We start from the raw sequence: 170,495 nt of genomic DNA on the forward strand, positions 1-170,495 counted from the left end.
CTACTCGGTCGTACGCATCATGTAACCACCCCACCCCCGCCACGATTCCGCCCCCACGATGCCCCCGACCACACCCCCAAACCGAACACCCCGCCCACCCCCGGACCCGCCCAGCACAGCCAGCCGCACTCCCCGCACGCCACCACCGAAACCGGACACGCGACGCAGATGGGCGTGATCGTGACCGGTGGAGATCTTGGTAGTTTCGCGCCCCTGGAGGGGCACTTTCCTACCAAGATCTCACGGGACCCAGACACGGTCCGGCACGCGCCTGAGGCTCAGCGGGACAGGTCGCGGTCCGGGGCCTGCGCGTCGGAGTAGACGCTGCGGTAGATCGTGCCCCGCCCCGTCGGGTCCGGCGCGTACGGCAGCGGAGCGGGCTCGACGGGCGGGGCAAGGCCGACGGGCGGGGCGGAGTCGACGGGCGCGGCGGGGTCGACGGGCGCCGTGCCGCGCCGGGCCCGGATGATCCGGGAGACCACGAACCAGCCGGCGGCCGCCACGCAGGCCACGATGACCACCTTCTGCAGCACGCCGGCGTAGCCCTCGACCAGGTGCCAGTTGTCGCCGAGCAGATAGCCGGCCATCACGAAGGTCGTGTTCCAGATCAGGCTGCCGAGCGTCGTGTAGACCGCGAACGTCCACACCGGCATCCGCTCCACGCCGGCCGGGATGGAGATCAGGCTACGGAAGATCGGAATCATCCGGCCGAAGAAGACGGCCTTCACCCCGTGCCGCAGGAACCACTCCTCGGTGCGGTCCACGTCGCTGAGCTTGACCAGCGGCAGCCGCTGCGCGATCGCCCGGACCCGTTCCCGGCCGAGCACGGCGCCGATCCAGTAGAGGGCCAGTGCCCCGAGCAGCGAGCCGAGGGTGGTCCAGAAGATCGCGCTGACCACGCTCATCCGGCCCTGACCCGCGACGAATCCGGCCAGCGGGAGGATCACCTCGCTGGGGATCGGCGGGAAGAGGTTCTCCAGGGCCACGGCCAGACCCGCGCCGGGACCGCCGAGCCGCTCGACCAGACCGATGACGAAGCCGATCAGTCCGTCCTCGGGTGGCGCGGCCTCCGCGGTGTCGGTGCCGGAGGCGAGCAGGGCGTGCGCGGTACGAATCATGGCCCCCACGCTACGAACCGTTCCTGAGAGTCCGCCACGGGGCCGGCCCTCCCGGGCGGCGGGCGGCCCGTGGCGGCGGGCGCGGAAGGCCGGGAGGCGCCTAGCGGGCGGCCCGGGCGGCGACCGCACGGGCTGTCCGGCGGTGCGCGGCGGCCTCGTCGGCGCGCCCCATCGCGGCGGCGAGGTCCGCGAGGTGCCGGGCCACCGGGCCGAGGGTCAGCACGCCGCTGCCGGCGCCGGCCAGCTCGTCGGCGGCCGGGACGAGCGCGGCGTACGCCTGCCGCATCGTGTCGTGGTCGTCGAGGGCGAGGGCGGCGCGGGCAGCGAGGCAGAGCCGGGCCTCGCGCAGCAGGTCGTGCGGCGAGTCCGGAACGGCGCGCAGCGCGGCGGCGGCCTCGCCGCGCCGACCGGCGGCGAGCAGGACCAGGGGGCGCGCCCAGGGTTCGTACGGCCCGAAGTCAGCCGCGCCCCCGGCGGTCCCCTCCGGCTGCGGCGCGGTCGGCCGCAGGCACAGCAGCGCCAACGCGAGCAGCCCCTGCTCCATGCCGGGCATCCCGCCGCCGGTGAGCCGGGCCTGCGCCGCCCGGTAGGCGGCCTCCGCCTCGTCCGGCTGCCCGGCGATCGCCAGTCGCAGGGCGGCGTACCAGCTGGTGAAGACGCCGACCAGCGGCAGGTCGTAGCGCTGCGCGAGGCGTTCGGCGGCGCGGGCGTGCGCGTCCGCGGCCCCGAGGTCGGCCAGCGCGCAGCGTGCCTGGAGAAGGACGAGGTGGCCGAGTACCTCGAAGCTCACCAGCCCGTGCCGACCGGCCAGCTCGACCAGTTCGGCGCCGATGCGGGCGCGCTCGCCGGCGAGGCCGGCCCGGCCGAACGTGTGCAGGAGGCGGGCGTTGAGCGCGTGGGCGAGCAGCGCCGGATGCGACAGCCGTCGGGCGATCGCCTCCGCCTCGCACGCGGCCCGGTGACCGTGGTCGGTGGTGGTGCCGCGCAGTTCGAGGGCGAGGGTGCTCAGCAGCCGGCTGCGGCGTTGCGGATCGCCGTCGCCGAGCGCGGCCAGCGCCCGCTCGGCGGCCCGGGCGACCTGGCGGGAGAGGCGTTCGTCGTCGTTGCGGGTCCAGACGGCCGGGACGTCGAAGGCGGCGAGGACATCGCCGGTCAGGGTGGCGTCGTCGAGTTCGACGGCGGTGGCGAGGGCCGTGGAGCGCAGTCGCCGCGCCTCGTCGAGGTGGCCGGTGACGGCGAGCGCGCGGCCCAGCCCCATGACGGCGTCCAGCCGCCCCCGTACGTCGCCGTCGCCGGCCCGGTCGTGGGCGGACAGCGCCTGACGCCACAGCCGGGCCGCCTCGTGCGGCTGGAAGCGGCGTTCGGCGCGCCCGGCGGCCGCCCGGGCGTAGCGTGCGGCGCGGGGTGCGGTGGCGCGGGTCGCCGCGAGGGCGAAGTGGTGGGCGAGGGCGGTGACGTCGTGCGGGTCCAGCCGCTCGACCGCCTCGCCGGCCGCGGCGTGCCAGCGGGCCCGGCGCGGCGCGGACAGGTCGCCGTAGAGGGTGTCGCGCACCAGGATGTGGGTGAACCGCAGCCGCCCGTCGGCGCCGTACTCGGTGAGGAATCCCGCGGCCAGGGCGAGATCGAGACCGTCGAGGACAGACGGGGTGTCGCCGGCGAGGGCGGCCAGCAGGTCCGGGTCGACGTCCCGGCCGAGCACGGCGGCCTGCCGCAGCAGCGTACGGACCTCGTCCGGCAGCCGGGTCAGCCGGTGGCGGATGACGTCGCGTACGCCCGTCGGCACCTCGTGCAGGGCCGCGCCGCCCCCGGTGGCGAGCAGCCGCGCCAACTCCCGTACGAAGAACGGGTTCCCGCCGCTGCGGCGGTGGATCAGGCGCACCGCGGACGGCTCCAGCTCCTGCCGGGCGACCGCCCGGGCCAGGTCCCCGGTCGCGGGCTCGGCCAGGCCGCCCAGGTGCACCCGGACCGGTTCGACGCGGGCGAAGCGGGCCAGCGCGGCGGTCAACTCGGGGGTGATCTCGGCGGTGCGGTACGTGCCGACGATCAGCACCGGACCGGTCACCGGCTCCGGCTCGCCGACCAGGGCGGTCAGCAGGTCCAGGGTGTCGGCGTCGGCGCGGTGCAGGTCGTCGACGACGAGCAGCACCGGTCCCCGCCCGGCGGCCGCCGAGACCAGCGAGGCGGCGGCGCGACGGAGCCGGAACCGGGCCACCGCCGGGTCCACCGCGTCCACCCCAGAGCCCGCCGCGTCCACCTCCGGGTCCGCCTCGTCCGCCGCTCGGCCCGCCGCGTCCACCCCCGGGCCCGCCGCGGCGGGCCCCGGCTGTGCGGCACCGGGGGCGGACGCGGTGAGCGCGGCGGTGATCCGGGCCCAGGGCCAGGCGACCGGGGCGCCGTCGTACTCCGGGCTGCGGCCCCACGCGGTCGTCCAGCCGGCGGCGGCCAGGTCCCGGGCGAGGGCGTCGGCGAGCGCGGTCTTGCCCGCGCCCGGCTCGCCCGAGACGAGGGCGAGCGCGAGGCTGCCGTGCCCGGCGACGTGGGCGGCGGCCTGCCGCAGGGCAATCAGCTCCCCGTCCCGCCCGACGAACGGGCGCTCGTCAGGCGGGACCGCCGCGCCGGCCGGCATGGGCGCGGCCGCTCCGGCACCCACCACGGGCGCGGCCGCCCCGGCGCCCACCACGGGCGTCGCCGCCCCGGCGCTCACCACGGGCGCGGGCACCACAGGCGGGATCAGTTCCGGCGCCTGGGCGAGGATGTCCGCCTCCAGCCGGCGCAGCCGCGGGCCCGGGTCGACGCCGAGTTCCGTGAGCAGGGTGTCGCGCGCCTGCCGCAGCGCGGCAAGCGCCTCGCCCTGGCGGCCCGACCGGTACAGGGCGGTGGCCAGCAGCCGCCAGGCGTCCTCCCGCAGCGGGTGGCCGGCCGTGTGGGCCCGTAGTCCGGCGGCGGCCTCGGCGGCCCGGTCGAGCGCCAGCAGCGCCTCCGCCCGCCGCTCGAGGACCAGCATCCGCAACTCGTCGAGCCGGTCGATCTCCGCGCGGGCCCAGGGCTGGTCCGCGAACTCCGCGTACGCCGGACCGCGCCACAGGCCCAGTGCCTCGTCGAGGCGACGCAGCGCGGGTACGGCGTCGCCGGCCGTCAGCAGTTCGCCGGCCTCGCCGGCCGCTGCCTCGAACCGCCAGGCGTCCACGGCGTCCGGGGCCGCGCGCAGCGCGTAGCCGGGCGGGGCGGTCACCAGCAGGCGGGCGGGTTGCCGGGCCGCCCGGTCCGGTTCCAGGGCGCGGCGCAGGTCGGCGACGAACGTGCGGATCGCCCCCACCGCGCCGTCCGAGGGCCTCTCCCACAGGTCCCCGACGAGCCGCTCGACCGGTACGACCCGGCCCCGGGCGACGAGCAGGCGGGCCAGCACGGCGCGGTGGCGGGGGCCCTTCAGCGCGACAGGTCCGGCGTCGCGCACCGCGCGCACCGGTCCCAGCACGCCGAAGGCCACCGCGTCCGCCGCCGGGTGCCTGGTCATGGCACCAATCTAGGCAGGCCCCGCCGGCCGGGTGCCCGGGGCCGGCACCGCGCGGCACTCATCCGTCGCTGACCGGTCGCTGATCGCCCCCGGGCACGCTCGGTGCCGGACGACGTGGTCCCCGGACCACCGCACCCGCCGCGAGGGCGGCACCACAGGAAGGCCCACCATGCACCCGACGATCAGCGGATTCGAGCACCGACGCGTCACCGTCGCCGACGGCGTGACGCTCAGCGCGGCCGTCGCCGGTTCCGGCAGCGCGGTCGTGCTGCTGCACGGCTTCCCGCAGACCCACCTCATGTGGCGGCACGTCGCCGCCGATCTCGCCGCCGACCACACCGTGATCTGCCCCGACCTGCGCGGCTACGGCGACAGCGACAAGCCGGCCGACACGGACGGGACCGCGTACTCGAAGCGGACCATGGCCGCGGACGTGGTCGCGCTCGCCCGGGCGCTGGGCCACGAGCGGTTCGCCCTCGCCGGGCACGACCGCGGCGCCCTGGTCGCCGTCCGCGCCGGCCTGGACCACCCCGGGACGGTCACCCACCTGGCCGCGCTGGACGTGCTGCCCACCCTCGACATGTGGGACGTCATGCGCGGCGTCTCCGCCGCCGTCGGCTTCCACCTCTACCTGATGGCCCAGCCCCCGGGTCTGCCCGAGCGGCTGATCGGGGCGAGCGCGGACGCCTTCTTCGGCCACTTCCTCGACGCCTGGACCCGCGACCCGGACGCCATCCCCGCCCAGGTGCGGGCGGCGTACCTGCGGGCGTCCCGGGAGGCGGTGCCTTCCATCGTCGCCGACTACCGGGCCTCCGCCGGGATCGACGTCGCGCACGACCGCGCCGACCGGGCCGCCGGCGCGACGCTGCGGATGCCGGTGAGCGTGCTGCAACAGGACTGGGGTGCCGCCCTCGGCTACGACGCGGCCGCGCTGTGGCGGGCCTGGGCACCCGACCTGGAACACCGGACGGTCACCTGCGGGCACTTCATGGCCGAGGAGGCGCCCACCGAGGTCGTCGCCGCCCTGCGCGCCCTGCTGGCCCGGTAGCGCCGGGCGACGCCCCCGGCCGCGGTGCCCGCCCGCCCCGGACCGGTCCCAGGGGTCGGATCCGGTCCGGGGACCGTCACGCCGCGCCGGGGCGATCCGGTGGCGGCAACCGCACTAGGGTGACCCCGTGACGACGCGCACCACGATCGCCGACGCGGCCCCGGTCGGCGCGGTGACCGGCCGGCTGGCGCAGCTGTGGCGCTATCCGGTGAAGTCGATGCTGGGCGAGCGGCTGCCCGCCGCCGACGTCGGCCCGGCGGGCGTGGCGGGCGACCGGCGGCTGGCCCTGCGACACCGGGGCACCGGGCGGGTGGCCAGCGCGAAACACCCCCGGCTCTGGCGTGGCCTGCTCGCGCTCCACGCGACCGGCGCCGCACCCGGGCCCGTACGCATCACGCTGCCCGACGGGCGGGCCGTGTCCAGCGTCGACCCCGACGTCGACGACGTGCTGTCGCGGGTGCTCGACGCCCCGGTCACGCTGATCGACCGGCCCCCCGCCGGGGCGGTGCTGGACCGGGCCGACCCGGACGCGGTGCTGGCCGCCGGCCTCACCGCCGAGGTCCCGGTCGACGCCAGTCCGCTCGGGGCGGCGGCGCCGGGCACCTTCTTCGACTTCGCCCCGGTGCACCTGGTCACCACGGCCACGCTGGCCCGGGTGGCCGCCGAGCTTCCGGCCGGCACCGTCGAGGCGGTCCGCTACCGGCCCAACCTCGTGCTCGACGTCGACGTGGACGGCTTCGCCGAGAACGACTGGGTCGGCCGCGAGCTGCGGATCGGCCCGGAGCTGGTGCTGCGGGTGCTCGCCCCGACCCCACGGTGCGCGGTGCCGACCCTGGCGCACGGGCCGCTCCCCCGGCAGGGCGAGGCGCTGCGCGTACCGGCCCGGCTCAACCGGGTGGCGCCGCTGCCGCAGCTGGGCCCACAGCCGTGCGTGGGGGCGTACGCGCAGGTGGTCCGAAGCGGTCGGGTGGTGCAGGGCTCGACGGTCGAGGTCGCCTGAGCAGGCTCAGTCGTCGTCCTCGTCGTCGTTCCGCGGCCCCGTGTCGACCCGGTCGAGCAGGGCGTCGAGTCGCGCCGCCGTGTCCGGCGGGATCTGCCCCTCCTCGGCGGCCTCGGCGAGGCGCTCCCGCAGCTGTTCGACCCGCTTGGCCCGGTCCTTCTGCTTGCCCCGGCTCAGGTCGGCGAGCTTGTCCCGCAGCCCCTCGACCGTCTTGCGGTCGATCTCGCCGCGTGCCTGCGCCCAGGCGAGCACCGCGGCGAACTCCGCGATGAACTGCGGCAGGCCGACCGGGTCGGGTCGCGCGGTCGCCGGCGGCGGGGCGGCGGTCGTGGCCGGCGGTCGCGTCGGTCTGGCCGACGTCGGCTCGCCGCCCGGCGTGCCGGTGGTGGGGGCCGCCGCCGGTGGTGGGCTCGCGCCGTCGGGGAGCACGATCGCCCCGACGAGCCCGACGAGCAGCGCCACGCCGACGGCGACCAGCGCGGTGACGGGCCTGTTCCGTGTCGCCCGCGCGTCGGTGGCCGGGACACCCCGGCCGGTACGGGCGGCCACGGCTTGGTGCCCGCCGGCCGGGGCGGGGTACGGCACCCCCGCGCGCCCGGACGCCGGCCCCGGCAGCGCGCGGTCGGGCCCCGGCAGCGCGCGGTCGACCAGGGTCGGCGGGTGCGCGGGGCTCCCGGGCAGGGGCGGCAGGACAGCCGTCGGCGGGTTGGCCGACGTCGACGCGCCCAGACGGGCGGAAAGCTCAGCGGCGCTCGGCCGGCGCGTCGGGTCGGTGGCGAGGCAGGCCAGGGTCAGCTCGGCGACGTCGGCCGGCAGCCCCGGCGCCCGCGGGGGCGGCACCGGCCGGTGCCCGGCGTGCACCTCCAGCGCGTCCTCCCAGGTCTGCACGGGCAGCGGGGCCCGGCCGGTGAGGGTGCGGTAGAGCAGCGCCCCCAGGGCGTAGACGTCGCTGGCCGGGTTCGGCGGCCCGGGCCGCATCCGCTCCGGGGCGAAGTAGGCGGGGGTGCCCATCAGCAGCTCGCCGGTCTGACCGGCGCGCGGATGGTGCGGACCGGCGAGCGCGGCGATGCCGAAGTCGAGCACCTTGGCGCCGGTCTCGGTGAGCATGACGTTGCCGGGCTTGACGTCGCGGTGCACAACGCCGATGCGGTGGGCGGCGGCGAGCGCGCCGGCGACCTGGGCGGCCATCCGTACCGCCTCCGACCAGGGCAGCGGGCCGGAGGCGAGCCGGTCGGCGAGGTTGTGCCCCTGCACCAGCTCCATCACCAGGTACGGCACGACCATGCCGCCGTCGAGGGTCGCCTCGCCGTAGTCGTACACCTGGGTGACGTGCGGGTGGGTGAGCCGCGCGGCGGCGCGGGCCTCGCGCTGGATGGTGGCCCGCAGCTGCGGGTCGGTGGCGAACTGACGGGTGAGGGCCTTGACCGCGACGGGGCGGTGCAGCACCTCGTCGTCGGCGCGCCACACCTCGGACATTCCGCCGAGACCGATGCGCTCGCGCAGGACGTAGCGGTCGTGCAACCGCAGGGCGGGCGAGAACGGCGACATAGCCCTTCAGTCTGCCCTGCCGGCGGGGGCGACCACCAGCGCGGTGCCCGTCCGCCGGCCGAGCTGAACGACGAGGTGCAGCGCACGCACGACGCCACCAGCGCCGGTCGTCCCCGACGCGGGCGCGGGTCAGGGCTTGCGGGCCACCCCTGCGTACATGCTGACCTCGGCCGCCGTCGGCCGCGGCTGCGGGGCGTCCTCGGCACGCCACTCGGCGACGGAGGTGATGCCGGGCTCCACCAGCTCCAGCCCTGCGAAGAAGCGGGTGAACTCGGCCCGGGTGCGCAGGTTGATCAGGCCGTGCGGCCCGTCGCCCCGGGCCGCCTCCTTCGCCTCCTGCGCCACCTGCGGCGGCAGGTAGTCGTGGGTGGCGTGCGAGGCCGCCAGGAAGCTGCCCGGCGGCAGCGCGTCGAGCAGCCGCGTGACCACGGCGTACGGGTCGTCGTCGTCGCCCACGAAGTGCAGGATCGCGACCAGCATCAGGGCCACCGGCCGGGACGGGTCGATGGTGCGCAGCAGGTCCGGGTGGCGCAGGATGCGCTCCGGGTCGCGCAGGTCGGCGTCGATGTAGGCGGTGGCGCCCTCGGGCGAGCTGGTCAGCAGCGCCCGGGCGTGCGCGAGCACGATCGGGTCGTTGTCGACGTAGACCACCCGCGACTCGGGGGCGACGGCCTGGGCGACCTCGTGGGTGTTGTCGGCGGTCGGGATGCCGGTGCCGATGTCGAGGAACTGGCGGATGCCCGCCTCCCGGGCGAGGTGCCGCACCGCCCGCTGGAGGAAACGCCGGTTCTCCAGGGCGGCGGTGCGGATCGTCGGGAAGGACGCCGCCACCATGTCGCCGGAGTCCCGGTCGGCCTGGAAGTTGTCCTTGCCGCCGAGCCAGTAGTTGTACCGGCGCGCGGGGTGGGCCACCGAGGTGTCGATGCGGTCGCTGGGGCTGGCGGGGCCGGACGTCGTGCCCGGGGCATCGGTGGTCAAGGCAGCCTCCACGACTCTGCGCCCCGCGAGCGGGGGCGTCCGTCCACTGTCGCCGGTCGGCGACCATGGTAGCCGCAGCCCCGACCGGACGACGCCCGGCCGTGCTCACCCCGGATAGAGGTCGTCCAGGATCCCGCCGAGGATCTCGGGCGTACGCTCCGGCGGCTCCGCCTCCACGCAGAGTCGCTCCATCGCCACCGCGTAGTAGTCGAGGTCGTCGCGCTTGTCGAGGTAGAGCGCGCTGGTGAGCTGTTCGATGTAGACGACGTCGGGCAGTTCCTGGTCGCCGAAGCGCAGGATGGTGAAGGCCCCACCGGCGGCGGCGTGCCCCCCGGCGGCGAACGGGATGACCTGGAGCCGGATGTTCGGCGACTTGGTCGCCTCGATCAACGCCGCCACCTGGTCACGCATCACCCGGGGGCCGCCGATCGGCCGGCGCAGGGCGGCCTCGTCCACCACCGCCCACAGCTGCGGCGGGCGCTCGCGGTGCAGCAACCGCTGGCGCTGCATGCGCAGGGCGACCCGGCGCTCGATCTCCGCCGGCGCGGCCCGCCCGTGCCCGAGCAGCACCACCGCGCGGGCGTACTCTCGGGTCTGGAGCAGGCCCGGGACGAACTGGACCTCGTAGCTGCGGATGAGCACCGCGGCCGCCTCCAGCCCCAGGTACGACTGGAACCAGCTCGGCAGCACGTCGCCGTAGCGGTGCCACCAGCCCGGGCTGTTGGCGTCGCGGGCGAGCTTGAGCAGCGCCTCCCGTTCCTCGGACGCGGTGACGCCGTAGAGGGTGAGCAGGTCCGCGACGTCGCGCTCCTTGAAGCCGACCCGGCCCAGCTCCATCCGGCTGATCTTCGACTCGGACGCGCGGATCTCCCAGCCGGCGCCCTCCCGGGTCACCCCGCTGGACTCGCGCAGCCGGCGCAACTGGGCACCGAGCAACATGCGCAGCACGGTCGGGCCGGTCCCCGGACCGCCCTCGGCGGGACCCATCGCCACAGCCGACCTCCACACGCCGGTTCAGGTCGGCCAGGTGCCCTCGCGCGGCCGACGTGTAAGCATGCCATGAACCGTGAGTGAGGTGAACTTCCTCGGTGCGGACAATCCGCCCCGCCGACGGGACGCGGTCAGGCGATCAGATCGTCGAAGTCGCCGTCGCGGGCGCCGAGCACGAAGGCGGCGATCTCGTCGACCGTGTAGATCAGCGCCGGCCCCTCGGGGTGCCGGGAGTTGCGCATGGCGATGCCGGCGCCGCCCGGCAGTTCGGCCAGCTCGACGCAGTTGCCGCTGGGGTTGCTCCGGCGACTCTTCTGCCAGCGCAGCGGGGGCAGCTGGGTGGTGGGAACGCCGTTCGGAGGCTGTTGCATGGGCGTCTTTCTCTCGCGAGCCCCGCGACGCCGGCCGCAGCGGCTCGGTGAGGGGCGCACGGCATCGACGATGGGCTTCCTGCACGTGCATCTGCTATTGCATCTGCATCGGACAGCGAGCATGATAACGCACGTGAACGGTACCCATCCGTTCACTGAGAGTTACCGAACCTGGGCCGCCACCAGGGCGGAGAGGACCTGGCGCGGGCGTGGACCGCCGCGTGCCGGGGCCGGGAGTCATCGTGGTGATGGGAGGTCTCGTGCCGGATCCGTTGACCATCGCGTCCGGCATCTGTGCCGCCGGGGCACTCGTCACCTCCTGGCAGCTGCGGCGCCGCGCGATCGAGGCCGAGGCCGAGATCAGGCACCTCCAGGCCGAGCTTGCCGCCGAGCGGCACGCCGCCAGCCACGACCCGCTGACCGGCCTGCCCAACCGCCGCGCCTTCTACCGCCTGGCCGCCACCCTGCTCACCGACGCGGCCGGCCAGCCGCTGATCGCCGTCGTGCTCGACCTCGACGACTTCAAGCAGATCAACGACCGCTACGGGCACGCCGCCGGCGACCAGGTGCTGGTCAGCGTCGCCCAGCGGCTCGCCGCCTTCGCCGGGGACAACCTGGTCGCCCGGCTCGGCGGCGACGAGTTCGCCGGGCTGCTCACCAGCCCCACGATCGACCGGCGGTGGATCGAGCACGCCACCCGGCGGCTCTGCGACAGCCTCGCCGCCCCGATCCCGCTGGGCGGGCTCAGCGTCCGGGTGACCGCCTCCGTCGGGCTCGCCCCCGTCACCGGGCCGGCGCAGCTCACCGAGGCGCTCGACCGGGCCGACGCCGCGATGTACCGGGCCAAGAGCCTCGGGGTGGCCCGCCCGCCCCGCCAACTCGTCGACACCGCCCACCTCGCGGAGTGCTGAGCGGGCCGGCCCGCCCCGACGGACCGCCGACCGGGCGCGAGGCGTTTCCACGTGTCCCGCGACGGCCGGCGGGTATGCCGGCGGGGTCAGCGCCGCACCGGCCGGAAGGGGAACCACCGTGGCGAGCATCCGGGCCCTGGTCCTGAACTGCACCCTCAAGCGGTCCCCCGCCCCGTCGAGCGCCGAGGTGCTCGGGCGCGAGGTGCTCGACGCCCTCGCCGAGCAGGGGGTGGCGGGCGACCTGGTCCGGGTCGTCGACCACGACGTGCGGTTCGGGGTCTCCACCGACGAGGGCGACGGCGACGGCTGGCCGGCCATCCGGTCCAAGCTGATGGCCGCGCGGATCCTCGTCATCGCCACGCCGATCTGGCTCGGCCAGCCGTCCGCGGTGTGCAAGATGGTCCTCGAGCGGCTCGACGCCGAGCTGTCCGAGACCGACGCCGAGGGCCGGCTGCTCACCTACGGCAAGGTCGCCGGGGTCGCGGTCGTCGGCAACGAGGACGGCGCGCACCACACCATCGGCGAGGTGCAGCAGGCCCTCAACGAGGTCGGCTTCACCTGCCCCGCGGCGGGCGCCACCTACTGGGTCGGCGAGGCGCTGCACAAGGTGGACTACATCGACGCCCGCCCCAAGCCCGACACCACGGGACGCACCACGAAGGCGCTGGCGCTCAACAGCGCGCACCTGGCCCGACTCCTGGCCGCGCAGCCGTACCCGCCGCCGGACGCCCACGACGCCGCGGTCGGCCCGAGCCGCGAGCCGGCCTGACGTTCAGCGCCAGCCGTAGCCGGCCCGCAGGGCCTGCCCCACCCGGTCGAACCGGGCCCGGTCCAGCACCGCGCCCTCGCGGCGGATGCCGTCCTCCCGCATGGTCAGTACGCGGTCCAGCCGCACCCAGCTCGGCCGGTTGTCCCGGTCCCACTCGCCCGGACCGAGCGCGAGCCAGTGCCGCTGCCCGTCACGCTCGCTCTGGCTGGACAGCATCAGCCCGAACAGCGTCCGGCTGTGCCGGCCCACCACCAGCACCGGGCGGTCCTTGCCCTGCCGCGGGTCGTCCTCGTACGGCACCCAGGTCCAGACGATCTCCCCCGGATCGGCGTGCCCGTCGCGCTCCGGGGCGTACGCCAGTTGCCGGCGCTGCAACGCGGCGACCTGGCGGGGACGGGCGACCTGCGCCGGGCCCGGCCGGGGCCGACGCGGCGACGGGATGACCCCGCCGATGCGGGCCGCCACACTCCTGAGAAGTCCTGCCACGACCGGCAGCCTATCCCCCACCGGGACCGGCGGCCCGGTGGGGACAATCCGGTGGACCGGGCCCGGGGCGAGCCGTCAGGATCGGCGCCATGCCGGTTCCCCCGCACCAGGTCCGTGCCCGTCACACCGCCGACACCGTCACCGTGTACCAGGCGTACCCGCCGGAGATCGCGGGTCCGGCGCTGGCCGCCGGCCGCTTCGTGCCGCCGTTCAAGCGGGAACGGATGACGTGGATCAAGCCGTCGTTCCGCTGGATGATGTACCGCTGCGGATGGGGCGCGAAGCCCGGGCAGGAGCGGGTGCTGGCCGTCGAGATCACCCGCGCCGGCTTCGAGTGGGCGCTGGCCAACTCGTGCCCGAGCAGCTTCGACCGCGACCTGTACCCCGACCGGGAGACCTGGTCGGGGCGGTTGCGGGCCTGCCCCGTGCGGGTGCAGTGGGACCCGGAACGGTCGCTGCGCCTGGCCCCGCTGCCGCACCGGTCCCTCCAGGTCGGGCTCGGCGGCGAGGCGGTGCGGCGCTACGTCGACGAGTGGCTCGTCGGTCTCACCGACGTGACCCCGACCGCCCACGCGGTGCGTGCGGCGCTCGACGCGGGCGACGACACCGCCGCCGAGGCGCTGCTGCCGCCGGAGCGCCCGTACCCGCTGCCGCCCGAGGTGGCCGCCGTGATCGGCGCGTCCGCACCGTGACCGGACCCCGTACCCCCGGCGGGCGCGCCGTCGGGTCCCGGTCCGCCTCCACCCGCCACGCGCCACGGCTCCAGCCGGTGCTCGAGGTGGGTCGCCTCGACGACTTCCCGCTCTGGCCGGTGGCCGACGTCGGGCCGTGGCTGGCGCTCTCCGAGGCCCTGACCGCCGCCGAGGTGGGCGCCGCCGTGGCCCGGATCGCGGCGTACAACCACCTCGACGACCGCACGGTGTGGCCCGGGGACGACGACCCGCTGACCGCCGTGCTGCCGGTGGTGGCGGCCGACCCGGAGCCCGGCTCCCTGGTGGTGCCCGGCGGTCTGCGCCTCACCGACCCAACGACGGGGGCGCGGATCGACCCGGGCTGCTGCAGTGGCCTGGAGGACTGGCGCGAGTGGTACGAGATCCCGGCCGGCCGCTCACCGAACCTGGGCCACGACCCCGACCCCTGGGTGGAGCAGCGCCCCGACGGCACGGTCCGGGTGTGGGCGGACGAGGAGGGCGGTTCCTGGGTGGACGCTGACCTCGATGAGCTGACGGGGCTCGTCGACGGCGTCCGGGCGGACCTGGCCGGGTTCCTGCGGGCGCTGCGGAGCTGGGCCGACGACGTCGTTCCCGCCGGCGCGGACGAGCTGGTCGCGAACCTGGACCGGCACCTGCGGGTGTCGGAACCGGACGCCCCGGCGAGGCCGTGAGCCGACCGGCGGCGCGGGGCGGTCGGGCGGCGCCGTAGCGCCCTGGCACGTGCTTCACTGGGGTGTCGGTGCCGGCACGGACGGAGGCGGTGGCGGGTGGTCTTCGAGACACGGGCGGGGAGCCTGGCCGCGCCGCCGACGGCGGGCGGCCCGGGCGCCCGGCCCCGGCGACGGGTCGCGGGTGCCGCGGCCGTCGCCCTGCTCCTGCTGGCCGGCGTGACCGGCTGCACCGGCAGCGGGCGTTCGCAGCCGCCGCCGGCCGACGCCGCGTCCGCCACCGCCGCCACGGGTCCGTCCCCCACGCCGACCGCGCCGGCGGTCGAGGTCCGCGACGACCTGGCGGGCCTGTTCCGGCAGGCCGGCCTCCGGGGCACCTTCGTGATGTACGACGTGACGGCCGGACGCGTGGTCATGGTCGACCGGGAGCGGGCCGAGCGGCGCTTCGTCCCCGCCTCGACGTTCAAGATCGCGCACAGCCTGATCGCGCTGGAGACCGGCGTGGTGCGCGACGATCGGGAGAAGGTCCCGTACGGCGGCGGGCCGCAGCGCGTCGCCGCCTGGGAGCGGGACATGGGGCTGCGCGACGCGGTCCGGGTCTCCAACGTGCCGGTGTTCCAGGAGCTGGCCCGCCGCATCGGCCCGGACCGGGAACGGGAGTGGCTGCACCGGCTCGGCTACGGCAACGGCGAGGTCGGGCCGGCCGTGGACCGGTTCTGGTTGAGCGGGCCGCTGGAGATCTCGGCCGACGAGCAGGCACGGTGGCTGGCCCGGCTGGCCCGGGGCGAGCTGCCGGCCGACCGGGGGCACCAGGCCACCGTCCGGGACATCCTGCGCCTGGAGCGCACCGGCGGGTACGCCCTGTACGGCAAGACCGGCTGGACGGACGCCACCGACCCGGGCACGGGATGGTGGGTCGGCTGGGTCGAGCGCGGCGACCGGCTGTACTGCTTCGCGCTGAACGTGGACGTCCGCGCGGACGGCGACGCCGACAAGCGCCTGCCGCTGGGCCGGCAGCTGCTGCACCGCCTCGGCGCCCTGCCCGCCCCCTGACCGCCGCACGCCGTCGCGACGACCAGGGGCTGCTGGCAGGGCGTCGCACAGGTCGCCGGTGCGGCGGAAAGTCGGTTGCCGCGGACGGTCGGCTCCGGAATCGTGTCGGTCATGACGTTCTGACGGGCAGCATCCCCATCGCCGAGGCGCGCGGCACCGACCGGTGTCGTGGTGCCGTCCGTCCATTCCCGTTTCCGCGAGAAGCGAGCGTCCTTGTCTCAGCACCAGTTCCTGCCGCAGTCCACCCCGGCCACCGTCGCCGTGTTCGCCTCCCCCACGAGCTGGATCGAGTCCGACGCCCTGGCGCAGTGCCAGCAGGTGGCCGCCCTCGACGGCATGGTCCACGTCGCCGCCATGCCGGACCTGCACCCGGGCAAGGGCGCCCCCATCGGCGCCGCCATGGCCTCGACCGTGCTGTACCCGTTCCTGGTGGGCTCCGACATCGGCTGCGGCATCGCCGTGTTCCCGGTCAGGCTCAAGCGTGCCGTGCCGGAGCGGCTCGCCGCCCGCTTCCCCGACCTCGACCGCCCGCTCGACCCCGAGCGGGACGCCGACGACCCCGCCTGGGCCGTCCTGCACGGCGATATCCCCGCCGGGCACACCGAAGGACTCGCCACGGTCGGCCGGGGCAACCACTTCGTCGAGCTGGCGCGCGTCGGGACGGTCTTCGAGCCGGGCCACGCGGGCCGCCTCGGGCTCGACGCCGGCGACCTCGTGCTCGTCGTGCACTCCGGTTCCCGGGGGCTGGGCGAGCGCATCCTGCGGGCGCACACCGAGACCCACGGCGCGGGCCCCGCCCCTGACCCGGCGGCCTACCTGGCGGCGCACGACGACGCCGTACGGTGGGGCTCGCTCAACCGGCGGCTGCTGGCCGCCCGGGTCGCCCACGCCCTGGGGGCCGAGCCCACCGCGCCCGTCGTCGACCAGTGCCACAACCTGGTGGAGGTCCGCGACGGGCTCTACCTGCACCGCAAGGGTGCCGCCCCGGGCGACGGCCGCGACGTGCTCGTCGCCGGCACCCGGGGCACCCCCTCCTACCTGGTGGCCGCCCATGCCGGCCCGGAGGCCAACCACTCGGTGGCGCACGGCGCGGGTCGCAAGATGTCCCGCGCGGACGCCCTGCGGCGCAGCCGGGCCAAGCACACCGTCGAGGAACTGCGCCGCACCCCCGTGGGTTCGCTGGTGGTGTGTGGCGACCGCCAGTTGCTCTTCGAGGAGGCGCCCACGGCCTACAAGCGCATCGAACGCGTGGTCGACGACCTCGTCGAGCACGGCCTGGCCACCCCGGTGGCCACCACCGTCCCCCTGGTCACCTACAAGACGCCGGACGTCGGCTCCGCCGCCCGGCCGGACCGTCGGGACGGCCGCCGCAGGCGGGGCCGGCCGTGAGCACGCACCTGCTGATGTCCGCCGGGCGCGGCCCGCAGGAGTGTGCCTGGGCGCTGGCCCGGCTGCTGCGCCGCCTGGAGGCCGACGCCGCCCGGCGGGGCCTGACGACCCACCGGGTCGAGACGGTGCCCGGCGACCGGCCCGGCACCTTCCGGTCGGCCCTGATCCGGATCGACGGGGGCGACGTCCAGGCGTTCACCGCCTCGTGGACCGGCACCCTGTGCTGGCAGGCCCCCAGCCCCTACCGGGCGGGCACCGGCCGGAAGAACTGGTACGTCGTCGCCCGACCGTGCCGGCTCGACAGCCCGGTCACGACGTTCGCGGAGGCGGACGTCGACATCGTGGCCTGCCGCACCGGCGGGCCGGGCGGCCAGCACCGGAACAAGGCCAGCACGGCGGTGCGCGCGACCCACCGGCCCTCGGGCCTCGTGGTCGTGGTCGACACGGAACGGCAGTTCAGCCTGAACCGCCGCCTCGCCCTCCAGCTGCTGCGGCAGCGCATCGCGCGCGGCGACGAGGCCGCGGGGCGCGCCGTCGTCGCCGCGCGCTGGCGCATCCACGACGAACTCGTCCGTGGCGACCCCACCCGCGTGGAGCGCCCGGAGCCGTCGGAGCGGGAGGCGGCCCCGACACGTCCACCGCCGACCCGACGAGGCCCCGCGTCCTAGGCGAGGCAGGCGAGGAGGTCCCGGTAGGCCTCGTCCTCCCTGCCGTGCTCGCTGCGCACCACCCGCGTGCCGGGCCGGGCGGCCACGACCGTGAGCAGCCGGTCGTACATGCCCGCCAGCTCCGTGGCCCCGCCGTGGCGGTCGAGCAGGCGCTGGGCGTCGAGATGCGCCGGGTCGCTGGAGGTACGGCTGCGCTCGGCGAAGCGCCGCAGCGCGTTCTGCTTGTCGTCGAGCAGCACGATCTCGTGGAAGTCCGCGCCGGTGTCGTGCGCGACGCGCTCGGCCTGCTCGATGAACTCGATGCGGCCGAGGAACTGCGGGACGATCACGTCGTGGCGGCCGGCCAGGTGCGCCCGGGCCGCCGCCAGGGCGACGCTACGGGCGAGCAGCCCGGCGGGACCGGCATGGTCACGCCACCGGCCGACGAGGTCACGGATCCGGTCGATGTCGAGGTCGAGCGCGAGCGGGTGATCCTCGACGTAGCGGCGGGCCAACGTCGACTTGCCGCAGCCGGGCGGGCCGTTGAGCACGATCAGGCGCGGCGCCGACGCGGCGGCCGGCGGAGCCTGCGTCACGGCGTGCCTCCTCGCTCGGCCCGGCGGAGCCCGCGTGGCACCGCCCGTACGGACGCCCACGATCGTACGTCCACCCGCCGGGGGTCGGGCCCGGCGCGGCGCGGGCCGGCCCGGTTCGGGACGGCCCGCGCCCGCTGGCGGTCAGGAAGCGTCGGGGTCCGTGGGCGCCGGTCGTGCGGTGGCCGAGACGAGGGCGCGCAGTTGCGGGGCCATCGTGGCGCTGTCCGGTTCGCGCCGCAGCTCGCGGAGCAGCCCGACCACCATCCCGACCATCACGAACAGGAACGGCAGGGCGGCCAGGATCGTCAGCGACTGGAGGGCGGACAGCCCACCGGCGAGCAGCAGCACCGCGGCCACCAGGCCGGTCAGGACACCCCACATCGAGACCAGCCAGGCCTTCGGCTCCAGGTTGCCGCGCGAGGAGAGGGTGCCCATCACCACCGAGGCGGCGTCGGCGCCGCTGACGAAGAAGAGCGCCACCAGCACCATGACCAGGATCGCGGTCACGGTGAAGAACGGGAACTCCCGCAGCACCGCGAAGAGCGCCGCCTCCGGGCTCTCCTTCACCGCGGCCGACAGGTCGGTGCCGCCGAGTTGCAGGTCGACGGCGGTGCCGCCGAACACCGAGAACCAGACGATGCTGACGAGGCTCGGGACGGCCACCACGCCGAGGATGAACTGACGGATGGTGCGGCCCTTGGAGATGCGGGCGACGAAGGCCCCGACGAACGGGGTCCAGGAGATCCACCAGGCCCAGTAGAAGATGGTCCAGCCGGCCATCCACTGCTCGCCACCGAAGGCGCCGGTGCGGAAGCTCATCGGAACGAGGTTGGCCAGGTAGCCGCCCGTCGACGCGGTGAGCGTGTTGAGGACGAAGACCGTCGGGCCCACCACGAGCAGGAAGAACATCAACGCCACCGCGAGCACCATGTTGGTGTTCGACAGGAACTGGATGCCCCGCTTGACGCCCGTGACGGCGGAGACCACGAACGCCACGGTGAGCGCCGCGATGATGCCGATCGCCAGCGGGGTGGACTTCGGCACGTCCCAGAGGTTGGTCAGACCGCTGTTGATCTGGAGGGCGCCGAGGCCGAGGGAGACGGCCGACCCGAACAGCGTCGCGAGGATCGCGAAGACGTCGATGGCCCGGCCGGGCCCACGGCCGGCGCGCTCCCCGATGAGGGGGAAGAAGGCGCTGCTGATCAGACCGCGCCGGCCCTTGCGGAAGGTGAAGTACGCCAGCGACAGGCCCACGACGGCGTAGATCGCCCACGGGTGCAGTGCCCAGTGGAACAGGGAGTACTCCATGGCCACCCGGGCGGCCTGCGGGGTGTTCGGTTCGTTGAGGCCGCGCGGCGGTGTCGCCAGGTGCGACAGCGGCTCGGCGGCGCCCCAGAACATCAGGCCGATGCCCATGCCGGCGCTGAACATCATCGCGACCCACGAGACGGTGGAGAACTCCGGCTTGTCGTCGTCGCGGCCGAGCTTGATCCGGCCGTACCGGCTGCACGCCAGCCAGATCGAGAGCACCACGAAGCCGGTGCTGGCCAGTACGAAGACCCAGCCGAACGAGCGGACCACCCAGTCGAGCGCGGTGCCGCTGACCGAGGCCAGGCTGTCGGTGGCGACGATGCCCCATGCGACGAAGAGGACGGACACCACGGCGGCGACGCCCAGCACCGTCCGGTCGATGCCCTGCCGGGGGTGGCCCGGTTCGGGGGGTGCGCCGTCCGGCGGGGTGTCGTCGGTTGCCGGGCCTGTGGCGGACACGGTCATGGTCTGTGGACCTCCGTGGGCGTCCGGGCGCGCAGGGCGCGTTGCCGGCGCCGCGCGCCGGTCGGCCCGCATCTCGGGTTGTCCCGCGCCCCGTCTGGGCGCCCGGGAACTCGGACAGGTGTCGCTGGGCGCGCCGACGTCCACGGGCGGCTCGGGGAGCCGGCCGGAGTCCGACTGCCAGGGACGCCGGCGACGACCGGCGATTACTCTCGGCGTCGATGGTGGAGGAAACCCTGCGGTCTCATGACAGTGCTGTGACAAAACCCGGGGCGGCTCGCGACGGTGGTGGTGACGGCGGCCGGTCGAGCGGGCACAGTGGGGCGGTGACGACCGACATCCGTACGCCCCTGGCCCGTTACGCCGACCGCCTGCACGCCGTGACCGGCGACGGGCACCACGTCGCCTCCCCGCTCGGCGCGTGGCTGCTGCTGGCGCTCGCCGCGCCGGCCGCCACCGGTGCGACCCGCGCGGCGCTGGAGGAGGCGCTCGGCACCGACGCCAGGACCGCCGCCACGGCCGCCCACGCCCTGCTGGCGGCGCCGCATCCGCTGGTGCCCTCGGCGACCGCGTTCTGGCACCGGTCGGGACGCGCGAGCGCCGGGCTCGACGGGTGGCGGGGGACCCTGCCCGCGTCGACCGCGACCGGGGCGCTGCCGGAGCAGGCCGGGCTCGACGCGTGGGCCCGCGAGCACACGCTCGGGCTCGTCGAGGCGTTCCCGCTGACGGTCACGCCGCAGGTGCTGCTGGTGCTGGCCAGCGCGCTGGCCACCCGGGTCTCGTGGGCGACCCCGTTCGAGGTGGCACCGGCCGACGCGCTCGGGTCCGGTAGCGCCTGGGCCGGCGCGCTGCGCCGGGCGCTGCGCAGCCCGCGGTACGGCCACCGCTGCTGGATCGCCGACACCACAAGGGCCGGCACCGTCGCCGTGCACGCCGCCCCCGCCCGGCCGGCGCGGACCGCCGACGGCGCGGCCGGGCTGCTGGTGGTCTCCGTCGTCGCGGCGCCCGACGTGCCGGCCGGCGACGTCCTCGCGGCGGCCCACGAGCTTGCGGCGGTCGCCGCCGACACGCCGGAGGGGCACCTGCCGGCACGACGTTCCCTGTTCGACGTGCCGCTGGGCGAGGGCCCGCTGTGGACGCTGCGCGAGGAGCCGACCCGCACCAACGCGCCGGACGGCCGGGAGGAGCGGACGACGGCGGTGCTGCCCTGCTGGTCGGCCCGCAGCCGGCACGGGCTGAGCGCGCCCGGCCTGGGTTACCCGGCCGTCGCGCGGGTGTTCGGGGAGCTGCTGGACGAGCCGGGTCTGGAGTTCGAGGCGGCCCAGGCGGCGATGGCCCGCTACGGCCGGTACGGCTTCGAGGCGGCGGCCGTCACCGGGTTCGCCGCGACGCTCAGCCTGCCGCCGGAGGGGGTGGCCCGGGTCGCGGAGCTGCGCTTCGGCCACCCGTACGCCGTGGTGGCGGTCGCCACCGACGACCGGGCCGGCGGTGGGGCGCCCGGCCCGTGGCACGGGGTGCCGGTCTTCTCCGCCTGGGTCGCCGATCCGGAGGAGCTGCCGGAGGCCGACGTCGCCGACCGCTACGAGGACGCCTGAGGCGGGCGCCGGGCGGCCGTCAGGGGGTGTGCGGCTCGGCCATCGCGACGGCGATCCTGCGGGGGCCGGTGAACGGCTCCCGCCCGTGCGCGGCGGTCATGTTGTCCACGACGAGCACGTCGTCGCGCTGGTAGTCGAAGCGGACGCTCGCCGCCCGGTACGCGGACCGCAGGTGCTCCATGACGTCGGCGGGGATCTCGCCGCCGTCGCCGTAGTAGGTGTTGGCCGGCAGTCCCTCGGTGCCGAACATGGCCAGCAGCCCCTCCTGGAGGTCCCTGGACAGGGTGCTCACGTGGAAGAACGTGGCGTGGTTGAACCAGCGCGGGGTGTCCGAGCCGGGCCGGTGGTGCACCACGTCGCGCACCGCCCGGGTACGCAGCCCGTCGGCGCCCTGCCACTGCACCTCGATGCGGTTCGCCGCCGCGTACGCCTCGACCTCGGCGCGGTCCCCGGTGCCGAAGACGTGCTGCCACGGGGTGCCGAAGTCGCCGTGGAAGTTGCGTACCAGCATCCAGCGGCGGCGGACGAACTCCTCGCGTACGGTCGGGTCGATCTCGTCGTGGACCCGGCGGACGTCGGCCAGCGGGGTGGCGCCCCGCGTGTGCGGCGGGGTGAGGCAGTGGAAGAACAACGTCAGCGGCCAGCGGGCCTGGTACGAGTTCTCGTTGTGCAGGAAGATCTCCTCGTCCGGCGGGTAGTCGGTCGAGGTGTAGACCCGCCCGGCGATGGCGTGCCGGGGCGACGAACGCTCGGTGTAGGGCAGCGGCTCACCCGACAGCGCCCGTACCGCCCGGTCGAAGCCCTCGACGCCGCCCACGTCGAACCCGCGGAACAACAGGGCGCCGTGCGCCACGAGGCTCGCGCGCAGCTCCGCGCGGCGGGCGGCGATCAGCTCGGTCAGCTCGCGCCCGTCGTCCTCGACGACCACCGGCAGCGTGGCGCTCGGGTCACTCATGCTCTCGCTCCTGTCGTCGCCCGCCGACGTCGCCGACGTCGGCGGGACGGTGGTCCTGACGGCTCGTCGCCCGTCGGCGGGATCGTGGTCCTGACGGCGACGGCCGTGGCGGGGGGCTCACCCGAGGCGGCGGGTGGGCATGTCGGCGTGGGCGGCGGCGAGGTCCGCCCGGATCGCGGCGAGCAGCTCGGGCAGCCGCTCGTTGAGGAAGAAGTGCCCGCCGTCGATCTCGCGCAGGGTGAAGCCGGCGGCGCTGTGCTCCCGCCATCCGTCGCTGTGCTCCCGGCTGACGGTGTCGTCGTCGCGGCCGGCGAACGCCACGATCGGCATCGGCAGCGGCTCCTCGGGGGTGTAGCGGTAGTCGTCGACCTGCGCGAAGTCGGCGCGTAGCAGGGGCAGCAGCAGCTCGACCAGCTCGGGGTACTCCAGCAGCCCGGCCGGCAGTCCGCCGCCGGCCTCCAGGCGGCGCAGCAGCTCGTCGTCGGCCACCCGGGACAGCCCGTCGAAGTGGCTGGGGGCGCTGACGTGCGGGGCGCGGGCGCCGCCGACGTAGAGCCGCAGCGGCAGCGGACGTCCGGCGCGGCGCAGTTCGCGGACCACCTCGAAGCCGACCCGGCCCCCCATCGAGTGGCCGTAGATGGCGTACGGGCCGCGGATGCGCTCGGCGATGGCGTACGCGACGTCGGCGGCCCGGAACACGGGGTTCTCGCTGATCCGGTTCTCGCGGCCGGGCAGTTGCACCGGCAGCACCTCGACGTCGGGGGCGAGCCCGTCCTGCCAGCGCCGGAAGACGCTGGCGCCCCCGCCCGCGTAGGGCAGGCAGAAGAGTTGGACCGGCGCCGAGCGCCAGTCGCCGGCGGAGAGGAACCAGGTCACCGCGCGCCTTTCGTCGAAGGGGCCGTTCCGGTGGCGCTGTCGCCGGAACGGTGACGTCCGGTGCGGTGCGCCGGACCGACCCGGGGCGCGGCGCCCCGCGGGGGCACGGGCGGACTGCGATCGGGCCGCTCGCCATGCTCCCCGGGGGCCTCATGATCTGCCTATACCGTCACGTCGGAAGCAGCATAAGGCGCGCTGCCCGACCGCGATGATCCGCGTGCCGGGCGGGTGTCGGGGTGGCTGGTCAGGCGTCCGGTCGGGGGATCGGTTGGGTCATGCCGTCGAAGTCCCGGGGCAGCCGGGCCACCATGTCGCGGAACTCGTCGACGGTGACCGCCTCCCGCAGGGTGGCGAAGACGGCGCCGGTGCCGGCCCGGGCGGTGGCCTCGTCCACCCCGGCCCGCTCCCCCACCCGGCGTACGAAGTCCGCCGGCCCGGCCGCGCCCGCCGGGGCCGCGCCGGGACCGGGCTCGCCGAGATAGCCGTCCAGGTCGTCGGGGAGGCGGCCGGCGGCAGCGCCGCTCATCCGTTCCACCATCGTCTGCAACACGGCGCGGGCGATCGTGGCGGACTGCGCGGTGGGCAGCCCCGCGCGGCGGGACACCGCGTCGACGAATAGGGGAAACCGCACGGCAGCCTCCTGTCGTCACCGGCCCGGCGGTTACCCGCCCCCGGTGCCGGCAAACGGCCCCGCCGTGGGCGGGGCGTCCGGGTGCAGCACGCCACCCTCGCTTGACACCGGCGCGATAACTCAGCAAGTATTGAGTCAATGGACGCTGATGCTTCCCTCACCGCCCGCGCCCGGATCCACGCCGCCCTCGGCGACCCGGCGCGCCTGGCGATCGTGGACGCGCTGCTGCTGGGTGACTCCTCCCCCGGCGAGATCGCCCACGCCCTCGACCTGCCCACCAACCTGGTGGCCCACCACGTCAAGGTGCTCACCGACGCCGGCCTGGTCACCCGCACGCGCTCCGAGGGTGACCGGCGCCGCGCCTACCTGCGGCTGCGACCCACAGTGCTGTCGACGCTGACCCCGCCGCCGCTGGCCGACGTGGGCCGGGTGGTCTTCGTCTGCACCCACAACTCGGCCCGCTCCCAGCTCGCCGCCGCCCTCTGGACGCGGCGCACGCACGCCCCGGCCGCGTCGGCGGGCACCCGCCCGGCCCACCGGGTGCACCCCCGTGCCGTGGCGGTGGCCCGCCGCCACGGGCTGCGTCTCGACCCGGTCGGCACCGCCCACGTCGACGACGTCGTACGCGCCGAGGATCTGGTCGTCGCCGTCTGCGACAACGCGCACGAGGGCTTCACCGGTGCGGCCCGCCCCCGCCTGCACTGGTCGGTGCCCGACCCCGTCCGCGTCGACACAGACGAGGCGTTCGAGGCGGCATTCGCCGAGATCGAGGCCCGGGTCGAGCGACTCGCCCCCGCCGTCACCCCAGGAGCATCGCGATGACCGACACCCGTTCCCACCCGAATCTCGCCGTCGACCAGCAGGTCGCCCTGCGCACCGCGGCGACCCGGCTGGCCGCCGAGTTCGACGGCAGCTATGGCGCCGAGACCGTGGAGCGGTTCCTGCACGCCAGCTACGAACAGTTCGCCACTCTCGGCAGCGTCCCCCACTTCCTGCCCCTCCTGGCCGAGCGCTTCGCCCGACAGCGCCTGCGTGCGCTCGCCCGGGTCGAGGGGCACCACCGCGACGGCCGCCCGGTGGTCCTCTTCCTCTGCACGCACAACGCCGGTCGCTCGCAGATGGCGCTGGGCTTCTTCGCCCGCCTCGCTGGCGACGCCGCCGTGGCCTGGTCGGGCGGCAGCGAGCCCAGCACCGAGGTCAACCCCGCCGCCGTGGCGGCGATGGCCGAACGCGGCATCGACATCGCCGACGAATTCCCCAAACCCTGGACCGACGAGGTCGTCCGCGCCGCCGACGTGGTGGTCACCATGGGCTGCGGCGACGCGTGCCCCGTCTTCCCCGGCACCCGCTACGAGAACTGGGAGCTCGACGACCCCGCCGGCCTCGACCTGGCCGGCGTACGGCCTGTCCGCGACGAGATCGAGCGGCGGGTCCGCCGGCTGCTCGACCAGCTCGGCGTGCCGGCCACCCGCCTGTGACCTGCCCGCACGGACCATCGCCGCGTCCCACCGGGGGCGACGCGGCGGGTCCGACCGCTGACACGCCCCCACCGACGACCCGAACGGGAGCCCCGTGAGCACCACCACGCACGACGATCCGGCCGAGACGGCCGTGGTCGGACGCCTGTCCCGCCTCGACCGGTTCCTGCCGGTCTGGATCGGCCTCGCCATGGCGGCCGGCCTCCTGCTCGGCCGACTGGTGCCCGGCCTGGACAGCGCGCTCGACGCGGTGCAGATCGGCGGCGTCTCGCTGCCCATCGCCCTCGGCCTGCTGATCATGATGTACCCGGTGCTGGCCAAGGTCCGCTACGACCGGCTCGACTCCGTCACCGGCGACCGGCGGCTGCTGGTCTCCTCGCTGGTGCTGAACTGGGTCGTCGGGCCGGCGCTGATGTTCGCCCTGGCCTGGATCTTCCTGGCCGACCAGCCGGAGTACCGCACCGGCCTGATCATCGTCGGCCTGGCCCGGTGTATCGCCATGGTGATCATCTGGAACGACCTGGCCTGCGGCGACCGGGAGGCCGCCGCGGTGCTGGTCGCGCTCAACTCGGTGTTCCAGGTGCTCGCGTTCGGCGTGCTCGGCTGGTTCTACCTCGCGGTCCTGCCGGGCTGGCTGGGCCTGGAGGGCGCCGAACTGGCCGTGTCGGGCTGGGACATCGCCGGCAACGTGCTGATCTTCCTGGGCATCCCGCTGGCGGCCGGCTACCTCACCCGCCGCCTCGGCGAGCGGACCCGGGGCCGCGACTGGTACGAGCGCCGGTTCCTGCCGAAGATCGGCCCCGCGGCGCTGTACGGGCTGCTCTTCACCATCGTCGTCCTGTTCGCCCTCCAGGGCGAGGCGATCGCCGACCGACCGCTGGACGTCGCCCGTATCGCCCTGCCGCTGCTGGTCTACTTCGCGGTGATGTGGGCTGGCTCGTACGCCCTCGGCCGGGCGGTCGGCCTCGGCTACGCGCGCACCACGACGCTGGCCTTCACCGCCGCCGGCAACAACTTCGAGCTCGCCATCGCCGTCGCGATCGGCACCTTCGGCGTCACGTCCGGGCAGGCCCTGGCGGGCGTGGTCGGGCCGCTGATCGAGGTGCCGGTCCTGGTCGCCCTCGTCTACGTCTCGCTGTGGGCACGCCGCCGGTTCTTCCCGTCACCGGCCCCGGGCCGGCCGACCGTCTCCGCTTCGCGCTGAAAGGAAACACCGCCGTGAGCGACAAGCCCAGTGTCCTGTTCGTCTGCGTGCACAACGCCGGCCGCTCGCAGATGGCCGCCGGCTGGCTGCGGCACCTCGCGGGCGACGCCGTCGAGGTGCGCTCCGCCGGCTCGGCGCCGGCCGGGACCGTCAACCCGGCCGCCGTCGAGGCGATGCGGGAGGTCGGCATCGACATCAGCACGCAGACGCCGACCCTGCTGGAGTACGCCACCGCCGAGTCCTCCGACGTCATCGTCACCATGGGCTGCGGCGACGCCTGCCCGGTCTTCCCCGGCAAGCGCTACGAGGACTGGCGGCTCGAAGACCCCGCCGGCAAGGGCGTCGAGGCGGTCCGGCCGATCCGCGACGAGATCCGGGCGCGGGTGCAGCGGCTGCTGCGGGAGCTGGTGCCCGCGGGCTGACCGGCGGGACGAATGGGCTCAGCCGACCGGAACGGGTCGGGCTGAGCTGACGGGGACGGGTCGGCTCAGCCGGCCGGGTCGTCGGCGAGGACGTCGAGCAGCAGCGCGGCCGTCCAGCCGAAGGCCGGCGAGCCGAGCCCGGCCCCGGTGTCCGGGTGGAAGTACTCGTGGCAGCCGGCGCCGGCCACCAGTTCGATCATCGAGTCGCGCAGGCCCGCGGCCAGGTCCGGGCGGCCGTGGCGCAGCAGTCCCCGGCGTACCAGCCAGTTGATGTTCATCCAGCTCGGCCCGCGCCAGTAGCGCAGCGGCTCGAAGTCTCCGGCGGTGCGGTCGTGGCTGGGCAGCGGGCGGTCCATCCGGGCGGCCAGCCCGAAGCGCGGCGAGCACGCCTCGGCGAGCAGCGCCGACACCTGCCGCGCGGGCAGGTCGGGCAGGACGAGCGGGGTCAGGCCGAGCACCGTACGGGCCGGCACGAGCCGGTCGGCGCGCAGGTCCCGGGGCTGGAAGGTGCCGGTCGTCGGGTCGTACAGCCGGCGCACCAGCGCCTCGGTGATCCGCGCCGCGCGTTCCCGGTGCGGGCCGGGGTCGGCGCCGGCCAACGGCGCGATCCGGGCGAGGGCGTGCTCCGCGGCGCCCATCGCGGCGTTGACCAGGGGGCACTCCACCAGGAACGGGTGCCGGGCGGCGAGGTCGTCGTCGCGGTAGCGGCGCTCGCGGTAGGACGCCACGAGCGCGACGTAGCGCGCGTAGTCGAGGTCGGTGGGGCGGTGCGCGGCGTCGGCGTGCGCGGTGTCGTGCCGGCGGTACACGCGCATGATGGCCGCGTCGGCGGGCACCGCCGCCAGCGGGGCGTCCCAGGCGGGGCTGTTGTCCAGCCCGGACTCCCACGGGTGCACGACGCAGGCCAGCCCGCCCCCGCCGACGTCCCGGCGGGTGGCGAGGTAGCGCTGCTGGGCCACCAGCCGGGGGTAGAGCCGGCGCAGCGCCGACCGCCCGGCCCCGCCGGGGGACCGCCGGTACGCCAGCCAGGCGGCGGACGCGTGCACGGGCGGCTGGATCAGCCCGGAGGTGGCGGCGGCCGGGGCGCCCTCGGCGTGCCCCGACGCCCAGAACTCCGGGCCCGGAAAGTACGAGCCGACGGGCAGCGCCGGGTTGAACACGATGTGCGGCACCCGCCCGTCGCGCCACTGGGCCCGGAACAGGCTGGTCAGCTCCCGCCAGGCGCGCTCGGGGCGCACGTGGGACCAGCCGATCGCGATGAACGCCGAGTCCCAGCTCCACTGGTGCGGGTAGAGGGTGCGCGAGGGCACCGTGTGGTCGTGCTCCCAGTTGGCCTCGAGGGTGGCGACGGCGAGACGGCGCAGTGCCCCGACGTCGCGGGCCCCGGCGTCGGCGGTGTACGCGCCGCCGGCTGTCCCGGTGCTCACGCCGCCGCCTGCCGGGGCTGGGCGTGGCGCAGCACGGCGGCGGCCTGGTGCAGGGCGCGTACGGGGTCGCCGCGCAGCCGGCACTCCAGCGCGAGCCAGCCCCGGTAGTCGATCTCCAGCAGGGTGCGCACCAGCGCCGGCCAGTCGAGGTGCCCGGTGCCGGGCTGGAACCGGTTGGAGTCGCTGACCTGCACGTGCCCGAGGTACGGCGCGGCGGCGCGCAGCGCCCGGTGCACGTCGTCCTCCTCGATGTTCATGTGGAAGGTGTCCGCCACCACCCGCACCGAGGGCAGCCCGACGGTCGCGCAGAGGGCGACGGCGTCGTCGAGCCGGTTGACCATGTGGTCCTCGTACCGGTTCAGCGGTTCCAGGAAGAGGGTGACCCCCTCGGCGCGGGCGTGCTCGCCCAGCTCGCCCAGGGCGTCGACGAGCACCTGCCGGTCGTCGGCGGGCGAGCGGGGCGGCTCGAACGGCGGCAGTCGCCGGGAGAACATCCCCCACGCGGCCGGGGTCAGCGCGCCGACGCCGCCCAGCTCGGCGATCACCGAGAGCTGGGAGCGCAGGTTGCGTACGGCGTCGCGGGAGCGCTCGGGGTCGAAGTCGCCGATGAAGTGGTCCATCTCCACGCAGACGGTGGGCATGACCACCCCGGCGGCGCGGGCCCGGCGCAGCTCGGGCAGCCGGCGGGCGAGGCCGAGGTCGCCGGCGCCGCGCAGCTCGATGGCGTCGTAGCCGAGCGCGGTGGCGAGCGCGTACTTCTGGATCAGGTCGGTGCCCGGCAGGAGCTGCTCCTGACAGGCCAGGGGAATCGTCATCAGAACCTCAGCACCACTTGGAGGACGTCTGCGTCACCGCGGTCGAGCAGCGCCAGCGCGTCGGCCACCGCGCTCGCGTCGACGACGTGGCTCACCAGCGGCAGCGGGTCGACGCTGCCCTCGGCCACCAGGTCCATGAAGGTGTGTGCGACGCGGGCCCCGGTCCACCGGCCGGCCATGCCGGGCGCCGGGGTCGGCCCGGAGACCTGGGCCGCCACCAGCTGGATCCGGTTGTGGTGGAACTCCTCACCCAGGCCGAGCCCGTCGGCCTGTCCCTGGTAGAAGCCGGCGGCCACGACGCGGCCGGCGTGGGCGGTGGAACGGATCGCCTCGTGCAGCGCCGGGTACGCCCCGGACAGTTCCAGGCAGACGTCGGCGCCCCGGCCGCCGGTGGCCCGGCGCAGCACGGCCGCGGCCGACTCGGCGCCCGCGTCGACGGCGAGCCGGGCGCCGAGCCGACCGGCGTGCGCCAGGCGGGCGGGCACCCGGTCGACGGCGACCACCCGCGCGCCGGAGAGGACGGCGAGCCGGGTGGCGAGCAGCCCGATGACGCCCTGCCCGAAGACCGCCACCCAGTCGCCCAGGTGCAGGTCGCCGGCGAGCACGGCGGTGAGTGCGATCGCCCCGGGGCGGGCGAAGACCGCCGCGAGGGGATCCAGGTGCGGGGGCAGCGGGTGCACGGTGCCGGCGGGCACGACCGCCTCGGCGCGGTGCCCCCAGATGCCCCAGACGACCTGCCCGGTCCGCCGGTCGGGCACGTCGGGCGCGACCTCGACGACCTCGCCGACCTCCTCGTAGCCGAAGCCCACCAGCGGGTACGGCACGGTGCTCTGCCGGGGCACGAACATCCGGCTGACGTCGTCCCAGTCCTTGCTCAGCCGGGGGTTGCTGCCCCGGTAGAGCGTGAGTTCCGTGCCGGCCGAGATGCCGGAGTAGCGGGTGCGGATCCGGACCTGGCCGGGGCCGAGCGGATCCGGGGGGCAGGGCTCGAGGCTGATCCGTCGGGGCCCGGCGAGTGAGACAACCCAGTTGACCATGAGTCACATCCCGGTAGCACTGGGCTCCATCGTAGGCAATAAATCGGCATATGTCTTGTAATTGATCAATCGAAGGGGTTGAATCCGTTCCATACCCTTCGAGAGGAGTGCCACCGATGTCAGCACCTCCGATGCGGATACTCGCCGCCACCCTGATCATGGCAGTCACCGGGGCCGGCCTGCTGGCCTGCGGCGAGGAAGAATCCGACAGCAACAGCAGGAAGATCACCGTGTGGAGCCTGGAGGACGTGGCCGACCGGGTCACCGCCACCAAGGCGATCATCGCGGACTTCACCGCCAGCACCGGCATCGCCGTCGACCTGGTCACCGTCAACGAGGACCAGTTCCCGTCCCTGATCGCCTCCAGCGCCGCCGCCGGCGAACTGCCCGACGTCGTCGGCTCGGTGTCGCTCGCCGGCGTCCGCACCCTCGCCGGCAACGAGCTGCTGCACTCCTCGGCGAACGCGGAGGTCGTCGAGAAGCTCGGCCGGCCGACCTTCTCGCCGCGGGCCCTGGAGCTCACCTCGGACGACGGCAGGCAGCTCGCCGTGCCCAGCGACGGCTGGGGCCAGCTGCTCGTCTACCGCAAGGACCTCTTCGCGGCCGCCGGGCTGCCCGCCCCCGACACGTACGACAGGATCGCCGCCGCCGCGACGAGACTCAACACCGGCGGCGTCGCGGGCATCACGGCCGCCACCGCCCCCGGCGACGTGTTCACCCAGCAGACCTTCGAGCACCTCGCGCTGGCCAACAACTGCCAGCTCACCGACGACTCCGGGGCCGTGAAGCTGGACTCCCCCGAGTGCGTCGAGGCGTTCCGGTTCTACGGCGAGCTGATGCGCACCAGCTCGGTCAAGGGCGCGCAGGACGTCGACACCACCCGGGCCACCTACTTCGCCGGCAAGGCGGCCATGCTGGTCTGGTCGCCGTTCATCCTCGACGAGCTGGCCGGCCTGCGAAACGACGCCAAGCCGACCTGCCCGCAGTGCCAGTCCGACCCGACGTTCCTCGCGAAGAACAGCGGCTTCGTCACCGCGATCAAGGGCCCGAACGGCACCGAACCCGCCCAGTACGGCGAGATCAGCTCATGGGCCGTGCTCGACGGCGCCGCCGCCGACCCGGCGATGTCCTTCGTGGAGCACATGCTCGGCGACGGCTACCCGCGCTGGTTCGGCATGTCCCCCGAGGGACGCTTCCCCGTCCGCAAGGGCACCCCGCAGGAGCCGGAGAAGTTCCTCACCGCCTGGAACTTTAGCCAGGCCGGGGTCGACACCAGGAAGCCGCTCGCCGAGGTCTACGGCGACGAGGTCCTCGCGGGTCTGCGCGGCAGCCCCGACACCTTCCAACGCTGGGGCCTCACCCAGGGCCAGGGCAAGCTCGTCGGCGCGATCCTCGGCGAGCTGCCGGTGCCCAAGGCCCTGAACGACGTGGTCGCCGGCAAGACCGACGCCGCCGCAGCCGCCGGACGGGCGAAGAAGGACGTGGAGGCGATCAAGGCGGGCGTCAATTGACCACCGCCCCACCGGGCACCGGCCGCTCCCCCGCCCGGGAGCGGCCGGCCCCGGCCCGCCGCCGCAGGCCACTGACCCTGCGCCGCCGCGAGTCCCGCGCCGGGCTCGCGCTGGTGGCCCCGACGCTGCTCGTCGTGGTCGCCGTGATCGGCATACCCATCGTCTGGACCGTCGTGCTGGCCTTCCAGCGGGTACGCCTGGCCACCCTGCGGCGCACCGGGCTGTTCGGCGAGTTCACGATGGACAACGTCGAGCGGGTGCTGAACACCCCGGGATTCGCCGACACGCTGTGGACCACGCTGGTCTACGCCGTGGCCAGCACCGCCGGCTCCATCGTGCTCGGCCTGGTGGCGGCGCTGGTCGTGCGCCGGCCGTTCCGGGGCCGCACCCTGGTGCGCGCGTCGATGCTGCTGCCGTACGTGGCGCCGGTGGTCGCGGTCACCTTCGTCTGGCAGGTGATGCTCGACCCGCAGCTCGGCATCGTCAACGACTGGGGCCGGCGGTTCCTCGGCTGGGACACCCCGGTGCCGTTCCTGTCCCAGGAGTCGACCGCACTGGCCACGGTCGTCGCCTTCGAGGCGTGGCGCTACTTCCCCTTCGCCTTCCTGTTCCTGCTCGCCCGGCTCCAAGCGGTCCCCGGCGAGCTGGAGGAGGCGGCCCGGGTCGACGGGGCCACGCCCAGCCAGCGGTTCCGGCACATCCTGCTGCCGCAGCTGCTGCCGGTGATCGGCCTGCTGGGCGTGCTGCGGTTCATCATGACGTTCAACAAGTTCGACGACATCTACCTGCTCACCGGCGGGGCCGCCGGCACCGAGGTGGTCAGCATCCGGGTCTACGAGTTCCTGACCGCGCGTACGGACATCGGCGCGGCGGCGGCGCAGGCGGTCGTGCTCGCCGTGGTGCTCATCGTGTTCGTGGTGGTGTACCTGCGCTTCTTCGGCGGACGGAGGGACGGCTGATGGACCGGGACCGGATCGAGACGGTGGGCCTGCGCTGGCTGCGCCGGCTGGTGATCGCCGCGTTCCTGCTGGTCACCGTCTTCCCCTTCTACTACATGCTGGTGCTTTCGGTGCGCCCCATCGAGCGGCTGCTGCTCGACCCCGGCTCGTTGGTGGTGGGCCTCGGCGAGCTGACGTTCGACACGTACGCCGAGGTGGTGAAGGCCGTCGACGACGGCGGCCAGGGTTTCCTCACCTTCATGCGCAACAGCGGTCTGGTCGCCGTCGCGGCGACGCTGCTGACGCTGGCCGTGGCGATCCCTGGCGCGTACGCGGTCGCCCGGCTGCGGTTCTTCGGCCGGCGGCAGGTCGACTTCCTGTTCCTGGCGGTCTACCTCTTCCCGTCGATCGTCATCGCCATCCCGCTCTTCGTGGTCTTCACCCGGGCCGGGCTGCGCGGCTCCCTGTTCGGTCTGGTGCTCGTCTACATCTCGCAGACGCTGCCGGTGTCGGTCTACATGCTGCGCAACTACTTCGAGACCATCCCGGTCAGCCTGGAGGAGTCGGCGGCCATCGACGGCGCCGGACGGCTCGGCATCATCCGCCGGATCAGCCTCCCCCTGGCGGCGCCGTCCATCATGGCCGTCGCCCTGTACGACTTCATGATCGCCTGGAACGAGTTCCTCTTCGCCCTGCTCTTCCTGGTCGACAAGCCGAACCGGTGGACGGTGTCGCTGGGGCTGGCGCAGCTCTCCGACGGCGTCGAGGTGCCCAAGACGGTGCTGATGGCCGGCTCGGTGATCCTCACCCTGCCCATCGTGATCCTCTTCTTCGCCAGCGAACGCCTGCTCACCGAGGGGCTCACCAGCGGCGCGGAGAAGGGCTGAGCCGGCGGGCGGGGTTGCCGCGCGGAGGGCGCCGACGGAGGATGTGCCGGGTGGATGCCTCCCCCGACGCTGTCCCGGGCACCCCGCCCGCGGCTGCCCCGCCCGCTGCCGGGCTGCGGCTGCGCGACGTGCAGCCGGGCGACCTCGACGCCTACGTACGCCTGCGCTGCGATCCCGTCGTGATGGCGGAACTCGGCGGCCCGCAGCCGCGCGAGCGGGTGTCCGCCCAGCTCCGGCGCGACCTCGAGACCGTGCGGGACGGCAGCGCCTGGATCAAGATGATCGTCCCGGCCGGCGGCACCGAGGTGGCGGGGACGGTGACGGTGTACGCCCACGGCGGCATCTCCGAGATCGGCTGGATGGTCGTGCCGGAGTTCCAGGGCAGGGGCCTGGCCGGCAGGGCCGTCCGCGCCGTGCTCGACCTGGCCCGGGCGGACGGCCGCTGGGGCCTCATCCACGCCTTCCCCGCCACGACGAACGCCGCGTCGAACGCGATCTGCCGCTCGGGCGGCTTCGCCCTCGTGGGCGAGGAGCAGACGGAGTTCGCCGGCCGCCTCTTCCGCACCAACCACTGGGTGCTCGATCCGTCGGCCCGCGTCGACGGCTAGGGCGTCGCTGTCCTGGCGGCGTTCTGGCAGGCGGACACCGTGTCGCCGGCGGAGGTCCCCGTCCGCCCCGCCGCCACGGGAGCACCGGGGGCCCGGCTACGGTGGCGGCATGGGAAACCCGACCCGTTGGGAGACCGAGACCGGTCCGGAGCACTCGCAGTGGTACATCGACCGGTTCCGCCGGCTGGCCGCCGACGGGGCCGACCTGGCCGGCGAGGCCCGGCTGCTGGACGCGATGGTCGCGCCCGGATCCCGGATCCTCGACGCCGGCTGCGGCACCGGCCGGGTGGGCGCGGCGCTGGCCGCCCGGGGCCACGCCGTGGTCGGGGTGGACGCCGACCCGGCCCTGGTCGAGGCCGCCCGCGCCGACCACCCCGGCCCGCGCTGGCTGGTCGCCGACCTGGCCGAGCTCGACCTGACGGCGGCCGGCGAGCCGGAGCCGTTCGACGCGGCGGTGCTGGCCGGCAACGTGCTGGCCTTCGTCGCCCCCGGCACCGAGCGGGAGGTGCTGCGCCGCGTCGCCGCCCACCTGCGCCCCGACGGCGTGCTGGCGGTCGGCTTCGGCACCGACCGGGGCTACCCGCTGACCGGCTTCGACGCCGACGCGGTCGCCGCCGGCCTGCGGCTGGAGCACCGCTTCGCCACGTGGGACCTGCGCCCGTGGCGCGACGACGCCGACTTCGCCGTCACCGTGCTGCGCCGCCCCGCCGACTGACCCCGGGCGGGGGGGCACGCTCAGGCCGGTGGCGCGCTCAGGCGGGGGCGGCGACGACCCGCGCGGCGGCTGGATCGAGCGTGGCGCCGGCGGGCACCATAGCCACCAGGCCGGCCGGCAGCCGCACCGGCCGCACGTCGCGGTAGCCGAGCGCGCCGAGCACGTCGCCGCCCGCGAGGACGTAGCGCCGGCCCAGGTCGGTGACCACGGAGATCGCGCCGCCGGTCGCGCCGGGCGCCGCGACCGCCTCGACCACCGCGCCCCGACCGGGCTCCACCACGACGTGGTCGGCGCGCACCCCGCCACCCGCCGCCGGGGCGGTGCGCGGCGCGGCGGCGAGGTCCGGCAGTCGTACGCCGAGCCGGACCTCGGTGACGCCGCCGTCGTCGCCCACCCGGGCGCAGAGCGCCACCCCGTCGGCGGCGGCGAGCCGGGGCGGTGCGGTCGGCGGGGCGGTCGGTCCCGTCGGGGCGAGGTCGGGCAGCTTGGGCAGCGCCGCGAACCGCCCGAGCGTGATCGGCTCCGGCTCGCCCTGGCCCGTGCGGGCGAGCAGCAGGCCGGCCTGCAACTCGGTGATGCCGGCGAGGCCGTCGCGCAGCGCGACGGCGTACTGCCGGCCGCCGCCGGAGTTGCGCACCAGGTAGACGTCGCCGATCCGCGCCCCGGACACCCGCGCGGAGCGCTCCCCCTCGTCGGGCAGGGTCAGCGGGGCGAGGTCGGCGCCAGCGGGCAGGCTGTTGAGCAGGGCCGGGGCCACCGGGACCGCTCGGGCCCGGGTCGCGGCCAGGGCGGCCAGCACCCGGTTGGGGTCACGCACCAGGTAGCGGCGCTGGTGCCAGACGAGGTGCAGCCCCCCGTCGGGATCGCGCAGCAGCAGTGCGTCCTCGCCCAGCTCCCGGCCCTCGCCGACCGGCACGCCGATCAGCAGCGCCGAGCGGGGCGCCGTCCGGTCGGCCTCGGCGGCGACGGAGCAGACCGTCCACGGCGCGGTGGACAGCCGGCTCCTGGCGGGCAGCGAGTCCGGGGCGTCGGCGATGCCCAGCGGCAGGCCGCGCGGCACCCCGTCGATGGCGCGACGGGAGACGAGCACCGTCTTCGGCCGCTCGGCACCGATGATCAGCAGGGCCGAGGCGTAGTTGAGCACCGGGTGCAGCTTCTCCTCCCGGTAGACGAACCGGGCGCCGGACTCCTTCTCCACGATCACCGCGCCCGGGTCGCGCCAGCTGCTGCCGCCCCCGGTGAAGAGGCCGTAGAGGGCGAACCCGCCCAGGCCGATGGCCGCGACCAGCACGCTGGCCAGGCCGGCGCCGGCGAGCCGCCGGAACGGTGACTGCGCCGGGTCGGTCTCCCGCATCACCAGCGCGGCGACGGCCCGCTGGACGGTGAACTGGTACGAGTGCAGCTGGTCCTGCCGCGACGGCATCGCATCCCTTCCGGTGGGGCGGTCGGGGCACAGGATAAGCGTTGCGTCGATGCCCCGAGGACCCTGCGTGGCGACGGCGCCCAGATTCCCGGTGTCGGGCCCCGGCGGTGCGACCAGGATCACCGCGCGGACGCGGACGCCTCTCGCGTGAGGGGTTAGCATGGGCACGTACGGGTACCCCCCGGGGTATGCTCGGAGAGAGCGAGGAGGCGCGCGGTGAAGCTGCGACCCGAGATGACGAGCGAGGCCCTGACCCGCCTGAAGCGGGCCCGGGGCCAGCTCAACGCGGTCATCGAGATGATGGAGACCGGCCAGGACTGCCGCGAGGCGCTGACCCAGCTCGCCGCGGTGTCGAAGGCGATCGACCGGGCCGGCTTCAAGATCATCGCCTCCGGCATGCGGCACTGCACCGCCGCCCGCGAGCGGGGCGACTCCCCGGAGATGACGGAGGAGGAGCTGGAGAAGCTCTTCCTCGCCCTCGCCTGACCACCACCGAAGGAAACGCACCGCACACGTTGCGTGACAGCGACGTGTGCGGGTAGACAGAGTGCACGCGTCAGCACACCCGACGTGTGTCCGCCGCATACCCCCCGGGGTATTTGATCCCACAAGGAGTACGGCAATGGCAGTTGAGGTGTCCGTCATCGCGACGTCCTCGCTCGGCGACCGCAGCTACCTGGCCTCCGACGGCACGGTGGCGATCGTGGTCGACCCCCAGCGCGACATCGACCGGATCCTGTACCTGGCCGGCGAGAAGGGCGTACGCGTCACCCACGTGGTGGAGACCCACATCCACAACGACTACGTCTCCGGCGGTCTGGAGCTGGCCCGGCTGACCGGTGCCCGCTACCTCGTCGCCGCGGACGACGAGGTCGACTTCGACCGGACGCCGGTCGCCGACGGCGACACCGTGCCCGTCTCCGGCGCGCTGCGGCTGCGGGTGCTCGCCACCCCGGGGCACACGTTCCACCACCTGTCGTACGTGCTCGACGAGGCCGACGACTCCGGCTGGCGCCCGGTCGGCGTCTTCACCGGCGGCTCACTGCTCTTCGGCACCACCGGGCGCACCGACCTGCTCGGCGGGCAGCACGCCCACGAACTCGCCCACCACCAGCACGCCTCGGCCCGGCGCCTGGCCGACCTGCTGCCCGACGGCGCCGAGGTGTGGCCCACCCACGGCTTCGGCAGCTTCTGCTCCGCCAGCCAGTCCGACGCGCCCGAGTCGACCATCGGCCGGGAGAAGCGGGCGAACCCCGTGCTGCGGCTCGCCGCCGACGAGTTCGTCACCGAGACCCTCGCCGGGCTCGACGCCTACCCGGCGTACTACGCCCACATGGGCGTGGCGAACCTCGCCGGCCCGGCGCCGGTGGACCTCACCCCGGTCGCCCGGGCCGACGCCGCCGAGCTGCGGGAGCGGATCGCCGCCGGCCAGTGGGTCGTCGACCTGCGCCACCGCAAGGCGTACGCCACGTCGCACCTGGCGGGCACCGTCGCCCTCGGACTCGACGGCCCGATGTCGACCTGGCTCGGCTGGCTCATCGACTGGGGCGCGCCGCTCACCCTGCTGGCGGAGACCGAGGAGCAGGTCGCCGACGCCCAGCGCGAACTGGTCCGCATCGGCATCGACCGGCCGGCCGCCCGGGCCACCGGCGACCCCGACCGCTGGTCCACCGAGCCGGGACAGCTCCGCGAGCTGCGCATGGCCGACTTTCCCGCGCTGGCCGCCGCCCGGGCCGGCGACACCCCGGCGGGGCTGCCCGCCCCGGACGTGGTGCTCGACGTCCGGATGACCAACGAGTGGACCGCCGGTCACGTCGAGGGCGCCGTGCACATCCCCCTGCCCGACCTGCCCGGACGCCTCGCCGAGGTGCCCGCCGGCACCGTCTGGGTGCACTGCGGCTCCGGGTACCGGGCCACGGCCGCCGCCTCGCTGCTGGCCAACGCGGGTCGCGAGGTCGTCGTGATCGACGACAAGTTCGGCCGGGCCGAGGCCGCCGGGGTCGCCATGAGCCCCGGCGACGCCTGACCGACCCGCACCGCCGCCCCCTTCCCTACGCGCCGGGCCGCCACCGGTCGTCCGCACGGTGTCGCGCGCTCGCCGCCGCCGAACGACGCCGATCGACGGCGGTCCGGCTCACCCTGCCCGCCCACGGGCGAGCCATCCCTGGACGAGGAGAAATGACCACTTCACCGAACGCCCTGCCCGCCACCCTCGACGCCGCCACGCTGCGCGAGCTGGTCGACTCCGGCCGCGCTCCCCGCATGCTGGACGTGCGCACCCCCGCGGAGTTCGAGACGGCCCACGTCCCCGGCGCCTACAACGTCCCGCTCGACGTGCTCAGGGAGCACCGCGAGGAGCTGCGGCGGCACCTCGACGAGACCGTGGTGCTGATCTGCCGTTCCGGTGCCCGCGCCGCCCGGGCCGGGCAGGCCCTCGCCGGCGTCGGGCTGCCCAACCTCAGGATCCTCGACGGCGGGATGACCGCGTGGCAGGCCGCCCAGGGACCGGTCCGACGGGGCACCCCCCGCTGGGAGCTGGAGCGGCAGGTCCGCCTCGTCGCCGGCTCGATCGTCCTGCTCAGCGTCCTCGGTTCGGTCTTCGTACCCGGCCTGAAGTGGGTCGCCGGCCTCATCGGCGCCGGCCTCACCTTCGCCGCCGTCACCGACACCTGCGCGCTGGGCATGCTGCTCGGCAGGCTCCCCTACAACCGGGGCGCGAGCTGCGACGTGGACACCCTCGTCGGTCGGCTCGGAGACCACCCGACGCCCCGGCCCCTGCCGTGACCGGCAGCCTCGCGCTGACCGTCGCGCTGGCCGTCCTCATCGGGGTGAGCCTCGGCCTGCTCGGCGGCGGCGGGTCCATCCTCGCCGTGCCGCTGCTGGTCTACGTGGCCGACCTGCCGGCCCGGGAGGCGATCGCCACCTCGCTGCTCGTCGTCGGGGTGACCAGCGCCGTCGGCGCGCTGCCGCACGCCCGGGCCGGCCGGGTCCGGTGGCGCACCGGCCTGCTCTTCGGGGCCGCGGGCATGGCCGGCGCGTACGGCGGCGGGCGCCTCGCCGCGTTCGTCCCGCCCGCCGTCCTGCTCGCCGGCTTCGCCGTCATGATGCTCGCCACCGCGACGGCCATGCTGCGGGGCCGGCGCGACGGCCCGGGGCGGCAGCGGCGTGAGCTGCCCGTGGCGCGGGTGCTCCTCGACGGCGTCGTGGTCGGACTGGTCACCGGGCTGGTCGGCGCGGGCGGCGGGTTCCTGGTGGTGCCGGCCCTCGCGCTGCTGGGCGGCCTGCCGATGCCGGTCGCGGTCGGCACCTCGCTCGTGGTCATCGCCATGAAGTCGTTCGCCGGGCTGGCCGGCTACCTGTCCACCGTCGACATCGACCCGGGCCTGGCCACCGCCGTCACCGCCGCGGCCGTGCTCGGCAGCCTCGCCGGCGGCCGGCTGGCCGGACGCGTCCGCGAGGACGTGCTGCGCCGGGCGTTCGGCTGGTTCGTGGCGGCGATGGGCGTGTTCGTCCTGGCCGGGCAACTGCCCGCACACCTGCGGACGGATCCCCTGCTGTGGACGCTCGGCGCGGCGGTCGCGGCGACGGCGGTCGCGATCGTCGGGGTACGCCGCCGGCGTCGACGTACCGGCCGGCCCGACCCGACGGCGGTCCGGCCGTGAGCGCCCCCGCCCGCCCCGCGCGAGGAGCAGCGGTACGCCGACGGACCGGGCCGCTCAGGGGCGCAGGATCAGCCGGATCGGGTTGCCCTGCTTGGTCTGCACCCGACGCACCGCCTCCTGGGCGTCGGCCAGCGGCAGCACGTCGCTGATCGACGCCGCCAGGTCGAGCCGCCCCTGCCGGGCCAGGGACACCAACTGCTCGACGTGCTCGCCCTCCGAGCCGTAGTGACCGAGCACCGCCTGCTGGAAGTAGTTGAACGGGCTGTCCGACGCGATCGTCACCGGCTTGTTGGCGATGCCCGCGAGCACCAGCCGGCCCCGGCGGCCCAACACGGTCAGCGCCTGCTCGCGCACGGCGGTGACGCCGGCGAAGTCGAACGCCACGTCCAGCCCCCGCCCGCCCGTCAGCTCCAGCACGGCGTCGCGGAAGGCGGCGTCGGCCGGGTCGAGCACCGCGTCGGCCCCCAGGGCCACCGCCCGCTCCCGCGCCGCCGCCAGCGGCTCCACCGCGATCACCGGGGCCGCGCCGACCAGGCGGAGCAACTGCACGGCGTGCGCGCCCAGCCCACCCACGCCCCACACCCCGACCGCCTCGCCGGGGCGGGTGCGCGCGGTGTCCGTCACCGCCGCCCAGGGGGTGGAGACCGCGTCGGGAATGACGCAGGCCTGCTCGAAGGGGAGGTCGTCCGGGATCGGCACCACCGTGCTCTCGCTGGCCACGGCGTACTCGGCCCAGCCGCCGTCGTAGTCCACGCCCCGGGTCAGCACGGTGCCGCGCCGGTCCCGCTCCCCCGCCTGGAGCAGCACCCGCTGACCGGGCTGCCAGCCCTCGACGTCGTCGCCGAACGCGTCGACGACCCCGGCCACCTCGTGCCCGAGCGTCACCACGTCGCCGGGCAGGTACAGCGGCGTGAGGGTGCCGTCGATCAGGTGCACGTCCGAGAGGCAGACCCCAGCCGCCTCGACCCTGATCCGCACCTGCCCGTCCCGCGGTTCGGGCACCGGCACCGGCTCCATCCGCAACGCCCGCTCCGCCAGGTGCAGCCGTCCGGCCAGCATGTCCGCCACCGCGCCCTCCCTGTCCGGCCCCCGTCGGCGGCCCTCGACGGGCACGCATACCCGCCCGCGCGGCAGGAATGCGCGTGCCGACCGCCGGGACCCGAGGTGCCGGCGGGTAGCATCCGGGCCCGTGGGCGTGCGATTCGAGGAACTGGCCTGGCGGGAGACCCCGATCGGCCTCATCAGCCTGCGTCGGCGCCGCGACCCGCAGCTCGACGTCGAGGTGTACGAGGTCAAGCTCGACGACGAGTTCCTGATGTCGAGCCTCTTCCCCGTGGCGGAGATCGAACTGGCCCGGCTGGGCCTGGCCCCCCTGTCCGGGCAGGGCCTCGACGTGGTCGTCGGCGGCCTCGGCCTCGGCTACACCGCCCGCACCGCGCTCTCCGACGAGCGGGTCGGCTCGCTGCTGGTGGTGGAGGCGATCGAGGACGTCATCGACTGGCACCGGCGCGAACTGCTCCCCTTCGCCGCCGGGCTGGCCGCCGATCCCCGTACCCGGTTCGTGCGGGCCGACTTCTTCGCCGCGGTCGCCGACGGCAGCGGGTTCGACCCGCGGGAGCCGGGGCGGCGGTTCCACGCCGTGCTGCTCGACGTGGACCACTCGCCGCGCAACGTGCTGCACCCGAGCCACGCCAGCTTCTACACGCCCGACGGCCTGCGCCGGCTCGCCGCCCACCTGCACCCGGACGGGGTGTTCGCCCTCTGGTCGGACGACCCGCCGGATCCCGACTTCGAGGCGACGCTGAGCGAGGTGTTCCGCACCGCGCGGGCGCACGTCGTCCCGTTCGCCAACCCGCTGACCGGCGGGCGCTCGGCCAACACCGTCTACGTCGCCCAGCGCTGACGGGGCCGCCCGTCGACGACAGCCGCGTCGCCGACGGCGGCATGGTGCGGGACGGACCGGGAAGGAGTTCCCGTGGGCCGCACGACGCGGTCGGAGCCACGGGAGGTGGACATGCGGACGTTGCTCTGGGTCGTCGGCGTCGTCGCGGGCGCGCTCGTCCTGCTCGGGCTGCTGTTGGAGGCGGTCCGCTGGCTCGTGATCATCGGTGCGGTCGCGCTGGCCGTGGTGATCGTGCTGGCGGTGGTCAAGGGCCGGCAGGCCATCCGCCATTCCGCCGGGCACCGCTGACGTCGAGCGCGGCGGCCCCGCCGTAGGTGGCGAGCGGTCGCCCGCAGGACCGGCCCGGCCACCCGCCGGGCGGCGCCGTCGGCGCCGATCAGCAGCATCGCCGCCAGCACCGGCCGGATCTCGTGGTGCGTCCAGGACGTCGGGACCTACGCGACCGTAGGTTACCGTGTGGTAGGACGATGGACGTACGGCGGAGGAGAGAGATGGACCTGAGCGCGGAGCGACCCTGGCTGCGCAGCTACGCCCCGGGCGTGCCAGCCACCGTCACGCCGTCCGACGAGTCGCTGGTCGACCTGCTGCGCGACGCCGCCCGCCGGTTCGGCCCCCGGGTCGCGCTGGACTTCTTCGGCGCCACCACCACGTACGCCGACCTGGACGACCAGGTGGGCCGGGCGGCCGAGGCGCTGCGCCGCCTCGGCGTCGGCCGGGGCGACCGGGTGGCGCTGGTGCTGCCCAACTGCCCGCAGCACGTGGTCGCGTTCTACGCCGTGCTGCGGATCGGCGCGGTGGTGGTGGAGCACAACCCGCTCTACACCCCGCAGGAGCTCACCCACCAGCTCGCCGACCACGGCGCCCGGGTCGCGGTGGTCTGGGACAAGGTCGCTCCCCTGGTGCAGGGGGCCGTCGGCGCGACGGCCGTCGAGACGGTGCTCGCGGTGGACCTGACCCGGGCGCTGCCCCGGCGCAAGCGCTGGGCGCTGCGGCTACCGCTGGCTCGCGCGCGGGCCACCCGCGCGGCGATGACCGGGCCCGCGCCCGGAGCGCTGTCCTGGGAGCGGCTGGTGGCCGAGGCCGGCCCGCTGGCCGCCGCGCACCCCGCCCCCGGCCCGGACGACACGGCGCTGTTGCAGTACACGGGCGGCACCACCGGCACCCCGAAGGGCGCGATCCTGACCCACCGGAACCTGCGGACCAACGCGGCGCAGGGCCGCGCCTGGGTGCCCGGCCTGCGCGACGGCGAGGAGACGGTGTACGCGGTCCTGCCGCTGTTCCACGCGTACGGGCTGACGCTCTGCCTCACCTTCTCGGTGGGCATCGGCGCCACGCTGGTGCTCTTCCCCCGCTTCGACCTCGACCAGACGCTGGACACGGTGCGTCGCCGTCCGCCGACCTTCCTGCCCGCCGTCCCGCCGATCTACGAGAAGCTGGCCACGGCCGCCCGGGAGCGCGGGGTCGACCTCTCCTCGGCCCGGTACGCCATCTCCGGCGCCATGGCGCTGCCCCCGGCGACGGTCGAGCTGTGGGAGTCGGTCACCGGCGGGCTGCTCGTCGAGGGCTACGGCATGACCGAGACCTCGCCGGTCGCGCTCGGCAACCCGGTCTCCCCCGCCCGGCGGCCGGGCACGGTCGGCGTGCCGTTCCCGTCCACCGACATCCGCATCGTCGACCCGGAGGACCCGTCGCGCGAGCGCGCTCCGGGCGAGGCGGGCGAGCTGCTGATCCGGGGGCCGCAGGTGTTCGCCGGCTACTGGAACCGCCCGGCGGAGACGGCGGCGGCGCTGCTGCCCGACGGCTGGCTGCGCACCGGAGACGTCGTGGTGGCCGACGCCGACGGCTTCGTCAGCGTGGTCGACCGGATCAAGGAGCTGATCATCACCGGCGGGTTCAACGTCTACCCGTCGGAGGTGGAGGACGCGCTGCGACGCGTACCCGGCATCCGCGACGCCGCGGTGGTCGGCCTGCCGGGCGCGCACGGCGAGGAGGTGGTGGCGGCGGTCGTCGCCGACGAGGGCACCCAGCCCGACGAGGCGGACGTCCGGGCGGCGTGCCGGCAGCACCTGGCCGGGTACAAGGTCCCCCGCCGCGTGGTCGTCGTCGAGGACCTGCCCCGTTCCCAGATCGGCAAGATCCTGCGCCGCGAGGTCCGCGACCGGCTGCTCGCCGACGGCTGAGACCGTCCCGCTCGCGCGGCGGGGCGAACGAACCGGCCGGCGGGACCCCAGCCTGGACCGGCGCCGGCCGGCGGGACCCCAGCTCGACCGGCACGGGTCACCGACCCTCGCTCGGGCGCGGCCGGACCTCCGCCTCCCTCAGCCGACGGGTGGGCCGGCCCGCAGGATGCGCCGGGCCCGGCGGCGGTCGAGCCAGCGCGGCTCGGGCGGGTCCGTCGGATCGCCGCCGAGACCGAGCTCCAGCAGGATCTGCACCCAGAAGCCGGCCGCGCTGAGCAGGTTGCGGGCGCGGCCCGGCTCCGGTGCCCCCGGCGGCAGCACGACCTGCGCCCAGCGCCAGGCCACCCAGGCCACCTCCCGATCCGCGTGGTGTCGTCCGGAGCGACTGAGCAGCCGGACCTCGCGCCGGGCGGGCGCCGGCAGCCGCCACCAGCGGCGCAGGATCTCCAGTCGCTCCTCGGCGCCGGCGGCGGACGGTGGGACGGACACGTCACCGGGGTTCATGACTGGCAAGGATAGGCAGGTGGCGCACGCCGTCAGAACCAGTCGTCGCGCATCTCCAGCGTGGTCCGGTCGAGGCTGTCCAGCAGGTCGAACTGGGCCGCCGTGCGGGGCAGCTCGTGCCGGAAGAAGAACCGGGCCGCCTGCCGCTTGCCGGCGTGCAGGTCGGCGTCCGGGCCGTCGCCGGGGCCGCCGGCCGCCTCGACCACGAGGAGCTGCTCCAACCACATCCAGGCGATCACCACGTGGCCCACCGCCTCCAGGTAGACGCTCGCGTTGGCCAGCGCCACCTCCGGTTCGCCGGTGCCCCACAGCCGCCGGGTGACCAGGGAGACCCGGTCGAGGGCGGCGCCGAGCGCGGCGGCCAGCTCGGCGGCCTCGCCGCCGACCTTCCACGCGCGGGTGGTCGTGCCCCGGACCGTCTCCACGAGCAGCGCCAGCCCGGCCCCGCCGCGCATGGTGACCTTGCGGCCGAGCAGGTCCAGCGCCTGGATGCCGTGGGTGCCCTCGTGGATCGGGTTGAGCCGGTTGTCGCGCCAGTGCTGCTCGACGTCGTAGTCCCGCGTGTAGCCGGCGCCGCCGTGCACCTGGATGGCCAGGTCGTTGGCGGCCAGGCACCACTGCGAGGGCCAGCTCTTCGCGATCGGGGTGAGCACGTCCAGCAGCAGGCGGGCCCGCTCCCGGTCGGCCGCCTCCGGCGCGGTCTTCTCCTCGTCGAGCAGCCGGCCGCAGTAGAGGACCAGCGCCAGGGCGCCCTCCACATAGCTCTTCTGCGCCAGCAGCATCCGGCGTACGTCCGGGTGGGCGACGATGGGCACCTGCGGCGTCGCCGGGTCCTTGTCGGCCAGCGGGCGGCCCTGCGGCCGCTGGCGGGCGTACGCGAGGGACTTCAGGTAGCCGGTGTAGCCCAGGGCGGTGGCGCCGGCGCCCACCCCGACGCGCGCCTCGTTCATCATGTGGAACATCTGCGCCAGGCCCTGGTGCGGCTCGCCGACCAGGTAGCCGACCGCGCCGGGGCGCCCGCCGGGCCGGTGCACGCCCTCGCCGAAGTTGAGCAGGGTGTTGGTGGTGCCGCGGTAGCCCATCTTGTGGTTGAGGCCGACCAGCACGACGTCGTTGCGGGCGCCGGGCGCGCCGTCGTGGGCCAGCAGCACCTTCGGGACGATGAACAGCGAGATGCCCTTCACCCCGGGCGGACCACCGGGGATCCGGGCGAGGACGAGATGGACGATGTTCTCCGACAGCTCGTGGTCGCCGCCCGAGATCCACATCTTGGTGCCGTGCAGCCGGTACGTCCCGTCGTCCTGTGGCTCGGCGCGCGTGGTGATGTCGGCCAGCGAGCTGCCGGCGTGCGGCTCGGAGAGGCACATGGTGCCGAAGAAGCGCCCCTGCACCATCGGCCGAACCCAGGTGTCGATCTGCTCGGGGCTGCCGTGCGCCAGCAGCAGGTTGGCGTTGCCGAGGGTCAGCAGCGGGTACGCCGAGGTGCCGACGTTGGCGGCCTGGAGCCAGGCGAAGCAGGCGGCCTGCACGACGTGCGGCAGTTGCATGCCGCCGACCGACGCGTCCATGCCGGCACCCAGCAGCCCCGTCTCGGCGAAGACGTCGAGGGCCTGCTTGACCTGCGGGATGGTGTGCACCCGACGGCCGTCGAAGGTGGGCTCGGCGAGATCGGCGGCCCGGTTGTGCGGGGCGAACCGCTCGGTGGCCACCCGCTCGGCGAGCTCCAGCACGGCGTCGAAGGTCTCCCGGGAGTGTTCGGCGTAGCGGTGCCGCTCGGTCAGCCGGGTCACCTCCAGCCAGTCGTGCAGCAGGAAGCGCAGGTCGCGACGGGAGAGCAGGGTGGACGACACGGGTCTCCTTCCGTCGTCGGGCGGGCCGTCGGCCGCGGCGCGGCCGGGCGACGCCCTCGCGCAGGTCATCCTGACTGATCCGGCCCGCCGGCGCACCACCCCGCCGCGCCCACCGGACGCGCCGCGCCGCCGGACGCATCAGCCCATCACCCCGCAATCCGGGCACGCCCTTGCCATGGGCATAGACATCTCCCTATCCTCGCTGGAAAGCGCTTTCCGGGCAGCGGCGACGACGGGCGGCACCACGGGCGGAGCGGGCGGGAGCGCGCGCACGGTGTCCCGCGCCGGCACCGACGACCTCGGCGGTCGGGGCCGGCGGCGCGACCGCCGAGCGATCGACAGCGGGGCGAGTTCCACGCGGACGTCCACCGACGACCGGCCGGCGACGGACGGCCCCCGGCGGACCGCCGACACGACAGACACGCAGCAACACCCGTATCCGAACTGAGAGACGAGGCGAAGATGAGACGACCAGTCGCACTGCGACTCCAGGTGGCACTGGCCACGACGGCCGTCGGGGCCGCGATCGGCGTCGCGGTCCTGCCGATGCACGAGGCGTCGGCGGCCGCGGGCGCCGCCACCGGCTACGCGACCCAGAACGGCGGGACCACCGGCGGGGCGGGCGGGCAGACGGTGCGGGTCAGCACGGGGACCGGCATCCACACGGCCCTGTGCACCCGGCCCAGCAGCAGCACCCCGATCATCATCGAGGTCCAGGGGACGATCAACCACGGCAACACCGCCAAGGTGTCCGGCAACAGTTGCAGCACCGCCGCCGGCGTGATCGAGCTCAAGCAGATCAGCAACGTCACGATCATCGGGGTCGGCACCGGAGCCGTCTTCGACCAGTTGGGCATCCACATCCGCGAGTCCCGCAACATCATCATCCGGAACGTGACCGTCCGTAACGTCAAGAAGTCCGGCTCACCCACGTCCAACGGCGGCGACGCCATCGGCATGGAGAGCGGCGTCCGCAACGTCTGGGTCGACCACGCCACGCTGGAGGCCTCCGGCGGCGAGTCGGAGGGCTACGACGGCCTGTTCGACATGAAGGACGACACCCAGTACGTGACCCTGTCCTACAGCATCCTGCGCAACTCCGGCCGGGGCGGCCTCATCGGCTCCAGCGAGAGCGACCGCTCGAACGGCTTCGTCACGTTCCACCACAACCTGTACGAGAACATCGACTCCCGTACGCCCCTGCTGCGCGGCGGCATCGCGCACATCTACAACAACCACTACGTGAGCCTGCACGAGTCCGGCATCAACTCCCGCGCCGGCGCCAGGGCCAAGGTGGAGAACAACTACTTCCGCAACTCCAAGGACGTGCTGGGCACCTTCTACACCAGCGAGGCCGGCTACTGGCAGGTCGCCGGCAACATCTTCGACAACGTGACCTGGTCCAGCCCCGGCAGCGACAACAACCCGGCCGGCCCCAACCCGCAGTCCAACACCACCGTCAGCATCCCGTACGCCTACAGCCTCGACGCGGCCAGCTGCGTGCCGGACGTCGTCCGCCAGACGGCGGGCGCCAACACGGGCCTGCGGGAGTCGAACGGCAGCTGCTCGCCGCAGACGCCGGCGCCGACCAGCCCCGCGCCGGGGCCGACCAGCCCGACCCCGGCGCCGACCAGCCCCGCGCCGACGCCGACCCAGCCCGCCGGGCCGAACCTCAGCATCGGGGCCGGCTCCGACGGTTCCAGCAAGGCCAGCGGCACGAGCTACGGCAACGTGCGCGACGGCAGCCTGAGCACGTACTGGTCGCCGGCCGGCGCGACCGGGGACATCTCCATCAAGTGGGGTTCCGCCACCACGGTGTCCAGGGTGGTCATCCGTGAGCCCTCGGGCACCCAGGGCAGCATCGGGTCCTGGCAGCTCGTCAACCACGGCAGCGGCGCCGTCCTGGCCTCCGGCAGCGGGGCGGGCGCGATCACCTTCCCCGCCACGTCACTGGCCAAGATCACCTTCAGGATCACCAGTTCGGGCGGCAGCCCCAAGGTCGCCGAGTTCGAGACCTACGCCCGGTAGCGGCGCGGCCCGCCGTCCGGCCGGGCACCGGGGTGTCCCGGTACCGGCCGGACGGCGGACGACCCTCGCATCGACGCCCTGCCGTCGCGGATCGCCCTTCATCGGCAGGAAGGTCGTCGAGGAGGCGGCCGGAAGCGTCGGCCACGACGACGGGCGGCGCGCGGGCGGCGGGGTCAGCCCGCCTCGGCGAGCAGGCCGTCGACGAGGTCGCGGGGCAGCCCGTGGGTGTCGTGCAGGTCCCGGTAGTCCGCGTCCGTCAGCGGGCCCCGGGACCGGCGCCGCAGGACCACCGGCCGGCCGCGACGCAGCAGTTCCCGGAACCGCCGTTCCTCGCCGGTGAACACCTCGCGCACCTCGTCGACGGTCACGGGCTGGCGGAAGCTGTCGAGGGTGTGTCGCACCGGCGCGGTCGGCAGGTCGGACAGGGTCCTGGACGCCTCGTCGCGCCACAGCGTGGTGAGGGTCCGGCGCAACAGCCGGCGCAGCACGTAGCCGCGGCCGGTGTTCGAGGGGCGTACGCCGTCGCCGACCACCACCACGCCCGTGCGTAGGTGGTCGCCGACCACGCGCAGCGACGCGTCCCGCAGGCCCCACACGTCGCAGACGCCCCGCACCCACGGCACGAGGCCCTCGCCCTCGTGGACCGAGCGGTGCCCGCGCAGCACCATCTCCAGCCGTTCGAGGCCCATCCCGGTGTCCACGTTGGGCTGCCGCAGCGGCGTCAGTCGGCCGTCGCCGTGCCGGTGGTAGCGCATCCCCACGTGGTTCCAGACCTCCATCCACCGCTCGTCGGTGCCCGGAGTGCCGTGGGGCGGGCCGTCGCCGGTCCAGACGAAGATCTCGGTGTCGGGTCCGCAGGGCCCGGTCGGGCCGTTGGACCACCAGTTCTCCTCCCCGGTCAACTCCACGGGCACACCCAGCTCACCCCACGTACGCAGCGAGGGTTCGTCCGGGCCCACCCGGTCGTCGCCGCCGAAGACGGTCACGTGCATCCGGTCGTGCGGCACGCCGAAACCGTCACGCAGCAGTTCGTAGCCCCACCGCAGGCTGCGGGGCAGGTCGTAGTCGCCGAGCGACCAGGAGCCGAGCATCCGGAACAGGGTCAGGTGGGTGCGGTCGCCCACCTCGTCCAGGTCGGTGGTGCGCAGGCAGCGCTGCACGTTGACCAGCCGCCGGCCCAGCGGGTGGGGTCGACCCTCCAGGTAGGGGGTCAGCGGGTGCATGCCGGAGGTGGTGAAGAGCACCGGGTCACCCGGCGGCGGGATCAGGGAGCCGTCGGGCACGAGTTCGTGGCCGCGCTCGCGGAAGAAGTCGAGGAAGGTGCGGCTGATCGGGTCGTACGTCATGGCGGTGGCCTTTCCGGGTTCGGACGACCGGAAAGGGTCCGACCACCGGGAGACCGGCGGGCCGACGGAGACGAGAAGCCGGCGGACCGTTTCCGGTCGCCGGCGGGAGATGGTGAGGTCAGGCGGCGGCGACCGACGAGCGCGAAGCTCGCGCGGCCGCGGCGGCGAAGAAGCGCCTGATCTCCATGCCCCGACTGTACGCGGACCCGGCGCCGCCGCCCAGCGCGTTTCGCGGCGGGCGGCGGTGCCGGAGGAGGATCAGACCCCGGAGGTGGCGAGGGCCGGGGCGGGGCGCTCGTCGGCGCGGCGGGGCGTCTGGCGGTTGGGCAGCGAGAGCCGGACGACCTTCCGCCACGCCGAGAAGACCTGTCGGGGCAGCGAGCCGGTGGTGTACTTCAGCCCGTACCGGTCGAACAGGGCCCGCACCTCGGGGGCGATCTCCTGGTAGCGGTTGCTGGGCAGGTCCGGGAAGAGGTGGTGCTCGATCTGGAACGACAGGTTGCCGGTCATGATGTGCATCAGCCGGCTGCCGCTGATGTTGGCCGAGCCGAGCATCTGCCGCAGGTACCACTCGCCGCGGGTCTCGCCCTCGATCGAGCGCCGGGAGAAGGTCTCCACGCCCTCCGGGAAGTGCCCGCACATGATCACCGAGTGGCTCCACAGGTTGCGCAGGAGGTTGGCGGTGAAGGTGGCGGCCAGCGTGTGCAGGAACGAGGGCCCGGACAGCAGCGGGTGCACGACGTAGTCCTTGAGCACCTGCCGGCGGATCTTGCGGCCCACGGCGCGCGCCCGGGCCCGGAACTCCGGCCTCTTGTGCCGGCCCTTGCGCAGGTTGCGCCCCAGCTCCAGGTCGTACGCGGCGATGCCGTACTCGAAGAAGCAGGCGTTGATGAAGTTCCACAGCGGCTGCCCCAGGTGGAACGGGTGCCACCGCTGGTCCTCGTCGACGCGCATGATTCCGTAGCCGAGGTCGTTGTCCTTGCCGAGGACGTTCGTGTACGTGTGGTGCAGCTCGTTGTGCGAGTGCTTCCACTGCTCGGCGGGCGAGACGTGGTCCCACTCCCAGGTGGTGGAGTGGATCTTCGGGTCGCGCATCCAGTCCCACTGGCCGTGCAGGACGTTGTGGCCGACCTCCATGTTCTCCAGGATCTTGGCCACGGTCAGGCCTGCGGTGCCCACGATCCAGGCGGGCGGGAAGAGGGAGAACAGCAGCACGACCCGGCTGCCGATCTCCAGCTTGCGCTGCGTGGAGATGACCCGGCGGATGTAGGCGGCGTCGCGCTCGCCCCGGTCGGCGACCACCCGCTCGCGGATCGCGTCGAGTTCCTTGCCGATGGTCTCGATGTCCTCGGCGGTGAGGTGGGCGATCGGGTTGACGGGCTTGTTCTGGATCACGGTCACGTCAGGTACTCCGGTCAGTGGTCGATGTCGCAGGGGCCGGCCGCCGCCGACACGCAGGTCTGGATGCGGACGCCGTCGCCGGGCACCGCCGTGGTCAGTTCCCCGTTACGCAGGTCCCGAACCGCGCCCTGACGCAGCGGCAGGACGCAGCCGAAGCAGATGCCCATCCGGCAGCCCGAGGGCATCAGCACCCCGGCGTTCTCGCCGGCGTCGAGCAGCGGGGTCGCGCCGTCGGCGGCGACGGTCACGCCCGAGCGGACGAAGGTGACGGCGCCGCCCTCGCCGGCCGAGATGACGGTGGGGCGGAACCGCTCCGTGTGCAGCCGGTCGCCGTGCCCCGCGGCCGTCCAGTGCTCCTCGAGGGCGTCGAGCAGGCCGACCGGGCCGCAGGCCCAGGTCTCCCGGTCGAGGTGGTCGGGCACGAGGCGCTCGAGGTCGGCCACGGTGAGCAGCCCGTCGCTGTCGGTGTGCCGCTCCACCAGCCGGATCGCGCCCCGCGTCGCGAGGTCCCGCAGCTCGGCGCCGAAGATCACGTCGTCCGGGGTGGGCGCCGAGTGCACCACGACGACGTCGGCGCCACCCAGCACGTCGGCGCGCAGCATCCCCATGACGGGGGTGACGCCGCTGCCCGCCGTCACGAAGAGCACCCGGGCCGGCGGCCGGCCCGGCAGCACGAAGTCGCCCTGGGCCTGGTCGAGCTGCACCAGCGTCCCGGGCCGGGTCCGGCGGACGAGGTGGTTGCTGACGACCCCGTCGGGGATGGCCTTGACGGTCACCGAGATCGGTCCGCCCCGGCGCTGCGGCGCGGAGGTCACCGAGTAGGCCCGCCACTGGCGTACGCCGTCGACGTCGACGCCGAGGCGGACGTACTGCCCGGGGGTGTGCCCGCGCCAGTCGCGGCCGGGCCGGATCACCAGCGTCGCCGCGTCGGCGGTCTCGGGGCGTACGGCGAGGATCCGCCCGCGCAGGTCGGCGCCGGAGCGCAGCGGGGCGACCATGTCGAGGTAGTCGTCGGGCAGCAGCGGGGTGGTGACCGACGCGGCCAGCCGGAGGATCCGGCCCCGCAGGGCCGCCTTCCCGGAGGGGTTCGGGACGGTGGTGGTCATGATTCGATGGTCGCCCGCCGAATGGCATAAAATCTTGACCTGCGAAGGTGAACCGGACGAGGCTTTTTGTGCGGAGGGAACAACGTGTCCGAACGCTCGGAGGCCACGCGGCGCGCGGCCCGGCTCGAGTTGGACGCCCGGGTGGCCGGCGAGCTGCACGAGCGGCTCCCCCTGCTCGCCGAGCGCACCATCACCGCCATCACCGCCGAGGTACCGAGCTACTCCGGCACCCTCACCGGCCAGATGCGCGAGAAGATCGAGACGGCGGTGCAGCTCGCCCTCGGCACGTTCCTCCAGCTCATCGGGCGTTCCCACGGCGGCGACCCGAGCATCCCGCTCGGCGGCGCGTTGGAGGCCGCGTACGCCCTCGGCAGTGGCGAGGCGCGTTCCGGCCGGAGCATGGACGCCCTGCTCGCCGCGTACCGCGTCGGCGCCCGGGTCTCCTGGCGGGAGATGTCCACCACCACCGTGCAGGGCGGGTCGTCGGCCGCGACCGTCGCCGAGTTCGCCGAACTGATGTTCGCGTACATCGACGAACTCTCCGCCGCGAGCGTGGCCGGGCACGCCGACGAGCTGGCCAGCGCCGGACGGGCCCGGCGGCGCAACCTGGAACGGCTCACCCAGCGGCTGCTTGCCGGGGAGCCCGAGGAGGCCCTGCTGCGCAGCGCCGAGCGGGCCGACTGGCCGCCGCCGCAGAGCCTCACCGTCGTCCTGCTGCCCCGGGCCAACCTCCGCGCGGCGCTCGCGCTGCTGCACCCGCGCACCCTGGAGAGCGGCGACGACCTTGCGGCAGGCGGGGCGGGCGAGGACCTGGCGGTGCTGCTGGTGCCCGACACACACGGCGACCGGCGGCGGCAGCTCGCCCGGGTGCTGCACGGCCGCCGCGCCGTGCTCGGCCCCGCCCGGCCCTGGACCGTGGTCGCCTCGTCCTACCAGCGGGCGGTCCGGGCCCTGTCGCTCGGCCTGCGCCCGGCCGACGACGGGCCGGCGCTGGACACCGAGGAGCACCTCGCGGAGCTGGTGCTCAGCACCGACCCGGAAGGGCTCGCCGACCTGCGCGCCCGGGTCCTCGCGCCGCTCGCGTCGCTGCCGCCCGGCACCGCCGACCGGCTCGCCGAGACCCTGCGCTCCTGGCTGCTGCACCAGGGCCGGCGCGACGACGTGGCCGCCGACCTGTTCGTGCACGCGCAGACCGTGCGCTACCGGATGGGCAAGCTGCGCGAGCTGTACGGCGATCGCCTGACCGACCCGGCGACGGTCCTCGACCTCACGCTGGCCCTGGCCTTCCCGGCCCGCGGCGAGGCCGACGACCCGGCGCCCTGACCCTCTCCGCGCGTGTTCGCACGGTCACGCTCAGGTCAGATACCGGACACACGTGTGCCGCCCGGGCAGCGGAAATGCCACCCTGGTCCTCCCCCGTCCGTGATCACCCGACCGACTGCCGGCCCTCGCGCCGACGGCCGCCGTCGGGGTGGACGGGGCCGCCACCGGTGCCGCGACGCCTTCCGCCAGGAGGGCGCCGGACGGGGCCCTCGCGAGCGGGAGGACGGGAATGGCGTCGCACACGGGGGACCAGACCGGGGCCGACCGGTCCGCCGGGCCGGCGCGCCCGGCCGGGACGGGCCGGCTCCGCGACGTCCTCCGGACGACCCCGGCGCTGATCGTGCTCAGCGGCGCCGTGCTGCTCGCCGCGCTGGCCGCCACCGCCGTCGTCGCCGTGCAGTCCCGCCCGTCGGCAACCACGCTGGGCGAACGCTCCGCCGCGACCGCCGTGGGCACCAGCACGACCGCCCGGGAGATCTACCAGGGCCTCGCCGACGCGGACGTCGCCGCCAGCGCCGTCTTCCTGCTCCCACCGACCGAGGACCGACGGGCCTCGTTGGTGGCCGCCTACGACGCGTCCGTGCACGAGGTCGAGCGCACGCTGACCGACTCGATGGGCAACGCCGTGGGCGACCCGGCCCGCCTGACCCGACTGGCGACGATCGCCGCCCGGCTGAAGGTCTACCGCGACGTGGTGTGCGCCGCCCTGCGGGTGGCCGGTCCGCTGTCCGCGACGGCCACGGGAAACCGGCGCCCCTGCCCGCCGGCGACGACGCAACAGGCCGGGACGGGCAGCCCGGCGGCCCGCGCGGTGCTCGCCTCCGCGTACGCGCGCCAGGCGTCGCACTACATGTCCACCGAGCTGCTCACCGCCGCCCAGGGCCTGTGGAACTACGACACCAGGCTGCTGCTCGACGCCCGCGCCGACGCCCGCCCGTGGCTGGCCGCGTCGATCCTGGTCCCGCTGACCGCGCTCGCCGCGCTGGTGGTGGTCCAGGTATGGCTGCGCCGGCGAACCCGGCGCCGGCTGAACCCGGGCCTGCTGCTGGCCTCGGTGGGCACCACGGCGGTCCTGGCCATGCTGGTCTCCTCGTGGTGGCACTGGCCTGACGCCGACCGGGGGTTCCCGGAGCTGGAACGGGCGATCGACGCGCAGAGCGCCACCCAGCAGCGGCTCGGCGCCCTGCTCGCCGGCCGGGCCGACGTCTACCTGGGGCTCGGCGCGAGCGTCGACCCGGCCGGGCACAAGGCGGACTTCGACAGCCGGGACCTCTGCCTCGCCCCCGCCGCCGGGCGGGAGACACCGGACCGGATCGACTGCACCGACCTGGAGGAGGACGTCTGGCCGGCCCGGCAGATCAAGACCCCCAACGCGTTCCGCGCGGCGGTCGACACCGTGCTCTCCGAGGGACCGGCGGGCCGGGCGTTCGTCGCCGCCGAGGGGCACCTGCTGACCGAACTGACCACCCGCAACGAGGAGGTCTCCCGCATGGTCGCCGACCTGCCCGAGGCGCGCCGCCACCTGGGCGCCGCAGCCGCCTGGGTGACCCTGCTCGCCGCCGCCGGTGTGGTCGCCGGACTGCGCCAGCGCCACCGGGAGTACCAGTGACCACGCCCCGGCCGACCTCCACGCGGACCCGACGCCGGGCCGCGTTCCTCGCGCTCCTGGCGACGCTGGCCGGGTGCGCCGCCCCCGCGACGCCGGCTCCCGCGCCCCCCGCGCGGCCACCGGGGGTGGCGACCGCGCCGACCACCGACGCGACCGGCGGAATCTGCCCCGTACGCCGCAGCTTCCCGCCCGACCCGACGCCCCCGCGCCGGATCCTCGACCGGGGCGAACTGGTCGCGGGCGTGGACCCGTCCGACGCCACCATGAGCCACTGGGACGCCAGCAGCCAGCGGTTCGAGGGCTTCAACATCGAGCTGATGCTGGCGGTGGCCCGCGCCCTCTGGCCGGCCGACGACCCGCGCAGCCGGCTCACCTTCAAGGCGGTGCCGCCCGGCCAGGGTGCCTTCACCATGCTGGACAAAGGTGAGATCGACGTCGTCGCCACGTCGCTCACGGCCTCCTGCGAGCGGGCCCGGCTGGTGCTGTTCTCCAACGACTACCTCGACTCCGGGCAGACGGTGCTGGTCCGCAAGCGCCCCGACGGCACACCCGAGTTCGCGGGCATGGAACAGCTCGGCGGCCGGCGGGTCTGCGCCGCCGCGAACACCACCTCGCTGGCGATGATCGCCGGCTACCGCACCACGGGAGGCCTGCGGCCGGTCCCGGTGCACGCTCCGCACCCGGTCGACTGCCTGGTCATGCTGCGTCAGGGCCAGGTCGACGGCGTCAGCACCGACGACAACATCCTGCTGGGCTTCGCCCGGATGGCCCCGGACACGACCCTGGTGACCGAGGCGCCCCGGGAGGAGCGGCGCTCCTGCGAGCACCACCGGGACGAGGACTGCACCTGGTTCACCGACGAGCCGCACGCCTTCGCGTTCCGCCTGACCGACGGCCGGGACCTGGTCGCGTTCGTCAACCACGTGCTGGCGCAGCCGCGTACGGCGACGGTGTGGCAGCAGGCCCACGACCGGTGGCTCGCCGGCCACCGGGACCGGGGCATGCCCTCGCCCGGGCCGGCCACCACGGCCTGGCCGCCGCCCGACCCCGCGCCGGCCACCCCCGCGCCGGCCGACTGATGGGCGGTGGGGGAATGGCCGTGCGCGAACGCCTCGACGCCGCCCTGGCCGCGCACGCCTGGGTCTGCGAGCACCTGCTCGACGTGCAGCAGCTGGTCACGGACGCCTTCCGGCAGCCCGACGGCCCGGCCGCCGCGCCCGCCCAGGAGGCCCGGGGCCTGCTGCACCGGCTCGGCTGCCTGTCGCTGGCCCTCGACCGGCTCGTGGACGACCTCGACGGCGTCGAGGAGCCGACGGGCGCGGGCGCTCAGGTGCTGGCCCGGCTGCTGGCCGACCCGTGCCAGGTCCGGTTCACCGCGGCCACCGGCGAGCCGGTGACCGTGGAGGCGATGAGCGTCCAGGAGATCCTGGTCGCGGCCCGCGAGCACGTGGCCCGGATCCGCCGGATCGTCGACGCGCACGGCCGGGACCGGCTGACGGTCCGGGCGCAGCGGCTGCGCTCCTCGGTCGAGCGGCTGCGGCGGCTCGCGGCGGAGGCCGCCGCCGAGGGGCTGGGCGACGGGACGGACCCGGTGGCGGCGCTCGCGGTCGACGCGCTGCTCGACCGGCTCGGCGCCGCCGAGGCGGCGGGCCGGGGCCAGTGGTGGCGCGGCGACGTCCAGCCGGAACGCGACGACGGGTCGCTGGGGGCCGCCGTCGACCGGGCGGTGGAGCGGACCGACACCGCGCGGCGCCGACTGCGCCGCGGCTGCCACGCGGAGCTGACCGGGCGGCTGGAGGCGTACCGGCAGAAGGCCGCCGACGAGGGCCGGGCCGAGCACCCGCAGGTCGAGCGTGCCTACCGGGAGGCGCTGGCCGCGCTGCGACCCGACGCCTTCGCGCTGACCGACGCGAGCCGGGCGGTGCGGGCCTACCAGCGGGCCGTGAACGGGGGTACGCGATGACGGTGAACCGCGACTGCGCGCAACGCAACTGCCCCGGCGCCGTCGACGAGGACGGGTTCTGCCGGCTGTGGGGCCACGAGTGCCTCGGCGCGGGCGGGGCCGACGTGGGTGGCGCGGCGGTCCGGCCGCCCGTGGCCGATCCGCGACCGCCCCGGACGACGTCGCGGCCGTGGGAGCGACCGGCCGTGCTGCCGACCGCGCGGCCCCACGACCCCCTGACGGCGGTGGTGTCGCAGGCGGTGGTGCCCGAGCACTCCCGCTACTGCGGCAACACGAGATGCCACCGGCACCGCGGTCCCCGGCTGCCCCGGGTCGCCGGGTTCTGCCCCGACTGCGGCACCCGCTACTCCTTCACCCCGCCGCTGGCCGACGGTGACCTGCGCGCCGAGCGCTACCGGATCGAGGGCTGCCTGGGCAACGGCGGCGTCGGGTGGGTGTTCCTCGCCCGCGACGAGGACATGGACGGCGCCTGGCGGGTGCTGAAGGGACAGCGCAACCCGGAGGACCGGGAGGCCGTCGCGGCGTTCGTCGCCGAGCGGCAGGCGCTGATCGCGCTGAACCACCCGAGGATCGTCACCATCACCCACGCGCTGCGGCCCGAGTCCGACCGCGACGGCGGCTACCTGGTGATGGAGTACGTCAACGGTGGCACCCTGGAGGAGGCGCGCAGCACGGCCGGACCGGGCGGCGGGTCCTGCGCCGTGGACGTGGCGCAGGCGCTGGGGTACGCCGTGCAGATCCTCGACGCCTTCGAGTACCTGCACGACCAGGGCTGGCTGTACTGCGACCTGAAGCCCGAGAACGTGATGCGCGTCGGCGGCCAGGGCACCAACGACCCGATCAAGCTGGTCGACTTCGGCGCGGCCCGCCGCATCGACAACACGGTCAGCCCGGCGTGGGGCACGGTGGGCTACACGGCGCCGGAGGTGGAGCGGCTCGGGCCGGCCGGTCCCAGCGTGCGGTCGGACCTCTACACCGTGGGGCGTACCCTCGCCGCGCTGACCCTGGTGCCCCGCTCCACCGAGGTGACCCGGATCCCGCCGGGTGCGGACCTGCTGCGGCTGCCCGTTCCCGCGCGGCTCGACCCGTTCCTGCGGCTGCTCGCCCGCGCCACCGCCGCCGAGCCGGAGGACAGGTTCGCCTCGGCGGCCGAGATGCGCGAGCAGGTCCGGGGCGTACGCCGGCAGGTCGGCTCCGCCACCGACGGCGTGCCCCGGCCGACCCGCTCCACCCTGTTCAGCCCGTCCACGTGCGCGTTCGCGCTGCACACCGACCGCGCCGCCCTCGACGTCGTGGAGATCATGCTCGGCCTGCCCGTACCCCTGGTCGACGGCACCGACCCGGCCGCCGGGTTCCTCGCCTCGCTCGGCGCCGCCGACCCGGCCGAACTCATCGAGCTGCTGAAGACCGCGCCGCAGCGGACCGCACAGGTCACCTACCGCGCCGTACGGGCGCACCTCGCCGCCGGACGGGTGGCCGAGGCGGGCCCGCTGCTCGCCGACTTCCCCGAGGACCTGCGGGACTGGGCGCTGTGGTGGCACCGCGGCCTGGTGGCCCTGGTGGGGCGGGACACCGCCACCGCCCGACGCCGCTTCGAGCAGGTCTACGGCTGGCTGCCCGGCGAGGTGTCCACCCGGCTCGCGTACGCGGTGGCCTGCGAACTCGACGGCGACCCGCGGACGGCCGCCGACCACTACCGGGGGGTGTGGGACGCCGACCCGGGCGTGGTGGGTGCGGCGTTCGGGCTGGCCCGCTGCCTGCTGGCGACGGCCGACGCGCGCAGCGCGGCCGACGCCCTGCTGCGGGTGCCGGAGTCCTCCCGTGCCTCGACGGTGGCGGTTACCTGCGCGGTGCGGATCCTGCTCGACGCGCCGGACGACGGGCGCCGGCTCGACGCCGCGCTCGACGCCGCCGCGATCGTCGACAAGCTGCCCCCGTTCGGCGAACGCGAGGAGGTGGAGGCGCACATCCTGCGGATCGCGCTGGACTGCGACCTGACTGAGGGACGCCACGACGACCGGCGGCTGTTCGGTCACCGGCTCGACGAGGGCGCCCTGCGCCGCGCGTTCGAGCGCCGGTGCCGCTCCCGCGCCCGACGCACCGCCGACCGGCGGGAGCGGATCGCGCTCGTCGAGCTGGCCAACGCGTACCGGCCGGTGACGTGGTGGTGACCCCGGCCGCCGGCCCCGACGGAAAGAGGTCCCCCGTGAACGACCTGCCGCTGCGGCTGCGCGTGCACCACACCGAGTGCGTCCCCGCCGACGGGGCGGTGCTCGACGTCGTCGCCACCGTCCGGGGCGAGGAACCGGCCCACCCGGACGTCCGGCACGGCGACCTGGCCGAGGTGATCCTGCTCGACTCGTCGGGCTCGATGGGGGCGCCGCAGGCCAAGATGCGCGCCGCCCGGCAGGCCACCCTGGCGGCCGTCGACGCCCTGCCGGACGGGGTGGCGTTCGCGGTGGTGTCCGGCACCGGGCACGCCACCATGGTCTACCCGGGCGACCGGCGGCTGGCGGTAGCCGACGAGAGCACCCGCGCCGCCGCCCGCAGGGCGCTGCGGCACGTCACCCCGCACGGCGGCACGGCCATCGGCACGTGGCTGCTGCTGGCCCGCCAGCTGCTGGCGACGCGACCGGACGCGATCGGGCACGTCATCCTGCTCACGGACGGGCGCAACGAATCCCAGCGCCCCGCCGACCTGCGGGCTGCGGTGGACGACTGCGTGGGCCGGTTCACCGTCGACTGCCGCGCCATCGGCTCCGCCGACGGCGTACACGACTGGGACGCGGCGGAGCTGCTGGGCATCGCGGAGGCGCTCGGCGCCAACCCCGTCGTGCCGGTGGAGGACCTCACCGGGCTCGCCGACGACTTCCGGGCGGTGCTGGGCCGGGCGATGTCCCGGCGGGTCCCCGACGTGCGGCTGCGCGTACGCACCACCGGGCTGGCCCGGGTCCGCTTCGTCAAGCAGGTGCACCCGGCGCTCGCCGACCTGAGCGGGCGCGGCGAGCCGGCCGGCGAGCTGTCCACCGACTACCCCGTCGGCGCGTGGAGCCCGCACGACCAGCGCGACTACCACGTCGCCCTGGAGGTCGACGCGATGGCGCCCGGGGCGCGGCGGCGCGTCGGCTGGTTGAGCGTGCACGCCGGTGCCGACGCCGCGCCCGTCGAGGCGCCGCTCACCGTGGAGTGGACCGAGGACGCCCTGCGGTACTCGGAGATCAACGAGAGCGTGGCGTACTACACCCGCCAGCAGGACTACGCGGCGGCGGTCCAGCGGGGGCTGTCGGCCGCCCGGGCGGGGCGGGTGCCGGAGGCCGAGGAGCACCTCGGGCGCGCGGTGGCGCTCGCCCACGCCACGGGCCGCGACGACGACGTCGCCCTGCTCGCCCGCGTCGTGGACGTCCTGGACGCCGCCGGGGGCCGGGTCCGGCTCAAGCCCGACGTCGACGTTCGCCTCACCCAGTCCTCCCTGGTGGTGGCCCACCAGACGTCGCGGTGGGGGCCGCAGGAGCCGCCGGCGCAGCGGGCCGCGCCGACCGGCCCGCCCGCCCCGTGGCGGCACTGCGACGAGGAGCAGACCGGCGCGTACTGCGAGGGGTGCGGCGCGCACCACCTGTCGGCCGACCGGCCCGGCGCCGGCCGGTCCTGAGCGCCGATGGACCTGGACGTCTCCGACAAGGTCGCCAGCGTCGTCAGCGGCACGGTGGCGCTCGCCACCGCGCTCGCCACCGCGGGCGTCGCCCTGCACCGCCACGCCCGGGGCCGGCGCGGCTGGTGGGCCTCGCTGCGCCCGGTCTGGCGCGGCGAGGCGGACGCCGGCATCGTCCATCCGCACCGCTTCGGGGGCTACGTCAAGCCGTTGTCCGAGGTGTACGTGCCGCGCCGGGCGGTGCCGCGGCTCACGCCGTCCGGCGACGGCGTGGACGTCGCGGACCTGCTCACCGGCGGCGGCAACGTGCTGCTGATCGGGGAGCCGGGCAGTGGCAAGACGGCGCTCGTACGCTACGAGAGCGCCCGGTCGGCGCGGCGGTGGCTGGCCGGGCGCGGCCGGCGGCGGCGCTGTCCGCCCGGGCCGGTGCTGGTGAGCCTGCCGGCGTCCGCCCTGGTGCACCAGCCGCTGCCCGCCGCGCTCGCCGAGGCGTACCCCGGGGAGGGCGCGCCGATCGACGTCGAGCGACCACCCGTCCCCGGCCGGCGGTGGCTGGTCTGCGTCGACGCGCTGGACGCCGTCGCCGACCCGGACGAGCGGGCCGTCGTCCTCAACCGCCTCGCGGAGCTGGCCCGCTCCCCCGGCCCGGCCGGTGCGCCGCGGCCCTGGCGGCTCCTGGTGACCACCCGGCACCTGGCCGAGGACGAGCTGGCCGTGCTGGGCGACGGCTACCCGGCGTACCACCTCGCGCACTTCACCGACGCCGACGTGGCGTTGCTGGCGGCCCGCTGGTTCCCCGACGGCGACGCCGCCCGCAGGTTCCTGGACTGGACGCACGCGCAGCGCATCACCGACCCGGTGCACAATCCGCTCACCGCCACCATCGCGGTGCTGGTCTGGGAGGGTGGGCAGGCGGGGGCGGCCACGCAGCCCGGCCCGGCCGCCCTGCTCGACGAGTTCGTCCGCGCCCTGCTGCGCGGCGGCCGGGACAGCCTCGACGCCGCCTGCGAGGCGCTGCGCCGCCACCCGGCCGGGGGCGAGGCGGTCGCCGCCTGGTTGGACACCCGGCACACGGATCTGGTCGAGGTGGCGGCCACCGCCGCCGTCGCCGGGGGCGATCCGGTGGCGGCGGTCGTCGACTGGTCGGCGGCGCACGCCCCGGCTCCCCCCGCGACGGTGCTGCCCGACTGGCCCGCGCGCGTACGCCAGATCCTGCTCGCCACCGATCTCTTCCGTGCCGACCGGCACGCCCTGACCTCGGTCTGGCCCAGCCTGGTGGAGTACCTGGCGGCCGGGCCGCTCGCCCGCGACTGGCGGCCGGACGAGTGGGTGACGCTGATGAACACGGGCTCGGCGCGGTTCGTGGCGTTGCAGGCGATCAGCCGGGCGGCCGTCGCGCCGGCCTTCCTGCGCGCCCGGCTGACGCGACCCGACGGGGCGATCGCCGCGGGGCACCTGCTCGCCGGCCGGGGCACCGCCGGGGCCGGCACGCCGTCGTTCCGGGCGGACGTGCTGGCGGCGCTGCTCGCCCACTGGTCCGCCGGCCCGGACGGTCCTGCCGGCCGCGACGGCGCGCGGGAGTGCTTCTCGTTGTTGACGACGCTGGCGGCGGAGCGGGCCGACCGGGACCTGCTGCACGGGATCGCCACGGACCCGCGCCGCCCGGGGGACGTCCGCCGGGCCGCGGCGCTCTTCTTCGCCGTACGCACCCGCAACGCCCACCGGGCGCGGGTGCGGGGGTGAGGTCGGCGCGGGGGACGGTGCCAGCGAGCAGGGCCCGCGCTAGGTGCGCGGGCCCTGTCACGGTCTCGGCCCACCGCGGCGGCGGGCGTGGAAGCTCGCCTACGCCGCCCGCTGCGGACCCACGACGGCCCAGCACAGGCCGGCGGGATCGCGGAGCGTCACCTGGCGCGACGGGTCCGCCGGCGTCTCGACGCGGGCACCGGCGGCCACCGCCCGCCGCAGCACCGACTCGGGGTCCGTCCGCTCGATGGTCAGCACGTCGTCACGGCTCTCCACCGCCGACGCCGTGCCCGCCTCGTACCACTCGCTGACGGTCAGACGGTGGCCGCCGACGGCCAGCTCCGCGTGCAGGACGCGCCCGTCGAGCAGACACTCCCGTTGGATCGCGACGGCGTCGAAGACGTCCGTGTAGAAGGCGATGGCTTCGTTCGTGTCGCTGACCGTCAGGTGCGGCCCCGGCCGGTGGTCCTGTGCCCTCATGAGACTGCTGCGCCCTTCCCTACTCGGCGATCCGGGTCCGGCCGGTCCAGCGGAAGACCACCGGAAGGTCGAGCGCCCCCGGGGCGGCGCCCCGTTCGAAGTGCTCGTACCCGCCGTAGTGCAGGACCTTGATCTTCTCCTCCGCCCTGGCCACCCGGCGGCTGCGCAGATCCGCCGGCAGGTCGACGGGGCCGCCCTCCAGGACGACGTCGATGACGCCGGCGGCGTCCCGGGTGACCGGATCAGCTTGCGAAACGTCCTTCATGGCACGACCTCCGTCGCATTCCGCACACCTTGGACGGGCCGCCGCGTGGTGCGGCGGCGTCCACACAGGTCTGACGACACCCGTTGCCGGGTGAACGGACGCTTCGCGGTCGAACGTCCTTGTCCGGTCACCGGCCGCCCGTTCTGCTCCGAACGTAATCCAGATCACATTCGCCCGACACCCTTAGGTCACCCCTAGGAACGGCCCTGGGCAGCGACGATGTCCCCCGTACCGACCACGACGGTGCGGGGGATCACTCCCAGCGGAAGAACCGGGTGGCCGCTACGGAACCGACCACGGCCGTCACCGCCAGGGCGATCAGCTGCGGCAGCTCCGGGTTCGCGCCCGCCCACGCCGCGCCGAGGGTGTCCACCGTGGCGCCCAGCGGCGAGTAGTCGGCGATGGCGGCCAGGGCGGCCGGCATCCGGTCGCGCGGCAGCCAGGCGCCGGCCAGGAAGAGCAGCGGGAAGAACAGCGCCGGGCCGATGGACTGCGCCGCCCTGGCCGACGGCGCGAGCGCCGCGATCAGCAGGCCGACGGCGAAGAGGCACGCCACCCCGAGCAGGAAGGCCAGCACGAACCCGGGCAGGTTGGCCGGTGCCGGCTGGTCCAGCAGGAACCGTACGGCGATCGCGGTGACCACCGCGCCGAGGACGCCCATCACCAGGTTGACCACCACCTGGGCCACCAGCAGGAGGCTGGGCTGCACCGGGGTGGTCGCCAGGCGGCGCAGCACTCGGCGCTCCCGGTAGATGCCGAGCGCCATCGGCAGGGTGAAGAGCGCGAGCATGCCGATGGTGAGGGCCAGAGCGAGCGACGGCAGGAAGGTCTGCTCGGCGTGCTGCCCGGTGTCGGCGGCCGTACCGGCGCGCTGCGGCAGCCCGAAGACGAGCATCAGGCCGATCGGCAGGGCGAAGACGAAGAACAACGACACCGGTTCCCGCAGGAACAGCTTCGTCTCGACGGCGATCAGCTTGGCCAGGGCGCTCACGACGACCTCCCGTCGGTCGGGGACTGCGCGGCGGTCCGGCCCGAGCGGCCGGTGAGGGAGACGAACGCGTCGTCGAGGGTGGGTTGCTCGACCCGCAGCGCGTCGTAGCCGATCCCGCGCCCGTTGAGCACGGACATGACCGCCTGGAGCACGTCCTTCGTGCCGGTCACCGTCACCTCGTCGCGGTAGCGCGACACCCCCGTCACGTCGGGCGACGCGAGCAGCAGGGCGTCCTCGACGGGCTCGGCGGGACGGAAGTGCACCCGGTGCTCGGAGCCGACCCGGGTGAGCAGGCCGGCGGGGCTGTCGATGGCCACCACCCGCCCCTTGTCGATGATCGCGAGCCGGTCGCAGAGGCGTTGCGCCTCCTCCATGAAGTGGGTGACCAGCACGACGGTGACGCCCCGGTCGCGGATCCGTTCGACCAGGTCCCAGGTGTCCCGGCGGCCCTGCGGGTCCAGGCCGGTGGTCAGCTCGTCGAGGATGGCGACCTCCGGCCTGCCGACCAGCGCCAGGGCCACCGACAGGCGCTGCTTCTGCCCGCCCGAGAGCTTCTGGAAGTACGTGTTGCGCTGCTCGGCCAGGCCGAGGTCCGTCAGCAGCTCGTCGATGTCGGCCCGGTTGCGGTAGAAGGACCGGTACAGGTCCAGCGCCTCCCACACCCGCACCTTGTCGGGCAGCTGGCTCTCCTGGAGCTGGGCGCCGACGCGCTGCCGCACCTCGGTGCGGTCGCGGATCGGGTCGAGCCCGAGCACCCGGATGGTGCCGCCGTCGGCGCGGCGCAGGCCCTGCACGCACTCGACCGTGGTCGTCTTGCCGGCCCCGTTCGGGCCGAGCACGCCGAAGATCTCGCCCTGTTCCACCGTGAAGGAGACGTCGTCGACCGCGATCTTCTCGCCGTACCGTTTCTGCAGATGATCGACTTCGATGACCGGCATGGGGGGTGGTCCTCCTTCACGTGCGGGTTGCCGTCGAGAAGGGCGGGACCCCTCGGCTGATCGCGGCGTCGGCTTGCGGGAACGGGCCGGTGCCGGCCGGCACCAGGCCGACCGACGCCCGACATCATCCGGCCAACCGATGCGCCAATCAACTGATCAGTTGACAAATCGGGGGTGTCCGACCGGGAACCGGCGCGGGACAGGGGTACCGGCCGCGCACGCGCCCCGGAGGCAGGGGTGCCGACCGGTTACCGCAGGTGTCCGGTCGGCGCGGGCCCGTCACCGCCGGCCGGACGCGGGAATCGGGACACGCGGCGTCCAGACCCGGTCCGTGCGGGGCCGGTCACCGCCGGGCCGGGCAGATCGGCAGCAGCTCGTCGAGCCGGGTCAGGACGACGTCCGGGCCGGCGGCGCGCAGGGTCTCCTCGTCGGACTCGCCCCACAACGCGGCGACCGCCATCACGCCGGCCGCCCGCGCGCTGGCCAGGTCGCTGGGCGCGTCGCCGACCATCAGCGCCTCGCCCGGGCGGGCCCCGAGCAGGCGCAGCGCCCGCCGCACGATGTCGGGCGCGGGCTTCGGCCGGGGCACCTCGTCCGAGCCCACCACGTGGTCGACGAGCGGCAGCAGGTCGAGCCGGCCGAGCAGGTCCCGGGCGCGGACTCCGCTGCGGCCGGTGGCCACGGCCAGCCCGATCCCCCGCCGACGCAGCGTGCCGAGCAGCTCCGGCACCCCCTCGACCGGGGTGACGCGGTGCGCGAGGCGGTTGCTCTCCCGCACGAACGGCCCGGCCAGCGCCGCCGGCAGGCCCATCAGCTCCAGCACCTCCGGCAGGTACCGGCCGGGGTGGCGGCAGTACTCCTCGACCGGGGCCACGCCGTCGCCGACCACCTCGGCGTACGCGAGGGCGAACGCCTCCCGGGCCACGGCGAGGCTGTCGACCAGCACCCCGTCGAGGTCGAGCACGACGGCCCGCACGCCGTCGGGTGCCGCCGCCCACGGTGTCGCGTCCACGGCCACCGGTGCCACCTCCCGTCCGACGCCGCCCGCGCCCGTAGGGGTGGCAGGCCCCGGGGAGCCCCGACTACGGTCAGGACGTCGTCCCGGGCCCGCCGGCGCGGCGTACGCGCCCGGATCCGCCGGCGTCGCACCGACCCTACCGGCGTCCGGGGCGCCCGTCGTCCGGTGCCGGCGCGGCAGGCCGCGCCGGCCCGGGTCCGAGCCGCTGGAGAGGGATCGCACCATGCCGCTGCTGAGCTGGCTGACGAAGGGCACCGACGAACGCCCGGGCGCCGTCCGGGTCGACGACCGCGCGGTGTCCTGGGTGGAGCTGCGCCGCCTGGCCGCCGCGGTGGCCGACGAGCTGCACGGCGTCGACCGGGTCGCCATCGAGGCCACCGCGACCCTGGAGACAGTGGTCGGAGTGGTCGGCGCGCTCACCGCCGGAGCGGCGGTCGTACCGGTCCCGCCGGACGCCGGTCCGATGGAGCGCGACCACATCCTGCGCGACTCGGGGTCGACGGCGCTGCTGGTCCCGGCCGGCGCGGCGCGCGGCGCCGAGGGCGCTGGCCGGACGGTCGTGTCCGTCGACCTGACCCGCCGGTCGGACACCGTCCACCCGGAACCGGACCCGGCCCGCACCGCGGTGATCCTCTACACCAGCGGCACCACCGGCGCCCCGAAGGGCGCCGTGATCTCCCGCCGCGCGGTCGCCGCCTGCCTGGACGGGCTGGCCGACGCCTGGGCGTGGACGCCGGACGACCTGCTGGTGCACGGCCTGCCGCTGTTCCACGTGCACGGGCTGGTGCTCGGCGTGCTCGGGCCGCTGCGGCTGGGCAGCGGGCTGCACCACGTGGGCCGCCCGCGTCCCGACCGGTACGCCGCCGCCACCGGCTCGATGTACTTCGGCGTGCCGACCGTCTGGTCCCGCATCGCCGCCGACCCGGACGCGGCACGGGCGCTGCGCCCGGCGCGGCTGCTCGTCTCGGGCAGCGCGGCGCTGCCGGCCGCCGTCTTCGCGGACCTCGCCGCCCTCACCGGCCACCGGGTCGTCGAGCGGTACGGGATGACCGAGACCCTGATCACGGTGAGCGCCCGGGCGGACGGCCCGCGTCGGCCGGGCACCGTCGGGCTGCCGCTGCCGGGGGTGCGTACGCGGCTCGTCGACGACGACGGCGCCGTCCTGCCCGCCGACGGGGCGGCCATGGGCGAGCTCCAGGTCGCCGGCCCCACCCTGTTCGACGGCTACCTCAACCGCCCGGACGCCGACGCGGCCAGCCGCACCCCGGACGGCTGGTTCCGCACCGGGGACGTCGCCACCGTCGACCCGGACGGCTGGCACCGGATCGTCGGCCGGGCGTCCACCGACCTGATCAAGAGCGGCGGCTACCGGATCGGCGCCGGCGAGGTGGAGGACGCCCTCCTGGCGCACCCCGGTGTCCGCGAGGCCGCCGTGGTGGGCGTCCCGCACCCCGACCTCGGCCAGCAGGTCACCGCGTACGTGGTGGGCGACGGGGTGGACGGCGCCGAGCTGATCGACTTCGTGGCCCGGCACCTGTCGGCGCACAAGCGGCCACGCGAGGTACGCCTGGTCGACGCGCTGCCCCGCAACGCCCTCGGCAAGGTGCAGAAGAGCAGGCTGACGGCGGGCTAGGGGCGCGCGGCCGGGATGCTGATCGCGGTGGCGAGCAGTCCCCGCTCGACGAGGAACCTGCCGGCGAAGGCCGTCACCGGGGTCCCGCCGAGCACGGGGCCGGGCACCAGCAGCCGGGCCTCGAACGTGCCGGCCGGATCGATCACGATGTCCGCCTCGGAGAAGTCCAGCCACCGGCCGGTGAGCGGGAACCACGCCTTGTACACCGACTCCTTCGCGCTGAACAGCAGGCGGTCCCAGCAGACGGTGGGGCGGGCCGCCGACAGCGCGACGGTGCGCGTCCGCTCCGCCGGCAGGGCGATCGCGTCGAGCACCCCCTCGGGCAGCGGCGCGTGCGGCTCGGCGTCCACGCCGAGGGTGGCGAACGCCGACGTACGGCCGAGGACCGCCGCCCGGTAGCCGTCGCAGTGCGTCATGCTGCCGACCACCCCGCCCGGCCAGACCGGGGCGCCCCGGGCGCCGGAGATGATCGGCGCCGGGTCGAACCCCAGCTCACCGAGGGCCAGCCGGGCGCAGTGCCGCACGGTCGTGAACTCCCGGCGGCGCTTCTCCACCGACCGGGCCACCAGCGCCTCCTCCTCGGGGAACAGGGTCAGGCCGGTGGGGTCAGTGAAGGCTTCGGCCACCGCCACGGCGGGAGGCAGGATCTGCTCGATCACGTCCGCCGATGCTAGGCGGTGCGGCGACCCTCGCCGCCCCGGCGTCGGCGGTACGGTGCACCATAGGGGTCGGGTACGGGTGCCGGGCCGCGCAGGTGGCTGCCAGTCTGGGGCGGCCCCGGTCCCACGGGCGGGGCACGCGGATTTTGGGTCGGACGGATGCGGGAAAGCGATGCTCACTGGCAAGGTGGTGCGGTTCGACGAGGTGCGGGGCTACGGGTTCATCGCCCCGGACGACGGCAGCGACGACGTGTTCGTGCACGCGAACATGCTGGACGGCGACAAGTGGGCGTTGACGCCCGGCGTCCCGGTGGAGTATGAGGCGGTGGGGACCGACCGCGGCCCCAAGGCCGTGCTGGTGCGGGTGGTCGGCGCGGTCGCGGAGCGCAACGGGACGGCCGGCGCGGTGGCGCCCTCCCGGGCCGGCGTGGCGGTCACCGGCGCGCGCGGCAGGGACAGCGGACACGCCGCCGGCGGGGCCGAGGACGACGAGGGCCTCTGCGACGTGCTCTCCGAGCGGGCCTTCTACGCCGAGACCACCGAGGCGCTGGTGACGTCCGTGTCGGATCTGACCGGGGCGCAGATCGTGGCCGTACGCGCCCGCATGCTGGACCTCGCCCGGCGGCACGGCTGGGTGGAGGGCTGACCGCGGCGGCCGACGGGGTGGACGCCCGCCCGACGCGGTCGGCTCAGCCGGCGGCGATCAGCAGGGACTTCCTGATCCGGCCGTGCGCGCTGCGCGGCAGCTCGTCGACGAAGTGCACCCGCCGGGGTCGTTGACAGGCCGAGAGGTACCGGCCGACGTGGTCGATGAGCATCTGCGCGGTCAGCCCCTCCGCGACGACGTACGCGGTGACCTGCTCGCCGAGCGCGTGGTGCGGCGTGCCGACGACGGCCGCCTCCCGGACCCCGGGATGGCTCAGCAGCGCCTCCTCGATCTGCCCGGCGTGCATCCGCCGGCCCCGGCTGTGCACCACGTCGAGCCCGCACCGCCCGATGATCCGGTACGAGCCGTCGGCGGCCACGCTGGCCAGGTCGCCGGTGGCGTGCCAGCGCCCGGCCGGAAAGCCCTGGCCGGCCCCGACGTAGCCGCTGAACAGCGTCGGGCCGCAGACGCTCAGCTCGCCGACCGACTCACCGTCGGCCGGCACCGGCCGGGCCTCGCGGTCCAGCACCCGGGTCTGCACGCCGGGCAGGGGGGTGCCGACGCCACCGGCGGCGGTGCGGTCGTCGGCCCGCCCGGTCAGGGCGATGAGCGTCTCCGTGGTGCCGTACGCCTGCACCGGTGAGTGCGAGGTCAGCAGCCGGAGGCGCTCGGCCACGGCGGAGGGCAGGGGGGCGTCGGCGGAGATCAGGACGCGCGCCGCGGCCAGCGACCGGGCCCACCGGCTGTTCAGTGCGATCCTCGCCCACTGTTCGGGCATCGCCAGGTACATGGTGCCGACCGGTCCCGCGGCGGCGTGGCGGTCGAGGTGGACGAAGCGGCTGCCGACCCGCAGCGCGCCGAGCAGGCCGACGACCAGGCCGTACGCCCGGAAGAGCGGCGCGCCCTGGACCACCACGTCGTCCTCGCACCACCGCCACGCCTGGGTCAGCAGGTCGAGGTCGGCGGCGATGGCGCGACGCGAGATGCGTACGCCGCGCGGCGGCCCGCCGGCGCCGCCGGTGTAGAGGATGACCGCGTCGGTGCCGGGCGACGGCTCGGGGTGCCGCGTCGACGAGCGCTGGCGCAGGTCGACCGGGACCGTGGGCAGCCGGTGGGTGTCGGGCAGGTCCCGGCCGAGGAACAGTGTCGCCCCGGACTGCCGAAGGATGCGGCGCCGCTCGCGCTCGTCGGCATCGGGCGGCAGCGGCACGAGCGGGACGCCCGCGTGGAGGGCGCCGAGCATGCCGACCACCGTCTCCAGGGTCGGCGTGCCGTCGACCGCGACGGCATCCGCGCCCCGGATCCGGTCGGCGACGGCGGTGACGCAGCCGAGCAGGGCCTCGCTGGAGAGCGTACGGTCGGCCACCCGCACCGCGTCGGCCCGATCCGCGCCGAATCCCCGCAGCGCCGGCAGCAGTGTCATCTCCGCTATCCCCTGCGGAGGGCGTCAACGAGTCGCGGCAGCGGCTGGGACATCACGACGGCCACAGAGCCCTTCAGGTCATGGGACCGGCACGGCCCCATATCCGGCTATCCCGATGTTGGAAACGGGTGCCCCGAAATTAGGCCGGGCAATCGTCCGGCACAACCCCTAGCCACCGCGCCCCGGTCCCCTGCCGGGGCCGACGGCCCAGGTAGGACAGGATTTCGCTCCGGCTCCGGGGACGGCCGGAGCGGCCACCCTTTCCGGCCTCCGCCACTATGGACGGACTACGGTGCCGCAGCATCTGCGGACATTGAATAACAGAATCGGCCGCGACCTCTCCGGGCAACACCCCGAACATGGCATGACATTGACGTCTATCATTCATACTCAAACACTTTCCGGTAGCGGCCCCGCACCGGCGCCCCCCATCGGGGACCCTGGGCCGCATAATTCTTTTTTAACAACATAATCGTTGAATTTCCCAAACGTCCGAATCGGCGGCCGCCCGCGCGACTCGCGGCACACCCGATCCACCACCCCACCCCCCGGCAGTCCGCGGTCGCACTTCGGGGCACCCGATGCTTCACTCCGCAACAATTTCGGGAATCCTCGCCAATTTCGGCCGCCAGACCCGGGCGGAACGTCCCGGCGGCGGGCCGGCCCGGCGGAGCCGACACGCCGGCGGCAGCCGCCCGGACGTGCGACGCACCCGCCCCGGGCCGGGCGCGCACCCCGGGCGCCGGCCGCACCAACCCTGAGTTGAGCAGCACCTACGCGCTGGCCTCGGCAGTTGCGTCCCAGTGACCGGGACCGGGATCGCCGACCTCATCGACACTGCACGATTCCCCATGTCGACGGGCGGACAGCTCGCGGCCGCGCCGGGGCGGCGGGCGACGCCGCAAACCGGACACACCTAGCACGCGAAACCGCGCCGGCCAATCGCCGAGCGGGCCAGAAAGGCGCAACCAATGGGTCACGAGAGCGCTCTGTCACGTTGCGACGCCACCCGGCGACTTTCCGTTGTCGACCGACGCCGAAGGCGCGCTCGGGCCGGCGCTGGCCCGCAACCGATGTTTGCCCATCCTTTACAAACCTTGGCTTGCCGCCCAATTGCCGAACTGCCATACTCCCACCATCACGGTGGTCGATAGGGGGAGGCCGACCCGAGAGGCTGGGGAATTATCGCCGAGGTCGACAAGGGCGCGACTCGAAGTCGCCGGCCGGTCAAGTCGATCGATGTTTGCCAGCCATGTTCGATGGTCGTCTATATTTGCTAATAATGGATTGGGTCAAGAATTGCCGGTCTCCGATTTCGTCGAGCTCCCGGGCCGCGCAGGTCGGGCGGCCCGTTCGGTGACCGCGGACCGCGCGCTCCCTCGGAGGCCACGGCGATGGAGCTGACCGAGCGGTCGTGCCAGCTGAGCCTGCTGGAAGGCCGGCTCGCGGACCTGTTCCGGGGTGGGAACGCGTCGACGAACCGGACGGTGACCGTGCTGACCGGTCCGGTCGGCGTCGGTAAGACCACGCTGTTGCAGACCTTCGCCCGGCGGGCCTGTGACTCCGGAGCACGCGTCCTCGGCGCGAGTGCGTCCCGCGCCGAACGCACCGTGCCGCTGGAAGTCGTCCGACAACTCGTCCGGGCGGCGCCGTTGAGCGGGGCCGGCACCCCGGACACCCTGGCCCGGCTGGAGCGGCTGCTGGACGAGGGCGCCCTCGCCTGGGCGGACGCCGACGACACCGACGACGAGGGCACGGCTCTGACCACCGCCGCCATCGGTGGCGCCCTGCTCGAGATGACCACGCGGGAACCGCTGGTCATCGCCGTCGACGACGTCCACCACGCCGACGTGCCGTCGCTGCGCTGCCTCGACTACGTGGCCCGGAGGATCTCCGGCCTGCCCGTGCTGATCGTCCTGACCGAGGCGCCGCGTACCAGGCCGTGGCGGCCGGACGTGCACGCCGAACTGCTGCAACCCGCGAGGCTGCACCGCATCCGGCTGCCGCTGCTCAGCCCCGACGGCACGTTCCATCTGCTCGCCCAGCGGCTCGGCGTCCCGGTCGCCCGGACCATCGCCGCGGAGAGCCACCGGATCAGCGGGGGCAATCCCCTGCTGCTCCAGGCGCTCGCCGAGGACCAGGCCGTGGCACCCCGCCCCGCCGACCACCCCGCCGTCGGCGAGTCGTTCCGGGAGGCGGTGCTGAGCTGCCTGTACCGCTGCGACCATCTGGTGCTCAACGCCGCCCGGGTGCTCGCCGTGACCGGCGAACCGCTGCACGGCAACCTGCTGCCGCAACTCGTCGACGCCCGGTCGCGGGCCGCGCTGGGCGCGATCGACGACTCGACCAGTGCCGGGCTGATCACCGAGCAGGGGTTGCGCCACCCGGCGGTCAGCCAGGCGGTGATCGACGGGACGACCGCCGAGGAACGCGCACGGCTGCACCTGGAGGCGGCCTGCCTGCTGCACGACGACGGCGCGGCGCCGGCCCGGGTCGCGCCGCACCTGGTCGGGATCGACGAGCTGGCCGAGCCCTGGATGGCGCAGACCCTGCTGGACGCCGGCGAGCAGGCGCTGCTCGACGGCGAGGTGGAGACCGCCCTGCGGTACCTGCGCCGTGCGCACCGGGGCTGCGCCGGCGAATGCCTGCGGGCCCGGATCCGTTCCGCGCTGGCCCGTGCCGAGTGGCGGCTCGACCCGCAGGCCGCGCTCCCCCACCTCATCGGCGTCGTCAGCGCCATCCGTGCCGGGCACCTCGGCAGCCAGCAGGCCGCCGGCCCCATCCAGTACCTCCTCTGGCACGGTGAGATCGAGGAGGCCGCCGCGCTGGTCAACCACCTCAGCGAACGGGCGGACAGCGCCGACCCGCGGTCCGCCGCCGAACTGCTCATCATCACGGGCTGGATGTCGACCCTCTACCCCGGCGTGATGGTCGACCGTCCCGCCCCCACCACGGCCGCACGGGACCCCCTGACGCTGGCCAAGGTCAAGCGCGGGGTCGAGGGGGCCACCCTGTTGTCGGCCGTCCTCGACCGTGGTGACGTCGGCGCGGTCGAGCAGGCCGAGCGGACGCTGTCGACCACCGGGCTCGACGACGAACGCAACATGTGGACCGCCGTCTGCGCCCTCATCGCCATCATCTACGCGGATCGCCTGGACCTCGCCGACGACTGGTGCGACCGGCTGGGCCGCGATCCCGCCGCCCCGCGCTACCCCACCCCGTCGGCCATGCTCACGGCCCTGCGGGCGACCGTCGCCGGACGCCTCGGCGACCTCTCCCGAGCCGACAAGCTGGCCGACGAGGCGCTGGGGCAGCTCTCGCCCAAGGGCTGGGGCGTGGTGATCGGGATACCGCTGGCGGTGCGGATCCGGGCCCTCACCTTCATGGACCAGCTCGACGCGGCGGCGGCCTGCCTCCAGACGCCGGTCCCGCCGGCGATGTTCGAGACGCCGATCGGGCTGCACTATCTGCAGGCCCGCGGAATGCACGCCCTCGCCGCGGGCAGCCCGGAGGCCGCACTGGCCGACTTCCAGCTCTGCGGGCAGCTCATGAACCGCTGGCGGCTCGACTTCTCCGGCCTCATCCCCTGGCGCACCGAGTCCGCCCGGGCGTTGCTGCGGATGGGCCGCCGTCAACAGGCCAGCCGGCTGGTCCGCGACGAGTTGGCCCGGCTGCGGCCCGTCCACGTCCGGTACCGGGCCGCCGCCCTGCGGGTCCTGGCCGCCACCGAGGACGGGCCGGACCGGATCCCGCACCTGCGCAGCGCCGTGCGGCTGTTGCGGCAGTGCGGCGACCGGATGGAGCTGGCGCACAACCTGGCCGACCTCGGCCACGCCTACCAGCAGGCCGGCGACCGGCGGCAGGCCCGCGTGGCGTCGCGCTCGGCCCGGGAACTCGCCGAGGAGTGCGGCATCCCGATGCTGCGGTTCGGCATCTCCGCCAGGAGCGGCGCGGCCGAGGGCCGCCGCGACACGACGGTCGTGGTGCACGGGCTGACCGACGCGGAGTCCAAGGTGGCGGCCCTGGTCGCCCAGGGCCACACCAACCGCGAGATCGCCGAGAAGCTCTTCCTGACGGTCAGCGCGATCGAGCAGCGGCTGACCCGCATCTACCGGAAGCTGGACGTCAACTCACGCAGCGAGCTGGCCAGCCGGCTGCGGATGAGCCGGCCCGGCGCGACGCTGCTGGATCCGCCGCCGCGCGGCTCGCTCGACCCGGAGCGCCGGCCTCCCGGCCCTCGGCTGCGCTGAGGCACCCCGGCGTTCGACCCCGGCCGTCGGCCTGACACCGCGGCGGCCACCGTCGCCGGCTGCCCAAAGCTGCGACCCAGACCGTCGGCTCGACGCCGCGGCCCTCACCGTCGGTCCGGCGCCGCGGCACTCACCGTCGGCCGCCGCTGACCCTCCACACCGGACTGTCGGTCGTCGCCGATCGTTCACCGTGGATCGGGTCGGCGTTCACCTGCCGTTCATCCCTGGCGCCGTCGGCGCGTACGCCCTTCTGCCGGCGCCTGACGCCCGGCCGGGCGACGCCCGACAGCCTTCGCCGCGACCGTCGCCGCGCGTCCACCTCCCACCACTGTCCGTGCCGACGGGGGTGCGTGGGGAAGCCCGGTGTGACACCATCAGGCTGCACACCCGACACCAGCCCCTCACGGAGTGTCCACCTCCCCCGTCGGGCCGGCGCCGACACCCCTCAGTGCGATTCGCGCAACCCCTATATGCGTTCGAGAGCCGCAGGTTTGTGCGCGAAACGGTGGGGTCCCGCGCCCGTTGTCGCACACCCGCGCCGGTGCCAGACTCGCCTGAACACGCGGACCGTACGGCGAAAACCCCGGTCCGGCGAAAGATTTCCAGGTCCACCCGGCACGGCGGCCCGGTGCGCTCCACCCCTACCCGGCACACGCGGGTGCAGGGGCGGCTGTCCGGCAAGGGGGAGGCGGCGTCGACAGCACCGGGGTTCCCGGTCCGTCGCCGCGTACGAGAAGGGCTGACACGCTGGTGTTGGTGCAGCAAGAGGAACAGACGACCCGTCTCCGGCGCGCGTTCCGGGCCTGTGAGGACCAGCAGCGCGGCCACGTCGCGCTGGTCACCGGCGCCGTGGGAAGCGGCAAGACGAGCCTGCTGGAGTCGTTCAGCGAGTGGGCGGCGGGCGCCGGCGGACAGGTGATGAGCGCCGCGGGCTCCCGGGCGGAGCGCGGGCTGCACCTGGGGGTCGTCGGCCAACTGTTCCACAGTGCACGGCTCGCGCCGCAGGAGGCGGCCCGGATCGAGAAGCTGATGCGGGACGCCACCTTCGCCGTACCGCTGCCCGAGCCCGGCGGCGAGGCGGCCGACGGCGACCGGGCCTGGGCGCCGCTGCTGCACGGGCTCTTCGCCGCCCTGCTCGACCTGACCAACGCCGGTCCCCTGGTCCTCGCCGTCGACGACGTGCACCACGCGGACCCGGCCTCGCTGCACTGCCTCCTCTACGTGGCCCGCCGGCTGCGCCACGCCCGCATCATGCTCGTGCTCGCCGAGGCGTCGACGCTGCGTCCGCCGCACCCGCTGTTCCGGGCCGAACTGCTCAGCCAGCCGCACTTCTCCCGGATCGGCCTGCCGCCGCTGACCGTGGAGGCGGTCGCCCGGCTCGCCGGCGGCGACGCCGACGACGCCGACGCCCGCAGGACGGCGGAGCGGTGCGTACGGATGACCGGCGGCAACCCGCTGCTCACCCGGGCGCTGCTCGAGGAGCGGGCCGGCGGCGGGCTGAGCGACGACTACGGCCAGGCCGTCGGTGACGCGTTCGACCAGGCCGTGCTCGGTTGTCTCTACCGGCACGAGCCGGGCGTACGCCGAGTGGCCCAGGCACTGGCGGTGCTCAACCGGCCGGCGCCGGTCGACCTGCTCGGTCACCTCCTCGACGTGGTGCCCGAGTCCACGGTCCCGGCGGTGCGGGTGTTGCGTACCTCGGGGTTGATGGAGTCCGACGAGCTGCGCCACCCGCGCATCCTGCGCTCGATCCTGGGCGACATGTCGGCCGACGAACGGCGCAGCCTGCACCAGCGGGCCGCCGAGGTGCTGCACGAGCACGGCGCGGAGCCGAGCGTGGTGGCCGAGCACCTGGTGGCCGCCGGCACGGCGGGTGCCCCCTGGATGGTGCCCGTGCTCCAGGACGCCGCCGGGCACGCGTTGGCGTCGGGCCGGCCCGACGTGGCCGCCGCCTGCCTGCGGCTGGTCTCCCGGGCGTCGGTGGACGAGCAGCAGCGGACCGCCACCACCGAGATGCTGGTCAGCGCGCGTTGGCAGATCAACCCGTTGACGGTGAACGGGCAGCTGACCGAGCTCGTGGAGACGGCACGGGCCGCCGGCTGGTCCACCGACGCGGGCCTGTCCGCCGTGCCCTACCTGCTCTGGCAGGGCCGGGTGGACGAGGCCACCGAGGCGGTCACGGCCTTCCCGTCCGACGAGGAGAACGGCTCCCTGCCCGGTCGCCTGCGGATGATGCAGCTGCTGGTCTCGCTCTCCCACCCGGACCACCTGGCCAGCGTGCGGGAGACCCCGAGCACCTGGAGCCGGGCGGCGAGCGCGCCGACCGCGATCAGCCCGCTGCTCCAGGCGGTGACGGTGCTCGGCACCGCGCTGACGCCGGCCGCGGACAACGACACCGTGGCGACCGCCGAGCAGCTCCTCCAGCGCCACCACACGGACGACGGGGCGCTGGGCCTGCTGACCGCTCCCCTGCTCGCGCTGCTCTGGACGGGTCGCTCCGACCGGGCCGCGGTCTGGGGGGACGTGCTGCTCGGCCGGCCGGCGGCCCAGCACGCGCCGGGGTGGCGGGCCGTCATCCGGGCGATCCGGGCGGAGGCGGCGCTGCGGATCGGCGACCTGCCCGGCGCCGAACACCACGCCCGCGCGGCCCTGGAGGACATGCCCGCCCCCGCCTGGGGGGTGGCGGTCGCCGGCCCGCTGGCCACGCTGGTCGCCTGCGCGACCGAGTCGGGCCGGTTCTCCGAGGCCGACCGGTGGCTCGCCCACCCGGTCCCGCCCGGCATGTTCCGCACCCCGCTGGGCCTGCACTACCTGGCCGCCCGCGCCCGGCACCACCTCGCCGTACGGCGGCCGCACGCCGCCACCACCGACCTGCGGCGCTGCGGCGAACTCATGCGCGCCTGGGGCATCGACGCGGCCGGGCTGGTGCCGTGGCGGCTGGAGCTGGCCCGGGTGCAGCTCAGCGTCGGCAACAAGACGCAGGCCACGCAGCTTCTCCAGGAGCAGCTGCGGGTGCCGCACGGGGTCGACGACCGGACCCGGGGCCGCACGCTGCGCCTGCTCGCCACCACCGCCGCCCAGGACCACCGGCGCAAGCTGCTCTCCGAGGCGGTCAACCTGCTCCAGTCCAGCGGCGACCGGCTGGAACTCGTCCGGGCCCTCGGCGACACCGGCCAGACGTTGCAACGCGCCGGGGACTCGGCCCGCGCCCGCCTGCTCGTGCGGCGGGCCTACCAGCTCGCCCAGGACTGCGGGGCGTCGGTGCTGGCCCAGCGGCTGATCCGCCGGGAGCCGGGCAGCGGGCTGCCGGCGTACCCGGCCGCCGCCGAGTTGCAGGAGCCGGACGACGGTCTGAGCGACGCCGAACGCCGGGTCGCCGCGCTGGCCGCGCAGGGGCACACCAACCGGCAGATCTCCAGCAAGCTCTTCATCACGGTGAGCACGGTCGAGCAGCACCTGACCCGGGTCTACCGCAAGCTGGACGTCAAGCGCCGTACTGACCTGCCGTCCCGGCTCGTCGCGTACGCGGAGGCGTTGGCCGACGAGACCCAGGGCGCCGCGTCCTGACGGGCGTTGAAGGGGGCGCGGTGGCAGCAGACCACCGCGCCCCTTCGGCGTACGGCAGCCAGAAGCTCAGCCGACGGCCAGGCCGGCGGGCGGGCGGGCGGCCGCGGCGTCGCGGTGCCGCAGCACGAGGTCGGCGGCGGCGGTGACCCCGCCGGCCTGGCGCATCCGCCGGCTCCACAGCCGCGCCCGCGCCCGGAACGTCTCCTCGCCCAGCAGTCGTCCGAGCTTGGCCAGGACGTCCTCGACGTTCAGCGAATCGGCGCGCTCGACGGCGAGCGCCACCCCGCTGTCGACCGCCCGCACCGCGCCGTCGGGGCAGTCCAGCCAGAACGGCATCACCAGCTGCGGTACGGCGAAGTGGGCGGCCTCGTGGATGGCGTTGGCGGCGCCGTGGTTGAAGAAGACCCGCACCTGCGGGTGGGCCAGCACCCGCAGCTGCGACGGCAGCCACGCCTCCACCCGCAGGTTGGCCGGCAGCCGTCGCGCCGACGGGAGGAGGTGCCGTTGGCGTGCGGGCACCTTCCACAGCACGGCGTGTTCGGGCCCGAGCCGCTCGGCGACCTCGACGATCGCGTCCACCTGCCCCTGCGACAGTCGCATGATGGTGCCGAACCCGACGTAGACCACCGAGGGGTGCTCGTCGAGCCACCCCATCAGCTCGTCGTCGTCGGCCGGCGACAGCTCGCGGGGCACCACGGGGCCGAGCATCCGCAGCTTCTCCGGGGCGGTGGCGAACGGGTACTCGAAGCCGAACACCGTGTACGCCATGAGGGCCTCGGCGGCCTCGACGTAGCCCGCCGGGCGCATCTCCGGGTTGGGGATGCCGGCCGCCTTCCGGCTGGCCACGGCGGCGAGGCTGCGGCGGAGCCGCTGCGGCTCCATCAGCGCCCGCACCAGCCGGTTACGGAAGCCGGTGTTGGCCGCCTGCTGCCGGGGCGTCATCTGCTGCGGCAGTCCCGAGAACGGAGCGGGGTAGCGCGGCGGCAGCTGCTCCTGGAGGAAGTTGGACGGCGGCAGCGAGATGCTGACCACGTAGGGCAGCCGCCGCGTCTGTGCGGCGTCCATCGCCCAGCTGGCGAGGCTGTCGACCACGGCCACCGCCGGGCCGACCTCGTCGATGATGTCCAGGCAGCGGCGGTAGAGCTGCTGCACGTGGTCGTAGTCGGTGCTGACGTCGAGGTAGCGGGCGAAGCTGGTCGCACGGTCGCCGGTGGTCAGCGCCCGGTAGGTGGCGTCGTCCCAGGTGTCCGGTGACGACTGTGGCCGGGCCGGGCCGAGCGAGACGAAGGTGACCTCACCCGGCCCACGCAGCCCCTCGACGTCTGCCCGGCGATCCTCGGTCGACGCGAACCAGACGTTCCCGACTCCCCGGGCCTTCAACTCGCCCACGATGGTGAGCAACGGGTTGAACATCCCCGCGCTGTTGTAGGCGACGACCAGCACCGCTCGGTCGCGGTCGTTTCCGGTCATGTGCACCGTCCGCCACTCCTTCCCGCCTGTGCGGCGACCTGCGCCGTCCGACCCTGGAGTACGCCGCACCGGCGGGCTGTTCGTGGAGCCGGCCAGTCAGCGGCAGGGCCAGTCATCGATCTTTATCGATTCGGCGACGTTCGGCGGTCCCCTGACACAGGGCCGGTCACTCCGGGACAGTCGGGCCCAGGAACTACCGCCGTCTATGCAGCCTGCCACGGTTGGCGCGACGACGCTCGCGGAGAATGGGGTTTTCTGCCGATTGACGTGACGCCCGAAACCACGACGCCGATGGCCCGGGCCGCGTGAGCGGCCCGGGCCATCGGCGTTCGGGTGGTACGACGGACGGGAAGGTCTGGCGTCGGTCCTGGTCGGTCAGTCCATGGCGCGGCGCATGAAGCCACGCATGCCGATCGCCGAGAACACCACGAAGACCCCGGTGAGGACGCACATGCACAGCCAGAGCGGCAGCGACTCGACCCCGGGCGGGCCGACGAGCGACCGGGTCGCCTCGCTGATGTAGGTGAGCGGGTTGAGCGAGCAGATCACCTGGTACCAGCGCAGCGAGTCCAGGCCGAGCAGCGGGAACTGGGTCGCGCCGGTGAACATGATCGGGGTCATCACCACGGTGAACATGATCTGGATGTGCTGCGTCGGCACCAGCGTGCCGAAGGCGAGGCCGACCGCCGCACCGACCAGCGCGCCGATCGCCAACACCCCGACCACCTTGAGCACGACCGCCCAGGGCCAGGTGACACCGAGCATGAGCATGCCGACCGGGATCAGCACCACACCGGCGATCAGGCCGCGGATGCCACCGAAGACGATCTTCTCCAGGGCCACCAGCGGAATCGCCATGGGCGACAGGAGGCGGTCCTCGATCTCCCGGGTGAAGGAGAAGTCCATCATCATCGGCAGCGCGGTGTTCTCCAGCCCGATCAGGAAGGCGTTCAGCGCGATGACGCCGGGCAGCAGCACGTTGGAGAAGTCGTCGCTGGCATAGCCCAGATCGCTGAGCACCTTGCCGAAGATCAGCAGCATGAACAGCGGCTGGATGAAGACCTGGAGCAGGAAGCCGACCAGCTCACGGCCGGTGACGAACAGGTCCCGCGAGAGCACCGCGCGGAACGTGGCGAACTGGTCCAGCGCGCTCACCGGCGGCGGCGCCGCGGCCGACGAGGGCGCGGACGGGGGGGCGGGGGCGGCGACGCTCACCGAAGTTCCCTTCCGGTCAGGTGGATGAAGACATCTTCCAGGCTGGGCTGGCCGATGTTGAGGTCACGAACCTCGCAGCCCAGGTCGGCGAGGATCTTCATCGCCATCGGGATGGCGTTGGCCGGCTGACCGCTGGTGTAGACCCGGAAGGAGAGCGGGGCGTCCGGATCAACGGGCGCGTCGGGGGCCGGCGCGGGCATCGGCATCGCCGGCATGCCGGGGAACGCCGGCGCGGCGACGGGCGCCGGGGCGGTCATCTTGAAGTGCTCCACCTGCTCCACGTCCGGGATCGCGTCGAGCGCGGCCCGCACCTCCTCGGCGGGGGCGCCGGGGGTCACCACGAGGGTCAGGGTGCTGCTGCCCGGCAGCGTGCGGGTCAGCGCGGACGGGGTGTCCAGGGTGAGCAGCTTGCCGTGGTCGACGATGCCGACGCGGTCGCAGAGCTTCTCCGCCTCGTCCATGTCGTGCGTGGTGACCACCACGGTCACCCCGGCCCGCTTCAGCTCGGCGATCCGGTCGTGCACGAAGAGCCGGGACTGCGGGTCCAGGCCCGCGGACGGCTCGTCGAGGAAGAGCACCCGGGGCGAGTGCATCAGCGCGCGGGCGATCATCGTGCGCTGGGCGAGGCCGCCGGACAGGAAGTCGGTACGGTGGTTCGCGAAGTCCTTGAGCCCCATCTGATCCAGCAGCTCGTCCGCCCGCCGGATGCGCTCCGCCCGGGGCACGCGGTGGTACGCCGCGTGGAACAGCAGGTTCTGCCGGACGGTCAGCGCCCGGTCCAGGTTCACCCGCTGCGGTACGACCGCCAGCAACTGCCGCGCGACCGCGGGCGCGCCGATCACGTCGGCGCCGCACACCCGGGCCCGGCCCGAGGTGGCCCGCACCCGTGTGGTCAGCACCCCGATCGTCGTCGTCTTGCCGGCGCCGTTCGGCCCTAGCAGGCCGAAGACCTCACCGGCGCCGACGGAGAAACTCAGTCCGTCCACCGCCGGTGGCATGTTGGGCTGGTACCGCTTGACCAGCTCCGTGACCACCACTGCCTCGTCCACGTCGTCATGCTCCGTCCTGAAACATCGGTCCGATAGATGTGGGTGCGCCGATAGGGGGCGCTAGGGGCACGCCAGGGGCGGTACCGGTCACAGGCCCTGCGCGGTCAGCCACCGCTGCACCGTGCCGGCGAGTTCCGGCCCCCGGTCGGCGACCATGCTGAAGTGGTCACCGGCCGCGTCCGCCACCTCGTGCGGGTAGGGCCAGCGGGACCGCCAGCCGTCCTCCTCGCCGGCCCACTCCCCCAGCGGCTCGCTGGCCCGGACCAGCAGGGTCGGCGCCGCCATCTCGACCGGCTGCCAGTCCAGGAACAGGGGCAGGTAGCCGGCCCACGCGGTCGTCCGCCAGTCGTCCATCGGCGTGTACGCGCTCTCCCGGTCGATCATTCCGTCGAGCAGCTGCGGCACCCATCCGCCGAGCACCTCGCTGTTCGCCGGGTAGGTGTCCATCAGCACCACCGCGTCCGGCGTCCGGCCCTGGCGTTCCAGCTCGCCGGCGAGCAGGTTGGCCACCATCGCCCCGCCCGAGTGGCCGGCCAGCACGAACGGGCCGGCGCCCACGGCGCGCAGCACCGTGTCGGCGTGCACCCGCAGCAGGGCGTCGAGGTCGGCGGGAAGCTCCTCGCCCACGCCGAACCCCGGGTTGGGCAGGGCCCACACGTCGCGCACCCCCCGGAAGCCGGCGGCGAGTCGGGCGTACTCGTGGGCCCCGGAGAGCAGCGACATGGTGCAGCAGCACACCAGCTGCGCCCGGGCGTCCCCCTGGGCCAGCCGGAGGATGCCGGCCGGTCGGGTGAGCTGCGCCGGTTCACTGAAGCTGGGCCGGAACTGGGCGAGCTTGACCAGGAGTTCGGCGTACCCGGCCGGGTCCTCGCGCGCCTTCGGCTGGTTGAACAGCCCGCCGAGCAGGCCGCCGCCGGCGCTCTCCGGTGCGCCGCCCCCGGTGGCGTCCGCCGCGTCCTCGGCGGCGTCCGCGCCGACGAGCTGACCGAGCAGGTGGCGGGCGAGCGCCGTAGGGGTGGGGTGGTCGAAGAGCAGGGTCGCCGACAGCTCCGCCCCGGTCTCCTGGCACAGTGCGTCGCGCAGTTCCAGCGCGGTCAGCGAGTCGAAGCCGAGTTCCAGGAAGTCGCGGTCGGCCTCGACCGCCCCGGGCGAGGCGTGCCCGAGCACCGTGGCCACGCGTGCCCGCACGAGGTCCAGCAGGATCCGGTGCCGGTCGCCGGCCGGGACGCCGGCCAGCCGGTCGCGCAGCGCCCGGGCCGGGTCGGTGGCCTCGCCGCCGGGCCCGGCGTCCCGGTCTGCGACGACCGCCGCCTCGGGCACGCCGCGCAGCAGCGGGCTGGGCCGGACGGCGGTGAAGGCCGGCACGAAGGCGGCCCAGTCGAGGTCGGCGACCGCGAGCTGCTCGTCGCCGCGGCCCACGGCCTGCTCCAACGCGGACAGGGCCAGCGCGGTGGGCAGCGGACGGACCCCCCGGCGACGCAGCGGTACCGGATCGGTCACCTCGTCCGCCCAGGGCACCCACGCGACGACGGTGGCCGGCCGGCCGGCGGCGCGCCGGCCGGCGGCCAGGGCCTCCAGCCCGGCACCGGCGGCGGCGGAGACGGCCGCTCCCCCGCTGCCCCAGACGGCGGCGGTGGAGGTGAAGACCACGAACTCGTCGACCGGCCGACCGGCGCAGGCCTGGTCGAGCAGGTGCACGGCGGCGGTGCGGACGGCCACGGCGTCGGCCAGGTCGCGCGGCTCCAGCGCCACGACCGGGTCGCCGGCCCCGTCGGAGTCGGCGACGTGCAGGACGGTGCGGACCTCGGTGCCGGCGGCGGCCAGCCGGTCCAGCGCCTCGGGCAGCCCGTCGAGGTCGTCGACGCCGGTGACGGCGACGTCCCGGCCCAGGTCGGCGGGCGGCACGGAACCGACGACGACGAGGTGGGCCGCGCCCCGGTCGGCGAGCCACCGCAACAGGTGCGGGGTGCGCACCGCCGCCGCCCCGTGCACCAGGACCGCGCCCCGGGGCCGCCAGTCCGCGTCGGCGGCGCCGGCCGGGGCGCGCGACAGCCGCCGCGCGTACACCCCGCCGGAGCGCACCGCGAGCTGGTCCTCGTCGCCGCCGGCCGCGACGAGCCGGGCGAGCACGGCGAGCGCGGCGTCGTCCGGCTCCGCCGGCAGGTCCACCAGCCCGCCCCACAGGCGCGGCTGTTCCAACGCCAGCACCCGACCCAGACCCCATAGGTACGCGCCGGCCACGGCGGGCGCGGGATCGTCCGCGTCGACGGCCACCGCGCCCCGGGTCACCGTCCACACCGGCGCACTGCTCCCGGCGCCGCCGAGGGCCCGCACGAGCGCGGCGGTCGCGGCCAGCGCGGCGGTCCCGGCCGGCTCCCCCGCCGCCAGCAGCGAGAGCACGACCGACGGGGTGCCGCCGGCGGGCAGGGCCCGGGCGATGTCGTCCGGGTCGTCGGCCACGGTCACGAGCACCGGGGTCAGGCCCTCGGCGCGCAGGGCGGCCAGCACGGCGTCGGCGTCGGTGCCCGCCCCGGCCACCACCAGGCACTCGCCGGCCGGCGCGGTGCCGGCGGCGGGCGGGGCGACGCGGGCCCAGTCGGCGCGGTACCGCAGGCCGTCGAGCTCGGATCCGCGACGCCGCCGGTCCCGGTAGGACGCGAGGGCGGGCAGCAGCTCGGCGAGCGCCTCCTGCCGGCCGCCGTCGAGGCCGAGCGTGGCGGCCAGCGCGTCCGGCCGGCCCGCCGCCACCGCGGCCCAGAACTCCTCGTCGTCGCCGGCGGCGGCGGGTTGGATGAGGTCGACGGTGGGCGGGTCCGGCCAGTACCGCTCGTGGTGGAAGGCGTAGGTGGGCAGCTCGACGCGGGCGGCGTCGCTGCCGGCGAAGAGCGCCGGCCAGTGCACCCCGGCGCCGCGCAGGTCGACGGCGGCGAGCGCGGCGAGCAGGGTGGCCGCTTCCGGCTGGTCCCGGCGGCCGAGCGGCACGAAGGCCGTGGGCTCGACGTCAGGCAGGCACTCGCGGGCCAGCGCGGTCAGGGCGCCGTCGGGGCCAAGTTCCAGGAAGGTCGCGACACCGGCGGCGGCCAGGGTGGCGACGCCGTCGTGGAAGCGGACGGTGTCCCGCACGTGGTCGACCCAGTAGCCCGGGTCGGTGGCCTGGGCGGCGGTCAGCGGCTCGCCGGTGCGGTCGGAGACGACCGGCAGGGTCGGCGGCTGCCAGGTGACCTTCTCCGCGACCACCCGGAAGTCGGCCAGCATGGCGTCCATGCGCGCGGAGTGGAACGCGTGGCTGACCCGCAGCCGGCGCGACCGCCGGCCCTCGGCGGCCAGCCGCCGACCCGCCGCGAGCACGGCCTCCTCGTCGCCGGAGAGCACCACCGAGCGGGGACCGTTCACGGCGGCCAGCGACACCCGCTCGTCGAGCAGCGGGAGCACCTCGGCCTCGGACGCCCGTACCGCCAGCATCGCCCCGCCGACCGGCAGCTGCTGCATCAGCCGACCCCGGGCGGCCACCAGGGCCGCCGCGTCGGCCAGCGACAGCACGCCGGCGACGTGCGCCGCGGCCAGCTCGCCGACCGAGTGCCCGAGCAGGAACTGCGGGCGCAGCCCCCACGCGGTGACCAGCCGGTAGGCGGCGACCTCGTAGGCGAACAGCGCCGGCTGGGTGAACTCGGTGCGGTCCAGCAGCGCCGCCTCCGGCGAGTCGGCCTCGGCGAAGACCACCTCCCGCAGCGGCCGGCTCAGGTGCCGGTCCAGCTCCCCGGCCACCTCGTCGAACGCGGCGGCGAACACCGGGAACCGGCGGCACAGCTCGGCGCCCATGCCGGGGCGCTGGGCGCCCTGGCCGGTGAAGAGGAACGCGACCTTGCCGGCCGGGCGGGCCACCCCGCGTACCACGCCGGGGGCGGTGCGCTCCTCGGCGACCGCGCGCAGGCCGGACAGCAGCGCGTCGCGGTCGTCGCCGATCACGGCGGCCCGGTGCGGCAGCGCCGCCCGGGTGGTGACCAGCGAGTACGCCACGTCGGCCGGGGCCAGGTCGGGCTGGTCGGCGAGATGGTCGAGCAGCCGCCGGGCCTGTCCGGCCAGGGCCGGCGCGGACCGGGCGGAGACGATCCAGGGGGCCGGCGGGGCGGGCGTGCCGGCCGGCCGGGCGTCGTCGGTGTCCGCCCCGGCGGCCTGCTCGATGATGACGTGCGCGTTGGTGCCGCTGATCCCGAACGCGGAGACCCCGGCCCGGCGCGGCTGCCCGGTCTCCGGCCAGGGCTGCGCCCCGGTCAGCAGGGACACCGCCCCGCTGTTCCAGTCGACGTGCGGGGTGGGCTCGTCCACGTGCAGGGTGGGCGGCAGCACCCCGTGCCGCATGGCGAGGACCATCTTCATCACCCCGGCCACACCCGCCGCCGCCTGGGTGTGCCCGATGTTCGACTTCACCGACCCCAGCCACAACGGCCGGTCGGCGGGGCGCTCCTTGCCGTACGTGGCCAGCAGCGCCTGCGCCTCGATCGGGTCGCCGAGCGTGGTGCCGGTGCCGTGCGCCTCGACGACGTCCACCTGCTCGGCGCTGAGCCCCGCGTTGGTGAGGGCCTGCCGGATCACCCGCCGCTGGGACGGGCCGTTCGGGGCGGTCAGCCCGCTGCTCGCGCCGTCCTGGTTGACCGCGCTGCCGCGTACCACCGCGAGGACCGGGTGGCCGTTGCGGCGGGCGTCGGAGAGCCGCTCGACCAGCAGCATGCCGGCCCCCTCGGACCAGCCGGTGCCGTCGGCGGCGGCGGCGAACGACTTGCACCGGCCGTCGGTGGACAGGCCGCGCTGGCGGGAGAACTCCACGAAGACGGTCGGGGTGGCCATCACCGACACGCCGCCGACCAGCGCCATCGTGCACTCGCCCAGCCGCAGCGCCTGGCAGGCCAGGTGCAGCGCGACCAGGGACGAGCTGCACGCCGTGTCCACGGTGACCGCCGGCCCCTCCAGGCCCAGCGCGTACGAGATCCGGCCGCTGGCCACCGCGGCGGCGCTGCCGGTGCCGAGGTAGCCCTCGACGCCGCCGCTGACCCCGGTCAGCAGCGCCGCGTAGTCGCCCTGGCTGCTGGTCGCCGCGTACACGCCGGTGGGCGCGCCGCGCAGCGTGGTGGGGTCGATGCCGGCCCGCTCGAACGCCTCCCACGCGGTCTCCAGCAGCAGCCGCTGCTGCGGGTCCATGGCGAGGGCCTCGCGGGGGCTGATGCCGAAGAAGGCGGGGTCGAAGTCCCCGGCGGAGTAGAGGAACCCGCCCTCGCGCACGTACGACGTGCCCCGGCTGTCGGGGTCGGGGTCCGGGTCGTAGAGCGCGCCCAGGTTCCAGCCCCGGTCGTCGGGGAACGGCGACATCGCGTCGGTGCCCGCCGCCACCAGGTCCCACAGCTGCTCCGGCGACCCGACGCCGCCGGGGAACCGGCAGCTCATGCCGATGATCGCCACCGGCTCGCTGAGCGCGGCGGTCAGCTGCTGGTTCTGCTGCTTGAGCTTCTGGTTGTCGAGCAGGGACGCGCGCAGCGCGCCGACGACCTCGTCCAGGGAAACACTCATCGGGGGCTCCTCAGGGCCGGCCGGGTCACGAGTCGGAGCCTTCCAGGGCCATCCGGACCAGGCCGGCGACGTCGAGTTCGCGGATCTGGGCCTCGGGCGCGGGCGACGCGGCCGGGGCGGCGGGCGCCACGGCCGACGGGCCGGCGCTCGTGCGGGCCAGCTGGAGCAGCTGGTCGAGCAGGCCCGCCTGACGCAGTTCGTCCAGTGGGATCGCGGCGAGGGCCCGGCGGACCGACTCCTCGTCGCCGCCGTCGCCGACGTCCGCGTCGCCGTCGGCGAAGAGCTCCTCGTACAGGTGGTCGGCCAGGCCGGCCGGGGTCGGGTAGTCGAAGACGACCGTGGTGGGCAGGTCGTGCCCCGTCGCCGCGGTGAGCAGGTTACGCAGCTCCACGGCGGTGAGCGAGTCGAAGCCGAGGTCCAGGAAGCCCCGGTCGGTCTCGATCGCGTCGCCGGAGGGGTGGCCGAGCACCTTCGCCGCGTCGACCCGCACCATCTCCAGCAGCGCGGCCCGTCGTTCGTCGCTGGGCAGCGCCCGCAACCCGGCGAGCAGGTCCCGGGCGACCGGCGCGGACGCGTCCGGCGTCTGGGCGGGGGCGGCGTCCAGCTCGCGTACGGCCGGCAGCTCCGCCAGCAGCGGGCTGGGCCGCAGCGAGGTGAACAGCGGCTGGAAGGTGGCCCAGTCGACGTCGGCGACGGTGACGCAGGTGTCGTCGGCGGCCAGGGCGTGGCGCAGTCCGGCCATCGCCACGCCCGGCGGCATCACCCGCAGGCCGCGGCGGCGCAGTTGCTCCGCGGCGCCCTCGGTGTACATGCCCGACTCGGTCCACGGGCCCCACGCGACGGACGTGGCCGGCAGGCCCCGGCCGCGCCGCCGCTCGGCGAGCGCGTCCAGGTAGGCGTTGCCGGCCGCGTACGCGCCCTGCCCGCCGCTGCCCCACACCGCCGAGATGGACGAGAAGAGCACGAACGCGTCCAGCTCGGTGTCGTCGAGCAGCTCGTCGAGGTGCTCGGCGCCGGAGAGCTTCGGGGCGATGACGTACGCCAGGTCCTCCAGGGTGGTGTCGGACAGCGGCACCACCTCGCTGACCCCCGCGGCGTGCACCACCGCGCGCAGCGGCGGCCCCTCCCGCCGCAGGTCGGTCAGGAGTTCGGCCACGGCGGCGCGGTCGGCGGCGTCGCAGCGGGCGACCCGGCAGTCCACGCCGAGGCCGGTCAGCTCGGCGAGCAGCTCGGCGGCGCCCGGGGTGTCGGTGCCCCGCCGGCTGGTCAGCACCACGCGTTGCGCGCCGGCGGCGGCCACCCAGCGGGCCACGTGCCCGCCGAGCGCGCCGGTGCCGCCGGTGATCAGCACCGTGCCACGGGGCTGCCACGGCGCGGGCTCTGATTCGGTGACCGCCGGGACGAGCCGCCGCACCAGCACCCCGGAGTCGCGGACGGCGAGCTGGTCCTCGACGCCGCCGCCGGTGAGGAGGCCGCCGAGTCGCATCGCCGTCCACGGTTCGAGGTCGGTGGGCAGGTCGACCAGCCCGGCCCAGCGGGTGGGCTGCTCCAGCGCGGCCACCCGGCCCAGGCCCCACAGCATCGCCTGCCGGGGGTTGGCGGGGACGTCGCCGTCGCCGGTTCCGACGGCACCCTGGGTGGCGCACCACAGCCGGGCCGGGGCGTCGAGGTCGACGAGCTGCTGGAGCAGGTGCACGGTCGCGGCGAGGCCGCGGGGCAGCGCCGGATGCTCGGCGTGCGGTGTGTCGTCCAGGCCGAGGAAGGACAGGATCGACAGCGGCCCCTCGCCCGCGCCGAGCGCCTCGGTGAGCACGTCGGCGAATCCGCCGCACAGCTCGTCGGGGTCGGCGGCGGTGTCCACGGGCACGATGCTGACCTCGGCGCCCAGCGCCCAGGTGCAGGAGTTCAGGTCGGGGTCGTCCGCCCGGTCGGCGGGCAGCAGCACCAGCCAGCGGCCGGGGTCCTGCTCCTGCGGGGTCTCCGCGACGGGCTCCCAGACGACCCGGTACCGGCTGCCGTCCACGAGGGCCCGCTCCCGGCCGCGCCGCCGCCACGCGGACAGGGCGGGCAGCACGGTGCCGAACGGCTGGTCGCGGTGCACGTCCAGGTCACGGGCCAGCGACTCGAGGTCCTCGGCCTCGACGGCCGCCCAGAAGCGGCGCTCGACCTCGGTGTGCTCGTTTTCGGCGGCCAGGTTGGCCCACGGCGGCGGCTCCGGCCAGTAGCGCTGCCGGTCGAAGGTGTAGGTGGGCAGGTCGACCCGCTGCGCGCCGGTGCCCGCGTAGAGGGCGGACCAGTCCGGGGAGACGCCGTGGGTGTGCAGCGCGGCGACCGCCCGCAGCAGGGTGGTCGGCTCGGCACGGTCCCGGCGCAGGGCCGGCACGACCAGCGGGGGCCGCCCGCCGGCCGGGGCGTCCTCGGCGAGGACGGCCTGGGCGAGGGCGGTGAGCACCCCGTCCGGACCGATCTCGACGTAGCCGGTGACGTTGCGCTCCCGCAACGCCGTGACGGCGTCGGCGAAGCGTACGGCGTCGCGGGCGTGGCGCACCCAGTAGTCGGGCGTGCCGATCTCCGCCACGTCGACCGGCGCGCCGGTGACGGTGGAGATCATCGGGATGGTCGGGGGCGCGTAGCGCAGCCGTCCGGCGACGGCGGCGAGGTCGTCGAGCACCGGATCCATCAGCGGGCTGTGGAACGCGTGGCTGACCGTGAGCCGCCGGATCCGTACGCCCCGGGCGGTCCACTCGGCGGCCAGTTCCTCGACGGCGTCGCCGGCCCCGGACACCACGACGGCGGCGGGACCGTTGACGGCGGCGACGGAGACCCGCTCGGCGCGGTCGGCGAGCGTGGCGGTCACCTCGGCCTCGGTGGCGGCGATGGCGAGCATCGCCCCGCCGGCCGGCAGCGCCTGCATCAGCCGGCCCCGGGCGGCGACCAGTTCGGCGGCGTCGGCCAGGGAGAGCACCCCGGCGGCGTGCGCCGCGGCGAACTCGCCGATGGAGTGCCCGGCGACGGCGTCGGGGCGCACGCCCCACGCCTCCAGCAGCCGGAACAGCGCCACCTCCACGGCGAAGAGCGCCGGCTGGGTGAACTCGGTGCGGTCCAGCGCCTCGGCCTCGGGGGTGTCGGGCTCGGCGAAGAGCAGCGGCTTCAGCGGGCGGGGCAGGTGCGCGTCGAGGGCGGCACAGGCCTCGTCCAGGGCGGCGGCGAAGACCGGGAACGCCTCCGCCAGCTCGCGACCCATCCCGGCCCGCTGGGCGCCCTGCCCCGAGAAGAGGTACGCCACCTTCGGCCGGGACGCGGCCACGCCGGTGACCACCAGCGGCGAGTCCTCGCCGGCGCCGAGGGCGCGCAGCCCGGCGCCCAGCGCGATCCGGTCGGTGGCCAGCACGACGGCGCGGTGTTCCAGGGTGGCCCGGGAGACCGCCGACGACCAGCCGACGTCGACCGTACGCGGCGCCTCCAGCCCGGTGAGCTGCTCGGCCCAGCGCTGCGCCTGGGCGGCCAGCGCGGCACCGGTGCGGCCCGACAGCAGCACCGGCACCACCGGCAGCAGGGCCGGGTCGCCCGTGGGCTGCTCGACGACGGACGGCTCCGGGGCCTGCTCCAGGATGGTGTGCGCGTTGGTGCCGCTGATGCCGAACGAGGAGACGGCCGCGCGGCGCGGGTGGTCGGTGACGGGCCACGGGCGGCCCTCGTCGAGCAGCTCGACCGCGCCGACGGACCAGTCCACCTGGTCGGTCGGCTCGTCGACGTGCAGGGTCTGCGGCAGGTAGCCGTGCCGCAGCGCCAGCACCATCTTGATGATCCCGGCGACCCCGGCGGCGGCCTGCGTGTGCCCGATGTTGGACTTGATCGAACCGAGCCAGAGCGGCTGGTCGGCGGGCCGCTGGCCGTACGTGGCGAGCAGGGCCTGCGCCTCGATCGGGTCGCCGAGCTTCGTGCCGGTGCCGTGCGCCTCGACGGCGTCCACGTCGGCCGGGGTGAGCCCGGCGTTGGCGAGCGCCTGCCGGATCACCCGCTGCTGCGACGGCCCGTTCGGCGCGGTGAGCCCGTTGGACGCGCCGTCCTGGTTGACGGCGCTGCCCCGGATCACGGCGAGCACGGGGTGGCCGTTGCGGCGGGCGTCGGAGAGCCGCTCGACGAGCAGCAGGCCGAGGCCCTCGCCCCAGCTGGTGCCGTCGGCGGCGGAGGCGAACGCCTTGACCCGGCTGTCCGGGGCGAGCCCCCGCTGCCGGCTGAAGCCGACGAACACCCCGGGGGTGGACATGACGGTGACGCCGCCGACGAGGGCGAGGGAGCACTCCGAGCGGCGCAGCGCCTGGCAGGCCCAGTGCAGCGCGACCAGCGACGACGAGCAGGCGGTGTCCACCGAGACGGCGGGCCCCTCCAGCCCGAGGGTGTACGACACCCGGCCGGAGAGCACGCTGCCGGCGTTGCCGGTCATCAGGTGCCCCTCGGCGCCCTCGGCGCTGAACATCAGGTTGCGGTAGTCCTGGTAGTTGGTGCCGACGAAGACGCCGGTGGGGCTGCCGCGCAGCGCGTGCGGGTCGATCCCGGCCCGCTCGATGGCCTCCCAGGACGCCTCCAGCAGCAGCCGCTGCTGCGGGTCCATGGCCAGGGCCTCGCGGGGGCTGATGCCGAAGAAGGTGGCGTCGAAGTCGGCGGCCCCGGTGACGAAGCCGCCCTCGCGGGCGTAGCTGGTGCCCTCCTTCTCCGGGTCGGAGTCGAAGAGCCGGTCGAGGTCCCAGCCCCGGTCGGTGGGGAACTCGCCGATCGCGTCGCCGCCGCCGGCGAGGAGCTGCCACAGCTGCTCCGGGGTGTCCGCCCCGCCGGGCAGGCGGCAGCTCATCGCCACGATGGCGATCGGCTCGTCGTCGTCGGCCGGGGCGGCCGGGGCGGGGGTGGCCACGTCCGGGGCGGCGCCGGTGAGCAGTTCGTCGAGGTGCGCGGCGAGCACCGTCGGGTTCGGGTAGTCGAAGGCGAGCGTCGCGGGCAGCCGCAGGTCGGTGGCGGCGGCCAGGAAGTTGCGCATGTCCACGGCGGTCAGCGAGTCCAGGCCGAGGTCGCGGAAGGGCAGGGTGGCCGGGATGTCGTCGGCGGCGCCGTAGCCGAGCGCGGTGGCCGCGCACTGGCGGACCAGCTCCAGCAGCGTCGCGGCGCGCTCCGCCGGGGCGAGCCCGGCGAGCCGCCGCGCCAGGGCCGACGGTACGTCCGGCTCCTCCTCGGCGGCCTCCAGCGGGGCGGGGCGCGTCGCCTCGCGTACCTCGGCGAGGTCGCCGAGCAGCGGGCTGGGCCGGACCAGGGTGAACGCGGGGGCGAACCGGGCCCAGTCGATGTCGGCGATGACGGTGGTGGTCTCGTCGCGCCGCAGCGCCCGGGCGAGGGCCTCGACGGCCAGGTCCGGGTCCATGCCGACCATGCCGCCCCGGCGCAGCCGCTGCTGGGCGCGCTCGTTGTCGGCGGGCAGGCCGGCACCGCGCCAGGCGCCCCAGGCCACGGAGAGGGCGGGTCGGCCCTCAGCCCGGCGCCGTTCGGCGAGGGCGTCGAGGAACGCGTTCGCCGCCCCGTACGCGCCCTGCCCGGCGTTGCCGGTGGTGCCGGCGACCGAGGAGAAGAGCACGAAGGCGTCCAGGTCGAGGTCCCGGGTCAGCTCGTCGAGGTGCAGCGCGGCGGCGCACTTCGGCGCGGCGACGGTGTGCAGGCGCTGCGCGGTGGCGGTGTCGACGATCCCGTCGTCGAGGACGGCGGCGGTGTGCAGCACGGCGGTCACCGGGGCGTCGGCGGGGGCGGCGGCGAGCAGGTCGGCCACCTGCGCCCGGTCGGCGACGTCGCAGCGGGCCACGGTGACCCGTACGCCGAGGTCGGTCAGCTCCGCCTCCAGCTCGGCGGCGCCGGGGGCGTCCGGGCCCCGGCGGCTGGCCAGCAGGACGTGCGCGGCGCCTGAGCGGGCCGCCCACCGGGCCAGGTGCCCGCCCAGCCCGCCGGTGCCGCCGGTGATCAGCACGGTGCCGCGCATCCGCCAGGCGTCCCCGGAGGCTGCCGGCTCGGGTTCGGTGATCCGGGCGAGTCGGCGCACGTACACCCCGGAGTCGCGGACGGCGAGCTGGTCCTCGCCGCCGGACTGGTCCGCGTCGTCGCCGTCGCCGAACGGGTCCTCGCCGCCGCTGGCGCCGAGCGCCGCGCAGAGCAGCGCGCCGGCCTGCGCGTCGAGGACGTCCGGCAGGTCGAGCAGACCGCCCCAGCGGCCGGGGTGCTCCAGGGCGACGGCCCGGCCGAGCCCCCAGACGGAGGCGGCGACGGGGCGCGGCGCCGGGTCGTCGGGGCCGACCGCGACGGCCCCGCGGGTCGCGCACCACAGCGGCGCCTCGACGCCGAGCGCGCCGAGCGCCTGCACCAGCAGGGCGGTGCCCGAGACGGCCAGCGAGGTCGCCGGATGCTCCGGGTGCGCGCGTTCGTCCAGGCCCAGCAGCGAGAGCACGGCGACGGGGGCGTCCGGGCCGGCGAGCGCGGCGCCCAGCGCGTCGGCCAGCGCCGCCGGGTCGTCGGTGGCGTCCAGCCGCACGGGTACGACGTCCGCGCCGAAGTTGCCGAGTGCCGACAGCACGTCGGTGACCAGGGGGTCGTCGCCCAGCGCCGCGGGCACCGGGACGAGCCAGGTGCCGCCGAGCCAGGTCAGCGGCAGGTCGGGCACGGCCTGCCAGGTGACCCGGTAGCGCCACCGGTCGATGTCGGGCTCGCCGTCGGGCGCGGCGAGGAAGACCGGCGGCGCGGGCCAGTACCGGTGGTGGTCGAAGGCGTACGTGGGCAGGTCGACGGCGGGCGCGGCGGGAAGCACCTTCGTCAGGTCGACGGGCAGGCCGATGGCGTGCGCGGTGGCGAGGTTGGTCAGCAGCCGCGTCGGGTCGTCGTCGTCGCGACGCAGGCTGCCCAGGGTGTGGCCGGTGACGCCGGTGTCGTCGAGGATCGCCGTGACCGGCATCGTCAGCACCGGATGCGGGCTGATCTCGATGAACGTGGTGTGCCCGGCGGCGACGGCCACCCGCACGGCGGCGTCGAACTGCACGGTCTGCCGCAGGTTGTCGTACCAGTAGTCCGCGCCCATGGCGGTGGGGTCGACCCAGTCCCCGGTCAGGGTGGAGACGAGCCGGGTGTGGCCGGCCTGCGGGGTGACGTCGGCCAGGTCCGCGCGGAGCTGCTCGGCGACCTCCTGCACGGCGGGCGAGTGCGACGCGTAGTCGACGGGGATCAGCCGGGCGCGGATCCCCTCGGCCTGGCACGCCTGCACCAGGTCGGCGACGTGCTGCGGCGGGCCGGAGACCACGACGGTGGACGGGCCGTTGACGGCCGCCACCCCGACGCCCGGGAAGGCCGGCAGCCGCTCGGCGACCGCCTCGGCGGAGAGGTCCACCGACGCCATGGTGCCGGTGCCCCGCAGCACCGTCAGGGCACGCGAGCGCAGGGCCACGGCCTTCGCCGCGTCCTCCAGGGACAGGATCCCGGCCACACACGCCGCGCCGATCTCGCCCTGCGAGTGACCGACCACCGCAGCCGGAGTCACACCCGCGTGCTGCCACACGGCGGCGAGGGCCATGCCCACGGCCCACAGCACCGGCTGCACGACCTCGACCCGCTCCAGCCATGACTCGTCGTCGCCGGTGAGCACCGACACCAGGTCGACGTCCAGGTACGGGGCCAGGGCCCGCTGGCACTCGGCCAGCTTCGCGTCGAACACCGGCGTACGACCGACGAGGCCGGCCGCCATCCGCGCCGACTGGGCGCCCTGGCCCGGGAAGACGAACACGGGGCCCGCGCCGGGGCTCGACGCCACGGCGGTGACCACGTTCCCGGCCGGCAGCCCGGCCGCGACCGCGTCCAGCCCGGACAGCAGCTCCTCGGCGGTCGAGGCGACCACGGCGGCGCGGTGGTCGAACGTGGAGCGGGTGGCCGCCAGGGACCAGCCCACCGCCGCCGGGTCCGTGCCCGCGCGCTCACGCAGGTACGACGCGAGCCGGGCGGCCTGCCCGGCCAGGGCGGCCTTCGACCGGGCCGACACCGGCCACAGGAGCGCGTCGGCGGCGACGAGACCGGGGGCGGTGTCGGACGGGCGTTCCTCGGCCGGCTCGGCCGGCTGCTCGATGATCACGTGGGCGTTGGTACCGGAGATGCCGAACGAGGAGACGGCGCCGCGCCGTACCCGGCCGGTCTCGGGCCACGGCCGTGCCTCGGTGACCAGTTCCACCGCGCCGGCCGTCCAGTCGATGTGCGGGGACGGCGCGTCGACGTGCAGCGTCGCCGGCACGAGGCCGTGCCGGATGGCGAGCACCAGCTTGATCACGCCGGCCACGCCCGCGGCGGCCTGGGCGTGGCCGATGTTCGACTTCACCGAGCCGAGCAGCAGCGGCGGCGCCTCCCCCCGGTCCTGCCCGTACGTGGCGATGAGCGCCTGCGCCTCGATCGGGTCGCCCAGCTTGGTGCCGGTGCCGTGCGCCTCCACGACGTCCACGTCGGCGGTGGCGAGCCGGGCGGAGGCCAGGGCCTGGCTGATCACCCGCTGCTGCGCCGGCCCGTTCGGGGCGGTCAACCCGTTCGACGCGCCGTCCTGGTTGACGGCGGTGCCGCGGACCACCGCGAGGACGCGGTGGCCGTTGCGGCGGGCGTCCGACAGCCGCTCGACCAGCAGCCAGCCGACGCCCTCGGAGAACCCGGCGCCGTCGGCGGCGGCGGCGAACGACCGGCACCGCCCGTCCGGGGAGAGGGCGCGCTGCCGGCTGGATCCGATGTAGAGGCCCGGGGTGGCCATCACGGTCACCCCGCCGGCCAGCGCCAGGTCGCACTCCCCCGCCCGCAGCGCCTGCACCGCGAGGTGCAGCGCCACCAGCGACGACGAGCAGGCCGTGTCGATGGAGACGGCTGGCCCCTCCAGCCCGAGGGCGTACGACACCCGGCCCGACGCGACGGCCGCCGCGCCCCCGGTCATCGAGTGCCCCTCGTCGCCGTCCGGCGACATCATCAGCAGGGTGCCGTAGTCCTGCCCGTTGGTGCCGACGAACACCCCGGTCCGGCTGCCGCGCAGCGAGGCGGGGTCGATGCCGGCGGCCTCGACCGCCTCCCAGGACGTCTCCAGCAGCAGTCGCTGCTGCGGGTCCATCGTCAACGCCTCACGGGGCGAGATGCCGAAGAAGGCGGAGTCGAAGTCCCCGGCCCCGTCGATGAACCCGCCCTCCCGGGCGTACGAGGTGCCCGGGTTGTCGGGGTCGGGGTGGTAGAGGCGCTCCAGGTCCCAGCCCCGGTCGTCGGGGAAGGGGGTGACGGCGTCCCGGCCGTCGCGCAGCAGCTCCCACAGGTCGTCGGGGTTGCGCACCCCGCCCGGCAACCGGCAGCTCATCGCCACGATCGCCACCGGCTCCAGTTCCTGGGACTGTGCCTCACTGAGCCGGCGGCGGGTGTCGTGGAGATCAGCCATGACCCGCTTGAGGTAGTCGCGGAGCTTGTCTTCATTGGCCATCGGAGTGCCGCTTCCTCGAAAGGGACGGGAGAGAGCTGGAGCTGGAGGTCAGGAGATGCCGAGGTCCTTGTCCACCATCGCGAACAGTTCGTCGTCGGTGGCGTCGTCGAGGTGCCGGCCGATGTCGGCGCCACCGCTGTCCTGGGCGAGCCGGGAGAGCATCGCCTGGAGGCGTACGGTGGCCCGCACCCGGGCGGCCTCGTCGCGCGCCACCACGTCGAGGCTGTCGGCGATCCGGTCCAGATCGTCGAGGAGGGCGGTCGGGGTGACCACGTCGTCGTGGGCGACCTCGGCGAACAGGTACTCCGCCAGGGTCGTCGGGGTCGGGTAGTCGAAGACCAGGGTGACCGGGAGGGCCACGCCGGTGGCCGAGCCGAGCCGGTTGCGCAGCTCGACGGCGGTGACGGAGTCGAAGCCCAGCTCCCGGAACGCCCGGTGCTCGTCCACCGACTCGGCGGACGGGTAGTTGAGCACGGCGGCGACCTGGCTGCGGACCAGGCCGAGCAGCACGGCGAGCCGCTCGGCGGCGGGCAGCCCGGCGAGCCGCTCCTGCAACGACTCCGGGCCGTCGCCGGCCTCCACGCTGGCGACCTTCTCGGCCGTGGCGAGCCGCCGCACGTCCGGCAGGTCACTGATCAGCGGGCCGGGCCGGGTGGCGGTGAAGGCGACGGAGAACCGCTCCCAGGCGATGTCGGCGATGGTGAGGAACGCCTCGCCGTGGTCGACGGCCTGGTGCAGCGCGGCGATGGCCGCGTCGGGGGTCATCTCGGGTACGCCGTGGCGGTGCAGCAGCTCGCCGAGCGGCCCGTCGGCCATGCCGCCGCCGGCCCACGCCCCCCAGGCGACGCTGGTGGCGGTCAGGCCGAGGCCGCGCCGGTGCTGGGCCAGCGCGTCGAGGAACGCGTTGCTCGGGGCGTAGTTGCCGACGCCGGAGCTGGCCACGCTGCCGGCGAAGGACGAGAACATGATGAACGCCGACAGCTCGTGGTCGAGGGTCAGCTCGTGCAGGTTGTACGCGACGTCGACCTTGGCCTGGAGCACGCGCTCGATCTGCTCCGGCCGGATGTCGTTGATCATGGCGTCGTCGAGCACGGCGGAGGCGTGCACGACGGCGGTGAGCGGGTACTCGGCGGGGATCGCGTCGATCAGGTCGGCCAGCGCGTCGCGGTCGGAGGCGTCGCACTCGACGACGGTGGCCTGGGCGCCCAGCTCGGTGAGGTCGTCGACGAGCTGCTGCGCGCCCGGCGCGGCCATGCCCCGCCGGCTGACGACGACGATGTTCTCCACGCCGCTGCGGGCCAGCCAGCGGGCGGCGTGCCCACCGAGCGCGCCGGTGCCGCCGGTGACCAGCGCCGTGCCGTACGGTTGCCACGGGTTGGCGGGCTGGCTGTCGCCGAGCGGGACCCGGGTGAGCCGGCGGGCGAGCAGACCGCTGGGGCGTACCGCGATCTGGTCCTCCTCCCCGGCGGTGGTGAGGGCCGTGACCAGCAGGTCGGCGCAGCGGTCCTCGACGGCCTCGGGCAGGTCCACGAGACCGCCCCAGCGCTGCGGGTGCTCCAGCGCGGCGACCCGGCCGAAGCCCCAGACCAGCGACTGCACCGGGGAGCGCAGCAGGTCGGCCATGCCGACGGAGGCCGCGCCGGAGGTGACGCTCCACATGGGGGCGCGCAGGCCGATGTCGCCGAGGGCCTGGAAGAGCGCGACGGTGGCGGCGAATCCGCCGGGCACGGACGGGTGCAGCGGGTGGGCCAGCTCGTCGAAGGCGAGCAGCGAGACCACGCCGGTCACCTCGGGGGCGGCGGCGTCGCCGCCCGGTGCGGCGGCGAGCGCCTCCTGAAGCAGCTTGCCGAACTGGTCGCGGTCGACGTCGGGGGTGGAGACGGCGACCGGGACCAGCGTCGCGCCGGCGGCCGTGAACGCCTCGACGCAGGCATCCTGCCAGGGCTCGATGATGTCGCCGGTCGGCATGACCACGACCCAGGTGCCGCTCATGCCCCGGTTGGCGACGCCGGTCAGGGGCTTCCAGGTGTCCTGGTAGCGCCAGCTGTCGATGTCGGACTGCCGGCGCCGCTGCCGCCGCCAGGAGGTGAGCAGCGGCAGGGCCGGCAGCAGCGCGTCGAGGACCTCGTGCGCCGGGGTCTCGTCGGTGGCGATGGTCTCGGCGAGGGCGGTGACGTCGCCGCGTTCCACGGCCGCCCAGAAGCTCGCGTCGCTGGGGTCGCCGGCGCCGGAGAGCAGGCTCTCCAGGTCGGGGCCGCCACTGCCGTCGAGCCAGAACCGCTGGTGGTCGAAGGCGTACGTGGGCAGCGGCGCGACGTCGGTCTCGGCGAGGACGTCCGCCAGGTCGACGGGCAGGCCGATGGCGTGCGCGGTGGCGAGGTTGGTCAGCAGGCGCGTCGGGTCGTCGTCGCCGCGGCGCAGGCTGCCCAGGGTGTGGCCGGTGACGCCGCTGTCGTCGAGGATCGCCGTGACCGGCATCGTCAGCACCGGGTGGGGGCTGATCTCCACGAAGGTGGTGTGCCCGGCGGCGATCGCCGTGCGCACGGCCGCGTCGAACCGCACGGTCCGGCGCAGGTTGTCGTACCAGTAGTCGGCGGTCATCGCGGCGGGGTCGACCCAGTCCCCGGTCAGGGTGGAGACGAGCCGGGTGTGGCCGGCCCGGGGGGTGACGTCGGCCAGGTCCGCGCGGAGCTGCTCGGCGACCTGCTGCACGGCCTCGGAGTGGGAGGCGTAGTCGACGGGGATGAGCCGGGCGCGCAGGCCCTCGGCCTGGCACGCCGCGACGAGGTCGGCCACGGGCTGCGGCGGGCCGGAGACCACGACGGTGGACGGGCCGTTGACGGCCGCCACCCCGACGCCCGGGAAGGCCGGCAGCCGCTCGGCGACCGCGTCGGCCGGCAGGTCCACCGACGCCATCGTGCCGGTGCCGCGCAGCACGGCGAGCGCACGGGAGCGCAGCGCCACCGTCCGGGCGGCGTCCTCCAGGGTGAGGATGCCGGCCACGCAGGCGGCGCCGATCTCGCCCTGCGAGTGGCCGACGACCGCGTCCGGGACGACGCCCGCCGCGCGCCACACGGCCGCGAGGGCGATGCCGACGGCCCACAGGACCGGCTGCACGACCTCGACCCGATCGAGCCACGACTCGTCGTCGCCGGTGAGCACCGACACCAGGTCGACGTCGAGGTACGGGGCCAGGGCCCGCTGGCACTCGGCCAGCTTCGCGTCGAACACCGGCGTACGACCGACGAGGCCGGCCGCCATCCGCGCCGACTGGGCGCCCTGGCCGGGGAACACGAAGACGGGGCCGGTGCCGGCGCTGGTGACCGTACCGGTGACGAGGTTGCCGGCCGGCTGGCCGGCGGCGAGGGCGTCCAGCCCGGCGAGCAGCTCGTCGGCGGTCGAGGCGACGACGGTGGCGCGGTGGTCGAACGTCGAGCGGGTGGTGGCCAGCGACCAGCCGACCGCCGTCGGGGCGAGGTCGCCGTGCTCGCGCACGTGCCGCGCGAGCCGGGCGGCCTGCCCGGCGAGGGCGGTCTTCGACCGGGCCGACACCGGCCAGAGGGTGACGTCGGAGGCGACCAGGCCGGGACGTCGCGCGGGCTCGACGGCGGTGGCCTCGACGGCCTCCTCGCCGTCGACGGCGACAGGGTCGGCGACGCGCGGCCGGTACTCCTCCAGGATCACGTGCGCGTTGGTGCCGCTGACACCGAAGGAGGAGACACCGCCGCGGCGGGGGCGGTCCAGTTCCGGCCACGGCTTGGACTCGGTGAGCAGGGACACGGCCCCGGCGGTCCAGTCCACATGCGGGGAGGGCTCGTCGACGTGCAGGGTCTCCGGCATGACGCCGTTGCGCAGCGCCATCACCATCTTGACCAGCCCGGCGACGCCGGCGGCGCTCTGGGTGTGGCCGATGTTCGACTTCACCGAGCCCAGCCACAGCGGCCGGTCGGCCGGCCGGTCCTGCCCGTACGTGGCGATGAGCGCCTGCGCCTCGATGGGGTCGCCGAGGGTGGTGCCGGTGCCGTGCGCCTCGACCATGTCGACGTCGGCGGTGCCGAGCCGGGCGTTGGCGAGGGCCTGCCGGATGACCCGCTGCTGGGAGGGGCCGTTCGGGGCGGTGAGCCCGTTGGACGCGCCGTCCTGGTTGAGGGCGCTGCCCCGGATCACGGCGAGGATCGGGTGGCCGTTGCGCTCGGCGTCGGCCAGCCGCTCCACGACGAGCACGCCGCCGCCCTCGCCCCAGCCGGTGCCGTCCGCGCCGGCGGCGAAGGCCCTGCACCGGCCGTCGACGGACATGCCGCGCTGCCGGGAGAAGACGACGAACACGCCCGGGGTGACCATGACGGTGACGCCGCCGGCGATGGCCAGGTCGCACTCGCCGCGACGCAGCGCGTTCACGGCGAGGTGCAGGGCCACCAGCGAGGAGGAGCAGGCGGTGTCCACGGTGACGGCCGGGCCGTTGAGGCCGAGGGTGAACGAGATCCGGCCGGACGCGACGCTTGTGGTGTTGCCGGTGCCGATGTACATGTCGACGCCCTCGGGCACGTTCGGCAGACCCATGCCGTAGTTGGACGTGCTCAGCCCGACGAAGACACCGGTGGAGCTGCCGCGCAGCGACAGCGGGTCGATGCCGGCCCGCTCGACGGCCTCCCAGGACGTCTCCAGCAGCAGCCGCTGCTGCGGGTCCATGGCGAGGGCCTCACGCGGGGAGATGCCGAAGAGGGACGGGTCGAAGTCACCGGCGCCGTCGAGGAACCCGCCGATGCGGGTGTAGCTCTTGCCCGGCTTGTTGGGGTCCGGGTCGTAGAGCGCCTCCAGGTCCCACCCCCGGTCGTCGGGGAACTCGGTGAGCGCGTCCCGGCCGTCGGCGACGAGCTCCCACAGGTCCTCCGGCGACCGGACCCCACCGGGGAAGCGGCAGCTCATGGAGACGATGGCCAGCGGCTCCTGATCCCGGGCCTCGACGGTCTGCAGCTTGCGCTTGGTGTCGTGCAGGTCGGCGGTCACCCGCTTGAGGAAGTACCGCAGCTTGTCGTCGCTCATCGGGTGGCCCCTGCCTCGATTCGAAGGTTGGTCATCTCAGGAGATTCCAAACTCTTTGCTGATGAAGTCGAAGATCTCGTCGTCGCTGGCCGAGTCGAGGTCGGGCCGGTCCGGCTCGGCGGCGGGCCCGGCCGCCAGGTCGGACGCCTTGGCGAGCAGGTCCTGCATGCGGGCGGTGAACCGGGCCCGGGCCGCCGGGTCGAGCGGGATGCTGTTGAGCAGGCTCTCCACCGTGTCGATGCCCTGGAAGAGCGGTTGCGTGGAGGGCGCCGCGTCGGCGGCGATCTCGCTGGTCAGCTTCTCGGCGAGCGCCGTCGGCGTCGGGTAGTCGAAGACCAGCGTCGCCGGCAGCCGCAGCCCGGACAGGCCGTTGAGCCGGTTGCGCAGGTCGACGGCGGTGAGCGAGTCGAAGCCCAGGTCGGTGAAGAGCCGGTTCGGGTCGACGGCGTCGGCGCCGGCGTGGCCGAGGACGGCGGCGATGTTCGCCCGTACCACGTCGAGCACCACCTTGAGCCGCTCCGGGCCGGCCAGGCCGGCGAGTCGCTGGCTGAGCTGCACCCCGCCGGAGCGGGCGCCGGTGGCGTCGACGGAGCGCCGCAGCGGCACCCGGACCAGGGCCCGGAGCATGGGCGCGAGGGTGCCGGCCTCCGCCTGCCCGCGCAGCGTCCCGACGTCCAGGCGCATCGGTACGACGGCCGCCGCGTCGAGCCGCCACGCGGCGTCGAAGAGGTTCAGCGCCTGCTCGGTGGCGAGACCGGCGGCGCCCTGCTCGGCCATCCGCCGCACGTCGTCGTCGCCGAGGTGGCCGGTCATGCCGCTGGCCTGCTCCCACAGTCCCCACGCGAGCGAGATGCCGGCGAGCCCACGGGCCCGGCGGTGCGCCGCGAGGGCGTCGAGGAAGGCGTTCGACGCCGCGTAGTTGGACTGGCCCGCGCTGCCCAGGGTGGCCGCCGCCGAGGAGAACAGGACGAAGGCCGCGAGGTCCGCGTCGGCCGTGAGGCGGTGCAGGTGCCACGCCGCGTCGATCTTGGGTACGGCGACCGCGTCCACCCGCTCGGGGGTCATCGACTCCAGCACGCCGTCGTCGAGGACGCCAGCGGCGTGCACCACGGCGGTGAGCGGGTGCGCGGCGGGCACCCCGGCCAGCAGCGCCGACAGGGCGTCGGGGTCGGCGGCGTCGCAGGCCGCGACGGTCACCTCCGTACCGGCGCCGGCGAGTTCGGTGACCAGGTCGTCGATCCCCTCGGCCGCCGCGCCGCGCCGCCCGGCCAGCAGCAGGTGCCGTACGCCGTGGGTGGTGGCGAGGTGGCGGGCCAGGATGCGGCCCAGCACGCCCGTCCCGCCGGTGATCAGCACGGTGCCGTCCGGGTCGATGCCGCCCGGCAGCGGCTCCACCCCGGCCGGGACCCGCCCGAGCCGTGGCGTGCGGACCTGCCCGGCCCGTACGGCGAGCTGCGGCTCGCCGGAGGCGACGGCGGCGGCCAGCGCGGCGGCGCTGTCCGGGGTGTCGTCGAGGTCGACGAGCTGGCACCGGCCCGGGTGTTCGAGCTGCGCGGTGCGCAGCAGACCCCAGACCGGGGCCTGGCGAAGGTTGACCGTCTGCTGCCCGCCCGCCGCGACCGCGTCGCGGGTGACCAGCACCAGCCGCGAGTCGGCGAACCGGTCGTCGGCGAGCCAGGTCCGCAACGCGGCGAGGGTACGGTGCGTGGTGGCCCGCGCCTGCCCGGCCAACGCCGGGTCCGTCGGGTCCCCGACGTCGCCGACGGGGACGATCACCGCCTCGGGCGCCGGCTCACCCCCGGCGAGCAGGTCGCCCAGCGAGTCGAGGCCGACGTCGGTACGCACCCGGGCGCCGGCCGCCTCGCAGGCGGCGCTGAGGGCCAGGTCGTCGCCGAGCGCCACCCAGCGGGTGGCCGCCGGTACGGGGCCGGTGGGCACCGGCAGCACCGGCCAGTCCACCTGGAACAGCGACTCGTGCCGGCCGGAGCGGGCCGCGCCGAGCGAGTCGCCGGAGACCCGGCGCATGATCAGCGAGTCGACGTGCAGCACCGGGGCGCCGGTGGCGTCGGCCACCTGGAAGGAGACGCCGACCTCGCCGGCCGCCGCGACGCGGACGCGCAGGGCGGTGGCCCCGGCGGCGAGCAGCGAGACCCCGGTCCAGGCGAACGGCAGGCGGGGCACGCTGGCGTCGGCGCCGTCGCCCATCCGGCCGAGGAAGCCGCCGATCGACATGGCCTGCAACGCGCCGTCCAGCAGCGCCGGGTGCACGCCGAAGCGGCCGGCCTCGGCGTGGTGGTCGGCGGGCAGCTCGACCTCGGCGAAGACCTCGTCGTCGCGGGTCCACGCGGCGCGCAGGCCGCGGAAGGCCGGGCCGTACCCGAAGACGGTGGCCTCGATGCCGGAGTAGAAGTCGTCGGCCTCGACGCGCGTCGCGCCGGGCGGCGGCCACACCCCCAGGTCGAAGGCGGGTGCGGCGTCGGCCGGCTGCGGGCCGAGCAGACCGGTGGCGTGGCAGGTCCAGGCGACGTCGGCCAGGATCTCGTCGGAGCCGTCCCGGTAGGGCCGGGAGTAGAGCTGGACGCTGCGCCGCCCATCGTCGTCCCGGTCGCCGACCATCAGCTGCACCTGGAGCGCGCCGAGTTCGGGCAGGACGAGCGGGGCGAGCAGGGTCAGCTCCTCCACCGTCGGGCAGCCGGCCTGCTCGCCGGCGTACGTGGCCAGCTCGACGAAGGCGGTGCCGGGCAGCAGGATGTTGTCCATCACCCGGTGCTCGCCGAGCCACGGGTGGGTACGCACCGACAGCCGCCCGGTGAAGACCATCCGCTCGCTGTCGGGGAAGGTCAGCGTGGCGCTGAGCAGCGGGTGTCCGGCGTCCTGGAGGCCGGCGGAGCTGACGTCCTGCGCCCGGTGGACCGGCGGCTCGACCCAGTACCGCTGGTGGTCGAAGGCGTACGTGGGCAGCGCCACGGCGTCGGTCCGGGTCAGCACGGCCGTCAGGTCGACGGGCAGGCCGATCGCGTGGGCGGTGGCCAGGTTGGTCAGCAGCCGCGTCGCGTCGTCGTCGCCCCTGCGCAGGCTACCCAGCGTGTGCCCGGTGGCGCCCGTGTCGTCGAGGATCGCCGTCACCGGCATCGTCAACACCGGATGCGGGGAGATCTCGATGAACGTGGTGTGCCCGGCGGCGACAGCGACGCGCACGGCCGCGTCGAACTGCACCGTCTGCCGCAGGTTCTCGTACCAGTAGTCCGCCGTCATCGAGGCGGGATCGACCCAGTCCCCGGTCAGCGTGGAGACGAGCCGGGTGTGACCGGCCTGGGGGGTGACGTCGGCCAGGTCGGCGCGCAACTGCTCCGCGACGTCCTGCACGGCCGCCGAGTGCGACGCGTAGTCCACCGGGATCAACCGCGCCCGCACCCCGTCGGCCTGACACGCCTCCACCAGATCCGCGACCGGCTGCGGCGGACCCGACACCACCACCGTCGACGGGCCGTTCACCGCCGCCACCCCGACACCCGGGAACGCCGACAGCCGCTCGCCGACCGCCTCGGCCGACAGGTCCACCGACGCCATCGTCCCCGTGCCCCGCAGCACGGTCAGCGCCCGCGAGCGCAGGGCCACGGCCTTCGCCGCGTCCTCGATGCTCAGGATCCCGGCCACACACGCCGCGCCGATCTCGCCCTGCGAGTGACCAACCACCGCAGCCGGGGCAACCCCGGCGTGCTGCCACACCGCCGCCAGGGCCATACCCACGGCCCACAGCACCGGCTGCACGACCTCCACCCGCGCCAGCCACGACTCGTCGTCCCCGGTCAACACCGACACCAGGTCGACATCGAGGTACGGGGCCAGGGCCCGCTGGCACTCCGCCAGACGCGCGTCGAACACCGGCGTACGACCGACCAGGCCGGCCGCCATCCGCGCCGACTGCGCGCCCTGACCCGGGAACACGAACACCGCACCCGCGCCATGCGACGAAGCCGCCGCCGCGACGACGTTGCCGGCCGGCGACCCGGACGCCAGCGCGTCCAGCCCCGCCAGCAACTCCTCCGCGCTCGACCCGATCACGGCTGCCCGATGGTCGAACGTCGACCGGGTGGCCGCGAGGGACCAGCCCACCGCCGCCGCGTCCACCTCGCCGTGCTCGCGCACGTACTCCGCCAGGCGGGCCGCCTGGCCGGTCAGGGCGCCCTTCGACCGTCCCGACAGCGGCCACACCACGACGTCGGAGGCCACGAGCCCGGGGCCCTGCTCGGCGGGGGCCACGGCCTGCGGCTCGTCGGCCTGCTCGATGATGACGTGGGCGTTGGTGCCGGAGATGCCGAACGACGACACCGCCGCCCGACGCGGCCGGTCCACGGCCGGCCAGGGCCGCGACTCCGTGGCGAGTTCGACCGCGCCGGAGGTCCAGTCGATGTGCGGGGACGGCTCGTCCACGTGCAGCGTCGCCGGGACGAGGCCGTGCCGGATGGCCTGCACCATCTTGATCACGCCGGCCACACCGGCGGCGGCCTGGGCGTGGCCGATGTTCGACTTGATCGAGCCGAGCAGCAGGGGCCGGTCGGCGGGCCGCTCCCGCCCGTACGTGGCGAGCAGGGCCTGCGCCTCGATCGGGTCACCGAGGGTGGTGCCGGTGCCGTGCGCCTCGACCACGTCCACGTCGGCGGCGGTCAGGCCCGCCGCCGCGAGGGCCTGGCGGATCACCCGCTGCTGCGAGGGGCCGTTCGGGGCGGTCAGCCCGTTGGAGGCGCCGTCCTGGTTGATCGCCGAGCCGCGCACCACCGCGTACACGGTGCGCCCCTGCCGGCGGGCGTCGGAGAGCCGCTGCACGAGCAGCATGCCGACGCCCTCGGACCAGCCGGTGCCGTCGGCGGACGCGGCGAAGGACTTGCACCGGCCGTCGGCGGCCAGGCCGCGCTGCCGAGAGAACTCGACGAACGCGGTCGGGGTGGCCATCACCATGACGCCGCCGGCGAGGGCCATGTCGCACTCGCCGCGCCGCAGCGCCTGGCCGGCCCAGTGCAGGGCGACCAGCGAGGACGAGCAGGCCGTGTCCAGCGACACCGCCGGCCCCTCCAGCCCGAACGTGTACGCCACGCGGCCGGAGATGACGCTGCTGGTCATCCCGGTCAGCATGTAGCCCTCGGCGGCCTCCGGCGAGTACGCGAGCAAGGAGCCGTAGTCCTGGCCGCTGGTGCCGACGAAGACGCCGGTGCTGCTGCCCCGTACGTCGGTGGGGTCGATGCCGGCGGACTCGAAGGACTCCCAGGTGGTCTCCAGCAGCAGCCGCTGCTGCGGGTCCATGGCCAGGGCCTCGCGGGGCGAGATGCCGAAGAAGCCGGGGTCGAACTTGTCCACGCCGCTGAGGAAGCCGCCGCCGCGGGCGTAGAAGGTGCCGGGGGCGTCCGGGTCGGGGCTGTAGAGGCTGTCGAGGTCCCAGCCGCGGTCGGTCGGCAGGTCGCTGATCGCGTCGACGCCGTCGACCACCAGCCGCCACAGGTCGTCGGGCGACCACACGCCGCCGGGCAGCCGGCAGGCCATGCCGATGATCGCGAGGGGCTCGTCGTCGCCGACCGACACGGTGGGGGTCGCGGGCCGCACGGGAACCGGGGTGCCGGCGATCTCCGTACCCAGGTGGGCCGCCAGGTCGTGCGGGGTCGGGTAGTCGAAGACGAGGGTGGCCGGCAGCCGCATCCCGAACGCGTTGTTGAGCCGGTTGCGCATCTCGACGGCGGTGAGCGAGTCGAAGCCGAACTCGCTGAACGCCCGGCGCGGCTCGATGGCCGCCGGGTCGGGGTAGCCGAGCACGGCGGCGGCCTGCCCCCGGACGATCTCGACGAGCGCGGCGGCCCGCTCGGACTCGCCGAGCCCGGCGAGCTGCTGCACCAGCGAGGCGCCGGTGGTGGCCGCGGCGGCGCGGGCGGGCGTGCGGATCAGCGCCCGGTACAGCGGCGGGATGGTCCCGCCGGCGAACTGCACCTTCATCGCGGCCAGGTCCAGCCGGGCCGGGACGAGCGCGGCGTCGGTGGTGCGGCAGGCCGCGTCGAAGAGGGCGAGCCCCTCCTCGGCCTCCATCGCGGCGACGCCGGAGCGAGAGATCCGGTTGAGGTGGACGTCGTCCAGCTCGGTGGTCATGCCGCTGCGGTCGGCCCAGAGGCCCCAGGCGAGGGTGAGGGCGGCGAGGCCGCGCGCCTTGCGGTGCTGGGCCAGCCCGTCGAGGAACGCGTTCGCGGCGGCGTAGTTGCCCTGGCCCGGGCCACCGGCCGTGGCGGCGAGCGAGGAGTACGAGACGAACGCCTTCAGGTCGAGGTCGGCGGTCAGCTCGTGCAGGTGCCAGGCGGCGTCGACCTTGGGCCGCAGCACGCCGTCCATCCGCTCGGGGGTGAGCGAGGAGATGACGCCGTCGTCGCGGACGCCGGCGGCGTGGATGACGGCGGTGAGCGGGTGCTCCGCCGGGATGCCGGCCAGCAGCTCGGCCACGGCGTCGCGGTCGGCGACGTCGCAGGCGGCGACGGTGACGCTCACGCCGAGCGCCTCCAGTTCGGCGCAGAGCTCCGCGACGCCCCCGGCGGCGCGGCCGCGCCGGCTGGTGAGGATCAGGTGCCGGACGCCGTACGTGTCCACGAGGTGCCGGCTCATGAGCTGGCCGAGGGTGCCGGTGGCGCCGGTGATCAGGACGGTGCCGTCGGAGTCGAACGGGGCGGCCGGCGGCTCGCTCGGGGCGGGTACCCGGGTGAGCCGGGCGCCGGCGGCGACGCCCGCCCGGATGACGACCTGCGGCTCGTCGGTCGCGACGGCCGGGACGAGCGCGGCGGCGCAGCCGGCGATGTCGTCGACGTCGACCAGCACGAACCGGTCGGGGTTCTCCGACTGGGCGGAGCGGAGCAGGCCGATCACGGCGGCGCCGGCCAGGTCGGTCAGGTCGGTGTCCCATTCGGTGGCGACCGCGCCTGAGGTCAGCACCACCAGCCGGGAGGCCGTGTAGCGGTCGTCGGCGAGGAACTGCTGGAGCACGGCGAGCGCGCGGTGGGTCACCTCGGCGACGGCCCGGGGCACGTCCGCCGACGTGGGCGGGTCGAGGAACGGCACGACGAGCACGCCGGGTGCGTCCGTCCCGTCGTCCATGGCCGTGGCCAGGGCGGTCAGGTCGGCGTACGCCGTCACGGCCGTGCCGGTGGCGACGACCGCGTCGGTGAGCGCCGCCGCGTCGCCGATGACCGCCCAGTCGACGGTGGCCGGGCCGGCGGGCAGCGCGAGCGGCGCCCACTCGACCCGGAACAGCGACTCGGTGCCGCCGCCGGAGGCGGTGCGGAGCTGGTCGGCGGAGACCGGCCGCAGGACGAGGGAGCCGACGGAGATGACGGGCGCGCCGGTGACGTCGGTGAGCAGCAGCGAGATGCTGTCGGGGCCGGTGTGCGACACCCGGACGCGGGCCGCCGCGGCGCCGGCGCCGTGCAGGGCGACGTCGTTCCAGGAGAACGGCAGCCGGCCGTACCCCGGGGGCATGTCGGCCCCGGAGGGCTCACCGGCCGGCGTGGTCAGGCCGAGGGTGTGCAGCGCGGCGTCGAGCAGGGCCGGGTGCAGGCCGTACCCGCCGGCTTCGGCGGCGGGGGCCTCGGGCAGCGCCAGCTCGGCGAAGAGGTCGTCGCCGCGCCGCCACGCGGAGCGCAGGGCGATGAACGACGGGCCGTAGTCGTAGCCCTGGGCGGCGAGGTTGAGGTACAGGTCGTCGGTGCCGACCTCGGTCGCGCCGGGCGGCGGCCAGGTGGTCAGGTCGGACCAGCCGACCGGGCCGCTCGGGGCGGCGGGGCCGCTGGCCAGCACGCCGCTGGCGTTGCGGGTCCAGGCCCGCTCGCCCTCGGTCGGCTCGCCGTCCTGGGCGGAGTGCAGCGACACGGACCGGCAGCCGGTCTCGTCCGCCGGGCCGATCCAGAGCTGGATGTCGACGCCCCCGGTCTCCGGCAGGATCAGCGGCGACTCCAGGGTGAGTTCGCGGACGTGGTCCGCGCCGACGTGCGCGCCGGCCTGGAGGGCGAGTTCCACGAAGCCCGTGCCGGGCAGCAGCACGGTGTCGAAGACGACGTGGTCGGAGATCCACGGGTGGGTACGCCGGGCCAGCCGTCCGGTGAACAGGAAGCCCTCGGCGTGCGCGACGCCGACGGCGGCCCCGAGCAGGGGGTGTTGCGCGGGCCGCAGGCCGAACGCGGTGACGTCGCCGGTCCACCCGGCGCCCGCCTCGGGCCAGTAGCGCTGGTGCTGGAAGGCGTACGTGGGCAGGTCCACCCGCCGGGCGCCGGTGTCGGCGAACCACGGCTGCCAGTCGACGGCCACCCCGTGCGCGTGCAGCTCGGCCAGCCCGGCCAGCAGCCCGTGCACGGCGGGCCGGTCCTTGCGCTGCACGGCGACGGCCAGCACGCCGTCGTCACCGGGCAGGATGTCCGCCGCCATCGCGGTCAGTACGCTGCGCGGCCCGATCTCCAGGAACGTGTCCGCCCCGGCGGCGCGCAGCGCGGCGACCCCGTCGGCGAAGCGGACGGCCTGCCGGACGTGGCGCACCCAGTAGTCGGCGGTGCGGATCTCGTCGGCGTCGGCGAGCGCGCCGGTCACGTTCGACACGATCGGCAGCGTCGGCGCGGCGAACGTCAGCCCGTCGAGGACGGCCCGGAAGTCGGCGAGCATCGGCTCCATCAGCGGGCTGTGGAACGCGTGACTCACCGTCAACCGACGCGTGCGTACGCCCCGGTCCTTCCAGAGCCGCTCCACTTCGTCCAGCACGTCCACGGCACCCGAGACGACCACCGAGGTCGGCCCGTTCACCGCCGCGATCCCCACGTCGACCAGCCCGTCGAGCGTGGCGAGGACGTCGGCCTCGGCCGCCGCGACGGCCAGCATCCCACCGCCGGTGGGCAGCGCCTGCATCAGCCGGCCCCGCGCCGCGACCAGCGCCGCCGCGTCCGCCAGGGACAGCACCCCCGCCACGTGCGCGGCGGTGACCTCGCCGATGGAGTGGCCGCCCACGAAGTCCGGTGTGATCCCGAAGGACTCCACGAGGCGGAACAGCGCCACCTCGACGGCGAACAGCCCGGCCTGGGTGAACGCGGTCTGGTCCAGCAGCTCCGCCTCGGCGGAACCCTCGGGAGCGAACAGCACCTCCTTCAGCGGGCGCGGCAGCAGCGCGTCCAGGTACACGCACACCTCGTCGAGCGCGGCGGCGAAGACCGGGAACTCGGCGTACAGCTCCCGGCCCATGCCGGCGCGCTGCGCGCCCTGGCCGGAGAAGAGCACCGCCAGCGATCCCCGGCCGCCGGCCTGGCCCGTGACGACCGCGCCGGACGGCTCCCCGGCGGCGAGGGCGCGCAGCCCGGCCAGCAGGTCGTCGCGGCCGGTCACGGAGACCACGGCCCGGTGGTCCAGGGTGGAGCGGGAGGTGACCGACGAGAACGCCACGTCCAGGGGGCGCAGGGTGTCGTCGGCGGCGATCCAGGCGGCCCAGCGGCCCGCCTGCGCGGCGAGGCCGGCGGCGTCCCGGGCCGACACCGGCACCGGCACGACCGGCCGCTCGACCACCGGCGCGGCGGCCGACGGGGGCTGCTGCGGTGCCGGGGCCTGCTCCAGGATGGTGTGCGCGTTGGTGCCGGACACGCCGAACGAGGAGACCGCCGAACGGCGCGGCCGGTCCACCGCCGGCCACGGCGTCGCCTCGGTCACCAGCGAGACCTCGCCGGCCGACCAGTCGACCTCGGGGGTCGGCTCGTCGACGTGCAGGGTGGGCGGTACGAGCCCGTGCCGCATCGCCATGACCATCTTGATGACGCCGGCGACCCCGGCGGCGGCCTGCGCGTGGCCGATGTTCGACTTGACCGACCCGAGCAGCAGCGGCGCCGAGTTGCCCCGGTCCTGCCCGTACGTGGCCAGCAGCGCCTGCGCCTCGATCGGGTCGCCGAGCCGGGTGCCGGTGCCGTGCGCCTCCACGACGTCCACGCCACCGGCGGCGAGGCCGGCGTTGGCCAGCGCCTGCTGGATCACCCGCTGCTGCGACGGCCCGTTCGGGGCGCTCAGGCCGTTGGAGGCACCGTCCTGGTTCACCGCGCTGCCCCGCACCACGGCGAGGATGGGGTGGCCGTTGCGCTGCGCGTCCGACAGCCGTTCCAGCACCAGGACGCCGACGCCCTCGGACCAGCCGGTCCCGTCGGCGGCGGCGGCGAACGCCTTGCACCGGCCGTCGGCGGCCAGGCCGCGCTGCCGGGAGAACTCGACGAAGGCGGCCGGGGTGCACATGGCGGTGACCCCGGCGACGATGGCCAGGGTGCACTCCCGCTGCCGCAGCGCCTGGCCCGCGAGGTGCAGGGCGACCAGGGAGGACGAGCAGGCGGTGTCGATGGTGACGGCCGGCCCCTCCAGCCCGAAGGTGTAGGCGATGCGGCCGGAGACCACGCTGCCGGCGTTGCCGGTCATCAGGTGCCCCTCGAGGCCCTGCGCGGCGCCCATCAGCACGGTGCCGTAGTCCTGGCCGGTGCTGCCGGCGAAGACGCCGGTGCGGCTGCCGCGCAGCGAGTGCGGGTCGATGCCGGCCCGCTCCAGGGCCTCCCACGAGGTCTCCAGCAGCCAGCGCTGCTGCGGGTCCATCGCCAGCGCCTCCCGGGGGGAGATCGCGAAGAAGCCCGGGTCGAAGTCGGCCAGGTCGTGGACGAAGCCGCCCTGCCGCGTGTACGACGTACCGCTCTGCTCGGGGTCGCTGTCGTAGAGCGACCCGAGGTCCCAGCCGCGGTCCTCCGGGAAGTCGGAGACCACGTCCCGACCGGACGCGACCACCTCCCACAGGTCCTCGGGCGACCGCACGCCGCCGGGGAAGCGGCAGCTCATGGAGACGATGGCGACCGGTTCCTGTTCACCGGCCTCCACCTCGCGCAGGCGCTGGCGCACCTGGTGCAGGTCAGCGGTGACCCGCTTGAGGTAGTCGAGAAGCTTCGCCTCGTCAGCCATGGACCGCGCACTCCTTGTGTTGACCCGTCGTCGCAGCAGCGATCACGTCAGGACATCCCCAGCTCGCGGTCGATGAAGTCGAAGACCTCGTCCGGCGTCGCGTCCTGGAGCTTCTCGGCGACGGTGTCGCCGTCCGCCGGCGCGTCGGCCTCGTTGAGGGAGGCCAGCAGCGCCCGCAGCCGCTCGGTGATCCGAATTCGGGCGCTGCGGTCCGGCGCCGAGCCGGAGAGCGCCGCTTCCAACCTGTCCAGCTCACCGAAGACCGGTGCGACCCCGACCACCCCGCCGTCGACGATCGCGGCCCGCACGTACTCGGCCAGCCCGGCGGCGGTCGGGTAGTCGAACACCACCGTGGCGGGCAGCCGGACGCCGGTCGCCGCGGTGAGCCGGTTGCGCAGCTCCACGGCGGTCAGTGAGTCGAACCCGAGTTCGCGGAACGCCCGGTCCGGCTCGACGGCGTCCATCGAGGCGTGTCCGAGCACCGCGGCGGCCTGCCCGCGTACCAGTTCCAGCAGGGTCTTGCGCCGTTCGGCGTCGGTCTGCCCGGCGAGCAGGGCGGCCAGGGACTCCGCGGAGACGCCGGTGTCCTCGGCCCGCTCGGCGACGGCCCGGCGCGCCTCGGCGACGCCCGCGATGAGCGGGCTGGGCCGCACGGCGACGAACCCGGGCACGTAGCGGGCCCAGTCGATGCCGGCCACCATCGTCGCCGGCTCGCCCCGCGCGACGCACTGCGCGAGCGCCGTGAGCGCGGGCGCGGTGTCGAGGCGGGCCACGCCGGTGCGCCGGCGGCGCTCCTCGACGGCCTGGTCGGTGGCGGCCATCCCGCCGGCCGACCAGGGACCCCAGGCGACCGAGGTCGCCGGCAGGCCCTGGCGGTGCCGCTGCTCGGCGAGGGCGTCGAGGTAGGCGTTGGCGGCGGCGTAGCTGCCCTGGCCGGCGGCGCCGAGCTGGCCGGCCATCGCGGAGAACAGCACGAACGCGCGCAGTTCCCGCCCGACGGTCAGCTCGTGCAGGTGCAGGGCGCCCAGCACCTTGGGGCGCAGGACGGTGGCGAGGCGGTCGGCGGTGAGCCCGTCGAGCACCCCGTCCTCGAGGACGCCGGCCGCGTGCACGACGCTGGTCAGCGGCGCGTCGGCGGGTACCTCGTCGAGCAGCTTGGCCAGCGCCGCCCGGTCGGCGACGTCGCAGGCCGCGACGGTCACCCGGGTGCCCGCCCCGGTCAGCTCGCGGACGAGTTCGGCGGCGCCGGGGGCGTCCGCGCCGCGGCGGCTGACGAGCATCAGGTGCTCGGCGCCCCGGGCGGCCAGCCAGCGGGCCACCTCCGCGCCGAGCGCGCCGGTGCCGCCGGTGACCAGGGTCGTGCCCGGGTAGCCGGCCTCGTCGGTGGGCGCCTCGCCGCCGGGTGCCCGCACCAGCCGACGTACCAGGATGGTGGCGCCGTCGATCGCGAGCTGGTCCTCGCCGTCGAGGCCGGCGAGGGCGGCGCAGAGCAGGTCCCAGCCGTGGTCGTCCAGGGTGGCCGGTACGTCGACCAGACCGCCCCACCGCTCGGGGTGTTCGAGGGCCACGACCCGGCCGAGGCCCCAGAGCAGCGACTGCTCCGGTCGGCCGGGCGCCGCGCCCCGGGTGGTGCCGGCGGCGCCGCGGGTGACGCACCACAGCGGTGCGGCGACGTCGAGGTCGCCGAGCGCCTGGATCAGCGCGAGCGACCGGGCGAGGAACGGCGGCACCGGCTGGGTGTCGTCGACCGCGCCGTCGGCGAGGGCGAGCAGCGACAGCACCCCGTCCACCGGGGCCGGCCCGCCGTCGGCGGTGCGGGTGGCGCCGGTCAGGTGCGCGACGAGGGCGGCGCGGTCGGTCAGGTTCTCCGGCAGGGACACCAGCCGGACGTCGGCGCCCCGGCGGGTCAGCTCGGCGACGGCGGCCTCGCCCTCCTCCGGGTGCCGCTCGTCGGCGATCACCCACCAGGCGCCGGGGAGGAAGCTGACGGGCGTCCCGGTGTACGGCTGCCAGACGCTGCGGTACCGCAGGTCGTCGAGGCTGGACCGGTTGCGCTGCTGCCGTCGCCAGGAGGCGAGCACGGGCAGGGCCGCGCCCAGCCGTTCCAGGGACTCCGTGGCGTCCTGCTCGGTGAGTTCCGCGAGCGCGGCCAGGTCCTCGCGTTCCACGGCCGCCCAGAACGCCGAGTCGACGCCGCTCGGGGTCTCCTCGGTGTCGCCCTGCCCGGTCGCCGCGGTCGGCCAGAAGCGACTGCGGTCGAAGGCGTACGTGGGCAGCGCCACGATGTCGGTCTCGGCGAGGACCGTCGTCAGGTCGACGGGCAGGCCGATCGCATGCGCGGTGGCGAGGTTGGTCAGCAGCCGCGTCGCGTCGTCGTCACCACGCCGCAGGCTGCCGAGGGTGTGCCCGGTGGCGCCCGTGTCGTCGAGGATCGCCGTGACCGGCATGGTCAGCACCGGGTGGGGGCTGATCTCCACGAACGTCGTGTGACCCGCCTCGACGGCCACCCGCACGGCCGCGTCGAACTGCACGGTCTGCCGCAGGTTGTCGTACCAGTACCCGGCGGTCATCGAGGACGGGTCCACCCAGTCCCCGGTCAGCGTCGAGACGAGCCGGGTGTGCCCCTGCCGAGGGCTCACGTCCGCCAGATCGGCGCGCAACTGCTCGGCGACGTCCTGCACGGCCGCCGAGTGCGACGCGTAGTCCACCGGGATCAACCGCGCCCGCACTCCCTCGGCCTGGCACGCCTCCACCAGGTCGGCGACCGGCTGCGGTGGGCCGGAGACCACGACCGTGGACGGGCCGTTGACCGCCGCGACACCCACGCCGGGGAACTCCCCGAGCCGCTCATTGACCGCCTCGGCGGAGAGGTCGACCGACGCCATGGTGCCGGTGCCCCGCAGCACCGTCAGCGCCCGCGACCGCAACGCCACCGCCTTCGCCGCGTCCTCCAGGCTCAGGATCCCGGCCACGCAGGCCGCGCCGATCTCACCCTGCGAGTGACCGACCACCGCAGCCGGGGTGACCCCGGCGTGCTGCCACACCGCGGCGAGAGCCATGCCGACGGCCCACAGCACCGGCTGCACGACCTCGACCCGCGCCAACCACGACTCGTCGTCCCCGGTCAACACCGACACCAGGTCCACGTCCAGATACGGGGCCAGGGCCCGCTGGCACTCCGCCAGACGCGCGTCGAACACCGGCGTACGACCCACCAGGCCGGCCGCCATCCGCGCCGACTGCGCACCCTGACCCGGGAACACGAACACCGCACCGGTCCCGGCGGCCGTACCCGTGACGAGGTTTCCCGCCGGCGCGCCGGCGGACAGGGCGTCGAGCCCCGCCAGCAGCTCGGCCACCCCGGCGCCGACGACGGCGGCCCGGTGGTCGAACGTCGACCGGGTGGCGGCGAGGGACCAGCCCACCGCCGCCGTATCGATGTCGGCGTGCGCGCGGACGTGGTGGGCCAGGCGGGCGGCCTGACCGGCCAGGGCGCCCTTCGACCGCCCGGACACCGTCCAGACGACGACGTCGGAGGCCACGAGTCCCGGGCTGCGGCTCTCGGCGGCCTCGGGTTCCGCGCTCTCGGCGGGCCGGTCCTCGGGCAGTTCGATGATGACGTGGGCGTTGGTGCCGGAGATGCCGAACGACGACACCGCCGCCCGGCGCGCCCGGTCCACGGCCGGCCAGGGCCGCGACTCCGTGGCCAGTTCCACCGCGCCGGAGGTCCAGTCGATGTGCGGGGACGGCTCGTCCACGTGCAGCGTCGCCGGGACCACGCCCTCGCGCATCGCCAGCACCATCTTGATCACGCCGGCGACGCCGGCGGCGGCCTGGGTGTGGCCGATGTTCGACTTCACCGAGCCGAGCAGCAGCGGCTCGTCGCGCTCCTGCCCGTACGTCGCCAGCAGGGCCTGGGCCTCGATCGGGTCACCCAGCGTCGTGCCGGTGCCGTGCGCCTCGACCACGTCCACGTCGGCCGTGGAGAGCCGCGCCGACGCGAGGGCCTGCCGGATCACCCGCTGCTGCGACGGGCCGTTCGGCGCCGTCAGCCCGTTGGAGGCGCCGTCCTGGTTGACGGCGCTGCCCCGCACGATCGCCAGCACCTCGTGGCCGTTGCGCCGCGCGTCCGAGAGCCGCTCGACGAGCAGCATGCCGACGCCCTCGCCCCAGCCGGTGCCGTCGGCTCCCGCGGCGAACGCCTTGCACCGGCCGTCGGCCGCCAGGCCCCGCTGCCGGGAGAACTCCACGAACAGCCCGGGGGTCGCCATCACGGTCACGCCGCCGGCGAGGGCGAGGTCGCACTCGCCGCGCCGCAGCGACTGCACCGCCAGGTGCAACGCCACCAACGACGACGAACACGCCGTGTCCACCGACACCGCCGGCCCCTCCAACCCCAACGCGTACGCCACCCGACCCGACACCACACTCGCGGCGTTGCCCGTCCCCGCGAAGCCCTCCACCTCGTCCCCCGCCACCATCAGCAGGGCCCCATAGTCCTGACCATTCGTGCCCACGAACACCCCTGTTCGCGAACCCCGAAGGACCCCAGGCTCAACCCCTGCCCGCTCGACCGCCTCCCACGAAACCTCGAGCAGCAACCGCTGCTGCGGATCCATGGCCAACGCCTCGCGGGGGGAAATCCCGAAGAAACCGGCATCAAACTCCGCCGCCTCGTAGAGGAAGGCGCCACTGCGGACGTAGGAGGTGCCGGTGGAATAGGGGTCGGGGTCGTAGAGGCGCTCGACGTCCCAACCCCGATCGCCCGGGAGGTCGGACACGGCGTCGCGGCCGGCGTGCAGCATCTGCCAGAACCGCTCGGGGTCGTTGGCCCCGCCGGGGAAGCGGCAGGACATGGCGACGATGGCCACCGGCTCGTCGTCGCCGAGCGCCACCGGGGCGGTCTCGACGGCCACGGCGGCCTCACCGCCCAGTTCCTCGTGCAGGTGCCGGGCGAGCGCGGTCGGCGACGGGTAGTCGAAGACCAGGGTCACGGGCAGCCGCAGCGAGGTGGCGGTGGCGAGCCGGTTGCGCAGCTCCACCGCGGTCACCGAGTCGAAGCCGAGGTCGCGGAACGCGTGGTGCGGGTCGACGGCCTGGCCGTCGGCGTACTTCAGGACGGTGGCCGCCTGGTCGCGGACCAGGTCGAGCAGCGCCTGCTGACGCTCGGCGGCGCTCATCCGGGTGAACGCGCCGGCCGGGCCGGCCTCGTCGGTCTCCTTCGTCTCGGCGAGGCCCTTGGTGGCCTGCAACCGCTGCGCCTCGGGGATCTCCGAGATCAGCGGCCCGGGCCGGGTGGCGGTGAACGCGACGAAGAACCGGTCCCAGGCGATGTTGGAGATGGTCAGGAACGTCTCGTCGTGCTCGACGGCCTGGTGCAGGGCCGCGACGGCGAGCCGCGGGGGCATCTCGGGCGCGCCGTGGCGGTGCAGCATCCGGCCGAACTCGCCGTCGGCCATGCCGCCGCCGCCCCACGCGCCCCAGCCGATGGAGGTGGCGGGCAGGCCGAGGGCACGGCGGTGCTCGGCGAGGGCGTTGAGGAACGCGTTGCCGGGGGCGTAGTTGCCCACGCCGGAGCTGCCGACGGTGCCGGCCATCGAGGAGAACAGGATGAACGCGTCGAGATCCAGCTCGCGGGTCAGCTCGTGCAGGTTCAGCGCGGCGGTGACCTTCGCGCTGAGCGCGTAGTCGACCTGCTCCAGGGTCAGCGAGTTGATCACCGAGTCGTCGAGGACGGCGGCGGTGTGCACGACGGTGGTCAGCGGGTGCTCGGGCGGCAGGTCGGCCAGGACGGCGGCGAGCGCCGACCGGTCGGCGGCGTCGCAGGCCGCGACGGTCACCCGGGCGCCCAGTGCGACCAGCTCGGCCTCGAGGTCGGCGATGCCGTCGGCCTGCCGGCCGCGCCGGCTGACCAGCACCAGGTGGGCGGCGCCGTTGGCGGCGAGCCAGCGGGCCATGTGTCCGCCGAGCGCGCCGGTGCCGCCGGTGACCAGGGCGGTGCCGGAGGGCCGCCAGGTGCGCGGGGCGGGGGTGGCGCCGAGCGGGGCGTGCAGCAGTCGCCGGCCGAAGGCGCCGGCCCACCGCAACGCGACCTGGTCCTCCCCGTCGGCACCGGCGAGGACGCGGGCCAGCCGGCGGCCGGCGGCGTCGTCGAGCTCGTCGGGGAGGTCCACGAGGCCGCCCCACCGGTCGGGGTGCTCGAGGGCGGCGACCCGGCCGAAGCCCCAGGTGAGCTGCTGGAGCGGGTGCGGCAGCGGGTCGGCCGGGCCGGTGGCGACGGCGCCCCGGGTGAGGCACCACAGCGGCGCGCGGACGCCGGCGTCGCCGAGCGCCTGCACGAGGGTGACCGTGCCGGCGAAGCCGACCGGCACCGACGGGTGCGCCGGGGCGGGCGTCTCGTCGAGCGGCAGCAGCGACACGATCCCGGCGGGGCGGGAGCCACCGTCGGCGAGGTCGCGCAGCCGGGCGGCGAGCGCCGCGCGGTCCGTGCGGTCGGCGTCCAGCGCCAGCGGTACGACGGTGCCGCCGTGCCGCCGCACGGCCTCGGCGCAGAAGGCGGCCTCGGCCGCGCCGGTGTCGTCGGGGCCGGTGAGCAGCCACCAGGTGCCGGTGACGGCGGGCTCGCCGGCGGCGTCGGGGACGACGGGCGTCCAGCTGTCCCGGTACCGCCACGAGTCCACGGTGGCCTGGTCGCGGTGCCGGCGGCGCCAGGCGGCGAGGACGGGCAGCACGTCGGCGAACGCGGCGTCCGGCACGGGCTCCGCATCGGTCGTGGCGGCGAGTTCGGCGGTGAGCGCGGCCAGGTCCTCCGCCTCCACGGCCGCCCAGAACCGGGCGTCGACCTCGTCGTCGGCCACGGGCGCGGTGCCGCTGCCGGCGGCCGGGGCGGGCGCGGCGGACGGCTGCGGCCAGTACAGCTGCCGCTGGAACGGGTACGTGGGCAGGTCGAGGCGACGTCCGGCGAGGCCGGTGAAGGCGGGCCGCCAGTCCACCGGCGTACCTCCGGTCCAGACCTCGGCCAGGGCGCGCAGGAAGCGGCCGAGGCCGCCCTCGCCCCGGCGGAGGCTGCCGGTGACGGTGACCGCGTCCGGTTCGGCGGCGGCCAGCTCGACGCTCTCCTGCACGGCCATGGTCAGCACCGGGTGCGCGCTGACCTCGACGAAGGTCTGGTAGCCGGCCGCGACGAGGCTGCGCACCGCCTCGTCGAAGCGGACGGTCTGCCGCAGGTTGCGGTACCAGTAGTCGGCGTCGAGGGCGGCGGTGTCGAGCCAGTCGCACTCCACGGTGGAGCGGAACCGGACCTCGCCGGTGCGGGGCCGCAGCCCGGCGAGCAGTTCCAGGAGCTGCTCGCGCAGCTGCTCGACGTGGGCGGAGTGGGAGGCGTAGTCCACGGGGACGCGGCGCACCCGCACCTCGCGGGACTCGTAGTGGGCGACCAGCTCGTCGAGGGCGGCGCTGTCGCCGGAGACCACGACGGAGGTGGGTCCGTTGACGGCGGCCAGGGCGACCCGGCCGGCCCAGCGGGTGATCGTGCCGGTGGCCTCGTCGGCGGTGGTGGCGACCGAGACCATGCCGCCGTCCCCGGCGATACCGGCGATGATCCGGCTGCGCAGCGCGACCACGGCCGCCGCGTCGTCCAGGGTGAGGCCGCCGGCGACGTACGCGGCGGCGATCTCGCCCTGGGAGTGGCCGACGACGGCGGAGGGGCGCACCCCGTACGACTCCCAGAGCGCGGCGAGCGAGACGCTGACCGCGAACAGGGTGGGCTGCACGACGTCGACCCGCTCCAACGACGGGGCGTCCGGCGCGCCGCGCACCACGTCGGTCGGCGACCAGTCGACGTACGGGCGCAGCGCCTCGGCGCAGGCGGCGAACTTCTCGGCGAAGACCGGGGCGGTGTCGAGCAGTTCGGCCGCCATCCCGACCCACTGGGAGCCCTGGCCCGGGAAGACGAAGGCGACCTCGCCCGGGGTGCCGGGGACGCGGGTGACGGTCTGCGGGCTGGGCCGGCCGGCGGCGAGCGCGTCGAGGGACGCGGTCAGTTCGTCGCGGTCGGCGGCGAAGACGACGGCCCGGTGGTCGTGGGCGGCGCGGGTGGCGGCCAGCGACCAGCCGACGGCGGTGAGGTTGTCGTCGTCGACGGTGTCGAGGTGGTCGAGCAGGTCCCGGGTGCGGGCGGTGAGGGCGTCGACGGTGCGCCCGGAGAGCACCCAGGGCAGCTCCCCGGTCGGCCCGCCGACCACCGGCTCGGACTCCGGCTCGTCGGCGGGGGCCTGTTCGAGGATGGTGTGCACGTTGGTGCCGCTGATGCCGAACGAGGAGACGGCGGCGCGGCGTACGCCGTCGGTCGGCTCCCACGGGCGGGCGGAGGTGAGCAGTTCGACGCTGCCGGCGCTCCAGTCGACGTGTGGGGTGGGCTCGTCCACGTGCAGGGTGGGCGGCAGCACCCCGTGCCGCATGGCCAGGACCATCTTCATCACCCCGGCGACGCCGGCGGCGGCCTGGGTGTGCCCGATGTTCGACTTGATCGAGCCGAGCCAGAGCGGCCGGTCGGCGGGACGGTCCTGCCCGTACGTGGCGATGAGCGCCTGCGCCTCGATGGGGTCGCCGAGGGTGGTGCCGGTGCCGTGTGCCTCGACGGCGTCCACCTGGTCGGCGGTGAGTCCGGCGTTGGCGAGGGCCTGGCGGATCACCCGCTGCTGGGCGGGGCCGTTGGGGGCGGTGAGGCCGTTGGAGGCGCCGTCCTGGTTGACGGCGCTGCCGCGCAGCACGGCGAGGACCGGGTTGCCGTCGCGGCGGGCGTCGGAGAGGCGCTGGAGCACCAGCAGGCCGACGCCCTCGCCCCAGCCGGTGCCGTCGGCCGCCCCGGCGAACGGCTTGCACCGGCCGTCGGCGGCGAGGCCGCGCTGGCGGGAGAAGCCGACGAAGATGCCGGGGGTGGCCATCACGGTGGCGCCGCCGGCCAGGGCGAGGTCGCACTCGCCCGTCTGGAGGGCCTGCGCGGCCAGGTGCATCGCGACCAGCGACGACGAGCAGGCGGTGTCGACGGTGACCGCCGGGCCGTGCAGCCCGAAGGTGTACGCCAGCCGGCCGGAGATGACGCTGGCGGAGGTGCCGGTGGCGAGGTAGTTCTCGTCGACGTCCCCGGCGGCCATCAGCAGCGAGCCGTAGTCCTGGCCGTTGGTGCCGACGTACACGCCGGTGCGGCTGCCGCGCAGCGCGGTCGGGTCGATCCGGGCCCGCTCGAACGCCTCCCAGGTGGCCTCCAGCAGCAGCCGCTGCTGCGGGTCCATGGCGAGGGCCTCGCGGGGGCTGATGCCGAAGAAGGCCGGGTCGAACTCGCCGGCCCCGGCGACGAAGCCGCCCTCCCGGACGTAGCTGGTGCCGAGGTGCTCGGGGTCGGGGTGGTACAGCTCGGCGAGATTCCAGCCGCGCTCGCCGGGCATCAGGCTCATCGCGTCGGTGCCGGTGGCGACGAGGTCCCAGAGCTGCTCGGGCGAGGTGACGCCGCCGGGGAAGCGGCAGCTCATCGCGACGATGGCGATCGGCTCGCGGTCGCGGCCGGTGCCGTCGGCGACCACCTCGCCGGTGGTGTGCCCGGCGGTGAGGCCGTGCAGGTGGGCGGCGAGTTCGGCGACCGTGGGGTGGTCGAAGACCAGCGTGGCGGGCAGGGTCATGCCGGTCTCGGCGGTGAGCCGGTTGCGCAGCTCGACGGCGGTGAGCGAGTCGAAGCCGAGGTCGCGGAAGGTGCGCTCGGGCAGCGGCTGCCCGGCCGGGTAGCCGAGCACGACGGCGGCCTGGGTGCGCACGAGGTCGGCGAGCTGCGGCAGGGACCGGCCGACCACCACGGCGCGGGCGGGGCCGGTGGGCACGGCGGGCACCCCGGGCAGGGCGGCGATCAGTGGCGTCGGGCGGCCCCAGGAGGCGGCGAGGCGTCCCCAGTCGACGTCGGCGACGGTGACCGCCGGCTCGGTGGTGTTGACCAGCCGGCCGAGGGCGGTGACGGCCTCGGCGACGGGGAGCGCGTCGACGCCGCCCCGGGCGAGCCGGGCGGTCAGCGCGGCGGCCATGCCGTCCTCGGCCCAGGCGCCCCAGGCGATGGCGGTGCCGGGCAGGCCCTGGTCGCGTCGCCAGGCCGCGAACGCGTCGAGGTACGCGTTGGCCGCCGCGTAGTTGCCCTGTCCGGCGCTGCCGATGACCCCGGCGAGGGAGGAGAAGAGCACGAACGCGTCGAGGTCGCGGTGGGCGGTGGCCTCGTGCAGCACCTGGGCGGCGCGGACCTTGCCGTCGAGGACGGTCTGCATCCGGCCCAGGTCGAGCCCGTCGAGGACGCCGTCGTCGACCACGCCGGCGGTGTGCACGACGGCGGTCAGCTCCGGCAGAGCGGCGACCAACGCGTCGACGGCCGCCCGGTCGGTGACGTCGCACGCCACCACCCGTACCGCGCCGAGCTCGTCGACCAGCTCGGCCGCGCCCGGCGCCGCCGGGCCCCGCCGCGAGGCCAGCACCACCTCGGCCGCCCCGTTGGCCAGCAGCCAACGGGCCACGTGCCGGCCCAGGGCACCCGTACCACCGGTCACCAGCACCGTCCCGGCGGGCCGCCAACCCGCGCCGGCCGGCGGCGCGGCCGGCACCAGCCGCCGGCCGAAGACGCCCTGCGGGCGGATCGCCACCTGGTCGTGGCCGGCGTCGGCGAGGACGGCGAGCAGCGCGTCGGCGGCGGTGCGGTCGGCGCGGGCGGGCAGGTCGATCAGGCCGCCCCAGCGGTCGGGCTGTTCGAGGGCGACGACCCGGCCCAGGCCCCAGGCCAGGGCGGACCAGGGGTCGGCGAGGGTCTCGCCGGCCCCGACGCGGACGGCGCCCCGGGTGAGGCACCAGAGCCGGCCGGGCAGGCCGGCGTCGGCGAGCGCCTGGGTGAGGGTGAGCAGCAGCGCGGCGCCGCCGGAGACGGCCGGGGCGTCCGGCAGCGCCCGGTCGGTCGCGGGGAGCACGCAGAGCACCCCCGTCCAGCCCTGGTCGCCGTGGCCGCGCAGCAGCCCGGTCAGCTCGGCGCGGGCGACGCCGGGGGCGACGGTGAGGGTGTCGACGTGGGCGCCGGCGCCGGTCAGCGTGCCGGCCACCCCGGCGTCGTCGGTGTCGGCGGTGACGACCAGCCAGCGGCCGGTCAGCGCCGGCACGGCGGCGGGGCGTACCGGCTCCCAGTCGACCCGGTACGTCCAGCCGTCCACCACGGCGTCGCGGTGCCGCGCCCGCCGCCACGACGACAGCACGGGTACGGCGGGCGCGAGGGCCTCGACCGCCGCGGGGTCGTCCTGCACGGCCAGGTGGGCGGCGACCCCGGGCAGGTCCCCGCGCTCCACGGCAGCCCAGAAGTCCCCCTCGGCACTGTCGCCCGGCGCGGCGGTCGCGGCGGTGCCGCCGACCTCCGGCCAGTAGCGCTGGTGCTGGAAGGCGTACGTGGGCAGGTCCACCCGCCGGGCGCCGGTGTCGGCGAACCACGGCTGCCAGTCGACGGCCACCCCGTGCACGTGCAGCTCGCCCAGCCCGGCCAGCAGCCCCTGCGCCTCGGGCCGGTCCCCGCGCTGCGCCGGCACGGCGAGCACGCCGTCCCCGCCCGGCAGGACGTCGCCAACCATGGCGGTCAGTACGCTGCGCGGCCCGATCTCCAGGAACGTGTCCACCCCGGCGGCCCGCAGCGCGGCGACCCCGTCGGCGAAGCGGACGGCCTCGCGGACGTGACGCACCCAGTAGTCGGCCGTACGGATCTCGTCGGCGTCGGCCAGCGCACCGGTCACGTTCGACACCACCGGCAGCGACGGCGCGGAGAACTCCAGCCGGTCGAGCACCGCGCGGAACCGGGCGAGCATCGGCTCCATCAGCGGGCTGTGGAACGCGTGGCTGACCGCCAGGCGGCGCGTGCGTACGCCCCGCTCCCGCCAGACCCGCTCCACCTCGTCGAGCGCGTCGACGGCACCGGAGACCACCACCGCCGTCGGCCCGTTGACCGCCGCGATCCCCACGTCGGCCAGCCCGTCCAGCGTGGCCAGCACGTCCGCCTCGGCAGCCGCGACGGCCAGCATCCCGCCGCCCGAGGGCAGCGCCTGCATCAGCCGGCCCCGCGCCGCCACCAGCGCACAGGCGTGCTCCAGCGACAGCACCCCGGCCACGTACGCGGCCGTGACCTCGCCGATCGAGTGGCCGGCGACCAGGTCGGGGGCGATGCCGAAGGACTCGACGAGGCGGAACAGCGCCACCTCGACGGCGAACAGGCCGGCCTGCGTGAACACCGTCCGGTCAAGCAGCTCGGCGTCGGCCGAGCCCTCGGCGGCGAAGAGCACCTCGCGCAGGGGGCGCGGCAGGGCCCGGTCCAGGTAACCGCACACCTCGTCGAGGGCGGCGGCGAAGACGGGGAACTCGGCGTACAGCTCGCGGCCCATGCCGGCGCGCTGCGCGCCCTGGCCGGAGAAGAGCACCGCGAGCTGGCCGCGCGGCGCCCCGGCGCCGATGACGACGGTGCCGGCCGGTTCCCCGGCGGCGAGGGCGCGCAGCGCCGCGAGCAGGTCGTCGCGGCCGGTCGCCGACACCACGGCGCGGCGGTCCAGGATGGAGCGCGAGGCGACCGACGAGAAGGCCACGTCGAGCGGGCGGAGGGTCTCGTCGGCGGCGAACCGGGCGGCCCAGCGGCCGGCCTGCGCGGCGAGCGCGGCGTCGGAGCGGGCGGAGAGCAGCACGGGGGCCACCGTGCGGGCCACCGGCGCGGTCGGCTCCGCCTCGGCCTCGACCTCGGCCGGTGCCTGCTCGATGATGGTGTGCGCGTTGGTGCCGGAGACGCCGAACGACGACACCGCGGCCCGGCGCGGCCGGTCCACGGCGGGCCAGGGCGTCGCGGCGGTGGCGAGGGTGACCGCCCCGGCGGTCCAGTCGATGTGCGGGGACGGCTCGTCGACGTGCAGGGTGGGCGGCACGACGCCGTGCCGCATCGCCATCACCATCTTGATCACGCCGGCCACGCCGGCGGCGGCCTGGGTGTGCCCGATGTTCGACTTGACCGACCCGAGCAGCAGCGGCGCGGCATCGTCGCGGTCCTGCCCGTACGTGGCCAGCAGCGCCTGCGCCTCGATCGGGTCGCCGAGCCGGGTGCCCGTGCCGTGCGCCTCCACCACGTCGACCTGCTCGGGCGTGAGCCGGGCGTTGCCCAGGGCCTGACGGATGACGCGCACCTGGGAGGGGCCGTGCGGGGCGCTGAGCCCGTTGGACGCGCCGTCCTGGTTCACCGCGCTGCCCCGCACCACCGCGAGCACCGGGTACCCGTGCCGCTGCGCGTCGGAGAGCCGGGTGAGCAGCAGCATGCCGATGCCCTCGGACCACGAGGTGCCGTCCGCGCCGGCGGCGAACGCCTTGCACCGGCCGTCGGCGGCAAGGCCGCGTTGCCGGCTGAAGCCGACGAAGACCGCCGGGGTCGGCATCACCGTCACGCCGCCGGCCAGCGCCAGCTCGCAGTCGCCGTTGCGCAGGGCCTGCGCGGCCAGGTGGATGGCGACCAGCGAGGACGAGCAGGCGGTGTCGACGGTGACCGCCGGCCCCTCCAGCCCGAGGGTGTACGCGACGCGGCCGGAGATGACGCTGGTGGCGTTGCCGGTGAGCAGGTGCCCCTCGCCGTTCTCGGCCTGCGCCATCATGCCGTCGTAGCCGTGCGACGACGCCCCGACGAAGACGCCGGTGCGGCTGCCCCGTACCGCCGGCAGCGGCAGGCCGGCCCGCTCGAACGCCTCCCAGGAGGTCTCCAGCAGCAGCCGCTGCTGCGGGTCCATGGCGACGGCCTCGCGGGGCGAGATACCGAACAGGTCGGCGTCGAAGTCGGCGGCGGCGTAGACGAAGCCGCCCTCGCGCACGTAGCTGGTGCCCGGGTGGTCGGGGTCGGGGTGGAAGAGGTTCTCCAGGTCCCAGCCCCGGTCGGCGGGGAACGGCCCGATCCCGTCGCCGCCGTCGTGCACGAGCTGCCACAGCGCCTCGGGACTGTCGACCCCGCCCGGGTAGCGGCAGCTCATCGCGACGATGGCGATGGGCTCGGAGTCCCGGGCCTCCAGCTCGCGCAGCCGCCGCCGGGTACGCCGCAGCTCCGAGGTCGTACGCTTCAGGTACTCGACGTACTTCTCGTCCTCGTTGCTCACCGTGGACCTACCTCACTCGGCATGCCGATGTCGTTGCGGCTGGTCGTCACGACGTCTCCAGCTCGCGGTCGATCAGGTCGAAGATGTTCTCGGCGGTGGCCGACTCCAGGTCGTCGTCGTCGTCGCCGTCCGCGTCCGCCTGCCGCTCGGTCAGCCGGTCCAGCAGGCCGTGCAGCCGGTCGGTGATCCGGCGGAACTCGTCGTCGGTCGGGTCGAGCCCGACGAGCGCCGCCTCCAGCCGGTCGAGTTCCCGGCCGGCCGTCGACGTCTCCCCCGCCGGGGTCACCGGGGCGAACTGCCCGGCCAGGTGGGTGGCGAGCGCCTCGGGCGTCGGGTTGTCGAAGACCAGCGTCGCCGGCAGCCGCAGCCCGGTGGCCGCGCCGAGCCGGTTGCGCAGCTCGACCGCGGTGAGCGAGTCGAAGCCGAGTTCCCGGAACGCGCGGGTCGGCTCGATGCCGGCCGGGTCGCCGTGGCCGAGGACGACCGCCACGTGCGACAGCACCAGGTCACGCAGGGCGCGTACCCGCTTGTCGTCGGGCAGGGCGCGCAGCGTCTCGGCGTACGCCTGCCCGTCGGCGGCCTCGCCGGCTGCGGCCCGGCGGCCGGCGGCGCGGACCAGGTTGGTCAGCAGCGGGTGCACGGGCGATCCGGGCGCCGCCACCCCGGTGACGATCTTGGCGGGCATCAGCGTCGCCCGCTCCGAGCGCCAGACCGCGTCGAACAGGGCGAGTCCCTCGTCGTCGGAGAGGGCGGCCATGCCGCCCCGGTCGAGGCGGCGGATGTCGGCCGAGTCGAGGTGGCCGGTCATGCCGCTGGCCTGGGCCCAGCGGCCCCACGCCAGCGCGACCGCCGGCAGGCCGAGGGCCCGGCGGTGCTCGGCGAGGGCGTCGAGGAACGCGTTGCCGGCGGCGTAGTTGCCCTGGCCGGGGCCGCCGAACACGCCTGCGGCGGCCGAGAAGAGCACGAACGCGCTCAGGTCGTGGCCGAGGGTGGCCCGGTGCAGGTTCCAGGCCACGTCGACCTTGGGCCGCAGCACCGCGGCGAGGCGGTCGGGGGTGAGCGACTCCACGGTGGCGTCGTCGAGGACGCCGGCGGCGTGCACGACGGCGCGCAGCGGGTGCCGCCGGTCCACCATGGAGAGCACGTCCGCCACGGCGTCCGGGTCGGCCAGGTCGGCGGCGACGATCGACACGTCCGCGCCCAGGGCCTTGAGGTCGGCGAGCAGGTCGTCGGCGCCCTCGGCGTCCGGGCCGCGCCGGCTGACCAGGAGCAGCTGCCGGGCGCCGTGCGCGGTGACCAGGTGTCGGCAGAGCAGCGCGCCGAGGGTGCCGGTCGCCCCCGAGACCAGGACCGTGCCGTCGAGGCGGGGCGCCTGCGGGACGCTCAGGGCGAGCTTGCCCACGTGCCGGGCCTGGCTGAGGAAGCGGAACGCCTCGGGGGCGCGCCGGACGTCCCACGTGCGCCGGGGCAGGGGCCGCAGCGCCCCGCCGGCGAAGAGGGCCATCAGCTCGGCCAGCATCGCGCCGATCTTCTCCGGGCCGGCCTCGATGAGGTCGAAGACCTGGTAGCTGACGCCCGGGTGGTCGGCGGCGACGCGCTGCGGGTCCCGCTTGTCGGTCTTGCCCATCTCGACGAACCGGCCGCCGTCGGCGAGCAGCCGCAGCGACGCGTCGACGTACTCGCCGCTGAGCGCGTTGAGCACCACGTCGACGCCCCGCCCGCCGGTGCGGTGGGCGAACTCGTCGGCGAAGTCGAGGGTGCGGGAGGAGGCGAGGTGCGCGTCGTCGAAGCCGGTGGCGCGCAGCGCCGGCCACTTGCCGGGGCTGGCCGTGCCGTAGACCTCCGCGCCGAGGTGGCGGGCGATCTGCACGGCCGCCATGCCGACACCGCCGGCCGCCGCGTGGACGAGCACGGACTCCCCGGCGCGCAGCCGGGCCAGCTCCACCAGGCCGTACCAGGCGGTCAGGAAGACCACGGGCACGGCGGCGGCGTCGGTGTACGACCAGCCGTCGGGGATGCGGGTGACCAGCCTGCGGTCGGTGACCGCCGCCGAGGAGAACGAGCCGGAGAAGATGCCCATCACCCGGTCGCCGGGGGCGAGGTCGGTGACCCCCGGTCCGACGCCGAGCACCACGCCGGCGCCCTCGTTGCCCAGCACCTCCTGGTCGGGGACCATGCCGAGGGCCAGCACCACGTCGCGGAAGTTCAGCCCGGAGGCGCGCATCCCGACCAGGACGTGGCCCGCCGGCAGCTCCCCGGTCGTCCGGGGGGCGGGCAGCAGGGCGAGGTTCTCCAGCGTGCCCTTCTCGGTGACGTCGAGGCGCCAGGGCACCTCGTCGGCGGGCAGCGGCAGCACCCCGGCGTCGCGTGCCCGGGCCAGCCGGGGCACCAGCGGCACGCCGTCGCGCAGCGCGAGCTGCGGCTCGCCGGAGGCGACGGCCGCCGGGACGGCCGCCAGGGAGGCGGCGTCGTCGTCGGTGTCGAGCAGCGTGAACCGGCCGGGGTGTTCGGACTGCGCGGAGCGGACCAGCCCCCACAGGCTCGCCCGGGCCAGGTCGCGGGGGGCCTCGCCCGGGGCCGCGCCGACCGCGCCCCGGGTGTGCAGGACCAGCCGGGACCGCTCCAGCCGGGGCTCGCCCAACCACTGCTGCACCAGCGCGAGGGCGACGCGGGCCGCGTCGTGCGCGGCCGCGCCGGCCCGCTGCGGGTCCGACTCCGCGCCGGCGCGCAGGTCCAGCACCACATCGGGTACGTCCCCGGACTCCCCGACCTCGGCGACCAGCGCCGCCAGGTCGGCGTGGGTCCGCACCGGGTGCCCGACGGCGGTGAGCGCCCCGGCGAGGCCGAGGGTGTCGTCGCCGAGCAGCGCCCAGCGGACCGACTCCCCCGCCGCCGCGTCGGTGCTCGGCAGCGGCGTCCAGTCCAGGTGGAACACCGAGGTGCGGCGCAGGGCGGCGGCCTCGTCGGCCCGGCCCGCGGCGACCGGACGGAACGTCAGCGACTCCACGGTCGCGACGGCCTGGCCCGCGGTGTCGGCGAGGGTGACCGCGACGGTGTCCGGGCCGAGCGGGCGCAGCCGCGCCCGCAGCCGGGTGGCGCCGTGGGCGTGCAGGGCGACCGAGCGGAAGGCGAACGGCATCCAGCCCGCGCCGGAGGTGTCCGCCGGGTCGCCGAGCAGGGCGGTGACCCCGCTGGCCTGGAGGGCCGCGTCGAACAGGGCCGGGTGCAGCCCGAAGCGGGACGCGTCGGCGGTCGCCTCCTCGGGGAGGGCCACCTCGGCGTAGACCTCGCCGTCGCCGCGCCACACCCGGCGCAGGCCCCGGAAGGCGGGGCCGTAGCCGAGGCCGCCCTCGGCCATCTGCGCGTACCAGGCGTCCAGGTCGGCGTCGACCTCGACGGCGTCGGCCGGCGGCCACTGACCCGGTACGGCGGCCGGGGCGGGCAGGTGCGCCAGCAGCAGGCCCTCGGCGTGCCGGGTCCACTCCGCGTCGGCGTTCTCCTCGGGGCGGGAGTGCACGGTGACGCTCCGCTCGCCGGTGTCGCCGGGCGGGCCCACGCGTACCTGCACCTGCACCGCGCCGGCCGGCGGGAGCACCAGCGGGTTGATCAGCGTCAGGTCGCCGACCTGGCCGGCGTCGACCTCGTCGCCGGCCCGGACCACCATGTCGACCACGCCGGTGCCCGGGACGATCACCGCCCCGCCGACGGCGTGGTCGGCCAGCCACGGGTGGGTACGCACGGACAGCCGCCCGGTCAGCACCACCGTCTGGTCGTCGGCGACGGGTACGGCCGCGCTGAGCAGCGGGTGGTCGGTGTCCTGGAGGCCGGCGGAGCCGACGTCGCGTACGCGGTGCGCGGGCGCGTCCAGCCAGAAGCGTCCCCGTTCGAAGGCGTACGTGGGCAGCGCCACGGTGCCGGTCTCGGCGAGGACGGCCGTCAGGTCGACGGGCAGGCCGATCGCGTGGGCGGTGGCCAGGTTGGTCAGCAGCCGCGTCGCGTCGTCGTCGCCCCTGCGCAGGCTACCCAGCGTGTGCCCGGTGGCGCCCGTGTCGTCGAGGATCGCCGTCACCGGCATCGTCAACACCGGATGCGGGGAGATCTCGATGAACGTGGTGTGCCCGGCGGCGACAGCGACGCGCACGGCCGCGTCGAACTGCACCGTCTGCCGCAGGTTCTCGTACCAGTAGTCCGCCGTCATCGAGGACGGGTCCACCCAGTCCCCGGTCAACGTCGAGACGAGCCGGATGTGACCCTGCCGAGGGCTCACATCCGCCAGGTCGGCGCGCAACTGCTCGGCGACGTCCTGCACGGCCGCCGAGTGCGACGCGTAGTCCACCGGGATCAACCGCGCCCGCACTCCCTCGGCCTGGCACGCCTCCACCAGGTCGGCGACCGGCTGCGGCGGACCCGACACCACCACCGTGGACGGCCCGTTCACCGCCGCGACACCCACGCCGGGGAACTCCCCGAGCCGCTCATTGACCGCCTCGGCGGAGAGGTCCACCGACGCCATCGTCCCGGTACCCCGCAGCACCGTCAGCGCCCGCGAGCGCAGGGCCACCGCCTTCGCCGCGTCCTCCAGGCTCAGGATCCCGGCCACACAGGCCGCGCCGATCTCGCCCTGCGAGTGACCGACCACCGCAGCCGGGGCAACCCCGGCGTGCTGCCACACCGCCGCCAGGGCCATACCCACGGCCCACAGCACCGGCTGCACGACCTCCACCCGCGCCAACCACGACTCGTCATCACCCGTGAGCACCGACACCAGGTCCACGTCCAGGTACGGGGCCAGGGCCCGCTGACACTCCGCCAGGCGCGCGTCGAACACCGGCGTACGACCGACGAGGCCGGCCGCCATCCGCGCCGACTGCGCACCCTGACCCGGGAACACGAACACCGGGCCCGCGCCGTGGGGCGTGGCGGTGCCGGCGACGACGTTGCCGGCCGGCGACCCGGACGCCAGAGCACCCAGCCCCGCCAACAACTCCTCCGCGCTCCACCCGATCACGGCTGCCCGATGGTCGAACGTCGACCGGGTGGCGGCGAGAGACCAGCCCACCGCCGCTGGGGCGAGATCGCCGTGCTCACGCACGTACCGCGCGAGCCGGGCCGCCTGGCCGGTCAAGGCGCGCTTCGAGCGCGCCGACACCGGCCACACCACGACGTCACAGGCCACGAGTCCCGGGCCGTGCTCGACCGGAGCGGCGACCTCGGACGGCTCGTCGGCCTGCTCGATGATCACGTGGGCGTTCGTGCCGGACATGCCGAACGACGACACCGCCGCCCGACGTGGCCGCTGCACCTCGGACCACGGCCGCGACTGCGTCGCCAACTCGACGGCGCCGGAGGTCCAGTCGATGTGCGGGGACGGCTCGTCCACGTGCAGCGTCGCCGGCACGACTCCGTGCCGCATCGCCAGCACCATCTTGATCACACCGGCGACGCCCGAGGCGGCCTGGGTGTGCCCGATGTTGGACTTGATCGAGCCGAGCAGCAGCGGCTCGTCGGCCTTGCGGCCCTGGCCGTAGGTCGCCAGCAGGGCCTGCGCCTCGATCGGGTCACCAAGGGTGGTGCCGGTGCCGTGCGCCTCGACCACGTCCACGTCGGCCGTGGAGAGCCGCGCCGACGCGAGAGCCTGCCGGATCACCCGCTGCTGCGACGGGCCGTTCGGCGCCGTCAGCCCGTTGGAGGCGCCGTCCTGGTTGACCGCGCTCCCCCGCACGATCGCGAGGACCTCGTGGCCGTTGCGCCGCGCGTCCGACAGCCGCTCGACGAGCAGCACGCCGACGCCCTCGCCCCAGCCCGTGCCGTCCGCAGCGGCCGCGAACGCCTTGCACCGACCGTCGGCCGCCAGGCCCCGCTGCCGGGAGAACTCGAAGAAGGTGCCGGGGGTGGCCATGACCGTGACGCCGCCGGCGAGGGCCAGGTCGCACTCGCCGCGCCGCAGCGACTGCACCGCCAGGTGCAACGCCACCAACGACGACGAACACGCCGTGTCCACCGACACCGCCGGCCCCTCCAACCCCAACGCGTACGCCACCCGACCCGACACCACACTCGCGGCGTTGCCCGTCCCCGCGAAGCCCTCCACCTCGTCCCCCGCCACCATCAGCAGGGCCCCATAGTCCTGACCATTCGTGCCCACGAACACCCCTGTTCGCGAACCCCGAAGGACCCCAGGCTCAACCCCTGCCCGCTCGACCGCCTCCCACGAAACCTCCAGCAGCAACCGCTGCTGCGGATCCATCGCCGCCGCCTCGCGGGGCGAGATCCCGAAGAAACCGGGGTCGAACTCGCCCGCGCCGTGCAGGAAGCCGCCCTTGTCGGCGTAGGTGGTGCCGGGGTTGGCCGGGTCGGGGTCGTAGAGCCGGTCGAGGTCCCAGCCCCGGTCGGTCGGGAAGTCGCCGATCGCGTCGACGCCGTCGGCGACGAGGCGCCACAGCTGCTCGGGGTCGTCGACGCCGCCGGGGTAGCGGCAGGCCATGGCGACGATGGCCACCGGCTCGTCGTCGTCCACGGCGGCCGGGGTGGCGTCGGGGGTTGGCCCGGCCTCGGTGCCGAAGAGCCCTGCGAGCAGGAAGCGGGCCAGCACGACCGGGGTGGGGTGGTCGAAGACCAGGGTGGTGGGCAGCGCCTGCCCGGTGGCGGCGGCGAGCCGGTTGCGCAGCTCCACGGCGGTCAGCGAGTCGAAGCCGAGGTCACGGAACGCGGTGGTCGCCGGAACGGCGGCGGTCCCGCCGTCGTGGCCGAGCACGTCGGCGGCGAGTTCCCGGACCAGGTCGGCGACGGTCTCCTCCCGCCGGGCCGGGGTCAGCGCGGCGAGGCGCCGGCGCAGGGTCGCCGCCGGGCCCTCGTCGCCGTCGTCGACCGTGGCGCCGCCGTCGAGGGCGGCCCGCGCCTCCGGTACGCCCTCCAGCAGCGGACGGCGGCGGGCGGAGGCGTACGCGGGGGCGAACCGGGCCCAGTCCACGTCGGCCACCGTCACGGTGACGTCGTCGTGGTCGAGGGCCTGCTGCAACGCGCCCATGGCCACGGCCGGGTCCATGGCGGGCAGGCCCCGGCGGCGCAGGTTCCGTTCGGCGTCGGCCGCGTGCATGCCGCCGTCGGCCCAGGGCCCCCAGGCGATGGCGGTGCCGGCGCGGCCGTCGGCGCGGCGCCGCTGCACCAGCGCGTCGAGGTAGGCGTTGCCGGCCGCGTACCCGGCCTGCCCGCCGCTGCCCCAGGTGGCGGCGATGGACGAGTAGACGACGAAGGCGTCCAACTCCCGGTCGGCGAGCAGGTCGGCGAGATGGGTGGCCCCGGCGGTCTTGCCGACGGTGACCTCGGCCAGCTCGGCCGGGGTGACCTCCGCCAGCGGGGTGGCCTGGGCGATGCCGGCGGTGTGCACGACGGTACGCACCGGCGGTCCGGCGGACTCGACCCGGTCGAGCAGGTCGGCGAGGGCGGCCCGGTCGGCGATGTCGCAGGCGGCGATGGTGACCCGGGTGCCGAGGCCGGTCAGCTCGGCCTCCAGCTCGGCGGCGCCGGGGGCGCCGGGTCCGCGCCGGCTGACCAGCACGACGTGTTCGGCTCCGGCGGCGGCGAGCCAGCGGGCGGCGCGGGCGCCGAGGCCGCCGGTGCCGCCGGTGATCAGGGCGGTGCCGGTGGGCGTGAACCGGCGCGCCGGCGGGCGGTCGCCGAGGGCGGCGCGCACCAGGCGGCGGGCGAAGACGCCGGGACCGCGTACCGCGAGCTGGTCCTCGCCGGTCGATCCGGTGAGGATCGCGGCGAGCCGGGTGGCGGCCCGGTCGTCGGGCTCCGGCGGCAGGTCGACCAGGCCGCCCCAGCGGTGCGGGGCCTCCACGCCGACCACCCGGCCGAGGCCCCAGACGGCGGCCTGCGCCGGGTCGGCGAGCCGGTCGTACGAGGTGGCGGCGACCGCGCCCCGGGTGACCAGCCACAGCGGTGCGGCCAGCCCGGCGTCGCCGAGCGCCTGCACGAGCGCGAGGGTGGCGGTCAGGCCGGGCAGGCCGGTGCCGTCGGCGGCGGGCGGTTCCCCGGCGAGCAGGGAGACGACGCCGGCGGGGTCGGTGCCGGCGAGGGACGCCGCGAGGCCGGCCCGGTCGGCGTCCGGCTCGACGGTCAGTGGCTGTACGTCGGCGCCGGCGCCGGTCAGCGCGGCCCGGACGGTCCGCGCCGCCGGGTCGTCGGCGCCGCCTTCGGGCAGCGCGAGCAGCCAGGTGCCGGTCAGCCGGGCGGGGGCGGGTTCGGGCGTCACCTGCCAGTCGGCCCGGTACCGCCAGCCGTCGAGGACCGAGTGCTCCTGCCGCTGCCGCCGCCAGTCGGCGAGGACGGGCAGCAGGGTACGCAGCGACTCGGCGGCGGCGGAGTCGGTGACGGCGAGGGTGTCGCGCAGCGCGTCGAGGTCGGCGCGTTCGACGGCCGCCCAGAACCGCCGGTCGAGCGCGCCGGCTCCGCCCGTGGCGGCCTCGTCGGCGGGCGCCTCGGCCGGCACCCAGTACTGCTGCCGCTCGAACGGGTAGGTGGGCAGGCCGACGAGCCGGCCGGGCCGGGCGGCGAGGACGTCCGCCCAGCGCGGCGGCGTGCCGGCGACGTGGAGCTGGGCGAGGGCGGCGAGCAGGGCGCGGCGGTCCGGGCGGTCCCGGCGCAGCACCGGCACCACCACGGCGGGGACCGCGTCGGCCGCCTCGGCCCCGGCGAGGGTCTCCTGGATGCTGGCGGTGAGCACGGCGTCGGGGCCGACCTCCACGAACGTGCCGACGCCGTTGGCCCGCAGGGTGCGTACGCCGTCGGCGAAGCGGACCGCCTCCCGGACGTGGCGCACCCAGTAGCCGGGGTCGGTGAGCTGCGCCGGGTCGGCCAGCTCGCCGGTCAGGTTGGACACCACCGGCAGGGTGGGGGCGCGCAGGTCGAGGCGGGCGGCGACGGCGGCGAACTCGGCGAGCATCGGCTCCATCAGCGGGCTGTGGAAGGCGTGGCTGACCCGCAGCCGCCGCACCTTGACACCCCGGCCGGTCCAGAGTTCGGCCAGGTCGTCGATGGCCGCGCCGTCGCCGGAGACGACGACGGCGGCCGGGCCGTTGACGGCGGCGACGGCGACCCGGTCGGTCACGTCGGCGATCGACTCGGCGACCCGGGCCTCGTCGGCGGCGACGGCGAGCATCGCGCCGCCGGCGGGCAGGGCCTGCATGAGCCGCCCCCGGGCGGCGACGAGGGCGCACGCGTCGTCGAGGCTGAGCACGCCGGCCACGTGGGCGGCGGTCAGCTCACCGACGGAGTGCCCGGCGACCAGGTCGGGGGCCAGCCCCCAGGAGCCGAGCAGCCGGTGCAGCGCCACCTCGACGGCGAACAGCGCGGCCTGGGTGTAGACGGTCTGGTCGAGCAGCGCGGCCTCATCGGTGCCGGGCTCGGCGTGCAGCAGCGGCTTCAGCGGCCGGGGCAGCCGGTGGTCGAGGTGGGCGCACACCTCGTCGAGCGCCTCGGCGAAGACCGGGTACGTCTCGTACAGCTCCCGGCCCGCGCCGGCGCGCTGGGCGCCCTGGCCGGAGAAGAGGAACGCGATCCCGCCACGCTCGGCGGCGGCACCGGTGACCAGGCCGGGGGCGGGCCGGTCGTCGGCGAGGGCGTGCAGGGCGGCGAGCAGGCCGTCGCGGTCGTCGGCGAGCACGACCGCCCGGTGTTCCAGGGGCGAGCGGGAGACCACCGAGGTCCAGGCCACGTCGCCCGGCCGCACGTCCGCGTCGTCGGCGACGTACCGCGCCCAGCGCTCGGCCTGGTGACGCAGCGCGGCGCGGGTACGCCCGGTGAGCAGCACCGGCGCGGGCGCGGGCGCCGCCGGCCGGTCGGCCTCGGCGCGGGCCGGCTCGGGCTGTTCGAGGATGAGGTGGGTGTTGGTGCCGCTCATCCCGAACGAGGACACGGCGGCGCGGCGCGGCCGGTCCACGGCGGGCCACGGCGTGGCCTCGGTGACCAGGGTGACCGCTCCGGCGGCCCAGTCCACGTGGGGGGTGGGCTCGTCGACGTGCAGGGTGGCCGGCACGACGCCGTGCCGCATCGCCTCCACCATCTTGATCACCCCGGCGATGCCGGCGGCGGCCTGCGTGTGGCCGATGTTGGACTTGATCGAGCCGAGCAGCAGCGGCGCGGCGTCGCCGCGCTCCCGGCCGTACGTGGCGAGCAGGGCCTGGGCCTCGATCGGGTCGCCGAGGGTGGTGCCGGTGCCGTGCGCCTCCACCACGTCGACCAGGTCGGGGGTGAGCTTCGCGCTGGCCAGGGCCTGCCGGATGACCCGCTGCTGGGACGGGCCGTTGGGGGCGGTGAGCCCGTTGGACGCGCCGTCGGAGTTGACCGCGGAGCTGCGGATGATCCCGAGCACGGGGTGGCCGTTGCGGCGGGCGTCGCTGAGCCGTTCCAGCAGCAGCATGCCGACGCCCTCGGACCAGCCGGTGCCGTCGGCGGACGCCGCGAACGACTTGCACCGGCCGTCGGCGGCGAGGCCGCGCTGCCGGGAGAACTCGACGAACGGGCCGGGGGTGGCCAGCACGGTCGCCCCGCCGGCCAGGGCGAGGCCGCACTCCCGTTGGCGCAGCGCCTGGCAGGCGAGGTGGATGGCGACCGACGCCGACGAGCAGGCGGTGTCCACGGTGACCGACGGGCCTTCCAGCCCGAACGTGTACGCCAGCCGGCCGGAGACCACGCTGGCGGCGGTGCCGGTCAGCACGTACCCCTCGACGCCGGGTGCCCGGTGCAGCACGGCGGCGTAGTCCTGCCCGGAGGTGCCGACGAAGACGCCGGAGCGGCTGCCGCGCAGCGACAGCGGGGCGATGCCGGCCCGCTCGAACAGCTCCCAGGTGACCTCCAGCAGCAGCCGCTGCTGGGGGTCCATGGCGACCGCCTCGCGCGGCGAGATGCCGAACAGCGCGGCGTCGAAGCGCCCCGCGTCGTGCAGGAACCCGCCGGAGGTGGTGTACGAGGTGCCGGCGTTGTCCGGGTCGGCGTGGTAGAGCCGCTCCAGGTCCCAGCCCCGGTCGGTGGGGAAGTCGCCGATGGCGTCCCCGCCGGACGAGACGAACTCCCACAGCTGTTCGGGCGAGCTGATGCCGCCCGGGTAGCGGCAGCTCATCGCCACGATCGCCACCGGCTCGGACTCCTCGGCGGTGACCTCGCGCAGCCGTTGGCGGGTCTGCTGAAGCTCGGCGACGACCCGCGTCAGGTATTCGCGCAGCCGCTCTTCGTCCGCCATGACATCTCGCTTTCTCGTGACACCACAGGTCCCCGGACGGCTCAGGAGAGCCCGAGGTCCTGGTCGATGAGGTCGAACAGCTCCTGGTTGCTGGCCACCCGCAGCCGGTCGGCCACCTCGGCGGTCTCCTCCCGACGTTCCTCGGCGGTGCCGAGCCGTTCGAGCAGGCTGTGCAGCCGCATCGTGATCCGCACCCGGCCGATGTCGTCCGGGTCGCGCAGCGCGAGGGCGCTCTCCAACTGGTCCAGCTCCGCCAGCGTCGGCAGCGCCTCCACCGACGCCTCGCTGAGCAGTTCGGCCCGCAGGTGCTCGGCCAGCGCCTGCGGGGTCGGGTAGTCGAACACCACCGAACTGGGCAGGCTCAGCCCGGTCGAGCGGGCCAGCCGCCCCCGCAGCTCCACGGCGGTGAGCGAGTCGAAGCCGAGGTCCCGGAAGGGCCGACCGGCCTCCACGGCGTACGGGCTGTCGTGGCCGATGACCTCGCCGGCGGCGGTGCGGATGAGGTCCACCAGCAGCCGCGCCTGCTCGGCCTGCGACAGCTCACCGAGCCGCTTGCGCAGTTCGCCGGCGACCTGGTCGCCGTCCTCGGCGTCGGCGCGCGCCGCCGCGGCCTGGGCGGCCACCTCGGCGATCTCACTGATCAGCGGCCGGGGCCGGGCGGAGGCGAAGACCGGCGCGAAGCGGTCCCAGTCGATGTCGGCGACCGTGAGGGCGATGTCGTCGCCGTCGAGGCCGGCGCGCAGGGCGGCCATCGCCGGTTCCCGGTCGAGCAGCGACACCCCGCGCCGGCTCATGGCCGCCGCGTGCGCGTCGGTCACCATGCCGCCGCCGGCCCACGGTCCCCAGTTGACCGAGAGGTGCCGGGGGCTCCCGGCCGGCCGGGACTGCGCCCAGGCGTCCAGGAAGGCGTTGCCGGCGGCGTACGCGCCGTGGTCGCCGACGCCCCAGACGGCGGCGATGGAGGAGAAGTGCACGACCAGGTCGAGCGGCTCCGGGTCGAGGAACTCGTCCAGGTGCCGGGCGCCGGCGACCTTGCCGGAGACGACGTCGGCGAGTTCCGCCTCGGTCACCGCGGCGACCGGGTTGAGCCGGCCCACCCCGGCGGCGTGCACCACGGCGTGCACGGTCTCGCCGTCGGCGCGCAGGGAGCGCACCAGGTCCGCGACCGCGTCCCGGTCGGCCAGGTCGCACGCCAGCACCCGCGCCTCGGCGCCGAGGGCGGCCAGTTCCGCCACCGCCTCGTCGGCCCCGGGGGCCGCCGCGCCGCGCCGGCTGACCAGCAGCAGCCGGCGCGCGCCGTGCCGGGCGAGCCAGCCGGCGGCGTACCGGCCGACGGCGCCGGTGCCGCCGGTGACCAGGACGGTGTCCGGCGGCTGCCAGCCGGCCGGCGCCTCGGTGCGGGGCGCGCGGGCGAGTCGACGCAGGTACGTCCCGGAGTCGCGTACCGCGAGCTGGTCCTCGTCGCCGGCGGCGGTGAGCGCCGCCAGGACGTGCTCGGCGGTGGCGGTGTCCAGCGTGGCGGGCAGGTCCAGCAGGCCACCCCAGTGCCGGGGGTGTTCCAGCGCGGTTACCAGGCCGAGGCCCCACGTGGTGGCCTGGGCGGGGCGGGCGACGGGGTCGTCGGCGCCGGTGGCGACGGCCTGCCGGGTGAGCAGCCACAGCGGCACCGGGGGCAGCGCGTCCGTGACGGCCTGCACGAGGGCGAGGTTCGCGGTCAGGCCCAGGGGCACGGCGGGGCGCTCGGGGTGCGGTCGCTCGTCGAGGGCGAGCAGCGACACGATCCGGGTGGGAGCGGCGCCGGCGAGCTGCCCGGCGAGCGCCGTCCGGTCGGTCGTGGCCGGGTCGACGGCGAGCTGCCGCACGGTGCCGCCCCGGGCGGTGACGAGCTCGGCGAGCCGGTCGACGACCGGCTGGTCGGTGCCGCTGTGGACCAGGGTCCACGTGCCGTCGGCGGCACCTGCGGCGAGCGCCTGCGGACGCCAGGTGATCCGGTAGCGCCAGCCGCCGGCGAGGGTGTCCTCCTGCTGCTGGCGCCGCCACCGGTCCAGGTCCGGCAGCAGTTCGCGCAGCGGCCGGTCCGCGTCGAGGCCGAGCCGGCCGGCGAGCGCGTCGCCGTCGCCCGACGCCACGGCCCGCCAGAACGCCGAGTCGACGTCGTCGTGGGTGCCGGTCGGGGTGCCCGTCGGCGCCGCGTCGAGGGTCGGCCAGAACCGCTGGTGGGCGAACGCGTACGTGGGCAGGTCGACGGGGCCGGCGCCGGGCAGCAGCGCCGGGAAGCGTACGGGCACGCCGTGGCAGTGCAGCCGGGCCACCGCGCCGAGCAGGGTGGCCACCTCGTCCTGGCCGGGTCGCTGCACGCCGGTCACGACGACCGGGGCGTCCGCCGGCAGCGCGTCGGCGGTCAGGGCGGTCAGCACGGTGTCCGGCCCGATCTCCAGGAACCGGGTCACCCCGTTGGCGTGCAGGTGGGTGACGGTGTCGGCGAAGCGGACCGCCTCCCGGACGTGGCGCACCCAGTAGTCGGGGGTGCAGAGCTGCTCGGCGTCCACGACCGCGCCGGTCAGGTTCGACACCAGCGGCACCGTCGGCGGGGCGTACGACAGGGTCGCCGCCACGGCCGCGAACTCGGCCAGCATCGGCTCCATCAGCGGGCTATGGAAGGCGTGGCTGACCCGCAGCCGCTTGGTGCGTACCCCGAGGTCGGCGAAGTGGGCGGCCAGCCCGGTCAGCGCGTCCCCGGCGCCGGCGACGACGACGGCGGCCGGCCCGTTCACGGCGGCGACGGCGACCTGTCCCGCCGTGCCGTCCAGGGCCCGCAGCACGTCGACCTCGGGCGCGGCGACGGCGAGCATCCCGCCACCGGCGGGCAGGGCCTGCATCAGCCGGCCCCGGTTGCCGACGAGCGCGCAGGCGTCGGCCAGGTCGAGCACCCCGGCGACGTGGGCCGCGCTGATCTCCCCGACGGAGTGCCCGGCCACGAAGTCGGGCCGGATCCCCCAGTGTTCGAGCAGCCGGAACAGCGCCACCTCGACGGCGAAGAGCCCGGCCTGGGTGAAGGCCGTCTGGTCGAGCAGGTCGGCCTCGGCGGTGCCGGGCTCGGCGAACAGCACCGGACGCAGCGGTCGCGGCAGGTACGCGTCCAGGTGCTGGCACGCCTCGTCGAGGGTCGCCGCGAAGACGGGGAACGTCTCGTACAGGCGACGGCCCGTCCCGGCGTGCTGGGCGCCCTGGCCGGAGAAGAGCGCCGCCAGCGCGCCGCCGGGCTCGGCGACGCCCCGGGCGAGGCCGGGGTGGTCCTGGCCGGCGGCGAGAGCCCGCAGGCCGGCGAGGGCGGCGTCGGCGTCCGCGGCGAGCAGCACCGCGCGGTGCCGCAGCGGGGACCGTCCGGTGGCCAGTGCCCGGGCCACGTCGGCGGCGGGCGTCGCGCTGCCCGGCAGCCAGTCGGCCAGCCGTGCCGCCTGGGCCCGCAGGCTGTCGGCGGTGTCGGCCGAGACGACCCAGGGCAGCACCGGCGGCCCGTCGGCCGGCCGGGGCGTGCCGGCGTCGGCCGGCGGCGCGGCGGGCGCCTGTTCGAGGATGACGTGCACGTTGGTGCCGCTGACCCCGAACGACGACACGCCGGCCCGGCGCGGCCGGTCGACGTCCGGCCACGGCTGCGCCTCGGTCAGCAGCGCGACGGCGCCCGCCGACCAGTCCACGTGCGGCGACGGCTCGTCCACGTGCAGGGTGGGCGGCAGCAGGTCGTGCTGGAGCGCCAGCACCATCTTGATCACACCGGAGACGCCGGCGGCGGCCTGGGTGTGGCCGATGTTCGACTTGACGGAGCCGAGCCAGAGCGGCCGGTCGGCGGGCCGGTCGCGCCCGTAGGTGGCCAGCAGCGCCTGTGCCTCGATCGGGTCGCCGAGCCGGGTGCCGGTGCCGTGCCCGTCGACGGCGTCCACGTCGGCGGCGGTCAGCCGCGCGTTGGCCAGCGCCTGGCTGATCACCCGCTCCTGGGCCGGCCCGTTGGGTGCGGTCAGGCCGTTGCTGGCGCCGTCCTGGTTCATCGCCGAGCCGCGGACGACGGCCAGGATCCGCCGACCGTCACGCTGGGCGTCGGAGAGCCGCTGCAACATCACCAGGCCGACGCCCTCGCCCCAGCCGGTGCCGTCGGCGGCCCCGGCGAACGACTTGCACCGGCCGTCGAGGGCCAGCCCCCGCTGCCGGGCGAACTCGAGGAACGGGCCGGGGGTGGCCATCACCGTCACGCCACCGGCGACCGCGACGTCGCACTCGCCCTGCCGCAGGGACTGGCAGGCCAGGTGCAGCGCCACCAGCGACGACGAGCAGGCGGTGTCGACGCTGACGGCGGGGCCCTGCAACCCGAAGTGGTACGCCAGCCGACCGCTGATGACGGCGGCGACGTTGCCGGTGGCCTGGTAGCCCTCGGTCTCGACCCGGGCGGCCATCAGCAGCGTCGCGTAGTCCTGGCCGTTGGTGCCGACGAAGACGCCGGTGTTGGTCTCCCGCATGTCGGCCGGCGCGGTGCCGGCCCGCTCGAACAGCTCCCAGGCGCTCTCCAGCAGCACCCGCTGCTGCGGGTCCATCACCATCGCCTCGCGCGGGGAGATGCCGAACAGGGCGGCGTCGAAGCCGGCGGCATCGGTGAGGAAGCCGCCCTCCCGCACGTATGAGGTGCCGGGCCGGTCGGGATCGGGGTCGTAGATCGCCGCCAGGTCCCAGCCCCGGTCGGTCGGGAACTCCGCGATCCCGTCGCGCCCCTCGGCGACCAGTCGCCACAGGTCCTCGGGGCCGGCGACGCCGCCGGGGTAGCGGCAGCTCATCGAGACGATGGCGATCGGCTCGTCCAGCGCGGTGGCGGCCCGCGTGGGCGCGGTCGCCGGGGTGTCGTCGCCGGTGATCCTGGTCGCCAGGTGCTCGGCGAGGGCGTCGGGCGTCGGGCGGTCGAACACCAGGGTCGCCGGCAGGTTCAGCCCCACCGCCTCGGCGAGGCGGTTGCGCATCTCGACGGCGCTGAGCGAGTCGAAGCCGATCTCCCGGAAGGACCGGTCCGCCGCGAGCGCCTGCGGCGAGGCCAGCCGCAGCACCGCCGCCGCGTGGACGCGTACGAGGTCGAGCAGGACCCGGCGGCGTTCCGGCGCGGCGAGGCCGGCCAGCCGGCCGCGCAGGGGCGAGGCCGCGTCGGGCGTGTCGCCGTCGCGCCGACCGCCGGCGAGCAGCCGCGCCACCTCGGGGACGTCGGCGATCAGCGGCCGGGGGCGGGCCAGCGTGTAGGTCTGCAGGAACCGGTCCCAGGCGATGTCCGCCACGGTGAGTGTGGTGTCGCCGTCGTCGAGCGCCCCGGCCAGGACGGAGACCGCGAGGTCGGGGCGCATGGCCCGTACGCCGGAGCGGAACATCTGGTCGGCGGCGCCCTCGGCGTCGACCATGCCGCCGCCGTCCCAGGCGCCCCAGGCGATGGCGGTGGCGGCCCGGCCGCGCCGTCGCCGGTCCTCGGCGAGCGCGTCGAGGAAGGCGTTGGCCGCGGCGTAGCCGCCCTGGTGCCCGCCGCCCCAGACGCCCGCCCCGGAGGAGAAGAGCACGAACGCCGACAGCTCGTCGCCGCACACCTCGTCGAGGTTGACCGCCCCGGCCACCTTGGCCCGCAGGGCGTCGGCGAGGTCGGCCACGTCGGTGGCCGCGACCGGTGCGGCGTGGGCGACGCCGGCGGTGTGGAACACGGCCCCGATGCGGGTGCCCTGCCCGGCCAGCCGCTCGACGAGGGCCCGCACGGCGGCGGGGTCGGCGACGTCGCAGGCGGCCACGGTGACGGTGGCGCCGGCGGCGCGCAGTTCGTCCGCCAGCTCGTCGGCTCCGGGCGTGGCGGGGCCCTGGCGGCCGGTCAGCACCAGCTCGCCGACGCCCTCGCGGGCCAGCCAGCGCGCGACCTGGGCCCCGATCGACCCGAGGCCGCCGGTGACCAGGACGGCGCCGCTCGCGGGACGCCAGTCCCCGGTCGCCGTGCGCTCGGCGCGGGCCCGGACCAGTCGCCGGGCGAACACCCCGGAGGGGCGCAGCGCCAGCTGGTCCTCCGCCTCGACGCCGGCCAGCACCGCCACGAGCCGGGCCCGGTCCCGGGGGTCCAGCTCGGTGGGCAGGTCCAGCAGGCCGCCCCAGCGGTCCGGGTGTTCGAGGGCGACCACCCGGCCGAGGCCCCAGAGCATCGCCTGCCGGGGGCGGTCGAGGGGATCGGCCCGGCCGGTGGAGACCGCGCCGGCGGTGGCGCACCACAGCGGCGCGGTGATCCCGGCGTCGCCGAGGGCCTGGACCAGGGCGTACGTGCCGGCGAGGCCCGCCGGCACGACCGGGTGGGTCGGGTGCGGCGCGTCGTCCAGGCCGAGCAGGGAGAGCACGCCGGCGACGGCTCCGCCGGTACGCGCGAGCCGGTCGGCCAGCGCCCGCCGGTCCGTCTCCGTCGCGTCGATCCGGACGACCTCGGCCCCGCCCTCGCCCAGTGCCCGGGCGGCGCCGTCGACCAGGGGGTGGTCGGCGTCGGCCGCCGGCACCACCAGCAGCCAGGTGCCGGAGAGGGTGGCCTCCGGCGCGACGGTCAGCGGCTTCCAGGTCACCCGGTACCGCCACGAGTCCACGGTGGACTCGTCCCGGCGGCGCCGGCGCCACGAGGAGAGCAGGGGCAGCGCGGGGTCGAGGGACCGGGCCGTGGTCTCGTCGATCCGCATCGCGGCGGCGAGCGCCTGCGGGTCGGCGCGTTCCACGGCCTCCCAGAAGTGCCGGTCCGCCTCGTCGGAGCCGGCGAGGGCGGGGGCGGTCGCCACCGGCGCCTGCGGCCAGTAGCGCTGGCGCTGGAAGGCGTACGTGGGCAGCTCCACCGGCGGGCCGGTGCGGGTGCCCAGGATCGCGGTCCAGTCCACAGGCACGCCGTGCACGTGCAGCCCGGCGAGGACTGCCAGCACGCGGTGCCAGCCGCCGGCTGCGGTGTCGTCGGCGGCCACCACGACGGCGTCGTCGGCGACGCTCTGCGCGGTCTCGCGGATGCCGGCGGCGAGCACGGGCCCGGGGGCGACCTCGAGGAGGACCCGGTGGCCCTCGTCGAGCAGGGCGCGTACGACCGGGTCGGCGTCGACGTCGTCGGCCAGTTCCCGGTACCACCGGGCGGAATCGAGGCCGTCGGTGTCGACCGTGCCGCCGGTCGCCGCCGAGTACAGCGGCACCTCGGCCGCCCGGAGGGTGATCCCGGCCGGCGCGTCCGGGCCGGCCTCGGCCCCGCCGCCGCGGGCGATCGTCCTCGCCGCGTCGTCCAGCGACAGCGCCCCGGCCACGCAGGCGGCCGCGACCTCGCCGTGGGCGTGTCCGAGCACGGCGGCGGGTCGTACGCCGAGCGAGCGCCACCAGCGGGCCAGCGAGACCGCCACGGCCCACCGGACGGCCGGCGCCACCCCGGGGTCGGCCGGGGTCGGGGCGCCGTCCGCGCCGTGCAGCACTGCGGTGAGTGACCAGTCCACGTGGGGGGCGAGGGCCGCCTCGCAGGCGGTGATCGCGGCGGCGAACTCCGGTGCCCGGTCGAGCAGCTCGGCGGTCGCGGCGGGCCACGGGTCGCCGTGGCCGGGGAAGACGAGGACCGGGTCGGCGCCGCGCGCCGCGATGCCGGTGACGGTGGCGGCGGTGGCCTCGCCGAGGTGGAACGACTCCAGGGCCCGCGTCAGGTCGACGGTGTCGCGGCCGAGGATGACGGCGCGGTGGGCGAACGCGGCCCGGGTGGTGACCAGGGCGTGCGCGACGTCGGCCGGCGCCAGCTCCGGGTGTGCCGCCAGGTGCGCGCCCAGCCGGGCCGCCTGGTCGCGCAGCGCCGGGGCGTCCACGGCGGAGAGCAGCAGGGGTACGACGCCAGCGCGCGGCCGGTCGGCGGACGGCGCGTCGACCGCCTCGGCGGGCGACTGCTCGATGATCACGTGGGCGTTGGTGCCGGAGATGCCGAACGACGACACCGCCGCCCGACGCGGCCGATCCACGGCCGGCCACGGCGTCGCCTCGGTGGCGAGGGCGACCGCCCCGGCGCTCCAGTCGACGTGCGGCGACGGCTCGTCCACGTGCAGGGTCGGCGGGACGAGGCCATGCCGCATCGCCAGCACCATCTTGATCACACCAGCCACACCGGCAGCCGCCTGCGTGTGACCGATGTTCGACTTCACCGACCCCAACAGCAACGGCCGATCCTGCGGACGCTCCTGCCCGTACGTCGCCAACAACGCCTGCGCCTCGATCGGGTCACCGAGGGTGGTGCCCGTGCCGTGCGCCTCCACGGCGTCCACGTCGGCCGGGGTCAGGCGGGCGTTGGCGAGGGCCTGGTGGATCACCCGCTGCTGCGACGGGCCGTTCGGGGCGGTCAGCCCGTTCGACGCGCCGTCCTGGTTCACGGCGGTACCGCGCACGATCGCGTGGATCCGCCGGCCCTCGCGCTGGGCGTCGGAGAGGCGCTGCACGAGCAGCACCCCGACGCCCTCGGACCAGCCCGTGCCGTCGGCCGACGCGGCGAACGACTTGCACCGGCCGTCCTGCGACAGACCACGCTGCCGCGAGAACTCGATGAACGTCCCCGGCGTCGCCATCACCGTCACACCACCGGCCAACGCCAGATCACACTCGCCGGACCGCAACGCCTGCGCGGCGAGGTGCAGCGCCACGAGGCTGGACGAGCACGCCGTGTCGACGGTCACCGCCGGGCCCTCCAGCCCGAACGTGTAGGCGACCCGGCCGGACAGGACGCTGCCCGAGTTGCCGGTGCCGACGTAGCCCTCGACCTCGTCGGCCAGCTCCATCAGCTGGGAGGCGTAGTCGTGGTACATGACCCCGGCGAAGACACCGGTCCGGCTGCCCCGCAGCCGCTGCGGGTCCAGCCCGGCGGACTCGAACGACTCCCACGACGCCTCCAGCAGCAACCGCTGCTGCGGATCCATCGCCAGGGCCTCACGCGGCGAGATCCCGAAGAAGCCCGGGTCGAACTCCGCCGCCCCGTACAGGAAGCCACCGTGCCGGGTGTACGACGTGCCGCTGTGCTCCGGGTCGGGGTCGAACAGACTCTCCAGGTCCCACCCGCGGTCGGTGGGGAACTCCCCGATCCCCTCCCCGCCGGCGGCCAGCAGCGCCCACAGCTGGTCGGGCGTCTCGACGCCGCCGGGGTAGCGGCAGGCCATGCCGACGATGGCGAGCGGTTCGTCGACCCGGGTCGTGGTCCGCGCGCCCGGCGCGGCGGGACCGCCGGCGGCGCCGGCCAGTTCGGCGTGCACGTGGGCGGCGAGCGCCTGGGGCGTCGGGTAGTCGAAGACCAGCGTCGAGGGCAGCCGCAGGCCGGTGGCCGCGTTCACGCGGTTGCGCAGGTCGACGGCGGTCAGCGAGTCGAAGCCCAACTCGCGGAACGCCCGGTCGGCCGGCACGGCTTCCGCGCCGCCGTGCCCGAGCACCTGCGCGACGAGGCCGCGTACGAGCACGTCGAGCTGGGCGCGCGCCTCGTCGGCGCTCAGGCCGCCGATGCGGGTCGCCCAGGTGGTGCCCTGGCCTGCCTGGCGGCGGGTCGTGGTCGTGCCGACCAGGCTGCGGAGCATCGGCGGCACCAGGCCGGCGCCGGCGGCGGCCCGGAGGGCGACCAGGTCGATCACGGCGGGCACCAGGGCCGGCCGGTCGGCGGCCAGGGCGGCGTCGAACAGCCGCAGCCCGGTCTCGGCGCTCATCGCGGTGACGCCGCCCCGGGTCGATCGCGCCCGGTCCGCGTCGTCGAGGGAGGCGGCCATTCCGTCCGTGTCCCACATGCCCCAGGCGAGGCTGACGGCCGGCAGACCCGACTGCCGCCGGTACGCCGCCAGGGCGTCCAGGAACGCGTTACCCGCCGCATACGCCGACTGACCCGGCGAACCCAACACACCCGCCACCGACGAGAACACCACGAACAAATCCAGATCCAGGCCCGCCGTCGCCTCGTGCAACAACCAACCCGCCGACACCTTCGGCGCCAACACCCCCGCCAGACGCTCCGCCGTCAACCCCTCCACCACACCGTCGTCGAGCACACCGGCCGTGTGCACCACACCCGCCAGACGACCCGAGGCGGAAACCTCGGCCACCAGCGCGCCGACCTGATCCCGGTCGGTCACGTCGCACGCGACCACCCGCACCGACGCACCCGACGCCGACAGCCGCGCCGACAGCTCACCCGCACCGGTGGCTTCCGGACCACGTCGCGACACCAGCACCAGCGACCGCACGCCGTGCACCGACACCAGGTGCTCCGCCACCAGCGCACCCAGCGCGCCCGTACCACCGGTCACCAGCACAGCACCGTCACCCACGACCGGCGCCTCCACCGACGACGGGGCCACCGCACGCACCAGACGCGGCACGAACACCCCACCGGAGCGCACCGCCACCTGACCGCCGAACGACACCGGCTCGTCGGCCACCGTGGTCAGCACACCCAGCAGCCCGGCGTCCACGTCGCCGTCGACATCCGCCAGGACGATGCGACCCGGGTGCTCCGACTGCGCCGAGCGCAGCAGACCCCACACCGCCGCTGCGGCCAGGTCGGTGACCCGGTCGTCGGCACCGACGGAGACCGCGCCCCGGGTCACCACCACGAGCCGCGAATCCGCCAGCGCGTCCGCCGCCAGCCAGGACTGGACGACTGCCAGCACGTGCGACGTCGCGGCGCGTACCGCCTCGGGGTCGTTGTCGTGGCCGGCGTCCGGCGCGCCTGCGTGGTCGGGACGTTGCGCGCCGCCCGCCGGCACCAGCAGCAGGCGCGGCGCCACGCCCGACGACCCGGCGGCCGCCTCGACGTCGACGTACGCCGGCAGGTCCACGCCGACCGGCGAGCCCACCAGCCCCCACCCGGAGACGTCCCCGGCCGGGCTGACCTCCTGGGCCTGCCAGGCGACCTCGAACAACGACCGGGCCGCCTCGCCGGGGGACGACGACACCCCGGTCAGCTCCCGCAGCGCCAGGGAGTCGACCGACACCACGGCCGCACCCGACTCGTCGCACGCGACCAGCCGCACCGCCGAACCCACGCGCGTCAACCGCACCCGCAACACCCGCGCGCCCGAGGCGTGCACCTGCACACCCTCGAACGCGAACGGCACGCGCGGCCCGCCCGAACCCTCCGAGCCCGGCAGCAGCCCGATCGGGTGCAGGGCCGCGTCCAGCAACGCCGGGTGCACCCCGAAGCCCGCCGCGTCGCCCGCCACCTCGTCCGGCAACGCGACCTCGGCGTACACCTCGTCGCCACCGGCGGTCCACACCCGGCGCAGCCCCCGGAACACCGGCCCGTACGACAGGCCGCGCTCGGCCAACGCCGGATACCAGCCCGCCACGTCCACCTCGGACGCGCCGGCCGGCGGCCACTCCCCCACGCCCGGCTCGTCGGCCGACGCCGGCTCCAGCACACCCTCCGCGTGCCGGACCCACTCAGGGTCGACGGCCTCCTCCGGCTGCGAGTGCACGGTCACCGACCGGCCGCCCGCCTCGTCGGCCGCGCCGACGCGCACCTGCACCCGCACCGCACCCGCCGACGGCAGCACCAGCGGCGCGGCCACGGTCAACTCCCGCACCCGCGACGCACCCACCTCGTCGCCCGCCCGCACCGCCAACTCCACCAGGGCGGCGCCCGGCACGATGACCGCGCCGGAGACGGAGTGGTCGGCGAGCCACGCGTGCGTCGACGTGGACAGGCGGCCGGTCAGCACCACCATGTCCTCGCCGGCCACGGAGACGGCAGCGCCGAGCAGCGGGTGCCCGGCCGCCCCGAGGCCCGCCCCGGAGACGTCCGTCCACCGGCCCGCCGGTTCCAGCCAGTACCGCTGGTGCTGGAAGGCGTACGTCGGCAGGTCCAGGTGCCGGCCGCCGGCCCGGCCGAGCAGGTCCGCCCAGCCGACGGTCACGCCGTGCACGTGCAGCGACGCGAGGGCCTCCAGGAGGGCCTGCGGCTCGGGCCGGTCGTGGCGCGACGCCGGCACCAGCAGGGGCGCCGGTTCGTCGTCCGCGCGCTCGGCGAGGCAGTTCTGCGCCATGGCGGTCAGGACGCCGTTCGGCCCCACCTCCAGGTAGGTGTCGACCTCCTCGGCGCGCAGGCAGTCGACGGCGTCGGCGAAGCGCACGGTGCCGCGTACGTGGCGCACCCAGTAGCCCGGGTGGCAGAGCTGGTCGGCGTCGGCGACGCGACCGGTCAGGTTCGACACGACCGGGATCGTCGGCGGCCGGAACGCCAACCCCTCGGCGACGGCCGCGAACTCGGCCAGCATCGGGTCCATCCGGGCGCTGTGGAAGGCGTGGCTGACCCGCAGCCGGCGGGTCTGCGCGCCCCGCTCCGACCACAGCCGCTGCACCTCGTCGAGGGCCTCGACGTCGCCCGCGACCACCACGGCGGCGGGGCCGTTCACGGCGGCCACGTCCAGCCGGCCGGGCAGCCCGGCGAGGGACGCGGCGACGGCGGCCTCGTCGGCGGCCACGGCGAGCATGCCGCCGCCGGCCGGCAGGGCCTGCATGAGCCGGCCGCGCGCGGCGACCAGCGCGCACGCGTCGGCCAGGGAGAGCACCCCCGCCACGTGCGCCGCCGCGATCTCGCCGATGGAGTGCCCGGCCACCAGGTCCGGCACCACCCCGAACGACTCGACCAGGCGGAAAAGGGCCACCTCGACGGCGAACAGCCCCGCCTGGGTGAACACCGTCTGGTCCAGCAGCTCCGCCTCGGGCGTACCCGCCCCGGCGAACAGCACCTCCCGCAACGCGCGCGGCAGCAACGGGTCCAGGTGTCCGCACGCCTCGTCGAGGGCGGCGGCGAAGACCGGGAAGGCCGCGTACAGCTCGCGGCCCATGCCGGCGCGCTGCGCGCCCTGGCCGGAGAAGAGGAAGGCCACCCGGCCGCGCGGGGCCGACGCCGCGGTGGTGACGGTGCCGGTGGGCTCGCCGGCGGCGAGGGCCCGCAGCCCGGCGAGCAGGTCGTCCGCGTCGCCGGCCAGGACGACCGCGCGGTGCTCGAGCCCCGCGCGGTTGACCGAGGAGACCGCGACGTCCACCGGACGCAGGGAGTCGACGCGGGCGAGGTGGTCGGCCCAGCGCCCGGCCTGCCCGGCGAGCGCCTCGGGCGTACGGGCGGAGAGGAACACCGGGGCGAGCGGGAGCGTGACCGGCGCGTCGGCGACGGGCGGGGCCTCGTCGGTGGACGGGGCGTCGTCGGCGGGCGCCTCCTCCAGGATGACGTGTGCGTTCGTACCGCTGATGCCGAAGGACGACACGGCGGCCCGGCGCGGCCGGTCGGTGGCCGACCATGCCCGCGCCTCGGTCAGCAGCGAGACCTGCCCGGCGGACCAGTCGATGTGCGGGGACGGCTCGTCGACGTGCAGGGTGGCGGGCATGGTGCGGTGCCGGATCGCCTCGATCATCTTGATCAGACCGGCGGCGCCGGCGGCGGCCTGCGTGTGGCCCAGGTTCGACTTGACCGAGCCCAGCCAGAGCGGCCCGCCGTCGCCCCGGTCCTGCCCGTACGTCGCCAGCAGCGCCTGCGCCTCGATCGGGTCGCCGAGGGTGGTGCCGGTGCCGTGCGCCTCGACCACGTCGACGTCGGCCGGCGAGAGCCGGGCGTTCGCGAGGGCCTGCCGGATGACCCGCTCCTGCGACGGGCCGTTCGGGGCGGTGAGCCCGCTGCTGGCGCCGTCCTGGTTGACGGCGCTGCCCCGGACCACGGCGAGGATCCGCCGGCCGTCGCGGCGGGCGTCGGAGAGCCGCTGCAACAGCAGCACCCCGACGCCCTCGGACCAGCCGGTGCCGTCGGCGGCGGCGGCGAACGACTTGCACCGGCCGTCCGAGGCCAGGCCCCGCTGGCGGGAGAAGTCGGCGAAGGTGCCGGGGGTGGACATGACCGTGACGCCGCCGGCGAGCGCGAAGTCGCAGTCCCGCTGGCGCAGCGCCTGCGTGGCCAGGTGCACGGCGACCAGGGACGACGAGCACGCCGTGTCCACCGTGACGGCCGGGCCCTCCAGCCCGAAGGTGTACGCCACCCGCCCCGACACGACGCTGCCGGAGTTGCCGGTGCCGATGTAGCCCTCGACGCCGTCGGGCAGGTCCAGCACCCGCGACGCGTAGTCGTGGTACATCACCCCGGCGAACACGCCGGTCCGGCTGCCGCGCAGCCGCTGCGGGTCGATGCCGGCGTGTTCGAACGCCTCCCAGGACGTCTCCAGCAGCAGTCGCTGGTGCGGGTCCATCGCCAGCGCCTCGCGGGGGCTGATGCCGAAGAAGCCCGGGTCGAACTGCGGCGCGTCGTAGAGGAAGCCGCCCTGGCTGCTGGTCGACGTGCCCGGGTTGTCCGGGTCGACGTGGAAGAGCCGCTCCAGGTCCCAGCCCCGGTCGGTCGGGAAGTCGCCCACGCCGTCGCCGCCCCGGTCGACGAGGTCCCACAGCTCGGCCGGGCTGGACACGCCGCCCGGGAACCGGCACGCCATGCCGATGACGGCCATCGGCTCGCGGTCCTTGGCCTCCACCTCGCGTACCCGCCGGCGCGCGTCGCGCAGGTCGGCAGTGGCACGCCGGAGGTAGTCGAGGAACTCTGCCTCAGTGGGCATCGGGCCACTCCGTATCGGGGTTCGAGGTGTGCGACATGCCGGATCAGGCCGAGCCGAACTCTTCGTCCAGCAGGCTGAAGATCTCTTCGGCGGAGGCCGACTCGAGGCTGGCGCCCTCGTCGGCGGCGGCCTCCGCACCGGACTCGGTGTAGGTCCACAGGGAGAGCAGTTCGCGCAGCCGGGCGCCGACGGCGGCCCGGTCGGTGTCACCGGTGGCCACCGCGCGCATAGCGTGCTCCAGCTTGTTCAGCTCGCCGAGCACCGTCAGCGCGGACGTGCTCCGCTCCGCCAGCAGCGCGCCCCGCAGGTACTCGACCAGCGCGGCCGTGGTCGGCCGGTCGTAGATCAGCGTGGACGGCAGCCGCAGGCCGGTGGCCGCGTTGAGCCGGTTGCGGAACTCGACGGCGGTCAGCGAGTCGAAGCCCAGCTCGACGAAGCCGCGCTCGGCGTCGATCGAGCGGATCGACGCGTAGCCGAGGACGGCGGCGGCGTGGGTACGGACCAGGTCGGAGAGCACCTGGTCGCGGTCGGCCTCCGCCGTGGCGGCGAGGGTCTCCCGCAGCGCCTCGGCGGGGTCGCGCTCGGCGGCCCGGGCCGCGCCGGTCGTCGCCGGGCGGACCAGCGACCGCAGCACCGGCGGCACCGCCGCCGGCCCATGCCGGCCGATCAGCGCGAGGTCCAGGTTGACCGGTACGACCACCGGCTCGGCGAAGCGCAGGGCCTCGCTGAACAGGTCCATGCCCTCCTCGGCGCCGAGCGGGACGAAGCCGCCCCGGTTCATCCGGGCCTCGTCGACGTGCCCGGTCTGCCCGTCGCCGGTGTCGTTGACCCACGGCCCCCAGGCCAGCGAGAGCGCCGGGAGTCCCCGGTCGCGCCGGTGCTGGGCGAGGGCGTCGAGGAAGCAGTTCGCCGCCGCGTGGTTGGCCTGTCCGGGGCCACCGAAGAGGCCGGCGGCCGAGGAGAAGAGCACGAACGCGGCCAGGTCCAGCTTCTCCGTCAGCTCGTGCAGGTGCCAGGCCGCGTCGACCTTGGGGCGCAGCACGGTGTCGAAGCGGTCCGGGGTGAGCGCGGGCAGGACGCCGTCGTCGAGCACCCCGGCCGCGTGTACCACGCCGGTCAGCGGCAGGTCGGCGGGGAGCTGGTCGACCAGCAGGGCGAGCGCGTCGCGGTCGGTGACGTCGCAGGCGACCACCCGGGCGGTGGCGCCCAGCTCGGCCAACTCGTCGACCAGCGCGGCGACGCCCGGGGCGTCCGCCCCGCTGCGGCTGACCAGCAGCAGGTGCCGTACGTCGTGCCGGGTCACCAGCCGCCGCGCCACGAGCCGCCCGAGCAGGCCGGTCGCCCCGGTCACCAGGACGGTGCCGGCGGCCAGGTCGGGGCCGGGCGCCTCGGCCGGGGGCGGCCCGAGCCGGGTCAGCCGGGGCACCCGGAGCTGGCCGGCGCGTACGGCGAGCTGGGGTTCGCCGGTGGCCAGGGCCGCCGGCAGCAGCGCGGCGGCCGAAGCGTCGTCGTCGACGTCGAGGAGCACGATCCGGTCGGGGTTCTCCGACTGGGCGGAGCGCAGCAGGCCCCAGGCGGTGGCGGCCGGTACGTCGGCGATCCGCTCGTCCGGGTCGACCCGGACCGCGCCGCGGGTGACCACCACCAGCCGGGCGGCGGTGAGGGCCTCCTCGGCGAGCCACTGCTGGGCCAGCGCGAGCGTGCGGTGGGCGACGCGGTGGGCCTGGGCGGCCGGGTGCGGCTCGTCGGCGGCCGGTCCGGCGCAGGTCACCACCACCGCGTCGGGCACGGCGGCGCCCGCGCGGACGTCGGCGACCAGCGCGGAGAGGTCCGGATGCCGGTCGGTGCCGGGCCAGTCGTCGCCGAGGACGACGAGCCGGGGGGTGCCGTCGGCGCGGCCGGCGGCGGGGGCGACCCAGTCGAGGCGGTGCAGGGACCGGCTGGCCGAGCGGCGGGCGGCGCTGAGCTGCTCGCCGGAGATGGGCCGCAGGACCAGGCCGTCGACGGAGGCGACCGGGGTGGCGCCGGTGTCGGTGATGGTCAGGGCCACGGACCCGGCATCGGTGGCGCGCAGCCGGATCCGCAGCTCGCGGGCGTGGGTGGGCCGGATGGTGACGCCCGACCAGGTGAACGGCAGGCCCGGGCGGATGTCGGGGCCGCCGTCGGTGGCCGGCGCGCCGCCGTCCGCGGTGGCGCCGGTGGCGCCGGCCGTGGCGCTGGCGCCGATGGCGTGCAGCGCCGCGTCCATCAGGGCCGGGTGCACCGAGAAGGCCGTGGTGTCGGTGGACGCGTCGGCGTCGAGGGCGACCTCGGCGAGGATGTCCGGGCCCGAGCGCCACGCGGCGCGCAGCGCGCGGAAGGCGGGGCCGTAGTGGTAGCCCTGGGCGGCGAGCCGGGCGTAGAGCCCGTCGAGGGCGATCGGCTCGGCGTCGGCGGGCGGCCACACGGCGGCCGGAGCGGGGTCCGGGTCGACGGTGTCGGCGAGCTGGCCGGAGGCGTGCCGCTGCCAGGCCCGGGCGCCGTCGGGTCCGGTGTCGTCGTCGCGCCGGGTGTGGATGGCGACGGGCCGGTGCCCGGTCTCGTCCGGCGGGCCGACGCGGACCCGCAGGTCGATGCCACCCTCGGTGGGGATCGCCAGCGGCGCCTCCAGGTTCAGCTCGACGACCGTCGCCGCGCCGGCCTGCCGGCCGGTCCAGGACGCCAGCTCCACCAGGGCCGTCCCGGGCAGCAGCACCGTGCCCAGCACGGCGTGGTCGGCGAGCCACGGGTGGGTGGTGAGGGTGATCCGGCCGGTGAACAGCAGGCCCTCGTCGCCGGGCAGGTCGGCCACCGCGCTGAGCAGCGGGTGGTCGACCACGTCGAGGCCGACGGCGGGCAGGACGGAACGGTGTGCGCCGGTGCGCTCCAGCCAGTAGCGGTGCCGGTCGAAGGCGTACGTGGGCAGGTCGACCGGCTCGGCCTCGGGCAGCAGCCGGCGGTGCTCCACCGCCAGGCCGAGGGTGTACGCGGTGGCGAGGCCGGTCAGCAGCCGGGTGGCGGCGTCGTCCGGCCCGTCGAGGGTGTCCAGGACGTGGCCGGTGGTGCCGGTCGCGTCGAGCACGGCGGCGACCCGGGCGGCCAGCGCCGGTGTCGGCGAGACCTCCACGAAGGTCACGTGTCCGGCCGCGACGGCGGCGCGCAGGGCGGCGTCGAGCCGCTCCGTTCCCGCGTCCCCGTCGGCGGCCGACGGAGCACCGGTCCCGAGCGCGGCCCAGTGGTCCGGACCGAGGCCGGCCGGGTCGGTCCAGTCCCCGGTGACGGTGGAGGCCAGCCGAGCGGTGCCGGGCTGCGGCGCGATCCCCGCCAGGGCGGCGCGGAGGCCCTCGGGGTCCAGGTCGCCGGCGGCGGCCCGGGCCCGCAGCGCCACCGTGCGGGCGGCGTCGGGCAGGGACAGCAGGCCCGCGACGCAGGCGGCCACGACCTCGCCGTCGCCGTCGCCGACGACCGCGGCCGGGGCGAGCCCGGCGTGCCGCCAGACGGCGGCGAGCGCCACGCCGACGGCGAACAGGACGGGCCGGGCCAGCTCCGGCCGCTCGGCCCAGGAGGGGTCGGAGCCGGTGAGCAGGGCGGCCGGGTCGACGTCCACCCAGGGGGCGAGGGCCTGCCGGCACTCGGCGAGGGCGTCGTCGAAGACCGGGCAGCGGCCCACCAGGTCGGCCGCCGCGCCCGCCGGGGCGGCGGCCGGGAAGACGAACACCGGGCCCGCGCCGTGGTTGGCGACGGTGCCGGTCACCACGTTGCCGGCCGGCGTGCCGGCCGCGAGGGCGTCCAGGCCGGCCAGCAGCTCGCCGGGGGTGGCGCCGAGCACCACGGCACGCCGGTCGAACGCCGAGCGCGTCGCGGCGAGGGACCAGCCGACCGCCGCCGGGGCGAGGCCGGGGTGCGCGCGTAGGTGCCGGGCCAGCCGGGACGCCTGCGCGGCCAGGGCGGAGGCCGAGCGGGCCGAGACCGGCCAGACCACCGCGTCGGCGCCCAGCAGCCCGGCGGCCGGGGCGGGGGTCGGCTCGGCGTCGCCGGCGGCGTCGGTGTCGACGGGCTGCTCGACGACCACGTGGGCGTTGGTGCCGGAGATGCCGAACGAGGAGACCGCCGCCCGGCGGGGCCGGTCGACCGCCGGCCAGGGCCGGGACCGGGTCACCAGCTCCACGTCGCCGGCCGACCAGTCGATGTGCGGCGACGGGGTGTCCGCGTGCAGCGACGCCGGGACGGTGCCCTCCCGCATCGCCAGCACCATCTTGATCACGCCGGCCACGCCGGCGGCGGCCTGCGCGTGGCCCATGTTCGACTTGACCGAGCCCAGCAGCAGCGGGCCGGCGTCGCCCCGGTCCTGCCCGTACGTCGCCAGCAGCGCCTGCGCCTCGATCGGGTCGCCGAGGACGGTGCCGGTGCCGTGCGCCTCGACGACGTCCACGTCGGTGACCGTCAGCCGGGCGCTGGCGAGGGCCTGCCGGATCACCCGCTGCTGGGAGGGGCCGTTGGGGGCGGTCAGGCCGTTCGACGCGCCGTCGGAGTTGACGGCGGAGCCCCGTACCACGGCGAGGATGCGGCGGCCCTGCCGCCGGGCGTCGGAGAGCCGCTGCACGAGCAGCATGCCGACGCCCTCGGACCAGCCGGTGCCGTCCGCTGTGGCGGCGAAGGACTTGCACCGCCCGTCGGAGGCCAGGCCGCCCTGGCGGGAGAACTCCTGGAACGCCGTCGGGGTGGCCATCACCGCCACGCCGCCGGCCAGCGCCAGGTCGCACTCGCCGCGCCGCAGCGCCGCCCCGGCGAGGTGCAGCGCCACCAGGGACGAGGAGCAGGCGGTGTCGACGGTGACGGCGGGTCCCTCCAGCCCGAGGGCGTACGCGACCCGACCGGAGATCACGCTGTGCGCGGCGCCGGTCATCAGGTAGCCCTCGACGCCCTCAGGGACCTCGGTCAGGCCGGTGCCGTAGCCGGAGGTGGAGGCGCCCACGAAGACGCCGGTACGGGTGCCGCGCAGCGTCGCCGGGTCCACCCCGGCCCGTTCCAGCGCCTCCCAGGACGTCTCGAGGGTGAGCCGCTGCTGCGGGTCCATGGCGAGGGCCTCGCGGGGCGAGATCTCGAAGAAGGCGGGGTCGAAGTCCGCCACGTCGTAGAGGAAGCCGCCCGCCGGCGGGTGCGTCCCCTCCGCCGGTTCGGGGATCTCCCAGCCCCGGTCGGTGGGGAACGGCGAGATGGCGTCCACGCCGTCGGCGACCAGCCGCCAGAACGTCTCCGGCCCGTCGACGCCGCCGGGGTAGCGGCAGGCCATGCCGACGATCGCGACGGGCTCGTCGGCGTCGACGACGACGGCCTGCGGGGCGTCGGCGGGGGCGGCGCCGGAGACCAGCTCGCGCAGGTGCGCGGCCAGTTCGGCGGGGGTGGGGTAGTCGAAGACCAGCGTGGTGGGCAGCCGCAGGCCGGTGGCCGTGTTCAGCCGTCCCCGGAAGTCCACGGCGGTCAGCGAGTCGAAGCCGAGGTCCTTGAACGGACGGCCGCGCAGCTCGTCGGGGGTGGCGTGGCCCAGCACCGCGGCGGTCTGCTCGTTGACCAGCCGCAGCAGCTCCCGCTCCTGCTCCGCCGCGGGCAGCGCCGCGAGGTGGCGCAGCGGCGCGGCGACCCCGCCCGTGGGCGTGGCGGCGGCCTCCTCCTGCGCGACGAGCGCCCGCACCTGCGGCAGGCCGCCCAGGAAGGGGCTGGGCCGGGCCACGGTGAACGCGGGGTGGAACCGGCTCCAGTCGACGTCGGCGACGGTCACGCAGGGCGTCGGGCGACGCAGCGCCCGGTCGAGGGCGACGAGGGCCTTCTCCGGGTCGACGGGCGGCAGGCCCATCCGGTTGAGCTGCTCGGTGGCCACGTTCTCGGCGGCCATGCCGTGCGCGCCGCCCCAGGCCGTCCAGGAGACGGCGGTGGCCGGCAGGCCCCGGTCGCGCCGGTTGACGGCCAGGGCGTCCAGCAGGGAGTTGCCGGCGCCGTAGGCGCACTGCCCGGCGCTGCCCCACACGCCGGAGATGGAGGAGAACATGACGAACGCGCCCAGCTCGCGGTCGGCGAGGCACGCGTCGAGGTGCAGGGCGCCGAGCACCTTGCCCGCGACGACGTGGGAGAACTCGTCGAGGGTGGTGTCGGTCAGCGGGGTGAGCTGGTCGGTGCCGGCGGCGTGCACGACTGCGGTCAGGTCGGGCAGCGACCCGACCAGCTCCGCCACGGACCGCCGGTCGGTGACGTCGCAGGTGGCGGCGGTGACCCGCCCGTCGGCGCCGTACGCATCGAGCAGGTCCGCCACGGCCGGGGCGGCGGCGCCCCGGCGGCTGGCCAGGACCACCCGCCCGACGCCGCGGTCGAGCAGCCAGCGGGTGACGTGGCCGCCGAGGGCGCCGGTGCCGCCGGTGACCAGGACGGTGCCGGAGCACCAGTCGCCGGCGGACGGCTCGTCCGCCGCCGGCGGGGCCGGGGTGAGCCGTCGGGCCCAGGTGCCGCCGGGTCGTACGGCCACCTGGTCCTCGCCGCCGTGGCCGGCCAGCACGGCGGCGAGCCGCCGGGTGGTGGCGTCGTCGACGGTGGCCGGCAGGTCGACCAGGCCGCCCCAGCGGTGCGGTTGCTCGACGGCCGCGGCGCGGCCGAGGCCCCAGACCTCGGTCTGCAACGGGTGCGCGACCCGGTCGCCCGGGGCCGCCGCCACGGCGCCGCTGGTGACGCACCACAGCGGCGCCACCAGGTCGAGGTCGGTCATGGCCTGGACCAGGGCGAGGGTGCCGGCGGCGGCGAGGGTCACGCCGGGGTGTTCGGGCAGCAACCGGTCCTGGCCGGCGACCACGGCGAGCACGCCGTCGACGGGCCGGCCGTCGACCAGGTCCCGTAGCCGGGCGGCGAGGGCCGCGCGGTCCAGGTCCGCCGCGCCGACGCGCAGCACCGGCGGCTCGGCGTCGCCGAAGAGCCCGGTCAGGCCGTCGGCCCACGCCGGCGCGTCGTCGGCGGGCAGCACGACCAGCCAGCGGCCCGCCGGGGCGTCGGCCTCCTCGACCGGCACGGGCTGCCAGGTCACCTGGTACGACCAGCCGTCCACGAGGGAGCGTTCCCGCCGGGACCGGCGCCACGAGGTGAGCACGGGCAGGGCCGGCAGCAGCGCCTGGACCTGCTCGTCGTCGTCGCCCAGCTCGCCGCGCAGGGTGTCGGCGTCCGCCTGTTCCAGGGCGGTCCAGAACTCGTCGTCGCCGTCCGCCGCCACGGTGTCGGGGGCGGGCGGCGGCTCGGGCCAGAAGCGCTGCCGGCGGAAGGCGTACCCGGGCAGCGGCACCCGCGCGGCTTCGGCGCCCGCGTACAGCTGCGCCCAGCCGACCTCGACCCCGCCGACGTGCAGCTCGGCGAGGGCGGTGAGCGCGGACGCGGGCTCGGGGCGGTCGCGGCGCAGCAGCGCCACGGCGGCGGTGTCGTCGTCCGCGCCGGCGGCGGTGAGGACGTCGCGGGCCAGCGCGGTGAGCACCCCGCTGGGGCCGACCTCCAGGAACGTACGCACGCCGAGGGCGCGCAGCTGGTCGACGCCGTCGGCGAACCGGACGGCCTCCCGCACGTGCCGCACCCAGTAGTCGGCGGTGCGGATCTCGTCGGGGTCGGCGAGCGCGCCGGTCAGGTTCGACACGATCGGCAGCGCCGGCGGGTGCAGCTCCAGCCGGCGCACCACGGCGGCGAACTCGGCGAGCATGGGTTCCATCAGCGGACTGTGGAAGGCGTGGCTGACGCGCAGCGGCCTGGTCCGTACGCCCTGGTCGGCCCAGCGGCGCTCCAGTTCCTCGACGGCGTCGGCCGCGCCGGAGACGACGACGGCGGTGGGTCCGTTGACGGCGGCCACGGCGACCCGGTCCTCGACGCCGGCCAGGGCGGCCCGGACGGCGTCGGCGGGGAGCTGGACGGCCAGCATCGCGCCGCCGGCCGGCAGGGCCTGCATCAGCCGGCCCCGGGCCGCGACGAGCGTGGCGGCGTCGGGCAGCGACAGCACGCCGGCCGCGTGCGCGGCCGACAGCTCGCCGATCGAGTGGCCGAGCAGGACGTCCGGGACGATCCCCCAGCTCTCCAGGAGCCGGAACAGCGCGACCTCGACGGCGAACAGGCCGGCCTGGGTGTAGAGGGTCTGGTTGAGCAGCCCGGCGGCCTCGTCGCCCTCGGGCGCGAAGAGCACCGGGGCCAGCGGGCGGGGCAGGTGCCGGTCCAGCTCGGCGCAGACCTCGGCCAGCGCCCGGCCGAAGACGGGGAACGCGGCGGCCAGCTCGCGGCCCATGCCGCTGCGCTGCGCGCCCTGGCCGGAGAAGAGGAACGCGAGCTTGCCGCCGCGCGGGCCGGCGCCGGTGACCAGGCCCGGGGCGTCGCCGCCGGCGGCCAGCGCGCGCAGGCCGGCGGTCAGGTCGGCGCGGTCGGCGGCGAGCAGTACGGCGCGGTGTTCGAGGCTGGCCCTGGTGTGCACCGACGACCAGCCGACGTCGGTCAGCCGCAGCTCGGGGCGGCCGTCGAGCCAGTCGGCCCAGCGGGTGCCCTGCGCGGTCAGGGACTCGGCGTCGCGGGCGGAGACCAGCACCGGCACGAGGCCGGCCCCGTCGACGCAGGCGGTGTCGGCGGCGGCCGGCACGGTGCCGGCGTCGGGGGCGTCCGGGGCGTCCGCCGGGGCCGGGTCGGCGGCGGGCGCCTCCTCGATGATCACGTGGGCGTTGGTGCCGCTCATGCCGAAGGAGGAGATGCCCGCGCGGCGGGGCTGCTCCCCGGCGGGCCACGGCCGCGGCTCGGTGGCCAGCGCGACCGCGCCGGCCGTCCAGTCCACGTTGGGGGTGGGCTCGTCGACGTGCAGGGTGGCGGGCACGGTGTCGTGCCGCAGCGCCATCACCATCTTGATCACGCCGGCCACGCCTGCGGCGGCCTGGGTGTGGCCGATGTTCGACTTGACCGAGCCGAGCCACAGCGGCCGGTCCGCCGGCCGGCCCTGCCCGTACGTCGACAGCAGCGCCTGCGCCTCGATGGGGTCGCCGAGGGTGGTGCCGGTACCGTGCGCCTCCACGACGTCGACCTGCTCCGGGGCGAGCCGGGCGCTGGCCAGCGCCTGGAGCACGACCCGCTGCTGGGACGGGCCGTTGGGGGCGGTCAGCCCGTTGCTCGCGCCGTCCTGGTTGACCGCGCTGCCGCGTACCACGGCGAGGACCGGGTGGCCGTTGCGGCGGGCGTCGGAGAGCCGCTCGACCAGCAGCAGGCCGGCCCCCTCGCCCCAGGCGGTGCCGTCGGCGGCGGCGGCGAACGACTTGACCCGGCCGTCCATGGCCAGGCCCCGCTGCCGGCTGAAGCCGATGAAGGCGGACGGGGTGGACATGACGGTGGCCCCGCCGGCCAGCGCCAGGGTGCACTCGCCCTGCCGCAGCGCCTGGCAGGCCAGGTGCAGCGCGACCAGCGACGACGAGCAGGCGGTGTCGACGGTGACGGCGGGTCCCTCGATGCCGAGCGCGTACGAGATCCGGCCGGACACGACGCTGGCCGCGGTGCCGGTGAGGATGTATCCCTCGGTACCGGGCGGCGGCTGCTGGAGCAGCCCCACGTAGTCCTGGCCGGTGGTGCTGGCGAACACCCCGACCTGGTGGCCGCGCAGCGTCGAGGGGTCGATGCCGGCGTGCTCGAACGCCTCCCACGAGGTCTCCAGCAGCAGCCGCTGCTGGGGGTCCATGGCGAGGGCCTCGCGCGGCGAGATGCCGAAGAACGCGGCGTCGAAGTCGGTGGCGGAGTCGACGAAGCCGCCCTCGGCGACGTACGACGTGCCGGGGTGGTCGGGGTCCGGGTGGAACAGCCGCGCCAGGTCCCAGCCACGGTCGGCGGGGAACGCGGAGACGGCGTCGCGGCCGGAGTCGACGAGCTCCCACAACTCCTCCGGCGAGTCCACCCCGCCCGGGAACCGGCAGGCCATGCCGACGATGGCGATCGGCTCGCGGTTGGCCGCCTCAAGCTCGCCGAGCTTCCTCCTGGTCTGGTGAAGGTCCGCCGTCACCCATTTCAGGTACTCCCGGAGCGTATCTTCAGTCGCCATTGACGCCACCTCTTCGGGTCGGAAAGAAACAGCGACCCAATACCGTCCACAGACGCCACAAGCCGCGAAGATCCAAACCCATTCAGCCGACCACGAATTGCTAGACAAATAGCGTTTAAGCCCCCACCAGGTCTTACGCGCCGGACGAAAGGTAATTGTCGCCGGACGGCGGTCACAACCCCTAGCGTGCCCCTACGGGTGCCCCTAGGCGGCGGGGGCGCAGGCTGCGCCGACCCGCCCTGCGAGCGGTCCGGCGCGGCACCCTCGCGGCCTGCGGCCGGGCGGGTGTCCAGGCCCGCCCGGCCGCAGGTGTCACAACCGTCGACAACGGCCGTACGACACCATTTCTAGATGCCCGACAAATTGCCGCCGGGGCCACCCAGCTCGCGGTGGATGAAATCGAAGATCTCGGCGTCGGTGGCGTCGTCGAGGGTGTGCGAGGCCGGTTTCTCCTCGACGGGACCACGCTCGTCGCCCCATCGGGCCACGAACGCCTGGAGCTGCACCAGCAGCTTCTGGCGGGTGAGCCGGTCCGGCGCGTCGGCCGCGAAGACGCCGTCGAGCCGCTCCAGCTCGGCGAGCAGCGGGGCCGCCGCGGTGGCGCCGTCCTCGGCGAGCCGGTCGCGCAGGTGCCGGGCGAGCGCCGCCGGCGTCGGATAGTCGAACACCACGGCGGCGGGGAGCTGGACGCCGGTGGCGGCGCGGAGCCGGTTGCGCAGCTCCACGGCCGTCATCGAGTCGAAGCCGACCTCGCGGAACGCCCGGTCGGGCTCCAGCCCCGCATCCCCGGTGTGGCCGAGTACGGCCGCCGCGAGGCCACCCACCAGGTCGACGAGGACGTCCTCCCGCTCGGCGGGGCTCAGCGGGCGAAGCCGCTCCCGCAGCGCGGCGGCCGCCTCGTCGTCCGCCGGCCGGTGGTCGTCGTCGGCGGGCATCGCCGCGCCCGCCTCGGGGACCCCGGTCAGCAGCGGGCACGGCCGCATCGACGCGAACGTCGGCACGAACCGGTCCCAGCGCACGTCGGCGACCACCAGCGCCGCCTCGCCCCGCAGCGCCTGCCCGAACGCCTCGACGGCCAGTTCCGGGGGCAGGCCCGGCAGGCCCCGCCGGCGCAGCTGCGCCAGCTCGGCCGACTCGGGATCGTCGTGCCACGGGCCCCACGCCACGGCGGTGGCCGCCAGTCCGCCGTGCCGTCGGTTCGCCGCGAGCGCGTGCAGCAGCGCGTCACCGGCGGACTGGCCGGCCCGGCCGCCCGCGCCCCACACCCCCGTCGTGGAGGTGCACAGCACGAACGCGTCGAGCGGCCGGTGGGCCAGCTCGTCGGCGTACCTGGGGACGTCGCCGACGGTGGCGGCGAGGTCGGCGGCCAGGCCGGCGAGGGTCAGCTCGCCCAGCGGCACCGAGCCGGTCTCCGCCGGTACGTGCACGAGCGCGGTCACCGGTCGGCTCTCGGCGGCGAGCTGCTCCATCAGATCACCGAGCTTGCCCGTGGCCGGCTCGGTCAGCGGGAGCACCTCGGCGCCGTGGCGGCCCAGCCAGTCGGTGGTGTGCCGGGCTAGCGTCCCGGTCCCGCCGGTGAGCAGGACGGTGCCGTTCGGCTGGTATCCGTCGCCCGTCGCCGGCCGCCCGGTGTCGCGGACCAGACGCCGGGCGTGTACGCCGGCCTGCCGGACGGCGAGCTGGTCCTCCCCGTCGACGTTGACCAGCGCCGAGACCAGGGCCGCGTACGCCGCCTCGTCGGGGCCCGCCGGCAGGTCGACGACTCCGCCGACGTGCCGGGGGTGCTCCAGGGCGGCGACGAGCCCGAGGCCCCACGTGGTGGCCTGCGTCGGGTGCACGACCGGTTCGTCGTCCACGGCGACGGCGCCGGTGGTCGCCAGCCACAGCGGCACGGCCGGTCCGGAGCGGCCGGTGTGCGCCTGCACGAGCAGCAGGTTCGCCGCCAGGCCGGTCGGCAGCGCGGTCTGCTCCGGGTGCGGCGCCTCGTCCAGCGCCAGCAGGGACAGCAGCGCCGTCGGCTGGTACGCGGCGGCGAGCCGGTCGAGGTCGGCGGCCAGGCCGTCGCGGGTGACCGTGGCCGGGTCGACGGTCAGCACGTGCACCGTCGCGGCGCCGGCCGTGAGGGCGGCGAGCACCCGGTCGGTGACCTGGTGCGGCGGGGCCACCACCAGCCACGTGCCGGGGTCGGCGCCGGTCAGCGCCCGGCGCTCCCAGGTGATCCGGTACCGCCAGCCGGCCAGGGTGCCGTCGAGGCGCTGGCGGCGCCGCCACGACTCCAGTTCCGGCAGCAGCTCGCGCAGCGGCTGGTCCGGGTCGAGGCCGAGGCGGCCCAGGTCGCCGTCGGTGACGGCCCGCCAGAACGCGTCGCCGACCGGGTCGGCGGTCGGCGCCGCGTCGAGGGTCGGCCAGTAGCGCTGCGGCCGGAACGCGTACGTCGGCAGCTCGGGCAGCCGGCGGGGGTCCGGACGGGGGCCGGCCAGCGCGGCGAGCACCGCCGACCAGTCGACGTCGCGTCCGGTGCCGTGCACGACGGCCAGCGCGGAGAGCAGGGCGGTCGGCTCGTCGGCGTTGGCGCGCAGCGCCGCCACGGCCGTGCCGTCGTCGTCGGGCAGCAGGCCGGCGGTCATCGCGGTCAGCACCGCCTGCGGGCCGAGTTCCAGGAAGGTGTCCACGCCCGCGTCGCGCAGCGCGGCGATCCCGTCGGCGTACCGGACGGCCTCCCGCACGTGCCGCACCCAGTAGTCGGGCGTACGGATCTCGTCCGGCCCGGCGAGCCGCCCGGTCAGGTTCGACACGATCGGCAGCAGTGGCGCGGCGAACGTCAGCCCGTCGAGGACGGCCCGGAACTCGGCCAGCATCGGCTCCATCAGCGGGCTGTGGAACGCGTGGCTGACCCGCAGTCGCCGGGTGCGTACGCCGCGCTCCTGCCAGAGCCGCTCCAGCCCGTCGAGGGCGTCGACGGCTCCGGCGAGCACCACGGCGGTGGGGCCGTTGACGGCGGCGACACCGACCCGGTCGGTCAGCCCGGCGAGGGACTCGGCCACCGCCGCCTCGTCGGCGGCGACGGCGAGCATCCCGCCCCCGGCGGGCAGGGCCTGCATGAGCCGGCCCCGGGCGGCCACCAGCGTGGCGGCGTCGGCGAGGGACAGCACCCCGGCGACGTGCGCGGCGGTGATCTCGCCGATCGAGTGCCCGGCGACGTGCCCGGGCACCACGCCGAACGACTCGACCAGCCGGAACAGGGCCACCTCCAGCGCGAAGAGCCCCGCCTGGGTGAACACCGTCTCGTCGAGCAGCGCGGCCTCGGCGCTGCCCTCGGCCGCGAACAGCACCGGCTTCAGCGGCTGCGGCAGCTGGTGGTCCAGCGCCGCGCAGACCTCGTCGAGGGCCGCCGCGAAGACGGGGAACGTGTCGTACAGCTGCCGGCCGGCGCCGGGGCGCTGGGCGCCCTGGCCGGAGAACTGGACGGCGAGGCCGCCTCCGTGCCGTCGGGCGGTGACCAGGGCGGGGTGGTCCTCGCCGCCGGCCAGCGCCCGCAACGCGGCCAGCCGGGTCCCCCGGTCGGCGGCGACCACGGTGGCCCGCCGGCCGAGGTGGGCCCGGCCGTCGGCGAGCGTCCAGGCGACCAGGTCGGCGGGGTCGTCCCCGGTCGCGAGCCGGTCGGCCAGCCGGCCGGCCTGCGCGCGCAGCGCGGGCAGGTCGGCGGCGGAGACCGGCCACGGCAGGGCCACGGCGCGCTGGTCGCGTGGCGCTTCGCCGTGCCCGACGGTCGCTTCGGGCCCTTCCCCGTCGGCGGCGACCGGTTCCGGCTGCGGGGCCTCTTCGATGATCACGTGGGCGTTGGTGCCGCTGATCCCGAACGAGGAGACGCCGGCCCGGCGCGGCCCGTCCGTGGTGGTCCACGGTCGTGCCTCGGTGAGCAGCGCCAGCGTGCCGGACGTCCAGTCGACGTGCGGGGTCGGCGCGTCCACGTGCAGGGTCGCGGGCAGCACCCCGTGTTGCAGGGCCAGCACCATCTTCATCAGGCTCGCCGCGCCCGCCGCCGCCTGGGTGTGGCCGATGTTCGACTTGACCGACCCGAGCCACAGCGGCCGGTCGGCGGGGCGCTCCCTGCCGTACGTGGCCAGCAGCGCCTGCGCCTCGATCGGGTCGCCGAGGGTGGTGCCGGTGCCGTGCGCCTCGACGACGTCCACGTCGGCGGGGGTGAGGCCGGCGTTGTCCAGCGCGTGCCGGATGACCCGCTGCTGCGCGGGCCCGTTCGGGGCGGTGAGGCCGTTGCTCGCGCCGTCCTGGTTGACGGCGCTGCCCCGTACGACGGCGAGGATCCGGTTGCCGCCGCGCTGGGCGTCGGAGAGCCGCTGGAGCAGCAGGACGCCGACGCCCTCGCCCCAGCCGGTGCCGTCGGCGGCCTCGGCGAACGCCTTGACCCGCCCGTCGGCGGCCAGGCCACGCTGCCGGGAGAACTCCAGGAACGCGCCCGGGGTCGACATCACCGTGACGCCGCCGGCCAGCGCGAGGTCGCACTCGCCGCTGCGCAGCGCCTGCGCGGCGAGGTGCAGCGCGACCAGCGACGACGAGCAGGCCGTGTCGACGGTGACCGCGGGGCCGTGCAGCCCGAACGAGTACGCCAGGCGGCCGGAGACCACCGACGCCCCGTTGCCGGTCGCCTGGTAGCCCTCCACCTGGGACCGGGCGCCCAGCAGCAGGGTGGCGTAGTCCTGCCCGTTGGTGCCCATGAAGACGCCGGTCGCGGAGCCGCGTACCCGGTGCGGGTCGATGCCGGCGCGTTCGAAGACCTCCCAGGTGGTGTGCAGCAGCAGCCGCTGCTGCGGGTCCATGGCGAGGGCCTCGCGCGGGTTGATGCCGAAGAACGCGGCGTCGAAGCCCGCCACGTCGTGCAGGAAGCCGCCGCTGCGGGTGTAGCTGGTGCCGACCCGCTCCGGGTCGGCGTCGAACAGGGCGTCGAGGTCCCAGCCCCGGTCGGTGGGCATCGGCGTGACCGCGTCCACCCCGTCGGCCAGCAGCCGCCACAGCTCCTGCGGCGACGACACCCCGCCCGGGAACCGGCAGGCCATGGAGACGATCGCGATCGGCTCGTCGGCCGGCGGCCGGGCCGAGGCCACGCCGCCGGTGGCGGGGCCGCCGTCCGCGCCGACCACGATTTCGGTACGCAGGAAGCGGGCCAGTTCCGCCGCCGACGGGTGGTCGAAGACCACGGTCGACGGCAGGGTCAGGCCGGTGACCCGGCCCAGCCGGTCCCGCAGCTGCACGGCGGCGAGGGAGTCGAAGCCCAGCTCGCGGAACGCCCGGCCGGCCGGCACCTGGTCGGTGGTGGGGTGGCCGAGGACGGCCGCCGCCTCCGCGCGGACGAGGTCGACCAGCAGCGCCTCCTGGCCGGTCGCCGGGAGCGTCGCGAGCCGGTTGCGCAGCCCGTCGGTGGCGGCGGCGTTCTCCGGCCGCTCCGGCTGCTCGGCAACGGCCGGGGCGACCCGGTCGAAGAGGTGGCTCGGCCGCGCGGCGGTGAACGCCGTGACGAACCGGGACCAGTCGACGTCCACGATCACCGGGGCCGCCTCGGGGGCGTTCACCCAGCGGCCCAGCGCCGCGACGGCGGCGTCGGGCGCGAGCGGGCTGAACCCGCGGCGGCGCAGGCCGTCCGCCGTCTCGCCGGCGGCCATGCCGTCTTCCGCCCACGGGCCGTAGGCCAGGGCGGTGGCGGGCAGGCCGGCCGCCCGGCGGGCGGCGACGAGCGCGTCGAGCAGGGCGTTGCCGGCCGCGTAGCCGGCCTGCCCGCCGCCGCCCCAGACGCCGGCGACCGAGGAGAAGACCACGAACGCGTCGAGGTCGCGGCCCCGGCAGGCGGCGTCGAGGTGCACGGCGCCGAGCACCTTGCCGGCCAGGGTCTCCGACAGCTCGCCGTCGGTCACCTCGTACGCCGGGGTGGTGCCGCCGGACGCCCCGGCGGTGTGCACGACGGCGGTCAGCCCGGGCAGGTCCGCCACGAGGGCGTCGACGGCCGCCCGGTCGGTGACGTCGCACGCCACCACCCGCACCGCACCCAGCTCGTCGACCAGCTCCGCCGCGCCCGGCGCCGCCGGACCCCGCCGCGAGGCCAGCACCACCTCGCCGGCCCCGTTGGCCAGCAACCAACGCGCCACGTGCCGACCCAGGGCACCCGTGCCACCGGTCACCAGCACCGTCCCGACGGGCCGCCAACCCGCACCGGCCGGCGGCGCGGCCGGCACCAGCCGCCGGCCGAAGAGGCCGTTGCGGCGGACGGCCACCTGGTCCAGGGTGCCGTCGGCGAGGACCGCGACGAGCCCGGCGCGGGCGCCGCGGTCGGCGCGGTCGGGCAGGTCGATCAGGCCGCCCCAGCGGTCGGGCTGTTCGAGGGCGACGACCCGGCCCAGGCCCCAGGCCAGGGCCGCCCAGACGTCGCCGGCCCGCTCCCCGGCCGTGACCGGGATGGCGGTTCGGCTCAGCGCCCACACCCGTCCCGGCAGGCCGGTGTCGGTCAGCGCCCGGGTGAGGGTGAGCAGGGCGGCCGCGCCGGCGGGTACCGCCGGGGTGTCCGCCAGGGGCCGGTCCTGCCGGGGCAGCACGCAGAGCACCCCGGCCCAGCCGTCGGCACCGATTCGGCGCAGCCGCTCGCCCAGGTCGGCCCGGGTGAGGGTGGGCGGCGCGGTCAGCAGGTCGACCCGCGCGCCCGCCTGGGTCAGGGTCTTCGCCACGCCCGCGTCGGCGCCGCCGTCGACGGTGACCACCAGCCACCGTCCGGACAGCCCGGTCGCCGGGGCCGGGCGCACTGGCTGCCACGCGACCCGGTACGACCACCCGTCCAGCGCGGTGTCCCGGGACCGGTGCTGACGCCAGCGAGCCAGGAGCGGCAGGGCCGGGCCGAGGGCGTCCAGGTCCTCGGTGTCGTCGCCGAGTTCGGCGGCGAGGGCGGCCAGGTCGCCCCGCTCGACGGCGGCCCAGAAGTCGGCGTCGCCGCCGTCCGGGGCGGTCTGCTTCGCGGGCGTGCCCTCCGGCCAGTAGCGCTGGTGCTGGAAGGCGTACGTGGGCAGGTCCACCCGCCGCGCTCCGGAGTCGGCGAACCACTGCCGCCAGGTCACGGGAACGCCGTGGACGTGCAGCTCGGCGAGGGCGTGCAGCAGCGCGTGCGCCTCGGGCCGGTCCCGGCGCTGCACGGCGACGGCCAGCACGGCGTCGTCGTCGGGCAGCACGTCGCCGGCCATCGCGGTCAGTACGCTCTGCGGCCCGATCTCCAGGAACGTGTCCACCCCGGCGGCCCTCAGGGCGGTCACCCCGTCGGCGTACCGGAC

80 protein-coding genes are annotated in these 170,495 nt (G+C 75.7%); 39 read left to right on the forward strand and 41 right to left on the reverse strand.

Annotation, left to right across the window (positions count from 1 at the left end):
- Positions 1 to 278: 278 nt before the first annotated feature.
- Both AC5L34_RS23620 and AC5L34_RS23625 read right to left on the reverse strand, forming a co-directional pair.
- Positions 279 to 1,118, reverse strand: coding sequence for a DedA family protein (locus AC5L34_RS23620; protein WP_441176937.1), 840 nt, complete (start codon positions 1,116 to 1,118; stop codon positions 279 to 281).
- 100 nt (positions 1,119 to 1,218) lie between these two features.
- Positions 1,219 to 4,632 (reverse strand): ATP-binding protein, encoded by a 3,414-nt coding sequence (locus tag AC5L34_RS23625; protein WP_441176938.1) that lies wholly within the window; start codon positions 4,630 to 4,632, stop codon positions 1,219 to 1,221.
- A 169-nt stretch (positions 4,633 to 4,801) separates the two neighbouring features.
- Here AC5L34_RS23625 and AC5L34_RS23630 point away from each other — a divergent pair, with 169 nt between their 5' ends.
- Both AC5L34_RS23630 and AC5L34_RS23635 read left to right on the forward strand, forming a co-directional pair.
- On the forward strand, positions 4,802 to 5,680 hold the full coding sequence (locus AC5L34_RS23630) for an alpha/beta fold hydrolase (protein WP_441176939.1): 879 nt from the start codon (positions 4,802 to 4,804) through the stop codon (positions 5,678 to 5,680).
- Positions 5,681 to 5,807: 127 nt separating this feature from the next.
- Positions 5,808 to 6,680 carry an MOSC domain-containing protein gene (locus tag AC5L34_RS23635; RefSeq protein ID WP_441176940.1) on the forward strand — a complete coding sequence of 291 codons (873 nt, stop codon included), beginning with the start codon at positions 5,808 to 5,810 and terminating at the stop codon, positions 6,678 to 6,680.
- 6 nt (positions 6,681 to 6,686) lie between these two features.
- Here the strand turns inward: AC5L34_RS23635 and AC5L34_RS23640 are convergent, their stop codons facing one another.
- From AC5L34_RS23640 to AC5L34_RS23655, 4 genes are all read right to left on the reverse strand, one after another.
- Positions 6,687 to 8,228, reverse strand: coding sequence for a serine/threonine-protein kinase (locus AC5L34_RS23640; protein WP_441176941.1), 1,542 nt, complete (start codon positions 8,226 to 8,228; stop codon positions 6,687 to 6,689).
- Between the two features lie 129 nt (positions 8,229 to 8,357).
- Positions 8,358 to 9,206 (reverse strand): SAM-dependent methyltransferase, encoded by an 849-nt coding sequence (locus tag AC5L34_RS23645; RefSeq protein WP_089000717.1) that lies wholly within the window; start codon positions 9,204 to 9,206, stop codon positions 8,358 to 8,360.
- Between the two features lie 105 nt (positions 9,207 to 9,311).
- Positions 9,312 to 10,199: a Sco1979 family transcriptional regulator gene (locus AC5L34_RS23650; protein WP_101409482.1), complete on the reverse strand. Its 888-nt coding sequence runs from the start codon at positions 10,197 to 10,199 to the stop codon at positions 9,312 to 9,314.
- A 128-nt stretch (positions 10,200 to 10,327) separates the two neighbouring features.
- Positions 10,328 to 10,567, reverse strand: coding sequence for a DUF397 domain-containing protein (locus AC5L34_RS23655; protein ID WP_089000719.1), 240 nt, complete (start codon positions 10,565 to 10,567; stop codon positions 10,328 to 10,330).
- Between the two features lie 260 nt (positions 10,568 to 10,827).
- Between AC5L34_RS23655 and AC5L34_RS23660 the strand changes: the two genes are divergently transcribed.
- Positions 10,828 to 11,478 carry a GGDEF domain-containing protein gene (locus AC5L34_RS23660; protein WP_089003535.1) on the forward strand — a complete coding sequence of 217 codons (651 nt, stop codon included), beginning with the start codon at positions 10,828 to 10,830 and terminating at the stop codon, positions 11,476 to 11,478.
- Positions 11,479 to 11,596: 118 nt separating this feature from the next.
- Positions 11,597 to 12,247, forward strand: coding sequence for a flavodoxin family protein (locus tag AC5L34_RS23665; protein WP_441176942.1), 651 nt, complete (start codon positions 11,597 to 11,599; stop codon positions 12,245 to 12,247).
- 3 nt (positions 12,248 to 12,250) lie between these two features.
- Here the strand turns inward: AC5L34_RS23665 and AC5L34_RS23670 are convergent, their stop codons facing one another.
- A complete protein-coding gene (locus AC5L34_RS23670; protein ID WP_089000721.1) occupies positions 12,251 to 12,733 on the reverse strand; it encodes a type II toxin-antitoxin system PemK/MazF family toxin in 483 nt (160 codons plus the stop codon).
- Between the two features lie 89 nt (positions 12,734 to 12,822).
- On the opposite strand from AC5L34_RS23670, the gene AC5L34_RS23675 reads away from it, so the two are divergent.
- The 5 genes from AC5L34_RS23675 (at position 12,823) to prfH (ending at position 17,224) form a co-directional block, all read left to right on the forward strand.
- Positions 12,823 to 13,425 (forward strand): DUF4291 domain-containing protein, encoded by a 603-nt coding sequence (locus AC5L34_RS23675; protein WP_441176943.1) that lies wholly within the window; start codon positions 12,823 to 12,825, stop codon positions 13,423 to 13,425.
- Positions 13,422 to 14,117 carry a hypothetical protein gene (locus AC5L34_RS23680; protein ID WP_441176944.1) on the forward strand — a complete coding sequence of 232 codons (696 nt, stop codon included), beginning with the start codon at positions 13,422 to 13,424 and terminating at the stop codon, positions 14,115 to 14,117. Before AC5L34_RS23675 ends, AC5L34_RS23680 begins: the two co-directional genes overlap by 4 nt.
- 216 nt (positions 14,118 to 14,333) lie before the next feature.
- Entirely contained in the window at positions 14,334 to 15,167 is an 834-nt protein-coding gene (gene blaOXA, locus AC5L34_RS23685) for a class D beta-lactamase (protein ID WP_441177000.1), read from the forward strand.
- Positions 15,168 to 15,380: 213 nt separating this feature from the next.
- Positions 15,381 to 16,556 (forward strand): RNA ligase RtcB family protein, encoded by a 1,176-nt coding sequence (locus tag AC5L34_RS23690; protein WP_441176945.1) that lies wholly within the window; start codon positions 15,381 to 15,383, stop codon positions 16,554 to 16,556.
- Positions 16,553 to 17,224 carry a peptide chain release factor H gene (gene prfH / locus AC5L34_RS23695; RefSeq protein ID WP_441176946.1) on the forward strand — a complete coding sequence of 224 codons (672 nt, stop codon included), beginning with the start codon at positions 16,553 to 16,555 and terminating at the stop codon, positions 17,222 to 17,224. The genes AC5L34_RS23690 and prfH overlap by 4 nt, the downstream gene beginning before the upstream one ends.
- Here prfH and AC5L34_RS23700 read toward each other — a convergent pair.
- Complete coding sequence (locus AC5L34_RS23700) at positions 17,221 to 17,799, reverse strand: AAA family ATPase (protein WP_441176947.1); 579 nt, start codon at positions 17,797 to 17,799, stop codon at positions 17,221 to 17,223. The genes prfH and AC5L34_RS23700 overlap by 4 nt on opposite strands.
- Before the next feature lie 141 nt (positions 17,800 to 17,940).
- Complete coding sequence (locus AC5L34_RS23705; protein WP_441176948.1) at positions 17,941 to 19,575, reverse strand: BCCT family transporter; 1,635 nt, start codon at positions 19,573 to 19,575, stop codon at positions 17,941 to 17,943.
- 323 nt (positions 19,576 to 19,898) lie between these two features.
- Between AC5L34_RS23705 and AC5L34_RS23710 the strand changes: the two genes are divergently transcribed.
- A complete protein-coding gene (locus AC5L34_RS23710) occupies positions 19,899 to 21,167 on the forward strand; it encodes a hypothetical protein (protein ID WP_441176949.1) in 1,269 nt (422 codons plus the stop codon).
- Between the two features lie 19 nt (positions 21,168 to 21,186).
- Here the strand turns inward: AC5L34_RS23710 and AC5L34_RS23715 are convergent, their stop codons facing one another.
- From AC5L34_RS23715 to AC5L34_RS23725, 3 genes are all read right to left on the reverse strand, one after another.
- The gene (locus tag AC5L34_RS23715; RefSeq protein ID WP_441176950.1) at positions 21,187 to 22,122 is read right to left on the reverse strand and encodes a TauD/TfdA family dioxygenase; all 936 of its coding nucleotides are present in this window, start codon (positions 22,120 to 22,122) and stop codon (positions 21,187 to 21,189) included.
- Between the two features lie 117 nt (positions 22,123 to 22,239).
- Entirely contained in the window at positions 22,240 to 22,998 is a 759-nt protein-coding gene (locus tag AC5L34_RS23720; RefSeq protein WP_441176951.1) for a thioesterase II family protein, read from the reverse strand.
- Between the two features lie 244 nt (positions 22,999 to 23,242).
- Positions 23,243 to 23,629, reverse strand: a complete 387-nt coding sequence (locus AC5L34_RS23725; protein WP_441176952.1) for a DUF2267 domain-containing protein — start codon at positions 23,627 to 23,629, stop codon at positions 23,243 to 23,245.
- A gap of 138 nt (positions 23,630 to 23,767) precedes the next feature.
- On the opposite strand from AC5L34_RS23725, the gene AC5L34_RS23730 reads away from it, so the two are divergent.
- From AC5L34_RS23730 to AC5L34_RS23745, 4 genes are all read left to right on the forward strand, one after another.
- Positions 23,768 to 24,451, forward strand: coding sequence for an arsenate reductase/protein-tyrosine-phosphatase family protein (locus AC5L34_RS23730; RefSeq protein ID WP_441176953.1), 684 nt, complete (start codon positions 23,768 to 23,770; stop codon positions 24,449 to 24,451).
- Complete coding sequence (locus tag AC5L34_RS23735) at positions 24,448 to 25,107, forward strand: arsenate reductase ArsC (RefSeq protein ID WP_441176954.1); 660 nt, start codon at positions 24,448 to 24,450, stop codon at positions 25,105 to 25,107. Before AC5L34_RS23730 ends, AC5L34_RS23735 begins: the two co-directional genes overlap by 4 nt.
- Positions 25,108 to 25,201: 94 nt before the next feature.
- Positions 25,202 to 26,311, forward strand: a complete 1,110-nt coding sequence (gene arsB / locus AC5L34_RS23740) for an ACR3 family arsenite efflux transporter (RefSeq protein WP_441176955.1) — start codon at positions 25,202 to 25,204, stop codon at positions 26,309 to 26,311.
- A gap of 14 nt (positions 26,312 to 26,325) precedes the next feature.
- Positions 26,326 to 26,733 carry an arsenate reductase ArsC gene (locus AC5L34_RS23745; RefSeq protein WP_441176956.1) on the forward strand — a complete coding sequence of 136 codons (408 nt, stop codon included), beginning with the start codon at positions 26,326 to 26,328 and terminating at the stop codon, positions 26,731 to 26,733.
- A 65-nt stretch (positions 26,734 to 26,798) separates the two neighbouring features.
- Here the strand turns inward: AC5L34_RS23745 and AC5L34_RS23750 are convergent, their stop codons facing one another.
- Genes AC5L34_RS23750 through AC5L34_RS23760 form a run of 3 tightly spaced genes read right to left on the reverse strand, consistent with a single transcriptional unit; the run spans position 26,799 to position 30,012 of the window.
- Positions 26,799 to 28,160, reverse strand: a complete 1,362-nt coding sequence (locus tag AC5L34_RS23750) for an MGH1-like glycoside hydrolase domain-containing protein (RefSeq protein WP_494827027.1) — start codon at positions 28,158 to 28,160, stop codon at positions 26,799 to 26,801.
- Positions 28,157 to 28,975, reverse strand: coding sequence for a sugar phosphate isomerase/epimerase family protein (locus tag AC5L34_RS23755; RefSeq protein WP_441176958.1), 819 nt, complete (start codon positions 28,973 to 28,975; stop codon positions 28,157 to 28,159). Before AC5L34_RS23755 ends, AC5L34_RS23750 begins: the two co-directional genes overlap by 4 nt.
- Positions 28,975 to 30,012, reverse strand: a complete 1,038-nt coding sequence (locus AC5L34_RS23760) for a zinc-dependent alcohol dehydrogenase (RefSeq protein WP_494827030.1) — start codon at positions 30,010 to 30,012, stop codon at positions 28,975 to 28,977. The genes AC5L34_RS23755 and AC5L34_RS23760 overlap by 1 nt, the downstream gene beginning before the upstream one ends.
- Positions 30,013 to 30,128: 116 nt before the next feature.
- Here AC5L34_RS23760 and AC5L34_RS23765 point away from each other — a divergent pair, with 116 nt between their 5' ends.
- The 5 genes from AC5L34_RS23765 to AC5L34_RS23785 all read left to right on the forward strand — a co-directional run bounded on the left by AC5L34_RS23765 (position 30,129) and on the right by AC5L34_RS23785 (position 34,671).
- Positions 30,129 to 31,523 (forward strand): ABC transporter substrate-binding protein, encoded by a 1,395-nt coding sequence (locus AC5L34_RS23765; RefSeq protein ID WP_494827032.1) that lies wholly within the window; start codon positions 30,129 to 30,131, stop codon positions 31,521 to 31,523.
- Positions 31,520 to 32,482, forward strand: a complete 963-nt coding sequence (locus tag AC5L34_RS23770; RefSeq protein ID WP_494827034.1) for a carbohydrate ABC transporter permease — start codon at positions 31,520 to 31,522, stop codon at positions 32,480 to 32,482. Before AC5L34_RS23765 ends, AC5L34_RS23770 begins: the two co-directional genes overlap by 4 nt.
- Positions 32,482 to 33,348 carry a carbohydrate ABC transporter permease gene (locus tag AC5L34_RS23775; protein ID WP_441176962.1) on the forward strand — a complete coding sequence of 289 codons (867 nt, stop codon included), beginning with the start codon at positions 32,482 to 32,484 and terminating at the stop codon, positions 33,346 to 33,348. Before AC5L34_RS23770 ends, AC5L34_RS23775 begins: the two co-directional genes overlap by 1 nt.
- A gap of 50 nt (positions 33,349 to 33,398) precedes the next feature.
- Entirely contained in the window at positions 33,399 to 33,956 is a 558-nt protein-coding gene (locus tag AC5L34_RS23780) for a GNAT family N-acetyltransferase (RefSeq protein ID WP_494827035.1), read from the forward strand.
- Between the two features lie 109 nt (positions 33,957 to 34,065).
- The gene (locus tag AC5L34_RS23785; protein ID WP_089000742.1) at positions 34,066 to 34,671 is read left to right on the forward strand and encodes a class I SAM-dependent methyltransferase; all 606 of its coding nucleotides are present in this window, start codon (positions 34,066 to 34,068) and stop codon (positions 34,669 to 34,671) included.
- Between the two features lie 37 nt (positions 34,672 to 34,708).
- Here AC5L34_RS23785 and eccB read toward each other — a convergent pair whose 3' ends face one another.
- On the reverse strand, positions 34,709 to 36,094 hold the full coding sequence (gene eccB, locus AC5L34_RS23790; protein WP_494827037.1) for a type VII secretion protein EccB: 1,386 nt from the start codon (positions 36,092 to 36,094) through the stop codon (positions 34,709 to 34,711).
- A 216-nt stretch (positions 36,095 to 36,310) separates the two neighbouring features.
- Between eccB and AC5L34_RS23795 the strand changes: the two genes are divergently transcribed.
- The 4 genes from AC5L34_RS23795 (at position 36,311) to AC5L34_RS23810 (ending at position 39,756) form a co-directional block, all read left to right on the forward strand.
- On the forward strand, positions 36,311 to 36,580 hold the full coding sequence (locus AC5L34_RS23795) for a metal-sensitive transcriptional regulator (protein ID WP_089000744.1): 270 nt from the start codon (positions 36,311 to 36,313) through the stop codon (positions 36,578 to 36,580).
- 136 nt (positions 36,581 to 36,716) lie between these two features.
- Positions 36,717 to 38,120: an MBL fold metallo-hydrolase gene (locus AC5L34_RS23800; protein WP_494827038.1), complete on the forward strand. Its 1,404-nt coding sequence runs from the start codon at positions 36,717 to 36,719 to the stop codon at positions 38,118 to 38,120.
- 152 nt (positions 38,121 to 38,272) lie between these two features.
- The gene (locus tag AC5L34_RS23805; RefSeq protein WP_441176966.1) at positions 38,273 to 38,878 is read left to right on the forward strand and encodes a rhodanese-like domain-containing protein; all 606 of its coding nucleotides are present in this window, start codon (positions 38,273 to 38,275) and stop codon (positions 38,876 to 38,878) included.
- Entirely contained in the window at positions 38,875 to 39,756 is an 882-nt protein-coding gene (locus AC5L34_RS23810) for a sulfite exporter TauE/SafE family protein (protein ID WP_363624903.1), read from the forward strand. The genes AC5L34_RS23805 and AC5L34_RS23810 overlap by 4 nt, the downstream gene beginning before the upstream one ends.
- 54 nt (positions 39,757 to 39,810) lie before the next feature.
- Here the strand turns inward: AC5L34_RS23810 and AC5L34_RS23815 are convergent, their stop codons facing one another.
- Positions 39,811 to 40,815, reverse strand: a complete 1,005-nt coding sequence (locus AC5L34_RS23815; protein WP_441177001.1) for an alcohol dehydrogenase catalytic domain-containing protein — start codon at positions 40,813 to 40,815, stop codon at positions 39,811 to 39,813.
- Between the two features lie 130 nt (positions 40,816 to 40,945).
- Between AC5L34_RS23815 and AC5L34_RS23820 the strand changes: the two genes are divergently transcribed.
- The 3 genes from AC5L34_RS23820 (at position 40,946) to AC5L34_RS23830 (ending at position 43,839) form a co-directional block, all read left to right on the forward strand.
- Entirely contained in the window at positions 40,946 to 41,659 is a 714-nt protein-coding gene (locus tag AC5L34_RS23820) for a polyamine aminopropyltransferase (protein WP_441176967.1), read from the forward strand.
- A 72-nt stretch (positions 41,660 to 41,731) separates the two neighbouring features.
- The gene (locus tag AC5L34_RS23825) at positions 41,732 to 41,947 is read left to right on the forward strand and encodes a hypothetical protein (protein ID WP_441177002.1); all 216 of its coding nucleotides are present in this window, start codon (positions 41,732 to 41,734) and stop codon (positions 41,945 to 41,947) included.
- A gap of 203 nt (positions 41,948 to 42,150) precedes the next feature.
- Positions 42,151 to 43,839, forward strand: coding sequence for a long-chain-fatty-acid--CoA ligase (locus tag AC5L34_RS23830; RefSeq protein WP_494827041.1), 1,689 nt, complete (start codon positions 42,151 to 42,153; stop codon positions 43,837 to 43,839).
- Between the two features lie 138 nt (positions 43,840 to 43,977).
- On the opposite strand, the gene AC5L34_RS23835 is transcribed toward AC5L34_RS23830, so the two are convergent.
- Together AC5L34_RS23835 and AC5L34_RS23840 are read right to left on the reverse strand one after the other, a co-directional pair.
- Positions 43,978 to 44,343 (reverse strand): hypothetical protein, encoded by a 366-nt coding sequence (locus tag AC5L34_RS23835; RefSeq protein WP_494827043.1) that lies wholly within the window; start codon positions 44,341 to 44,343, stop codon positions 43,978 to 43,980.
- A gap of 32 nt (positions 44,344 to 44,375) precedes the next feature.
- The gene (locus AC5L34_RS23840; protein ID WP_494827044.1) at positions 44,376 to 46,193 is read right to left on the reverse strand and encodes an acyl-CoA dehydrogenase; all 1,818 of its coding nucleotides are present in this window, start codon (positions 46,191 to 46,193) and stop codon (positions 44,376 to 44,378) included.
- Between AC5L34_RS23840 and AC5L34_RS23845 the strand changes: the two genes are divergently transcribed.
- Positions 46,183 to 46,641 carry a hypothetical protein gene (locus AC5L34_RS23845; RefSeq protein WP_494827046.1) on the forward strand — a complete coding sequence of 153 codons (459 nt, stop codon included), beginning with the start codon at positions 46,183 to 46,185 and terminating at the stop codon, positions 46,639 to 46,641. The two genes, AC5L34_RS23840 and AC5L34_RS23845, sit on opposite strands and share 11 nt — an antisense overlap.
- A gap of 14 nt (positions 46,642 to 46,655) precedes the next feature.
- Positions 46,656 to 48,221, forward strand: a complete 1,566-nt coding sequence (locus tag AC5L34_RS23850) for a pectate lyase family protein (RefSeq protein ID WP_494827047.1) — start codon at positions 46,656 to 46,658, stop codon at positions 48,219 to 48,221.
- Between the two features lie 173 nt (positions 48,222 to 48,394).
- Here AC5L34_RS23850 and AC5L34_RS23855 read toward each other — a convergent pair whose 3' ends face one another.
- From AC5L34_RS23855 to AC5L34_RS23865, 3 genes are all read right to left on the reverse strand, one after another.
- Complete coding sequence (locus tag AC5L34_RS23855; RefSeq protein ID WP_441176973.1) at positions 48,395 to 49,567, reverse strand: alanine--tRNA ligase-related protein; 1,173 nt, start codon at positions 49,565 to 49,567, stop codon at positions 48,395 to 48,397.
- Positions 49,568 to 49,825: 258 nt separating this feature from the next.
- On the reverse strand, positions 49,826 to 50,968 hold the full coding sequence (locus AC5L34_RS23860; protein WP_441176974.1) for a fatty acid desaturase family protein: 1,143 nt from the start codon (positions 50,966 to 50,968) through the stop codon (positions 49,826 to 49,828).
- Positions 50,969 to 50,982: 14 nt separating this feature from the next.
- Positions 50,983 to 52,074, reverse strand: a complete 1,092-nt coding sequence (locus AC5L34_RS23865) for a ferredoxin reductase (RefSeq protein WP_441176975.1) — start codon at positions 52,072 to 52,074, stop codon at positions 50,983 to 50,985.
- A gap of 84 nt (positions 52,075 to 52,158) precedes the next feature.
- Between AC5L34_RS23865 and AC5L34_RS23870 the strand changes: the two genes are divergently transcribed.
- From AC5L34_RS23870 to AC5L34_RS23900, 7 genes are all read left to right on the forward strand, one after another.
- A complete protein-coding gene (locus AC5L34_RS23870; protein WP_441176976.1) occupies positions 52,159 to 53,397 on the forward strand; it encodes a PucR family transcriptional regulator in 1,239 nt (412 codons plus the stop codon).
- Between the two features lie 229 nt (positions 53,398 to 53,626).
- Entirely contained in the window at positions 53,627 to 55,006 is a 1,380-nt protein-coding gene (locus tag AC5L34_RS23875; protein ID WP_494827050.1) for a GlnX family signal transduction membrane protein, read from the forward strand.
- Positions 55,003 to 56,085 carry a transporter substrate-binding domain-containing protein gene (locus AC5L34_RS23880; RefSeq protein ID WP_441176978.1) on the forward strand — a complete coding sequence of 361 codons (1,083 nt, stop codon included), beginning with the start codon at positions 55,003 to 55,005 and terminating at the stop codon, positions 56,083 to 56,085. Before AC5L34_RS23875 ends, AC5L34_RS23880 begins: the two co-directional genes overlap by 4 nt.
- 20 nt (positions 56,086 to 56,105) lie before the next feature.
- A complete protein-coding gene (locus AC5L34_RS23885; protein ID WP_441176979.1) occupies positions 56,106 to 56,969 on the forward strand; it encodes a hypothetical protein in 864 nt (287 codons plus the stop codon).
- A complete protein-coding gene (locus AC5L34_RS23890; protein WP_494827052.1) occupies positions 56,966 to 59,140 on the forward strand; it encodes a serine/threonine-protein kinase in 2,175 nt (724 codons plus the stop codon). The genes AC5L34_RS23885 and AC5L34_RS23890 overlap by 4 nt, the downstream gene beginning before the upstream one ends.
- A 35-nt stretch (positions 59,141 to 59,175) precedes the next feature.
- Positions 59,176 to 60,618, forward strand: coding sequence for a VWA domain-containing protein (locus tag AC5L34_RS23895; RefSeq protein WP_494827053.1), 1,443 nt, complete (start codon positions 59,176 to 59,178; stop codon positions 60,616 to 60,618).
- Between the two features lie 6 nt (positions 60,619 to 60,624).
- Positions 60,625 to 62,361 (forward strand): hypothetical protein, encoded by a 1,737-nt coding sequence (locus AC5L34_RS23900; RefSeq protein ID WP_494827055.1) that lies wholly within the window; start codon positions 60,625 to 60,627, stop codon positions 62,359 to 62,361.
- A 99-nt stretch (positions 62,362 to 62,460) separates the two neighbouring features.
- Here the strand turns inward: AC5L34_RS23900 and AC5L34_RS23905 are convergent, their stop codons facing one another.
- The 5 genes from AC5L34_RS23905 to AC5L34_RS23925 all read right to left on the reverse strand — a co-directional run bounded on the left by AC5L34_RS23905 (position 62,461) and on the right by AC5L34_RS23925 (position 66,053).
- Positions 62,461 to 62,841, reverse strand: a complete 381-nt coding sequence (locus AC5L34_RS23905) for a VOC family protein (RefSeq protein WP_101409440.1) — start codon at positions 62,839 to 62,841, stop codon at positions 62,461 to 62,463.
- A gap of 19 nt (positions 62,842 to 62,860) precedes the next feature.
- On the reverse strand, positions 62,861 to 63,106 hold the full coding sequence (locus AC5L34_RS23910; protein ID WP_101409439.1) for a DUF5988 family protein: 246 nt from the start codon (positions 63,104 to 63,106) through the stop codon (positions 62,861 to 62,863).
- Between the two features lie 253 nt (positions 63,107 to 63,359).
- Positions 63,360 to 64,097 carry an ABC transporter permease gene (locus AC5L34_RS23915; RefSeq protein ID WP_494827057.1) on the reverse strand — a complete coding sequence of 246 codons (738 nt, stop codon included), beginning with the start codon at positions 64,095 to 64,097 and terminating at the stop codon, positions 63,360 to 63,362.
- Complete coding sequence (locus tag AC5L34_RS23920) at positions 64,094 to 65,035, reverse strand: ABC transporter ATP-binding protein (protein WP_101409437.1); 942 nt, start codon at positions 65,033 to 65,035, stop codon at positions 64,094 to 64,096. Before AC5L34_RS23920 ends, AC5L34_RS23915 begins: the two co-directional genes overlap by 4 nt.
- A 343-nt stretch (positions 65,036 to 65,378) precedes the next feature.
- Complete coding sequence (locus AC5L34_RS23925; RefSeq protein ID WP_441176984.1) at positions 65,379 to 66,053, reverse strand: HAD-IA family hydrolase; 675 nt, start codon at positions 66,051 to 66,053, stop codon at positions 65,379 to 65,381.
- A gap of 223 nt (positions 66,054 to 66,276) precedes the next feature.
- On the opposite strand from AC5L34_RS23925, the gene AC5L34_RS23930 reads away from it, so the two are divergent.
- Positions 66,277 to 67,686 carry an acyl-CoA synthetase gene (locus tag AC5L34_RS23930; protein WP_441176985.1) on the forward strand — a complete coding sequence of 470 codons (1,410 nt, stop codon included), beginning with the start codon at positions 66,277 to 66,279 and terminating at the stop codon, positions 67,684 to 67,686.
- On the opposite strand, the gene AC5L34_RS23935 is transcribed toward AC5L34_RS23930, so the two are convergent.
- Positions 67,683 to 68,345, reverse strand: coding sequence for a 4'-phosphopantetheinyl transferase family protein (locus tag AC5L34_RS23935; protein WP_494827059.1), 663 nt, complete (start codon positions 68,343 to 68,345; stop codon positions 67,683 to 67,685). The two genes, AC5L34_RS23930 and AC5L34_RS23935, sit on opposite strands and share 4 nt — an antisense overlap.
- Positions 68,346 to 68,517: 172 nt before the next feature.
- Here AC5L34_RS23935 and AC5L34_RS23940 point away from each other — a divergent pair, with 172 nt between their 5' ends.
- Entirely contained in the window at positions 68,518 to 68,991 is a 474-nt protein-coding gene (locus AC5L34_RS23940; RefSeq protein ID WP_358168420.1) for a cold-shock protein, read from the forward strand.
- A 43-nt stretch (positions 68,992 to 69,034) separates the two neighbouring features.
- Here AC5L34_RS23940 and AC5L34_RS23945 read toward each other — a convergent pair whose 3' ends face one another.
- Positions 69,035 to 70,414: an AMP-binding protein gene (locus AC5L34_RS23945; protein WP_494827061.1), complete on the reverse strand. Its 1,380-nt coding sequence runs from the start codon at positions 70,412 to 70,414 to the stop codon at positions 69,035 to 69,037.
- A gap of 1,394 nt (positions 70,415 to 71,808) precedes the next feature.
- Between AC5L34_RS23945 and AC5L34_RS23950 the strand changes: the two genes are divergently transcribed.
- Together AC5L34_RS23950 and AC5L34_RS23955 are read left to right on the forward strand one after the other, a co-directional pair.
- Positions 71,809 to 74,664 carry an AAA family ATPase gene (locus AC5L34_RS23950; protein WP_494827063.1) on the forward strand — a complete coding sequence of 952 codons (2,856 nt, stop codon included), beginning with the start codon at positions 71,809 to 71,811 and terminating at the stop codon, positions 74,662 to 74,664.
- 756 nt (positions 74,665 to 75,420) lie between these two features.
- Positions 75,421 to 78,231, forward strand: a complete 2,811-nt coding sequence (locus tag AC5L34_RS23955; protein ID WP_441176989.1) for a helix-turn-helix transcriptional regulator — start codon at positions 75,421 to 75,423, stop codon at positions 78,229 to 78,231.
- A gap of 66 nt (positions 78,232 to 78,297) precedes the next feature.
- Here AC5L34_RS23955 and AC5L34_RS23960 read toward each other — a convergent pair whose 3' ends face one another.
- The 12 genes from AC5L34_RS23960 to AC5L34_RS24015 all read right to left on the reverse strand — a co-directional run.
- Positions 78,298 to 79,701, reverse strand: coding sequence for a glycosyltransferase (locus AC5L34_RS23960; protein WP_494827064.1), 1,404 nt, complete (start codon positions 79,699 to 79,701; stop codon positions 78,298 to 78,300).
- A 375-nt stretch (positions 79,702 to 80,076) separates the two neighbouring features.
- Positions 80,077 to 80,916 carry an ABC transporter permease gene (locus tag AC5L34_RS23965; protein WP_089000778.1) on the reverse strand — a complete coding sequence of 280 codons (840 nt, stop codon included), beginning with the start codon at positions 80,914 to 80,916 and terminating at the stop codon, positions 80,077 to 80,079.
- Positions 80,913 to 81,965 carry an ABC transporter ATP-binding protein gene (locus AC5L34_RS23970; RefSeq protein ID WP_441176991.1) on the reverse strand — a complete coding sequence of 351 codons (1,053 nt, stop codon included), beginning with the start codon at positions 81,963 to 81,965 and terminating at the stop codon, positions 80,913 to 80,915. The genes AC5L34_RS23965 and AC5L34_RS23970 overlap by 4 nt, the downstream gene beginning before the upstream one ends.
- A gap of 87 nt (positions 81,966 to 82,052) precedes the next feature.
- Positions 82,053 to 87,527 (reverse strand): type I polyketide synthase, encoded by a 5,475-nt coding sequence (locus AC5L34_RS23975; protein ID WP_494827067.1) that lies wholly within the window; start codon positions 87,525 to 87,527, stop codon positions 82,053 to 82,055.
- Between the two features lie 25 nt (positions 87,528 to 87,552).
- Positions 87,553 to 97,035 (reverse strand): type I polyketide synthase, encoded by a 9,483-nt coding sequence (locus AC5L34_RS23980; protein WP_494827069.1) that lies wholly within the window; start codon positions 97,033 to 97,035, stop codon positions 87,553 to 87,555.
- A gap of 48 nt (positions 97,036 to 97,083) precedes the next feature.
- Complete coding sequence (locus tag AC5L34_RS23985; protein ID WP_494827071.1) at positions 97,084 to 102,078, reverse strand: type I polyketide synthase; 4,995 nt, start codon at positions 102,076 to 102,078, stop codon at positions 97,084 to 97,086.
- Positions 102,079 to 102,114: 36 nt separating this feature from the next.
- On the reverse strand, positions 102,115 to 113,058 hold the full coding sequence (locus tag AC5L34_RS23990; protein WP_494827073.1) for a type I polyketide synthase: 10,944 nt from the start codon (positions 113,056 to 113,058) through the stop codon (positions 102,115 to 102,117).
- A gap of 47 nt (positions 113,059 to 113,105) precedes the next feature.
- The gene (locus tag AC5L34_RS23995; protein ID WP_494827074.1) at positions 113,106 to 127,229 is read right to left on the reverse strand and encodes a type I polyketide synthase; all 14,124 of its coding nucleotides are present in this window, start codon (positions 127,227 to 127,229) and stop codon (positions 113,106 to 113,108) included.
- Positions 127,230 to 127,275: 46 nt separating this feature from the next.
- Entirely contained in the window at positions 127,276 to 138,471 is an 11,196-nt protein-coding gene (locus tag AC5L34_RS24000) for a type I polyketide synthase (RefSeq protein ID WP_494827076.1), read from the reverse strand.
- 41 nt (positions 138,472 to 138,512) lie between these two features.
- Complete coding sequence (locus AC5L34_RS24005; RefSeq protein ID WP_494827077.1) at positions 138,513 to 153,077, reverse strand: type I polyketide synthase; 14,565 nt, start codon at positions 153,075 to 153,077, stop codon at positions 138,513 to 138,515.
- A 43-nt stretch (positions 153,078 to 153,120) separates the two neighbouring features.
- Positions 153,121 to 163,170: a type I polyketide synthase gene (locus AC5L34_RS24010; RefSeq protein WP_494827079.1), complete on the reverse strand. Its 10,050-nt coding sequence runs from the start codon at positions 163,168 to 163,170 to the stop codon at positions 153,121 to 153,123.
- 347 nt (positions 163,171 to 163,517) lie between these two features.
- A partial coding sequence (locus AC5L34_RS24015) for an SDR family NAD(P)-dependent oxidoreductase (protein WP_494827081.1) occupies positions 163,518 to 170,495 on the reverse strand: 6,978 nt, incomplete at its 5' end.

The sequence above is a fragment of the Micromonospora sp. ZG13 genome (genome assembly GCF_059359355.1).

Excerpts from the sequence above, each read along its gene's own strand:
- AC5L34_RS23620 (WP_441176937.1), bottom strand. The coding sequence starts at position 1,118 with ATGATTCGTACCGCGCACGCCCTGCTCGCCTCCGGCACCGACACCGCG.
- AC5L34_RS23625 (WP_441176938.1), bottom strand. The coding sequence starts at position 4,632 with ATGACCAGGCACCCGGCGGCGGACGCGGTGGCCTTCGGCGTGCTGGGA.
- AC5L34_RS23630 (WP_441176939.1), top strand. The coding sequence starts at position 4,802 with ATGCACCCGACGATCAGCGGATTCGAGCACCGACGCGTCACCGTCGCC.
- AC5L34_RS23640 (WP_441176941.1), bottom strand. The coding sequence starts at position 8,228 with ATGTCGCCGTTCTCGCCCGCCCTGCGGTTGCACGACCGCTACGTCCTG.
- AC5L34_RS23655 (WP_089000719.1), bottom strand. The coding sequence starts at position 10,567 with ATGCAACAGCCTCCGAACGGCGTTCCCACCACCCAGCTGCCCCCGCTG.
- AC5L34_RS23675 (WP_441176943.1), top strand. The coding sequence starts at position 12,823 with ATGCCGGTTCCCCCGCACCAGGTCCGTGCCCGTCACACCGCCGACACC.
- AC5L34_RS23705 (WP_441176948.1), bottom strand. The coding sequence starts at position 19,575 with ATGACCGTGTCCGCCACAGGCCCGGCAACCGACGACACCCCGCCGGAC.
- AC5L34_RS23715 (WP_441176950.1), bottom strand. The coding sequence starts at position 22,122 with ATGAGTGACCCGAGCGCCACGCTGCCGGTGGTCGTCGAGGACGACGGG.
- AC5L34_RS23730 (WP_441176953.1), top strand. The coding sequence starts at position 23,768 with ATGGACGCTGATGCTTCCCTCACCGCCCGCGCCCGGATCCACGCCGCC.
- AC5L34_RS23735 (WP_441176954.1), top strand. The coding sequence starts at position 24,448 with ATGACCGACACCCGTTCCCACCCGAATCTCGCCGTCGACCAGCAGGTC.
- AC5L34_RS23755 (WP_441176958.1), bottom strand. The coding sequence starts at position 28,975 with ATGACGATTCCCCTGGCCTGTCAGGAGCAGCTCCTGCCGGGCACCGAC.
- AC5L34_RS23760 (WP_494827030.1), bottom strand. The coding sequence starts at position 30,012 with ATGGTCAACTGGGTTGTCTCACTCGCCGGGCCCCGACGGATCAGCCTC.
- AC5L34_RS23765 (WP_494827032.1), top strand. The coding sequence starts at position 30,129 with ATGTCAGCACCTCCGATGCGGATACTCGCCGCCACCCTGATCATGGCA.
- AC5L34_RS23775 (WP_441176962.1), top strand. The coding sequence starts at position 32,482 with ATGGACCGGGACCGGATCGAGACGGTGGGCCTGCGCTGGCTGCGCCGG.
- AC5L34_RS23785 (WP_089000742.1), top strand. The coding sequence starts at position 34,066 with ATGGGAAACCCGACCCGTTGGGAGACCGAGACCGGTCCGGAGCACTCG.
- eccB (WP_494827037.1), bottom strand. The coding sequence starts at position 36,094 with ATGCCGTCGCGGCAGGACCAGCTGCACTCGTACCAGTTCACCGTCCAG.
- AC5L34_RS23800 (WP_494827038.1), top strand. The coding sequence starts at position 36,717 with ATGGCAGTTGAGGTGTCCGTCATCGCGACGTCCTCGCTCGGCGACCGC.
- AC5L34_RS23805 (WP_441176966.1), top strand. The coding sequence starts at position 38,273 with ATGACCACTTCACCGAACGCCCTGCCCGCCACCCTCGACGCCGCCACG.
- AC5L34_RS23815 (WP_441177001.1), bottom strand. The coding sequence starts at position 40,815 with ATGCTGGCCGGACGGCTGCACCTGGCGGAGCGGGCGTTGCGGATGGAG.
- AC5L34_RS23830 (WP_494827041.1), top strand. The coding sequence starts at position 42,151 with ATGGACCTGAGCGCGGAGCGACCCTGGCTGCGCAGCTACGCCCCGGGC.
- AC5L34_RS23835 (WP_494827043.1), bottom strand. The coding sequence starts at position 44,343 with ATGAACCCCGGTGACGTGTCCGTCCCACCGTCCGCCGCCGGCGCCGAG.
- AC5L34_RS23850 (WP_494827047.1), top strand. The coding sequence starts at position 46,656 with ATGAGACGACCAGTCGCACTGCGACTCCAGGTGGCACTGGCCACGACG.
- AC5L34_RS23855 (WP_441176973.1), bottom strand. The coding sequence starts at position 49,567 with ATGACGTACGACCCGATCAGCCGCACCTTCCTCGACTTCTTCCGCGAG.
- AC5L34_RS23865 (WP_441176975.1), bottom strand. The coding sequence starts at position 52,074 with ATGACCACCACCGTCCCGAACCCCTCCGGGAAGGCGGCCCTGCGGGGC.
- AC5L34_RS23875 (WP_494827050.1), top strand. The coding sequence starts at position 53,627 with ATGGCGTCGCACACGGGGGACCAGACCGGGGCCGACCGGTCCGCCGGG.
- AC5L34_RS23890 (WP_494827052.1), top strand. The coding sequence starts at position 56,966 with ATGACGGTGAACCGCGACTGCGCGCAACGCAACTGCCCCGGCGCCGTC.
- AC5L34_RS23900 (WP_494827055.1), top strand. The coding sequence starts at position 60,625 with ATGGACCTGGACGTCTCCGACAAGGTCGCCAGCGTCGTCAGCGGCACG.
- AC5L34_RS23905 (WP_101409440.1), bottom strand. The coding sequence starts at position 62,841 with ATGAGGGCACAGGACCACCGGCCGGGGCCGCACCTGACGGTCAGCGAC.
- AC5L34_RS23910 (WP_101409439.1), bottom strand. The coding sequence starts at position 63,106 with ATGAAGGACGTTTCGCAAGCTGATCCGGTCACCCGGGACGCCGCCGGC.
- AC5L34_RS23920 (WP_101409437.1), bottom strand. The coding sequence starts at position 65,035 with ATGCCGGTCATCGAAGTCGATCATCTGCAGAAACGGTACGGCGAGAAG.
- AC5L34_RS23930 (WP_441176985.1), top strand. The coding sequence starts at position 66,277 with ATGCCGCTGCTGAGCTGGCTGACGAAGGGCACCGACGAACGCCCGGGC.
- AC5L34_RS23940 (WP_358168420.1), top strand. The coding sequence starts at position 68,518 with ATGCTCACTGGCAAGGTGGTGCGGTTCGACGAGGTGCGGGGCTACGGG.
- AC5L34_RS23945 (WP_494827061.1), bottom strand. The coding sequence starts at position 70,414 with ATGACACTGCTGCCGGCGCTGCGGGGATTCGGCGCGGATCGGGCCGAC.
- AC5L34_RS23950 (WP_494827063.1), top strand. The coding sequence starts at position 71,809 with ATGGAGCTGACCGAGCGGTCGTGCCAGCTGAGCCTGCTGGAAGGCCGG.
- AC5L34_RS23960 (WP_494827064.1), bottom strand. The coding sequence starts at position 79,701 with ATGACCGGAAACGACCGCGACCGAGCGGTGCTGGTCGTCGCCTACAAC.
- AC5L34_RS23975 (WP_494827067.1), bottom strand. The coding sequence starts at position 87,527 with ATGAGTGTTTCCCTGGACGAGGTCGTCGGCGCGCTGCGCGCGTCCCTG.
- AC5L34_RS23980 (WP_494827069.1), bottom strand. The coding sequence starts at position 97,035 with ATGGCCAATGAAGACAAGCTCCGCGACTACCTCAAGCGGGTCATGGCT.
- AC5L34_RS23985 (WP_494827071.1), bottom strand. The coding sequence starts at position 102,078 with ATGAGCGACGACAAGCTGCGGTACTTCCTCAAGCGGGTGACCGCCGAC.
- AC5L34_RS23990 (WP_494827073.1), bottom strand. The coding sequence starts at position 113,058 with ATGGCTGACGAGGCGAAGCTTCTCGACTACCTCAAGCGGGTCACCGCT.
- AC5L34_RS24000 (WP_494827076.1), bottom strand. The coding sequence starts at position 138,471 with ATGGCGGACGAAGAGCGGCTGCGCGAATACCTGACGCGGGTCGTCGCC.
- AC5L34_RS24005 (WP_494827077.1), bottom strand. The coding sequence starts at position 153,077 with ATGCCCACTGAGGCAGAGTTCCTCGACTACCTCCGGCGTGCCACTGCC.
- AC5L34_RS24010 (WP_494827079.1), bottom strand. The coding sequence starts at position 163,170 with ATGGCGACTGAAGATACGCTCCGGGAGTACCTGAAATGGGTGACGGCG.